Below are 230,686 nucleotides of genomic sequence, written 5' to 3'. Positions count from 1 at the left end.
AATCGACCAAGTGACTCTCCAGAACCAAAATAAACAGATGTACTTTCTGTCATTGAATAAAGTTGTTGCTTCATTTCTTTTTTAGACATTACTTTTTCATCTTTGACAAGTCCTGCGAAGTATCCTCCGCCAATACCCAATCCTAAAGCTAATAATAAACAACTAATAAATACAATAACGAAAAATAAATTGCTTATTACATTGTATGTAGTATGGAATATGAGTTTTGGAGACCATTTTGTTTCTTTAAAAGTATCTTTATATTTCTTACTTGAACGATTAAATTGTTCTTTAAGTTTGTTTTTAGACTGATTTGAACTCAAATTTTTACCTCCAATCTAATCATAAATATTATAACATATATGTTTAGTGTTGACTTTTAAAAAAGTTAGCATTATACTTTGTAATTAATTGCATATGGTAATGAACTAAAGGAGAAGTAGTGATTATTTTCTTTTTAAGAGAGTCAGTGGTGCTGCGAACTGATAAAGTGATAATGATGAATACACCTTTATAACAATAAGTTCAACGTTATTAATGTACGTAACATTAAAGAGTGATGATGTATGAATGTACGTCATAAGTATGGTGGTACCGTGTATTCAAGCACCCTTACATTTTTGTGAGGGTGCTTTTTTATATTCTATTTTAGAGGAGGAAAATATAATGACAAATGAACTTTTAGAAGATTTAAAATGGAGAGGTTTAATTTATCAACAAACTGATGAACAAGAAATTGAAGATTTATTAAATAGAGAGTCAGTTAAAATATATTGTGGTGCAGATCCTACAGCTGATAGTTTACACATTGGACATTTATTACCATATTTAACACTACGTCGTTTCCAAAATCATGGTCATACACCAATCGTCTTAGTCGGTGGTGGTACAGGTATGATTGGTGACCCATCAGGTCGTTCAGAAGAAAGAAAATTACAAACTGATGAACAAGTTGAAGCTAACGTAAAAGGGATCATGAATCAAATGCATAAAATATTTGATTTTGAAGGTGAAGACTCAGCGATTCTTGTTAACAATAAAGATTGGTTAAAAGAAATAGACTTAATTTCATTCTTAAGAGATTACGCTAAACACGTAGGTGTAAACTACATGCTAGCGAAAGATTCTGTTAAGACGAGATTAGAAACAGGTATTTCATACACTGAGTTTACGTACATGATCTTACAAGCCATTGATTTTGGATACTTAAACCGCAATTACGATTGTAAAATGCAAATCGGTGGTTCTGACCAATGGGGTAACATCACGACAGGATTAGATTTAATGAGAAGAATGTACGGTGACACTGAAGCTTACGGTTTCACAATTCCACTTGTTACGAAAGCAGATGGTAAAAAATTCGGTAAATCTGAATCAGGTACTGTATGGTTAGATAGAAGTAAAACCTCAGCTTACGAGTTATACCAATTCTGGATTAACTCACAAGATGCTGATGTTGTAAAATACTTGAAATACTTTACTTTCCTTGATAGAGAAGAAATTGAAAGACTTGAAAAAACAGTTGAAGAAGCACCTCATTTAAGAGAAGCTCAAAAAGTATTAGCTGAAGAAATGGTTGGCTTTATACATGGTGAAGAAGCAGTTGAAGAAGCTAAACGAATTACAGACGCATTATTTAAAGGAGATATTAAATCTTTAACAAAATCAGAAATCGTAGAAGGTTTTAAAGATGTTCCAACAGCTGAAGTAAGTTCTGAAACTGTACAACTTGTTGACTTTATTATTGAAGCTGGCGTTTCTCCTTCAAAACGACAAGCACGTGAAGATATTACGAATGGTGCAATATACTTAAACGGTGAACGTATTCAAGAAGTTAACCATGAGATTTCAAGCGAAGATAAAATAGATGACGAATTTACAATTGTAAGAAGAGGTAAGAAGAAATACACAATGGTTAAATACGTTTAATATTTATAAGTTATTAAGACTGAGGCAACCATGTTTGTCTCAGTCTTTTTTAGCATACATATGGTATTTATTGTATAATAAAGAAGACAATTTATTTATTAATAGAAAGGGAGACATTTAATGAAAAAATATTTAGGACCAATTATTGTTGTTGTAGCAGTAATTGTTATTATTGGCTTATTTATGATCGGTCCATACAATAGATTAGTTGGACTTGAAGAAGAAGCGGATAAGTCATTATCTAATATTGATAATCAACTTCAAAGACGTGTTGACTTAATTCCTAACTTAGTTGATACAGTTAAAGGTTACACGAAACACGAAGAAAAAGTATTCAAAGATGTATCAGATGCACGTAGCAAATTAGCAGGTGCGAATACGCCAGAAGAAAAAGCAGAAGCAAATGGTGAAGTTAATAGTGCGTTAAGTCGTTTACTTGCTATCAGTGAAAATTATCCAGATTTAAAAGCAGATAAGCAATTTACAGGATTAAGAGACGAATTAGCTGGTACTGAGAATAGAATCGCAGTAGCTAGAAAAGATTATAACGAATCTATTAATGAATATAATCAAGCTACTCGTAGATTCCCTTCTAGTATCGTAGCAGGATTGTTTAATTTTGATAAAAAAGAATACTTCCAAGCCAAAGGTGAAGCTAAAGACGCACCAAAAGTTGATTTTGGCGGAGACGAATCTTAATGAAATTAATGTTTAAACGATTTTGTGTCTTGCTTATTGTTAGCTTTTTTTCACTAAGTTATGTCGTTCATGCAGCTGATGATAAATTTCCTAAGTTAGAACAGCCTGTATTTGTACAAGATCATGCTAAATTAATGACTGATCAAGATAAAGACAAAATTAATCAAAAGGGTCAAAAATTACAAGATGGAACAGATGCAGATATCTTGTTAATGACGATGAAATCAATAGGTCAAACACCTCGCCAAGATTATGCATTAGAAGCGGGTCGACACTATAAAGTTGGAGACCAAAAGCATAATCGCGGTATCGTTATTCTTTTAAATATGGATAACGGTAATCAGAACAATAATAGAGGTATAGATATAGCAGTTGGAGATGGACTTGAAGGTGTGCTCAACGACTCTAAAGTTGGGGAATTGATTGATTCTAAATTCATGCCTTATCAAAAGAAAGCTTCTCAAACTAAAGATACTAAAAAAGCAAATGCCTATTACAGTCAAGGTTTAACAAATTTATATGATGCAGTGTGGGATGAAGTAGCTAAAAGTTACGGATACGATGGTAAGAAGTTTACTGAAGACGAGCCACAAAGTAGTGGGTTAGGAAAAATACCATTTATCATCTTTATCATATTTATTATTGTATTCTTCATCATTTACTTCAAAAATGGAGGCGGTAGACCTCCAAGAGGTGGAAATAGAAGAGGTACAAGACGCGGTATGACTGGACCATTTATCTTTGGGGGTTCATCAGGTAGTTCTGGTGGCGGGTTCTCCGGAGGTGGCTTCGGTGGAGGAGGCGGCTTCTCTGGCGGAGGCGCAGGAAGAGGATTTTAGTTTGTAATATGTATATGGAAAAAGCATGCAACTCGATATGTTGCATGCTTTTTTTATTATATGGAGTTTATGTATATGTAATAGTAGATATGATTACAAAAGTCGGCTGAAATGTTAATAAGAATGCCGTTAGTAACAAAAGTCGTGGGAAATGTAAACAACGCATGCCATAGTAACAAAAGTAGGTCGAATTGTAACTAAGGATGCCCATAGTAACAAAAGTAGGTCGAATTGTAACTATGGAAGCACATAAAAAATACACCTAAAGCATAATACTTTGGCAACTATCTAAAAACCGCATGGGACTCTATCATTGTCCCATGCGGTATATAATTTAGTTTTGTTCTTTTAATGTGATTTTTGTTGTATGTGTTTTACCATCTCTAATGTATTTGATTGTGATTTTGTCACCAGGTTTTTTCTCATTATAGATATAATTTTTAATATCAGAAACGTCTGATACATCTTTATCGTCTACTTTAGTGATGACATCATCTTTTTTAAGTCCGTTGTCTGCTTTTTTATCTACTTCAGAAATGTAAACACCTTTATCTGTTGTGAGATTTAATTCTTTTTTGTATTGGTTTGGTATATCATCTATTGAGATCATGCTTATACCGATATAAGGTCGTGTAACTTTACCGTCATCCATAATATCTTTAATGATATTGTTTACTTCATTACTTGGTATTGCAAAACCGATACCTTCTACATCAGATCTTGAAATTTTCATTGAGTTAATACCGATAAGGTTACCGTTTAAGTCGATTAATGCACCACCTGAGTTACCTGGGTTTATGGCAGCATCTGTTTGAATTACTGTTGCTTCTGTCACACCTTGAGAAGTTTGTACATTCATCGTACGTTCTTGTGACGAAATAATACCTTGTGTCACACTGTTTGCAAATTCGACACCTAATGGATTACCTAGAGCAAATACTGTTTCTCCAGCTTTAACTTTAGATGAATCTGCGAATTTAATTGGTTTAATATTATAATTGCCTTCTATTTTTAATACTGCTAAGTCTGTCATAACATCTGTACCAACAAGTTTTGCTTTCACTGATTTATCATTATGAAGGCGAACCTCTATTTCATTTGCACCTTCTATAACATGGTTGTTCGTTACAATGTATGTACTATTACCATTAGATTGATAAATCACGCCTGTACCTGTACCTGTTTCTTCTGAATCACCAGACCCGTTTGAATCCTCAGAGTTGTTACCACCGAAAAATGATTCGAGTCCGCTTGCTTTTTGTTTGTTAATAACACCTACAATTGAAGGTGAAACATCTTCAATCATTTTAGAAACTGATTTGTTGCTAGATTTATTATCTTTAATATTGCCACCTTTTTCATTAGCAGGTGCTTTAGTAATGTTTGCTTCATCATTATAATTGCTAAATACATCTACTATTTTAGTCCCGCCGATATATAATACGAGTATTAACACCGCACCTAAAATACCAGAAATAAATGGGATAAGACAACTTTGATACCAAGGGATTTTATTCTTTTGTTTGTAATAGTAACCATTTGAAGTTGTCTTATTAATATTTTGTTGATCCTCATTTTGATTTTGATCCATTGTATTGCCTCCTTAAACACTGTCCATAAAATAATTATTATAGAAATTCCTTTAAAAAGCTAATGATATGGTTGTTTTAAATTGTTACAATATTTTGTATGAAAACTTGTTCCACAAGTACGACAATGATAGAATATGTATATCATTAAGAAGAGAGTGGTCATTAAATGTATAAATTTGCGAGTACTGTTTTATATACTATTTTTCAAAAATTCGGGAAACAAATTGTAGCAATCAATAAAGAAAAAGTTCCTGATGAACCTTATATCGTTACATGTACACATACAGGATATGTAGAAGTTATCATGTTAGCTTTAAGTTTATATCCTACAGAAATTAATTATATGGCAAAAAAGGAATTATTTTCGAAAGACTGGTCAGATAAGTTCTTTCATTCATTGAATGCATTTCCAGTTGATAGAGAAAACCCAGGTCCAAGTACATTAAAAATACCGGTTAAATTATTAAAAGAAGGTAAAAGTGTTGGTATATTCCCATCTGGTCATAGAGCAGAAACAGGAGAGGCACCATTGAAAAGAGGGGCAGCTACGATTGCTGTATTAAGTAATAAACCAATTGTACCAGCTGCTTTTGAAGGCCCTAAACAAGTTAAATCAATTTTTGGTTTTAGACAAAAGTCCTTTATTAAATTTGGAGAGCCGATTGATCCAAAAGACTTACCAAGTGATTTAAAGAAAAGTGAAAAAATAGCTAAAATTATGACTTTATTAGAAGAAAGAACGAATACTTTACAAAAAGAAGTAACATATATTGCTCATAAATCTAGACAAAAATAATATTAAAAAATCTTACAAGCGACCATTTGCTTGTAAGATTTTTTGCATTTTAAAGTAAAACGTTTTCATTTATCTTATGTTGTAATACTACTGTATTCGGTAATAATCTATGCTAAAATTATAATCAGAATGTTCAAAAAATGGAGGCATAATATGAAACAAGTATTATTTGATGTAGACGGTGTTTTTTTAAGTGAAGAAAGATGTTTTGATGTTTCTGCTTTAACAGTTTATGAAATTTTATATAGTGAAGCTTTTTTAAACTTAAAAGGAACAGTAGACATAGAAACATTAGACGAACAAGATATTAAACAAATTAGAAAAGACATATTTATTGATGATCAAATTCTGAATGAACTTAAGTCTTTAGGTTTAAATTCTAACTGGGATATGCTTTTTATTGTGATTAGTACACATTTAATTGAATTGTTAAAGCAAGCAAAAGCTAAAAATCTAGACTTGAGTAACGTTAACTTTGACGACAATACTTTGAAAAATTATGCTCAACAAATAGTAGGCCAAGAGATCAATATAGAAACACCTCGTCGATTTTTATCTAAAGCGACTTCCGGTAAAGAAAATATTTATCATGATCTTATCGCTTTTGCGCAAGAAGAACTCAATGTAGAAGATGCTTCAATTTTTGAACTGAAAAGTAAGTTCTGGGATGTTGCGCAAGAAGTTTATCAAGAATGGTACTTAGGTACTGAGTTATATCAAGAAGTTGAACATAAGACACCACGTACAACTTTTAAAAATGGTTATATAAAAGAAGAAGTAGTGTTAGCAAATGTGGATGAAGTGACTCAATTGCTAGAAGATTTGAAAGAAGTAGGATATCAAATCGGTATTGCTACAGGTAGACCAAGAACAGAAACAATCGTTCCATTTGAAACAATCGGTTGGTTAAAGCAATTTGATGAATTCCATATAGGAACAGCATCAGAAGTTCTTAAAGCAGAAACAACATATCCTGAATTCAAACCACTCGGTAAACCAAATCCGTTTAGTTATTTAATAGCGAATGGTGGAAATGACCCAGAGAACTATTTAACTTATATTAAAGAACAAGAACAGGTGTTTAGTGAGCAAGATATATATATAGTAGGTGATTCATTAGCTGATTTATTAAGTGCACAAAAAACAGGTGCAACATTTATAGGCACACTTACTGGATTAAAAGGTCAGTCAGCAAGAGCAGAGCTAGAAGATTATCATGCTGATTATATTGTAGATAATATATTAGATATTAGAAACGTATTATTATAAATTTAACATCTCACAAATCTTTGATGATTTGTGGGTTTTTTTGATAAATAAATAATTTATAAGATTTTATTACAATATTTACTTACAAATATTGTATAATAGAAGTGTGAATAAAATTTTGAAAAACAAATGGGGGTTGGAATAATGTATATTGATATTTTACTTAAAAATCATGATGCTGATAGAAACCATTTTATGAGGCAAACTGGATTCTCACATAAGAAAATTTCTAAACTCAATAAGCAAGATCCTAATTCGTATAGTGAAGAATTAATTAAAGAGATTGCTCAATTCCTTAATTTAAGCTATGACAATACTAGAAATGAATTACGACAAATTAACGAAAAGGGGACACTTTATAAAGCACACACTGTCGACGAACTAAAGATTGTGATTGATACGAGTCCTAAAGAATTTTTAGTTGGTAAAGAAGTTTATAGTCTGATTAATGATATAAAGCAATCTGATATATCTCATGATCAGCAATATATGAAAGACGTATCCCAAACTGTTTTAACATCATTTATTTTATGGATTGTAGGTAAAGTGAGAAGTATTGGTAAATCATCTGAAGAAAAATTGATTAATGATATAAGGTTACATATCTTAACATACTATGATATTCATGAAATGAACAATAATCGAGCAAGACTTGTACTTAAAGCATTTGTAAGTTAAATATGTATAATAAAAACCACGTGTTAGATGAATGCTAACACGTGGTTGATTGTTTATAGTTGTTTATTTAGTTCGACTTTTTTAATACTTTGGAAGCCATCAATAGCAAATAAGTCATTTATTGTTTCATCTGATGCTTCGTCGTCAATTGATAATATCATTAATGCTTCTCCACCGATAGAATGTCTACCTAAGTGCATTGAAGCAATATTGATACCATGTTCTCCTAAGATTTGTCCCATTTTACCTACGATACCTGGTCTATCATTATGATGGATAAGTAACATATGCTTTTCTGGTTTGAAATCTACAGGATAGTCATTGATTCTTACGATACGAGGTCCATAACCATTTAATACAGTCGAACCGATTTTAATAGAATGGTCTTTGTTCACTAATTCTAATTCAATATAGTTGCTGAAACCATATTTTTTACTATTTTTTTCGATTTGATACGTTACGCCTTGTTCATTTAACAATACGAGTGCATTGATTAAATTAACATGATCACCTAAGTCTTGTTGTAAGACACCCATAACAAGTTGTCTTGTAATTAAACTTGTATCATCTAATGCAATTTCACCATGATATTTAATTTTTAATTCTCTTGGACCTTTTTCAAATAGTTGGATACCAACTTCACCAGTTGTTCTACTTAATTCTACAAAAGGTCTTAGTTCTGCTTCAACTTCACCAGACATTTGTGGTGCGTTTACAGCGTGTAAGACGTTATTATTTTCAAAAATATCAATGATTTCATTTGCAACAGATACTGCAACTTTTTCTTGAGCTTCGATAGTTGAAGCGCCAAGATGTGGTGTTACGATGATTTTTTCATGTTGCGTAAGTGGTGTGTTATTTGCCGGTTCTTCAGTAAATACATCTAGTGCAGCTTTTTCGATTTTACCTTCATCAAGTGCTTTAATTAAGGCATCTTCATCGATAATACCACCTCTGGCAACATTGATAATTTGTAAGTTAGGTTTCGCTTTATTGAAAAAGTCTTCATTTACAAGTCCCTTAGTCTTTGGTGTAAGAGGGGTATGTACTGTAATGAAATCTGCTTGTTCAGCAATTTCGTCTACGGTCGCTCTTGTAATTTCTAAACGTTTCGCGTCATCGCTAGATAAATAAGGATCAAATGCAAGAATATTCATGCCGAAACTTTGAGCACGTTTCGCAACACCTAATCCTATTCTACCTGCACCAATTACGCCGAGTGTCTTCTTGTATAATTCAGTACCACGATATTTTTTTCTATCCCAATTACCTTCTTGTAAGGAGCGATGTGCTTCTGGAATATTTCGAGCCATAGAAAGAATCATTGCCATAGAATGTTCTGTTGCAGAAATAGTGTTTCCATCAGGCGCATTAATAACAAGAATACCTTGTTTTGTTGCGTGATCGATATCAATATTATCAACACCAACACCAGCTCTAGCTACAACGCGAAGATTTTTCGCTGCGTCTAGGATTGGGGGTGTGATTTGAGTTTGGCTTCTTACGATTAAAGCATCATAGTCACCGATAATGTTAACGATTTCTGATTCACTCAAGCCAGTTTTGATGTCTATTTCGAATTTTTCATGATCTGTTAAACTTTTTAAACCTTCTTCTGATATTGGATCGACTACAATTACTTTAAACATATTGATTAACTACCTCCTGGAATTTTGAAACACCTTTACCAAGTACTGATTGTTCACGTATTTCTGAAAGTATAATTTCTAATGCACTAATAAATTGCAACATGTCATTTGGTGAGACTTTACCCATGTGACCAACCCTTAATATTGTGCCTTTAAGGTGTTGTTGACCACCAGCAATTGTAATGTTGAATCTATTAAGTAATTCATCTTTAATCGTCTTAACTTCATTTTTATTTGGTACAAAAGCTGTTACAGTAGGTGATGCAAATTCATCTTCAACTAATAGTTCAATATCTAATGCTTTTAAACTTTCTCGAACAGCTGATTTACATACTTCATGTCTTTTGATTGTATTTTCAAATTTTTCTTTTTGTATTAAATCACAATAAGTTTGTACACCTCTAATAAGTGATACAGCAGGTGTGAAAGGTGTTGAATCATCGTTTAAAGAAGTTATGTATTTATTTAAATCTAAATAAAATCTTGAAGTTTTCACTTCTTTAAACCTTTCAATAGCTCTATCATTATATGCTACAAATGCTGCCCCAGGTGGTAACATGATTGCTTTTTGACTACCTGAAACGAGAACATCGATGTTGTCTTGTTCCATATCTACTTCTACTGCTCCAATAATACTAACGCCATCCACTACAAAATAGATGTCAGGATTAAATTGTTTAACTAACTTACCTAAAGCATTAATAGGATGTTTAACAGAAGTAGACGTTTCACAGAATTGAGTAAATACAGCTTTAACATCAACATTAAGTGAGTTTAAATATGTTTCAAATTCTTTTAAATCGACACCTTTTCCCCATTCAACTTCAAAAATATGTGCCTTAAAAGGATAAGAGGACGCGATTTTTCTAAACCTATCCCCAAAAGCGCCTGAAACAATAATGACAATATCATCTTCAGGATTCGCTACATTAACCATAGCTGCTTCAAGAGCACTTGTTCCTGATGAAGTTAGAATAGCAACAGGGTGTTTAGCCCCAAAAATTGTTTGTAAATCTCTTGATGCTTGATGAATAATTTGACTAAATTCCTTTGTTCTATGTCCTGTCATAGGTTGATTCATACTTTCTAAAATCTCCCTTGGAACAGTTGTAGGACCTGGTGCGAGTAATAAAGAATCATGCTGATACATATATATACACTCCTTACTGAATTTATGTTCTATATTGTAGCAAAGAAAATAGTAAAATAATAGAGAATTTATAGAAAATTCTGATTAAAACGTTTTCATTATTAAAATCTTATTTCCCCAGTTGCTACAACTTGAACATTGCCAGCCAAAGCACGTGTTACCATACAAGATTCCTCTGCTTTTTGAACAAGTCTATTTAATCTTTTTTGTAAATTTTCATCCGGTTCTTCAGATAAATAAATAATTGGGAAATGTTCTATTTTTTTATAAGTGATTACACCATTTTCTACATCAACATGACCTTTAGAAGCCACTTCAATTCTCTCGATATCAATTTCAGAGCGTTCAATCATTGCTGCCAATGTAATCATATAGCAAGTTGAAGCTGCACCAAGTAGCATTTCATCGGGATTTGTGCCGATTTCCGGACCATCCATTACTTCTGGAATTGATACGCGTGTAGATAAGTTATCAGTAGTTATATGGCCAGAAGCATTTCTACCTTTTGTCCATGTTCCTTTTAAATTAAAAATATGTGTTGTCATAATCATGTTCCTTTCTATAAATAAAAATATTTGGGTATAATCTATAGTATGACTGATTTTAAAGGAGTAGACAATGAATGTGTATAATCAAAAATGTAAATTAAAAGTTGCACATAGAGGTGTTCCATCTTTAGCACCAGAAAATACAATGGTTTCTTTTAAACGTGCAATAGAATTCAATATAGACGTTCTTGAAATAGATATACATAGAACAATAGATGGTAAGCTTGTTGTTATTCATGATCCGACGACGAACCGTACTTCACAAGAAAAAGGGATCATCAGAAAATTAACGTACGAAGCATTAACAAAATATGATGTCGGTAAATGGAAAGGGGAAGCATATTCTGGAGAGCAAATTCCGTTATTTCAAGATGTACTTAAATTAATAAAAGACACATATATAAAGCTTCTAATAGAAATTAAACAACCTGAAAATTATCCGAACATCGAAGAGGGTATCATTACTATGATCAAACAACATGGTATTTCGAACAATCAAATTATGATTCAATCATTTAATAGAAATGCAATTCAAAAAATAAATATTTTATGGCCTGAAATAGAATTAGGTGTCTTAATTAAGAAGAAAGATCGTTTTATAAGTAGAAGGGCAATTAAGAAAATAGGGGAGTATGCAAACTATATTAATCCGAATTATAAAATTGTCACGAGAAGATTTGTAAAAGCTGCACATGCATCGCATCTTAAGATACTGCCATATACGATTAATGATAAACATACGGCTCAAAAAATGTTAGCCATGGGTGTTGATGGTTTAATATCGGATTATGCACATATACTAGATGAATGGATGAAGTCATAAATTAAAAATAAAAAACCACTTTCGAAATGAAAGTGGTTTTGTTTGAACAAAGATTAACGAGAGTAGTACTCAACGATTAATTGTTCATTGATTTCAGCAGATAATTCGCTACGTTCTGGAACGCGTACGAAAGTACCTTCTAATTTGTCAGCATCGAATGATAAGTAATCAGGAACGTGATGACTTAATTCAACTGATTCTAATACGATGTTTAATTTTTGTGATTTTTCACGAACACTGATAGTTTGACCAGGTTTTAAAGTGTAAGATGGGATATCAACACGAGCGCCATCTACAGTAATATGACCGTGGTTAACTAATTGACGTGCTTGACGACGAGTACGAGCTAAACCTAATTGGTAAACAACTGCGTCTAAACGTGAAGCTAATAGCGCCATGAAGTTATCACCGTGGATACCTTTCATGTTACCAGCTTTATCGAAAATAGTGCGGAATTGACGTTCGTTGATTCCGTACATGTAACGTAATTTTTGTTTCTCTTGTAATTGAAGACCATACTCAGATAATTTTTTACGTTGAGTTGGACCATGTTGTCCTGGTACGTAAGGACGTTTTTCTAATTCTTTACCTGTGCCGCTTAATGAAATACCTAAACGACGTGATTTTTTCCAGTTTGAACCTCTAAATCTTGCCATTTTGAAGTTCCTCCTTTTTCTTGTTTGATTGTTATGAAGAAACAAGAAAGAATGCTAAATGCTCATAGGGATATGTTATATTTGTGTGCCTTCACCTTGCAGCCGCGGTTACACAACACGCCTTCTTTGGGAATAACATAGAGCCTTACAATATTTAACTGCTACTTTCGTTAATTCACACAAAAGCTATTATACATTTTTGTTTAGTTCATGTCAATTTATATTTTTAAAGATGGATATGCTTTTCAAGTGTTTTGACAAGTAATTCTAACCCTTCAAGATCAGTTTGATTAAATCTTGATTTAACAGGTGCATCTATATCTAACACACCGATGATTTCTTTGTTATAGTATATAGGTATAACGATTTCTGATTGGCTATTAGCATCACATGCAATATGTCCAGGGAATTGATTAACATCTTCAATAAGTTGTGATTGCTTTTCGGCAACAGCTGTTCCACAAACGCCTTTACCAATTTCAATGTCTACACAAGCAGGTAATCCTTGAAATGGACCAAGTTTTAAGGCATTATTTTTAATAAGATAAAACCCAACCCAGTTGATGTTTGGTAAGAATTGGTTGATGAACGCAGATGCATTACTTAAATTAGCAATTAAATCTTGTTCTCCTGATAATAAACCATCTAATTGGCGGTTGAGTAATGAATAATCTAGTTGTTGTTCTGACATTTTTATTCCTCATTTCAATATTTATTTGAATTATATTACTATTTTATGATTTTGAATATGTTTTGCATAGAAAAAGGTTTGTTGGATATATATTTTACGTTATAATAAAGAGAACGATTTAGGAGGAGAATACATAATGGCAATTTATATAACACTTGCAGTTATAATCATTATATTAATTGGTATTGGTATAATGTTATGGTTGCGTACATCAAAGCGAAATTTGATTACTGAGACTGAGCAGCGTAAGCAAAAAATTAAGCAATTACCTTTTCAAGATGAATTAGCTAAGCTTAAAAAATTAAATATCCATGGTGAAGCTAAAGACAAGTATGACCAATTTAAGAGAGAATGGCAAACTGTTTTACAAGAAGATTTAAAAGTTGTAGATGCTAAAATTCACGATGCTGATGCAGAACTTGATAAATTTAAGTTCTCACAATCTGAAGAAAGTATTGCAGATGCTAACAAAATAATGGATGGTATAGAAAAGAAATATACGCGCTTAACTCAGAGTGTTACAGAATTAATGACAACAGTGGAAACAAGCGACAAACTATACGATGAATCTAAACAGATTTATAGAGAAACGAAGAGAGAAGTATTAGCGAATAGACACCAGTTTGGGGATGCTGCTGAACTAATCGAAAAAAACATCGAAGCTTTTCTACCTAGAATTGAACAATATGAAGAACTTGTTGAAGATGGACACTACATTAAAGCAAGTGGTCATATTGATCAACTTAATACGGATATGAAACGTATGCAAGAAGATATGAATGAAATTCCATTATTGATCAAAGATGTACAAAAAGAATTACCAGGTCAATTCCAAGACTTGAAATTTGGATGTAGAGATTTAAAAGTTGAAGGTTACAACCTAGAACATGTTAAAGTGGAAGGCACGCTACAAACTTTACGTGGTAAATTAAATTTAGTTGAACCATTGATTGGAAGATTAGAATTAACGAAAGCTGAAAGCATTATTAATGAAATTAATGATTCTTTAGATGATATGTATGATTTAATCGAACATGAAGTAAAATCTAAAAATACTGTCGAACAATCTAAAGAAATTATTACAGATGAATTATTCCATGCTAAAGATATGAACTACACACTTCAAACAGAAATTGAATATGTTAAAGAGAACTATTATATTTCTGAAGAAGATGTACATAAAGTAAGACAGTACGAGAATGAAATTCAAAACTTAATCAGCGTATACGATGAAATTTTAGGTGAAATGGCTAAAACAAACGTACGCTATAGTGAAGTTGAAGATAATCTTCTATATATAGAAGAACATGTTAAAGTTATTAATGATAATCAACAAAAAATACAAAATCATTTAGTTTCTCTTAGAGAAGACGAAGCTACAGCTCAACAAAATACATTACGTGTTCAATCTAAGAAAGAAGAAATATATAGAAATTTATTAGCATCAAATTTACCAAGTGTACCTGAAAGATTTATCATTATGAAAAATGAAATTGATCACGAAATTCGTGAAGTGAATAAAATCTTTAGTCAAAGACCTATTAATGTACAATATGTAAAAGATAAAGTGAGTAACATTGTACTTCAAATGAATAAATTTGAAGATGAAACAACAGATGTACTTATTAATGCTGTTCATGCTGAAACATTAATTCAATATGGTAATAGATATAGAAAAGAAAATAATGAACTGAATAAGAGTCTCAATGAAGCAGAAAGACTATTTGCTAACAATAGATACAAACGTGCTATTGAAATAGCAGAAGCAGCGCTTGAAAAAGTTGAGCCTGGTATCAGTGAAAAAATAGAAGAAGATGTAAATAAACGATAAGAACGTTATAAAGGCAAAGACATGGCAAATGTCTTTGCCTTTATTTTTTCTGAGTTAGTGGATGTTTTTTCTAAGTCAATTAGTATATCTATACGAAATGACTTGTGGTATTATTATATAATGAAAAAAAGAGGTGACAGTATGATATATCTTGATAATGCTGCAACGACAAAGCCTGATGAGGATGTTATTCAAACATATACACAAATGAATCAACAATATTTTTTCAATCCAAATAGTCCTCACTCTGCTGGTATAAAGATTGCTCATTTACTTGATAAAGCAAGAGAAAATGTTAAACAATATTTAAATTTAAATGATCCATTCAATATTATATTTACAAGTGGTGCTACTGAATCGAATAATATAGCACTTCAAGGGATGGCAAAAGCGAAAAAGAGATTTGGTAATACAATCCTAACAACTAAAATGGAACATCCGTCAGTTCTTGAAACGATGAGAGGCTTAGAGGACGAAGGTTTTAATTTGAAATATATTAAAACGACTAAGGATGGGAAATTAGATATATCATCTTTACAAGAATTGCTTAACGATGATGTTGTACTTGTAACATGTATGCATGTCAATAATGTAATGGGGCAAATTCAACCGATTGAAGAAATTAGTCGAATTTTAGAAGAATATCCAAAAGTGCATTTTCATGTAGATGGTGTACAAGGTTTTGGGAAAGTACCATTAGATATTAATTTAGCAGATAGTTATAGTTTAAGCGCACATAAATTCCATGGATTAAAAGGTTCAGGTATTTTGGCGATTAAACAAATTAAATCGATTAAACAAATTATATTTGGTGGCGGACAAGAGCAAGGTTTAAGAAGCGGTACAGTTAATGCACCTGTCAATATTGCATTAGCAAAAGCGATGAGAATAATAAACGATCGTATGGAAGATAATGCTCAAGCATTAAGTCAAAGAGGTAGAGAAATTAGAGCGTTTGTAGCACAATATAAAGGTGTCTTGATTAATTCAGCAATCGATGCAGCACCATATATATTAAATATTTCTTTTCCAGGTGTTAAAGGTGAAGTATTAGTCAATGCATTTTCTAAATATGAAATTTATTTGTCTACAACGAGTGCATGTTCGTCAAAGAAAAGTTCTCATAATGAAACGTTAAAAGCAATGGGATTAAGCAACCTTGTTATTGAAGGAAGTATAAGAATAAGTATTGCACCAGATTTAACGAATGAAGAAATAGAACGTTTTAAAGATGCCTTTGATAAAGTATATAAAGAGGTAAAGGAGTTAATAAAATATGTATTATGATCACATTTTAGTGAGATACGGAGAACTGACTTTAAAAACAGGTAATAGAAATATGTTTGTGAATAAATTAAAAGCAAACATCAAGAGCCGATTAATGCCACTTCAAGGTTACAAAGTACGTGCAAATCGTGACCGTATGTATATAGATGTACACGAAGGTTCTGACATTGAAGAAATGATGAGCAGAATTCAAACTGTGTTTGGCGTACACTCTGTAAGTCCAGTAGTTCGAATTGAAAAAGATTTAGATTTAATGAAAGAAGTTGCCTTAAAGTTTGCGCATGATTTTAATGATGGTGACACTTTCAAAATTGACGTCAAACGTGCAGATAAAACTTTTGAACTTGATACTTTTCAATTGCAACAAGAATTAGGTGGTCATGTACTTCAAAATACTGATCACATAACAGTAAATGTTAAACAACCAGATCATAAAATAAAAGTAGAAGTTCGTAAAGACGCTATTTATATGTACAATCGCGTACTTGAAGGCGCTGGTGGATTACCTGTAGGAACAGGTGGTAAAACGTTACTTATGCTTTCAGGTGGAATAGATTCACCAGTAGCAGGTATGGAAGTGATGAAACGAGGCGTGACAATTGAAGCTATTCATTTTCATAGTCCGCCATATACAAGTGAACAAGCTAAACAAAAAGTAATTGATTTAACAAAACAACTTGCACATTTAACAGGCGACATCAAATTGCACATTGTACCTTTTACAGAACTGCAAAAGCAAATTCATAAAGTCGTTGAAGAAAGCTTTACAATGACAAGTACAAGAAGAATGATGTTAAGAGTTACTGAGAAAGTAGCACATGAAATCGGTGCACACGCTATTGTAAATGGTGAGAATTTAGGGCAAGTAGCGAGCCAAACTTTAGGCAGTATGTATGCCATTAACAGCGTAACATCAATGCCGATATTACGTCCATTACTTACATTTGATAAAGAAGATATCGTTAAAAAGGCGAAAGCAATTAATACATTTGATTTATCAATTCAACCATTTGAGGATTGTTGTACGATATTTACACCAAAAAATCCAAAGACAAATCCTAAACTAGAAAAAGTGGAATATTTTGAATCAAAATTTGATTTTGGTCCACTAATTGATGAAGCGGTTAAAAATATAGAAACACTTACAATTTCTAAGCACGATGATTTGAATCAACAAAAAGAAGAATGGATGGATGAACTACTTTAATACGAACGTTGGGATGTCGTTATCATTAAAGTAGAGGAGATATCCATATGGAGTTTGATTTAAATATATTATTAATCATTATATTGTTTGGTTTAATTGCAGCGTTTATCGATTCAGTTGTAGGTGGAGGAGGATTGATTTCTTTACCTGCATTACTAGCAGTAGGAATGGATCCAGCCACAGCTCTAGGTACGAATAAATTAGCAAGTTCATTCGGTTCATTTACGAGTACGATGAAATTTATAAGAGCAAAGAAAGTAGATTTCGATATTGTAGGTAAGTTATTTCCATTATCCTTTGTAGGTTCGATATTCGGTGCGATTACTGCTACATATTTACCACCAGAATATTTAAAGCCATTAGCAATTATTATATTGGCACTTGTAACCATATACTCAATTGTAAAAAAAGATTGGGGAGACATTAATCGATACAAGAAATTGTCACTTAAAAAAGCAATCTTGTTTATTATTGGTGTAACGGTAATTGGATATTATGATGGATTTCTCGGAGGCGGAACAGGATCATTTTTCCTATTTGCTTTATTAATAATCGGCCTTGATTATTTACACGCAGCAGGGAATGCTAAATTTTTAAATTTTGCTTCTAACATAGGTGCATTGCTGTTATTTATGGTTTTAGGACATGTCAATTATATCTATGGATTAAGTATGGCAGTATCTATGGTAATCGGTTCGTATTTAGGTGTTACGTTTGCTATTAAAAAAGGCGTATCATACGTCAAAGTATTATTTATTGTTGTAACAATCACGTTAATACTCAAAAATCTATATGACTATATTAGTAGTCACTTTATGTAAAAAACACCTTAGCGCATAGGCGCTAAGGTGTTTTAATTTATGGGATTGTTACTTATTTTTATAAGAATTTTCTTTGAACTTTACTCCAGAATGAATTTTGAGGTAATTTCAGTGTTCGAATATATTTATCTTGTATTCTAAGTGATATAAAGTCTGTTTCTTGAATGCTTAATGCTTCATTATCTAGTCCCATAATTGGATAGTAGTTTCCTTCTTTATCGAGTATGATTTTAAGGGTTCTTGTATCACCTAATACTACTGAACTACTCACTGTTCTAAAATTGTTGTTATTCAGTGATGCGATTTCAGTTAGTTGCATGCTTCTAATTTTAGGGTCAATAATTGCGCCGTCTAATGATTTATTATATCCTGTTGATCCTGTTGGTGTTGATATTAACAAACCATCTCCGTTGAATGCCTCGAAGTATTCGTCATCAATGTATATTTCCATCTTCATCGGTTTGATAACACTTGATTTAATGTAAAAATCATTTAAACACATATAAGACATTTGATTATTCAAGTTTACTTCTAGGACAGGATATTTTCTGACACTTACTTCATGAGAATCAATAGATTCTACTAAATGTGGAATGTCATCAATACTAAAATCAACATATAAATAATTTTGGTCTAGTCGTGTTTTGATACCAATATATACTTTGTCTTTATTAAAGTTAGTTTTTCTACAAGCTTGTAAGAAACTCCCATCTCCTCCGACTGAAGCAATAATATCTGCATCATCGTAATTTGAAACAAATTCAAATCCGTGTGGTTCCATTTCATTCTGAATCTTTTCGCGTGTTGCCAATACGTCACGGTCTTTTGAACTAAATAAATAAATACGTTTATACGAAGTCATAATTTATTCCTCCCAAAAGTTACAGTTATTATTAAAGTCTGTTATTATTATAAATGTAAATATTTAAAATAGAAAGGATGATACTATGTCTAAACGAATTATAGCGATAATCATCGCAGCTGTTTTAGTTGTAGGTGGAATGGTTGTCAGCACAGTTGGCATATTTTTAGACGATTCGTGGAAAAAATCAGTAACAGATTCAGATGGTATTAGTGAGTCTGTCGTATCTGGTAGTGATAGTAGTAGTAAAATTGTTAAATTATCAGTAGATGGTACCATTCAAGATACGGGTGTCCAAGAGTCGTTATTTAGTGGAGGAGGGTATAATCATGAATCCTTCTTAAAACAACTTGATAAAATTAAAAAAGACGATCAAGTTAAAGGTGTACTTCTAGTTGTGAATTCACCAGGTGGTGGAACATATGAAAGTGATGAAATACATAAAAAATTAGAAGAAATTAAAGCTAAAGATAAAAAAGTTTATGTACAAATGAAAAATATGGCAGCATCAGGTGGATATTATATTTCAACACCAGCTGACAAAATTTATGCAGGTTCACAAACATTAACAGGTTCACTTGGCGTTATTATCTCAAGCATTAATTATTCAGAACTTGCAAATGATTTAGGTGTGAAAGATGAATCTGTTACTTCTGGTAAACATAAACAAATCTTGAATCCAATGAAAGAAATGTCAAAAGAAGAACGCGACATCATGCAATCCATCATTGATGATAGTTATAAACAATTTGTAAATGTCATTAAAGATGGTAGACATATGTCAGAATCAGAAGTTAAGAAATTAGCTGATGGTAGAATATATTCTGCACAACAAGCTAAATCAAATGGCTTAATTGATGAAATTGGTTATGAAGATGATGCAATTAAAGCATTAAGAAGTGACATTAAATCGAAAAATGCACAAGTTGTAACATATGATACATCAGGTGGATTCTTAAACTTCCCAATGGCTGCTAAAAGTAAACTTTCTTCTATGATAGGTTTAGATGATATGACTAAATATGAAGCCTTAATTAAAGCGAATAAATCACCACAACCTATGTATTTATACGGTGAATAAGGAGGGATTGTAATGACAGAAACAAGTTATGAACAAGTCGCTACTACACGTGAACAAAGTGAAATTGAGCGTACTGTCAATAAATATATGTCTGATATTAAATCCATCGTATTTGCTGGATTCTGGGTCCGATTTTTAGCTTATATCATCGATATCTTAGCTTTAGCAGGATTTAAAGGTATTGTGTTAAGTCCGATATTTGCACTTACAGATATCAATGATTCTTATCTATGGGTGCCATACTTCAGTGTTGAAAATATGGCAAGTGCCTTAATATTTTATTTATATTTCGTGTTGATGACGTATTATTTTAAAGCAACACTAGGCAAGATGATCTTAGGTTTAAGTGTCTATCGAGAAGATGCTCAACCGCTTAAATTGAAGGATGTTCTATTTAGAGAATGGATCGGGCGAATTATCTCTGGTGCACTATTAGGCATTCCATATATTGTAGTAGCATTTACTAAAAAGCATAAAGGTATTCATGACTATTTTGGTGAAACAGTCGTTCTCAAAAACAAATATGTTCAAATGAGAAAAGACTTCCAAAATGTGATTGGATAACTAAGTTATAATCAAAAGAATTTTAAAGTCTCTTTAATCATGATAAAATATATTTATCAAGAATAAGGAGGCTTTTTTTATGGCGCAAGTTACATTCAAGAATGAACCAATTACAATATTAGGTGAGGAAGTTAAAGTAGGTTCAGTAGCACCTGATTTTACTGTATTAGCAAATGACCTATCTGAAAAGACATTAAAAGACTATGAAGGTAAAAAGAAACTTATTAGTGCCGTACCTTCTTTAGATACAGGCGTGTGCAGTCAACAAACACGTAAATTTAATGAAGAAGCTGCAAATGAACAAGATGGCGTTGTTTTAACAATTTCTAACGACTTACCATTTGCTCAAAAAAGATGGTGTGCAGCTGAAGGATTAGATAATGTGATTACATTAAGTGACCACCGTGATTTATCTTTTGGTGAAAACTATGGTGTTATCATGAAAGAACTTCGTTTATTAGCACGTTCAGTATTTGTTTTGGACAAAGATAATAAAGTTGTTTATTCAGAAATAGTGAGTGAAGGTACAAACCATCCTGACTATGACAAAGCTTTAGAAGCATTTAAAAATTTAGACTAATTAACAACCATAAACTGCTGTCCATTTAGTGGACAGCTTTTTATACGAAAGAGGGCAATTATGACTGAAGAAAAGAATATGATGGAAGTATTATTTGAAAAACTTGATGTAAAAAGTAAAGACCTCCACGATGAGAATGGACAAAGTTATATAGAGAATCTTGGTTTGGCTATGGAAGACATTTATACAAACCAAAGAGATCTTTTAGAACAATCAACATTACAAGAACGAAGAAAAGCGTTCCAATTTGCTTATTTAAGTTTATTAAAAGAAGAAGTGATTCAACCCAATCATCAAATGACGCCAGATTCTATTGGGTTTATATTAAGCTATCTTGTAAATTTATTTAACAAAAACAAAACAGAATTAAACATTGTAGATATTGCAAGTGGTACAGGACATTTGAGTGCAACAATCAACGAACAAAATCAAGATAAGACATTGATGCACCACTTGATTGAAGTAGATCCTGTATTACAACGTGTAAGTATACATTTAGCTAACTTCTTAGAAATACCATTTGATGTGTATCCACAAGATGCCATTATGCCACTACCTTTAGAAGAAGCGGATGTTATTGTCGGCGATTTACCAGTAGGATATTATCCAGTTGATGAACGCAGTAAAGAGATGATATTAGGCTTTGATGAAGGGCATAGTTATAGTCATTATTTATTATTAGAACAAGCTGTTACAGCAACTAGACCGGGTGGGTATGTATTCTTAATCGTACCAACAAATATCTTTGAAGGCGAAGAAGTGAAACAGCTTCAAAAATATATTGCAACAGAAACAGAAATGCAAGCATTTTTAAACTTTCCTAATTCATTATTCAAGACAGAACAATCACGTAAATCACTATTGATTTTACAGAAAAAAGACCCTAGAAATACTAAGAGTGTAGAAGTATTGCTAGCAAATATACCAGATTTCAAGGCACAATCTCAATTGCAAACGTTTTTATCAGAAGTAGATGAATGGATGAAAGAAAATCATTCTTTATAAACTGTATTAATGCTTGATTCATAACTGTATTAGTGTTTAAATAGTATAGAATAGTATTATCAGGAGGAAGTCTAAATGACAAAAATTATAGCAATTAATGCTGGTAGCTCATCTTTAAAATTCCAATTATTTGAGATGCCTGAAGAAAAAGTTATCACAAAAGGATTAATCGAACGTATCGGGTTGAAAAATTCAATTTTCACAATTACGGTTAACGGGGAAAAAATTACAAGAACATTAGATATTGAAAATCATGAAGTTGCAGTAAACATCATGATTGAAGCTTTAAAAGAGCATAATATCATCGAAGACATTAATGATATTCAAGGTACTGGACATCGTGTTGTTCACGGCGGAGAATTATTCCCAGAATCAGCACTTGTTACTGAAGATGTATTAGCTAAAATCGAATCATTAACTGATTTAGCGCCTTTACACAACCCAGCAAACATCATGGGTATTAAAGCATTTAGAAAATTATTGCCAAGTATCCCACATGTTGCAGTATTCGATACATCATTCCACCAAACAATGCCAGAAGAATCATATTTATACAGCTTACCTTACAACTTCTATAAAGATTTCGGTATTCGTAAATATGGTTTCCATGGTACAAGTCATAAATATGTATCTGAAAGAGCAGCAGAATTATTAGATCGTCCATTAGATCAATTAAGAATTATCTCTTGTCATATCGGTAATGGTGCTTCTATTGCTGCAATTGACGGTGGTAAATCAGTTGATACTTCAATGGGCTTCACACCATTAGCAGGTGTTACAATGGGTACGCGTTCAGGTAACCTTGACCCAGCTTTAATTCCATATATCATGGAGAAAACTGGTAAAAATGCTGAAGAAGTATTAAATATCCTTAATAAAGAATCAGGTTTACTTGGTATCTCAGGTTCATCAAGTGACTTAAGAGATATTGAGCAAGACGCTAACGAAGGTAACGAACGTGCTAAATTAGCATTAGATGTATTCGCATCTAGAATCCATAAATATATGGGATCATATGCTACAAGAATGCATGGCTTAGATGCAATTGTATTTACAGCTGGTGTAGGGGAAAACTCTGACACAGTTCGTGCTAAAGTATTAGAAGGATTAGAATTTATGGGTGTATATTGGGATCAACGCTTAAACACAGGTTTACGTGGAGAAGAAGCATTCATCAACTACCCACATTCACCAGTAAAAGTTATTGTAATTCCAACTGACGAAGAAGTTGTGATCGCACGTGACGTTGTGAAATTTGGTAACTTAGGATAATCAAGTATATTTAAAAGCGAGACAGGCGTAACTTATGTGTGAATAAGATGCCAGTCTCGTTTTTTATGTTTAAAAAGTGATTCTTCGGTTATATGTAAGTAATGCATATTCTAAGGAGGATATATAAATGAGACCAGAGAGAGCATTATTGCGATTAGTTAGAATCGTTACACGCAGAGTCGGTAAAGAACAATCTAAAAAACAGAAACAAGAAAATAACCAAAACTTAAAAGATCAAAATAATAATCAAAACTAATATAAAAGCGTTCAGCCATTTCGACTGAACGCTTTTCTTATATCTATTTATTTACCTTCGTGGTGTTCTTCGAATAATTCTTTTGTTGCTACAACTGGTTCGAAATCTTCAGGCATTGTTTCTGTTCTTACTACTAGAACGTCACATGGTGAGTTTCTCACTATTGATTCTGATACAGAGCCAACGATAAATCGTTCTACTGCATTTAATCCTGAAGTACCACACATGATTAAATCTACGTCAAATTCTACTGCTAATTTTTTAGGAATAACTGTTTTTGGAGATCCGAATTCAAGTTTAGTCGCTACATTATGAACACCATTATTCTCAGCGAATTCTTTATATCCAGATAATAAACTTTCAGCAAAACTTGTTGCTTTATTTACTATTTGAGTATCATAGGCTTCAACACTTGCATATGATCTTGAATCTACAACATTAACAATTGTTAATTTAGCATCATTACGTTTAGCAACGGCTACAGCTTTATTATAAGCCCATTCTGATTCAGTTGATCCATCTACTGCAATTAAAATATTTTTGTAACTTAACATAGAAACCGCCTCCTAGTTCTTTTATTTAATTATATCATAATTTTCTGAAAAAATAACAATATAAACTTTTAAATAATAGGGAATTTACACGATTTTTATATAAAGTATGTTAAAATTGCGTTATAGTAAGAAAATTAAAAAATTTAGAAAATAAGGATAATATAAAAAATGAATAATAATGATTGCGCTTTCAAATTAGTGGCGTTATGATAAAAGCAAGGAGGAATGAAAAATGATTATTGGAGTACCAAGAGAGATTAAAAATAATGAAAATAGGGTGGCATTAACACCTAGTGGCGTGGCAAGTTTAGTTGCACAAAATCATGTTGTTAAAGTAGAAACTGAGGCAGGGTTAGGTTCACAATTTACTAACGAAGATTATCAACAAGCTGGAGCAGAAATTGTAAGTCAAGAAGAAGCATGGAATGTAGAAATGGTTATGAAAGTTAAAGAACCATTACAAGAAGAATACCAATTCTTCAAGAAAGACTTAATCCTATTTACATATTTACATCTAGCTGCTGAAGAATCTTTAACAAATGCATTATTAGAGAATGAAGTAACTGCAATTGCTTATGAAACTGTTCAGCTAAGCGATCGTTCATTACCATTACTAGCGCCAATGAGTGAAGTAGCAGGAAGAATGTCAACTCAAATTGGTGCGCAATTCCTACAAAAAACACATGGTGGCATTGGAATATTATTATCTGGAGTACCAGGTGTTAAAAGAGGGAAAGTAACAATAATCGGTGGAGGTCAAGCAGGAACAAATGCTGCTAAAATGGCAGTCGGTCTTGGAGCAGACGTTACGATTATTGACTTAAATCCTACACGTTTACAACAATTAGATGATTTATTTGGTGCAAGCGTGCAAACGATGATGTCATCACCTTTAAATATTGAAGAAGCAGTTGTTGAAAGTGATTTAGTAATTGGGTCAGTACTTATACCAGGCGCTAAAGCACCGAAACTTGTAACTGAAGAAATGGTTAAGAAAATGAAACCAGGTTCAGTATTAGTAGACATCGCGATTGACCAAGGAGGTTCATTCGAAACATCAGATAGAATTACAACACATGATAACCCAACATATGTTAAACATGATGTCGTTCACTATGCAGTTGCTAATATGCCAGGAGCAGTTCCAAGAACATCTACAATTGCATTAAATAATGCAACAACTCCATATGCAATTCAATTAGCAAACAAAGGGTACGTTAAAGCATGTCAAGATAACGAAGCACTTGCTAAAGGTTTAAACACAATACACGGTAAACTAACATATAAAGAAGTTGCAAAAGCTTTTGATAAAGAATATACACCTTATCAAGAAGTTTTGAGATAAAATTTAAAAAATTGTCTAACTCAGATTGCTGAGTTGGACATTTTTTTAATTTATGCAACTAGCTGAAAATGAGCAGAATACCTATAATTTGATTACATATTATTATTAACAGCAGGTGATTACATGAACAAAACCGAATATATTTCTTATCTTGAAGCTATCGAAGGCTGGACAAATTTGAATTTAGATCAAAGAAAAGAATTGTATATTAACCAAACTGGATTGGAAGGTGAAATGTATTTTAAAGCAATACTAGACACTATCGTTGATGTTAAGTATGTATATAATTTAGAAATCGGAACCTCAAATCATATACAAATTGATTTTTTAGTTGTTTCATCAACAAAAATCTATATTTTCGAAGTTAAACACTATACTGGCGATTGGTATTTTGAAGAAGATTATATTAAATGTACGAATAGTTTAAGATACCCGTCACCGCACATACAAACAAATAAAATTGAAAATAAAATACAATCAATCGTTAATACTCACAATTTACCAAGACAAGTTGAAACCATTATTATATTTACAAATAGTCATTTCAATCTTCACGGTAAAAGACCACAAAATCAAGCAATACTACTTCCTCAAGAACTTTCTAGAGTTCCTCAACTCATTGATACAAATAATCAAGAAGCTAATCAAGAAATCTTAAATATTTTCAAACAATATGAATCTATTCATTCAACCTTTTATCAAAAAGATATTAATATTCTAGAAGATAAAGTTGCATCTGGTTTGAGATGCCCAAATTGTAGAAAATTATTTACTATTGCCTTTAAGAAAAACAAGCATAACTATAGATGTTGTTACTGTAGAAAAGATTTAGGGTATGAGGAGTTAGTATATTTCAACATAAAAGAACTTTTTATCATAAAGAGAAAACCTTTTGATTTTAAAGAATCTAAAGCATGGTGTTATCCTATACCAATACATACAGTCAGAAGAGTATGTAATAAATACTTTAAAAATACAAATATGCGAAATAAGAAATTTTATCTAGAAAAAAGTTAAAATATCAAGTACGATATTTTTTAAAAAACATACTTGATTTATTTAGTTTTCGGTACATAGGGTGTATCAAATTCTAATAAGGCATTGTTAGTAACAAAAGTCGAGTGAAGTGTAACTAAGGACGCCGTTAGTAACAAAAGTCGGACGAAGTGTAACTAAGCGCCCGCCAAACTAAAAAACAAGTCAACTCCACCAAAAAACCTGAGACGAATTTCGTCTCAGGTTTTTCTTATTATACAATCTTTGTACCGTGTACTTCATCGAATGGTATGTCTTCTATTAATTGTGATAAGTTATCTTTATTAAGTCCGCCACCTGGCATGATTGTAATATTGCCTTTTGAGTGAATCAATAATTTACCTAAATGGTTAATGTTATCAAATATCACACTATCACTTGGTCCGCCATGTGTTAGTATGCGACTGAATTGGTGCTTAATTAACCAATCTAATGATTTTAATTGATGATATGGATTAATTGAATCAAATGCCATATGACAAACGGCAGGTATGATACCACATGTTTCTTTTAATGATTTCATCTTCCATTCGTCAAGATGACCGTGTTCATCTAAACAACCAAATACAAATGCATCAACTTTCAAATCTTTCAATTGTAATATATCTTGTCGCATGATTTCATATTCGAAATAATTATAGTTAAAATCTCCACCGCGAGGTCTAATCATGACAGCGACTTCAACGTTATGTTGATGACATAGTTCTACTGCAATCTTTACCATTCCATAACTTGGTGTTGTGCCGCCAACTGAAAGGTTATCGCAAAGTTCAATTCGATTTGCACCATTTTTAATCGCTTGTTCAATTTGCGAAATTGTTTCTACACAAGCTTCTTTAATCATTTTTGGTAGCCTGTTAGTATGCGATGTCCATCTTCAGTTACAACGATATCGTCTTCAATTCTAACGCCAGCGACACCAGGAACGTAAATTCCAGGTTCAACTGTTAATACCATGCCTGGTTTGAATTCATCCGTATTTGCACTAGAAATGTCTGGGAATTCATGGACGCTTAATCCAAGTCCGTGACCAAGTCTATGCGGGAAGTATTCACCATAACCAGCATTGCTAATAATATCTCTAGCTACTTTATCGCAGTCAGCAATTTTAGCACCTGGTTTAATCATTTCAATTGCTTGTTTGTTAGCATCAAGTACGACGTTGTATATTTCTTGTGCCTTATCAGAAGGTGTGCCGAATGGAACAGTTCTTGTAATATCTGAACAATAACCCTTATAAATGACACCTAGGTCAAATAGTACATATTCATTTTCTTTTAAAGTTCTTTCTCCTGGTGTACCATGAGGAGCTGCTGCATGATCGCCGAATAATACCATAGTATCAAAGCTCATCTTAGAAATACCATGTTGTTTCATAGTTGTTTCAATATGATTTAATACTTCAATTTCAGAAACGCCAACTTCTAACTTATCAACGCCAGCTTGAATAGCTAAATCTGCATATTTAGCCGCTTCTTGTAACAACTCAATCTCGTCATTAGTTTTTACATTTCTAATATCTTTTAATACTTGATCAATATCAACAATTGTTTCTACATTAAATGCTTTTTCAATTTCACGAAGTCTTTTAACTGATAAATGCTCTGATTCTATCGCAAAAGTTTTATAAGATTGTTGTTCAATCAAATCGAATGGTGATTCTGTATCTAAGTATCCAACGATGTTTCCAGTGAAACCTGCATTTTTAGCTTCTTCAACTTCCATTTTTGGACAAAATAGTGTTTCTTCACCATCTTTAGTGACTAATAAGCTAAATAGACGTTCATGTGGTTCAGATAAATAACCTGTTAAATAAAAGATGTTCAAAGGCGTTGTAATCCATGCTGCATCTGCATCTTTATCTTTTAAAAATTTTGCAATTTCATTATGTTCCATTATTCTTCCTCCCAAATCTCTTTCTTACATCATTATTTTAGACTTCTTGATTCATAAATTCAAATTTAGGGTATATAATATACGGAAAAGACAATGTGAGGAGGGAGATTCATGAAAGTATCATTTCATGGACAATCAGTAATCTATTTTGAAAGTAAAGGACATAAAGTGATTGTGGATCCGTTTATAACAGGGAATCCATTATCAGATTTGACGACAGATGAAGTAGAAGCAGATTATATTATATTAACTCATGGTCATGGCGATCATTTAGGTGATACTGTTAGCATTGCAAAAAGAACAGGTGCAACAGTTATAGCGTTACCTGAAGCGATTGATTATTTATCTAATAAACACGGATTAGAAAACTTACATCCAATGAATATTGGTGGAAATATTGAATTTAATTTTGGAAAAGTAAAATATGTGCAAGCCTTTCATAGTAATAGCTTTACAGAAGAAAATGGAGAAATCGTCTATTTAGGTATGCCTGCAGGAATTGTATTAGAAACTGAAGCGGGTACAATTTATCATACTGGTGACACAGGCTTATTCAGCGATATGAAATTAATCGCAGATAGACACCCAGTGGATTTATGCTTTATTCCGATAGGCGATAACTTTACAATGGGCATTGATGATGCTAGTTATGCAGTTAATGAATTTATCAAGCCGAAAAAGGTAGTACCTATTCATTACGATACATTTGACTTTATTAAACAAGACCCTAAAGATTTTGAAAAAGCTGTAACAGAATCAGAAGTGCACATTTTAAAACCTGGTGAAACAGTAGAATTATAAATGTATATGAAAGTAAGTTAAGAAAGCTGAGATGATTTTATCGTCTCAGCTTTTAAGTTTAAGAAGTAAATCTGTATAAAAGATTTAATTTAATGAGCGTTGTTTCAATCTTTTATTTAATTTTTAAGATATCATTTAATACATTAAAAATGTATAATAGAAAGTAATTCATAAAATTTGATAGAGGGTATAAACATGACGAAACATGAGCAAATTATTAAGTATATTGAATCGTTATCTGTTGGACATAAAATCTCTGTCAGACAGATAGCGAAAGATTTAAATGTCTCTGAAGGTACAGCTTACCGTGCAATTAAAGAAGCGGATAATCAAGGGCTTGTAGCATCTATTGATAGAGTAGGGACAGTTAGAATTGAAAGAAAATCTAGAGAACAAATTGAAAATTTAACATTTAATGAAATTGTTAAAATTGTGGATGGTCAAGTATTGGGCGGTAAACAAGGCTTATATAAAACTTTATCAAAATTTGCAATTGGCGCAATGGAATTAAATGATGTCGTTAAATATTTAACTAAAAATACATTGCTGATAGTTGGTAATAGATCAGATGTACAAATGGAAGCTTTAAAAAGAGGTTCTGCCGTGTTAATTACGGGTGGTTTTGAAGCGAATGAAGATATTATAAATTATGCTGATGAACACGAACTTCCGATTATTTTATCAAATTATGATACATTTTTAGTTGCCAATATTATTAACAGAGCTATATATGATCAAATGATTAAAAAAGAAATTTTAATGGTTGAAGATATTATGATCCCCATTGAATCAACTTCTTATTTAGATGATAAACAAAAAGTGCGAGATTGGAACGAATTATCTCAACAAACATCTCATACGCGTTTTCCAGTTGTTGATAGTGAAATGAAAGTTGTAGGAATTTTAACGAGTAAAGATATTGTTAACGAAGAACAAGATAAAAGTATTAGAACGTTGATGACTAAATCACCTATTATTGCACATTTAAATACGACCATCGCAACTTGTGCCCATCTTATGATTTGGGAAGGGATTGAATTGTTGCCTGTTGTATCTACCTCTAAAGTATTAATCGGTATCATTTCTCGTGAAGATGTATTGAAGACGATGCAATTAATGAGTAGACAACCACAAATAGGTGAAACGATTCATGACCAAATTGCAAAACAAATCACAATGGACAACGGTAATGTTGTGGTGAATATATCTCCACAATTAACCAATCAATTCGGTATGTTAACGAAATCTGTTTATATTGCAGTTATTGAAGAAGCGTTACGTTATGAAATAAGAAAAATGAAAAAATCAGAAATCATGATTGAACATATAGACATTTATTATTTGAAAACTGTTCAAATCGATGACGATGTAGAAGTGAAGATTACAACATTAGATATCGGTAGAATATTTGCTAAATTCGAAGTTACGATGGTGAGCGGTAGTGCGACTGTTGCGAAAGCATTACTAATGTGTCAAATTCTCGAAAAATAAAAAGCGTTATGTTATACAACGCTTTTTAAAATATTATTGATGTTTTTTTTGTTCGAATTCTTCCCAAGCTTTGTTCTCAATCGGTAAGTTACCTTTAAAGTATTTACTTGCTCTATAGCCATAAGACACGTTTAAAATACCAAAGAATAATAATACTAAAACAATAATATAAGTGACTAATGTTGGAAATAACAATACTTGGTCTGCTGCAAATGCGATCATAAATATACCAAAGTAAAATCTTGAACGTGCTTTATGATACGCTTTTCTAACGTCACGTTTCGTTCTAAATGAACGTGCTAAATTTAAAATAGCGAATATTAAAGCAATAATCATAACTGTTACTGCTAAAGCAACAAGTGTAGACATAATTTCAGATGACATGTTTGATTCCTCCTACCAAGTCGAATTATATCAATTAATAAAATATAAGTAAATATAAAGAAAGAAGGATAACAATGGAAGAAATATTAAATAAAATAAAGCAATATGAAACAATTATTATACATAGGCATGTTAGACCAGACCCAGATGCATACGGATCTCAATTAGGTTTGAAATATATACTACAAGATGCTTTTCCTGAAAAGCATATTTATGCAGTCGGGCAACCAGAACCGACGCTAACATTTATTGGAGATTTGGATAAAATTGCAGATGAAACATATAATGGTGCACTCGTGATTGTTTGTGATACAGCAAACGCGCCACGTATAGATGATAGTCGCTTTAATACAGGTGCCGAATTAATTAAGATTGATCATCATCCACCAGTAGATTCATATGGTGATATTAATTTTGTGAATACTGAGGCGTCATCTACAAGTGAAATAATCTTTGATTTAAATAAATCATGGAATTTAAATGGTTCTAACGTAAGTGAGAAAGCAAGTAGAGTCTTATATTTAGGCATTGTTGGTGACACGGGTAGATTCTTATTTGATAATACGTCAACACATACAATGGAAGTTGCAGCTGAGTTAATGACGAAAGAATTCGAACGTACTAAATTACTTAACCAACTGAGTGAAAGAGACCCAGCTTTACTTCACTTCCAAGGATATATACTTCAGAATTTCAAATATGATGGTGAAGGATTCTGTTCAATTAAGATTACGAAAGATATACTTGAACAATTCAACTTACAACCTAACGAAGCTTCATTATTCGTGAATACCGTTTCTGATATTAAAGGATTAAAAGCGTGGGTATTTGCTGTCGATGAAGGTAAAGAAATAAGATGTAGAATTCGTTCAAAAGGTATAAAAATTAATCATATCGCAGCTCAATATAACGGTGGAGGACACCCAAATGCCTCGGGTGCATCTGTATATAGCTGGGAAGAGTTTGATGCATTAGCAGCAGATATTAAATCTGAAATATAGGAGGTGAGCGCATGGTAAGTCATTTAAATATTCATTCATCATATGATTTGCTCAATTCAAGTGTCAGAATACCAGATGTTGTTCAAAAAGCTAAAAATGAAAATTATCAAGCGCTTGCTCTTACAGATTTAAATGTTCTGCACGGTGCTTTACAATTTTATGATGCATGTATAAAAGAAGATATAAAACCAATCTTCGGATTAACCATTTATTTAGATGACCAACTCAATCAAGTTGAATGTGTGGTCTTAGCTAAAAATATAACAGGCTATCATAATTTAATTAAGTTATCTTCTGCTATTTCCATAAAAGAAAGATTTTCAGCACCCATTGAATGGGTGAATGCTTATTCAGAAGGACTTATAATCATTGGTAAACAAATCAATGAAGCTAACTATTATTTATTCCAAGCTATAACAATTGAGGAAGATGATAAATATATTTCACATGATTCTATGATTGAAATGGATCATAAGAAAGTTTTTATGAAGTCTGCACTTTATTTGAATGAAGATGATGGTGATAGTTTAATTGCACTTCATGCAATTAAAAATAATGAAAAATTAACGATGAGTGATTTTCAACAAAACTTAAATCATCATTTTTTAACTAAAGAAGATATATCGCGAATTAATATAGATGAAACGTACATACAAAACACAGACGAAATAGCTCAAAAATGTCATGTTGAAATTGAGTATCATCAAGATTTATTACCAAAATATAAAACGCCTGATAATCAATCAAGTGATGAATATCTTTGGGAATTATTAATGAGGAATAAATCTAAGTATCCACAGTTTAATGAAGTATATGAAAAAAGACTTAAATACGAATACGATATTATTGTAAAAATGGGATATTCAGATTATTTCCTAATCGTTAGTGACTTAATTAATTATGCGAAAGAGCAAAATGTATTAGTTGGACCAGGACGTGGTTCATCTGGCGGGTCTCTTGTTAGTTTTATTTTAAATATTACAACTATTGATCCGATTGAATTTGATTTGTTATTTGAAAGATTTTTAAACCCAGAACGTGTGACGATGCCGGATATTGATATCGACTTTCAAGATACTAAGCGCGATAAAGTGATTCAATATGTTCAAGAAAAATATGGTGATAATCGTGTTGCTGGGATTGTAACTTATGGACATCTTCAAGCGAGAGCAGTAGCAAGAGATGTAGGTAGAATATTGCAGTTTGATGATGCTACACTCAATTACATTTCAAAATTAATTCCGCATAAATTAGGTATTACATTAGACGAAGCATTTGAAGATGATGCGTTTAAACAATTTGTTAACCAGAATCATTTGCATGAAAAATGGTTTCAACTAAGTAAACAATTAGAAGGTTTACCGAGGCATACATCGACCCATGCAGCAGGTATCATTATTAATGATCAGTCATTACACCAATTTGTACCAACAATGATGGGTGATACGGGTGTTTTAACGCAATGGACAATGACAGAAACTGAAAAGATCGGTCTATTAAAAATCGACTTTCTTGGTTTAAGAAATTTATCGATTATTCAACAAGTGGTCAATCAAGTGAAATATCAAGAAAATCAAATTGTAGATATCGAAAAAATACCTTTTGATGACTCTAAAGTCTTTCAACTATTGTCTAAAGGTGAAACAACAGGTATTTTTCAGCTCGAATCTCAAGGTGTTAGAAGTGTATTAAAGAGGTTAAAGCCTGACCATTTTCTCGATATTGTAGCAGTTACATCGCTATATAGACCTGGACCAATGGAAGAAATACCAACATATATTAAAAGACGTAGACAAAATGCAGAGATAGAATATTTACATCCAGACTTAAAAGAGATATTGAAATCAACTTATGGCGTTATTATTTATCAAGAACAGATTATGCAGATTGCGAGTAAGTTCGCAGGATTCTCATATGGTGAAGCGGATATTTTGAGACGTGCGATGAGTAAGAAAAATAGAGCAGTGTTAGAAAATGAAAGAAAACATTTTGTGAATGGAAGCTTAGAAAGAGGTTACGAGGAATCAACAGCTGTAAAAATATTTGATTTAATACTGAAGTTTGCAGACTATGGTTATCCAAAAGCACATGCTGTAGCATATAGTAAAATCGCGTATATCATGACTTATTTGAAAGTCCATTATCCGACATATTTTTATGCTGCGATTCTTTCTAATGTAGTTGGTAATGAAGTTAAGACAGAACAAATGGTAACGGAACTTAAAAGAATTGGTGTAAAAATATATCCGCCGTCCATTAATCATAGTGAATGGTTCTATAAAGCAACTAAAAAAGGTATATATACGTCACTTGGTGCAATTAAAGGTGTTGGTTATCAAAGCGTAAAAGTGATCGTTGATGAAAGAAAAGCAAATGGAACATATAAAGATATGTTTGATCTTGTACATCGATTACCTAGTAAAGCGAAAAGTAAGAAAATGATACAAGCACTTATATATGCTGGAGCTTTAGATGATTTTGGTCAGACTAGAGCGACATTGTTACAGTCTATTGACGATGTTTATGAAAGTAGCGAGTCTGTTGGAGATTCTAATAATTTATTGAAAGAATTAGGTTTAAACGTAAAGAAAGAATTTAAAGAAATTGAAGAAATGCCTAATCTTATGAAAAGTGAATATGAAAAAGAATACTTAGGGTTCTATGCAACTGAACATCCAATCATTTCATTATTCAATCAACATCAATATTTATCTATTTATCCATTAAGAATAGACCATAATAAAGTGCCGATGCTCGTAATGATTGCCTCACTAAGGAAAATTAGAACTAAAAAAGGTCAAAATATGGCTTTCGTCAATTTAATAGATGGGCTAAATGAAGTTGAAGGGGTTATATTCCCTGATGCATATAAACAAATTGAAACAACTGATATCATTAATGTCCCAGTAATTATCAATGGCAAATTCGAAAAAAGAAACGGTAAGACACAAATTATTATTAATCAAATAGATACATTAGAAGCATTTAAACAACATAAATTTAATACGACAAAAGAAGTCGTCGTAAGAAATGTAGAAGATTTAGCAGAGTGGATTACAAAAGACCACGATCGTTATATTAAAGTAACGTATTTTAATGATGAAGATTATAGTTCAAAAATGCTTGGCTATTTAAACTTAAATCATGGTAATTTTGAAGAATTTATTCATAAAATAGGTTATGAGAATGTACGCCTTTTATAGTCTTTATTAATTAAATAATTTATGATATAGTATTCTTCATGGTGGTCTGACCACTATGAAGAATTTTTTAATTTAATTATAGAAATTTAATGTATAATAAAGGGATAGATACATACAATGAAGGGATGATTATTTTGTCATTAAGAGATGATGCACTATATATGCATAAAGAAAAACAAGGTAAATTAGGCGTTTATGCCAAAGTTAAAGTTACTAATAAAGAGGAATTAAGTCTTGCTTATTCTCCAGGTGTCGCAGAACCGTGTAAAGATATACATGAAGACGTCAGAAAAGTATATGACTATACAATGAAATCAAATGCAGTAGCTGTTATTACAGATGGTACAGCTGTATTAGGTTTAGGTGATATAGGTCCTGAAGCAAGTATTCCTGTTATGGAAGGGAAAGCGGTTTTGTTCAAAAGTTTTGCTGGTGTAGATGGTGTGCCAATTGCACTGAATACGACAGACGTTGATGAAATTGTGAATACTGTTAAACTATTAGAACCTAACTATGGTGGTGTTAACTTAGAAGATATTTCAGCGCCTCGATGCTTTGAAATTGAAGAACGCCTAAAAAAAGAAACTAAAATACCTGTCTTTCATGATGATCAGCATGGTACGGCTATCGTAACTGTTGCTGGTTTGATTAATGCATTGAAAATTACTGACAGAAAATTATCCGATATAAAAGTTGTTTTAAATGGTGCAGGTGCAGCTGGTATTGCAATTATTAAATTATTATACAGTTATGGTGTAAGAAATATGATTATGTGTGATTCTAGAGGTGCGATTTATGAAGACCGTCCTTATGGTATGAATCCTACTAAAGACTTTGTTGCGAAATGGACAAACAAAGATAAAACAGAAGGTCAATTATCAGATGTTATTAAAGATGCGGATGTATTCGTAGGTGTATCTGTTGAAGGCGCATTAACAAAAGAATTAGTTGAAACAATGGCTGAAGACCCAATTATCTTTGCTATGGCTAATCCAGTTCCTGAAATTATGCCAGATGTAGCAAAAGAAGCGGGTGCTAAAGTTATTGGTACAGGGCGTTCTGATTTCCCTAACCAAATTAATAATGTATTAGCATTTCCTGGTATTTTTAGAGGTGCATTAGATATTCGTGCAACTCATATAAATGAAGAAATGAAACAAGCAGCAGTAGAAGCAATTGCTAATCTTGTTTCAGAGGATGAATTAAATGCTGATTATGTCATTCCTGGACCTTTCGATCCAAGAGTTGCACCATACGTAGCGAAAGCTGTAGCAAAAGCTGGTATGGAATCAGGTGTAGCACGTATTGAAGTTGATGTTGATGAAATAGAACGTAGAACATATGAATTAGCAGACTTGTCATAATTTTGGAAGGAGACTCACGTTGGATAAAGAAAAGCAAAAAGGATTAATCAAGATTGTCGAACAAATTCAGTCAATTATTGTTGAAAAAAATATTCAAGTGGGTGAAAAACTGCCTTCCGAAAGATTTTTAAGTGAAACGTTAAATGTTGGACGTTCAAGTATCAGAGAAGCCCTAAGAGCATTAGAACTTTTAGGAGTGATACATACTAGAAGAGGTGAAGGTACATTCTTAAGTGATATGTACCAACACCAACTTTTTGATTTAATCGGAAGGTTCTTAATTCATAACGAATCACAATTAGATGAAATTAATGAATTAAAATGGATGATTGAAAATTTCTGTGAAGAACACAATAACATTGAAACAAATTCAAAAGAAGAACTTGTTTCAAATAATAATAATCAAATTATGTATATGATTTGGAAGCTACTCTCTCAATATAGTGATAGATTTGAAAGAGACAATTGTAAATAAAATCAGGGGGATAGTGACATGTTTAAAGACTTGTTCAATCGTAGCCAGAAAAAGAAAAAATATGTAACTGTTCAAAACAGTAAAGATAATGACGTGCCTGAAGGTATCATGACAAAATGCCCTAAATGTAAAAAAATCATGTATACGAAAGAGCTCGTGCAAAACTTAAATGTCTGTTTTAACTGTGATCATCATATTGCATTAACTGCTCACGATAGAATTAGAGCTGTGAGTGATGAAGATGCATTTAAAGAGTTTGATGTCGGTATGACTGCTTCAAACCCATTAGAATTTCCTGGATATGAAGAAAAATTAGAAAAAGATAGAAAAAGCACTGGTTTAAATGATGCAGTCGTTACAGGTGTAACGTCAATTGACGGTATTCCTTATGGTATCTGTGTTATGGATTCAAGATTTAGAATGGGAAGTATGGGTGCAGTAGTTGGAGAGAAAATTTGTAGAATTGTAGATTATTGTGCAGATCATAATTTACCATTTGTATTGTTCACAGCGAGTGGTGGTGCAAGAATGCAAGAAGGAATCATCTCACTAATGCAAATGGCAAAGACAAGTGTATCAATTAAACGTCATAGTGATAAAGGCTTACTATTCATTTCATATATGACACACCCTACAACTGGCGGCGTTTCAGCGAGCTTTGCTTCTGTAGGTGATTTAAACTTTGCAGAACCGAAAGCTTTGATTGGATTTGCTGGTAGAAGAATCATTGAACAAACGATTAGTGAAAAACTACCTGACGATTTCCAAACGGCGGAATTTTTATTAGAACATGGCCAATTAGATAAAGTTGTACATCGAAAAGATATGTATAAAACTTTAAGTACTGTGCTCAAGATGCATCATAACGAGGTGAAAGACAATGCTTGAATTTGAAAAACCTTTAGTAGAAATTAAAGAAAAAATAGCATCTCTACAATCTTATCAAGAAAAACATGATGTAGACTTAACAGATGAAATAGAAATGTTGGAAGCCACTTTAACAAAAGAAACTGAACACATTTATAATAATTTAAAGCCTTGGGATAGAGTACAAGTTGCGAGATTACAAGAAAGACCTACAACTTTAGATTATATCCCTTACATATTTGATGATTTTATCGAACTTCACGGTGATCGAACTTTCCGTGATGACCCAGCTTTAATAGGTGGATTGGCTTACTTTAATGGGTTACCAGTGACAGTTATAGGGCACCAAAGAGGTAAAGACACTAAAGATAATATTTTTAGAAACTTTGGGATGGCACATCCAGAGGGATATCGTAAAGCATTGCGTTTAATGAAGCAGGCTGAGAAGTTTAATAGACCGATTATTACGTTCATTGATACGAAAGGTGCATATCCTGGTAAAGCTGCAGAAGAACGTGGACAGAGTGAATCTATTGCTAAAAACTTAGTCGAAATGGCATCTTTAACAGTACCTGTTATTTCTATTGTCATCGGTGAAGGCGGAAGCGGTGGTGCGCTTGGGTTAGGTGTAACCAATCGTCTACTTATGTTAGAAAATAGTACTTATTCTGTTATATCTCCGGAAGGTGCAGCAGCATTATTATGGAAAGATTCTGGGCTTGCTCAAATGGCAGCCGAAACAATGAAAATTACAGCACCTGACTTATTTGATTTAGATGTTGTAGATGAAGTTGTTAAAGAACCATTTGGTGGCGCTCATAAACATCTAGAATCACAAGCTTCACTTATAAAGACATCAATTGAAAAACATCTTTCAGACTTAAGAACATTAAATGCAGAAAGTTTAGTTGAAGATCGTTTTAAAAAGTATCGTAATATAGGAAGTTATATCGATTAAGATATAACAATTGAAAAGAAAATGATTTATACGGATATCATTTCTTTTTATAAATTTATGTATATGTGCATAATTGAATTAAAATTAAGCGATTCCAACTTTTGAAAAATTACAAAAGTTGGAATCTTTTTTTAAGAAGACGTTTACATATTTAAATAACAGTAGTTTTAATGGAATCAAGCCAATATTTGTGTTATTTTTAAATTAACAAACATATAACAAGAGAGGTCTGTATATTTATGAAAAAAATTGCGGTTTTAACGAGCGGTGGAGATTCACCAGGGATGAACGCAGCAATTCGTGCAGTTGTTCGTAAAGCTATTTATCATGATATTGAAGTTTATGGTGTTTACCAAGGTTACTTAGGCTTAATAAATGATAATATCAAAAAACTTGAATTAGGTTCAGTTGGGGACATGATTCAAAGAGGTGGTACATTCCTTTATTCTGCTAGATGTCCAGAATTTAAAGAAAAAGAAGTGCGTGCAAAAGCAATTGAAAACCTTGAAAAAAGAGGCATAGAAGGATTAGTTGTTATCGGTGGAGATGGAAGTTATAGAGGTGCACAAAGATTAAGCGAAGAAGCTAAAAATCTTAAAACAATCGGTGTTCCCGGTACTATCGATAACGATATTAATGGTACAGACTTTACAATTGGTTTTGATACAGCGCTTAACACAATCATTGATGCTGTCGATAAAATAAGAGATACAGCATCAAGTCATGAACGTACTTTTATTATTGAAGTAATGGGGAGAGATGCTGGAGATTTAGCACTTTGGTCAGGTTTAGCTGCTGGAGCAGAAACAATTTTAATACCAGAAGTTAAATCGGACATTGAAGAAATAGCTGAAAAAATTCAACATGGTATGGATAGAGGGAAAAAACATTCTATTATTATTTGTGCTGAAGGTGTCATGACTGGTAATCAATGTGGGGAAGAATTGAAGAAATTTATTAACATTGATACAAGAGTTTCATGTTTAGGCCACATTCAAAGAGGTGGTACACCTACTGGAATGGATAGAGTGCTTGCTTCTCGTTTAGGCGGCTATGCAGTTGAATTACTTATGCAAGGTGATAGTGCTAAAGCAGTTGGAATTCAACAAAATGAACTTACATGTACTCATTTTGATGAAATATTCCAAGCAGAACATAACATCGACAATAAAATGTATAATTTAGCACATCAATTATCTATATAAAAAAGAAAAACTACGGAGGTCATTTTAATATGAGAAAGACAAAAATTGTATGTACGATAGGTCCAGCATCAGAATCAGAAGAAATGTTAGAAAAATTAATGCTTGCAGGCATGAACGTTGCTAGATTAAACTTTTCACATGGAAGTCATGAAGAACATAAAGGTCGTATAGATACAATTAGAAAAGTAAGTTCTAAATTAAATAAAAATATTGGTATCTTATTAGATACTAAAGGTCCTGAAATTAGAACACATAACATGAAAGATGGTTTAATTGAGCTTACTAAAGGTAGTGAAGTAACAGTTAAAACAACTGAAGTAGAAGGTACTAAAGAAGCGTTCTCAGTTACTTACGAAAAATTAGCTGAAGATGTAGAAGTCGGATCAACAATTTTACTTGATGATGGTTTAATTGAACTTACAGTTAAATCAGTAGATATCGCTAAAGGTGAAGTTCACTGTGACGTCCAAAACACTGGCGAATTAAAAAATAAAAAAGGTGTTAACTTACCGGGTGTTAAAGTAAACCTTCCTGGTATTACTGATAAAGACGCTAGTGATATCCGCTTCGGTATCGAAGAAGGTGTAGACTTTATTGCAGCTAGTTTCGTAAGACGTCCATCAGATGTATTAGATATCCGTGCAATTTTAGAAGAAAAAGAAAATAACGTTATTAAAATTATTCCTAAAATTGAAAATGAAGAAGGTATTGAAAATATCGATGAAATTCTTCAAGTTTCAGATGGTTTAATGGTTGCACGTGGTGATATGGGTGTTGAAATTTTACCAGAAGCAGTTCCAATGGTACAAAAACAATTAATCCAAAAATGTAATAAATTAGGTAAACCAGTTATTACAGCAACACAAATGTTAGATTCAATGCAAAGAAACCCACGTTGTACAAGAGCAGAAGCAAGTGACGTAGCGAACGCAATTTACGATGGTACAGATGCAGTGATGTTATCTGGTGAAACTGCAGCAGGATTATATCCAGAAGAAGCAGTACGTACAATGCAAAATATCGCAGTAGCTGCCGAAGATGCTCAAGATTACAAAAAATTATTATCTGATCGTTCAAAAATGATCGATACGAATTTAGTTAATGCAATCGGTGTATCAGTTGCACATACAGCTTTAAACTTAAACGTAGAATCAATCGTTGCAGCAACTGAAAGTGGTGCTACAGCTCAAACAATCTCTAAATATAGACCACATTCACACATTATTGCAGTTACACCTAATGAAACAACTGCACGTCATATGACATTAGTATGGGGCGTATTACCAGTTGTGAAAAAAGGTAAACAAACAACTGATGAATTATTAAATAATGCTGTTTCAACAGCTGTTAACACAGGTTTAGTTGATAATGGTGATTTAATCATTATTACTGCAGGTGTACCAACAGGTGAAACAGGTACAACTAACTTAATGAAGATTCATTTAGTAGGTGATGAATTGGCTAAAGGTCAAGGAATCGGTCATCATTCAACAGTAGGTAAAGCTGTAGTGGCAAATACTGCTGACGACTTAAAAGGTAAAGATTTAAGTGAATCAATCGTTGTTACACAATCAACAGATGCTGATATGGTTCCATATTTAGAAAATGCTAAAGGAATTGTAACAGAAGAAGGCGGATTAACTTCACACGCAGCAGTTGTAGGTCTTAACTTAGGCGTTGCAACAATCGTTGGTGTTGAAGGCGCTCGCGAAAAAATAGCAGATGGTACATTAATCACATTAGATCCAAAACAACACAAAGTGTTCGAAGGATATGCTAACGTATTATAATAAATAAAAAAGAGACTGGGATATGATTTCCTAGTCTCTTTTTTTATTTATGAATGCGCATATACTGTTATAAGCAGTTTAGTCCAAAGGTGCAAATACTGGGGTCGTTATAATATATAAACAAGTAAACTAAAAAGGGGCAAAAAAAACATCTCATTTACTGATTTATTTAGTAAATGAGATGTTTTTATTTACTTTATTTAAATACTTTACGTTTTTGATTAAAGTACATGATTGTCAAAATGATAAACCAAATTGGTGTAATTAATATAGCGATTAATGTGACTTTATTTGTCATTAATAACACGAATACGAAAATAAAGAATATTAATGTAATCCATGCTACCGGGACACCACCAGGTAATTTGAAATTAGATGCTTTGTTTAATTCTGGTGATATTTTACGATATCTAATATAAGCAACAACAATTAATGACCATACTACTAAGAAAAGTACGGTTGATACAGATGTTACATATTTAAATACTTCACCAGCATCTTTAATCACGTAGTTTAAAAGTACTGAAATCATTAATAAGAAACAACTAAATAGTGTTGCTTTATAAGGGACACCAGTTTTGTTTGTTTGACCGAAACTTTTGTTTGCTTGTCCATTTTGTGATAAACCATAAAGCATTCTACTATTTGAGAAAATACCACTATTACAAGATGATGCTGCAGCTGTTAAAACAACAAAGTTGATAATTGCTGCTGCGATTGGAATACCAATCAGTCCAAATAATTTTACGAATGGACTTTCGGCAGGGTCGATTTTGTCCCAAGGTGTAATAGACATGATGATAATAAGTGAACCTACATAGAAAAGCATAATTCTAATTGGTACACTGTTAATCGCTCTTGGTATTGTCTTATGTGGATCTTTCGTTTCACCAGCAGTAACACCGATTAATTCAATACCTACAAATGAGAAAGCTGCCATTTGGAATGATAAGAAGAAACCATTCATACCATTGGGGAAAATACCATCATGGTCCCAAATATGTGTTAATGAAGCTGTACCGTATGGTGTTTCATATGCCATTACGATCATGATAATACCGACAACGATTAATGCTACGATCGTTGTAATTTTAATAATAGAGAACCAGAACTCTAATTCACCAAATAGTTTAGCAGTCATTAAATTCATTGTCATTAATATGAGTATTGTAAATAATGCTGTAATCCATGTTGGTATGTCAGGAAACCAAAAACTTATGTATTTTGCTACTGCAGTTACTTCAGCCATACCAGTGACAATCCAACAGAACCAGTAAGTCCATCCTGTTATATATCCTGCGAATGGTCCGATATATGTATGCGTGACATCTGCAAAAGAATGAAAATCTGTGTTTGAGAGTAATATTTCCCCTAGAGCTCTCATAAACAGAAATAAAATTAAACCAATAATAATATAGGTCAGCAGTATTGAAGGGCCTGCTGAACTAATTGTTTCGCCAGCACCTAAGAATAAGCCTGTACCTATAGCACCACCTATCGCAATAAGTTGTACATGCCTATTGCTTAATTCCCTTTGTAAATTGTTAGCCATATAAACTTTATCCCTCTTTCATATACAAACTTTTATGTTATTATTATGCGCTTACTGTAAGAAAATAGCAATTAAAAAATGAATGTTTAACAACTGTTTGATACCTGTTATCATGATTTATTATTTTTATCATATATAATAATAAAAATGAATGGATGAACGATGAAATGACCTATTCTGATTAAAATGATAGGGTATTACTAACTCGTAAATCCTTATGTGTTCACGTTTTTGAGATATATTTTATTTACTATAGTAATATTATAAAAAATATAAAATTACAACTGTTTATTTTTATTCATCTAAAATTACTAAAGAATTTAAAGTTTAAAAGTCCTTCGCATTCACAAATCGTAAGAAATTATATATAATGATAGATGAAAGCCATTACATATATGGGCAATTATTTAGTAAGGGGGATATTATTATGGCACAAGTAGCAAAAGGGTTAGAGGGCATCATTGCTTCTGAAACTCAAATTAGTTCAATCATAGATAATCAATTAACTTATGCAGGTTATGAAATAGATGATCTAACTGAAAATGCTTTATTTGAAGAAGTCATGTTTTTACTATGGAATTTAAGATTACCAAACAAAGAGGAATTAGCAGAACTAAATGAGAAACTACTAGGATATATGACTTTAAACCCTAGAATGTATACACATTTCGAAGATTATGCGACTGATAAAGTTCATCCAATGACTGGATTACGTACTTCATTATCATATTTAGCACATTTCGATCCAGACGCTGAAAAATTTGATGAAGAAATGAACTATGAACGTGCAATTAGAATTCAAGCGAAAGTTGCATCTTTAGTAGCAGCATTCTCTCGCGTAAGACAAGGTAAAGAAGTTGTAAAACCTAAAAAAGATTTAACATATGCAGCAAACTTCCTATATATGTTAAGAGGTGAAGTTCCAACTGATGTTGAGGTAGAAGGTTTTAACAAAGCGTTAATTTTACACGCTGACCATGAATTTAATGCTTCAACATTTACAGCACGTGTAACAGTTTCGACTTTATCTGATATGTATTCAGGTGTGACAGCAGCAGCTGGCGCATTGAAAGGTCCATTACATGGTGGTGCTAACGAACAAGTTATGAAAATGTTAACTGAAATTGGTACTGTCGACAAAACAGATGATTACATTAAAGATAAAATCGCAAATAAAGAAAAAATTATGGGCTTCGGACACAGAGTATATAAAAATGGTGATCCGAGAGCGAAGTACTTAAAAGAAATGAGTCGTCGTATTACAGACGAAACAGGTCAAAAAGAACTGTTTGAAATTTCTTTAAGAATTGCTGAAATTATGAAAGAAGAAAAAGGATTATTACCTAACGTTGACTTCTACAGTGCAACTGTATATCACAGCATGGGTATTGATCACGATTTATTCACACCAATTTTCGCAATTAGCCGTATGTCAGGTTGGACAGCTCATATTCTTGAACAATACAGAACAAATAGAATTATGAGACCAAGAGCTGAATATACTGGTGAACGTGATCGTAAATATGAACCAATTGAAAACCGTTAATTTAATTAATATAATATAACTAACAAATTTAGATGGAGGAATCATATAATGACAGCAGAAAAAATTACAACAAATCAAGGCGTTTTAAATGTTCCAAATAATCCAATCATCCCATTTATTATCGGTGATGGAATCGGACCAGATATCTGGAATGCAGCAAGTAGAGTATTAGATGCAGCTGTAGAAAAAGCATACAATGGCGAAAAACAAATCGAATGGAAAGAAGTATTAGCAGGTCAAAAAGCATTCGATGAAACTGGTGAATGGTTACCAAATGAAACTTTAGAAACGATTAAAGAATATTTAATAGCAATTAAAGGTCCATTAACTACACCAATTGGTGGCGGTATTCGTTCATTAAACGTTGCTTTACGTCAAGAGTTAGATTTATTCACTTGTCTACGTCCAGTACGTTGGTTTAAAGGTGTTCCTTCACCAGTTAAACGTCCTGAAGATACAGATATGGTTATTTTCCGTGAAAATACTGAAGATATTTATGCTGGTATTGAATTCCAAGAAGGTTCAGATGAAGCTAAAAAAGTTATAGACTTCTTACAAAATGAAATGGGTGCTAAAAATATCAGATTCCCTGAAACTTCAGGTATCGGTATTAAACCAGTTTCTAAAGAAGGTACTGAAAGATTAGTAAGAGCAGCAATTAACTATGCGTTCGATAATAATCGTAGAAATGTTACATTAGTTCATAAAGGTAACATCATGAAATTCACTGAAGGTGCATTCAAAAAATGGGGTTACGATTTAGCTGAACGTGAATTCGGAGATCGCGTTTTCACTTGGCAACAATATGATAAAATTGTTGAAGAAGAAGGTAAAGATGCTGCTAATAAAGCACAATCAGATGCAGAGGCTGAAGGTAAATTAATTATTAAAGACTCTATCGCTGATATCTTCTTACAACAAATTTTAACACGTCCTGCTGAATTTGATGTAGTAGCTACAATGAACTTAAACGGTGACTATATTTCAGATGCATTAGCAGCTCAAGTTGGTGGTATTGGTATTGCACCTGGTGCAAACATTAACTACGAAACAGGACATGCAATTTTCGAAGCGACACACGGTACAGCTCCTAAATATGCTGGTTTAGATAAAGTTAACCCTTCATCAGTATTATTAAGTGGTGTATTAATGTTAGAACACTTGGGTTGGCAAGAAGCTGCTGACAAAGTAACACAATCTGTTGAAGCTACAATTGCTTCTAAAGTAGTAACATATGACTTTGCTCGTTTAATGGATGGCGCAACTGAAGTTAAATCTTCAGAATTCGCTGATGAATTAATTAAAAATTTACCATAATAGGATGTTATTTGAGGAAGGTTATTTATTAACCTTCCTTTTATTATAAGGAGATGAACAATATGGCAAGAAAGAAAATTTCAATCATTGGAGCAGGATTTACTGGCGCTACAGCTGCATTTATAGCAGCTCAAAAAGAGTTAGGTGATATTGTACTTGTTGATATGCCTCAATCTGAAAACCCAACAAAAGGTAAAGCGTTAGATATTGCAGAAAGTGCACCGGTATTAGGTTTTGATTCAAAAGTAACAGGTACTGCTAATTATGAAGATACAAAAGATTCAGATGTTGTCATTATTACAGCGGGTATTGCAAGAAAGCCTGGAATGTCACGTGATGATTTAGTACAAACAAATCAAAATGTTATGAAATCCGTAACAAAAGAAATTGTTAAATATTCACCTAATTGCGTTATCTTAGTCTTAACAAATCCAGTTGATGCAATGACTTATACAGTGTATAAAGAATCAGGATTTCCGAAAGAGCGCGTGATTGGTCAATCTGGCGTATTAGATACTGCTAGATTTAGAACATTTGTTGCTGAAGCATTAGATCTTTCTGTTAAAGATGTAACAGGATTTGTATTAGGTGGTCATGGAGATACAATGGTTCCACTTATTAGATACTCAGCAGCTGGTGGCGTACCTTTAGAAAAGTTATTATCTGAAGAAAAAATTGCTGAAATTGTTGATAGAACAAGAAAAGGTGGAGCTGAGATCGTTAACTTACTTGGTAATGGTTCGGCATACTATGCACCAGGAGCAGCTTTAATTGAAATGACAGAAGCAATATTAAAAGATCAAAAGAGAGTATTACCTTCAATTGCTTATTTAGAAGGTGAATATGGTTATCAAGACATTTATTTAGGTGTACCAACTGTATTAGGATCTAATGGTATTGAAAAAATCATCGAGTTAGACTTAACTGATGAAGAAAAGCAATTACTTGATGAATCTGCTCAGTCTGTTGAAACAGTAAAGAATATTTTACAATAAAATAACAGTTGAAAGGCGCATTCTGCTTTGAATGCGTCTCTTTTATTTAGATAGTGTTAACTTTTTGTAAAGTTCTCTAAATAACCATTATTTTTTTAATAATTTAAGTTATAATTATATTAAATCGCTTAAGGAGGACCTTGAATGTCACAAAAAGTATTGGTAGTAGACGATGAGCAATCTATCGTTACATTGCTTAAATATAATATAGAACAAGCTGGTTACCAAGTAATTGTAGCTTATGATGGAGTTCAAGCGTTAGAGAAAGTAAATGAAGAGAAACCAGATTTAGTAGTATTAGATGTAATGTTACCTGAGAAAGATGGAATTGAAGTTTGTAAAACGATTCGATCAGATAAAAACCAAGTTCCAATTCTTATGCTTACAGCTAAAGACGATGAATTTGATAGAGTGTTAGGTCTAGAATTAGGTGCAGATGATTATATGACTAAACCATTTTCACCTCGTGAAGTTGTAGCACGTGTTAAAGCTATATTAAGACGTGTTGGGCAAGTTGAAAATAAAAACTTAGATGAAGATGAAGATATTATTTTAGGTGCAATTAGAATTAGACCTGACTTCTTTGAAGTGTATAGAAATGATGAATTATTAGAATTGACACCAAAAGAATTCGAACTTTTACTTTACCTTATTGAAAGACAGGGTCGTGTGATAACTAGAGAACATATGTTGAATTCTGTTTGGAATTATGAATTTGCTGGAGATTCTAGAATAGTAGACGTACACATTAGTCATTTGAGGGATAAACTTGAAGAAAACCCTAAGCAACCTCAATTCATTAAAACGGTGAGAGGTTTAGGCTATAAGTTAGAAAGACCAAAGAATAATGATTAAGTTCTATAATAAATTACTAATTATACTTACAACTGTTACTGTTGTAAGTTTTCTTATATTAGGGTTTTTCCTTCATAATTCTAGTTACGATTTAATTTCTAAACAACAGCAAAAATTATTAAAGACTGAATCCAAAAAAGTATACGATATTGCAAAAAATAATCCAGAAAATATTAAAGATATTTTGAGTGTGTTTGATCAAGATATTTTACTGCAAAAAGATGGACGTGTGTTATATCGATCAAGTGAAAAAGATACAAATATATTTAATCAAAATAAAAAGCAAGCTATATCTGATGCAAAGACCTTTGATGAATATTTTGCAGTAGATAAGTCAGAATCTGAAGTGATGTATGCAAGAACATATGGTGATTATACAGTTGTCATTGCTAAACATACAGATACGATAGAGATTATTCAAAAAGATATTTGGAAATATTTATTATTAGTCTTATGTTTTACATTACCTTTAATCTATTTTGTCGTTCGATATATTAACACTTCTTATATACATCCTATTAAAGAAGTGACATATGCTACTAAATTATTGGCTTCTGGAAAATATCGTGTTAGAGTGCCAGAAAGTAATGTGAAAGAAACGAAAGAACTTTTTGTTAATACGAATGAACTTGCTAGAACATTAGATAATTTAAATAATGAACAGAAATTGCAACGTAATCGATTGGAAACGACTTTAGAAAATATTCCAAGTGCAATATTAATGTTAGATAGAGAAGGTGTTATTGTAATAGCGAATAAGACGTATCATGACTTGTTTGACAGAAATAGTCATGCTGAAGGGCAGTTATTTAAAGAAGTAATGCCTAATGTTGAGATCATACAGATGATGAACGAAGCTTTAAAATTAGAAAAACCTATGTTTGAACAAATTGAAATGTATATCAATGATGTTCATAATAAGTTTTTTGAAGTATCTGCAATTCCAGTATTATCTCGAAAAAAACGAAATCTATTAGGTTTAGTTGTCGTTATGCATGATATAACGAAGTTGAAGAAATTAGAACATATGAGAAAAGATTTTGTGGCAAATGTATCTCATGAATTAAGAACACCAATCACATCGATAAAAGGATTTGCAGAAACATTATTAGATGGTGCAAAAAATAATCCTGAATCGTTAGATATGTTCCTAAAAATTATGTTAGAAGAATCTAATCGAATTCAATCACTTGTTCAAGATTTACTCGAGTTATCAAAAATCGAACAAAATAGCGAGATACCGAAAGAACAAATATCATTAACAGAAATTGGCGAACATTCGATTAACACAGTATCAAATGTTGCTTCTAAAAAAGACATTCACATTACAAATCATATCGATAAAGAAGTATATGGATACGGAGATAAAGATAAATTAACACAAGTATTGATTAATTTATTAACGAACGCCATTAGTTATTCACCGAAATCTAGTGAAGTTATTATAACGATTAAAGAAGTAGAAGATGGTCAAATTATTTCTGTGAAAGATAATGGTATAGGAATATCTAAAGATGAACAAAAACGAATTTTTGAAAGATTTTATCGTGTTGATAAAGCGCGTAGTAGAGATTCAGGAGGAACAGGACTTGGTTTATCCATTACTAAACATATTGTAGAAGCACATAATGGACAAATCAAAGTAGAATCAGAAGTTGGAAAAGGATCTAACTTTATTGTAAAACTCTTTAATAAGTAATCTTTATATAATCTTTACAATTTATTCATATTGAATTAATCATGACGAGATAGAATAAACATAGACCCCTTCATTTTGATGATTATGCGAAATACATTGTGTATTTCGCTTTTTTTTGTAAAAAATTAAATATCGGTTTGACTATTTATATCATTACACTATGATAACGTTTTATTTATGCGAAACAATCTTATTATATAGTGAGATATGATAAAATATAATCAATATAAAGATGGAGGTATCTTATCGTGGAAAAATTGGTACTGATTGATGGTAATAGTTTATCATTTAGGGCATTTTTTGCTTTGCCTTTATTAACAAATAAAGCTGGCGTTTATACGAATGCTATATATGGTTTTACAATGATTTTAGATAAAATAATCAAAGAAGAAGAGCCAACTCATTTTATGGTTGCTTTTGATGCTGGAAAAACAACTTTCAGAAATAATATGTACAGTGAATATAAAGGTGGTCGTGAGAAGACGCCGGATGAATTAAGAAGCCAATTACCATATATCCGACAACTTGTGGAAAGTTATCATATTAAACATTATGAATTAGAAAATTATGAAGCAGATGATATTATCGGTACATTATCTCGTGAAGCGGATGAGAAAAATATTAAGACAATTATTATTACGGGTGACCGAGATTTAACTCAGTTAGCAAGTGAAAATGTAACGATTTATTATACTAAAAAAGGTGTAACAGATATTGATCATTACACACCTGAATTTATCGCTGAAAAATATGACGGTTTAGTACCTAACCAAATCATTGATATGAAAGGGCTTATGGGTGATAAGTCAGATAATATACCAGGTGTGCCTGGAATTGGTGAAAAGACAGCAATTAAATTACTGAAACAGTTTGAAACTGTAGAAGGTGTATATGAAAACATTGATGAGTTAAAGAAATCAAAGATGAAAGAAAAATTAATAGATAACGAAGACAATGCCAAGTTAAGTAAAGAGCTTGCTACGATTAATCGTGAGTCTCCTATTGAAGTTACAATAGATGAGTTGAAACTTACAGATCAAAATAATGACGAGAAGATAAAGTTATTTAAGACATTAGAATTCAAACAATTGCTTGATCAAATGGATGCAAGTGCTGAAGCAACAGATGACCGTGAGATTGAATATTCAACTCAAATTGATGACTTTGATTTTGATAGTGTGACTGAAGCGGCTATTCATTTTGAAACGAACGAAGCTAACTATTTAAAAGCAGATATACTTGGATTTGCTATTCATGCAAATGACGAAACATATGTTGTTTCTCCTGATGTTTTAAAAGAGCATAAAAAATTACAACAATGGCTTGAAAATGATCAAGTAACATTTGCAACATATGACGCTAAAAAGACGATTATTTTATGTAAAAGGTTAGGTATCGAAATTAATGGTATTCAGTTCGATACAATGTTAGCAAGTTATATTTTAGATCCTTCTAGAACAATTGATGATGTATACTCAGTCGTATCAGAATTTGGCATCTATTATGTACCGAATGATGAAAGTATATATGGCAAAGGTAAAAAGTTGCACGTCCCTGAACAAGATATGCTTTTTGAAAGTATCGCTAAAAAGGTAACGGCAGTTTATGAAACAAAAGATAAAATGATTCAATTACTAGATGAAAAAGATCAATTAAGTCTACACGATGACTTGGAATTACCGTTAGCACGTGTATTAGCTGAAATGGAATATATCGGCATAACGGTTGATAAAGATACTTTAGTTGAAATGCAAGAAGATTTGAAAGTACGTATCGATAAATTGATTGAACAAATTCATCATCATGCTGGTTCGGAATTCAATATTAATTCACCAAAGCAGTTAGGTGTCGTATTATTTGAAGATTTAAAACTACCAATTATTAAAAAGACAAAGACAGGTTATTCAACTGCAGTTGATGTGTTAGAACAATTGCGTAATGAACATCCAATTATTGAAGATATATTAGTCTATAGACAGCTAGCTAAACTTCAGTCTACTTATATTGAAGGATTACAAAAAATGATTACGTCTGAAGGGAAGATTCATACGAGATTTAATCAAACATTAGCTCAAACGGGTCGTTTAAGTTCAGTTGATCCTAATTTACAAAATATACCTATAAGATTAGAAGAAGGTAGAAAAATTAGAAAAGCATTTAGACCAAGTAAAGAGAATCACGTAATATTTGCTGCTGACTATTCTCAAATTGAATTACGTGTATTAGCAGATATTACAGGCGACGAACATATGAAAGAGGCATTTACTGCTAATGCAGATATCCATACGACAACTGCAATGCGTGTGTTTAATGTGAGTAAAGATGAAGTAACGTCAAATATGAGAAGACAAGCAAAAGCAGTTAACTTTGGTATTGTATATGGTATTAGCGACTATGGTTTAAGTCAAAGTTTAGGTATTACAAGAAAAGCTGCCAAACAATTTATTGATGATTACTTAGATAGTTTCCCTAAAGTAAAAGAATATATGGATACAATCGTACAAGATGCTAAACAAAAAGGTTATGTAGAAACGCTACTTCACAGAAGAAGATATACACCAGACATAACAAATCGTAACTTTAATTTAAGAAGTTTTGCTGAGAGAACAGCTATGAATACACCAATTCAAGGTAGTGCAGCGGATATTATTAAATTAGCAATGGTACAATTTGCGAATAATATGAAAGATAAAGATTTTAAAGGTAAATTATTATTACAAGTACACGATGAATTAATATTTGAAGTTCCAGAAGATGAATTAGAAGCATTCCAACCGTTTGTAGAAGATATTATGGATAATGCACTCGAGTTATCTGTGCCATTAAGTGTAGAATCTAGTTCAGGACAAACTTGGTATGATGCTAAATAATAAAAGGAAAGAAGATTATATATGCCAGAGTTACCAGAAGTAGAAAGTGTTAAAAAAGTGATAGAACCTAAAATTGTCGGTGCCACAATACAAAAAGTAACTTTTTCAGAAAAAGTTGAATTGGGCAAATCGACAGGTAAAGAAACAATTATTAAAGGTAGTTCTTTAGCTTTATTCAAAGAACGTACTGAGCATTACAAGATTATAAGTGTATATCGTAGAAGTAAATATATTTTTATGGAAATAGATAACGGTGAAAATAGCAATGTTATTATGTGTCACTTTGGTATGACGGGGGCATTCTTTACAGTTCCAGAATTAAGTCATATTGAAGTTGATAACCATAGGAAGCATTGGCACGTCATATTTGAATTAGATAACGGATTACAGCTTATTTACACAGATATTAGAAGGTTCGGTGAATTAAGAGCATTAGAAGATTTAAGTGAATATCCTTCAGTCTTAAAGATTGCACCAGAACCGTTTGTTGAAGAAGCTTACCAACATTACTTAAATAAAGTAATGTCAAATAAATTTATAAATAAACCAATTAAAGTCGCGATATTGGACCATACAGTTATTTCAGGTTGCGGTAACATTTATGCTTGTGAAGCTTTGCTAAGAGCAGGTGTTCTTCCAATGAGACCAGTGAAAGACTTAACTTCAAAAGAGTGTAAAGTGGTCTTTGATGAAGTGGTTAACGTGTTACAAGAGGGTATCGATAACGGTGGTTCAAGTATATCTGATTACTACAATGCAGATGGTGAAAAAGGGACAATGCAAGAAAAGCATAGAATATATGGTAAAAAAGTGTGCGGCCAATGTGGTGGGCAAGTATTACAAAAAGTCATTGCCACAAGAAACACGCACTATTGTCCAAATTGTCAAAAGTAGGTGTAAAAATGGCGAAAGTAATAGGTTTAACTGGAGGTATTGCAACTGGAAAGTCTACAGTATCTCATATTTTAAAAGATAAAGGATTTTATATAGTAGATGCCGATGTAGCCAGTCGAAAAGCAGTCGAAAAAGGAAGCGTTGGTCTACAACAAGTTAAAGAAGTATTTGGAGAAGAAGCAATTATAGATGGTGAAATGAATAGACAATATGTTGGATCTATCGTATTCAAAGATCCAACAATGCGAGAAAAACTAAACAATATTATTCATCCGATAGTAAGAACAATAATGGATAAAGAAAAAGAAGAGGCATTAAGTAATGGTAAAAATGTCATAATGGATATTCCGTTATTGTTTGAGAACAAACTGCAAAATACAGTCGATGAAACTTGGTTAGTTTATACAAATCAAGAAACTCAAATATTACGTCTTAAAGAACGTAATCAGTTAAGTGATGAAGAAGCAGAAGCAAGAATTCAATCACAAATACCAATAGATGAAAAGAAAACATTAGCTGATTGTATTATTGATAACAATGGAACTTTAAACGACTTACGTCATAATATTAATGATTTACTTAAAAGTAAGGCATTAAATCTTTAAAATTAAATAAGCTTGATATGAAAGTGGATGGATAGCATTTGTTATTCATCTACTTTTTTAATTTATTTAAGAAAAAGATAATAGAAAACGTTTTCAACAAACTTTTAATGTGATATACTAATTGCAATAAATAGTATATCACATTAAAAGGAGTTCTCGACTATGAAGAAAAATATCGCAATTAATGGTTTAGGAAGAATTGGAAGAATGGTCTTAAGAGGTGCACTTAAATCAAATGATTTAAATATTGTGGCTATTAATGCTTCATATCCAGCAGAAACAATTGCTCATTTAATTAAGTATGATTCTACACATGGCAAATTAGATGGAGAAATTAAAGCAGTTGAAGATGGCATCATCATTGATGGTCATAAAATTTTACTTGTATCTGAAAGAGATCCTAAATTATTACCGTGGGGAACTTTAGGAATTGATATTGTTATAGAAGCAACTGGTAAATTTAATCATGGAGATAAAGCAATCGCACATATTGACGCTGGCGCTAAAAAAGTTATTTTAACAGGACCATCTAAAGGTGGACATGTTCAAACAATTGTTAAAGGTGTAAATGACGATGCGCTCGATTTAAATGATTTTGATATTGTTTCAAATGCATCTTGTACAACGAATTGTTTAAGCCCGGTAGCCAAAGTTTTAAATGATACATTTGGAATCGAAAATGGATTAATGACAACTGTACATGCATTTACAAATGACCAAAAGAACTTAGATAATCCTCATAAAGATTTGAGAAGAGCACGTTCTTGTACGGACAGTATCATTCCAACTTCAACAGGTGCAGCAAAAGCATTGTCACTTGTACTACCTGAATTAGAAGGAAAAATGCACGGAATGGCATTAAGAGTACCAACATCTAATGTTTCACTTGTAGATTTAGTTGTAGATTTAAAACAAAATGTAACAGTTGAAGAAGTGAATGAAGCATTACGTCAAGCTAGTAAAGGGCCATTAAAAGGAATAATGGATATTAATGATGAACCACTTGTTTCAATTGATTTCAAAACAAATCCACATTCAGCAATCGTTGACGAACAATCTACAATGGTCATTGCAGATAATAAAGTGAAAGTACTCGCTTGGTATGATAATGAATGGGGATACTCAATGAGAGTTGTAGAACTTGCAGAACAAGTTGCTCAAATACTTGCAGAAGTGAGAGAACAAAAAATTTCATAAGTGATATAAGTTACATTTAAAACGTAATGTGGTAAATTAAATACCGCATTACGTTTTTTATTTAATAATAATACTGTTAAGTATCTATAAGTGCATTTTGAAAAGTAGTGAGCGTTTAAAAAAATAACAAACTACTGTATAATCAACCTATGTAATAAGTATATGAGGGGTGAAACGAATGAGATGTCCAAACTGTAAATATGAAAATTCTAAAGTTGTAGACTCTAGACACGCGGATGATTTAGTGGCAATTAGAAGACGAAGAGAATGTGAATCATGTGGATTTCGTTTCACAACTTTTGAAAGAGTAGAGCTCACACCTTTAATCGTCGTAAAAAAAGACGGCGCAAGACAAACATTTAATAGAGATAAAATATTAAACGGTTTAGTACGTTCTTGTGAAAAAAGACCAGTTGCTTATCAAAAATTAGAAGAAATTACAAATCAAGTTGAAAAAGAATTAAGATCTGAAGGTAATACTGAAGTATCTTCAAATGATATTGGTGAAAAAGTTATGGAACATTTAATGGATGTCGATCAAGTTTCTTATGTAAGATTTGCATCAGTATATAGAGAATTTAAAGATGTCGATCAATTATTAAAGTCAATGCAAGGCATATTGAAAGACCGAAAGTAAGGTGAGTATTAATGGCGGAATATTTTAGTGGTATCAAGCCAAGTGATGGCTTCTATGTTAAATCGAATTATAATTATACACATGTACATCAAGATATATTAGTTAGTTTATATACGCCATTAATTGGAACTGATGCAATTGGTGTTTATTTATATTTATCGCAGTTTAATTATCATCATGAAACAGAAGCGTATAATCATTATACAATTATGAATGATTTAAGAATTAATCTGTCTAGCTTTAGAGATGCTTTAGACTTGTTAGAAGGTATTGGCTTACTCAAGACGTATTTTAAGACGAATCAAGAAGCTCAATCATTTATTTATCAATTAGAGCAACCTGCTACAGCAGAGCAATTCTTTAATGATCCTTTATTATCTGTATTTTTATATCAACAAATTGGTAAGGCGAGATATATTAGGTTAAAAAATAGATATAAAGATGACAGTGTGACAACTCAAGGCTTTCATGAAGTGACTAAGAGCTTTACTGATGTATTTAAAGTGCCAAAGTTGACGAATGCTGAACAACAAGATGATATCAATATTCGACCGGAATATAAAAGTAAAGGACTCGATCTGTCAGACGTTCAATTTGATTTTGAAATGTTAGAATTATTGTTGAGTAATCATTTGATTTCTAAAGAAATTTTAAATAAACAGACGAAAGAAGTAATCATACAAATTGCTACTTTATACGGTATTACACCGGTTGAAATGAAGTCTATTATCTTAAAATCCATTACAGAAAACCAAACGATTTCACTACAAGATTTAAGAAAACATGCACGTACAATTTATCAAATAGAGCATGAAGGTGAACTGCCAACATTAGATTTAAAAAATGAAAAACCTAAAGCAAATACGCATTCTGAAAACAGCGAAGTGAACTCCTTGTTGTCTTGGTTTGAATTGTTGGATACGACAAGCCCAATAGAAGTATTATCATCATTTACCCAGTCTGAACCGACAATTGCACAAAAGAGAACTGTTGAAGATATTATTACACGCGAAAAATTACCATACGGTGTGATTAACATCTTGTTAGAGTATGTAATGTTTAAAAATAATATGCAATTACCGAAAGCATATATTGAAGAAATTGCTTCGAATTGGAAGAAACTTAAATTATCCTCAGCTGAAGAAGCCTATCATTATGTTAAAAATCTTGATAAACAAAAAGCTGAGAAGAAAAAAGAACGTAAAAATAATGCAAATAACCCTTATAAATTAAAATCAATTGAAAAGACACCAGAATGGTTATTAAAACAAAAATCTTCTGAATCAACTAAAGAAGAGAAACAAAATGATCATGAATCTGATGCTGCGTTTGAAAAAAGAAAACAAGCGCTTCAAAAAGAATTGGAAGCTTTTTGGAAAGAAGGTGATCAATAATGGAACCACTTGGACAACATTTAAAACAAAATAAAGATTTTCAAAAACGATTAGAAAAAATTAAAAAAGATACATTATCTCATAAAGAGGTAAAAGCATTTTTAGAAGAACATCAATCTGAATTAACGAACGAAATGATTGATAGAGATTTAGATCAATTACAAGCATATAAAGATCAATCGAAATGTTGTGAGAAATGTGGTAGTTATGGCACTTGTATCAACTTTGTGAAAGGTCATGTACCTGAACTATACATTGAGAATGACCACATCAAAACGAGATACTTACCTTGTCCGAACAAAATCGAATACGATGAACAAAGGTTTGAATCAAGTTTAGTGACATCATTCCAAATGCCTGAAGAAACGTTGAAAGCGACAATTAAAGATATATACATCGAAAATGAGTCTCGTATGCAAATCATTAAGAAAGCTATGGATATTTGTAATAAAATTGTAGCAGGTGAAGAAGTTAAAGGGCTATATATACATGGTCCATTCGGAACGGGTAAATCGTATATATTAGGTGCAATTTCGAATCAGTTAAAAGTTAAAAAGCAACCTTCAACGATTATATATTTACCTGAATTTATTAGAGTGCTTAAAAATGGATTTAATGATGGATCGTTCAGTAGTCGATTTGAAGCGGCACGTGAAGCTAAAGTGTTGATGCTAGATGATATCGGTGCAGAAGAACTGACGCCATGGGTTCGTGATGAAATATTGGGTCCATTATTGCATTATAGAATGGTTCATAAATTACCGACATTCTTTAGTTCGAATTTTAACTTTGATGAATTAGAATTCCATTTGAGCAAAACACGACAAGGTGCAGAGATTACAAAAGCTAGTCGAATTATGGAACGCATCAAAACAATCTCTGAACCATATGAATTAGATGGTAAAAACTATCGCGCTTAATTTTAGCTTGATATTTTACAGTAGAGTTGTATAATTGAATTATCGTAAATGAATATACAAATTTAGAGGACATGACGTCTATAAAGCATTCACAGAGAGTCTCATTGAGCTGAAATTGAGATAATGCAATATAAATAGTTACTCCCTCAATACATGATGTGTTAATCCACATTCGGCTCAAGACCGTTATCTTATGTAGAGTTATCGTACTTATACGTTAAGTGCGTTAATGAGGGTGGTACCGCGAGAGATTTCGTCCCTTTGGATGAGGTCTCTTTTTTGTGTTCTTTAATAAAAAAGAGGAGGAAGTCGTTATGAGTGAGATAAATATTAAGTTTCCGGATGGTAATGTGAAAGGGTTTGAACAAGGCACAACTACTGAAGAAATCGCACAATCCATTAGTCCAGGTTTAAGAAAGAAAGCTGTAGCAGGTAAATTTAATGGACAATTAGTAGATTTAACAAGACCTTTAGAAAATGATGGAGAAATTGAAATTGTTACACCTGGAAGCGATGAAGCTTTGGAAGTGTTAAGACATTCAACTGCACATTTAATGGCCCAAGCTTTACAAAGATTATATGGTGATGTGAAGTTTGGCGTAGGTCCTGTAATCGAAGGTGGGTTCTACTACGATGTAGATACAGAACATAAAATTTCTAGTGACGACTTTGAAACAATCGAAAAAGAAATGAAACAAATTGTGAATGAAAACTTTAAAATTGAACGTAAAGTTGTAAGTCGTGATGAAGCGAAAGCATTCTTTAAAAGTGATGAATATAAATTAGAATTAATTGATGCTATTCCTGAAGATGAAAATGTAACACTTTATTCTCAAGGTGAATTTACAGATTTATGTCGCGGTGTACATGTGCCTTCAACTTCAAAAATTAAAGAATTCAAATTATTATCTACTGCAGGTGCTTATTGGAGAGGTGACTCAAACAATAAGATGTTGCAACGTATTTATGGAACAGCATTCTTTGATAAAAAAGACTTAAAAGCATACTTGAAAGTATTAGAAGAAAGAAAAGAACGTGATCACCGTAAAATCGGTAGAGAATTAGAATTATTTACAACTAATCAAGATGTAGGTGCTGGTTTACCTTTATGGTTACCAAATGGCGCAACTATTAGACGTGAATTAGAACGTTATATTGTAGATAAAGAAGTCGCTATGGGTTATGACCACGTTTATACACCAATTATGGCTAATGTAGAATTCTATAAGAAATCTGGACATTGGGATCACTATCACGAAGATATGTTCCCTACAATGGATTTAGGTAATGAAGAACTTGTGCTTAGACCTATGAACTGTCCACATCACATGATGATTTATAAAAATAGTCGTCATTCATATAGAGAGTTACCAATTCGTATAGCAGAATTAGGTATGATGCATAGATATGAAGCAAGTGGTGCAGTATCTGGATTACAACGTGTAAGAGGTATGACTTTAAATGACGCACATATCTTTGTTCGTCCAGACCAAATTAAAGAAGAATTTAAACGCGTTGTTAATATGATTCTTGATGTGTATAAAGATTTCGGATTCGAGGACTATACATTCAGATTAAGTTATCGTGATCCTGAAGATAAAGAAAAATACTTCGATGATGACGAAATGTGGAATAAAGCGCAAGCAGTTCTTAAAGAAGTAATCGATGAAATGGCATTACCATATGAAGAAGCAATCGGTGAAGCGGCATTCTACGGTCCTAAATTAGACGTTCAAGTTAAAACAGCAATGGGTAAAGAAGAAACTTTATCTACTGCACAATTAGACTTCTTATTACCACAAAAATTTGATTTAACTTACATTGGTAATGATGGTGAAGAACATCGTCCAGTTGTTATTCATAGGGGCGTTATTTCTACAATGGAAAGATTTACTGCATTCTTAATAGAAGAAACTAAAGGTGCATTCCCACTTTGGTTAGCACCAAAACAAGTGGAAATTATACCTGTAAATGTTGACTTACATTACGATTATGCAAGAGCATTAAATGATGAATTGAAATCTCAAGGTGTACGTGTTCATATTGACGACCGTAACGAGAAAATGGGATATAAAATTCGTGAAGCTCAAATGCAAAAAATACCGTACCAAATCGTTGTTGGTGATAAAGAAGTTGAAAACCAAGAAGTAAATGTACGTCAATACGGATCAAAAGATTCAAATACAGTTGAAAAAGACGAGTTTATCTGGAATATTGTGGATGAAATTCGACTAAAAAAGTAATAGCCTATTGAAATTTCTGGAATCATCGGGTATAGTTTTAATAGTGAAATTTAATTAAATATTCCTCAGTAATGAGTTAGAGGTTGCGATGCTCAAGAGTAATTATTCAGAAGCGTAATGGCGCGTATGTTGAAATAACGAAAGGGTGCATCGCCGAAACAAATCATATCCATAATATGATTTGTTGGGCCAGTGTTTAATAGATACTGGACTGTCACACTAAGTGATGTGCTACCAATTTGTATGGAATGTTCATATATCGGTCGCATATCTCAAGAGATATGCGACTTTTTTAGTGGCTCGATTGTGGAATGGAGAAAGGAAATAGCAATGAATCAAGAAAAATCAACGAACAATATTCAAAGGAAACTCAAAGATAGACATATCTCTATGATAGCCATCGGTGGTTGTATTGGTACAGGTTTATTTATGACTTCTGGCGGAGCAATTAGAGATGCTGGACCGGGTGGTGCATTACTAGCATATGCAATAGTTGGCTTGATGGTCTTCTTCCTTATGACATCATTAGGAGAAATGGCAACTTATTTACCAGTCTCTGGTTCTTTTAGTACTTACGCAACACGATTTGTCGATCCATCACTAGGATTTGCTTTAGGATGGAACTATTGGTTTAACTGGGTTATCACAGTTGCAGCTGATATCACAATTGCATCTCAAGTTGTGAGTTATTGGGAACCACTAGAAATCGTTCCATCATGGTTATGGAGTGTCATTTTTATGGCTATTATATTTGGCCTTAATGCACTTTCAGTTAGAGTATACGGGGAAAGTGAATACTGGTTTGCATTTATTAAAGTAGCGACAGTTATTATTTTCATTGGTGTAGGTTTATTAACGATATTCGGCTTATTAGGTGGCGAATACTTAGGTTTTGATAACTTTGTAGCAGGTGACGCACCGTTCTTAGGTGACTCGAATGTTAATACTTTCTTACTTGTATTAGGTGTATTCTTAGTTGCAGGATTTTCATTCCAAGGTACCGAGTTGATTGGTATTACAGCTGGAGAATCTGAAAATCCTGAAAGAGCAGTACCTAAAGCGATTAAACAAGTATTCTGGAGAATTTTATTATTTTATATTTTAGCAATCTTTGTAATTGGTATGATTATTCCTTATACAAATCCAAACTTAATGGGTGGAGACGAAATTGCGAAATCACCATTTACTCTTGTATTTGAGAATGCTGGTTTAGCATTTGCAGCTTCATTTATGAATGCTGTCATTTTAACTTCAGTATTATCAGCAGGTAACTCTGGTATGTATGCTTCAGTTAGAATGCTATTTTCAATGAGTAAAGATAAATTAGCTTCACCAGTATTTTCAAAAACAAATAAATCAGGTGTACCTTACACAGCATTATTTGCAACAGCAGTAGTTGTTGTTCTTATATTTGCAATTGAGCATTTAAGTGGTGGCGCATATGAATATATTATTGCAGCTTCAGGTATGACTGGCTTTATTGCATGGTTAGGAATCGCAATCAGTCATTATAGATTTAGAAGAGCATTTGATCTACAAGATTATGATAAGACAAAATTAAAATATAAAGCTAAATGGTTCCCATTTGGTCCATTGTTTGCTTTTGTATTATGTGCGATTGTAATCGTAGGGCAAGATGTTGATTTCATCCAAACTGGTGAATTCGAACCAAGAAGATTCTTTATTACTTATATGGGTATTCCTGTATTTTTAGCATTTTATATTTTTCATAAACTAAAATACAGAACCAAAATGATTCCACTTGATAAAGTTGACTTAAGTCAAGATGTGGATATGAAAGAATTTGAAAAGAATATTAAATAAACATTGACATAAGGGTTTATAATTGGTAAGATAAGTTTTGTTGAATACGAAACGGACCAAGTAGAAGCATACCCGCTTCTCACCTGTAGTGACGCGTAAAGCAGTTAGCAGGTACAATAAACCTTTAAAGTTTATGGATGAGAACGGGTGCATTATGCATTCGTTCTTTTTTTCTTGGACGACTTCGTAAAATTCTAGGAGGTGTCAACCATAGCTAAAGATCAGACTCAAGTAAACGACAAAATTCGTGCAAAAGAACTTCGCCTTATTGGCCAAGATGGTGAGCAAATTGGTGTTAAATCTAAATATGAAGCCCTTGAAATGGCTGAAAGAGTAGATTTAGACGTTGTAATCGTAGCGCCTAATGCTAAACCACCTGTTGCAAGAATTATGGATTACGGTAAATACAAATTCGAACAGCAGAAGAAAGAAAAAGAAATGCGTAAGAAACAAAAAGTAGTCAATGTTAAAGAAATTCGATTAAGTCCAACTATCGAAGAACATGACTTCGAAACTAAATTGAAACATGCTCAAAAATTCTTATCTAAAGAAGATAAAGTTAAAGTATCTATTAGATTTAGAGGTCGTGCAATCACGCATAAAGAAATTGGTCAACGTGTGTTAGAACGCTTTGCAGAATCTTGTAAAGACATAGCAACAGTTGAACAAAGACCTAAAATGGAAGGGCGTTCAATGTTCTTAATGTTAGCGCCGATTTCAAACGACAAATAAACCGAAATTATAGGAGGAAATCTCAATGCCTAAAATGAAAACTCATCGTGGAGCAGCAAAACGTGTTAAAAGAACTGGTTCAGGTCAATTAAAACGTTCTAGAGCGTTCACTTCACACTTATTCGCAAACAAATCTACAAAAGCAAAACGTAAATTGCGTAAAGCTTCATTAGTTTCTAAATCAGATACTAAACGAGTTAAACAAATGTTAACGTACGTAAAATAATAAACATAGCGGACTAATGGTCCATTTTAAGGAGGAATTATCATGCCACGTGTTAAAGGTGGAACAGTGACGAGAGCTCGTCGTAAAAAAGTTTTAAAATTATCTAAAGGTTACTTTGGTTCAAAACATACATTATATAAAGTTGCTAAGCAACAAGTTATGAAATCTGGTAACTACGCTTACCGTGACCGTCGTCAGAAAAAACGTGAATTCCGTAAATTATGGATTGCACGTATTAATGCAGCAGCTCGTCAAAACGACATCAGCTATAGCCGTTTAATGAATGGTCTTAAAGTAGCTGGTATTGAAATTAACCGTAAAATGCTTTCTGAAATCGCTATTTCAGACGAAAAAGCATTTGCTGAATTAGCTACTAAAGCTAAAGACGCTTTAGCTAAATAATTGCATTTCATTGTTGTATAAGCTGTCAATAAAGTTATTAACTTTATTGATGGCTTTTTTTATGAAATAATAAAGTAGAAGATTCGTCTTCTTTACGCTTCAAATTCGCTTTGGTAAAATAGTGTAGAAATAAGAATAAGGAGTTTATTATGTCTAAATTTGATGAAATGATTACAGTAGTACCACGTAAATTAATATTTAAAAACGAAGCTTATCAATTTGATGGGTTTAAATCTATTCAAGATGAAGAAACTAAATATATTTATGAAACAATTAGTCAATTTGAAACAAAACGTCGTGGCGATATGGAAGAAGATCCTTCATATAAACAACTTATTTCATATTGCATATTAGAAAATGAGGACGACGAAGTACTTGTATATGAAAGATTAACTGGTGGTGGCGAAAGCCGATTACATGGTTTAAGTTCAATTGGAGTAGGCGGTCATATGAATGATGTCCCTGAAGCTGTAACAGTTGAAGAGGTCATCAGAGAGAATGCTGCAAGAGAACTTGAAGAAGAAGTTGGTTTAAATAAACAAGATGTAGCAAACATGGAGTTAATTGGATTTATAAACGATGATCAAGATGAAGTTGGAAAAGTTCATATTGGTGTTGTTTTTAAATTAAAGGTTAATAAATCTAGCGTTGAAGCAGTCGAAACAGACACGTTGAAAATCAAGTGGGCTGATCAATCAGAATTGTTAAATCATAAGAATTACGAAACATGGAGTAGTCTTATTATAGATGGTATATACAGAAGAGGTGAGTAACCTTGAGTGAAATTATTCCATTTCCAAAATTAAAAAAACAACTGGTTAACAATATTTATCTTGCGATCCGAAATGAACAATTTGATGAAGCATATGAATTGTTTGAGACGTATGAGCAACATTTTGAGATGGATGATGACCTATCAATAAAGAAATGTGAAGTCTTAAAATCTTGCGGTTACTATCTTGAATTGAGAGAAGAAGCAAGTATATTACTGAATCAAGGTCATCCATTATATGATAAAATAGTTATATATTTTGTAGAAAGTTTATACTTTTTAGAACAATATCAAACGGTAGTTGAAATTATTAATCAAATTAAAGATGAAAATATCGAACATGCTACTAGAATGGCATTGCTACCTATTCAAGATATGGCTAAAGAAAAGTTAAACCAAAGGCAATTGAAAGCTTCAGAGGTATTGAGAACATTTCAAGAAACACAATTTGAAGAACAAATTAACCTGCTTATTGACTTAATAGATCATCACTTAGGGATATTTAATTTAACTTTAGCTCAAATAATTGAGAATGAATTATTGCATCCTAATGTACAAAGTTTAATATTAGAATATTTAAGATTAAGTGAATGGTCAGCCGAAGTTAAATTCGATAAAATAGATGAGACTATTACAGTTATACCGACAGAATTACCAGGTATAGAAAGAACAAATTTTACACAAAATATCATTCCTAAAGTAATTGATCAACTTGAAATTGATAGCCCTTCATCTATAGAGTTAGCTAAAAGTTTATTAAATCAACATGCTATTATTATGTATCCAATTACACTAAATGATATAAATGATGATGTTTTAGTTGCATGTTACTTGAAACTTTTATCAGAACGTTTTAATATAGACGCTAACTACGAAAGTGTGACTCAACAAGATTGGGACATGTTCATTAAAGTCATTCAAAAATTACAATGAATATAAACACTATAGTTGAAACATTAGAAAGCTATGTTATAATTAAAGAGTTGAAAATTTATAAAATTAGGATAATCACGGAGGTTTTTATTCATGACAGCAACATGGGAAAAGAAAGAAGGTAACCAAGGTTTATTAACTGTTACGGTTCCTAAAGAAGAAGTAGATAAAGGATTAGACAAAGCATTCAAAAAAGTTGTTAAACAAATTAATGTGCCTGGTTTCCGTAAAGGTAAAATGCCTAGACCATTATTTGAACAAAGATTTGGTGTTGAATCATTATACCAAGATGCTTTAGATTTCATTTTACCTGAAGCATACGGTAATGCAGTAGAAGAGGCAGAAATCAACCCAGTTGATCGTCCAGAAATCGACGTTACACAAATGGAAAAAGGTAAAGAACTTATCTTTGAAGCAACTGTAACAGTTGAACCAGAAGTTGAATTAGGAGATTATAAAGGTCTTTCAATCGAGAAACAAGATCGTGAAGTAACTGACGAAGAATTCAATCAAGCAATTGAAGATGCAGTAAGCCGTCAAGCTGAATTAACAGTTAAAGAAGGCGAAATCGCTGAAGGAGACGTTGTTAACATTAACTTTGATGGTTATGTTGATGGTGAAGCTTTCGAAGGTGGTCAAGCAGAAGGTTATGATCTTGAAATTGGTTCTGGATCATTCATCCCTGGATTTGAAGAACAATTAATCGGTCTTAAAACTAATGATAGCAAAGATGTTGTTGTCACATTCCCAGAAGAATACCACGCTGAAGAATTAGCTGGTAAAGAAGCTACATTCAAATGTGAAGTTAACGAAGTAAAATCTAAAGAAATTCCAGAATTAGATGACGAGTTAGCGCAAGAACTTGACGAATCAGTTAGCACAGTTGATGACTATAAAGAAAAATTACGTAAAGACTTAGAAGAAGCTAAAGTTAATCAAGCAGAAGCAACTGAAAAAGAAGAAGCTATTACAAAAGCTACTGACAATGCAAAAGTTGATATTCCTGAAGCTATGGTTAATACAGAATTAGATCGTATGATGCAAGAATTTGAACAACGTATTTCTCAACAAGGTTTAAACCTTGAGTTATACTATCAATTCTCAGGTCAATCAGAAGAAGAACTTAAAGCACAAATGAAAGAAGATGCTGAAAAACGCGTTAAAACTAATTTAACTTTAAGAGCTATTGCTGATGCAGAGAATATCGAAGTTTCTGATGCAGATGTTGAAGCTGAATTCGCTAAAATGAGCGAACAATTTGGATTATCTGTTGAAGATATTAAAGCAACTTTAGGTAATAACGATATTTTAGTTAATGACCTTAAAATCCAAAAAGTTATCGATTTATTAGTAGCTGAATCAGCTGGAGAATAATAATTATTCGGTATTAAAGTAATTATAGTAGCAGAATATTTCTGCTACTATTCTTTTTTAGTCCGTTTAATTTGAAAAAGTAAAAAACATTTAGTATAGTCTAAAAAGAATAGGGGTGTAAAAATGTTTAAATTTAACGATGGTGAAGAAAACTTAAAATGTTCTTTCTGTGGTAAAGAACAGGATCAAGTTAAAAAACTTGTTGCTGGTAGTGGCGTATATATTTGTAATGAATGTATAGAATTGTGTTCTGAAATTGTAGAGGAAGAATTAAAGTCACAAGAACCAGAACAGTTTACTGATGTTCCTACACCTAAAGAAATTATGGAACAATTAAATGATTATGTTATCGGTCAAGAAAATGCGAAAAAATCATTAGCTGTAGCTGTTTATAATCATTATAAACGTGTACAACAACCTTCTGAAAACGAAGATGGTGTTGAATTACAGAAAAGTAATATCGCATTAATCGGACCTACTGGTAGTGGTAAAACATTGCTTGCACAAACGTTAGCTAAATCATTAAATGTACCATTTGCAATTGCAGATGCAACAAGTTTAACTGAAGCAGGTTACGTTGGTGAAGACGTTGAAAATATATTATTAAGATTAATCCAAGCAGCAGATTTCGATGTTGAAAGTGCTGAAAAAGGTATCATTTACGTCGATGAAATTGATAAGATTGCACGTAAATCAGAGAATACGTCAATTACGCGTGACGTATCTGGTGAAGGTGTACAACAAGCGTTGCTTAAGATTTTAGAAGGTACGACAGCAAGTGTACCGCCACAAGGTGGAAGAAAGCATCCAAACCAAGAGTTTATTCAAATAGATACAACAAATATTCTATTTATCCTTGGTGGTGCCTTCGATGGTATTGATGAAGTTATTAAACGTAGACTTGGTGAAAAAGTTATCGGCTTTAGTAGCTCAGGTGATGAAATTAGTGACGAAGAATCATTACTATCACAAATTAGACCAGAGGATTTACAGTCTTATGGATTAATTCCTGAATTTATTGGTAGAATTCCAATTGTAGCTAACCTTGAAACATTAGATGTTGATGCATTGAAAAATATTTTAACGCAACCTAAGAATGCGTTAGTTAAACAATATACTAAGATGCTTGAATTAGATGATGTTGAACTACAATTTGATGAACAAGCACTTACGGCTATTAGTGAATTAGCAATAGAACGTAAAACAGGTGCACGTGGACTTCGTTCAATTATTGAAGAAGCTTTAATCGATATTATGTTTGATATTCCATCTAGCTCTGATGTAAGTAAAGTTGTTATTACTGAAGATACAATTAGAGATCATAAATTACCAAACTTATATGATAGTGAAGGTAATTTAATCAACGATGAAAAAACATCAGCATAATCACATATGATTACCAAGGCTGAGACATGTTATTAACTGTCTCAGCCTTATTTAATGTTTTAAAGTGATTTGATTTAGCTAACGTTACTGTGTTTAAAATATAAGCAAGATAAGATATAATAAAAGAAACAAACTTGTAGGAGAAAACGATGAAAATTAATCCGAATAATGTAGATATTATAATCAGTGCAGTAGATCCGAAACAATATCCTGAGACTGGTTTGCCAGAAATAGCACTTAGCGGACGCTCAAATGTTGGTAAATCAACATTTATTAATACGTTAATTTCAAGAAAAAAAGTTGCAAGAACTTCATCGAAACCAGGTAAGACTCAGACATTAAATTTCTTTAATATCGATGAGCAACTTATCTTTGTAGATGTACCAGGTTATGGATATGCAAAAGTTAGTAAAAAACAAAGAGAACAGTTTGGTAAAATGATTGAGCAGTATTTAACAACTAGAGAAGCATTAAGATGTGTGATTCAATTAGTTGATATTAGACATAAACCAACTCAAGATGATGTGTTGATGTATAACTATCTGAAGCATTTTGAAATACCAACTATCGTCATTGCGACTAAAGAGGATAAAATTCCTAAAGGTAAAGTACAAAAGCATTTAAAAATCATTAGACAAACCTTAGAATTAGATCCTGAAGATAAATTGATTAGCTACTCATCTTTAAACAAAGATAAGACAGACAATATTTGGGCATTATTGTCACAATTTATTTAAACAAATCACTCACATTTCTAGATTAGAAATGTTATAATTTAGACATTGGACATAAATTAATGGGGGCGTTAGAAGTGCATGTTGTTGTAGTAAGCGTAAACTATAAGACTGCAGATGTTGCAATGCGTGAAAAACTAGCTTTTAATGATCAAGAAATTGAGAATGCGCTTGTAACACTAAACAATCAAAAATCTATATTAGAATGTGTAATCTTATCGACTTGTAATAGAACTGAAGTATATGCTGTTGTAGATCAAATCCACACTGGTAAATATTATATTCAGTCATTTTTAGCAGATTGGTTTGATCAATCATTAGATACAATTAAACAATATACAAATGTTTTAACTGAGAATGATGCAGTGGAACATTTATTTAGAGTGACTTCAGGATTAGATTCTATGGTTCTAGGAGAGACTCAAATCTTAGGTCAAATGAAAGACGCATTTCAAATTGCGCAAACAGAGGTTACAACTGGAACTATGTTTAACCGTCTATTTAAACAAGCAATTACTTTAGCTAAGCGTGCGCATCATGAGACTGATATTGCGTCAAATGCTGTTTCAGTATCTTATGCAGCTGTCGAATTATCTAAAAAGGTTTTAGGTAAATTAGATAATAAGAAAGCATTAATCATTGGTGCTGGGGAAATGGCTGAGTTAGCTGTTGCAAATTTAAATGGTAGTGGTGTTAATGACATTACTGTTTTAAATCGTACAGTAGCAAAAGCAGAATCACTTGCGATGCAGTATAAAGGTGTAGCGAAAAGCATCAATGAATTACAATGTTCATTAATGGAAGCGGATATTGTGATTAGTTCAACAAGTGCGGAACATTATGTATTAACTAAAGATATGATGCGTGATGTAGAGCGTTTTAGAAGAAATAAACCGTTAGTATTAATTGATATTGCGGTACCTAGAGATATAGACCCAGAAGTAAATGATTTAGAATTAATGTTTAATTACGATGTAGATGATTTAAACGGACTGGTTGATGCTAATTTAGCAGAACGTGAACAAGCAGCACGTGAAATTGAATTATTAATTGCTAAAGAAATTGATAAACATGAAGAATGGGTAAATATGCTAGGTGTTGTGCCAATTATTACGGCATTAAGAGATAAAGCATCACATATACAACAAGATACTATGATGAGTGTAGAAAGAAAGTTACCTGATATGACTGACAGAGAGCGTAAAGTTATTTCTAAACATATGAAAAGTATCGTCAATCAACTATTAAAAGATCCGATTACACAAGCAAAAGAATTATCAACGGACAAAAAATCAAAAGAAAAATTAGAATTATTCCAAGAAATCTTCAATATCTCAAGTGAAGTTGAGCGAATAAATGAAACTAAGAAAGAATTAAAACAAGATCAATTGTCTCCTAAAACAGTTGAATCTTAATACAAAATAATGGTGATGCTATGCAAGATGTAATTTCTGTACGTTTGCATGAAATAGTATTAATTATTTACATGATTTGTTTAGGGTGCTATTTTTATGACTTTATTCAAAAGAATTCTAAAGTTAGAAAGTTTGGGTATTATACGCTAGGGATTGTTTGGATTTTTCAAACAATCTTTTTGTGCATGTATATTGTTACAACTAAACAATTCCCTGTACTAACGATTTTCGAAGGATTTTATTTTTATACATGGATGATTATCACTGTTTCATTAGTTTTAAATTATTTTAAATCCACAGATTTAACAGTCTTTATTATCAATTTGATTGGGTTTGTATTTCTAGTTATTCATACATTTAGACCTGAACAGTATGACACAGAAAATACTGCAGCAAATATAATGAATGAATTACTTTTAATACATATTTCTTTAGCTATTTTAAGCTATGTTCTTTTTGCATTGAGTACATCACATGCAATTTTGTATTTGTTACAAAGAAAAAATTTAAAAGAGAAAAAATTTAATCAAAAGTTCTTTAGAATGGGCAGTATTGACCAATTAGAACAAAATGTGTTCAGATTTACATTAGTAGGATTTTTAGTCTTATTAATTAGTTTAATACTTGGCATTCAATGGGGACTTATTATAATTGGTAGTGAAATTTGGATTGATAGTAAAGTAATCGGTTCATTAATAGTCTTACTACTTTATGGTATTTATTTATTTTTAAGAGTAAGAAAATCAATCAACACAAAAACGTTAGTTATAGCAAATATTATGATGTTTCTCGTGTGTATGATAAATTATTTGGTGGTCTCAAAATTTTCAGGATTTCATCAATGGTTTAACTAAACAATGGTGGAGGAAATTATGCGTAAAATTATTGTAGGTTCTAGAAAAAGTAAATTAGCTATGACGCAGAGTCAGCAATTTATAGATAAATTAAAAGAAAAATACCCAGAATTAGATATTGAAATTAAAGAAATTGTTACTAAAGGTGACAAGATTGTTGATGTTCAATTATCTAAAGTCGGTGGTAAAGGATTATTCGTTAAGGAAATACAACAAGCATTATTCAATCATGAAATTGACTTTGCTATTCATTCCTTAAAAGATGTTCCAAGTGAATTGCCTGATGAATTAACACTAGGATGTATTCCAGAACGTGAAAATCCATTTGATGCATATATCGCAAATAACCACGTTAAACTTGCGGATTTGAAACCAGGTAGTATTGTTGGTACAAGTTCATTAAGACGTGGAGCGCAATTATTAGCAAAATATCCTCATTTAGAAATTAAGTGGATTCGTGGAAATATTGATACACGCTTAAATAAATTAGAAACTGAAGACTTCGATGCGATTATACTTGCTGCAGCTGGATTAAAACGTATGGGCTGGAGTGATGATATCGTTACTGAATATTTACAAGAAGATACGATGGTACCTGCTATAGGGCAAGGTGCACTAGGTATCGAATGTAGAAGTGATGATCAAGAATTATTAGATATTCTTAAATCAGTTCATGATGAGAATGTAGAAACATGTGTAACGTGTGAAAGAACTTTCTTAAATGAAATGGATGGTAGTTGTAAAGTGCCAATAGCTGGTTACGCAACTCTTGAAAATGATGAAATTTCATTTACAGGTTTAATCATGTCTCCAGACGGTAAAGAGAGATATGAATCAACAATAAAAGGAACTGACCCTGTGGAAATAGGTAAACAAGTTTCTGAAGAACTAAAAGCACAAGGTGCATATGAAATTATTAAGAAATTGAATGAAGAAGCATAATAAGGAGTCGTTAACATGAAGCCAATCATTGTGGTTACAAGTACAAGAACTGTTCAACGTGAAGATGTCGATATTCGTCATTATCCGTTCATTGATATTGTTCCTATCAAATTTGAACAATCTTGTTTAAAACCACACTATGATTGGCTTATTTTTACGTCTGTAAATGCGATCAAAATATTTGAACCATATTTAAATCAAATAGAAGTTGATCGTATAGCAGTTATCGGTACAAAAACAAAAAAAGTAGCAGATCAGTACAATATCTCAGTCGATTTAATGCCAGATTCATTTACTCAAGAAGGTTTATTACATGAATTTAAAGATCAGTTCACAAATCAATCTATATTAATCCCGTGTAGTAAACAAGCTAGAGATAAACTGGCGAAAGAACTTATGAAATGGGATAATCAAGTACAAGTACTGCATCTATATGAACCTGTTACAAATATAGAAAATGTTAGAAAAGTACATGAACTGATACAACACCAAGAAGTAACGCATGTTACTTTTTCAAGTTCGTCGGCTGTTTCTAGTTATTTTGATAACTATCATCGAATTCCTAACTCAGTTGAAGTTTATGCAATTGGTGCTATAACAGAGCGAAAGTTAAATACATATCATCAACCTTCTAAAGTAGCAGAAGAATACACATTAGAAGGCATGATAAATACAATTTTGAAAGAGGTAAAATCATGAAATTTGATAGACATAGAAGACTTAGATCATCTCAAGTAATGAGAAATATGGTGAAAGAAACGTATGTTCATAAATCAGATTTAATATATCCGATTTTTGTAATTGAAGAAGATAATATTAAAAACGAAATATCTTCAATGCCAGGTATTTATCAATTAAGTTTAAACTTATTAGAACAAGAGCTAAATGAAGCTTATGATTTAGGCATTAGAGGTGTTATGTTCTTTGGTATACCTAATGAGAAAGATGCTTGTGGAACAGGTGCTTTTATTGATGATGGTATTATACAAAAAGCAACACGATTATCTAAAAGTAAATTCCCAGATATGTTAGTTGTGGCGGATACGTGTTTATGTGAATATACAGACCATGGACATTGCGGTGTAATAAACGAAGAAACAAAAGATGTAGATAACGACCAATCATTAGAATTACTTGTGAAAACAGCTGTATCACAAGCTAAAGCTGGTGCAGATATTATTGCGCCAAGTAATATGATGGACGGATTTGTTACTGAAATTAGAGAAGGCTTAGATCAAGCAGGATTTATAAATATTCCTATTATGAGTTATGGTATTAAATACGCATCTAGCTTCTATGGCCCATTTAGAGAAGCAGCAGAAGGGGCACCTTCATTTGGAGATCGTAAGACTTATCAAATGGATCCAAGTAATCGATTAGAAGCTTTCAGAGAATTAGAAAGTGATATTAAAGAAGGTTGCGACATGATGATTGTCAAACCAGCACTAAGCTATTTAGATATCATTAGAGATGTTCGTAATCGCTCAGACTTACCAATTGTTGCATACAATGTAAGTGGAGAATACAGTATGACAAAAGCAGCTGCATTAAATGGCTGGATAGATGAAGAAAAAATCGTGATGGAACAAATGACGTCAATGAAACGTGCTGGTGCTGACATGATTATTACTTATTTTGCTAAAGATATTTGTAAATATTTAGATGGAGGAGACTACTAATATGAGATATGAACGTTCAATAAATGCCTATGATGAAGCTGTAAATTTAATGCCAGGTGGCGTAAATAGTCCAGTACGTGCTTTTAAATCAGTAGATACACCACCAATTTTTATGGACCACGGACAAGGATCTAAAATTTATGATGTAGATGGCAATGAATACATTGATTACGTGTTAAGTTGGGGACCATTAATTCTAGGTCATACACATGAAAAAGTAAAAGCTGCATTACATGAAGCAGTTGATAAAGGAACTTCATTTGGTGCATCAACTGAACTTGAAAATAAAATGGCAAAACTTGTTATTGAACGTGTGCCATCTATTGAAATGGTGAGAATGGTTTCTTCAGGTACAGAAGCGACATTAGCCGCTTTACGTCTTGCAAGAGGTTACACTGGTAGAAATAAAATATTGAAATTTGAAGGCTGTTATCACGGTCATAGTGATTCATTATTAATTAAAGCAGGTTCTGGCGTTGCGACTTTAGGTTTACCAGATTCTCCTGGTGTACCAGAAGGCACAGCTAAAAACACTGTTACTGTTCCATATAACGATATTGAAGCAGTAAAAGTTGCATTTGAACACTTTGGTGAAGATATTGCTGGCGTTATAGTTGAGCCAGTAGCTGGTAACATGGGCGTCGTGCCACCTGTTGAAGGATTCTTAGAAGGGTTACGTGATATTACGAAAGATTATGGCTCATTACTTATTTTCGATGAAGTTATGACTGGATTTAGAGTTGGCTATAACTGTGCACAAGGTTACTTTGGTGTGACACCAGATTTAACATGTTTAGGTAAAGTTATAGGTGGTGGACTACCAGTTGGCGCATTCGGTGGTAAGAGAGAAATTATGGAAGAAATAGCACCAGTCGGTAATGTATATCAAGCTGGTACACTTTCAGGTAACCCATTAGCAATGACAAGTGGTTACGCAACACTAAGTGAATTAACTGAAGAAAGCTATCAATACTTCAACGAACTTGGAGATTTACTTGAAAAAGGTCTGAAAGAAGTATTTGCAAAACACGCTGTTCCGATTACGGTTAATCGTGCAGGTTCAATGATTGGGTATTTCTTAAATGAAGGACCAGTAACTAACTTCGATGAAGCAAATTCATCAGACTTAGCATTATTTAGTAAAATGTATAGAGAAATGGCTCAAGAGGGCGTATTCTTACCACCTTCACAATTTGAAGGAACATTCTTATCTACAGCACATACTAAAGAAGATATTGAAAAAACAATACAAGCTTTTGACATTGCTTTAGAAAGAATTACGAACGAATAAAACTTACCTCAAATTATAGAAACATAAATGATATAATTTTTTTGAGGTGTTAAATCATGAATAGAAATAAATGGAACATTGTACTCGTTAGTTTGTTAGCAATTATACTCGGTTTTGTGTTACAAAGTATTCACATGATATTACCATGGTTGTTTGGACCTATATTTGCGAGTTTAATTGTGATTAAAGTGTTGAAAAGAACGATTAAATGGCCAACATGGTTAGGTAATATCGGGTTACTGATATTAGGTGTACAGATGGGTTCTACATTTACGCCTAATGTCCTTCATGATATTAAAGATGAATGGATACAAATTATCTTAATGTCAGTTTGTATCTTAATACTTGCGTTAATTGTATCAATAGCGTTTAGAAAAATTGCAAATGTTACTTTCGAAACGGCCTTGTTAAGTGCAATTCCAGGTGCTTTAAGTCAGATGGTTATTATGGCTGAAGAAAATAAAAAAGCAGATTTGTTAATTGTTACACTTACACAAACATCTCGAATCATGTTTGTCGTAATATTAGTTCCAATTATTTCATCCATTTATGGTAATGATGGTACCGCGTCAGGACAAATTGAAAAGGCGCCATCTATATTTACATCGCTAGATTTCACAGGTATATTTGTGCTACTAATCGGTATCATCGCTTTATACTTTATATTCTATAAATTGAAAGTACCAGTGCCGCAATTACTTGCACCGATATTTGTATTATTAGTATGGAATTTATATACTGGGCAAATCTTCTCATTAGATTATCCGATCATTGTCGTTGCACAAGTATTATTCGGTATAAGAATAGGTGTTCAAATATCAGATTTAATCAATAATTTAACGAGAAAGACAATTTTTGCTATAGCATTTCAAAATGTATCGCTCATTATTGGCGCATTTGTACTTGTTTTTGTATTTGAGTTATTTATAGACGACAATATAAACGATTTATTCTTAAGTGCAGCACCTGGTGGTATGGCTCAAATTATCGTGGTAGCATTAGAAACAGGCGGTGATGTCGCCATGATATCAAGTTATCACATATTTAGGATATTCTTTATTCTACTGATTGTTGCGCCATTAATTAAAATTTTCTTAACAGCACGAACTAGAAAATATGGAAATTAAAATGAATCAATATTGACTTATATGGATTCTGCTTATATTATTAGAGTAATCGAATATTTATCAAGGAAGAGTAAATCATTGATTAATGATAGAGAGTGCATGGTTGGTGTAAATGCATATTAATGATGATTGAAGGTAGCCTTAAATTGAACATTAATTGAAACTAAGTAGGTTAATGCGTGTGCGAGCGATAATCGTTAGAGTGCAATATAAGTGATTATATTGAATTTAGGTGGTACCACGGTTTAACCCGTCCTATTTATTAGGACGGGTTTTTTATATTATAAAGGGAGTGATTTTAATGGAAATGGAACCTAAGTATAACCCTAAAAAGGTTGAAGAAGGCCGTTATCAATTTTGGTTAGATCATAATTATTTTAAGCCAAGTGAAAATAAAAAAAAGGAAACATACACAATTGTTATTCCACCACCAAACGTAACAGGGAAGTTGCATTTAGGACATGCATGGGATACAACTTTGCAAGATATTTTAACAAGAATGAAAAGAATGCAAGGTTATGACACATTGTATTTACCAGGTATGGACCACGCAGGTATTGCAACACAAGCTAAAGTTGAAGGTAAATTAAGAGAACAAGGTTTAACAAGACATGATTTAGGAAGAGATAAATTCCTTGAACATGCTTGGTCATGGAAAGAAGAATATGCTGACTTTATTAGAGCTCAATGGGCTAAATTAGGACTAGGTTTAGACTATAGTCGTGAACGTTTTACATTAGATGAAGGCTTATCTCAAGCAGTTAAAAAAGTGTTTGTTGATATGTATAACAAAGGTCTTATCTATCGTGGTGAAAGAATTATTAACTGGGATCCACAAACTAAAACAGCTATTTCTGATATTGAAGTTATTCACGAAGATATTACAGGTCATTTCTATCATATTAAATATCCTTTTAAAGATGGAGAAGGCGCAATTGAAATTGCAACGACACGTCCTGAAACGATGTTAGGTGATACAGCAATCGTTGTTAACCCAAATGATGATCGTTACAAACATTTAATTGGTAAATCAGTTATATTACCGATTATTGGTCGTGAATTACCGATTATTGGTGATGACTATGTTGATATTGAATTTGGTAGTGGTGCAATGAAAGTTACACCAGCTCATGACCCTAATGACTTCGAAATTGGTGAAAGACATCAACTAGAAAAAATTAATGTTATGAATGAAGACGGTACAATGAATGAGCTAGCAGGTAAATATAGTGGTTTAGATCGTTTTGAATGCCGTAAACAATTAATCGAAGACTTAAAAGAAACTGGCGAATTAATCAAAATCGAAGAACATGTTCATTCTGTTGGTCACTCAGAAAGAAGTGGCGCAGTAGTAGAACCTTATTTATCTACACAATGGTTTGTTAAAATGGAACCATTAGCTAAACAAGCATTAGACAATCAAGATACAGATGGTCGTATTAATTTTGTACCAGATCGTTTTGAAGGAACATTCAATAGATGGATGGAAAACATTCGTGACTGGACAATTTCAAGACAATTATGGTGGGGTCATCAAATCCCAGCATGGTACCATAATGAAACAGGCGAAACATACGTTGGTGAAGAACCACCAGCAGATATCGAGAACTGGACTCAAGATGAAGATGTCCTAGATACATGGTTTAGTTCTGCATTATGGCCATTCTCAACATTAGGTTGGCCAGATGAAAACAATGAAGATTTCAAACGTTACTATCCAACTAATACGTTAGTAACAGGTTATGATATTATTTTCTTCTGGGTATCAAGAATGATTTTCCAAGGTTTAGAATTTACAGGTAAAAAGCCATTTAATGACGTTTTATTACACGGATTAGTAAGAGCTGAAGATGGCCGTAAAATGAGTAAATCACTTGGTAACGGTGTTGATCCAATGGATGTAATTGATGAATATGGTGCAGATAGTTTAAGATACTTCTTAGCTACTGGTTCATCTCCAGGTCATGACTTACGTTATTCTACTGAAAAAGTTGAAGCGGTATGGAACTTTATCAATAAAATTTGGAATGCGTCACGTTTCAGCATTATGAATATCGGTGAAGATTTCAAATTTGAAGATATAGACTTATCTGGTGAAAAATCTGTTGCAGATGAATGGATTCTTACACGATTAAATGAAACAATTGCGAACGTTACGGATTTAAGTGATAAATATGAATTCGGTGAAGTTGGTCGTGTATTATATAACTTCATTTGGGATGAATTCTGTGATTGGTATATCGAAATGAGTAAAATACCAATGAATGGTGAGGACGAAGCTAAAAAACAAATGACACGTTCAGTATTAGCTTATACGTTAGATCAAACAATGCGTATGCTTCATCCATTAATGCCATTCGTAACCGAACATATTTGGCAAGCATTACCACATGAAGGTGAAACAATTATTCAAGCTTCATGGCCTGAAGTAAGACCAGAATTATCAAATGAAAATAGTAAAGTATCTATGCAACTATTAGTTGAAATCATTAAATCTGTAAGACAAGCACGTCGTGAAGTGAATACACCAATGTCTAAAGAAGTACCAATTCACATTGAAGCTAAAGATGAAAAAGTGAAAAAACAACTTTTAGACAATAAAGATTATTTAATGCGTTTCTGTAATCCAAGTGAGTTAGTGATTGATACAAAAGTTGATATTCCAGAAAAAGCGATGACTGAAGTTGTATTTGGTGCGACAGTTGTATTACCTTTAGAAGGTTTAATTGACATGGATAAAGAAATAGAAAGACTTGAACAAGAACTTCAAAAATGGCAAAAAGAATTAGATCGTGTTAATAAAAAATTAAGCAATGAAAAATTCGTTGCAAATGCACCTGAAAAGATTATTAACGAAGAAAAAGATAAAAAAGTTAATTATCAAGAAAAATATGATGGTGTATTAGCAAGAATTGAACAACTGAAAGGCTAGGAAATCTTATGAATTATTTAGATAGTTTACACTGGATACATGAACGCACGAAGTTCGGTATTAAACCAGGCGTTAAAAGAATGAAGTGGATGCTCGACAAATTAGGTAATCCTGAAGAAAAGATTCAAGCAGTTCACGTAGTCGGTACAAATGGTAAAGGTTCAACTGTCAGTTATTTAAGAGAAGCCCTAGTAGCTAATAACTATGAAATTGGTACTTTCACATCGCCATTTATAGTCACTTTCAATGAAAGAATCAGTATTAATGGAACACCAATCACAGATGATGAATTGGTTGAGTTAGTTCAGATAGTTAAACCAATATCTGAACGACTTGAATCTGAAACTGAATTAGGTCCAGCTACTGAATTTGAAATTATTACATTAATGATGTTTGTATATTTTGGTACAGTACATCCTGTAGACTTTGTCATCATTGAAGCGGGATTAGGTGCTTTAAATGATTCAACGAATGTATTTCAACCAATAATGACGGTGTTAACAAGTATCGGTTTAGATCATACTAATATTTTAGGCGATACGTATATGGATATTGCAAGAGAAAAAGCTGGTGTCATTAAACCAAGTGTTCCGCTTGTATATGCCATTAAGCCTAAAGATGCGTTACATTTCGTTAGAGAAGTAGTTGAGAAAAATTACAATAAAGGTCTAGAACTAGATCGAGATTTTCATGTACTGTCAGATGATACTGAATTTACGTATCGATATGGTAGTTATGAATTAGAAAACATTCAACTAAAAATGATAGGTCAACATCAGCATGAAAATGCTGCACTTGCGATTACAACACTTATTGAAATGTATCAAAGAGGTATGATTCAATTAAACTTTAATACAATGATTGAAGCGATAGAACATACAACATGGTCAGGTCGAATTGAAAAAGTTCAAGAAGAACCACTTATTTTAATAGACGGTGCACATAATAAAGAAAGTATTGATGCATTAGTAGATACATTAAAACAATACTATTCTGACAAAAAAATCGATGTATTATTTGCAGCGATAGATGGTAAGCCAATAGGGAAAATGATGAGTAGCATAGAAGAAATAGCCAATAGATTTTATGTGACAACATTTGATTTTCCAAAAGCATTACCAATTGATGCAGTATACGATTATTTAGAGCATCACCATATTGAAAAAGTTCAAGACTATCCTCAATTTATTGAACAGTACGACGGAGAATTACTCGTTGTAACAGGAAGTTTATACTTTATTAGTGAAGTAAGAAAATTATTTAAAGATTAATATAGAGTGGGAGCGGGACAGAAATCTAATTTGTATAAAAAGATTTCGTTGTCCTGGCAAGGATGACTAGAGTTGAAAAAGCTTGGTACAAGCGCATTTTCAATTCAGACATCTACTGCCAATATGATAAAAGAGACTGAGACATTACATTATGTCACAGTCTCTTTTCTTATATATCTTTAACGAGTGTCGTTTTGTTACTATGGGTATCCTTATAAATCAGTAAATGAGGTGTTATTTAATTTGAGTTAGGAATTATGTCCCAAACTCATTTTTTATGCCCATGCTTTTCGCGGATAAGTTCTCAGATTATTTTTAACGATTTTGTAACGTGCTGACGCCTGAGGCAATAGTATGTGTGAGAGACTACAGGCTCAAACCATACCCTAGGCAAGCATGCACGAACAAAATCATAGATTTTTATATAATATTCAATATTTTCTGATAATAGTGTATGATGGTACTTATAAATAGGGGGGGATTAATTTGAAAGATATAGTTGGAAAATTTATAAGGTTCAAGAATCCTCATACATATGCTATATTGCTTTTCATTATTGCTATGAGTTGTTTACTGACATATGTGATACCTTCTGGGGAATTTGACAGGAAGTCTGTTAATGATCGGGAAGAGGTTGTTTCAGGTACATATCATTTAGTAGATAGTGAACCTTCTGGATTTTTAGAAATATTTAGATCTATACCTGAAGGATTAATCAGTGGTGCAGATATTATCTTTTACATATTTTTAGTTGGTGGAGCATTTGGCATTATTCATAAGACAGGTGCCATTACCAATGGCGTCAATGCTGCAATGAACAAGCTTGGTAAAAACGGTAAGTTAATGATTCCACTAACGATGTTTATTTTTTCATTGCTTGGTTTCTCGATAGGTTTAGCTGAAGAGACAATTATCTTTGTTCCAATCGGTATAGCGATTGCTAGAGCAGTTGGATATGATGCAATGACAGGTGCTGCAATGATTATCATGGGCGCTGCTGCTGGCTTTCTGGGTGGAATGCTCAACCCATTTACAGTTGGAGTTGCTCAACAGATTGCAGAAATTCCGCTTTTTTCTGGATGGGAATTTAGAACGATTATTTATATTTGTGTATTAATTGTTGGTATTGCATACGTTATGTTTTACGCTCGAAAAGTTAAAAAGAATCCAAAGAAAAGTTTAGTATACGAGTTAGAACAACAAGAAAAGAATCAAATAGAACCACAAGAAGAGATTGGTAGATTTACAAAGCGACAAATGTTTTGTTTAATTTTATTAGTCAGTGCAATATGTTTTAACGTATTTGGCATTTTTACATTTGGTTGGTCATTTAATGAAATGAGTGCCAATTTCTTGCTAGTCGGATTATTGGCAGGTTTTATTGCTGGTTTAGGTTTTAATGGTACTTTCGATGCTTTAATCGAGGGTATGCAATCTATTTTATTTGGAGCATTAATTGTTGGCTTCGCTAAAGCAATCGTCGTTGTATTAGAAAATGGTAAAATTATCGACACAATAGTTTATTATTTAACAAATACAATTCAAGATTTACCAGCAAGTATTACGGTAGGGATGATGTTTATCATACAAATGGTCCTGAATTTCTTTATCCCTTCTGGTTCTGGTCAAGCGATGACGACTATGCCATTAATGGTGCCTATTTCTGATTTATTGAATATCAATAGACAAATGGCAGTACTTGCCTTCCAATATGGTGATGCAGTGAGTAATAGCATATTCCCAACATCAGCTTCGTTAATGGGAGGATTAGCTGTAGCAGGAATCTCATACACAACTTGGGTTAAATTTATTTGGAAGTTATTATTACTGTGGGTTGTTATCTGCTTAGTTGGTATTATTATTGCATTAGCCCTAGGTTATTAAATTTTACAAAACTTGAAAAACACATGCTATCTTTAGATGTTTTTCAAGTTTTTTTAATGGATTTATAAAGAGTTAAAAAGTATTAGAGCTATTTACTAACAATATGCGATTATAAATATTGTGGTCACATTTGGTATATTAATATATATCAATAAGGAGCTAAAAAGTATGTTCAAAATGTTTATATTCGGTGCAATCATTGCAAGTTATATGTATCAACTTACGGGTGTGAAAAATGTGGGTTTTCATTTATTAACGAAACGTTCAGTTTGTGAAACATGTCATACATCACTTAAACCAATAGATTTATTACCCATTGTAAGTTATGTAGCATTACACGGTAAATGTCGTTATTGTAAGAAGCGCATTCCAATAATTTTATTAGTTTCTGAAGTCCTTTTAGGCATACTATTTCTGATTCCCATTCTTTCAGTAGTTCAATTAAATCCTCTTTTGTATTACTTCTTAATTATATTTTTAATACCTTTATCTATTTATGATTTCCATCATTTTGTCATACCGAATCATATGCTCATCATTATGTTAGTATGTAGTGTTTATTTATTTGGAATAACGCGAGAACAATTTTTTTACGCACTGTTTATCATATTAATTTTGCACATTTTATATTTCATATCAAGGGGAGGGCTAGGTTATGGAGATATTAAATTGTTTTCGTTACTCAGTTTAATTTTGCCGGTATCACATTTTATATTATGTTTTATGTTTACTTTTATATTTGCGGGTGTATTGATCACACTTTATGTATGTACCACTAGAAACAAAATTCAAAAAGTACCACTCGTTCCTTTTATGACACTTGCGGTTATATTTGTACAATTATTCCAAACTCAACTTAATGATTATTTTTTAGGAGGCAACTATGGTTATTAAAATTAAAGATTTACAACATGAAGATAAACCGAGAGAAAGACTGAAATCATATGGTCCGGATAAATTAACAAATAGAGAATTATTGGCGATTATTATTAATTCAGGAAGCAAACAATATTCCAGTCTAGAATGTGCGAATAAAGTATTGAATTTAGTTGAAAATACAAGAGAACTAAGACATTTAACATTGTCTGAATTACTAAGTGTTAATGGTATTGGTGAATCTAAAGCAATTACAATTTTAGCAGTTATTGAATTAGCTAAAAGAATGCATAGCAATACCGTTCTCGACAAAGTAGAAATCAATGAACCACAAGATGTTGCAGATTATTTAATGGAAAAATTAAGATATTTAAAGCAAGAACACTTTGTTGCTTTATTATTAAATACAAAGAATCAAATTATACATGAACAATCGATTTTTATTGGTTCATTAAATATGGCGGTTGTTCATCCGAGAGATTTATTGAGAGAGGCAGTTAAGCATTCTGCTGCTTCAATTGTCATTGCACATAATCATCCAAGTGGTGATCCGACACCATCATTAGAAGATATTAAAACGACAAAGCGAATATTATATTGTTGTGATTTAATGGGTATCGATTTATTAGATCATATTATCATTGGTGATGGAGAATTTATTAGCATATTTGAAAATGACTATATCATGTGTGAAGACTTAGAAATTAATAATATAACTGAATGATTCAATGTTATAATGTAATTAAAAATGAGTCAGGAGTTTTTATTTTGCAAATCATAACGTTCTTATTTGTCGTATTACCGTTACTATTTATTATTTCTTTATTTCAACGTAAGAAAAAGCGACCAATTGTTAGAAAAGACTATGGCATCACGTTGGTGTTAGGCATCATTGGTGTATTCTTAGCTTCCATTATTCTTACTTTAACTAAAGACGGTTCTACACTTTCAATTAATTTAATACTTGGTTCAATTGTTGCAGGAATTGCTTGGGGTATTCTCGTTTCAATTACATTATTCATTTTAAACAAAATATTAAACAAATAAATAAAATTGTAAATTTTCGGATATTATATTGACATTAATTTTTGAAAAGGCTATCATTAACTTAAATTTATGAGAGAGGAGGTAGTGACTTATGAGAAACATCAGAAGAAGATTTTATAAACATACAACATCATACATCACTACCCCTACGTTAAATATGAAGCATTAGGGAGTAGTATATTCACTTCCTTTAGAATGTAATTTAAGCACACGCTTTCTTTAAGGATGCGTGTGCTTTTTTGTGTTTAATGATAGGGGTTAAGGGGGGACAACATGTTTCAAGCAATTAAAAAGTTAATGTGGTTTTTTAAAGATCATTGGAAGAGATATTCGATTGCAATTATTCTGTTATTAATTGCGAACGTTGTAGAAGTACTGCCACCTTGGATAGTAGGGCAGACTATAGATAAGATAAGTGACCGTTCTTTAACTGAACAAATATATCATCAATTAGTGATTATTTTTATAATTGTGTTAATTTTGTCTTATATTGTGAATTATATTTGGAGAACTTTAATTTTTTCAGGTTCTCAAATACTTGAATCAATTATGAGACGTAAACTCATGCAAAAATTTTTATCAATGAGTCCAACATTTTTTGAGAAAAATCGAACTGGAGATTTGATGGCAAAGTCTACAAACGATTTGAATCAAATTAGAAATACTGCAGGGATAGGGATTTTAACTTTAATTGATTCTACAACATTTATGGGAACGATAATATTAACGATGGGTATTACAGTATCATGGAAGCTTACACTATTTGCACTGATTCCATTACCTTTACTAGCCATATTAGAAATTGAATTAGGTAAAAGAATTCATAAACGCTATTTAGTTTCACAAAAATCGTTTGGTGATATGAATGACAGTGTTCTTGAGTCTATTGAAGGTGTACGTGTTACAAGAGCGTATGTACAAGAAGATAAACTCAACAAAGATTTCAAAAATATGACTGAAAGTGTCGTAGAAAAATTTATGAATGTTGAAAAAATGGATGCGTTTTTTCAACCAATAACGATTATTATCACTGCTATGAGTCAAGTTATCGGAATAGGTTATGGAGCTTTTCTTGTTAACAGTGGTGAAATGACACTTGGTGGTCTGATTTCATTCACCGTATATTTAAATATGCTCGTATGGCCAATGTTTTCAGTTGGCATTTTGATTAATATCATGCAAAGAGGTAATGCGTCTATAGATCGTGTTGAAGAAACGTTAAATGAAGCGGAAACAGTACTTGATGTAGAAAATAAAGGCATGCCTTCACATGATATAGGTATGAATTCTGTTGTGTTTAAATATCCATCGAGTGAATCCATTAACTTGAACAACATCAATATTATACTAGGTAAAGGTGAAACTTTGGGTATTGTCGGTGCAACTGGTTCTGGTAAGACGACGTTAATCAAACAAATTTTGAAAGAATATCCTACTGGTAATGGAGAAATCGTACTTGGAGATACTAATATTAATCAAATTTCAAAAAGTGATTTAAGAAGTTTAATTGGTTACGTATCTCAAGAAAACATTTTATTCTCTAGATCTATTAGAGATAACATTAGATTTGGTAAATCAGATGCTACTGATAATGATATCAAAGAAGCAATCAAATTAGCATACTTTGAAAAAGATATCGAACGTTTACCACAAGGTTTAGAAACATTAGTAGGAGAAAAAGGCATAGCAATTTCTGGAGGTCAAAAGCAAAGAATAGCAATTGCTAGAGCATTGATTATGGATCCTAAAATATTAATTTTAGACGATGCACTATCTGCTGTTGATGCAAAAACAGAAAAGAAAATTATACAAAATATACAAAAATATAGACAAGGTAAAACAACCATTATTGCGACACATCGATTATCTGGTGTTAAACATGCTAATCAAATTGTTGTAATGGACCATGGAGAAATAACAGAGTCAGGTACGCATGACCAATTACTCCATATGAATGGTTGGTACAAATCTCAATTTGAAAGACAACGGTTGAAGGAGGTGTATAGCAAGTGAGTATTGTAAATCAACTCTTTCCATTTGTTAGCAAATATAAGAAAAGATTCATCATTGGTATTGTTATTTTAATTGGAGCAGTGGGATTCGAATTATTAGGGCCATTGGTTGCGATGTATATTATTGATCATTATGTTAAAACATCTGCTTCACAAATTATACAACTACGACCAGTGCTACTATTATTGAGTTTGTTTTTTGTAGTGTCACTCATTCATGCGATATTAAGTTATTTTCAAACGCTCGTTCTTCAACGTGCTGGCTCAGATGTTATTAAAGAGTTAAGAATTAAACTTTTTGAACACGTACAAAAGTTACCGATAAAATACTTTGATAATTTACCAGCAGGAAAAGTTGTAGCAAGAATAACGAATGATACACAAATGATACTCGAACTATTCACTGTTATATTACCAAACTTTATTTCGGCTTTTATCACGATGATAGGTGTCATTATTGCGATATTTTTTATTAATATTAAAATTGGTTTTATCGCACTGATTACAATACCTTTCGTAATACTTTGGTTATTGTGGTACAAAAAAGTAACGGGTAAATACAACTATGTAATTCGAGAAAAAAACAGTGATATGAATGCACTTATTAATGAATCTATAAATGGTATGAATATCATTCAAGCATTTAAACAAGAAAAAGAAATTATGAATGATTTTGATGAAATGAATCAAGCGTATTTAAACAATTATAAAAAAATCATACAATTTGATTCGCTGACAGAACATAACTTGTTGAGTACGATTAGAAGTATTGTGTTTTTAATGTTGATTGTCGTATTTGGCACACAATTTCTAAATTCTTCTGTCGCAATTTCAGTTGGTACGTTATATATTCTTGTAAATTATATAACAAGATTGTTTGATCCATTGTTTGGTGTATTAAACGTATTGGGACAATTAGAACAAGCAAGAGTTTCTTGCGTGAGAGTATTTGAAATGATGAATGTGTCTGAAGAAAAGATGGCAGAACATAAAATTCAGTTGCCTAAAAAAATAGAAGGTCATGTTCATTTTAACGATGTATCGTTTGCTTATAATGAAGGTGAATACGTCTTGGAAAATATCAATTTAGAAGTCGATAAAGGACAAACAATTGCATTAGTTGGACATACAGGATCAGGGAAAAGTTCTATTATGAATTTACTTTTCAGATTCTATGATCCTACTGATGGAACGATTGAAATTGATGGTATACCGACCATTAAAACGGACAAAAGAGATATGCGTAAACATATGGGCATTGTATTACAAGACCCATACTTATATACAGGGACTATTTTATCCAACATTACATTAGACGATCCTAAAGTAACGAGAGAAAAAGCTGTTGAAAGTTTAAATGCAGTAGGTGGAGATAGAGTGTTAGAACACTTTAAAAAAGGTATTGATGAGCCAGTTATAGAAAGAGGTCGAACATTAAGTTCTGGTCAACGACAAATTATATCATTTGCGAGAGCACTGGCATTTGATCCAGAAATTTTAATTTTAGATGAAGCGACTTCAAGTATTGATTCTGAAACGGAAGAAATCATACAAAAAGCAATGACTGTGTTGTCTAAAGGACGAACATCATTTATTATTGCACACCGACTTTCAACGATTAAGAATGCTGATCAAATTATTGTTCTTGATAAAGGACGCATCATTGAAAAAGGCAATCATGATGAGCTAATTAAATTAGAAGGACAATATTACAAAATGTATCAAATGCAGTCTTTAACAGATTAATCGAGTTAAACAAACTAATGGCCTGGGATACAATTTCCCAGGCCATTGTTTTATATTTTTTAAACTCATCATTGCGGTCACATAAAGTAAAGTACGCCTTGATATATGAAGTAAATAACTAAAGCAATGATTGCTAATTTTATTACAACTCTTAATAGTCCAACGAAAAATCTAAAAAAGATAATTAAAAACAAGATAGCTAAAAATATATATATTAATTCCAAATTTATCACCTCTTGAATTCATTATATAGAATAGAGCAAGTAATTACATCAGACTACAGAATGATTAAAGGTTTAGGTCTAAAGCCCGATGATGATATTTAAACAATTTTCGTATAATATTAATGAATGAGAGGTGTCTATAATTTTGAGATGGTTATTTAGATTAATTAGAAATTTATTAGCGTTATTAGCAATTGTCATTATCATTGTTATTGTATATAGAAATGTACCAGCATTGAGTGATTTAAACCCGTTTGATCACAGTAATGGACAAACAACTGAAAAAATGTCTCCACAACATGCAAATGCAACTTATAAAATTGAAGATAATCCATTGTTGCAAAATGTACCGTTAGGTCAAACTAAACAAGCATTTAATTGGATTAATAAAAGTGAATTCATGGATGTTTCAGGACTAGAACGTATGGGATATGACGACAACTATGTTGCAGGGCAAAGAGGAACAGAGTATATCTTGTATAAATTTGGTGAACCCAAGATGTACGTATATCAAACAGAGCAAGATTTAATGAATGATTTAAGTGCAATGCACTCAAATATAGAATTATTACCTAAAACTGCATATTAAATTTTTATTTCGGCAGTCTCTTACTTTATTTAAAGTGCTGTGTAAGCTAAAATAGTAATATCATTGTTAATGAGTCATTTGAAGATTAAGAGGTGTTTGGATTGTCGAATTTTTTTAAAAATAATAAAATAATGATTTTTCTAATTTCTATGGTTTTATTAATTGTAATTGTTGGTTATTCAGTGAGAGCACAATCTGCATCGCTTAGTGAACAATATGCGAGTGATACATCATCGTTTGGTGGAAGAATCGTATCTTATCCAGTTACTTTTGTTTCTGACTTCTTCTCTGGAATTTTCACTTCAGACGAAGACGTTGATAAATTAAAAGAAGAAGTAAAAAGTACAGATCAAATCAAAGCTGATAAAGCGAGATTAGAAAAAGAAAACAAAGCCTTAAAAAAAGAATTGGATATGAAAGATATTTCGCAATTCAATCCAATATCAGCTACTATAATCGGTAGAAGTCCGGATCAATGGATGAATACAGTCATCATTGATAAAGGTAAAAAGAGCGGCATGAAAGAAAATATGGCTGTCATTACGAGTGAAGGTTTAGTAGGTAGAATTAAAAAAGCAAATCAATTTTCTTCACAAGTTGAGTTAATATCTACAAGTGTTAAAACGAGTAAGCTTTCAGTAGATATTCAACAAGACGATGAAAATATCTTTGGTATGATTAATCGATATGATGAAAATAAAGATTTACTTGTTATTAGTGATATCGATAATAAATACAGCATCAAAAAAGGCTCTAAAGTTGTAACAAATGGTTTAGGTGACCAACTTCCTAAAGGTATATTAGTAGGTAAAGTAGAAAAAGTAGAAAATGATGAATATGGATTATCTAAAGTCGCTTACATTAAGACATCTACAAATATTAAAGACTTAAACCATGTATATGTTGCTAAACGTGATCCAGAAACGATACCTTCATCTGATGAAAGTGGTGAGGAATAATGAGATTTTACGTTATTCCTTTAATTGGTGTCTTATTATTTTATTTAGATTCATTATTAACACGTTTATCACCGTTAAATTTATTTAATGAGACATTTATAATCGTGCCTCGATTAACATTTTTGTACTTACTAATAATTGCTGTATACAAAAATCCTAAAGTTGCTATTATTTTAGCAATCGTAACAGGTATTTTTACAGATATTTATTATGGCGGTATATACGGTGTCTATACATTTGGATATGCAACTTTTGTAATTATGATGGATAAACTATTTAAAGTATTTTATAGAGACATTTTAATGATGGTTATACTCTTAATATCATCAGTTGTATTACTTGAAATATGGGTAATGGTTTTTTATGGTTTTTTAGGTATTGTTTCTATTAATATTGGTCAAATTATTCTATTTAGATTAATACCAACTGTCATATTTAATTTGATATGCTTAATCATCATATTCCCATTTGTATTAAAATTATTAGAAAGAAATACGAATTAATGAAAGAATATTGACATCAATAGCTGTAGGTGGTAATCTATTGAAGTTGAGTAGTTTCTAGCTACATACAACCGCTCGATCATAGGTCTTAAAGTACGGATGTCACCTATGAATGGCGTGACTTAAAAAATTAGGAGGTGCAAGTATGTTTGCTATAATTGAAACTGGCGGAAAGCAAGTTAAAGTAGAAGAAGGTCAAACAATTTGGGTTGAGAAATTAGACGTAAATGAAGGTGATTCATTCACATTTGACCAAGTATTATTTGTAGGTGGAGATTCAGTTAAAGTTGGATCACCTGTTGTTGAAGGTGCTTCAGTTACTGCTAAAGTTGAAAAACAAGGACGCGGTAAAAAAATCACTGTATTCAAATACAAAGCTAAGAAAAATTACAAACGTAAACAAGGTCATCGTCAACCTTACACTAAATTAACAATCGAAAAAATCAACGCATAATTTATGATTAATGTAGATGTTAGTTTGAATCAAGAAGGGCAAGTTACAGATATTGAAATGTCTGGACATGCTGATTCAGGTGAATACGGTAAAGACTTAGTCTGTGCCGGTGCTTCAGCAGTTGTCTTTGGTACAACAAATGCTATCATTGGATTAACTGATGAGTCGCCTGATATAGATTACAGTGACGACGGTGGATATTTTCATATACGTAGTGTAAACTTAGAAAATGAACAAGCGCAAATATTATTACAAGGCCTTATCGTTTCTTTGAAAACAATCGAAGAAGAATATGGGCAATATATTAAACTAAATTACAAGTGAGGTGTAACTCATGTTAAAATTAAACTTACAATTTTTCGCATCGAAAAAAGGGGTAGGTTCTACAAAGAACGGTCGTGACTCTGAATCAAAACGTTTAGGTGCTAAACGTGCTGACGGTCAATTCGTTACTGGTGGTTCTATTCTTTATCGTCAACGTGGAACTAAAGTTTTCGCTGGTGAAAACGTAGGTCGCGGTGGAGACGATACATTATTCGCTAAAATCGACGGCGTTGTTAAATTCGAACGTTTTGGTCGTGACAAAAAGAAAGTATCTGTATACGCAGCTGCTGAATAATCTTTATATTTAGATGAGGCTGGGACATATATAATTGTCCCAGCCTCAATCATTATGTTGGCAGTTATTTAAATAAGAATGCATAGTGTGGTTTATATATAAAGAAGCTATTCAGAATTGCAGTTTCTTTTTTTATTCATAATACGAAAATGTTATAATGAGTGTTATGAATAACGATAATAAAGGTGATGGAATGAATAATTTAGATGTGTATTTAAAGTCTAGACATGATTTTGTGAATCAGTTCCAATTGTTATATACATATAAACAGTTAGGAAAACATGAAGAGGTTGATTTATTAATTGATGAATTGTACAAAAATCTCAAGCAAGAACAGTTGTTTTTAAATGCACCGTGTAGAAAATTTGTTCATAATGTATTTGAATACAAACTATCTTTGTCAGGCTCTAAATGGACATTTGAAATTGATAACTCAAATATCGATTATTATCAAAAGAACTTAGAAAGAACTGATGATACTTTAACTAATATATTTAATGATTTGAAAGCTGTTGTGATTAACGATATGGATGAAAAAAATATTCATATTAGTCTTACAGTAGAAGAAGAATTTGTCACAATGCTTGTTTGGTTAAATCCAACTAATAAGGACTTTAATCAAATTGAACAATCATTTTCTAAATATAACGTTGAAATTTTATCAGAAAGTCAAAATCATATAGAATTAGAATTTTTTATTAACATAAAAGAAATAGAGGTGTAAACATGTTTATAGATCAGGTCAAAATATCGTTAAAAGCTGGTGACGGCGGAAACGGTTTAGTAGCTTTTCGTCGTGAAAAGTATGTTCCATTTGGTGGACCAGCAGGTGGCGACGGTGGTAAAGGTGCTTCAGTCGTATTTGAGGTAGATGAAGGTTTACGTACTTTATTAGACTTTAGATTTCAAAGAAAATTTAAAGCTGATAAAGGTGAGAATGGCCAAAGTAGTAACATGCATGGTCGTGGAGCAGACGACTTAGTATTAAAAGTACCACCTGGTACAATTATTAAAAATGCTGAAAATGAAGAGATTCTAGCTGACCTTGTTGAACATGGTCAACGTGCTACAGTTGCTAAAGGTGGCCGTGGTGGTAGAGGTAACTCAAGATTTGCTTCAGCAAGTAATCCAGCACCAGATTTCTGTGAAAATGGTGAACCTGGTGAAGAACTTGAAGTCATGTTAGAACTTAAACTTATGGCAGATGTAGGTTTAGTAGGTTATCCAAGCGTTGGTAAATCAACATTATTATCTATCGTTTCCAAAGCAAAACCAAAAATCGGTGCTTATCACTTTACGACAATTAAACCTAATTTAGGCGTTGTCCAAACAAATGATGGTAGAGGATTTGTAATGGCAGATTTACCAGGTTTAATTGAAGGTGCTTCTGAAGGTGTAGGTTTAGGTCATCAATTTTTAAGACATATTGAACGTACAAGAGTAATTGTTCATATAATAGATATGAGTGGAATGGAAGGCAGAGACCCATATGAAGATTATGTTACAATTAATCAAGAATTAAAATCATATAATGAAAATCTTTCTAGAAGACCACAAATTGTCGTTGCGAATAAAATGGATTTACCAGATTCAGAAACACAATTAGAAATGTTCAAAGAACAACTTCAAGAAGATGTTAATATTATTCCTATTAGTACAGTTACACGTCATAACGTTGATAAACTACTATATCAAATTGCTGATTTATTAGATGAAACTGAAGGAATGGACTTCGATTCAGTCGAAGAAGAAACTGGTGTACATCGTGTTGTATATAAACACGAGAAATCACGAGATCATTTTGTTATTACGAGAGATGACGATGGTGCCTATGTTGTATCAGGTAATTCGATTGAAAGATTATTCAAAATGACAGACTTTAATCGTGATGCAGCAGTTAGAAGATTTGCAAGACAAATGCGTTCAATGGGTATTGATGATGCCTTAAGAGAACGCGGTGCTTCAAATGGTGATATTGTAAGAATTTTAGGTGGAGAATTTGAATTTGTCGAATAGGGCGTGTTCCAATTGAAAAAATCAAATGAATCAACAAAAAGGTTTTATTTAATCAGAGAAGATGTTTTGCCAGAGTCAGTGCAAAAGACAATCAAAGTTAAAAATGCACTATTAAAAAATAATAATTTAACGATTTATGATGCAGTTAAAGAATTTAATTTATCTAGAAGTGCTTTTTATAAATATAAAGATACAATATTTCCAATTGATAGATTAGAAGAACAGACCAAAAATTTAACATTAATTTTATACGTACAAGATGAAGTGGGAATGCTCGCAACTGTCTTGAATAAAATTGCTGAAGTTAAAGGTTCTGTTCTTACCATTCATCAAAGTCTACCAATAAAGGATAGAGCAACGATTACAATTTCTCTTAATGCTGCAAATATTGAGTTATCATTAGAAGAGTTAATGGATGCAATTAAAGAAAGTCCGTATGTTGATGAAGTAGAAGTTATTGGAATGAGTATGTAAAGGAAGTTGTCTAAATGTATGCATATATAAAAGGAATCGTTTCACAATTATATCCTTCTCATATTGTAGTTGAGGCAAATGGTATAGGTTATGAAATTCAAACACCAAACTCATATCGTTTTCAATCTCAATTAGATAAAGAAACGCAAGTATATACACAATTAATTGTGCGTGAAGATGCCCAATTATTGTATGGATTTGTGAATCTAGAAGAAAAGGATATGTTTTTAAGCTTAATTAAAGTAACAGGTATTGGACCGAAGTCAGCATTAGCAATTTTAGCGACAAGCACGCCTAATGAAGTAGCAATTGCTATAGAAAATGAAAATGAATCATATTTGACAAAGTTTCCTGGTATCGGTAAAAAAACAGCAAGACAAATTATTCTTGATTTAAAAGGGAAATTAGTTATCACTGAAGAGTCTGAGTTATTCCCAGAAAGTAAAGATGCCGATCAGGATGTATTAGAAGAAGCATTGTTAGCTTTAGAAGCATTAGGTTACTCTAGACGAGAAATTACAAAAGTTAAGAAGAACCTGGAAAAAGAATCATTTGATTCAGTAGATGCTTGTGTTAAAAGAGGTTTAGCATTACTTATTCAGTAAATGAGGTGATTTTTTGGATGAGCGATTAATGGATGAACATGGACACGAAGATGATATCCAAAGTGAACTTTCATTAAGACCAGATACTTTAAATCAATATATTGGTCAAAATAATATTAAATCAAACTTAGATATATTTATTAAAGCGGCTAAGTTAAGGGAAGAACCTTTAGATCATTGTTTACTTTATGGTCCACCTGGTTTAGGGAAGACGACTTTAGCTCATATTATATCTAATGAGATGAATGTTAATTTAAGAACTGCAAGTGGACCTTCTATTGAAAGGCCTGGCGATTTAGCAGCCATACTTTCTGCGTTACAACCTGGGGATGTACTTTTCATTGATGAGATACACCGATTAAGCAGAGTCGTTGAAGAAGTGTTATACCCTGCTATGGAAGATTTCTTCTTAGATATCGTCGTTGGTAAAGGTGAAGAAGCTAGAAGTATTAGAATTGATTTACCACCTTTTACGCTAGTAGGTGCAACAACACGTGTAGGGAGCCTTTCAGCACCTTTGAGAGATCGTTTTGGTGTGCATCTTAGATTAGAATATTACGATGATAATAGTTTGCAAGAAATCATAAAACGTACTGCTGAAGTATTTGAAGTAGATATTGACCAAAATAGTACAGTTGAATTATCGAAACGTAGTAGAGGAACACCTCGTATAGCCAATCGTTTATTACGTAGAGTGCGTGACTTTGCTCAAGTAGAAGGTGACGAAGCTATTTCTATGGATATTACAAAGCATGCTTTAGATTTACTACAAGTAGATGAAGAAGGACTCGACCATATAGATTATAAAATTATGCACTGTATCCTGAATAATTATAAAGGTGGTCCAGTTGGATTAGATGCGATAGCAGCCACGATAGGTGAAGAACGTGTAACACTTGAAGACGTTTATGAACCTTATCTCATCCAAAAAGGGTTTATAGAAAGAACGCCAAGAGGTCGTCGTGCTACTGCTTTAAGTTATGATCACTTCGACATTAAAATGGATTAGGAAAGAGGCAAAGTTTGTGAATATTGAAGATTTCGATTTTGATTTACCTGAATCATTAATTGCACAAACACCACTGTTAGATAGAGAGAGCAGTAGGTTATTAAAATGTAATAAAGCTACAGGTGAATTAGAAGATTTAACGTTTAAAGAAGTTGTCAATCAACTTTCACCAGGTGACTGTTTAGTATTAAATGATACGAAAGTCATGCCAGCAAGATTGTTTGGCTTAAAAGAAGAAACTGGTGCAAAAGTAGAAATGCTGATGCTAACGCAACAAGAAGATAATGAATGGGAAGTATTAATTAAACCAGCTAAACGTATAAGAGTTGGTCAATCTGTTTCATTTGGAGAAGGTAAAATCATTGCGACTTGTATCAAAGAACTTGATCAAGGTGGACGCATTATGAAACTTTCATACGAAGGTATCTTACAAGAAAGATTAGATGAGCTTGGTGAAATGCCGTTACCACCATATATTAAAGAGCGATTAGACGACCAAGATAGATATCAAACAGTTTATGCTAAAGCAGTTGGGTCTGCAGCTGCGCCTACAGCAGGTTTACACTTCACTGAACATTTATTACAAGAAATTGCTGATAAAGGTGTACACATTGCATTTATTACGTTACATGTTGGTTTGGGTACATTTAGACCAGTCAGTGTAGATAATATAGATGATCATGAAATGCATTCAGAATACTACCAAATGACTGCTGAAACGGCTGAATTATTAAACTGTGTAAAAGCAAGTGGTCATAAAATAATATCCGTAGGTACAACGTCTACAAGAACACTAGAGACAATTCGTTCTAAAAATGACCAATTTGTTGAAGAAAGTGGTTGGACTGACATATTTATTTATCCGGGATATGAGTTTAAAGCGATAGATGGTTTAATTACCAATTTCCATTTACCAAAATCAACTCTCATCATGCTAGTATCCGCACTATCGACTAGAGAACATATTTTAAATGCATATAAACATGCAGTTGAAGGAAAGTATAGATTTTTTAGTTTCGGAGATGCAATGATTTTAATATAGAAAAGGAGCAACATTATGCCTGCAGTAACATACGAGCACATTAAGACTTGTAAGCAATCAGGTGCAAGACTAGGGATTGTGCATACACCTCATGGTTCATTTGAAACGCCTATGTTCATGCCTGTTGGAACTAAAGCAACAGTTAAGACAATGAGCCCTGAAGAACTTAAACAGATGGAAGCAAAAATTATACTTAGTAATACCTATCATTTGTGGTTACAACCTGGAAGTGATATCATTTCTAAAGTGGGTGGATTACATAAGTTTATGAATTGGGATGGACCTATACTTACTGATTCTGGAGGTTTTCAAGTATTCAGTTTAAGTGATATGAGAAAAATCGAAGAAGAAGGTGTACATTTTAGACATCATTTAAATGGTTCTAAATTGTTCTTAAGTCCTGAAAAAGCGATGCATATTCAAAATGATCTTGGTTCAGATATTATGATGGCGTTTGATGAATGCCCTCCAATGCCATCTGAATATGAATATGTAAAAAATTCAATTGAGAGAACATCAAGATGGGCGGAAAGATGTCTAGAAGCTCATCGTCGCCCTGAAGATCAAGCTTTATTTGGTATTATCCAAGGTGGAGAATATAAGGATCTTAGAGAGCAAAGTGCTAAAGACCTCGTTTCACTTGATTTTCCTGGCTATGCTATTGGTGGTTTATCTGTTGGTGAACCTAAACCTGTCATGTACAGAATGGTTGAACATACAGCGCCATTAATGCCATTTAATAAACCAAGATATTTAATGGGAGTTGGTTCTCCAGACGCATTAATCGAATGTTCTATTAGAGGCATCGATATGTTTGATTGCGTATTACCTACACGTATAGCTAGAAACGGTACTTGTATGACATCTCAAGGTAGAGTCGTTATAAAAAATGCTAAATATCAGCAAGATTTATCTCCGCTTGATCCAGAGTGTGATTGTTATACATGTAGAAACTATACTAAAGCATATTTGCGTCATCTGATTAAAGCAGATGAAACATTTGGAATTCGTCTTACTACATATCATAATTTGTATTTCTTATTAAAACTTATGGAGAACATTCGCCAAGCAATAAGAGAAGATCGATTACTTGATTTCAAAGATGAATTTTTCGAGCAGTATGGACTAAATGTAGATAACCCCAAAAACTTTTAAAGGAGATTGAATATGGAAGTATTAGTACAATTATTACCTATTATCTTAATTTTTGCGCTTGTTTGGTTCTTAATGATTAGACCACAACAAAAGCGTGCAAAAGAACATCGTGAATTATTAAACCGTTTAGAAGTTGGTCAAAAAGTAACTTCAATCGGCGGTATCAAAGGTACTGTTAGAGCAGTAGATGATTCTATCGTTGTTGTTTCTGTTAACGATAAAGGACACGAAATTACATTTGAAAAACCAGCTATTAAACAAGTAGACCCTTCATAAAACAGTTTACTTTTTAAGGAAATTGGTTTAATATTATGTATCATATTTAATGTTAAAAGACATGGTTATCCATGTCTTTTTTTCATACATGAATGTTATGGCTATTCAACTATAGTTGATGTATGCTATAACATATATAGTGAATTAAAAATATGTAAGAGGTGTTATCGTGAAAAAGCGGAGTAGAATTATAGCCTTTTTACTTCTTGCAGTGTTGGTTTTTAGCTTAATAGGATCAACAACAAAAGATATAACAAAGAATGTAAATTTAGGTCTAGACTTACAAGGTGGTTTTGAAGTTTTATATCAAGTTAATCCTTTAGACAAAGGTGATAAGATTGATAATGATGCGGTTAAATCTACTGCAAAGACTTTAGAGTCACGTGTAAACGTATTAGGTGTTTCTGAGCCGAAAATTCAAGTTGAAGAAGGTAATCGAATTCGAGTTCAATTAGCTGGTATTAAAGACCAGAATGAAGCTCGTGAAGTACTTTCTACACAAGCGAATTTAACGATCAGAGATGCAAAGGATAGAGTTTTACTATCTGGTAAAGATTTAGTTCAAGGTGGCGCTAAGCAAGGCTTTAAAGGCAATACAAACGAAGTAGCCGTTACTCTTAAACTAAAAGATGCTAAAAAGTTCAAAGAAGTAACTGAAAAAGTTTCTAAAATGAATCCTAATTTAATGGTCATTTGGATGGACTATGAAAAAGGAGACAGTTACGCTAAAGAAGCTAAGAAAGAACAAGAAGGTAAAGAACCGAAATATATTTCTGCAGCAACTGTAAGCCAACCAATCAATTCAGAAAATGTTGAAATTTCTGGTGGATTCAATGGTGAAAAAGGTGTTAAAGAAGCAAAACAAATTGCAGATTTATTAAACTCAGGTTCACTACCTGTTAAATTAGATGAAGTTTATTCTACATCAGTAGGTGCACAATTCGGTAAAGATGCATTAGATGAAACAGTACTTGCTTCTTCAATAGGTGTAGGTATTATATTCTTATTCATGCTCATTTACTACCGATTACCTGGTGTTGTAGCTGTCATTACATTAAGTGCTTATGTTTACTTAACATTAGTAGCATTTAACTTTATTTCAGGGGTATTAACATTGCCCGGACTTGCTGCCTTAGTATTAGGTGTAGGTATGGCCGTTGATGCTAACATCATCATGTATGAACGGATAAAAGATGAATTGCGGATAGGAAGGACTTTACAACAATCCTTCAAAAAAGGTTCTGGCTCTTCATTTATTACGATTTTAGATGCTAACTTAACAACAATTTTAGCAGCGCTCGTATTATTCGTATTTGGTGAAAGTTCAGTAAAAGGTTTCGCAACAATGTTATTACTTGCGATTCTTATGAGTTTCGTAACTTCAGTATTTTTCACAAGAATATTATTAGCATTATTAGTAAACTCAAACTACTTCAAGAAAAAATATAATTGGTTTGGTGTTTCTAAGAAAGATAGACATGATATTAGTGAAAGATTAGACGTTCATGATTTAAGAACAGTCTATGACAAAATTAATTTCGTAAAACTTGCTAAACCATTATTAACATTTAGTATAATTACGATTATTATCGGTGCTATCATCATATCGATATTTAGATTAAACTTAGGTATTGATTTCACAAGTGGTACACGTGTTGACTTACAATCTGATCAAGCTATCAAGACTGAACAAGTGTCAAAACAGTTTAAAGATATGGGATTAGAACCATCACAAGTTACAACAAGTGGAACTGGAAACAAAATGGCAACCGTTCAATTTAAAGATGCATTAAACAAATCTGAAATACAAAAAGTTAAATCTGACTTTGGTAAATCATTGGGTCATGATCCAAACGTAAGTACGGTTTCACCAGTTGTTGGTCAAGAATTAGCTGGAAATGCATTTAAAGCAATGCTTTATGCAGCACTAGGAATTGTTTTATACGTATCATTTAGATTTGAATGGAGAATGGGTACAACTGCTGTACTTGCATTATTACATGACGTATTTATGATCGTATCGGTATTCAGTTTATTCAGACTCGAAGTGGATATTACATTCATAGCAGCAGTTCTAACAATTATAGGTTATTCAATCAATGACACAATCGTTACATTTGACCGCGTAAGGGAAAATTTACGTAAAGTGAAAGTGATAACGAAACCAGAAACTATTGATATGATTGTTAACTCATCTATTAGACAAACGATGACAAGATCAATCAATACCGTATTAACAGTTGTTATAGTAGTTGTCGCATTATTAATACTTGGTTCATCAAGTATTTTCAACTTCTCATTAGCACTATTAATCGGTTTAGTATCCGGTGTGTTCTCATCAGTTTTCGTCGCAGTACCTTTATGGGGTATCTTGAAAAAACGACAACTTAAAAAATCAGAAAATGGTAAATTAGTTGTATATACTGAGAAAAAATCAAACGATGAAAAAATATTAGTTTAATAAATCGTGTACCTGTCCTTAGTAAAAGGGCAGGTACTTTTTTGTTTAGAGTAAATGATAAAGGTTTAACTTAGGGGTCATGATTACAAAAGTACGGGGAAATGTAACTAAGGGTGCCCATAGTAACAAAAGTCGGTCGAAGTGTAACTAACCGCTGAATCTTTTTACAACCTGACTCTTTAATCATGTTTTATTTGTTTAGTAGAGAAAGTACGATATTTCATGTATAATGTTTTGAGTAGAAATGAGGAGATTTGATATGACTAAAGCTTGTTATCAATGGAAAAAATCAGAGCTCAATCAAAATATTGATCCACAAATCATAAAAAAATATAAAATTTCGCCACTTTTAGAAAAAACTTTAATTTCAAAAGGCTATACGTCTGAAGAACAAATTGAAAGTTTATTATCTAATGAAGTGTTATTCCACGATCCGATGTTATTAAGTGATATGGAAAAGGCAACTTCGAGAATACATAAAGCTATTGAAAATGATGAAAGAATATTAGTATATGGTGATTATGATGCAGATGGAGTTACATCTACAACGATTCTCGTCAAGACTTTAGAGTCAATGGGAGCTACTGTAGGTTGGTATATTCCTAATAGATTTACTGAAGGATATGGACCGAGTGAAGCGGCATTTAGAAATGCACATGATGAAGGTGTGTCTCTTATCATTACAGTGGATAATGGTATTCAAGGTCATCATGAAATTGATATTGCCAATGAACTTGGTATTGATGTGATTGTGACAGACCATCATGAATTTGGCGAAACAAAGCCGAATGCATATGCGATTGTTCACCCTATGCACCCTGATTTTAATTATCCATTTAAATATTTAGCTGGAGTGGGTGTTTCATATAAACTTTCTAAAGCACTTAAAGCAGATATACCAGATGTGTTCTTAGGTTTAGTTGCTATCGGTACGATTGCCGACTTAGTGAGTTTAACGGATGAAAATAGATATATGGTTAAACAAGGGTTGCGCATTTTGAATGAACAACCTTTACCAGGGATAAAAAGTTTATTGTCCGTAGCTGATTTTACGGATGAAGTAAGTGAACAAACAGTCGGCTTTATTATCGGACCTCGTCTGAACGCAGTTGGTAGATTAGATGATGCTCGATTAGCTGGAGAATTGCTTATGAGCGATGATGACGATGAAGCGATGTTCTTAGCTGAAGAAGTGGACCAATTTAATACAGAACGTAAAGCAATTGTTGAAAATATTACGAATGAAGCAATGGAGCTAGCTGAAATTGAAATGCAACAAAATGCCCAATTTCTAATACTTGCAAAAGAAGATTGGAATGAAGGTGTATTAGGTATTGTGGCTTCAAGAATAGTTGAGAAGTATCATTTACCAACAATTGTATTAAATGTGGATATAGAGCAAAATCACGCGAAAGGTTCTGCTAGAAGTATTGAACAAGTTTCAATGTTTGAATTTCTAACAAACCATAGCGATTTGATTCGTAAATTTGGTGGCCATCATATGGCGGCTGGTATGACATTAGATATTGACGCGATTGAACCATTGAAGAAAGCTTTGAATCAAGATATGCACAAAATAACAGAAGGTAAAAAATTATTACCGCAGTTAATCGTTGATGCAGAAATAGAAACTTCAGATATTACGGTTGATAACATATTTGATTTAGAAAGATTAAGACCTTTTGGTACAGATTTATTAGCGCCACTATTTTCAATTAGTAATGTTCCGGTCAAATCTGTTAAAGGTATTGGTCAAGGAAATAAACATCTTAAATTAACATTAACAGACAAAAATATTGCAGCTTTACATTGGAATGCTGGACATCTCATTCATGATATTTCAAATGATACGACAATTAATGTTGCAGGTAGTTTAAATGTTAATGAATGGAATGGACATCAATCTCCACAAATTATTCTTAAAGATTTAGCGTTGAGTAATGACCATGCTATTTTTGATTATAGAAGTAAAAATAAACAGGACTTGTTAAAAATTGATCAAGACAATGCACTGTTTGTGATTAACCTTTCATCCGAGAAAATAAATGAGCAATATATACATTATGGTGATACGTATCCAAATGAAGTCGAAACGTGTGTGCTGAGAGATTTACCACAAGATTTAGAAACATTCAAACAAACTTTATCTAATATTAAAGCCGAAAAATATTATTTAGTATTTAAAGGGCAAACCAATTCATACTTTGAAGGTATTCCAAGTGATGAAAAGTTCAAGCAAGCTTATAAAGCTTTATATATGAATCAATCAACCAATATTCAAAATGATGGTATGAAATTATGTGAAGCTTTAAAAATTAAACCTGATCAATTGAAATTCATTTTAAATTGCTTTTATGAGTTAAACTTTATTACAATGAATCATGGTATAATTGAAATAAATAAAGATGCGGGAAAAAATGACATACAAAACGCACCGTTATATCAAGCAAGAAAACAACAAATAGAAATAGAAAAGACATTGTTGTACAATGATAGCCAATCATTAATCAGTTGGATACATTCATTGTTAAGTGATGTTGAGGAGGAAGTATAATGGATTTAAAACAATATGTTTCAGAAGTACAAGATTGGCCAAAACAAGGTGTTAACTTTAAAGATATCACGACAATTATGGATAATGGTGAAGCATACAAATATGCCACTGACCAAATCGTACAATATGCTCAAGACAAACAAGTTGATGTCGTAGTAGGACCAGAAGCAAGAGGATTTATTATTGGTTGTCCTGTGTCATATGCAATGGGTATTGGCTTTGCACCAGTACGTAAAGAAGGGAAATTACCTCGTGAAGTGATTCGTTATGAATATGATCTTGAGTATGGGTCAAATGTGTTAACAATGCACAAAGATGCAATCAAACCTGGTCAACGTGTATTGATTACTGATGATTTATTAGCAACAGGTGGTACAATTGAAGCGGCAATTCACTTAGTAGAATCATTAGGTGGAATTGTAGTGGGTATTGCATTTTTAATTGAACTTAAATATTTAAACGGCATTGAAAAATTAAAAGGTTACGATGTTGTTTCGTTAATTTCATACGATGAATAAAATAGTCACATTGTGGCTATTTTATTTTTAATAATTATAATTAACGGTGGCATATTACTATTGAAAATTGCTATAATAGTAATATTCAAGAGAATTTTATTTGAAGAGGTGGTGTCCCTATGAATAAAGAATATCCATACAGTGCTGATGATGTTTTATATAAAGCTAAAAGTTACTTATCTGAAGATGCATATCGTTTAGTAGAAAAGAGTTATGATTTGGCTTTTAAAGCACATCAAGGACAAATTAGAAAAAATAATTTGCCATATATCATGCATCCTATTCAGGTAGCGGGTATTTTAACCGAAATGAAATTGGATGGTCCAACTATAGTTGCTGGATTCCTTCATGATGTAATTGAGGATACACCTTATACGTATGATGATTTGGTAGAAATGTTTAATGAAGAAGTAGCCATAATTGTAGATGGTGTTACAAAATTAAAAAAAGTTAAATATAAATCTAAAGAAACGCAACAAGCTGAAAATCATAGAAAATTATTTATAGCGATTGCTAAAGATGTCCGAGTTATATTAGTTAAATTAGCAGATAGATTACATAATGTTCGTACTTTAAAAGCGATGCCTAAAGAAAAGCAAAAACGTATTGCTAAAGAAACGTTAGAAATCTATGCACCACTTGCGCATAGATTAGGTATCAATACAATTAAGTGGGAACTTGAAGACATTTCATTAAGATATATTGATAGTGTTCAATATTTTAGAATTGTTAATCTGATGAAAAAGAAAAGAAGCGAACGAGAAACATATATTGCGAATGCGATTAAAGATATAGAGTCTGAAATGGAAGTTATGAATATTTCTGGCGACATAAGTGGTAGACCTAAACATATCTATAGTATTTATAGAAAAATGGTCAAACAGAAAAAACAATTCGAACAAATTTTTGACTTACTTGCAATAAGAGTGATTGTCCCTTCAATCAAAGATTGTTATGCTGTGCTAGGTCTTGTCCATACATTATGGAAACCAATGCCTGGTCGATTTAAAGATTACATAGCGATGCCTAAACAGAATATGTATCAATCGCTGCATACTACAGTCGTTGGTCCAAATGGAGATCCTTTAGAGATTCAAATCAGAACATTTGAAATGCATGAAATTGCAGAACATGGGGTTGCAGCTCACTGGGCATATAAAGAAGGTAAAAATTTAAGCAATAAATCAGAAGAATATTTACAAAAAATGAGTTGGCTACAGGAAATAGCTGAAACTGACAATACTTCACCTGATGCAGAAGAATTTATGGAATCATTAAAATATGACCTTCAAAGTGATAAAGTGTATGTTTTTACACCTGAAAGTGATGTTGTTGAATTACCATATGGAGCAGTTCCAATTGATTTTGCATACGCTGTTCACAGTGAAGTTGGTAATAAAATGATTGGTGCGAAAGTTAACGGCAAAATCGTTCCTATCGATTATAAGTTATCTACTGGTGATATTGTCGAGATTAGAACGAGTAAACATTCATATGGGCCAAGTCGAGATTGGTTAAAAATCGTCCGATCTTCAAGTGCGAAAAGTAAAATCCGCAGTTTCTTTAAGAAACAAGACCGCTCTGCCAATATTGAAAAAGGTAAATTTATGATTGAAGCGGAAATTAAAGAGCATGGATACAATGTAGATGAAGTATTAAATGCTGAAAACATTAAACTTGTTAACGAAAAATATAATTTTTCAAATGAAGATGACTTATATGCTGCAGTTGGTTTTGGTGGCATAACTGCCTTACAAGCTGTTAACAGACTTACTGAAAAGCTGAGACTTGAACGTAAGAAACAATCGCTTAATCAAGTGCAAGAAGTCAATAAATCCATTCCAATTAAACAAGATATTAGAACAGATACTGGTGTCTATGTCGAAGGTTTAGATAACATGCTTATTAAACTTTCAAAATGTTGTAATCCAATACCTGGTGATGAAATCATTGGCTATATTACAAAAGGTCATGGCGTTAAAGTTCATCGTAAAGATTGCCCGAACATCGTTAATGAAAATGAACGATTAATCGATGTTGAATGGGTTAAAAATACAAATGAACAAAAAAATTATCAAGTAGATTTAGAAATTACAGGTTACGACAGAAATGGATTATTAAACGAAGTACTTCAAGTTGTGAATGCAATTAAAGTACAATTAGTAAAAGTTTCAGGTAAAGCTGATATAGATAAAAATGCAGTTATTAACATTAGCGTAATGGTTAAAAATGTGAATGACGTATATAGAATTGTTGATCGAATTAAACAATTAGGCGATATTTATACAGTAAGTCGTGTATGGAATTAAGAGGTGAATTTTTTTGAAAGTTGTTCTACAAAAAGTAAGCCAAGCTAAAGTAACGTCTGAAAATACTCAAAATGAAATTAAACAAGGATTTTTATTATTAGTGGGTGTTGGACAAGAATCAACTTATGCAGACGCAGATGTTATCGCTAAGAAAATAGCAAAGACAAGAATTTTTGAAGATCAAGAAGGTAAAATGAATTTAGATATACATCAAGTCGGTGGTGAAATCTTGTCGATATCACAATTTACAATATATGCTTCAGTAAAAAAAGGGAATAGACCTGGGTTTACGAATGCTAAAAGCCCAGATGAAGCATTAAAGATATATGAATATTTTAATGAACAGTTAGATTCTTATAACATTAATGTGAAAACAGGAGAATTTGGCGCACATATGGATGTGTCATTAATCAATGATGGACCAATTACGATTATATTCGAAAGTAAGGATGGTAACATTCAATGAACCGAATTAATTTATGGTTTAAAAAGAGGAGAATAAAGCCTGTTCCTGTCATCAGTGTTGCCATTTTACTGATTGTTTTGTTAATCATTATTATTTATTTATTGATTCCTAAAGAGGACGAACCTAAAACACTATCTATGAAAGAAGATGGTGAGTTAAGAACTGGACCTGCCGCTTATTATCCAATTATCTTTGATGTAAAAAAAGGAGATAGTTTTGATATAACAGACAGAGAAGGAAAATGGTTTGAAGTCAAAAATGATCAAAATGAAAAAGGCTGGATTGCTGGTTGGCATACAAATCTTGATATTAAAGAAGATGTTAATCCAGTATTAAAACCATTAAAAGGAAAAGTGATTATATTAGATCCTGGTCATGGTGGAAGTGACCAAGGCGCATCGAGTTCAAAACATAAAGATGTAACCGAAAAAGTCATTACATTAAAAACTGCAAAAGAGCTTAAAGAAATGCTTGAAACTGAAGGCGCTAAAGTGAAAATGACGAGAACAAAAGATGAATATGTTAAATTAAAAGATAGACAAGGTGATGGAGATGTCTTTATAAGTATCCATAATGATGCGTTAGATTCATCAGCACCACATGGTTTAACAGTTTATTACCATCATGATTCTCAAAAAGAATTTGCAGATACGTTACAAACTTCAATTAATCAAAAATCCATACTATCTGATAGAGGCGTAAGAAACGAAAACTTCCAAGTGATTCGTCAAACTAAAATGCCTGCAGTATTGTTAGAGTTAGGTTATATTAGTAACCCTACAGATGAAGATTTAATTGTTGATAGAAAATATAGACACATTGTTGAAACAGGGATTGTTGACGGTTTGAAAGTTTACTTTTCAAATTAGATATTGACTACTACAGATTATGGGTTTAATATTAATATAAATTATGAAATAGATTATATACCGTTTATTCTTGAATAGTATACCGTTATAGTAGGAAACAGAGAGTATAACATTTGCTGAAAGTTATATGAATACTGCGTATACTTTTGAACACAAGAAGAGGGAATCTTACGAAAATAAGATCGGTTAACATCCGTTACAATGTTGTTAAGTGAGTATTTAATGAATCATTAAATACTAATTAGGGTGGCAACACGGATAATTCGTCCCTTGTATGTATATGCATACAAGGGACTTTTTATATTTTAAAGGAGGAAATATTATGATTAATATACCACGTGGTACACAAGATTTATTACCAAAAGATACTTATAAATGGCAATACATTGAGAACAAATTACATGAGTTAATGAGAATATATAATTATAAAGAAATTAGAACACCAATATTTGAAAGTACTGAACTTTTTAGTAGAGGTGTTGGTGATTCAACAGATGTTGTACAAAAAGAAATGTACACTTTTAAAGATAAAGGTGATAGAAGCATTACATTACGACCTGAAGGTACTGCAGGTGTTGTTAGAAGTTACATCGAAAACAAAATGCAAGGTGAACCAAATCAACCTGTAAAACTTTATTACAATGGTCCAATGTTCCGATATGAAAGAAAACAAAAAGGGCGTTATCGTCAATTTGTTCAATTTGGTGTAGAAGCGATTGGATCAGAAAATCCTTCTATTGATGTTGAAATTATTTCAATGCTCGTACACATTTACAAATCTTTCGGATTGAAAGACTTAAAATTAGTCATCAATAGTATTGGTGATGCAGAATCAAGAGCTGATTACACGAAAGCATTACAAGCGCATTTTGAACCAGTAATTGATACTTTCTGTAGCGATTGTCAAAGTAGATTACACACAAATCCAATGCGTATATTGGATTGTAAAGTAGACCGTGATAAAGAAGCTGTTAAAAATGCACCTAAAATTACGGAATACTTAAATGACTATTCTAAACAATATTTCGAAGAGGTTAAAAGTTTATTAGACGAACTTGGTATCGAGTATGAAATAGATACGAATTTAGTGCGTGGTTTAGATTATTACACTCACACAGCATTCGAAGTGATGAGTAATGCTGAAGGATTTGGTGCTATTACTACTTTATGTGGTGGCGGTAGATATAACGGCTTACTAGAATTACTTGATGGTCCAAAAGAAACAGGTATAGGTTTTGCATTAAGTATTGAACGTTTGCTACTAGCACTTGAAGCTGAAGGTATTGAAATCGAAGAAGAAGATTCAATCGACTTATTTATCGCGACAATGGGTGAAGAAGCGGATAGACTTTCAGTTCAATTAATCAATCAATTAAGAATGGCTGGTATTAGTTGTGATAAAGACTATTTACAACGTAAATTAAAAGGTCAAATGAAACAAGCGGATAGATTAAATGCGAGATACACGATTGTATTAGGTGAAAATGAATTAGAAAAACAAGAAGTAGAAGTTAAGAATATGGAAACTGGTGAAAAGACACTTGTTTCATTATCAGAATTAGAGAATTATTTAAAGGTGGAATCATAATGGAAAAAAGAACAACATATGCTGGTAAAATAACTGAAGAATATATTGGTCAAACGGTTACTTTAAATGGTTGGGTACAAAAAAGACGTGACTTAGGTGGTTTAATATTTGTTGATTTACGTGACCGCGAAGGCGTTGTACAAATCGTTTTTAACCCAGATTTCTCTCAAGAAGCTTTAAGTGTTGCTGAGAAAATCCGTTCTGAATATGTCATTCAAGTTAAAGGTTTAGTAACTAAAAGAGATGAAAAATCAATTAATGACAAAATCAAGACTGGTAAAGTCGAAGTACAAGTTTCTGAAATTACAATTTTAAATGAATCTGAAACACCGCCATTTTCAATAACAGATATGAATGATATTGACGAAAATGTACGATTAAAATATCGTTATATCGACTTAAGAAGAGAAAGTTTAGCTCAAACATTTAAAATGAGACATCAAATTACACGTGCAGTAAGAAATTACTTAGATGAAGGTGAGTTTTACGAAGTAGAAACACCTGTATTAACTAAATCTACACCAGAAGGTGCAAGAGACTATTTAGTACCATCTCGTGTACATGATGGAGAGTTCTATGCTTTACCTCAATCTCCACAAATATTTAAACAATTATTAATGATTGGTGGATTTGATAAATACTATCAAATCGTTAAATGTTTTAGAGACGAAGATTTAAGAGCGGATAGACAACCTGAATTTACGCAAATCGATATCGAGATGAGCTTTGTTGATCAAGAAGACGTTATCAAAATGAATGAAGGTCTTATGAAACGCATCATGAAAGATGTAAAAGGTATTGATATTACAACACCATTTCCACGTATGACATACTCTGAAGCAATGGAAAGATACGGAATTGATAAACCAGATACAAGATTTGGTATGGAACTGATTAACTTATCAGAACTTGCTTCAAAAATGGACTTTAAAGTATTTAAATCTACAGTTGAAAATGGTGGAGAAGTTAAAGCAATCGTTGTTGAAGATGGTGCGGCTGACTACTCTAGAAAAGATATCGACCAATTACAATCATTTGCAAGTATTTATGGTGCTAAAGGTTTAGCGTGGGTTAAAGTAACAGAAGAAGGCTTAAATGGTCCGATTAGTAAATTCTTTGATGAAGACATTACTGCTGAATTATTAAACCAAACTGAAGCTAAAGCTGGAGACTTAGTATTATTTATAGCAGATAAAAAAGATGTCGTAGCAGCAAGTTTAGCGCAGTTAAGAAATAAACTTGGTAAAGATCGTGGTTTAATTGATCCAAATAAATATAATTTCTTATGGGTAACAGATTGGCCATTATTTGAATACGATGAAGAATCAGAACGTTATGTTGCAGCGCATCATCCATTTACTGCACCTAAAAAAGAACATGAAGAAATGCTTGAAAATGATCCAACAAATGTTGAAGCCAATGCGTATGATATTGTTTTAAATGGTTTTGAATTAGGTGGAGGATCTATTAGAATTCATAAATCAGAACTTCAAGAAAAAATGTTTAAAGCCCTTGGATTTACAGAAGAACAAGCACAAGAACAATTTGGATTCTTAATTGAAGCGTTCAAATATGGTGCACCACCACATGGCGGAATTGCATTAGGTCTAGATAGATTAGTTATGTTATTGTCAGGTAGAACAAACTTAAGAGATACAATTGCATTCCCTAAAACAGCAAGTGCTTCTTGTCTATTAACGGATGCACCAAGTGAAGTATCTACGAGCCAGTTACATGAATTACATTTGCAACTTGATTTAGATGAAAAATAATTAAAAGTATAAATACTTGTTATTTAGAAGAATTATGATAGAATAAATTTATAAGGTAGTCATCTGAAGTGTTCGTAATAAGCTTTTTATATTTTGACCTAACACTTTTGATCAAGGGAGCCTAATTGGTTTTCTTAATAGCGCATACGCCTCGTAAGGAGGACATGCAAAATAAGAAACAGGGCACCCACCTGTATATAGCAGGCCAAAATGATCTAGCACTTAATATTACGGCACAATTGGATTCTATCGGTACGCAAGACTTTATGTCTTGCGTATTTTTGTGTAAAGGAGTAAATAATGATGAAGCATCAATTTTCAAGAAATGAATTAGCGATTGGTAAAGAAGGCTTAGATTTATTAAAAAGTAAAACAGTAGTTGTCCTAGGTGTAGGCGGTGTAGGTTCATTTGCTGCTGAAGCATTAGCGAGAACTAATATTGGTCATATCATATTAATAGATAAAGATGATGTAGATATCACAAATGTAAATAGACAATTACATGCTTTAACAACAACAATTGGTCAATCAAAAGTAGATTTAATGGAAGAGCGTATTAAATTAATTAATCCTGATTGTAAAGTCACTTCATTGCATATGTTCTATACTGAAGAAACTTACGAAGCTTTATTTAATGAATACGGCATTGATTATTTTGTAGATGCTAGTGATACAATCATGTATAAAGTTCATCTTATGAAAGAATGTTTAGAAAGAGGTATCGATGTTATCTCAAGTATGGGTGCTGCAAACAAAACAGACCCTACTAAATTTGAAATAGCTGATATTTCTAAAACACATACAGATCCTATGGCAAAAATAATACGTCTAAAATTAAGAAAAATGGGTATTCATAAAGGTATTAATGTTGTATTTAGTGATGAAAGTCCTATTATGATAAGAGAAGATGTAAAAGAAGTTGTAGGCGATAAAAACGCAAAAGTTAGAAAGGCGCAAATGCCACCATCATCTAATGCTTTTGTACCAAGCGTTGTTGGGTTAATTTGTGCAAGCTATGTTGTGAATGATATTTTGAAAGATATCCCAGTAAAAAGAATCAAAGATAAATAGCTAGCAGCTTTGATAATAAAAAATGAGACTGGATACGTCCAGCCTCATTTTTTTAAGTTGCGATATATTTCTGCTAATTTTTGTTCAGATTTAGATGTAAGCTTAGGTTGATAATATTGTTTGCCTTTTAAAGTATCAGGTAAATATTGTTGTTCTACATATCCGTTTTCATAATTATGTGGGTATTTATAACCAATTGCATTTCCTAATTCTTTTGCACCTTGATAGTGTCCATCTTTCAAATGTTTCGGAACTAAACCAGCTTTACCTTTTCTAATGTCTGAAAGAGCTTCATCAATAGATACAATTGCTGAATTAGATTTAGGTGATAAACAAAGTTCGATGACTGCTTGGCTTAAAGGTATACGGGCTTCTGGAAAGCCAAGTCGTTCACTCGCTTCAATAGCAGATAATGTTCTAGCTGCAGCACCCGGAGAAGCTAAACCGATGTCTTCATAGCTAATCACAAGAAGGCGTCTTGCAATAGTTGGCAAATCTCCCGCTTCAATTAATCTAGCTAAATAATGTAGCGCTGCGTCGACATCACTACCTCTAATAGATTTTTGGAATGCACTCATAACATCATAATGTTGATCACCATCTTTATCGTGTTGGAAAGCGTTCTTTTGAATACAAACTTGCGCATCTTCAATTGTGACGTGACGTTTATCATCTTGAATATCAGCACTGAGTACAGCAAGTTCTAGCGCATTTAATGCACTTCTCACATCACCGTAACTTGCTTTTGCAAAATATTCTAACGCGTCTTTGTCTACAATAGGGGCATATGAGGCTAATCCATTTTCTTTATCTTCAATCGCTCTGTTTAAAGCAATTAAAATATCTTCTTCGTTTAGAGGATATAGTTCAAAAATTTGCGTTCTGCTTCGTATAGCTGGATTGATAGCATGGTATGGGTTTGACGTCGTTGCACCAATAAGTACAATTTTGCCTGATTCTAAATGAGGTAATAAGAAATCTTGTTTTGCCTTATCTAATCGATGAATTTCGTCTAGTAAAAGTATAACTTGTCCAGACATTTTGGCTTCTTCAACAACAAGTTGCATATCCTTTTTAGTGTTAGTGACAGCATTAAGTTGTCTAAATTTATATTGAGTACTCCCGGCGATAGCTTGGGCGATACTCGTTTTTCCAATTCCCGGAGGTCCATAAAAAATCATAGAAGTTAACTTTTTAGTGTTAACCATTCTTCTAATAATGGCTTTTGGACCGACTAAATGTTCTTGGCTTATAACATCATCTATCGTTTGAGGACGCATTCTATAAGCTAATGGTTCGTTTTTCATTTGGAATCAACCTTTCTAATTACTCAAAGTGTACAAAAAATGATAAAATGAATTAATAATATTTTTTTAGAAAATAAGAGGTGTAGTACATGAAAATTTCTACTAAAGGACGATATGGCTTAACACTTATGATATCGTTGACTAAGCGTTATGGTCAAGGATGTACATCTTTAAAGTCAATCGCTGAAGAAAATAATTTAAGTGATTTATATTTAGAACAATTAGTAGGACCACTACGTAATGCTGGTCTTATTAAAAGTGTAAGAGGTGCCAAAGGGGGCTATCAATTACAAAAAGCACCATCAGAAATTACGGCTGGTGATGTGATTAGATTGTTAGAAGGGCCAATTACACCTGTTGAAGGTATAGAAGACGAGCCACCTGCACAACAACAATTGTGGATTCGTATTAGAGATGCTGTAAAAGAAGTTCTAGATAATACAACACTAGAATACTTAGCAAATTATACAAATGAAGATGAACTAGAAGGATATATGTTCTATATCTAGTTCACAAATTAAATTGGATAGCAACCTTCAAGACGAGTATTGGAGATTGCTATCTTATTTTTTATTGCTTAACTGTATTGAATTCATGCCTAACTGCACAAAATATTCCGTTATTTTAACAGTTAAGCATGAATATGTGCTAAGTAGTGTAATATTCCCCTTCGATGTAACTTTCATATTAAGATAGTTGTACACTACAACAAAGGGGAGAGTATATGAAAAATTTAAAACGATACATATTAAGTGTAGTAGCAGTTTTATTATTAAGTTTCATAGCATTACCGTTTGAAGTTAACGCAAAGACAGATGGTCCGTCATCTAGAGTTATATTACCTAAAAATGATCGTACACAAATTACGAATACAACGTCTGCACATTATCAATCTATTGCATTCGCTGATATCGGAGGTACATCAATTGCATCAGGTGTTGTTGTCGGTAAAAATACCGTTCTTACAAATAAACACGTTGTAGATGCTACTAATGGTGATGCTTCTGTATTAAAATTCTCACCAGGAGCAAATGGCGATGGGAATTTCCCAGCTGGTACATTTACAGCAACTGATTATAAAGTAGCGCCAGGCGGTGAAGATTTAGCAGTTGTTACAGTCGGTAAAAATAGTAATGGTCAATCTATTGGTGACGCTGTTCAAGCAGCAACAATCGCTGATACATCTTCAGTTAAAAAAGGAGATGACATTACGGTAACAGGTTATCCAGGAGATAAACCTATCGCGACATTATGGGAAAGTAAAGGTAATGTATTATCTGCTTCAGGTAGTGACGTATCTTACGACTTAAGTACTTATGGTGGTAATTCAGGTTCACCAATCTTTAATTCAAATAGCCAAGTTATTGGTTTACATTATGGTGGCGTACCAGATAGCCATAACAGTGGCGTGCTTTTTAACAGAAGTGTTCAACAATTTATACAAAGTAATTTAAAATAAAAAAACGATCATAAAGTGATAAGTTATCACTTTATGATCGTTTTTTTATGCTTCCCCGTATACATCATCTACAATTTTCTTGAATGATTCATATGATTGATATTGTTTATCTAAATCATAAATATAGCTTACCGCCATAATTTCATCGACATTGTATTTCTTTTGGAAATCTATCAATTGTTGTTTTACAGTTTCTTCACTACCTATGAAAGAAGTGTTTGTTTTAGATTGTGCCATATATTTTTCCTGTGGAGACCAAATGTTTTCAAGTTGATCAGTAGGTGGTTGTAATGGCATGCGCGCATTTCTTACAATGCTTAAAAACATTAAGTGCATTGTTGAAGATAAATATGTCGCTTCTTCGTCAGTTTTCCCGACAATAACATTTAAACAAACGGCCATATAAGGTTCATTTAAATATTCTGATGGCTCAAATAAGTCTCTATATGTTTCGATTGCTTGAGACATTTGATCTGGTGCAAAGTGTGCTGCAAAGACGTATGGTAAACCTAATCGAGCAGCTAAATGTGCAGAGTCCGTTGAAGAACCTAACACATAAATCGGAATGTTTGTATCTACACCTGGATATGGTCTTACATATGATTGTTGTTCTTCAGGACCAAAATATTGTAGTAATTGTTTAATATCATCACCAAAAGTATATACACCTTTATGTGAATCTCTTCTTAGTGCAGAAGCGGTCATCATATCCGTACCTGGTGCTCGCCCTAAGCCAAGATTTAATCTATTTGGAAACATTGTAGCCATTGTTCCAAATTGCTCAGCAACAATAAGAGGTGCATGGTTAGGCAACATGATGCCGCCAGAACCTACTTGAATAGACTCTGTATGTTCAAGTGTATGTTGAATGAGTAAAGCAGTTGCAGAACTCACTAAATTTGGTGCATTATGATGTTCAGCAATCCAATAACGTTCATAGCCTAATTTTTCTACATTTTGAGCGAGTGATACCATATTCTTAATGGCATCTTGCTCCGTTTCACCTTTTCTAAGTGGAACTAGATTTAATGCAGAAACTGGGAATTTTGATTTCATTTTGTGACGCTCCTTACATAATTATATATTGGAAGTATATCAACTGTATTTATGTTGTACTATTTAATTGCTCAACAACATTTGACTATTGTGTTACTAAAAGTTATAATAAATGCAAATTTACAGAGAGGTGGCATCAATATTAGGCATGGATATCCAATAATTTTTTGCGCTAATAGAAAATAACGTAAAAAAAACCATTGTGTTGCACAATGATGATTGGATAAGTATGTCTATAATATGATGTTGCCGTTACAAACTGAGAATAGTGTAATGGTGCGTCTTCATGTGTAATACATGGGTAGAGGAGGCTACATTATGCTATTTTTATTTGAAGAAAAAGCATTAGAAGTTGAACGTAAAGTATTAATACCCGAGTTGACTTTTTCAATAGAGGACCATGAACATTTAGCAATCGTTGGTGTTAATGGTGTTGGAAAATCAACATTATTAAAAGTCATTCATCAAGATCAATCAGTTGATTCAGCGATGATGGAACAAGATTTAACACCTTATTATGATTGGACTGTTATGGATTATATAATTGAATCATATCCTGAAATCGCAAAGATTAGATTGCAACTTAATCATACAGATATGATTAATAAATATATTGAATTAGATGGGTACATTATAGAAGGTGAAATCGTAACAGAAGCAAAAAAGCTCGGAATAAAAGAGGAACAACTAGAACAGAAAATTTCTACTTTAAGTGGTGGAGAACAGACAAAAGTATCATTTTTAAAAGTGAAAATGTCTAAGGCATCATTACTATTAATCGATGAACCAACAAACCACATGGATTTAGAAATGAAGGAATGGTTGACGAAAGCTTTTAAACAAGAACAACGTGCTATATTATTTGTATCCCATGACCGAACATTTTTAAATGAAACGCCAGATGCTATATTAGAATTGAGTCTTGATGGGGCTAAGAAGTATATCGGTAAATACGATAAATACAAACAACAAAAAGATATAGAGCATGAAACATTAAAGCTACAGTATGAAAAACAACAAAAAGAACAAGCGGCCATTGAAGAAACGATTAAAAAATATAAAGAATGGTATCAAAAAGCAGAACAAAGTGCTTCTGTGAGAAGCCCATATCAACAAAAACAATTAAGTAAGTTAGCGAAACGGTTTAAATCAAAAGAACAACAATTAAATCGTAAACTTGATCAAGAGAATATGGCTAACCCACATAAAAAAGAGAAAACTTTCTCAATACAACATCATAATTTTAAATCACATTATTTATTTCAATTTAATCATGTTTCGTTTGCTTATGATAACCGAAAAATATTCGATGATGTATCATTCTATATTAAGCGAAATCAAAATGTTATTGTTGAAGGCAGAAATGGTACAGGTAAATCAACTTTAATCAAATTGATACTCGGTGAACTCGAGCCAACTAAAGGTGATATAACTGTTCATCCAGAATTAGAAATTGGATATTTCTCTCAAGATTTTGAGAATTTAAATATGCATCATACTGTCTTAGACGAAATATTAGAAATTCCTGAAATGAAAGAAGCAGATGCAAGAACCATATTAGCAAGCTTTTATTTTGATAAAGATAGGATAAATGATGTTGTTGAAACACTATCGATGGGTGAAAAATGTAGGTTACAATTTGTAAAATTATATTTTTCAAATCCTCATATTATGATATTAGATGAGCCAACAAACTATTTCGATATTGGCATGCAAGAAAAAATCATTCAATTAATACAATCATTTCAAGGTTCGGTCCTTATTGTATCTCATGATGATTATTTTAAATCACAAATTAAAGATCAAATATGGACGATAAAAAAACATCAAATGACGCATGAAAATGTTCAAGTCAAAGATCCAATTAATACAGAATCTATGAAACATCAATTAAAAGAATTAGAACAATATACAGATGAAAGAAATCGTGAAACAGAGTTCTAGTCTTTTCATAAAAATGGTGCTAGAATAGGTACATTGAAAACTAAGAAAGGACGTTCAACATGAAAGTATATGCAGATTATGCAGCAACTACTCCAGTTAAGCCCGTTGTAACTGAAAAAATAACAGAAATATTATCTGAACACTTTGGTAACCCGTCATCTATTCATTCAATAGGGAGAGACGGTAGAAAGTATTTAGATCAATCAAGACGAGAGATTGCTACATTATTAGGTGCGAGTCCTCAAGAAGTTATTTTTACTAGTGGGGCAACAGAGTCTAATAATACAGCAATAAAAGGTATAGCACGAAAACGAAAACATATAGGTCAACATATTATAACGAGTAGAATAGAGCATCATTCTGTATTGCATGTCTTTGAAGAACTTGAACGTGAAGGTTTCGATGTTTCGTATATAGATGTAAATTCAGAAGGTATTGTCGATATTGATACTCTGAGACAAGCAATTCGACCTGATACGACATTAGTGTCAATTATGTTAGTGAATAATGAAGTCGGCACAGTTCAACCTATGTATGATATTGCAGAAGTCATAGAAAATACGGATATCGTATTTCATGTTGATGCTGTTCAAGCTATCGGTCATATGCCAATTGAATTCGATGAAATGCCAGTTGATTTGTTAAGTATAACTGCGCATAAATTTGGCGGGCCAAAAGGAATAGGTGCATTGTTGGTTAAACAAGGTGTTCAGTTCGAAACGTTTATACAAGGTGGCGAACAAGAAGTAAAGCGAAGAGCGGGTACAGAGAATGTTCCATATATATGTGGTATGGCAACAGCACTGAAAGACGCTTATGAACACATGAATGAAAGTAATATCCATTTAATGAACTTGAAAGAAAAGCTCATAGTAGGCTTGCAACAACGTGCAATTCCGTTTGAATTGAATGGTAGTATGACAGATACGACTGGTCATATCACAAATTTATATTTCCCATTTATTGAAGTTGAAACGATGTTAACGTTACTTGATATGGCAAATATATATGTTTCAAGTGGATCAGCATGTACAGCCGGTTCAACATTACCATCACACGTACTAGAGGCGATGTTTGGTGAAGATAATAGAGTGAATCAATCTGTAAGATTTAGTTTCAGCTCATTAACGACTGAAGAAGAAATTAATTATATCGTAAGTACGATAATGAAAATATACCAACAATTTAAGGAGGAAGAAAATGAATAATCAATCTACCCGCGTTGTCGTTGGGATGAGCGGGGGCGTAGATAGCTCGGTAACTGCACATATATTAAAAGAACAAGGTTATGATGTAGTTGGAATTTTTATGAAAAATTGGGATGACACAGATGAAAATGGTGTATGTACAGCTACTGAAGACTATAATGATGTCATTGAAGTATGTAACCAATTAGATATACCTTATTATGCAGTTAACTTTGAACAAGAATATTGGGATAAAGTATTTACGTATTTCTTAGACGAATATAAAAAAGGTAGAACACCTAACCCAGATGTAATGTGTAATAAAGAAATTAAATTTAAAGCATTTTTAAATCATGCACTTAAACTTGGTGCGGACTATGTTGCTACAGGTCATTATGCACGTGTCAATCGTGATGGTGATAAAGTGGAAATGCTACGTGGTGTAGATAACAACAAAGACCAAACTTATTTCTTGAATCAACTTACAAAAGATCAATTGTCTAAAGTGATGTTCCCAATTGGTGAGTTAGAAAAAAGTGAAGTAAGAAGAATTGCTGAAGAACAAAACTTAGCAACTGCTAAAAAGAAAGACTCTACTGGTATTTGTTTTATTGGTGAGAAAAACTTTAAAACATTCTTATCTCAATACTTACCTGCTCAAAATGGTAAAATGCAAACATTAGACGGTGTTGACATGGGTGAACATAGTGGCTTAATGTATTATACAATTGGGCAAAGACATGGTCTTGGTATAGGTGGAGACGGAGATCCTTGGTTTGTAGTTGGTAAAAACTTAAAAGAAAACATTCTATATGTTGAACAAGGTTTCCACCACGAAGCATTATATAGTGACTATTTAATCGCTTCTGATATTTCATTTGTAAATGATCTTGATTTTTCACAACCGGTGAAATGTTCAGCGAAATTTAGATATAGACAAAAAGATACACAAGTAACTGTAGAAAAAATTTCTGACAATCAAATTAAAGTGATATTTGACGAACCAGTGCGTGCAATTACACCTGGTCAAGCTGTCGTATTATATGACGGTGAAGTTTGTTTAGGTGGCGCAACAATCGATGAAGTTTATAAAACAGAAAAGCAATTAGATTATATGGTATAAAATATATAGACTGAGATAAATTTATGTCTCAGTCTATTTTTATTTTTGTTATAATAGCAAGTAATGATATTTAAAGGAGTCACAACATGCATAGTGAAGAACAAATTGTTAAATTAATTCAAAATAAAAAATTCGACGAAGCATTGTCCCATTTATTTGAAAATATAGAAGAAGATCCGAAAGAAGTAACCAATTATATCAATGCAGGGACAATATTAGCAGAAGCAAATGATATTGAAAGAGCTGAGAAATTCTTTCAAAAGGCCATTACTATAAACGAAAGTCATGGTGGTGCTTATTATAGTCTTGCAAATTTATACTACAACCAACAGCGTTTTGAAGAAGCAATTAAGTTATATCAACATGCGATAAAAAGAGAGCTTAATGATGCTGATACTAATTTTATGTTAGGAATGAGTTTCAACGAATTAGGTGCGTATACTGAAGCTTTGCCGTATTTAATGAGAGCTCATGAGCTAAATGAAGATGATGTAGAAATTGGATTCCAATACGGATTAACATTATGCCAATTAGAAATGTTTGATGAGGCCATTGTGCAACTTGAAAAAGTATTAGAAAAAGATTCAAAACATGTAGACGCATTATACAATTTAGGTTTGGCTAAATATATGAAAAATGAAAATGCTGAAGAAGCGCTTGTTTATTTTAGAAAAGCGGTCCACATTCAACCAGATCATTTATTAAGTGGTCATGCTATCAACATGTTTGAACAATTATTAGAAGAGGAGGACTAACATTGGAAAACTTATCTTTATTTGATCTTTCACATGTTAAAGGTGAAGTTATTAGAATTCTTTTTCAAAACAGTGATAACTATTATACCGTTATTAAAGTCGATGTGATGGATTCAAATGAAGATTTTGATCAAGAAGTCACAATTGTTGGTTACTTACCTCAAATAGTTGAAGGAGAAACGTACCTTTTCAAAGGTAAAGTGACAAACCATCCGAAATACGGTAAACAACTACAAGCCGAAACATTTGAAAAAGAATTACCACAAACAAAACAAGGTGTTATCCATTACTTATCGAGTGATTTATTTAAAGGTATTGGTAAGAAAACAGCAGAAACAATCGTGGACAAACTAGGTGAAGATGCACTTCAGAAAATTATAGATGACCCAGATGTCCTTAAAGAAATACCTAAACTCAACAAGCAAAAAAGAGATACGATTGCAGAATCAATACGTGAGAATCAAGCCATTGAACGTATTATGATTAAACTTAATGAACTTGGTTTCGGTCCAAAACTTGCGATGGCTATTTATCAATTTTATAAAGAAGAAACACTTAATATTATTAAACAATCTCCATATCGTTTGGTGATGGATATAAATGGTATAGGGTTTCAAAGAGCTGACCAAATAGCCGAACAAGTTGGAATTTCAAAAGATCATCATGATCGACTTGTAGCGGGTGTCAGTTACTTTTTAGACCAGCAATCATTACAAAATGGCCACACATTTTTACCTGTTGATATATTGGTTAACGGTGCATATGAATTGTTAAATCATAATCAACCTGAAGTTGTAAATAAAGATCAGATTAATGGTGTCATTATAGAAATGAGTGAGGAAAATAAACTTATTATCGAAAATGATAATTGTTTTTTACCTTCACTTTATTATTCAGAAGCGAAAAGTGTGCAAATCATTCATAGACTTTATCAACATCAAGATGAACTTAAAGAAATTGAGAAAAGTGATCTTCAATTACACATTGGTCAAATTGAAGATATGAATGATGTTTCATATGCAGATGGACAAAAATTAGCGTTAGAAACAGCCATTAATCATAAAATGATGCTTTTAACAGGTGGACCTGGAACAGGTAAGACAACAGTTATTCGAGGCATTTGTGAGTTGTATTCTGAAATACATGGTGTGAGTTTAAATTATGATGATTATCAAGAAGGAACAGACTTTCCAATTGTATTAGCAGCACCGACTGGTCGAGCAGCAAAACGTTTAAGTGAATCAACAGGACTAGAAGCGATGACGATTCATAGATTAATTGGTTGGAGTAAAGATACGCAACCGGATGATGTGTTAGATAATGATATTCATGCCCATTTAATCATTCTAGATGAAATGTCTATGGTAGATACATGGTTAATGTATCAATTTTTAAGAGCAGTCCCTGACTATGCCCAAATCATATTTGTAGGTGATGAAGATCAATTACCATCAGTTGGTCCAGGTCAGATTTTTAAAGATTTAATTGATTCTAAAGTGATACCGAGAGTGAACTTAACAGAAGTTTATAGACAACAAGAAGGATCATCCATCATAGACTTGGCGCATAAAATAAAAAATGGATTGCCTGTTTCTATCAATGAAAAACATCACGACCGCTCATTTATTCCGTGCAGTAGTAATCAAATTGCGACAGTCGTAGAAAAGGTTGTACAAGGTGCGGTTAATAAAGGTTATAATATGCAAGATATTCAAGTGCTAGCCCCAATATATCGTGGACCAGCTGGTATTAATAAATTGAATGAATTATTGCAAGATATATTAAATCCGAAAGATAAAGATACAAGATTCCTTCAATATGGAGATGTTGAATATCGTGAAAATGATAAAGTACTTCAACTTATAAATCGTCCAGATGATAATGTATTTAATGGTGATATTGGTGTAGTAACAGGTGTTTATAAAGCAGAAGAAAATGCACTTGGTAAAGATGTTGTCATTGTGGATTATGAAGGGAATGACATAACATACACTAAACAAGATTTATCAGAAATTACACATGCTTATTGCTGTTCAATTCATAAATCACAAGGCTCGGAATTCCCAATAGTCATCATGCCTATCGTCAGACAATACTTTAGAATGTTACAAAAAAACATTCTATATACTGGACTAACACGTGCGAAACAGTCACTTGTCGTGTGCGGTGAAGAGCAAGCCTTTAACCAAGGTATCCAAACACTAGGTCATGAGAGAATGACATCGTTTGATACGAAATTAAAAATGTATTTCGATACTGATGTTGAAACGGATACTGAGTCTGAAACAGAAACTATACAAACGAAACATATTATTTTAACTGAAGATAATATGTTTGAAATCGATCCGATGATTAATATGAATGATAAATCGCCATATGATTTTATGAAATAATTGACATCTAAAAATCGAGTGATTATAATCAAATAGAATACAAAAAAGAAACCGAGTAAATAATTAATTGTTTTAGAGACATGTTGGTTGGTGAGAAACATGACAATGATTATTGAACGCTACTTCTTTTATAAAATTTTAATAAACTTAAAGTGATGACTTATAGTCATAACTAGGGTGGTACCGCGATACGTTCGTCCCTTTTTTAGGGGATGGGCGTTTTTTTATTTTAATTGAGGAGTGAAGACAATGAAAAAATTAAAAGCTAGTGAAATCAGACAAATGTATATTGACTTTTTTGTTGAAAAAGGACATATGGTTGAACCATCTGCACCTTTAGTGCCGATTGATGACGATACTTTATTATGGATAAACTCAGGTGTTGCGACATTAAAAAAATATTTTGATGGTCGAGAAATCCCTAAAAATCCTAAAATTGTAAATGCTCAAAAAGCAATTAGAACAAATGATATTGAAAATGTTGGTTTTACTGCAAGACACCATACATTCTTTGAAATGTTAGGAAACTTTTCAATTGGTGATTACTTTAAACGTGAAGCAATTGAATATGCTTGGGAATTTTTAACGAGTGATAAATGGATGGCAATGGATCCAGAAAAATTATATGTAACGATTCATCCTGAAGATACGGAAGCATATGATTTATGGCATGACTTGATTGGACTTGAAGAAAGTAGAATTATTAGAATCGAAGGTAACTTCTGGGATATCGGTGAAGGACCATCTGGACCTAACACTGAAATATTCTACGACAGAGGCGACACATATGGGAAAGAAGATCCAGCTGAAGAAATGTATCCAGGTGGAGAAAATGAACGTTATTTAGAAGTGTGGAATTTAGTATTTAGTGAATTTAACCATAACGCTGACCATACTTATACACCACTTCCAAATCAAAATATTGATACAGGCATGGGTCTTGAGCGTATGACATCTATTTCTCAAGATGTGCCAACGAACTATGATACAGACTTATTTATTCCAATTATCGAACAAGTCGAAGCGGTTAGTGGATTAAAATACTTAGAGAATAAAGAACAAGATATCGCATTTAAAGTTATTTCAGACCATATTAGAACAATCAGTTTTGCGATTGGTGACGGTGCGTTACCTGCAAATGAAGGTAGAGGATACGTACTAAGAAGGTTACTTAGAAGAGCTGTTCGTTTTAGTCAAACACTTAATATTAACGAACCATTCTTATATAAATTAGTTGATATCGTAGCAGATATTATGGAACCTTATTACCCAAATGTAAAAGCACAAAGTGATTTCATTAAAAAAGTTGTAAAATCTGAAGAAGAACGTTTCCATGAAACACTTGAAGAAGGTTTAGCAATTTTAAACACAATGATGGTATCAGCTAAGCAGCAAGGTAATGTATTATCTGGATCAGATGCATTTAAATTATATGATACGTATGGTTTCCCAATCGAGCTAACTGAAGAAATCACTGCACAAGAAGGCATTACAATTGACAATAAAGGTTTTGAACATGAAATGCATCAACAACGTGAAAGAGCGAGAGCTGCACGTCAAAAGACGCAATCAATGCAAGTTCAAAATGAAGTGCTTGGCAGCATCAATACACCAAGTAAATTCGTTGGCTATGACGTAACAGAAGCACAAACAGAAATTACAGATATTATATTTAATGGTGAATTAGTTGATGAAGTTGAAAGTGGAGAAAACATCCAATTTATTTTAAGAGAAACACCATTTTATGCAGTATCAGGTGGTCAAGTAGCGGATAAAGGTATAATTCGTCATGATCAATTTGAAATTGAAGTGACAGAAGTTATAAAAGCACCTAATGGTCAAAATTTACATGCTGGACATGTGACATTTGGACAAGTTCATGTTGGTGAAACTGTAGAAGCTATTGTTAATAAAGATGATCGTAAATCAATTATCAAAAACCACTCAGCAACTCACTTATTACATGCAGCTTTAAAAGAAGTTTTAGGTACGCATGTTAATCAAGCCGGTTCATTAGTTGAAAGTGATAGATTACGATTTGACTTCTCACACTTTGGCCAAGTTACACAAGAAGAATTAGAAACAATCGAAAAAATTGTTAACGAAAAAATTTGGCAAAACATTCCTGTAGTAATCGAAGAAATGCCAATAGAACAAGCTAAAGAAAAAGGCGCTATGGCATTATTCGGAGAAAAATATGGTGATGTTGTAAGAGTTGTTGAAATGTCATCATACTCAATTGAGTTATGTGGTGGTATACACGTACGTAACACAAGTGAAATTGGTATCTTCAAAATTGTTTCAGAATCAGGTACAGGTGCAGGTGTTCGAAGAATCGAAGCTGTAACAGGTAGAAAAGCATATGAAACATTAAAAGAAACTGAAACAATCCTTAAAGATGTTATGCAACATGTCAAAATTAAGGACCAAGCAAGAACAATTGAAAAAATCGAACAAATTCAACAACATAATAAAGACTTAGAAAAAGAAGTTCAACAAAAGAACAAAACAATTACTGAATTAAAATCAGGTAATATTGAAGATAGTGTTGAAGAAATTAATGGCATTAAAGTACTTTCACAATTAGTTGAAGCTGAAAATCCAAAAGTATTAAGATCCATCATGGATGATTATAAATCTAAAATGCAAGATACAGTTCTATTATTAGCTAGTGTCAATGGAGATAAAGTTTCACTAGTTTCTTCAGTACCAAAAGATTTAACGGATAAAGTTAAAGCTGGAGACATTATTAGAGAAGCTGCTCAAATTACAAACGGTAAAGGTGGCGGTCGCCCTGATATGGCTCAAGGCGGCGGAACAGATCCATCTAAAGTAACAGAAGCATTACAGTTTGTTAAAGACTACATTAAAACGCTATAATTTTACGTGTAATTAGAATATGATATAATTAATATTAAGTTAATGGAGTTAGGGAGTGTAAATAAAGATGAATAATTTTGATAAAACTATGAAATTTAACTATGATGATTTTCCAAAAGAAAATGTCAAAACAGTACTACAAAATGTTTATCGAACTTTAGAAGAAAGAGGCTATAATCCAGTAAATCAAATAGTCGGTTATTTACTTTCTGGCGATCCAGCTTATATACCTAGACACAACGAAGCAAGAAATCAAATAAGACGTTTAGATAGAGATGATATTATGGAAGAGCTTGTATCACACTATTTAAAGCAAGAAAATGAATTCAATGCTTAAAAACAGGATAATAGGTTTAGACGTTGGTAGTAAAACAATAGGTGTAGCTGTAAGTGATGCGATGGGTTGGACAGCTCAAGGTATAGATACACTCCGCATTAACGAAGAAAACGAAGATTTTGGAATTGATCAACTTTTAATAATCATTGATGAATATGATGTTGATACTGTCATTATAGGATTGCCAAAAAATATGAACAATTCTATTGGTCCTCGCGGAGAGGCATCCATTCAATTCAAAGATTTACTTCAACAAGAAAGACCAGAATTAAAAATGGTAATGTGGGATGAAAGACTAAGTACAGTTGGTGCTGAACGCACATTATTAGAAGCAGATGTTTCTCGAAAGAAAAGAAAAAAAGTAATAGACAAAATGGCAGCTGTATTTATATTACAGGGTTACCTAGATTCTATTAAATAATTGATGAGGAGAATGAATAATGACTGAACATAATCACGAAGGACATTTAGAAATTAACAATGAGGAAGAATTATTAACATTAATAGACGAAAATAATAATGAAGTCTTATACCGTAAAGTATTAGAATTCTATCACCCAGAATTCAAAAAAGAATACATCATCTTAGCTGAAGAAGGTACAGCAGATGATGAAGAAATCGAATTAATACCAATGATCAATGAAGCTAATGACGACGGTGAAGGTGGTAAATTATTACCAGTTGAAACTGACGAAGAGTGGGATATGATTGAAGAAATCGTTAATACTGAAATGGACGATGTTTAAAATTTAATATGTAATAGTACACTTTACCCCTAATGTGATATAATCATTAGGGGTATTTATTTTACATAAGGAGTTACATATGGAAAAAAATAGTATATATAAAGATGCGAGATTATTATCTAAGTATATTAGTTTAACAATCATAAGCATCCTCTTTTTATTACTTATATTAATTACTTTAATAGGCTTAATTGTAGTAGGTATTAATGTGAAACCTGTTAACGCCGATAGCAATGAGCAAGTTATTGTCAATGTTAATCCAAACACAAATACTGAAATGTTAAGCCAAGAGTTATCCGATAAAAAAATAATTAGAAATGCTACTATTTTCAAATATTATTTGAAACTCAATAATATTTCTAGTTTTCAAGCTGGGGAATATAAGTTTTCTCCTTCAATGTCACCTAGAGATATTGCGAAAAGTTTAGAAACTGGCAAAGTATATTTAAAAACAGCAGTACAATATGATATAAAAGAAGGTTCGAATATAGAATTAATTGCAGGTATTTTAGAAGAGAATACTTCTATTAGTCGCGAAAGCTTTTTGAAGAAAATGAGAGATCAAGATTTTGTGAAAAAATATCAAAAAAAATATCCCGATATGTTAACGGACGAAGTATTAAATAAAAACTTAAGATACCCATTAGAAGGGTATTTAGCACCAAGTACGTATCAGTTTTCAAAAAAAGATGTGACGATTGATGACGTTACAAATGAAATGTTGAATGAAACATACCATACAACTTATAAAATATATAAAGAAAACGGTGGCTTTAAATATACGACTAACTATGAAGAAAAGAAGATTACTTTCCATGAGTATTTAACATTATCATCTATTGTAGAATCAGAAATGAAAAACGTGACAGATAAATCGAGATATATTTCATTGCTTTTAAACAGAATTGAAAACAATCCACAAATTGCTTTGAATTCTGATGCGACAGTAAGATATGCGAATAAAAAAGAGACAACTGAAGCATTATCAGATAAAGATTATAAAAATGATTCAAAATATAACACATATGCACATAAAGGATTACCTATAGGTCCAATATGTAATATATCTGATGAAACAGCTAGAACAACAGTTAACCCTCCAGAAACAGATTATTTTTACTATACAACAACCAAAAAGGGTAAAATATTATTTGCAGAGAACTTAAAAGAACAGGAAAAGAATCGAGATAAATAATATAACAAGAGTCTGGGACATAATGTAATGTTTCAGTCTCTTTTAGCATTTTGGCAGTAGCTGACTGAATCCGAAATGCGCTTGTAACAAGCTTTTTTCAACTCTAGTCATCCTTGCCGGGGCGGGACTACGAAATCTTTTTATACAAATTAGATTTCTGTCTCGCTCCCTTGTTTATATATATACTTACTTTTTATTCGAAAATATGGTAAAATATCTAATGTTTATGAAATCATATTGTAGATATGACTGATACATACTAACTAGTCAGGAGACTAGTTGGGTTTTTTATTATATTCGAGTGTAAGGAAGTAATGACATGGAAAAAGATATAGAATATATCGAACAATTGTTGTTTCAAAATTCATCAAATATCGATGAATTAAGGCATTATGCTGAACAATATAATGTTCCAATAATGGATAAAATCTCCACAGAGTTTGTAAAACAATTAATTAGAATTAAAGATGTGAAAAGTATTCTAGAGATTGGAACGGCAATTGGATATAGCGCGATGCATTTTGCTTCATGTGATCCGAGTATTAATGTGTGGACGATTGAAAGAAAAGAAGAAATGTATGAACAAGCTATTTCAAATATTAAAGACTTTGGTTATGAAAGCCAAATAAATGTTATCTTTTCCGATGCATTAGAAGCTTTTGAATTATTACCAACCGACCAGTCATTTGATATGATTTTTATTGATGCTGCTAAAGCACAATCACAAAAGTTTTTTGAACTTTATGAACCACTGCTTAAAGATGACGGCATCATTATTACAGACAATATTTTATACCATGGTTTTGTAAGTGATATAGAAATTGTCAGAAACAGAAACGTCAAACAAATGGTTAAAAAAGTTCAAAAATATAATGATTGGTTAATGAATCATGACAAATATAAAACGACATTGATAAATATTGGTGATGGAATGGCCATTTCTAAAAAGGAGAAATTGTAATGACAGAATTACTCGTGACACCTAAGTCCGTTGAACATATTGAACAATTAATCAAATTAGGTGCTGATGCATTTGTCATTGGTGAAGAAAAATTTGGATTAAGACTTGCTGGTGAATTTAAAGAGCCAGAACTTCGTGAAGCTATTAAGCTAATCCATGATCATGGTAAAAAAGCATACGTAGCGGTAAATGGTATTTTCCATAATGAACATATTGATGATTTGGAGTCTTATATAGATCTGTTACATGAGTTAAAAGCAGATAGAATAATTTTTGGCGATCCAGCAGTCGTTATGGCAATGAAAAATCGTGAGAATCCTATACCTTTAAATTGGAATGCTGAAACAATCGTGACAAATCATTTTCAATGTAATTATTGGGGTGATAGAGGTTCAGCTAGAGCGGTGTTGGCTCGTGAGTTAAGTATTGAAGAAGTACTAGAAATTAAAGGAAAAAGTAATGTCGAAATAGAAGTTCAAGTACACGGCATGACTTGTATGTTCCAGTCTAAAAGAAAGTTACTTGGTAATTACTTTATGTATCAAGATAAAGTCATGAAAATTGAAAACCGTAAAGAAAATAAAGACATGCTTTTATATGATGAAGAAAGAAGTAATAAATATCCAATTTATGAAGATTATAATGGTACCCACATTATGAGTCCGAATGATATTTGCTTAATCGAAGACTTAGAGGACTTACTAGAAGCACAAATTGATGCGTTTAAGATAGATGGCGTCCTTCAAACAGAAGAATATATTAATATCGCGACTGAGCAATATAGACAAGCGATCGACTTATATAACGAAGATCCAGAGTTATATGAAGATGAAAAATTTATGTTAGTAGAACCAATTGAAGAGGTTCAAAAAGATCATCGTCCAATGGATCAAGGATTTATGTTCAAACAAACAGTTTATTAAGTTATATTAAAGGAATGATATATATGAAAGTTCTAGAACCTATTGGCGCAAGTCGTCAAACAAAGATAAAAAAACCAGAACTTCTAGCGCCTGCAGGGAATTTAGAAAAACTCAAAATTGCTGTTCATTATGGCGCGGATGCAGTGTTCCTTGGTGGACAAGAATATGGTTTAAGGTCAAATGCTGATAACTTTACGATGGAAGAAATAAAAGAAGGCGTCCAGTTTGCAGCAAAATATGGCGCAAAAATTTATGTCACAACAAATATTTTTGCACATGATGAAAATATACCTGGTTTAGAAGCATATTTAAAAAATCTAAATGAAACGGGTGCGCACGGTATTATAGTTGCCGACCCACTTATTATAGAAACATGTAAACGTGTTGCACCTAATTTAGAAATTCATTTAAGTACACAGCAATCTTTATCAAATTACCGTGCAGTTCAATATTGGAAAGAAGAGGGACTTGAGAGAGTCGTTCTAGCTCGTGAAACGAGTGCTGAAGAAATGCGCGAAATGAAAGAAAAAGTTGATATCGAAATTGAAACGTTTATACACGGTGCAATGTGTATTGCATATTCTGGTAGATGTACATTAAGTAATCACATGACAGCAAGAGACTCAAATAGAGGTGGTTGTTGCCAAAGTTGTAGATGGGATTATGATTTAATTTCAGTAGAAGAAGATGGAGAATTAGAGCCATATTTCGATGGTAATGAGATCACGCCTTTTGCAATGAGTCCAAAAGACTTGAAATTAATTGAATCTATACCTAAAATGATGGACATCGGTATAGATTCTCTAAAAATTGAAGGTCGTATGAAATCTATTCATTATATTGCTACCGTTGTATCTGTTTATCGCAAAGTAATTGATCGCTATGCTGAGGATCCAGAAAACTTTAAAATTGATCCTAGGTGGTTGATTGAATTAGATAAATGTGCGAATAGAGATACTGCGCCTGCGTTCTTCGAAGGAGTACCACATTACGAAGAACAAATGTTTGGACATGAATCAAATAAAAAAACACCTTTTGATTTTTGTGGTTTAGTGTTAGACTATGACGAAGTATCACAAATAGCTACCATCCAACAAAGAAATTATTTCAAACCAGGGCAAGAAATTGAATTTTTTGGACCTGAAATTGAAAACTTCACTCAAGTCATTGATAAGATATATGATGAAAATGGTGAAGAGCTTGACGCAGCCAGACATCCACTTCAAGTCATTCAAATAAAAGTGGATCGTCAGATTTATCCAAATAACATGATGAGAAAGGGAATCGTTTGATGGGAAAGACTACAATTATAGGTATTGCAGGGGGTTCTGGTTCAGGTAAGACTTCTGTAACATCCGAAATTATGAAAAATTTAGATGGATATAGTGTTGCATTAATAGAACAAGATTACTATTATAAAGATCAATCACATATGTCTTTTGAAGATAGATTGAAGACGAACTATGATCATCCATTTGCTTTCGATAATGAAAGATTGAAACAAGATTTAACAAGAATTAAAGATGGACATGCAATTGAAGTTCCTACGTATGATTATTCAAATCACACGAGAAGCGATAAAACGATTAGATTCGAACCTAAAGATGTTATTATACTTGAAGGCATATTCGCGCTTGAAAATGAAGATTTACGTAATTTAATGGATGTTAAGATTTATGTTGATACTGATGCTGATTTAAGAATTTTACGTCGTTTAACGAGAGACATTAAAGAAAGAGGACGTACGATGGAATCAGTAATTGATCAATACTTATCAGTTGTAAGACCGATGCATATCCAGTTTATTGAACCAACCAAGAAATATGCGGATATCATCATCCCTGAAGGTGGTAGTAATAAGGTAGCTATTGATATTATGACTACGAAAATTCAATCGTTAGTTAAAAATATTTAAATAATTTTAAAGTAAAGGAAGATGGAAGAATGGAAACACAAAAAGAATTTCCTATGACACAGGAAGGTTTTAACAAATTAGAAAAAGAACTTGAAGAATTAAAAACAGTTAAGCGACCAGAAGTCGTTGAAAAAATAAAAGTAGCACGTAGTTTCGGTGACTTATCTGAGAACTCTGAATATGATGCAGCTAAAGATGAGCAAGGTTTCATTGAACAAGAAATTCAAAAAATTGAAAACATGATTCGTCATGCTCAAATTATTGAAGATAATGGTTCAAAAAATGACGTGCAAATCGGTAGAACTGTAACATTTACTGAAATTCCAGGTAACGAAGAAGAAAGCTACAAAATTGTAGGTTCAGCAGAAGCAGATCCATTTGAAGGTAAAATTTCTAATGAGTCTCCAATTGCTAAAGCTTTAATTGGTAAAAAACTGAACGAAGAAGTGAATGTTCCATTACCAAATGGTAACGAAATGAAAGTTAAAATCGTAAAAATCGATTAATCGTATAATAATTTAATAGAAAAGCTGTAGAAACGTATGAAACAAACGTTTTTACAGCTTTTTTTTTATATATAAATCATGGTATTATGATAAAGTATAATTGATTTAATTATCTGATTATTAAAAGCGTTAACAAAGGGGTGGTAAAATTGGATATTAAGCAAGTGAGTGAGACGCATTTTATGATTTATGAACAAAATGAAATCAGTCCAGAAATAAGGAATAAAATTTCGACAATCGCATTACATATTGAATCATTGCAGCATCCTGCTGTTATGAGTGTGACATCATCATATCGATCAATCATGGTCGCATTTGATGCGAAACATTATACATACGAAACAGTCCTTCATGAACTAGACTTACATCATTTAAATCTTGATCAAGAAAATGCATCACATTCGAAGAAATTGATAACATTACCAGTTGTATATGGTGGTGAATTTGGACCAGACTTAAATATTGTTGCTGAGCATGCACAATTAACTGAAGAAGATGTGATTCAAATACATACGGAAGAAAATTATTTAATTTATGCAATAGGATTTTTACCCGGCTTTCCATTTTTAGGAGGTTTAAATAAGATAATACATACACCAAGAAAAGAAACGCCAAGAAGTAAAATCGTCCAAGGATCTGTTGGAATTGCAAATAATCAAACAGGACTTTATCCGAAATCATCACCAGGCGGATGGCAAATTATTGGTCGCACGCCAATAGATGTTTTCAACTTAAATCGAGAGCCTATGATTTTATATGAAGCTGGAGACTATATTGCTTTTAAAGCTATTCATCAAGAAGAATTTACAAGAATCGAAGACGAAATTGCAAATGGCACATTTGATTATCGTCAGTTAGTAGGTGATTTGAAATGAAATGTATAAAACCCGGTTTGTTTACGACTGTTCAAGATATTGGTCGATCAAAGTTTGAAAAAGATGGATTTTCTGAAGCGGGTGTTATGAATCAATATTTATACAGAATCGCGAATGCTTTAGTGGATAATGACAATGCACCTGTATTAGAAGTGACTTTAAATGGTCCTACATTGAAATTTGAAGAACCGAACATCGTTGCATTTGTTGCGTATGATGCTGATATACAGCTTGATGATCAAACAATACCAGTAAATACAGCAATTTATGTAGAAAAAGGGCAAGTGCTCAATATAAAGACTATTTCATCTGGGGCGAGAGGCTATTTAGCTTTTCATAAATCTTTAAATATTGAACCGATATTAGACAGTGTATCGACACATACTAGAAGTGGCATAGGTGGTATGAATGGAAGAACATTAAACAGAAATGATGTTTTGAAATTCAAAGATAAAACAATTAACCATGACATTATAGGTAATACGTTTAATATCAAACAATTAGAAGATGCAAACATTATTCCAATTATGGAAGGTTTACAATTTGATGAATTTACATCAGAATCGCATGCCCAACTTGTTAATCAATCATATACAATATCAGAAATGTCAGATCGTATGGGTTATCGATTAAATGGGGATGAACCAATTGTACATAAGCATAACGCAGATATTATTTCTGAACCGATTGCACCAGGTAGTGTACAAGTTCCTATTAATGGACAGCCTATTATATTGCTTAATGATCGTCAGACGATAGGTGGTTATACAAAGATTGCTACAGTTAGTTTTATAGGAAGAGAAAAGCTATCTCAATTAAAAGCAAATGATAGCATTACTTTTAAATGGATTTCATTTAAAGATGCCACACTTGAATATCAAACATATATTAAACAATTAGAAGCAGATATAGATGACATTAAACTGAAAAAATATAAAGATTTAAGCAATATTCGTCCTAAATCTAAAAAAATAGCAAAACTTATAAAGGGGAATCAATCATGAATATTGAAAAGATAGAAGAACTTATTAAACTCATGAAACAAAATCAAGTAAATTATATGAAATATAAAGATGAAACTGTCGAAGTTGAGTTAGACTTAAAATCAACTTCAAATATCGTCACTACAACGCCAGTTAATAATGTTGAAGAAAGCACGCCAACTTCAAAACAAGAAGAACAGCTCAATACAATTGAAGCGGAAATTCTTGGAACATTTTATTTACAAGATGAAGAAACTTTGCAAAATCCACTTGTTAAAGTGGGAGATGAAGTGAAAGAAGGTCAAGTTGTCGGTTATATCGAATCAATGAAAGTGCTCAATGAAGTTATAAGTGAGTATGACGGTATCGTTAATGATATACAAATTAATCATGGGGATCCTGTTGAATACGGACAAACGATTATCACATTGAAATAAGGGGGATTTTTATGATTAAGCGTTTACTGATTGCAAACAGAGGCGAAATTGCGGTTAGAATTATTAGAACATGTAGAATGATGAATATTACAACAATCGCAATTTATTCCAAAGCAGATAAAGATAGTTTACACGTACAATTAGCTGATGAAGCCATTTGTATTGGGCCAAGTCAATCAAGTGACAGTTATTTAGATATTGAACGCATTTTAGAAGCTTGTAAGATGAGTAAGGCAGATGCTATACATCCTGGGTATGGATTTTTATCAGAATCTACGACATTTAGAAAAAGAGTAGATGAAGAAAATATTATCTTTGTTGGACCTAGTTATAACACGATGGATTTAATGGGAGATAAAATAAAAGCAAGAGAAACAATGTACAACGCTAACGTACCGATTATTCCTGGCTCTATTGGAGAAGTAAAGTCAGTAAATGAAGCAGAAGAAGTTGCTCAAAAAGTTGGGTATCCTTTTGTATTAAAAGCTGCTAGTGGTGGTGGTGGTAAAGGTATTCGAATCGTACAAGAACCTGACCAACTTGAACAATTCTTTAAAGAAGCTCAATCTGAAGGTGAAAAATACTTTGGAGATAAACGTGTGTATATTGAAACATTTATTGATGAAGCTAGACATGTGGAAGTTCAAATACTCGCGAGTAAACATGGTGAAGCGATTCATTTAGGTGAACGTGATTGTTCAATTCAAAGAAAGAACCAGAAGTTAATTGAAGAAGCACCTTGTGCAGCACTAGATCAAGAAACGCGAAATTCACTACATGCTGATGCTGTTAAAGCCGCTAAAGCTTGTAATTATGAAAGTGCTGGAACGATTGAATTTTTATTAACAGATGACGGATATTATTTCTTAGAAATGAATACACGTATTCAAGTTGAACACACAGTTACAGAATTATTAACAGGTGTCGATTTAATAAAGCAACAAATATTAGTAGCTAATGGTGAGAAGTTAACAATTAAACAAGAGGATATCCATTTTGATGGGCATGTGATTGAATGTCGTATTAATGCTGAAAATCCAGAAAAACAATTCCGCCCAGCAGCAGGTGTTGTTCAAGCATTACATTTACCTAATGGATTTAATACGAGAGTAGACAGTATGTTATATGATGGTTATCAAATTCCACCTTACTATGATTCATTAGTCGCTAAAATACTTGTTAAAGGTGAAGATAGACTTGAAGCAATTGAAAAAATGAAAGGTACGTTAGAAGAAACGGTCATTGATGGTTTTCCGACAACGTTAGACTTTTTATATCGCGTGTTGAGCTATGAACCATATATTAAAAATGATATAACAATTAAGTTTCTACATGAACATAAAATCGTTTAAGGAGATGGTATTATGGTAAAAGTTGATTTGAATTGTGATTTAGGAGAAAGCTTTGGTAACTATAAACTTGGTAATGATGAAAGTATATTACCTTTAATCACTTCTGCAAATGTAGCATGTGGTTTTCATGCAGGAGATCAACACGTTATGAATGAAACAGTTAAATTGGCTGTTCTACATGATGTACATATTGGTGCTCATCCAGGATTTCAAGATTTAATTGGATTTGGTCGTAGAAACATAGATGTTACACCAGAGGAAGTTTATGATCTAGTCATTTATCAATTAGGTGCATTAGCTGGATTTTGTAAAATACATCAAACAAAAATTCACCATGTTAAACCACACGGCGCATTGTATCAAATGGGTGCTAAAGATCCAGAAATTGCCGATGCAATTGTTAAAGCAGTGAAAGATTTTGATAATCAATTATTATTTGTTGGTTTATCTAATAGTGAATTGATCGAATCATGTAAACGTCATAATTTAACATATAAGAGTGAAGTATTTGCTGATCGTGCATACGAAGATAATGGCCAACTAGTTTCTAGAAAAAAAGAAGGCGCGCTTATAAAAGATACAAACAAAGCTGTCGCACAAGTAATTAAAATGGTTAAAGAATCTAAAGTTATCACGATAAATGGAAATGAAATTCCGATTGAAGCAGATACAATCTGTGTACATGGAGACGGACAACATGCTTTAGATTTTGTTCAAGAAATTATTCGACAGTTTAAAGCTGAAGGCATAGAAATTAGTGCAATGAAATAGGAGGAAAGTGTATGAAGCAAAATAAAGGGTATGAGGAGTTAAATCAACCGTTTGAAATAACAAATAAGCATAGAAGAATTCTATGGGGTGCAGTATTCTTAATGGCTACTTCATCTATTGGACCAGCATTCTTAACTCAAACGGCAGTTTTTACTGAGCAATTTCTTGCAAGCTTTGCATTTGCAATTCTTGCATCTATACTGATTGATATTGGTGCACAAATTAATATTTGGCGTGTTATCACAGTTGTAGGTAAAGGTGGACAAGATATCGCGAATGATGTGTTTAAGGGGTTAGGTACATTTATCGCAATATTAATCGCTATTGGTGGACTAGCATTTAACATCGGTAACGTTGCAGGTGCTGGGCTAGGACTTAATGCGATATTCGGTTTAGATGTAAGAATTGGTGCAGGTATTACAGGCGTATTAGCGATTTTAATATTTGTTGTTAAAAACGCACAAAAAGTCGTAGATATTATTACACAAATATTAGGTGTACTTATGATTGCTATTGTTGCTTATGTAATGGTATTAACAAAACCACCAGTTGTCGAAGCGGCACAAAAAATGATTGTACCTGATGATATTAGTAAACTCATTGTTCCTATCATCACATTAGTAGGTGGAACTGTTGGTGGTTATATTACATTTGCAGGTGCTCATAGATTGTTAGAAGCAGGTATAACTGGAAAAGGCTATATACCATTTGTAAATAGAGCTGCTATTTCAGGTATATTAACAACGGGTATTATGAGAACATTTTTATTCTTAGCAGTACTTGGTGTTGTTGTTACAGGGTTCACTTTAAACCCAGACAATCCACCAGCTTCTGTATTTGAACATGTATTAGGACCTGTCGGTAAACAAGTATTCGGTGTTGTATTATTTGCAGCAGCATTATCATCCGTAATTGGCTGTGCATATACAAGTACAACATTTATTCAATCTTTACATCCATCTATTAAAAATCATAGAAACTTAGTTATTATTATCTTTATAGTCGTTTCATCTATTGTATTCTTAACAATTGGTAAGCCAGTTAAATTATTGATTATTGCTGGTGCATTGAACGGTTTGATTTTACCAGTAACTTTAGGAACAATTTTAATTGCTTCTAAGAAGAAAAGTATCGTTGGTGACTATAAACATCCAACATGGATGATTGTACTCGGTATAGTTGCTGTTCTTACAACATTAATAGCAGGGGTATTATCATTACAAGGCTTACAAAGTTTGTGGAATAGTTAAAAACTTATTTCAAAGTATACTAATTATGTTAATATAAATATTGAATGAATATGATGGAGTGATAAAGCATGATTGGTATTATTGGAGCAATGGAAGAAGAAGTAGAAATATTAAAGTCATCTATTGAAAATAGAGAAACAATCCAAATTGCACATGTTATTTTTTATAAAGGTAATATAGAAGATAAACAAGTTGTATTAGCACAAAGTGGTATTGGTAAAGTAAATGCTGCAATTACAGCAACATTACTTATCAATGAATTTAAACCAGATTTAATCATTAATACAGGTTCAGCAGGTTCTGTTGATAGCGAATTAAATATTGGTGATATCATTATTAGTAATAAAGTTTATTATCATGATGTTAATGCAACGGCATTTGGCTATAAATTGGGACAAGTACCAAGTATGCCAGAATTTTATGAAACTGATAAGGAATTAATTGACTTAGCTAAATCATCAATAGAACAGCTTGATTTAAATGGTATTGTTGGTGAAGTTGCTACAGGTGATAGTTTCATTGGCTCAATTGATCAGCGCAAAGTGATTAAATCTAACTTTCCTACTGCGAGTGTCGTAGAGATGGAAGCTGGTGCAATTGCTCAAACTTGTTACCAATATAATGTGCCTATTATTGTTACGAGAGCTGTTTCAGATTTAGCAGATAAGGAATCTGATGTTACTTTTGAAGAATTTTTAAAAGTAGCTTGCGTCAATTCTAGTAAAATTGTAAAATTATTATTAAATAGAGTGGCATAAGGAGGCAGTTTCATGTTAATATTAATGGCTATCGCTGTCATTGCTACAGCACTTGTTGGTTATGTGATTTATGCGAATACAGAAGTTGAAAAATCTTCTGACCGTGAAATTACAGAATAATATTTAGTGTTGCGAATCGTAAGTGATTTGCAACACTTTTATTTTGTATTCAACTAAAAGGAATGTAAATATAATTTATGTTAAAATAAAAGATAATATTGAGGTGTAATAATGGGATTATTTACAAAATATTTTTTACCAAATGAATATGTTCAAACAGTTTTTAATATCGAACCTGAACATTTAAAATCTAAAAATATAAAAGCAATTATCACGGACTTAGATAATACATTAGTTGGTTGGGATGTTAAAGATCCAACTGATGAAGTGAGAAATTGGTTTGAAAATATGAAAGATAATGGTATAACAGTTACGATTGTTTCTAATAATAATCAAGAACGTGTTGCGTCATTTTCATCAACATTAAATATTGATTATATTTTTAAAGCACGTAAACCACGTGGTAAAGCTTTTAGACAAGCAGCAAATTTAATGAACGTCAATAAGTCTGAAGTAGTTGTTATTGGGGATCAAATGTTAACAGATGTGTTTGGTGGAAATAGAAACGGATTATATACGATTATGGTTGTACCTGTGAAAAAGACAGATGGTTTTGTTACGAAATTCAATCGATTAATAGAAAGAAGATTTTTAAATTACTTTAAGAGAAAAGGTTTAATTAACTGGGAGGAATAAATTTGACAGAGTTTGCTAAATGTATTGGTTGCGGTGCAACACTTCAATCTGAAAATCCGAATGAAGCTGGATACGTTCCACAATCAAGTTTGAATAAAGAAGATGTCATTTGTAAGAGATGTTTTAGACTTAAAAATTATAACGAAGTCCAAGATGTTGATTTAACAAGTGAAGATTTTCTAAATATGTTGAAATCTCTTCACAATGAAGATGGTTTAATCGTCAATGTTGTGGATGTATTTGATCTAGAAGGATCAATGATACATCGCTTAAAAGATATAGTAGGTAAGAAAAAAGTCGTACTTGTTGCGAATAAAATGGATATCTTACCTAAAGCCATTAATAAAAGAAGAGTCGAAATTTGGTTAAGAAATCGTGCGAAAGATTTTGGACTTAATCCTGACGAAGTTGTACTGATTTCTGCATATAAAAATCAAGGAATTGATGAATTACTATCAACTATCGAGAAAGTTAGAGAAGGTAAAGATGTTTATGTAGTAGGTACAACAAACGTTGGTAAATCTACATTAATCAATAGATTGATTGAAAAGAGTGTCGGTGAAAAAGAAGTTATTACAACGAGTCATTTCCCTGGTACAACATTAGATATGATTGATATTCCATTAGATGATGATTCATATATGTTTGATACACCTGGTATTATTCAAAGTCATCAAATGACGCACTACGTTACAGATAAAGAATTGAAAGTTGTAATGCCTAAAAAAGAAATTAAGCCTAAAGTTTATCAATTAAACGAAGAACAAAGCTTATTCTTAGGTGGCTTAGTTAGAGTAGATTATGTAAGTGGCGGTAGACGTTCTTTAACATGTTTTGTATCAAACGACTTAAACATTCATAGAACAAAGTTATCAAACGCTGAAGATTTATGGAAACGTCAAATTGGTGAACTTCTTAAACCACCATATGATCCAACGAACTTTAACTTCGATAACTTAAAAACAACTGAGATTACAACTGAATCTGAAAGAAAAGATGTTATGATTTCAGGATTAGGATTTGTAACTGTAGATGCAGGGGCAGAAATACATGTTACTGCACCAAAAGAAGTCGAAGTTACATTAAGAACATCTATTTTATAAGAGGTGAATTAAATGAAGTTTGGAGTTATCGGACATCCTATTAGCCATTCACTTTCACCGATTATGCACGCAGCAAATTTTGAAGCATTAGGCAGGGAAGATGAATATGGTGCTTTAGATATTCCACCAGAACAATTTAAACATATTAAAGAAATCATAAATGAAAAAGCATTAGACGGCTTTAATATTACAATACCGCATAAAGAATCCATCTTGCCTTATTTAGATGAAGTATCTTCAAATGCTAAGCATATTGGTGCTGTTAACACCGTTCTAATACAAGATAATAAATGGATTGGTTATAATACGGATGGTATTGGTTTTGTTAAAGGTTTAATTGAACATTACGGTAGCATACAAGATCGAAAAATTTTAGTTTTAGGTGCTGGTGGTGCGAGTAAAGGTATTGTTTCGGAAATGCAGAAGTTTACGAATCATAAAATAACAGTGGCAAATAGAACGATGTCTAGATTTGATAAATGGCAAATTGATATAAATGCAATAAGTCTAACAGATGTTCAATCTGTTCTTCACACATTTGATATTATTATTAATACGACACCGGTAGGCATGAATACACAGCATAGTGAATTCATTATTCCTGTGGAGAAGATATGTAAAAATAGTTTAGTTTGTGATATCATCTATATTCCTGAAAAGACACCGCTACTGCAAGCATGTGAACAAGCAGGTATTGCAATTTATAACGGATTGGATATGTTCGTTTATCAAGGAGCAGAAAGCTTTAAAATATGGACTGGGCAAGAAGCTCAAATAGAATCAATGAGAAATAAAGTACAAGAGGAACTTAAAAGGAGATCATTATGTTAACAGGTAAACAAAAGAGATATTTAAGAAAAGAAGCGCATCATTTAGATCCAATTTTCCAAATTGGTAAAGGCGGATTAAATGACAATATGATAGACCAAGTGCAAGACGTACTTGAAAAAAGAGAATTGATCAAAATTCATATCTTACAAAATAATATGGACGATCATAAAGAAGTAGCTGAATCAATAGCTGAACAAGCAGGTGCTGAACTCGTACAACTTATCGGTAATATTATTGTCTTATATAAAGAATCTAAAGAAAATAAAAGATTAGAACTACCATAATATTATGAAAAAGCTCATGATTTATGGAGGTCAATTTAACCCAATTCATATTGGACATATGTTAGTTGCGAGTGAAGCATATCAATTTGTTCAACCTGATAAATTTATTTTCTTACCAAGTTATCAATCACCACTTAAAGAACATAACGAATCTTATTTAATAGAATCAGAACGTGTAAAAATGTTAGAATTAGCTATTGAAGATTTGCAATTCGGTGAAGTTGATGAGAGAGAACTTAATAGAAAAGGTACGAGCTACACATTTGATACGATTAAAGAATTTAAACAAGAATTTCCTAATTATCAAATATATTTTGTAATCGGTTCAGATCAATACGAGAATTTGCATAAATGGAGAAACATTGCAGAATTAAAAGAATTGTTAACATTTGTCGTTGTTAATAGAGAAGTTGATAAACAAGATGTAAAAGAAGGCATGTTAGCATTGCACATTCCAAGAATTGATGTAAGCTCAACAGACATTCGCAATAGATGTAAAAATCGTCAATCTATAAAGATGCTCGTTACGCCACGAATTGAAAGATATATCAAAAGGGGACGATTGTATGAAAATTAAAAAAGCAGTCAAATTGGTTGAAGAAACGTTACCATCAAAAAGATATAATCACTCTATGAGAGTAGCCGAAACTGGTAAGAAAATGGCAGAAATCTTTGATGGTGATATTAAAAAAGTTGAATTAGCAGGAATCCTGCATGATTTATGTAAATATGAAGAACTTTCAGCGTTATATCAAAGTGTAACGCAATATGAACTAGGGCAAGATTTATTAAGTTATGGCTCAGAAATATTACACGGACCAGTTGCTGCTGCAAGACTTAAAGATCAATATGATATAAATGATGAAGAAATTTATTACGCTATATATAGTCATACGACTGGTAGAGCACAAATGAATAAGACTGAAAAAATAATTTTTATAGCTGATTATATTGAACCTAAAAGAACAACTCCAGGTGTAGATGAAATTAGAGATATTGTCTTTAAAGAACGCAACTTGGATAAAGCAGTTTACGAAATATCAAAACGTACAGTGTTACACTTAATTAATAAGGATAAAACAGTACATTTAAAAACTATAGAATGCTTAAATTATTATAATATGCATTCAGAACAATAAAGGAATGGTTAAATGAATTCAAATGATTTAATGAAACAAACGTTACTAGCATGTGATGATAAACGTGCTGAAGATATTATTGCAATTGATATGAAAGGTATTAGCGATATAGCTGATTATTTTGTTGTATGTCATGGTAATAGTGACAAACAAGTTCAAGCTATAGCAAGAAATGTTAAAGATGAAGCTGAAATAAATGAAGTATTAGTGAAAAGACTAGAAGGCTTTAATGAAGCTAGATGGGTATTAATTGATTTAGGTGACGTTGTTGTACACGTATTCCATAGAGAAGAACGTGATTACTACGACTTAGAAAGATTATATAAAGACGCACCAATTATTACACTAAATGAGGTAGCACAATAATGGCATACAATCGTATGAGTCATTATTATGACCTTCTAACTGAAGATCAACCATATGATAAATGGAAACAGATTGTTGGTCATTATGTTACAGGTAATGATAACGATATTTTGGATATTGGTTGTGGTACAGGACGCTTAACAGAGCAATTACTAGAATATGGTCGCGTAAGTGGTCTTGATTTAAGTGAAGAGATGTTAGAAGTAGCTGAAAGTCGTAATCCTAATATTAATTGGTATTGCCAAGATATGAGAGATTTGGACTTACCTCAAAGTTACAATGTAATTACCATCTTTTGTGACAGCTTGAACTATATAACAGACCCTGAAGAAGTTCTTCAAGTATTTAACTATGTTAATCAATTTTTAAATGATGGTGGATTACTTATATTTGATGTGCACTCACTATATAAGATGAATCACCAATTTAATAACCGTAACTATATTGATGAAACAGAACAATTAACTTTAGCGTGGCAAGCAATTGCTGGTGAAGAACCTAACAGTGTATATCATCAAATGTCATTTTTCATCGAAAGAGAAGATGGACTTTATGAACGATTCGATGAAGAACATTATCAAATCACATATGAAATCGATCTTTATAAACAACTTTTAGATTTTGCTGGATTTAAAGTTGAAAGTGTATTTACTGATTTCAATATTGATCAATTTAATGAAAATGGCGATAGACATTTTATAGTTGCACGAAAGTAATTTAGAACACTTCCTACGTTTAATTATGTAGGAGGTGTTTTTTTGAAATATATTCATAAAAGTAAGGATTGGTTAATAGAAAATTACCAACTTGCTATCATCATGATTGTTGTATTATTTTTCATTTGTAATAGCCTTTTCACTGGTAATGATGATAATGAAGCTATCATTCATCAACAAGATACATCAAATGAAGTTAAACTAAGGTCTTCAGAAGAGAAGGATTTTGATAAAATAGATGAATCTAAATCTACTAAAGATGTTAATAGAAACGTAGTAGTAGATGTGAAAGGAGCTGTTAATTTTCCAAATACATATACAATGTCTTCAAAGGAACGCGTGCATGATGTATTAAAGAAAGCTCAAACAAAGCATAATGCAGATTTGTCTAAAATCAATTTATCAGAAAGACTTAAAGATCAAATGTATATATATGTTCCAATAAACGGCGAACATGTGCCTAGTGTTAATACAAACCAATCTACAAATGATAAAGTAGAAGTCAATATTAATACAGGAGATAAATCGGAAATTGAAAAGTTACCCGGTATCGGTCCGAGTAAAGCAGATGCCATTCTTCAATATAGAGAAACAAATGGAGAATTTAAAACTGTGGATGATTTAAAAAAGGTAAAAGGATTCGGAGATAAAACAGTTGAAAGTTTAAAAGATTTTATCATTTTAAATTGAATTGCATTTATACTTGTTAAATTTTACAATAAGAATAAATGAAAGGTAGGTCGATGTGTAATGGATAGAATTGAATGGAAAGAATACTTTATGGCTCAAAGTCATCTATTATCATTAAGGTCAACATGTGAAAGATTATCTGTCGGTGCAACAATCGTTAAAGATAATAGAGTGATTGCTGGTGGATATAATGGGTCTGTTTCAGGAGAAGAACATTGTATAGATAATGGCTGCCTTGTAGTGGACGGTCATTGTATAAGAACTATTCATGCTGAAATGAATGCGATTATACAATGTGCTAAGTTAGGTGTTTCCTCTGAAGGTGCAACTATTTATGTTACACATTTCCCTTGTCTAAACTGTACGAAATCAATTATACAAGCTGGTATTAAACAAATTTATTATGCTGACGATTATCATAATCATACATATGCAATACAACTGTTAGAACAGTCTGGTGTACACTACGAAAAAATTAATTTCCATCCAGAAGACATTATTAAATATTTGAAGTAAGGACTAATATTTAAGATGTGGTTTTATTTTGCACTTTATTTATTGTCCGGTTTAATTTTCTTTTTACATCCTTATGTAAGTATATTCATGCTCATTATCTTAGTTATAAGTTGCTATATTAAATGGCAATCATTAAAAATTTTGGTGATGAGCTTTATATTTTTTATTATAGGTTACTTAATTTATCCGAATGATCCATTGCAATATTACGAATCATTTAACGTTTCAAAAAATCATGAAAATTATACTGAAGTTATTCAGTTTGGAGATAAGTTAACGCTTGATGGAGATGGCTTTCAAGCTGAAGGACAAATCCATAATCAAACGTTTAAAGCATTTTATACGATTAAAAATGAAAAAGAAAAGCTTAAACTTTTGAAGCAAATGCCTTATTTAAAAAATTGTCGTATTACTTACTCTGTTAATTCAACTTTGCCTAATACTAACGCATTAAAATTTCAATACTTTGAGTTTTTGCAAAATCATGATATTAAAGGTGTTATTAAGATAGAAAACTTATTTTTAAATACTTGTTCGAATCGACCATTAAATATGATTGAACGTATTCAACTATATCGAACGAATTTAATTCATGAGATGAAACAACTTGATATAGATGGTGTTGACGATATTATTGCGCTCACGTTAGGTGATACAAGTTATTTAAATGAAGAAAGAATAGATCAACTTAAAAAAATAGGTATATATCATTTATATGCTGTAAGTGGATCGCATGTCGCTTTGTTAAATATATTTTTATTTAAATTATTACTTAGGATGAACATCAAATATCATCATGCCGAGAATATGATATTTATTTTATTACCTATATATGCTGTTTTAACTGGTTTAAGTCCGAGTGTTCTTAGAGCAGTAGGAGTAGTAATGGTTTATATGATTTTGAATAAAGTCATAAAAATAGACGCTTTACAAATACTGTCTATCACTTTTATTGTTTATACAATTTATAATCCCCATATTATTTTCGATATTGGTTTCCAATTATCCTATATCGTCTCCACGTTTATCATTTTATGTGTACCACTTATAAAGTCTTTCAATACAATCCACAAAATCATTACGATTAATGTCGTATCTCAATTATCTTCATTTGTCATATTACTGATTCACTTTAATGCTTTTCAATGGCTAGGGTTTATCACAAACTTTCTTTTTATTCCACTTTTTGAATTAATTATTTTTCCACTTGTGATGTTATTCATGTTGATATTTGCCACTTTTGGTAAAGTTCCTAATTTATTTATGATGTTAATAGAAATTTGTATGAATCAAACTTTTAAATTAATAGATGTTATGAGTCACATCCCTATAAATGAGTTAGTCGTAAGAAATCTATCCGAATGGATATATTTAATCGTCCTCATTGTTGTAGTGCTAGTCTTAATGTTATTTCTTAAAAAGAAATATATAAAATCATTACTCCTTTTCACATTGTTAGTCATTGCAATCACATACCATTTTAATCATAATGAGGTTATTTTTAAATTTCTTGATATTGGTCAAGGAGATGCAATGATTGCTTATCACCATGATGTAAATCAAATTGTGATGATCGATACTGGTGGTAAAGATAAATTGAAAAAGAAACCATGGCAAACTAGAAGTAAGATATCAAATTATACAGATTCAATAATCGTGCCCGAACTTAAAGAAAAGGGATTTCAAAAGATTGATTATTTAATCATCACACATCCACATGCAGATCATATGGGTGAATTAGCTACTTTGAGTAAACAAGTATCAATCAAACATTTAATTATTAATAAGAAGACTTGGGACAATCGTGAATTAAAACATTTGTTAGAAGAGGTTAAAGAAACAAACACAGAAATTGTAGATAGCACAAATTTGAGTGAATTAAAGATTGGAGAATCGACATATAAGTTTTTCAACCAAAATAGTCTGAATTATGAAGATAAGAATGATACATCAATCGTTACTGAAATCACAATGTTTGGCAGAACGATATTAACAACAGGTGATGCAACAGAAAAAGTAGAGAATAGTATTTTGAGTCAACTTAAAGGGCATTATGATATTTTAAAAGTAGCACACCATGGTAGTTTGACAAGTACAAGTGATAGCTTTTTATTAAAAGCAAAGCCACATTTTTGTGTCATAAGTTCTGGTCGACATAATAGGCATGGGCTACCAAAAGAAGCCATTGTAAATAAACTTAAACAAAGCGATTGTAAAGTGTTCAATACACAAGATTACGGAATGGTACAATTTGAAATCAATAAAGACAATATGATTATGACAAATGGACTACAAGAACATAATAAAAAAGCTTACAATCGACAGTAGTCGTTTGTAAGCTTTATATAAATGGATTTGATATATTAGTTTGGTAGTAGACTGAATACTTGTGCAATAATATAAATTGCTGCTAAGAATACGAAACCAATTATAAATCCAAATCCAGAGTCTTTAACATCATTGTTACGCCCTTGAGTATTTTCACCTTCAAATCTGTTCATATGACTCCCTCCTATACTTACTTTCATTATATGATATTAAACTTAAAAATGCTATACTTAATTAGAACTTTATAAGAGAGGGAGACTTATTTTGGAAGACAATATTGTATTGAATTATGGTGCAGTAAATGCACTTATCGAGAAAAAATCTGACGAAATTATAAATCAATATTTAGCTGGAGAAAGAGACGATTTTAATTATGTTAAATTTGATTTATATGAAACACCTATTTCAAGTGCGATAGAAGAATCATTAACTTTACCATTCCTCTCAGACAAAAAAGTCGTACATATTAAGAATGCTTACATTTTTACAGGAGAAAAAGTTAGTACTCAAATCAATCAAAATACCGATCAATTAATTCAATTTATTGAACAGTATGATGGTGAAACGTTAGTCGTATTTGATGTGTTTAATGAGAAATTGGATGAAAGAAAGAAACTCGTTAAAACAGTTAAGAAGAATGCAAGACTTAATAAAATTGACCAAATGACCGAACAAGAAATTAAACAGTGGATTAAATCTTATTTGCATGATCAATATAAAGATATTAAAGAGGATGCTTTAATAGAATTTTTAGAACTAACAGGTATTCAATTTAACATTATTAAAGCAGAATTAGATAAATTAGTGTTATTTATTGGCGATGAAGCGGTTATTAATAAACAAGACGTTAAAGAAATTGTGAGTCGTTCTCTAGAACAGAATGTATTTTTGTTAACGGAATATATTCAAAAAGGTCAAAAAGAAAAGTCTATTAATTTACTGAAAGACTTAATCAATATGAAAGAAGAGCCGATTAAGCTTTTAGCGTTAATCACAAGTAATTATCGCTTGTATTATCAATGTAAAATTCTTGCTGGTAAACATTATAGCGAACAACAAATTGCTAAAACGATTGGTGTACACCCATATAGGGTTAAACTGGCACTTCGTATTACGAGAAAGCTATCACTTGATCGATTATTAGCAACTATCGATATTTGTGCCGATACAGATTACCAATTGAAATCTTCATATATGGATAAAGTGCTCATACTAGAACTTTTCATTTTAAAAATATAAAGCTTGAGTTTGAAATTTCATTCCACAAAAAAAGGGCGTGACACAGAATGTTCTGTGTCACGCTCTTACATAATTAGTTAGCTTTTGACATTAAGCTTGATTTAATTCTATCAGCTTTATTTGAATGAATTAGATTGTTTTTAGAAGCTTTATCAACTTTCTTAACAGCTAATGAAACTAATTCAGCTTTGTTTTCAGCATTGTTTTCGATTGCAGTTTTAGCAGCTTTAACAGCTGAACGCATATCATTTTTTTGTGAAATGTTTGCAGCGTCTTTCTTTTCTGTAACAGAAACACGTTTAATAGCAGATTTAATGTTTGGCATGAGAGTCACCTCCTAAAAATGTTGTCCGTGATCAAAGAATTTTTGATTGCAACAAAAAATATTTTATCAAATGTAGGGCATAAGTGCAATGATTATTTACACATTCCTTATAAAGCATAACACTTTATTGATAGTTTGATAATACGTTTGCATTTATTTCATAAAGACGGTATCATATCAAAGATGCGACTTACATTTAATACATGTAAAATTAACGAGAAAGTTGGAGTTCAAATGGACAGAACTAAACGCCTAGAGCGCCAAAATAAAATTAGAAACTTTTCTATCATTGCTCATATTGACCATGGTAAATCTACGTTAGCTGATAGAATTTTGGAAAATACTAAAAGTGTAGAATCACGTGATATGAAAGAACAATTATTAGATTCTATGGATCTTGAAAGAGAACGTGGTATAACAATAAAGCTTAATGCTGTTCGATTAAATTATACTGCTAAAGATGGGGAAACATATATCTTACACTTAATTGATACACCGGGGCATGTCGATTTTACATATGAAGTTTCAAGATCACTTGCAGCATGTGAAGGTGCGATTTTAGTTGTAGATGCTGCACAAGGTATCGAAGCACAAACGTTAGCGAACGTTTATTTAGCATTAGATAATGACTTAGAATTAATACCTGTCGTAAATAAAATTGATTTACCCGCAGCTGAACCTGAGCGTGTTAAACAAGAAATTGAAGACGTTATTGGTTTAGATGCAAGTGATGCAGTACTCGCAAGTGCTAAATCTAATATTGGAATTGAAGACATATTAGAGAAAATTGTAGAAATGGTACCACCTCCAGAAGGTGATCCAGACAACCCACTACAAGCGCTTATTTTTGATTCTTCTTTTGATGCTTATAGAGGTGTAATTTCTTCTATACGTGTTGTTGAAGGTTCAGTTAAAGCTGGAGACAAAATTCAAATGATGTCTACAGGTAAGACATTTGAAGTTACTGAAGTTGGTATTAATACACCGAAACAACTTCCAGTTGATACGTTATCTGTCGGAGATGTAGGATACATTGTAGCTTCAATTAAAAATGTTGGAGATTCCAATGTCGGTGATACAATCACTTTAGCTGACAGACCTGCTGAGAAACCTTTAAAAGGGTATAAAAAGATGAATCCAATGGTATTCTGTGGATTATATCCAATTGATAATAGTAAATATAACGATTTGAGAGAAGCGCTTGAAAAGCTTCAACTTAATGATGCATCTTTAGAATTTGAAGCTGAAACTTCTCAAGCATTAGGCTTTGGTTTCAGAACAGGCTTCTTAGGTTTACTACACATGGAAATTATTCAAGAAAGAATTGAAAGAGAATTTAATATTGAACTTATTGCGACTGCACCATCAGTTATTTATGAATGTGAATTAACAGATGGCGAAAAATTACAAATTGATAACCCGTCACAATTTCCAGACCCACAAAAAATCAACAGAATTTATGAACCATATGTTAAAGCAACAATGATGGTTCCGAATGATTATGTTGGTGCTGTAATGGAACTCTGTCAGAAAAAACGTGGTAACTTTAAGACGATGGATTATTTAGATGATATTCGTGTAAATATTATTTATGAAATTCCATTATCTGAAGTCGTATTTGATTTCTTTGATCAGTTGAAATCGAATACGAAAGGTTATGCATCATTTGATTATGAATTAATCGGGTATCAAGAAAGTAAACTTGTAAAAATGGATATTTTATTAAATGGAGATAAAGTGGATGCATTAAGCTTTATCGTCCATAAAGAGTTTGCATACGATAGAGGTAAAGCAATAGTAGATAAATTAAAAACATTAATCCCTAGACAACAATTTGAAGTACCAGTTCAAGCAGCAATTGGTAATAAAATAGTAGCTCGAACAAACATTAAATCTATGGGTAAAAATGTTTTAGCAAAATGTTACGGTGGAGATATTAGCCGTAAACGTAAGTTACTTGAAAAACAAAAAGCAGGTAAAGCTAAGATGAAATCAGTAGGTAATGTGGAAATTCCACAAGATGCATTCTTAGCCGTGCTTAAAATGGATGAAGAATAATTTTGAAACAGCTGCATAATATGTAGCTGTTTCTATTTTTAAAGGAGCGTTTATATGGCAAAAAGTGTATATATTCATATACCTTTCTGTGTGAGAATTTGTACTTATTGTGATTTTAATAAGTTCTATATTGCTAATCAGCCGGTAGATGAGTACTTAGATTGTTTGATAAAAGAGATGTCAACGAGAAAAGATAAAGAAGTTGAGACAGTATTTGTAGGTGGAGGTACACCAACAGCATTATCTGAAGCACAACTTGAAAGATTACTTCAAGCGATTAACGATTTATTTGTGATTACAAAAGAATATACTTTTGAAGCTAATCCAGATGAATTAACAGAAACAAAAATAAAATTACTCAAACAATATGGTGTGAATAGATTATCATTAGGTGTTCAAACATTTGATGATGAATTGTTAAAAGTATTAGGAAGAACTCATCATAGTGACGATATTGAAAAAGCAGTTACTTTATCTAGAAAACATAAAATCCCTTCTGTAAGTTTAGATCTTATGTTTCACTTACCTGGTCAAACAATAGAACAATTTGATGATTCACTCAATAAAGCACTATCACTTGATGTAGATCATATTTCAAGTTATGCACTTATACTTGAACCAAAGACGCAATTCTACAATTTATATAGAAAAGGGCGTTTAAAATTACCTAATGAAGATTTAGGTGAAGAAATGTATCAACATTTGAAAAAGAAATTAGCAGGCTCTATCCTTAATCAATATGAAATCTCTAACTTCTCGAAAGAAGGACATGAATCTCTTCATAATAAAGTATATTGGAAAAATGAAGAATATTATGGTTTCGGTGCAGGTGCACATGGCTATATTAATGGTGTGCGCTATGGAAATATTAATCCGGTTAATCAATATATTAAGAAGTTAATGAATGGTAAAATGCCAGTATTGCAAAGTACAGAAGTTTCATTGAAAGAACAAATGGAAGAAGAAATGTTTCTTGGATTAAGAATGACAAAAGGTGTGTCAAAAACTAAATTCCAGAATAAATTTGACCAATCAATAGAAGATGTATTTGGTCAACATGTGAAAGAACTCATCGAACAAGAGTTACTACTGGATGAGAAAGACTATTTACGCTTAAGTAATCGCGGACAAATAATCGGAAATGAAGTGTTTGAGAAGTTTTTATTAAGCTAAAAATATGTATTTAAAAAAGATATAAAAATTGAATGCTTTAACGTTGACTTTCTTTGACCAATTTGATAAATTATAATTAGCACTTAGGAAGATAGAGTGCTAATCGAGGTGATGACATGATTACTGAGAGGCAATTACAAATTTTGAATGTAATTGTTGAGGATTATGTTGAGTTAGGACAACCAATTGGTTCTAAGTCGATTATTGAAAGGCATCAATTGCCGATTAGTCCAGCGACAGTTAGAAATGAAATGAAACAATTAGAAGATTTGAACCTTCTTGAGAAGACGCATACGTCATCAGGTCGTATTCCTTCTGAACAAGGAATTAAGTATTATGTTAATCAATTACTTGAGTATAAATCTCAAAGCAAGAAAAGCTTAAATTGGTTTGAACATTTTCAAGATAAAAATCAATATGATGTAAACGCAATGCTTAAATGGTTAGCATTAGAAATTTCAAATCGATCACATTATACAACTGTAGTACTCGGACCTAATAAATTTTCAAGATTTATATTTGAAATTCATTTTGTGAGAGTCAGCCCAACTCATCTCATGGGCGTCATTGTATTTACTGATGGTTATGTAGAGAAAGTTCATATTCAAATTCATGAATCTTTAAATCAATTACAGATTGAGAAATTTATGAACTACTTAAACCAGTATTTTAAGCAAAATACTTTAACTACAATGATAAAAACGTTAGAATCATTATCGTTGTCATTCATTGATCATGAATTTATTAATAATTTTAAACAAGCGTTATTAACGCAAATTAATGATCATAATGAAGAAATGTTTCTAGGTGGTAAGATGCACCTAATTGATGCGTTAGATGTAACGAATGTATCCATGATTCAATCGATTTTAAAGTATCTTGAATCTGAACGTATCGCTCAATTTTTAAATGAAACATCAAATGATTCGATAAGTGTCAAAATTGGACAGGAAATTAATAAAGATTTACACGGTATTTCAATTATTAGTACCAATTATGAAATTTCTGGTGATATAACTGGTCATTTAGCCGTTATTGGTCCAACTGCAATGCATTATAACAAAGTGATTCAACTTTTGAATCATTTTTAAATAAGGAAAGAAAATGGAGGGCATGAAATGACGGAAGAAAAGCAAAATGAACAATTCGATGAAACAAACGATCAAACTCAATCTGTCGCTACTGAAGAAGTAGAAGCAAATGAAACTGAAGAGAATGTTGAAGAGGTTGAGCAAGATAAAGTAGTCGAAATTCCGGAAGCTGAACTCGAACAACTTAAACAAAAAGCAAATGAAGAAGAAGAAAAATACTTACGTTTATATGCTGAGTTTGAAAACTATAAACGTAGAATGAAACAAGAAGCAAGTATTATTAAAGATTATCAAGCACAACATGTACTTACAGATGTATTACCTGCGCTAGATAATATGGATCGTGCACTTAAACAAGAAGGTGAGTCTGAAGACTTCTTAACTTTCAAAAAAGGTGTAGACATGGTTTATAACGATTTACTTAAATCATTAAAAGATAATGGTTTAGAAGAAATCGAATCATACAATCAACCATTCGATCCAAATGTACATCAAGCAGTTATGCAAGATAATAATCCTGACTTTGAATCAGGTGTTGTAACTGAAGAGTTACAAAGAGGATATAAATTGAAAGATCGTGTTTTAAGACCAGCAATGGTTAAAGTAAACGAATAATGAACTCGATGATTAATTAATAATAAATTGGAGGAATAATTCTTATGAGTAAAGTAATAGGTATAGACTTAGGTACAACAAATTCAGTAGTTTCAGTATTAGAAGGTGGAGAACCTAAAGTAATCCAAAATCCAGAAGGTAACAGAACAACACCATCAGTTGTTGCATTTAAAGATGGAGAAACACAAGTTGGTGAAGTTGCTAAACGTCAAGCAGTAACTAACCCAAATACAATTCAATCAGTTAAACGTCATATGGGTACTGATTATAAAGAAAAAGTTGAAGATAAAGAATATACACCACAAGAAATCTCAGCTATGATTTTACAAAACTTAAAATCAACTGCTGAAAGTTATTTAGGTGAAAAAGTAACAAAAGCTGTTATTACAGTTCCAGCTTATTTCAATGACTCAGAACGTCAAGCAACTAAAGATGCTGGTAGAATCGCTGGTTTAGAAGTAGAACGTATTATTAACGAACCAACTGCAGCAGCATTAGCTTACGGTTTAGATAAAACTGAAACTGATCAAAAAGTATTAGTATTTGACCTTGGTGGTGGTACTTTCGATGTATCTATCCTTGAATTAGGTGACGGTGTATTCGAAGTATTAGCAACTGCAGGTGACAATAAACTTGGTGGTGACGATTTCGATGACGTTATCATTAAATATTTAGTTGAAGAATTCAAAAAAGAAAATGGCATAGATTTATCACAAGATAAAATGGCATTACAACGTCTTAAAGATGCTGCTGAAAAAGCTAAAAAAGACTTATCAGGCGTATCTTCAACTCAAATTTCATTACCATTCATCTCTGGTGGCGCAAATGGTCCATTACACTTAGAAACAACACTTTCAAGAGCTAAATTTGAATCATTAACAAGCGATTTAGTAGAGAGAACAATGGGTCCAACTCGCCAAGCTATGAAAGATGCAGGATTATCTAATTCTGATATCGATGAAGTTATCTTAGTTGGTGGGTCAACTCGTATCCCAGCTGTTCAAGAAGCAATCAAAAAAGAAATCGGTAAAGAACCTAACAAAGGTGTTAACCCTGATGAAGTAGTAGCTATGGGTGCTGCAATTCAAGGTGGCGTAATCACTGGTGATGTTAAAGACGTAGTATTACTTGACGTTACACCATTATCATTAGGTATCGAAACTATGGGTGGCGTATCTACAGTATTAATCGAAAGAAATACAACAATCCCTACATCTAAATCTCAAGTATTCTCTACTGCAGCTGATAACCAACCAGCAGTTGATATTCACGTATTACAAGGTGAACGTCAATTAGCAGCAGATAACAAAACGCTTGGTCGATTCCAGTTAACGGATATTCCACCAGCTCCACGTGGTGTGCCACAAATCGAAGTATCGTTTGATATCGATAAAAATGGTATCGTTAATGTAACAGCTAAAGATCTTGGTACAAACAAAGAACAAAAAATTACGATTGAATCAAGCTCATCATTATCAGATGAAGAAATCGATCGTATGGTTCAAGATGCAGAGAAAAATGCTGAAGCAGACAAAAAACGTCGTGAAGAAATCGATTTAAGAAATGAAGCAGACCAAATGGTATTTACTGTTGAAAAAACTTTGACTGATCTTGGCGATAACGTTGATGAAAGCGAAAAAGCTAAAGCTGAAGAAGCTAAAGAAGAATTGAAAAAAGCACTTGAAGGTACTGATATAGAAGATATCAGAACTAAAAAAGATGCACTTCAAGAAATCGTACAACAATTATCTGTTAAAATGTATGAACAAGCTGCACAAGCACAACAAGGTGCTGAAGGCCAATCTACTTCAAACGATGATGACGTAGTTGATGCTGAATATACAGAAGTCAACGAAGACGATAAAAAATAATACTAATCATTAAAAAGTCAAAGTCAATGTGATTGGCTTTGACTTTTTTAATTCATATACGTATTATAAATCAGTGTGTAAAGGAGAGATTACATTGGCAAAAAGAGACTATTATGAAGTGCTTGGCGTATCCAAAGATGCTTCTAAAGATGAAATAAAAAAAGCTTATCGTAAATTATCAAAAAAGTACCATCCTGATATCAATCAAGAAGAAGGTGCTGACGCAAAGTTTAAAGAAATTTCAGAAGCATATGAAGTGCTAAGCGATGAAAACAAACGTGCGCAATACGACAGATTCGGTCATAGTGGTCCGCAACAAGGTTTCGGTGGATCACAAGGATTTGGAGGACAAGACTTCTCTGGATTCGGTGGCTTTGAAGATATATTCGGATCATTCTTTGGTGGCGGTGGCGCTAGAAGAGATCCTAACGCTCCAAGACAAGGTGATGACTTACAATATAGCATGACATTAACATTTGAAGAAGCTGTATTTGGTACTGAAAAAGATATTACAGTTCGTAAAGATGTGGAATGTGAAACTTGTCATGGTAATGGTGCTAAACCTGGCACTAATAAAAAAACTTGTACGTACTGTAACGGACAAGGTCATGTAACAGTTGAACAAAATACAATTCTAGGTAGAATGCAAACACAAAAAGTTTGTCCTGAATGTGAAGGTTCTGGACAAGTATTTGAAGAAAAATGTTCAGATTGTCATGGTAAAGGAACTCAAAACAAAAAAGTTACAATCAAAGTGAAAGTACCTGAAGGTGTAGATAACGACCAACAAATTCGCTTAGCTGGTAAAGGTGGTCCAGGTATAAATGGTGGACCTGCAGGCGATTTATATGTTGTGTTCAGAGTGAAACCACACAGTAAATTTAGACGTGATGGAGACAATATCTTCTATGATTTAAATCTATCATTCCCTCAAGCTGCACTTGGTGATGAAATTACTGTTCCTACATTAACTGGTAATGTATCATTAACAGTTCCAGCAGGTACGCAAACTGGTAAACAATTTAGATTGAGAGAAAAAGGTGTTCAAAACGTTCATGGTTACGGTAAAGGTGATTACTTTGTAACTGTAAAAGTTGTAACACCAGATAAAATGACTGAAAGACAAGAGGAACTATTACGTGAGTTTGCAGAAATAGGTGGAGAAACAATTACAGAACAACCATCAAGCTTTAAAGACAGAGCCAAAAAGTTTTTTAAAGGAGAATAGCCTGTGAATTGGATTGAGTATTCTATCATGATAAATAGCGAAGCAGAACCAGAAGTTACAGCATTGTTAAATGAATTAGGTGCAAATGGTGTCGTAATTGAAGATTCAGCAGAATTAAAGAAAGAACATACAGACGTATACGGTGAGATTTATGAATTAAATCCCGCAGATTATCCTGATCAGGATATTAGGGTCAAATGTTATTTTAATGAATTAGTATTTACGGATCAATTAGAACAAGACATTCAAGAAACTATTGCAAATGTAAATGGCATCCAGTCAGAAATTTTATCGTTTGAGAAGACGATTATTAAAGAATCAGATTGGGAAAATGAATGGAAAAATTATTTCCATCCGTTTAAAGCTTCTGAAAGATTTGCGATTGTTCCGAGTTGGGAACAAGAAGGATATCAAAATAATGAAGGTGATCTTTGCATCAAACTAGATCCAGGTATGGCTTTTGGTACAGGTGACCACCCAACAACAAGTATGTGTTTAAGACATATAGAAGAGGTTGTAAAACCTCAGCATAAGATAATTGATGTTGGTACAGGTTCGGGTATTCTTAGCATAGCTTGTCATTTACTAGGAGTAAACGACATTAAAGCGGTGGATTTAGATGATTTAGCAATTAAAGTTGCTAAAGAAAACTTTGAAATCAATGATTGTGAGAAAGATATCATCGCAGATACTGGCAATTTGCTTACTGAAGAAACAGAACAATATGACGTGATTATTGCAAATATATTAGCGCATATTATTGATTTAATGATAGAAGATAGTTATGAAAGATTGAATAATAATGGCTACTTTATTACTTCAGGCATTATTGAAGAAAAATCCGATGAAATAATTGAAAAACTACAAAATACTGGTTATACTATCGAAAAAGTACTACGTGAAGATGGTTGGGTTTCAATACGAGCTAGAAAGTAGGAGAAATGATGCAAAGATATTTCTTACGAGAAAACGCTGAGTTAAATCAGCGTTTTTTTATACATAATACGGATGATATACATCATATTAAAAATGTGATGCGCAAAAGTGTCGATCAAGAAATTATATTAACTTTTGAAGATCAAAAGTCGTTAATTTCAAAAATCATTGCTTTTCATGACGATAGCATTGAGTTAGAAACGGTAGAAGACATTACAAGGCAAACGGAACTACCTGTTGATATAACGATTGCAAGTGGGCTTATTAAAGGCGATAAATATGAATGGTTGCTTCAAAAAGCAACTGAAATGGGTGCGCATCATTTTATTGCTGTCCAATCCGAAAGATCTATTGTTAAATTAGACGAGAAAAAAATATCTAAAAAATTAGATAGATGGCAAAAAATTGTTAAAGAAGCTAGTGAACAAAGTATGAGACTTACAATACCAAGTATAAAGTATAAGTCGAATTTTAAATCAATTTATGATAATATGAATGAATATGATTATGTAATAATAGCTTATGAAGAAGAAGCTAAAAGTGGGGGAACAAGCAAATTTCATCAAATTGGTTCTAACCTTAAACATGGACAAAAGGTTTTAATGATATTTGGACCAGAAGGTGGATTAACTGAAAATGAAGTTAATCTGTATGATGATGCTATTAAGGTGAGTTTAGGACCTAGAATATTAAGAGCTGAAACCGCTCCATTGTATGCTTTAGCTGCTTTAAGCTATCAATTAGAATTAATGAGGTGAATAAAATTGGCTACAGTAGCGTTCCATACGTTAGGTTGTAAAGTAAACCATTATGAAACTGAAGCAATTTGGCAATTATTTAAGGAAAATGATTACGAAAGAGTAGATTTTGAAACGAACGCTGACGTCTTTATCATTAATACTTGTACAGTAACAAATACAGGTGACAAGAAGAGTAGACAAGTGATTAGAAGAGCAATACGTAAAAATCCAGATGCAGTTGTTTGTGTAACGGGTTGTTACGCTCAAACATCTCCTGCAGAAATTATGGCAATTCCGGGCGTTGATATTGTTGTAGGTACTCAAGATAGACATAAACTTATTTCTTATATTGAGGACTATAAACAAAGTAGACAACCTATTAATGGTGTAGGTAATATTATGAAAAATAGAAAGTATGAAGAATTAGAAGTACCATACTTTACTGACAGAACACGTGCATCATTAAAAATTCAAGAAGGCTGTAATAATTTCTGTACTTTCTGTATCATTCCTTGGGCAAGAGGGTTAATGAGATCAAGAGATCCTGAACAAGTTGTAAGCCAAGCAACGACACTTGTAAATTCAGGATATAAAGAAATTGTTTTAACAGGTATTCATACAGGTGGATATGGTGAAGATTTAAAAGATTATAACTTGGCGCAATTATTAAGAGATTTAGAACAAGTTGAAAATCTTGAAAGAATTCGTATTTCATCTATAGAAGCAAGCCAGCTTACAGATGAAGTTATTGATGTTATTGATAAATCAACTAAAGTTGTAAGACATCTTCATATACCATTACAATCAGGTTCTGATACTGTATTGAAACGCATGAGAAGAAAATATACGATGGCACACTTCTCAGAAAGATTACAAAAATTGCATAAAGCTTTACCAGGTTTAGCAGTTACAAGTGACGTAATTGTTGGATTCCCTGGTGAAACTGAAGAGGAATTCCAAGAAACATATGACTTCATTGTTAAACATCAATTTTCTGAATTACACGTGTTCCCTTATTCTATGAGAACAGGAACACCAGCAGCTAGAATGACAGATCAAATTGATGAAGAAGTAAAAAATGAACGCGTACATCGTTTAATTGAATTATCAAATCAATTAGCTAAAGATTATGCTTCTAAATTTGATCAAACTGTATTAGAAGTGATTCCTGAAGAAAAAGGTTCTACAGATGGTGAACTTGTTGGATATGCAGATAATTACATGAAGATTGAATTTGAAGGCGATGAATCATTAATTGGAGAGTTAGTGAAAGTGAAAGTTGTTACACCAGGTTATCCTATTAATAAAGGTAAACTTGTAAAAGTTGTAGATCATGCAACAAATAAAGACGAAAGATTAGTTGCATATTAATATTCATAACAAATGATTATTGACTTAAAAAATGACTTATTTTATAATGTTTAAGTACATAGTAATATATACTATGTAAATGACATATAAAGCTTTGTTGATATTTGGAGGGAGGGAAATACAGATGTCTAAAACAGTAGTTCGTAAAAACGAATCAATCGAAGATGCATTACGTCGCTTCAAACGTACAGTTTCAAAAAGCGGTACGATTCAAGAAGTGCGTAAACGTGAGTTCTATGAAAAACCAAGCGTTAAGCGTAAGAAGAAATCAGAAGCAGCACGTAAACGTAAATTTAAATAATTAATTTTTTATTGAACTCCCTCAATGAATATTAATTAATTATAATGAACAATATTTAACGTTGAACGTCATAAAGAACACATAAACGATATCGTTTATGTGTTCTTTTATTTATTTGAAAAACATTTAAGTTTATAAATTTAGAATATTATGTATATACGTTTTAGTTCACGCCTATTTTATTGTATAATAAATATGAGGGGTGAGATTATTGACATCAAGGTATGAATACATATTTGCTTATTTTCAGAACAACTTGAATTTAGGTATTGTTTCAAGTCAAAGCATGTCGTCTATTGGTGAGTTTATTACGACCCCATTAGTCACATTGATACTGACTTGTATTATTTTTCTAGGTGCACTATATCAATTATATTCAGAACGTATTAATTTTGCGGGAATTTTAAGCTTTATTTGTACACTTATCTTTTTCATTGGCTACGTTATAATTGATGAAATTAGTTTGATTTCTGTTTTACTTTTTGGGATTGGTGCATTATTAGTAATAATTGAATTATTTGTTATAGGAGCAGTACTAGGTATCCTTGGTTTTATTGCCATTATTGGTAGTTTTGTATTAGTTGGAGAAAATATCTTAACTATGGGTATGATTATTGCTGTAGCATTAATTCTAACAACGATAGAGTGGGTGATATTAGTGAAAGGATTTAATCGTAAAATACCATTCTTTGATAAAGTCATTCTTAGAGACTCTACAAATAAAGAATCTGGCTATACATCTCATGATGATAGAAGTCATTTGATTGGCAAACTATGTACAACATACACAGCGTTGAGACCCTCAGGAATTATACTTGTTGATGACGAAAGAATAGATGCTGTTTCAGATGGTAGTTTTATTCAGAAGGATAAGCAAGTCAAAATTGTACAGGTTGAAGGTACAAGAGTTGTCGTAAGAGAAATTTAATTTAGACAAGGAGAGAAATGCATATGTTATCAGGTTTAATTGCTTTTGTAATTATTGCTGTCATATTAATCGTACTACTTATGATTTTATTCTCATTTGTACCAGTAGGATTATGGATTTCAGCTATTGCAGCAGGCGTAAAAGTAGGTATTGGTACTTTAGTTGGTATGCGTTTAAGACGTGTATCACCTAGACGTGTTATTAACCCATTAATTAAAGCTCATAAAGCTGGTTTAGCATTAACAACGAACCAGTTAGAATCTCATTATCTTGCAGGAGGTAATGTTGATAGAGTAGTTGATGCAATTATTGCGGCTCAAAGAGCAGAAATCAACTTAGTATTTGAAAGAGGGGCAGCGATTGATTTAGCTGGTCGTGACGTTTTAGAAGCAGTTCAAATGTCCGTTAACCCTAAAGTAATTGAAACACCATTTATCTCAGGTGTTGCGATGAATGGTATCGAAGTAAAAGCGAAAGCTAGAATTACAGTTAGAGCAAACATTGATCGATTAGTCGGTGGTGCTGGTGAAGACACAATCATCGCACGTGTTGGTGAAGGTATTGTATCAACTATTGGTTCAAGTCAACATCACACTAAAGTACTTGAGAATCCAGATAGTATTTCACAAACAGTATTAAGTAAAGGTTTAGATTCAGGTACAGCATTTGAAATCCTATCAATCGACATTGCTGATGTAGATATCGGTAAAAACATTGGTGCAGACTTACAAACTGAACAAGCACTTGCTGATAAAAATATTGCACAAGCTAAAGCCGAAGAACGTCGTGCTATGGCCGTTGCTACTGAGCAAGAAATGAAAGCAAGAGTACAAGAAATGCGTTCTAAAGTTGTTGAATCAGAAGCAGAAGTACCACTTGCAATGGCAGAAGCACTTAAATCAGGCAATTTAGGTGTTAAAGACTACTATAATTTAAAAAATATAGAAGCTGACACTGGCATGAGAGAAGCAATCAATAAGAGTACGAAGCCACAAGATTCTAATTCACCGAACCAATAAGAGAGGTGATTTAAAATGGAAATAGGCATTATCATCTTTGTTATTTGGGTGATTTTTAGTGTCGTGAGCGGTATAATCGAAGGCGCTTCTAAAAATAAAAAGAAAAATAAGCAACCTCAAACAAGACAAAGATCGAATCCAGTAAATAGACAAGCTGAAGAAAAGAAGAAATCTGCTGAGCAAGAATTACAAGACTTAGTTAATAAGTATGAATCTTATAAACAGAAAGCAGAAACAAGTTCAACTGAACGAATGTCTGGCCATTATAAAAACTTAGCTGATCAACTTGCAAATCATCTTAAACAATATAATATAGATGTTGAAAAACCTGTTGTTCAAACTCATAAAGTAGAACAACAACCGGAGCAAATTTCAAGTGAGCATGAGAATGCTTATATCAATCAGAGAAAAGAACAAATTCATAAAAATAGACCTAAAAAACAACAAGAAGCAATCAAACAGTTATTGGCATACAGCCAAGAAGAGAAAAAGTCTTTAATGAATGTACAGCGTGAAAGTATAGATGATGTTGAAAAGGAAGCAGAGCAAATTATCAACAACACAGAACTTTCAGAAAGAACGAGAAGAGCTATGGTTAAACAACTCTATTTAAACAGTAAACATAAGTTTAACGATGAAGCAATCAATGTTGATGAAAACCAAGTCGTAAATGGTATCATTTGGTCAGAAATTTTAAAAAGACCGAATGAATTAAAATAACGAATATAAACAGGCTGGGACATAATGTAATGTCTCAGCTTGTTTTAGTATCTTGGCAGTAGATGACTGAATTGAAAATTCGCTTGTACCAAACTTTTTTCAACACTAGTCATCCTTGCTGGGGCGGAACTACGAAATCTTTTTATACAAATTAGATTTCTGTTCCGCTCCCTTTTTATATTCACAAAAATACTATTTAGACTTACAATAAAGGTAGGATTCAAGAGGGTGTGATAAAAATGGTATTTAAGAAAAAGCAGAGTATATTATCTATTATCATTTCGATTTTATTATTATTCATTGCTTTGATACCGCTTTTTATTAGTAATAAGTATTTAATAGTCATTACTTTTATTCTCGTTTTTCTTATAATTTTAAACATTCTTTTTGAGAGATACACAATAAAAGAGCATTTTTTATCCATAAGAAGAGGATTATTCAAAAATCGTTACAATATCTATGATATCGATCAAATTAATATGACTAAATCTATAGAAGGCAACAGTATGTTAGAAATTGTTTCAAAAGGTGAATTGGTCGAAAAAGTGAGTCCAATTGAAGAACGTGAGTTTATAATTACATTAATACGCATTAATCCTAAAATTAAATTAAATAATAGTAATAGATTACATGAATATGAAAAAGTTAGAAATCTCATTATTGCGCGTGAAAAACTAAATAATATACAAAATAAAGTGCATAAGATTGCACGTTACAATAAGGTTTGGTACATTTAAAGTGTCAACAATTCAACTTATAAAGGAGATATTTAATGCCTACATTAATTCAAATCGAGAATATGGATCAAGCTCAAGCTCTATTGGGTAATGGAGATGAGCATATAAAGTATATTGAAAATGAACTCGAGGTGGATATTTTAACACGTGGACAAGAAATTGCTGTCCGTGGTAAACGTATAGAAAATGTTGAAAAAGCTGAAAAAGTATTATTGAACTTACTAAAAGTAATCGAGAGTGGTGCGAGTATAACTATTAATGATGTACAAGCAGCGGTTAAAATGGCTGATAAAGGAACAATCGATCAACTGATTAATTTATATGATGAAGAAATCACTAAAGATAGTAATGGTAAAATAATAAGAGCTAAAACAATGGGTCAAAGAGTATATATCAATAATATAAAGAACAATGACTTAGTATTCGGCATAGGTCCAGCAGGTACAGGGAAGACTTTCTTAGCAGTTGTAATGGCTGCAAGAGCATTGCGTCTAGGACAAGTAAAACGTATCGTATTAACGCGTCCTGCAGTAGAAGCGGGTGAATCATTAGGTTTCTTACCAGGTGATTTAAAAGAAAAAGTAGACCCTTATTTAAGACCTTTATATGATGGGCTTCATACAGTGTTAGGAACTGAGCAAACATCACGCTTAATTGAAAGAGGTACGATTGAAATCGCACCACTTGCTTATATGAGAGGTCGAACATTAGATGATGCGTTTGTAATCCTTGATGAAGCACAAAATACGACACACCCACAGATGAAGATGTTCTTAACAAGATTAGGTTTCGGTTCAAAAATGGTAGTAACAGGTGACCGTACACAAATCGATTTACCTAAAGGTGTTAAAAGTGGATTAATTGAAGCTGATCAACGATTAAGTGGTGTAAAAGGGGTAGCAATGACTTACTTAGAACAAACAGACGTTGTGAGACACCCATTAGTAGGTAAAATAATAAACGCATACGAAGAGGAGAAATAATATGCTAATAATGGATTTTATTGATGAGCAACAAGTAATTGATGAAGATACAAAAAATCAAATTGAATCATTGCTCACTTTTGCTGCTAAAAAGGAAAATATTACTGAAGAAGCAGAACTTTCAATTTCATTTGTCGATGAAGAAGAGATTCAAGCTATTAATCGTGATTATCGCGATAAAGATAAAGTAACAGATGTTATTTCATTTTCATTAGAAGAAGATGAGCCTGAAATAGAAGGCTTAGATATGCCTAGAGTATTAGGTGATATTATCATCTGTCTTGAAGTTGCTAAAGAGCAAGCTGAGTCTTATAATCATAGTTTGAGTAGAGAATTAGGATTTTTAGCATTACATGGATTTTTACATTTACTAGGTTATGATCATATGACTGAAGAAGATGAAAAAGAAATGTTTTCTCGACAAGATGAAATATTAAATGAATTTGGATTAACACGTGAATAAATTTGTAAATCGCTTTAAATTTCCTTTAGCAGGTTTAGTGACCATTCTCAAAAAAGATAAAAACTTTTTATTACATCTTATATTCGCTGTACTTGTATTGATTGTTAGTTTAATATTAAATCTCAATACATTTGAATGGTTGTGGATTTTATTTGCAATATTTAGTGTACTCATTGTAGAGGTTCTCAATACTTCTATAGAGTATGTAGTAGATATGTTTACGGATGAATATAACTTACTTGCTAAACATGCTAAAGATACTGCCGCTTTAGCCGTTTTATTAACATCAATAATAGCTGCAATAATCGGGATAGTGATATTATTACCAAAAATAATATAAACATATAGGGGGAAATGGTATGGAATTCAAACAAGAGTGGTATGAAGGTGCAAGAGAAGCACAAAAGAGAGCATATACTCCATATTCTAAATTTAACGTAGGTGCATATTTAGTTACGAAAGATGGTAAAGCTTATTATGGTGCTAACATTGAAAATGCAGCTTACCCATCAACAATTTGTGCTGAGAGGTCTGCACTCGTTGCAGCAATGTCAGATGGGTATAGACCGGGAGACTTCAAATGTATTACAGTTACAGTAGATGCTGATAAACCATCATCTCCATGTGGAACATGCAGACAGGTGTTAAAAGAGTTATGTGATGATGACATGCCAGTATTTTTAACACATCAAACAAATGAAAGAATTGAAACTACAGTTAATGAATTATTACCTTTAGGTTTCTCAGGAAAGGATCTAGAATAAATGAATGAATTTAAATCAGGGTTTATATCTATTATAGGTAGACCTAATGTAGGTAAATCTACTTTTATGAATAAAGTTATTGGTCATAAAGTAGCGATAATGTCTGATAAAGCACAAACGACTCGAAATAAAGTACAGGGTGTATTAACAACTGATGATGCTCAAATGATATTTATTGATACACCAGGTATTCATAAACCTAAACATGCTTTAGGTGACTACATGATGAAAATCGCTAAAAATACTTTGAAAGAAGTAGATTTAATCATGTTTATGGTTAATGTTGATGAAAGTATCGGTAAAGGCGATGAATACATTATCGACTTGTTGAAACAAACGAAAACACCAGTATTTTTAGTATTAAATAAAATAGATTTAATTCACCCTGATCAACTATTAGTTGAAATTGAAAAGTATCAAAAAACAATGGATTTTGCAGAAATTATTCCAATTTCAGCATTAGAAGGATTAAATATTGAAACACTACTAGAACAATTTAAAAAGTATCTCGAAGAAGGTCCAATGTATTATCCTAAAGATCAAATTTCTGATCATCCAGAACAATTTGTTGTAGCTGAGTTGATAAGAGAAAAAGCATTACACCTTACGAATCAAGAAATACCACATGCTATCGGTGTGAACGTCGATAAAATGACAAAAGCAGAAGGTGAGAAAGTCCATGTAGAAGCAACAATTTATGTTGAAAGAGACTCTCAAAAAGGTATTGTCATTGGTAAAGGCGGTAAAATGCTTAAAGAAATAGGTAAACGTGCAAGAAGAGATATTGAAATGCTACTTGGCTCAAAAGTATACTTGGATTTATGGGTTAAAGTACAAAAAGATTGGCGTAATAAACCTAATTTCATTAAACAAATTGGTTATAGAGAAGACGAGTATTAAGTAGAATGGAGGCGATGATATAATGCTTTATAAACAAGAAGGATTTGTCATTCGCTCTGTAGATTATGGTGAAAACAATAAAATCATCACTATATTAAATGAACACGGTCATAAAGTTCCACTAATGGCGCGTGGTGCTAAAAAAACAAGTCATCCACTACAAGGTGCTACTCAGCCCTTTGTACATGGCTTGTTTATTTTTTCGAAGTTTAAAGGAATGGGCACATTATCATCAGCTGATATTATTAACAGTCATAGAACGATGCAATCCGATATTTTTAAAAGTGCATATGGTGCATATTGTATAGAAGTCGTAGATAAGGCGTTAGAAGCGGAAGAACATGATGTATTCTTTTATGAATTATTGTTAGGTGTATTCCAAGCAGTAGAAAGAGGCGTTGACGCAGATACGATGAGCATGATAGTCGCGTTGAAATGTATGCCTAAATATGGATATGAACCAACTTTCAATGCGTGCGTCATAACAGGAGATATGGATCAACAGCAATTAAATGCATATAGTTTCAAATATAATGGACCACTTAGCAATCAAGCATTAATACATGATGAACATGCATATCGAATATCTAATAGAGCATTATATTTTATGAATCTCATGTATCAATTGCCGATTAAACATTTAAATAGCTTTAAAATAAGCGAACAAGTCAAAAAAGAAATACAAACTTTAATTGATAACATGTATGACGAATACGTTGGTGTTGTATTTAGAACCAAAAAATTACTCAATCAACTTGAAAACTTAAAAATGTAAAGACTTCAATAGTTTGTATTAAAAAGGTAAGCTACTTTACAAAAGTAGGCGAAAGTGTAAATAAGGGTGTCCATAGTAACAAAAGTCGTAGGAATTGTAACTAAGGGTGCCTATAATTACAAAACTCATAAGAAGTGTTAATAAGAACAGGCATTAATGTCATTTCTTTATATTTTCCCAACAACTTAACCATAAAAAAACAGAGCAAAACTTAATTAATAAGTTTTTGCTCTGTTTTTTGTTTAGTATTAGAATCTAATTTTTTCAGCTAAGAAGTTTTCAACTTCATCAATTGGCATACGTACTTGTTCCATTGTGTCTCTGTCACGTACTGTAACTTGGTTGTCTTCTAATGAATCGAAGTCAAATGTGATACAGTATGGTGTACCAATTTCATCTTGTCTACGGTAACGTTTACCGATTGATTGTGACTCATCAAAATCGATTGCAAATCTTTCACTTAATTTTTCATATACTTTAATAGCATCTGGTGAAAGTTTTTTGCTTAATGGTAAGATTGCTGCTTTATATGGTGCTAAAGCAGGGTGGAAATGCAACACTGTACGTTGATCTTTCTCGCCTTCATTTTCTTCTTCGTATGCGTCACATAAGAATGCTAATGTTACACGGTCAGCACCTAATGATGGTTCGATACAGTAAGGAATGAATTTTTCATTTGTTTCTTGATCGTGATATTTGAAGTCTTCACCACTGAATTCACTATGTTGTTTTAAATCATAATCTGTTCTTGAAGCGATACCCCAAAGTTCTCCCCAACCAAATGGGAATTTGTATTCGATATCAGTTGTTGCATTTGAGTAGTGACTTAATTCGTCTTCGTCATGGTCACGTAATTTTGTATTTTCTTCTTTAATACCTAAATCTTTTAACCATTTTGCAGCAAAGTCTTTCCAGTAATTTTGCCATTCAATTTCAGTACCAGGTTTACAGAAGAATTCAAGTTCCATTTGTTCGAATTCTCTCGTTCTGAAGATAAAGTTACCAGGTGTAATTTCGTTTCTGAATGATTTACCAACTTGCGCAATACCGAATGGTAATTTTTTACGCATTGAACGCTGAACGTTTTTATAGTTTACGAATATACCTTGCGCAGTTTCAGGACGTAAGAAAATTTCGTTTGTAGAAGATTCGGTAACACCTTGGAATGTTTTGAACATTAAGTTGAATTGACGAATGTCTGTCCAGTTTGCTGTACCACTTTCAGGACAAGTGATGCCTTTATCATCAATTAATTGTTTCATTTCATCAAAGCTCATACCGTCAGCAATAAAGTTCTCATCACCTTCAACATTATGCATGTAATCTTCAATTAATTTATCTGCTCTGTAACGAATTTTAGAATCTTTGTTGTCTATCATTGGATCGTTAAAGTTTGATAAGTGACCTGAAGCTTCCCAAGTTCTTGGGTTCATTAAAATAGCTGCATCTAATCCAACGTTGTATGGAGATTGTTGAACAAACTTTTGCCACCATGCTTTTTTAATGTTATTTTTTAATTCAACACCAAGTGGACCATAGTCCCAAGTGTTTGCTAAACCACCATAAATTTCACTACCAGGGAATACAAACCCTCTATGTTTTGCTAATGTTACTACCTTATCCATATCTTTTGCCATAAAAATTCACTCCTCAATTAAATTAAAAAAGCCCCAAGACATCATCAAATAATGCCTTGGGACGAGTATATTACCCGCGGTTCCACCCAAATTAGTGTAGCCACTCACTTTTTATAAAATTTTGTAAGCCAAAACTTTAATGTTAAGCTTTCACCATCCTTAACTCGCTTTTATTTCAAAGTTAATTAAAATATAGCACGGTATGAGAGAGTTATCAAGTGAAAACAGATATTCAAATTGAGCAATATTTGCGTTACATGTTATAATTAATCTATCTGAATTGTGTTCGAAGGGGTGAGAGCAATCGAATTAAATCAAAGACAAGAACAAATTGTACAAATTGTTAAGAACAATGGACCCATTACAGGAGAAAAAATAGCTGAACGGCTAAATTTAACAAGAGCAACTTTAAGACCAGATTTAGCAATTTTAACAATGGCAGGTTATCTAGATGCAAGACCTAGAGTTGGATATTTTTATACAGGGAAATCAAGTACACAATTGTTAAGTGATTCAATTAAAAAAATGACCGTAAAAGAATCGATGGCGATACCAGTCGTAATAGAAGAAAGTATTTCTGTATATGAAGCAATATGTAAGATGTTTTTAGAAGATGTCGGCACATTATTTGTCATCAATAAAGAAGGCAATTTAATCGGCGTTTGTTCGAGAAAAGATTTACTAAGAGCAGCAATAGGTGGTCAAAGTTTAAAAGATACACCGGTTAGTATTAATATGAGCAGAATGCCAAACATAACAGTATGTTTAGAAGATGATTTATTGATTTATGCAGCTAAATTATTAATTGATAAACAAATTGATGCGATACCAGTTGTCAAAAAACTTAAAGGCGACAAAATGAAAGTAAAAGGCAGAATTACAAAAACAACAATCACAAGAGCATTTGTTTCACTTATTGAAGATGAGTAGGAGGAATTAGTTAAATGGAAGAGATAAGAATAATTATAGCATCCGATTCAGTAGGAGAAACGGCAGAGCTTGTTACTAAAGCATGTACGTCTCAATATAAGACAGAAGGAAATGCTTTAGATATTGTAAGATTACCGTATATAGAGAATGAAAGTAATATTAATGAAGTAGTATCATTAGCATTAGAACAAAAATCTATAGTCGTTTATACATTGGTGAAACCTGAAATGCGATTATACTTAAAAGAAAAATTAGAAGAAAATAATATAGAAAATGTAGACATTATGGGTCCATTGATGAGCATTTTAAGCAATGAACTTAATGAAGCCCCACTTAATGAGCCAGGCAATATTCATAAATTAGATGAAGATTATTTCAAGAAAATTGAAGCAATCGAATTTGCGGTTAAATATGATGATGGTAGAGATCCACGCGGATTACCAAAAGCTGATATCATTCTTATAGGTGTATCTAGAACTTCAAAAACGCCATTGTCACAATACTTGGCACATAAACGTTATAAAGTAATGAATGTACCATTAGTGCCTGAAGTTGCACCGCCGGAAGGATTATTTGAAATTGATCCAAAGAAATGTATCGCTTTAAAAATTAATCAAAAAAACCTTAATGCGATTAGAAGAGCAAGATTAATTCAATTAGGTTTAAGTGATGATGCTAATTATGCTAAAGATGATAGAATCGAAGAAGAATTAAGATACTTCGAGGAAATTGTTGAAAAAATTGGTTGTCCTGTACTAGATGTTTCTGACAAGGCAATAGAAGAAACAGCAAATGACATTATTAAAATCATTACACAACAAAACCGTTAAAGGGTGACAGGATGCGTATAGAACAAGAACTCATTAATGAAATACGTGAGAAGAATGACATATTAGATGTTGTAAGTGAATATGTGAAACTTGAAAAAAGAGGACGTAATTATATTGGATTATGTCCTTTCCATGATGAAAAGACACCTTCTTTTTCAGTATCAGAAGATAAACAAATTTGTCATTGCTTTGGCTGTAAAAAAGGTGGCAATGTTTTTCAATTTATTCAAGAAATTAAAGGGATATCATTTGTTGATGCAGTGAGAGAACTTGGTGATAAAGTAGATATTCATATAGAACAGCAAGAAACAGCACCAACTGAAGGTATTGTGGATGATCACATAAAAATGATCGAAATGCATGAGTTAATGGCAAATAACTACCATTATATATTGAAGCATACTGAAGAAGGTGAGGCAGCTTTAAACTATTTGAAATCAAGAGGCTTCACGGAAGAATTGATTAATGATAGGAAAATTGGATATGCACCAAATCATTCGAAATTCACGCATGACTTTTTAGAGAAAAATGGTTATGATGCTGTACTTGCATATGAAGCAGGCTTGTTAAGCCGAAATGATGAAACTTTTGATTACTTCGATCGATTCAGAGATAGAATCATCTTTCCTTTGTTGAATTTCCAAGGTAAGACAGTTGGTTTTTCTGGTAGAACATATACGGACCAATCGCCTAAATATTTAAACAGTCCAGAAACGCCAATATTCCAAAAAAGAAAAATGTTATACAACGTTGATCGAGCAAGGAAATTTATAAGACAAAATGATGAAGTCATTCTGTTAGAGGGATTTATGGATGTTATCAAATCATTTGAAGCGGATATTAAACAAGTTGTGGCAACGATGGGTACAGCATTATCTAGAGAACACGTTACAATGGTCAAAAAACTGGCATCTAATGTAACTTTACTGTATGATGGAGATTTCGCAGGTAAAGAAGCTGCCATAAATGTTGGTAAAGACTTATTAAATGAAGGATTAAATGTCTTTGTTGTCAATTTACCAAAAACGATGGACCCTGATGATTATATTACAGAATACGGAAGTGATGCTTTCAAATCATTCGTTGAAGGGCAAAAACAATCATATGTTACATTTAAAGCGCAACAATTATATTATGCCAACGAAAATAATGATTTAAAACATGAACAACATATTGAAGAGTTGATTCATGACATCAATCTGATTCAATCGGAATTTTTAAGAAAAAAAGTATTGCAACAAGTAGCAGATTTGTATAAAGTAGATGTTAACAGTCTAAAAAATCGACTTTCGCCTAATATTGTTCAAAATTATACCGATTATAATAATTTCGTTCCTGAAATGAAGGAAAAAAAACTTGATAAAATCGGTCGAGCAGAGCAAGCGTTGTTAAAACATTTTATGAATCATAAACAGCTATTTTTAGAATATCATTCTAGGATTAATCAAGAAGACTTCACTTCATTGAATAATAGAGTGATTTTTTCACGTTTAAATGGGTATTATAAGAATAACGATGTTTTTAACATAAGTGATTTTTCAAGTTACATTGAAGAACATCAAATCATTGAAACGGTTATGTACCTAGATTCATTGCTAATCAATGATGAACCAGAGACAGAAGAAATCGAAGACTACATTAGGATTATTTGTCCTAACGAACACAAAGAAAATTCCATAGAATATTTGAATCAACAATTGAATAAAGCAATGCAAGCAGGCGATATCGCACTGCAAAGGCAATATTTAGAACAAATTGTACAATATAATCGGAATAGAATGTAAGAGTTAATAACCCGGGAGGCCTATTCATGTCTGATAAAGAATTAAACAAAATTAATAGCGCTAATAATGAAGAAGTGCTTACAATTGAACAAGTTAAGCACCAATTAATTGAACAAGGTAAAAAAGCAGGACATTTGAGTCACGAAGAAATTGCAGATAAATTGCAAAACTTCGAAATGGATCCAGATCAAATGGATGATTTCTTTGATTTAATTAATGAGAATGAAATCAATCTTATTAATGAAAAAGATTCAAGTGATACAAATGACAAACTAAATTTAAATGACTTAAGTGCTCCTCCAGGTGTTAAAATAAACGACCCAGTAAGAATGTACTTAAAAGAAATAGGACGCGTCAATTTATTAACTGCCCAAGAAGAAATCGAATTAGCTAAACGTATCGAGCAAGGTGATGAAATTGCGAAATCACGTCTTGCAGAAGCGAACTTAAGACTTGTTGTAAGTATCGCTAAACGTTATGTAGGTAGAGGTATGTTATTCCTTGACCTTATTCAAGAAGGTAATATGGGTCTAATTAAAGCCGTAGAAAAATTCGACTTTAATAAAGGTTTCAAATTCTCAACATATGCAACTTGGTGGATTCGTCAAGCAATCACTAGAGCGATTGCTGACCAAGCACGTACAATCCGTATCCCAGTTCATATGGTTGAAACAATCAATAAGTTGATTCGTGTTCAACGTCAATTACTTCAAGATTTAGGCAGAGATCCATCTCCTGAAGAAATTGGTGAAGAAATGGACTTACCACCTGAAAAAGTACGTGAAATTCTTAAAATTGCTCAAGAACCCGTATCATTAGAAACGCCTATTGGTGAAGAAGATGACAGTCACTTAGGCGACTTTATTGAAGATCAAGATGCACAAAGCCCATCAGATCACGCTGCATATGAATTACTTAAAGAACAATTAGAAGATGTATTAGACACATTAACAGATAGAGAAGAAAATGTATTAAGACTAAGATTTGGTCTTGATGATGGTAGAACAAGAACACTTGAAGAAGTCGGAAAAGTATTTGGTGTTACTAGAGAACGTATTCGTCAAATAGAAGCGAAGGCATTACGCAAGTTAAGACATCCATCTAGAAGTAAGCGTTTGAAAGATTTTATGGATTAAACATGAAAAGTTTATATTAATCCCAAAAAGCCTTTGACAATGCCTTGTTTTAATATAAAATATAATTGTATGAAGGTTTAACAAAAGGGAGGTTGTATGAATGAATCGTAATCCTGTTATCCCGTTTATTCTGATTTTACTACTCGGTGTAGGGTTAATATTCTTCATGTCAGCACATGGTGCTAACAAAGAGGAAGAAAAAGAAGGCGGTGGTGGTGCTAAAACTGAAAAGTTTGATGCAGCTACATTCGCTAAGGACAATTGTACAAGTTGTCATGGACAAAATCTTGAAGGTGGAATGGGACCTAAATTAGCTGGAAGCAAAAAAGGTGCCGATGAAATGAAAAAAATCATTCGTAATGGTAAAGGATCAATGCCTGCACATGACGAAGCTACTATTTCAAATAAAGATTTAGACACACTTGTCAAGTACTTAAAAGATGGCGCTAAATAACACAAAAAAATCTTTTGCTATTGCAAAAGATTTTTTTAATGAAAGGGAAAAATAATGATCCAAATCAATAAACGTTTAATGAAGGTAAGTGAATATTTAAATCATCATAAATTAGCAGACATCGGTTCCGATCATGCATATTTACCTATATACGCAATTCAAAATGGATTAATTAAAGAAGCGATTGCTGGAGAAGTTGTAAAAGGACCTTTTCTAGCAGCTCAAAAAAACACTAAATTATATGGTATGAATGAACTTATAGAAGTTAAACTGGGTGACGGTTTAGAAGTAGTAGACGATACAATTGATGCTATTACGATTTGTGGCATGGGTGGTCCATTAATTGCACAAATTATTGAAGAAGGAAAGCATAAGTTAACAGGGCATCCTGATTTAATTTTACAAGCAAATATTCATGCGTTACCTATTAGAAAAGTATTACAAAGCATTGGTTATCAAATCGTTGATGAACAATTAATAAAAGATAAAAAACATATATATGAAATCATAGTTGCTAAAAAAGGTGAGATGGACCTAAATGAATTAGAATTAAAATTTGGTCCTAAATTATTAGCCAATAAAAATGATTTATTCCATGAAAAATGGCAAAGAGAATTAGAATCACTTAATAAAATTAGTAAACAATTAGAACATCATGAGGATAAAAATAGGTATAAAGAAATTAATCAACAAATACTTCAAATAAAAGAGGTGCTTTAATGATTATTCAAGAGCTATTGCAAGAAATAGATAAACAAGTTCCATTTTCTACGAGTGAATCTTGGGATAATGTTGGTTTATTAATTGGTACAGAAAAAAGTGAAGTGAACGGTGTATTAACAACATTAGATTGTACGTTAGAAGTTCTAGATGAAGCCATTCAAAACAATATCAATACAATAATTGCACATCATCCACTTATTTTTAAAGGTGTTAAAAATATTACGGATAAAAGCTACGGTCCTATTATTCGTAAATTGATACAAAATGATATCAATTTGATAGCACTTCATACAAATCTTGATGTACATCCTAAAGGTGTTAGTTACATGATTGGGCAACAAATAGGATTAGACAATATGAAAGTATTAGAAGAAAAACAAGAGTCATATTATAAAGTACAAATATTCCTACTTGATCAAGATGTTGAAACTATGAAAGCTGCATTTAATGAACATCATTTAGCACAAACTGAAGAATACAGCGAAGTATTTTTCCAGTCTCAAGGTAAAGGTCAATTTAAACCTAGTGCATCAGCAAATCCACATCTTGGACAAGCTGATAAAACTGAAACGGTTTATGAAACGAAACTAGAATTAATGGTTGATGAGAAAGATTTAGCACTTGCTAAAGAACTGATTATTCAAACACATCCTTATGAAGAACCCGTTTATGATTTCATCAAAATGTCGAGATCGTCTTCTGTAGGTTTAGGAATAATCGGGGAATTAAATGAAACGCAATCAGTAAATGAATTTGTGCAAAACTATAAAGAAAAGCTCGCTATTCCAGCAGTTAGATTTATAGGAGACCAATCAGCGCAAATTAAACGCATCGCAATTGTTGGTGGTGCTGGTATTGAATATGCAAATTTAGCTAAGGCACAACAAGCTGATTTATTTATTACTGGAGACGTTAAACATCATGAAGCATTAGATGCACTAATGGATGGTATAAATATTTTAGATGTTAATCATTATAGTGAGTATGTTATGAAAGAAGGATTAAAGTCATTATTAGAAGAATGGACAAATGGAAAGATTAAAGTGTTAACATCTTCTATTAATACAGATCCTTATCAATATATGTAAAAAACTGCCGAGTGAATTCGGCAGTTTTTTTAGTCCATTATTTTTACAGGTTTGGGCTTTTTAATTTTAGGTAATATTTTTTCAACAGGTACATTACTTGTTAAGTTTGCGTCACGTATTTCTGTCGGGTCATAATTTTTAATATAATCTATGACTTCTTTAACGATAGGCGTTGGTGTTGAAGCACCTGCTGTAACAGCTACACTTTCAATATCTTGTAGCCATTCTAATTTTAATTCACTCAAATCAGCGATTCGATATGCGTTAGTATGTGCGATTTCTTTAGATACTTGGGCTAATCTATTTGAATTATTACTTTTAGGATCACCAACGACAATGAGTAAATCTGCTTGATCTGCTTGTGTGGCAACAGCTTCTTGTCTAACTTGTGTTGCTAAACAAATTTCTTCATGTACTTCAATATGAGGATATTTTACTTTTAATTCATCAATAAGATGTTTCACATCCCATTGTGACATAGTTGTTTGATTCGTTACGATGAGTTTTTGGTTCAATAATTCTTCCGGCAAGGCATCGATATCTTCTAAAGTCTGAACGAGATGTACGATATCAGGTGCCACACCAACTGCGCCTTCAGGTTCGGGATGTCCTTTTTTACCAATATAAATAACGTGATAACCATTTGATTTAACTTCACGTATTAACTGATGCGTATTATCAACATCTGGACATGTCGCATCTATACAAACCAATCCTTTTTCTTTAGCACGTCTTTTGACTTCAGGGGATACACCATGCGCAGTAAATATAACGGTACCTTCATCAATTTGTTCTAAGATCTTTAATCTGTTCGGACCATCTAACGTAATAATACCATCAGATTCAAAGGCATCAGTCACATGTTTATTATGAACAATCATGCCAAGTATATAAATGGGTCTTGGAAGTGAGTTATCTAAAGACGCATTTCTAGCAATAACCATAGCGTCTACAACACCGTAACAATAGCCTCTAGGGGTAATCTTTATAATTTCCATAAATTGCCCTCCTTATTAATGTCTATTATAACAACACACAAGTCTTAAAGAAACTAAATAAAAATTCAAAATAAATCTTTTAGCCTATCATAAAGTGCGCATTTACTATATAATGTATGAAGTGAAAAAGAAACGAGGAGGGTCGCTTATGTCTAAGCATCCGTTTGAACATTTTCAACTTGAAAATGAATTAGTAGAGGCCGTTAAAGATTTACATTTTAACCAGCCAACAGAAATACAGCGAAGAGTTATACCCAAAATTAAAAAAGGATCTAATATAATAGGACAATCTCAAACTGGTACAGGGAAATCACACGCATTTCTACTACCGTTATTTGATAAAATTGACGTAGATATAAAAGAACCACAAGTGATTATTTTGGCACCAACAAGAGAATTAGCAAAGCAATTATATGATGCAGCTTCACATTTAACGCAATTCAAAAAAGGTGTGAAAGTTAACTTATACATTGGTGGAACAGATAAATCAAGAGATATTGATAAATCTAAAAATACACCACATGTTGTTGTAGGTACGCCGAATAGAATTGATGATATGGCTGTAGAGCGTGCTTTAGATTTACATCTAGCGAAGTCAGTTGTTATTGATGAAGCAGATTTAATGATTGATTTAGGATTTATGCCTAAAGTAGATAGTATTGCGAGTAGATTAGATGAAAACGCACAAATTTCAGTATTTAGTGCAACAATTCCTAAAGCGTTACATCCATTCTTAAATAAATATTTAAGCAATCCTGAATTTGTTGAAATTGAAACAGCATCATCTAATAAAGACAATATCGACTTTTACTTAATACCAACTAAAGGTGTTGAGAAAAAAGAAAAAGTCTTAAAAGTTATGAATGTGATTAATCCTTATTTAGCAATTATATTTGCTAATAGCCGTGATAGAGCAGATGAATTAGTTGCGTATTTATCAGAAGAAGGCTATAAAGTTGGGGTTATCCATGGTGGGTTAACACCTAGAGAAAGAACACAACAAATGAAGCGTATTAAACAATTAGACTTTGAGTTTGTTGTCGCAAGTGATTTAGCATCACGTGGTATTGATATTGAAGGCGTAAGTCACGTTATCAACTATGATTTACCTAAAGAAATAGATTTCTTTACACATAGAGTTGGTCGTACAGGTCGTGGTGATTATAAAGGTATCGCAATAACTTTATATACACCTGATGAAGATGATTTAATTACACAAATTGAGAAACATAATTACAAGTTTAAACATGTCGATATTAAAAACGATGAATTTGTAGAAATTAAAGATCGTCAAAAACGTACAAAACGTGTTAAAAAAGAAGATAATATTGAAAAGTCATTAAAACAAAAAATTAAAAGAAACAATAAAAATAAAGTAAAACCTGGCTATAAGAAGAAATTCAAACGAGAATTAGATGAGTTGAAATTTAAAGAAAAGAAAGCTCATTCTAAGAGAACTAAAAGACAAAGTAGAAAAGGATAGGTGTCAAATATGTTAATTGGATCACACGTTTCAATGAGTGGTAAGAAGATGCTATTACAAGCAGCAGAAGAAGCGGCAAGTTATAATGCTTCTACATTTATGATTTATACAGGTGCTCCACAAAACACAAGACGTAAAAAGATTGAAGATTTAAATATTGAAAATGGTAAAACAGCAATGAAAGAATATGGTTTATCTAACATTGTTGTGCATGCACCATATATCATCAATATTGCAAATACAACTAAACCAGAAGTATTTAACTTAGGTGTTGAATTCTTACAATCAGAAATTGAACGTACTGAAGCATTAGGTGCTAAAGATATCGTACTTCATCCAGGTGCGCATGTTGGTGCCGGTGAAGAAAAAGGTATTCAAAAAATTATTGAAGGTTTAAATGAAGTATTAACAAATAATAATGATGTGCGTATCGCATTGGAAACAATGGCAGGTAAAGGTTCTGAATGTGGTAAAACATTCGAAGAACTTGCTCAAATCATTGATGGTGTAAACCATAATGAAAGATTATCTGTATGTTTCGATACTTGTCATACAAATGATGCTGGTTACAACGTTAAAGAAGACTTTGATGGCGTATTAAATGAGTTTGATAAAATCGTTGGTATCGATCGTATTAAAGTACTTCACGTAAACGACAGTAAAAATCCACAAGGTGCCAGAAAAGATAGACATGAAAATATTGGCTTTGGATCAATTGGTTATGATGCATTGCACTATATTGTTCATCATGATGCATTTAAAGAAGTACCTAAAATTTTAGAAACACCATATGTTGGTGATGACAAAAAGAATAAAAAACCACCATATAAATATGAAATCGAAATGATTAAAAATGGTACATTCGATCCAGATTTAAAAGATAAAATCTTTAATCAATAATGTTATTTAAGGATGCTAATTCAATTAGCATTCTTTTTTTGTTCGTAAACATTACTATTTACATTTTTTCATATTCATTGTATAGTATTCTATTGACGAGGTGATGAAGATGGAAAAAGAAACACCGATTTTCGAGTTAAAAGATATCAGTTATAGCTATCCAAATAAATTGGCACTCAGCCATATTAATATACAAATTTATAAAGGAGATTTCTTGGCAATAGTTGGTCCAAATGGCTCTGGGAAATCGACTTTACTGAAATTGATATTAGGCTTATTACCTTTACAAAAAGGTGATATCTTAATAAGTGGTAAAAAAATTAATCAATATAAATCTTGGGAAAAAATTAGTTATGTATCACAAAAATCCAACGCTTTTAGTTCTGGTTTTCCAGCGACAGTGAAAGAAGTTGTCATGAGTGGCTTAACTAAAAATAAAAGTCTTTTTAAATGGTTTAATAAAGAAGATGCTGCACAAGTAGATGCAATATTAGAAAGATTAAATATAAGTGATCTTAAGAATGAGAATATTGCACAGTTGTCAGGTGGTCAACAGCAAAGGTCGTTTATTGCTAGAGCTTTAATTTCTAAGCCGAGTATTTTAATATTAGATGAACCTACTGTAGGTATTGATGCAAGACATGTTTCTGAATTTTACCAATTACTGACGCAATTAAAACAAGAAGGGATTACAATCATTCTTGTAACGCATGATATTGGTGTTGTAGCCGATACGGCAAGTAAAGTAGCTTGCTTAAATCAACATATACATTTCCATGGTACAAGTGAGTCGTTTAAATCATTAGATGAAGTCTCAATATCTAAAATCTATGGACATCCCGTGCAATTTGTTGATCATCAACATGATCGTGACTGTTGTGCAAATGAAGAAGTGGAAGAATTAGTACAAAGTTAAAGATGAATATATAGATTTTAAATAAGGAGATTGGATATGTCAGTTGAAACGAGAGATAGATTTATACTCCTAAACGAAGGAGTGTTATATAGTGATTGATGCGTTTTTAAATTTTGATTTTATAAGATACTCATTTATAAGTGGTATCTTAGTAGGATTGATTGCACCTTTAATAGGGGCATTTATTGTAGTTAGAAGGTTATCACTTATTGCTGATGCTTTAAGTCATGTGACGCTAGGTGGTATATCAATGGGGCTGTTCTTAATGAGTGTTAGTCCATTGTTTGCTACTATAAATCCGATATGGTTTGGTATCATTTTTTCAATAGCAGGTGCATTATTAATAGAACAATTAAGAACTGAATATAAACATTACCAAGAAATCGCTATTCCAATTATTATGAGTGGTGGAATTGGTATTAGTGTTATATTTATTTCTTTAGCAAACGGATTTAATCAAGATTTATTTGGATATTTATTCGGTTCAATTAGTGCCGTAAATTTAAGTGATTTATTTACAATTATCATCATTACAATAATTGTTTTAATCTTTGTTATGTTATTGTACAAATCATTATTTGTATTATCATTCGATGAAGAATACTCAAAAGTGATTGGCATGCCAAAATGGATCCAATTACTATTTATTGTCATTGTTGCACTTGTTATTTCAGCTTCAATGAGAGTCGTTGGCATTTTATTAGTTAGTAGTTTAATGACATTGCCAGTCGCTACAAGCATGAGATTAGCTAAAGGGTTCAAACAGTTAATCGCATTAAGTATTTTATTCGGTGAAATCTCAGTAGTACTAGGATTGATATTGTCCTTCTATTTGAATATTTCACCAGGAGGTATTATAGTTGGAATATTGATTATAGAATTACTTGCTAGCATAGCGTACAGTAAAGTATTGATAAAAAAAGGAGGCTATCATCTTGAAAGTAGAGGAAGCCATTCAAATATTGAAAAATGATGGACATAAATACACAAATAAACGCCGTGATATCATATCATTGTTTGTAGATGAAGATAAATACATCACAGCTAAATATATTCAAGAAGCATTGAAAGACGATTATACAGGATTATCTTTCGATACAATTTATCGTAATTTATACTTATTTAAAGACTTAAATATTATCGAAAGCACTGAAATAGATGGCGAAATGAAATTTAGAATTGCATGTCAAAGTCATCATCATCATCATTTTATTTGTGAATCATGTGGCACAACAAAAGTAATAGACTTTTGCCCAATGGATTCAATTAAACAACAATTACCAAATGTAGAAATAGCATCACATAAATTAGAAGTATACGGTAAATGTGAACAATGTAAAACAGTATAAGATGAGAAAAATGGTAGCTCCTCGAGTTACCATTTTTTTATTTGTAGGGAAACAGCTAGTATTGAATGTACGCTAACGATCAAGATCCTGAAACAAGATCGTTAGCTGGCAACTTAATTTTACAATATACAAAAAACCTGGTCCATCTCACATATGGACCAGGTTCTAACTAAATTCTATTAAGTAACGTTGATACTTCATGCCAATTTTTAATTCTATATATACCATTCTGTAAATCTTTTTGGTTATATGGTGTGTCAAACAGGAAAACAGGGATATTTAAATAATGATTGATATCTTCTGCGTTATCTAATTTATCTTCAAAGAAAATATCGATATTCTGTTCTTTTGTTACTTCTAATTTATTATGACTTCCTGTTAATGTAATTTGATCAAATGGTATATGATGTGATTGAAACCATTCTTTCGTAATATCTTCTAAATAATGATGTCTTGCACTTATATAATAGAGTTCGTAGTCATCTTTTAATTGATTCAAAATGTCTTTTGCACCTTCTGCAACAGGTGAGTATTGGTATATATGTGATTCATTGCTTTTAAACCAACTCAACATTTCTTCTTCTTTACAGTTTAAGACATTTGCTAAATTGTATTCTGTAATATCTTCATATTTAAGTTGTTGATTAAAATCTCTTTGTAAATAGGGTACAAATGTTTTTGGACATGTAACTGTGCCGTCTATATCTATACCTAATCTTGGCTTTTGATTCATAAAAATTCACCTTTTTATTTTATGCTTTTTGAGCTTCTTTATTTTGTTCCATTTCAATTGCTAATTTATCAATTTCTTTTTTTAATTCTTCGACCATTGTTTTTTCAGGTACTTTGCGAACGGTTTTACCTTTCATAAACAGTAATCCTTCACCACGAGCACCAGCAATGCCGATATCTGCTTCTCTTGCTTCACCAGGACCGTTAACTGCACAACCAAGTACAGCTACTTTTAATGGGATTTGAAGGTTTGAAATATATTCTTCTACTTCATTTGCTATCGATATTAAATCGATTTCAATTCGTCCACATGTAGGACAAGCAATTAATGTAGCAGCATTACTGGCTAATCCAAATGCTTTAAGCAAAGATTTCGCTACTTTAACTTCTTCAACTGGATCAGCTGATAAAGAAATTCGACAAGTATTGCCAATACCTAAACTAAGTATAGCACCTAATCCTGCAGACGATTTAACTGTTCCATTAAATAGGGTGCCACTTTCAGTTATACCTAAATGCAGTGGGTAGTCAAAAGCTTGAGCTGCTTTCGTGTATGCCTCTATAGCTAAATTTACGTCACTTGCTTTCATTGATACGATAATGTCATGAAAATCTAAATCTTCGAGTATTTTTATATGGTGCAATGCACTTTCGACCATACCATCAGCAGTAGGATAGCCATATTTTTTAATAATATGTTTTTCTAATGAACCAGCATTAACTCCAATTCGAATAGGAATACCTTTTTCTTTACACGCTTTGACAACTGCTTCAACTTTTTCACGTCTACCTATGTTCCCTGGATTGATTCGAATCTTATCTGCGCCATTTTCAATAGCAATTAAAGCTAATTTGTAATTGAAATGAATATCTACAACTAATGGAATATTAATTTGTGCTTTGATATCTTTAATTGCATATGCGTCTTCTTCATTTGGGCAAGCTACTCTAACAATTTGACAACCAGCTTCTTCTAATCGTTTAATTTCAGCTACAGTTGCATCAACATCATATGTTTTTGTAGTCGTCATACTTTGAATGATAACTTCATCTGAACCACCAATCGTTAAATCCCCAACTTTAACAGGTCTCGTTTTCGTGCGATGAATAATTTCTGACATGATAAGACTCCTTTGTTTAAATTTGCTAATCTTTACGCTTTAGCAGATCTTTTTCCTTTAGGTAAATACATAGCAATCATAACAATGCTTAAAATGATTATACACCATGAAGCAATTATTAATAAAGGAATCAGTGTAATCATTCCAAATAATAGTACTAAAGTCGGAAGCGTTATCACAAACGTCATCATTTTGAACCAAGTCATAAAGCGAGACTTTCTTCGTAAAATAATTCCCAATAAATGTCCAGCAAATGCCAGAATTCCAATTTTTATAGATAAGCTTAAGAATTGAATGAATAATAGAAAGACAACAATCAAACTTAAATAAAAATATTTAGAATCATTAATCGTTTCAATGAACTTTATTAAATCATCTTGATCGGTAACAAGAGAGGATACGGAACCATAGCTAATTTCTGTGTAGTCACTATAATTTGATATTTCAATATGATTTGGTTTAAACACGATTAAATGATGATCTTTCATCGCGAAATCATTAGATTTAGTAAATTCTATCGTTTGATGATTATTTAATTTGATAGATTTATCTTGGGATAAAATCATTTTGTTATAATCTATTTTAAAATCAGGAATCTCTGTCACTTCATCATTGACTAACGTTGATAAATTCTGAGTGATTTGTATGTATTGAATAGAATTTGGTATGATTAATATCAAACTTAATAATAATATATGAAGGAATATGTACCTTAACTTCGTAATTCTAAACATTGGATACTTACTAGGATGCTTAAATAACCTTTTAAGCTCATTTATATACTGCATAAATTCACCTCTTCTTCACTTAATAATAATGTTAAAAAACACCTGTTGCAAGGCGATACATAAGAATTAAAAATTTTTTGATTATTTATTAAACAAATTATTTGTTATAAAACTTTAATCTTGATAAGATAGGTATGTAAAACAAATGAGGAGGATGATTTTTTATGGCTTTTGAATTACCAAAATTACCATATGCGTATGATGCATTAGAACCACACATCGATAAAGAAACTATGGAGATTCATCATACGAAACACCATAACACTTATGTAACAAAATTAAATGATGCAGTGAAAGGTACAGATTTAGAAAGCAAATCTATTGAAGATATTGTTAAAAACTTAAACTCTGTTCCTGATGATATCCGTACTGCAGTTCAAAACAATGGTGGCGGACATTATAATCATTCATTATTCTGGGAACTATTAACTCCAAACGCTTCTGAGCCTTCAGGAGAAGTTGTAGATGCAATTAGTTCTACATTTGGTTCATTAGACAAATTCAAAGAAGAATTTGCAGCTGCAGCAGCTGGCCGTTTTGGTTCAGGATGGGCATGGTTAGTTGTAGATAATGGCCAATTAGCGATTGTTTCAACTCCAAACCAAGATAACCCAATTTCAGAAGGTAAACTTCCAATTTTAGGTTTAGATGTTTGGGAACATGCTTACTACTTAAACTACCAAAACAGACGCCCAGATTATATTAATGCATTCTGGAACGTTGTAAATTGGGATAAAGTAAACGAATTATACCAAGCTGCAAAATAATTCGTCTTTAAATTTGGATGACTGATTTATAAGACAATCATCCTAATGGGGTGGAGGAATGAAATCTTTTTATTTAAACGAGATTTCAGCTCCGCTCTTTTTTTATAAAAATTTACCTATATCAATAGCAATGTAAGTCATAATAATATATGATGAGATTATTATAATAGAGTTAAAAAGGTAGGTTTAGTTGTTGAAACGAGTAAAAAAGAAATCAAAAGAAGAAGCATTTCGCCTATTAATGAATAAACGCGTAAGCCTAATATTGGCCGTTGTCGTGATTTTATTCTCTGTGCTCATTATGAGGTTAGGTTATTTACAAATTGTAAAAGGCGGAGAATACAAGCGAACGATAGATAGTACAGAATCGATTACAGTTAATGAATCGGTGCCAAGAGGCCGTATTTATGATAGAAATGGTAAAGTTTTAGTAGACAACGAGTCTAAAAAGGCAATTACATACACGAGAGATAGAAGAACAAGCCAAGATGATATTTTAAAAATCGCTGAAAAACTATCTCACTTAATAAAGATGGATATTTCAAACATTACAGAACGTGATAAGCAGGATTTTTGGATATTGAGAAATCAAGATGAAGTTCATAAGTTAATGAAAGATGAACAAGCTTTATTCTCTGATGGCAATATTAGTCAAGATGATTATGATAAAGCGTTATACGACAAAGTAACATCTAAATATACAGATAAATTATCAAAAAAGGATTTGCAAATCCTTGCGATATTTAGAGAAATGAATTCTGGATCTCAACTGAGCCCTGTTGTTATAAAAAATGAAGGTGTTAAAAATGATGAGTATGCAGCAGTATCTCAACACTTATCAGAACTACCTGGCGTTAATACAACAATGGACTGGGAAAGACGTTATCCTTATGGTGACACGTTAAGAACTTTATTCGGAAATGTTTCAAGTAAAGAAGAAGGATTACCTAAAGAGTTAGTGAATGACTATCTTGCTAAAGGGTATTCTAGAAATGATAGAGTCGGTAAATCTTACTTAGAATATCAATATGAAGATATTTTAAAAGGCTCTAAGAAGAAAATGAAATATGTCACTGATAAATCTGGGAAAATAACAAGTTCTGAAGTTATTTCACAAGGTTCACGTGGTAACGATTTAGTGTTAACTATCGATATAGACTTACAGAAAAAAGTTGAAGAATATATTGATAAGCACATTGAATCATTAAGAAGCAAAGGCGCTACAGATATGGACAGAGTTATGGTTGTTGTCCAAGATCCTAGAAATGGTGATGTATTAGCAATGGCCGGACGTGATATTGACAAAAATGGTAAGATTACTGATAACCATATTGGTAACTTCACTAGTCAATATACAGTTGGTTCATCTGTTAAAGGTGCAACATTACTTACTGGTTATCAAAACGGCGTATTAAATGTTGGCGATACAATGGTCGATGAACCATTAAAATTTAGTGGTGGTTTAACAAAACGATCATACTTTAACCAAAATGGCAGAAAAACAATTACTGATGATGAAGCATTAATGCATTCATCAAACGTCTTTATGTACAAGACAGCATTGTTATTAGCTGGATCTCCATATAGTAGTGGCATGTCACTACCATCTGATGTTGAACAAGCAGGTATTAAATTACGTAAAGGTTTAAATCAAGTTGGTTTAGGTGTTAAAACAGGTATTGATTTACCAAATGAATCAGCTGGACAAATTGAACCCATTAAAGATAACCCAGGTAACTACATTGATTTAGCAATTGGACAATTTGATACTTATACACCTATACAACTATCACAATATGTCGCTACTATTGCGAACGATGGGTATAGATTGAAACCACATTTAGCGAAAGAAATTAGAAACTCTACAAATGAAGATTCGCTTGGACCTATTAAAAAGACATTTAAAGGTGAAGTGATGAATAAGGTTAATAATAGTGATAAAGAAATAAAACAAGTACAAAAAGGTTTCGATATGGCGTTTAATAAACCAGAAGGAACAGGGTATACAAGTTTTAATAAAACGGTCGTACGATCAGCTGGTAAAACAGGTACAGCAGAAGTATTTAAAGATGGTAAACCAAAAGTAAATTCAACATATATTGGATATGCACCTGCTAAGAATCCTGAATTATCATTCTCAATCACTTATACAAATCAACCCGTACCAGAACCATGGTTACCAGGTGGGGATTTAGGTAGAGATATTATTAACTATTATTTTAAAGATAGAAAATAACTCAATATAAAGATTGAATCAATATAACATCTCATTTTACTGATTAATTCAGTAGAAATGAGGTGTTATTTTTTATGTGTGAATTTATTTTTGAATAATTTGAGATTTAGTGAAGTACATAGATTACGATTTTGTTTGTGCATGTTTGCCTAGGGTATGGCTTGAGCCTGTAGTCCCTCGCTCATACGATTCCCTCAGGCGTCAGCACTTCACAAAATCGTTTTATAGATATGAGTAGTTACAAATCTACCGAGTTTTGTAACTACTGTCCACTTATTAAAAACCATTCTTTTTATTTTTCACATTTTAAAACGTTTTCATAGGAAGTTAACACAAAATTTACATTCAATTTATTTGTGCTTAATAAAGAAATTGTAAAGTGAAGATGTAATAAAGATTAAGGCGATATTAATTAGGAGGATTTAACATGAAAAAGTGGCAATTAATCGGATCAACAACAGCTTTAAGTTCTGTACTTTTATTAGGAGCTTGTGGTGGGGCAGCTGAAAAATCTAGTTCCGGGGATACTAAATCTTCAGATGATAAAAAATTAAGTGGTGAAGTTAAAGGTGATGGTTCATCAACAGTTGCACCAGTTATGGAAAAAATAAACGAAGACTTCTCAGCAGAGCAACCTGATGTTTCAGTTTCAATTGGTGTATCAGGAACTGGTGGCGGTTTTGAAAAGTTCATAGCGGGAGAAACAGACTTTTCAAATGCTTCTAGAGATATTAAAGATGAAGAAAAAGAAAAATTAAAAAAGGCTAAAATAGAATACACTGAGTTTAAGGTTGCTCAAGATGGTTTAACAGTAGCTGTTAACAAAGATAATGACTTTGTTGATGAGTTAAGTATGGATGAATTAGCAAAAATTTATAGCGGCAAAGCAAAAACATGGAAAGATGTTAATTCAAAATTCCCTGATAAAAAGATCAAAGCATTTTCACCAGACCAATCACATGGTACTTACGACTTCTTTAGTGAAGAAGTATTAGATGAAAAAGATTTACAATCTGAGAAAAATGCTGACACGAATGTCATCGTTAAATCTGTCCAAGATAATAAAGATTCAATCGGATTCTTTGGATATAACTTCTATCAAGAAAATAAAGATTCACTTAAAGCTGTGAAGATTAAAGATGATGGAAAAGCAATAGAACCTACAGATAAAACAGTAAATGATGGTAGCTATCCTTTAAGTAGACCGTTATTCGTATATGCGAAAAATAAATCTCTAGAAGATAATGATGCGTTTTATGGATTTATGGAATACGTAATTGATAACTCAGCTGATGCTGCTAAAGACGCTGGTTATGTTCCATTGAAAGATGATGAGTATAAAGAAGATAAAGAAACGTTAGAAAAATTTAAAAAATAATCATTAATAAATTAAAGTAGAGGGCGGTCAGTAATCGCCCTTTTTCAAAATGAAGGAGTTATTTTTATGAAACAACAAACTTCAGTACAAGAATTGATTAAGCAAAATAACAATAATAAAGGTAAAGTCTTTGCGGATAAAGCTGTTCCCATTATTTTATTGTTAATCGCTTCGGTTTCTGTACTTACAACAATCGGGATATTATTCACACTTGTAACTGAAACAGCAACGTTTTTCACAAGAGTGAATCCATTTGAATTTTTATTTACGAAAGACTGGGCACCTTTTTCATCTGATCCTAAATACGGTATTTTCGCACTTATATTAGGTACGTTGAAAGTTACAGCGGTAGCGACAATCTTTGCTGTTCCAGTTGGATTAGGTGCAGCACTATACTTGAGTGAGTATGCTTCTGATAGATCAAGAAGAATTATTAAACCTATTCTTGAAATATTAGCTGGTATACCAACAATTGTTTACGGATTTTTCGCTTTAACATTTGTAACACCAATTTTAAGAGGTATATTCCCGGATTTAGGAAGCTTTAACTCTATTAGTCCAGGTTTAGTCGTGGGGGTCATGATTATACCGATGATTACGAGTATGAGTGAAGACGCTATGAGTTCGGTACCAGATTCAATTAAAGAAGGTGCACTGGGATTAGGTGCAACTAAGTTTGAACTTGCAACTAAAATTGTATTTCCAGCTGCTTTATCCGGTATCATCGCATCAGTTGTATTAGCGATATCAAGAGCAATAGGTGAAACAATGATTGTATCTTTAGCGGCAGGTAGTACACCCGATTCGAGCTTTAGTTTAATAGGATCTATTCAAACAATGACTGGATTCATTGTCCAAGTTGCTACTGGAGATGCGACTTACGGATCTGATATTTATTACAGTATTTATGCTGTAGGTTTCACATTGTTTATATTCACATTTATTATGAATATCATTTCACAATGGATTACTAAACGATTTAGAGAGGAGTATTAATATGTCAGAGGTTAATTTAGTTGATCAAACCGTCGTTCGTAAAAAGCTACCGACAAGATTAATGAAAAATAAAGTCATTAAATCAATATTTTTCGTTTGTACATTAATTGGCTTAATCGTATTAGCTATTTTGCTATTTGACATATTTAGAAAAGGTATTCCTTATCTAAGTACAGATTTCTTCACAAACTTCTCATCAACATCACCTGAACGTGCAGGTATTAAAGGTGCTTTAATTGGGACACTATGGCTCATGATGACAATAGCACCTATATCTATCATTCTTGGTGTTGGTACAGCGATATACATGGTTGAATATGCAAAAGAAAACTGGTTTACGAAATTTATAAGAGTCAATATTTCAAATTTAGCAGGTGTGCCATCAGTAGTATTTGGTTTATTAGGATTAACAATATTTGTACGTGGTGCAGGTATCGAAAATTTATCACTAGGTAAGACAGTTATTGCTGCAGCATTAACGATGTCGTTAATGATATTACCAATTATCATTGTAGCAAGTCAGGAAGCAATTAAAGCTGTCCCATCTTCTATTAGAGAAGCTTCATTAGGATTAGGTGGTACTAAATGGCAAACGATTAAAAATATTGTATTACCGGCTTCAATACCTGGTATTTTAACGGGGACGATTCTTGCACTATCAAGAGCACTTGGAGAAACTGCACCACTTGTTGTAATCGGTATTCCTGCAATATTGATGAAAACACCAAACAGTATATTTGAATCTTTCCAAGCTTTACCTATGCAAATATACAACTGGGCTAAATTACCACAGGCAGAATTTCAATTTGTTTCGTCAGCAGCAATTATCGTATTACTCGTAATTTTAATTCTTATGAACTCAATCGCAATCTATATTAGAAATAAATATCAAAGAAAATTATAATAATCAAAATGAAGAGGGGTCATGACTATGACAGACGTAAAAATTAGAGATCTATCTCAAAATATACCTTCAAATGAAATGACAGCAAATCAACAAATAGCAGTAGAAGATAAAAATATCGTTTATAAAACGAATAATTTAGATTTATGGTATGGAGATTTTCATGCGCTTAAAAATATAAATTTAGATATTACAGAAAATGAAGTGACTGCAATTATTGGACCATCTGGTTGTGGTAAATCAACTTATATAAAAACATTAAATAGAATGATTGAATTAATTCCAAGTGTTAAAACATCTGGAGAAATCATTTATAGAGATAAAAACATTTTCGACAAAAAATATAGTGTTGAAGAATTAAGAACCAATGTTGGTATGGTTTTCCAAAAACCAAATCCATTTCCAAAATCAATCTATGACAACATTACTTATGGACCAAGAATTCATGGTATTACGGATAAAAAGGTACTAGATGAAATCGTTGAACGTTCATTAAAAGGTGCAGCTATTTGGGATGAATGTAAAGATAGACTAGATAAGAATGCATATGGATTATCTGGTGGGCAACAGCAAAGAATTTGTATAGCGAGATGTTTAGCAATTGAACCAGATGTTATTTTAATGGATGAGCCAACTTCAGCGCTAGATCCTATTTCAACACTAAAAGTAGAAGAACTTGTGCAAGAATTAAAAACTAAATACTCAATCATTATCGTGACACATAACATGCAACAAGCAGCTAGAATTTCTGATAAAACAGCGTTCTTCCTAAACGGTTATGTAAATGAGTTCGATCAAACAGATAAAATATTCTCTAACCCAACAGATAAGAAAACTGAAGACTATATTTCAGGGAGATTTGGATAATATGGTTATTAGAGAAAAATATGAAGATGAATTAAATTCACTCATTAATGATTTGTTTGTGTTGGGTAAAGAAGTATACTTTATGATAGAACAATCTATATCTGTATTGAGCGATGAAGATAGAAACAATGCTCGTAATTTAATCAAATACGATAAAAAAATAAACCAAATGGAATATGACATTAATGAAAAAGTGGTTATGCTAATAACAAAGCAACAACCTATAGCGACAGATCTTCGTGTTATGATCTCAGGTTTAAAAATCGCTTCTGAATTAGAACGAATGGCTGACAATTCTACTAATATTGCTCAAATCAGAAAAAGAGTTAAAATAACAGATTATTTTATACTAACGAGATTAAAAACAATGGGTAAATTAGCAATGTTAATGCTAAAAGATTTAGAAGCAGCAGTTAATGACAAAGATATCTTGTTGATAAAAGAAATTATTGATCGTGACAATGATATTGATGATTTATATCGCGAGATTAGTAATACGACATATTTAATCGATAACGATCCATTTATTTCTGCTCAAGCTCATCTTGCTGCAAGATACTTAGAAAGAATCGGCGACCATATCACGAATATATGTGAAAGTTGCTATTATTATATAACTGGTGAACACTATGAACCTATTGAAAAATAGTACTGGAATTATATAAGCATAGATGGTATTATAATAAGGTCGTATATTAATTGAAATAAGAATAGGAGGGTTCATCATGCGCGTAAATGTAACTTTAGCATGTACTGATTGTGGTGAAAGAAACTACATCTCTAAAAAGAATAAACGTAACAACCCAGAGCGTATTGAAATGAAAAAATATTGTGCTCGTGACGGTAAACACACTCTTCATAGAGAAACAAAATAATAAAACGAATAAAAACACATTCCATTATACGGGAATGTGTTTTTTAATACCTTTAAAGGTTGTACGACTACCTATCACAATAATTCTTGTGTTATCATATTATGTGTAACTGATAAAAATTTAATCAATATTTGGAAGTGTTAAATTCATGTCAAACAAGAAAATTTTAAGAAAAGAAATATTGAATTTAATGAGAAATCAAGATATTTCTCAAAAAGAACAATATGATTTAAATTTAAAGGAACAATTATTTGAACATAATAATTTTAAGCAAGCCAATTCAATTGCTATCGTTATGAGTATGGACCATGAAGTCAATACGATACCTATTATTGAACATCTATTGAATATAGGTAAGAAAGTGTTCGTACCGAAAACGAATTACGAAACGAAACAAATGGAATTTCAGCGACTACATGATTTGAATTCTATTGCAATTGATCAAAAAGGAATTAAATATGTTGATGAAGAAACTGAAATTAGTGATGATATTGATTTAATTATTGTACCTGGTGTTGTATTTAATCAAGCTGGTTATCGTATAGGCTATGGTGGAGGGTATTATGATAAATATTTATCTCATTATAATGGACATACAATAAGTTTGTTATATCCTTTTCAGATAAGAAACTTTGATGCTGAATCACATGATATACCAGTTGATGAGATGTTGACACCAAATGATATATGGAGAAGAGTAAATGGATAAAACAAAACAAATGTGGAAGTCGATATATTATTTAGTTTATACAGAAGGCTATAAAATAATATCGATTGATGAAGAAGAAGCAGAAATATGGTTGACACATGAATCTAAAAAAATTGTCAAAAGGTTTATACATAAGACGCCTACACATCAAGAAGTTGATTTTGACTTAGAAAAAATTACTGACCATTTAGGTGACTTAATTGATAGTATAGGGTTTAGCTTTGAACAATTAGATATTTTTTATATTACCGAAAAAGAGATGGATTTCGCTGAATTTAATCATACTAAACGCCCTAAAATTAGGTATCATGCTTTATATGAGCTTGATGATTTCGAGAAAGTATCTCATCACTTCGTAACGAAGCATCAAATTAAACGTAATAGAACAAATCCTGTTACGACATATAAAAATAAATTATTGAATGCGAGCTTTATTGATAGCTTTATGCTTAAGTTTTCACCGGTAACATACTTTTTAGTAGCTGCTAATGTAATTGTATGGCTGTCTTTAATTTTAATTTTTAATCATTTTGGCCAAATTAATTTAGTCGATTACGGTGGGCTTGTTCATTTCAATATAGTACACGGTGAGTGGTACCGTTTATTAACGTCCATGTTTATACACGCGAATTTTACACACTTAATGATGAATGTATTTTCACTTATTATATTCGGTAAACTTATTGAAGGTGCATTAGGATCCATTAAAATGTTCACCATTTATTTCATATCAGGTTTATTTGCAGGTATTGTGTCGCTTAGTATTGACACACAATCCATTTCAATTGGTGCAAGTGGTGCCATTTTCGGATTAATTGGTGCTTTTATTGTGTATTTATTTACACGTAAAAATATTAATAAACAATTTGTATTACAAACATTTATCGGTATTGTGATTATTTCGTTATTAGCTTTGTTTATTAATAATGTAAACCACTTCGCTCATTTAGGTGGATTCGTTGGTGGGGCAATCTTAATGTTTATCATGTATAAATGGATGGAACATGATAAATTCAAACTTTATTATATTGCTGCCTTTATAGTCATCATCATCACTTTGATTGTTATCATATTTAACAGACAACAACATTATATATATGATGAATTAACGAAAGATGCTATGAATAACGGTGATTTTGATAGAGCAGAAACAATGGTAAAGCAAATTAAAGAGAAGAACTTCGAGTCGGATGAGACATATATTTTAAGTGGCTTAATCGTGGCGAATAATACATCTTTGAATGAAGCGATACTAGAATGGGAAAGAGGCTTAAAAGTTTTTCCTAATTCAGCTAAATTAAATTACCAATTAGCTTTAGGTTATAGAGCAAAAGATGACTATGATAAAGCGAATAAGTTTATTAATAAGGCAATAAAGCTTGATAAAAAGAATAAACATTATGCAGCATTAAAAGATGAAATTGATGCGTTTAGGAGTTAATTTTATGAATAATTTATATGACGTACAACAATTACTTAAAAAGTTTGGTTATATCATTTATTTTAAAGATGAAGAAGATCAACTAGAAATGATGGAACAAGAAATAAAAGCTATGTATCAATCTATGCTTATTGATAAAGAAACATTTTTACAAGCACGGCTTATTATAAATCAGAGAAGGATTGAGAAAAAATGACACATATTTTATCAGCTGATATTGGTGGTACGACATGTAAATTAGGTATTTTTGACCGTTCACTAAATATCGAAGAAAAATGGGAAATTTCAACGAACAAAACGGGTGAAGGCATATTAGAGAATATATATGATTCATTCGTTGTACATCTGAATAGAAAAGATATCGACATTAAAAACATTATCGGTATGGGAATCGGTGTACCTGGACCAATTGATTTTGAAAATGGTATTGTCAATGGTGCTGTGAATTTAAATTGGACTGGTAACATTGAAGTTAGAAAACATATGCAACAATATTTTGATGGACCAATTTACGTAGATAATGATGCGAATGTCGCAACTTTAGGTGAAAAATTTAAAGGTGCTGGTCAAAATGAAAGTGATGTTGTTTGTATGACGCTAGGAACAGGTGTAGGTGGTGGCATTGTTTCAAACGGTGAATTAATTCATGGTCATAATGGTTCAGGTGCTGAAATAGGTCATTTCTTAGTGGATCAAAAGAAAAGATTTCAATGTAACTGTGGTATGAAGGGTTGTCTCGAAACGGTTGCTTCAGCTACAGGTGTCATTAATTTAGTACATCATTATTATCCAAATATCAATATGAAATCAAGTATTCATGACTTAATTACAGGTAAAAATGTAACAGCTAAAGACGTATTTGATGCTGCAAAATCAGGAGATGAATTCAGTTTGTTTATCATTGATAAAGTAGCAGGTTACATTGCTTATGCTGCAAGTGTTGTTAGCGTCATGACAAATCCTAAATATATTATAATTGGTGGTGGCGTTAGTAAAGCCGGCGATATTCTCATCCAATTTATTAAAAAGCATTATGAAAAAATGACATTTAAACCTGCACAAGATGGTACAAACATCGTAGTTGCACAATTAGGAAACGACGCAGGTATCATCGGTGCAGCTGGTCTAATTAAGACATATGTAATAGAAAAGGAGAATGAATAATGGCAATAGTTGACGTAGTCGTAATACCAGTAGGAACAGAAGGACCTAGTGTGAGTGAATATATTGCAGATATTCAATTAATTTTAGAAAAACATAAAGAGGTAGGTACAATTGATTATCAATTAACACCAATGAATACACTTATTGAAGGTGATCTAAAAGATTTACTTGAAATTATACAAGAAATTCATGAAAGTCCATTCAATAAAGGATTAGACAGAGTTTGTACAAATATTCGAATTGATGATAGAAGAGATAAGTCTAGAAAAATGAACGATAAATTAGATTCTGTTAATAAACATTTGAACAAATAAAAAAAGACGAGTGTAAACTCGTCTTTTCTTTAATGATGTAAAATTGGATAACCGTATGTAAAGATTGTAGCTAATGAGAAGAACCCAAAAGATACTACAGTTATTGCACCAAAAAGAATGCCCAAAATATTTTTGTTTTTGAATGCTGAAATTAAACCAAATATAGCTAGAATAAAAACAGCTAGCATTAATAATGAGAAAATATTAACACCGATATGGATTTTTACTCCAAATAACTCAAATAGTTCCCCTGTGTCGATAAATGGCATTCCAATACCCCCAATACAAATTTCTTTTATTATCATATTAATTGTATAATTAATATGTGGTTTTGTCGAGATACTTTTTAAAAGAGGAGGAAATAAAATGCAAGTACATAGTTTTTCATTAGGAATTGTAGAAACGAATTGTTATATTCTCGAAGGTGAAAACGAATTACTCGTTATAGATCCAGGAGATAATGGCGAGTTTTTAAATAAACAAATTAAACAATATCATAAAAAGGTGACTGCTGTATTATTAACGCACGCTCATTTTGATCATATAGGTGCTGTAGATGATGTCGTAAATGAATTTGATGTGAAAGTATATGTGCATCCTGAAGAAAAATCATGGTTAACGGATACAGAGAAAAATGGTTCTAAAAAATTTGCAATGTATCAATTACCACAAGTGGTTCAACATACTGTTCCACAAATAATGGAACCTGGGGAATATGAGATTGGAGAATTTAAATTTGAAGCGATCCATACGCCTGGTCATTCACCTGGTAGTTTATCATTTGTATTTGGCGACTTTGCAATAGTAGGTGATACTTTATTTAAAGGTGGAATTGGCAGAACGGATTTATATAAAGGTGATACAAAAACATTATTGAATTCAATAGAAGATAAGTTGTTAGAACTAGATTCAAATACAACTATTTTCCCAGGTCACGGACCGGAGACAACAATAGCAGATGAAGAAATGACAAATCCGTATTTAAATGGATTTAATTAAAAAAGAAGCATTACACGTTTGTGTAATGCTTTTTTTAATGATGTGCTCCAAAACTTGGCTCTAATAAGAATGTAGAATAATATGTAAATCCAACAAAACATAATACTAAATAAATTGCGAATATATACATATACATTCTTTCTGTTAATTTTAAGTATCCCAACAATACGAAAAATCCAGTTTGTGCTAAGAAGAAATATGCCATCATGTCCATACCACCGACATAAAACATCGTAGCAAAAATAGCAGTCCAGAAGCCTAGAGTTTTATAAACTTTATCCATCTTCTTAAGAACCCCCTCTGTGTTTACTTTCTTATTCATATTTAATTATAAAGTTACTCTATACAAAAGTAAATAGCATTTTAACGCAAATTCATAAGCATTAAACAAGTAATTTAGGGGATTGGAAGCGTTTATATATATTAGGAGGAGATTATGGAGAAATTATTTAAGTCAATTATTAACGATGCTGTCAATTCAAATGCGAGTGATATTCACTTTGTACCTTTAAATGATGATAAAGTCTTTGTTCAAATGAGGATAAATGGCGATAATATACCTTATGATTTAGATCTAGACTTTAAATTGTATAGTAGGCTACTCATTTATATGAAATTTATCGCTCATCTTGATGTAAGTGAACGTAATAAAGCACAAAGCGGTCAATATTTATATGAACATGACATTCATTACTACTTAAGAATTTCTACGATACCTATCAGTTTAGGAATAGAATCTTGTTCCATTAGAATTACCCCTCAACGTTTTAATCATTCACAAGTGAAATCAGAGCATCAATCATATAACGTTCTACAAAATAGAATGTATCAATCAGAAGGGTTATTTCTATTTACGGGGCCAACAGGATCAGGTAAGACGACACTAATGTATGAATTGATGTACGCATTAAAAAGAGAGAAGAATAAACATATTATTACGATTGAAGATCCTGTAGAACAAACATTAAATGGTATCGTTCAAGTTTCAGTTAATGAAAAAGCTAACATAACTTATCAACAATCCTTTAAAGCTATTTTAAGATGTGATCCTGACGTTATTATGATTGGGGAGATAAGAGATGATGTTACTGCTAAGCAAGTTATTCAGGCAAGTTTAAGTGGTCATTTAGTGCTTTCAACTATGCATGCTAGTGGTACAATCGGGGCAATCCATCGACTAATAGAACTAGGTGTAACAGTCGAACAAATTAAACAAGGTATTTCATGTATTACGAACCAACGTCTTGTGAAGAAAAATGAAGAAACAAGAATTTTAAATATGTCTTATATTTTTAAAGATGACATTATTAAATATATGGAGAATGATTATGAAACGTAAGAAAAATGTATTAAAGAAAGACCAAGTATTATACTTAACACGACTGTTAGATATGTTAAGACAAGGTTTCACTTTACTAGAAGCTATTCAATTGCTGTCTGATCAATTCATACAACTTAAAAAACATAATTTAAATACGACTGCTTGTGAAATTGTTAAAGAGACTGGGCAATTACATGAAATACTTAAACTGTTTAATTATCCGCAAGTCATTATTACTCAAATATACTTTGGTGAACTATACGGTAATTTGAATGAAACGTTAGAACACTCTATTCTATATTTAAAAAAGATTGAACAAGTTAAACAAAGATTTATAAAAACAATTCAATATCCTGCTTTATTATTCAGCATCTTTTTTATGTTACTTGCTGTTGTGAATCAAACCATTATTCCTCAATTCACAGAAATTTATGCTTCAATGAATTTAGAAATATCCACTTCGTTACGTATTATCACGACAATATTTTCATATTTACCAACAACTATTTTTACTTTAGTCCTCATTTTATTCCTCGTTTATCTCATCAGTTATATGAATTTTATGGACAAAGAAATGGCTCGTAAAATAGCTATATACAAGAAAATTCCAATCATCAATCGTTACATTACGATGTATAACTCATATCGTATATCTAGAGATTTTTCCTTTTTTATACAAAATGGTATTACCCTTACTAAAATAATTGAAATATATATGTTGCAAACTAAAGATGATTTTTTGAAATATATTGGCCATTCCATCAATCAATCATTAGTTTCTGGTATGACATTTCCAAACTCAATTAAAAAGTTAGGGTGCTTTGAATCTAATTTCATACACTATATTAATCACGGAGAAAATAAATCTAAATTAGATTTAGAACTTTATTATTACAGTCTTTTTATGCTAGATACTCTGGAGAAGACTTTTTTAAAACATCTCAAATGGATACAACCAGTAGTATTTGGTGTTCTAGCCTTGTTAATCGTAACGCTATATTTAATTATCATTCTACCGATGCTGCAAATGGTAGAAGGAATAAAGTGAAAGGAATGTATTAAATGAAAAGATTTAAATTTTTAAGTAAAAAAGAAGGATTTACATTGGTTGAGATGCTAATTGTCCTTTTAATCATAAGTATATTATTGGTGATCATCATACCAAACATAAGTAAGCAATCAGAGACTGTAAAAAGTACTGGATGCCAAGCTCAAGTGAAAATGGTTGCTGGTCAAGTAGAAGCTTATACATTGAAGCACGATGCTAAACCAAATTCTATAAATGATTTAGTAAGTGATGGTTATATTAATCAAAAGCAACTGACATGTAAATCAGGTGAGACAATTACACTTGAAAATGGTGAAGTTGTTGCACATTAAAGATAATAAAGGTTTTACATTGGTGGAAATGATTATTGTGCTATCCATTATCAGTATTATTTTTATGGTGACAATGTATTTATCTGTGAATCCATTGGCAAGTAGTGGATTAAATAATGGCATAGATGATTTTGAAACGAAGCTAGAGTTTTTAGAAACGAAATCTCTATCTCAAAAGCAACCTATATTAGTTTGGTTTAAACCCAATTCAGATAAAATATTTTATCAAATTGAGAAGAATCAGATTCAAACCATCTCACTCTATAAAGGTCGTATTTCTAAAAATAATAAGTTTACGACATTAGTTTTTGATGGAGAGGGGAATATTAATCAATTTGGCACTTTAAAAGTGGAATTTAATGAAAGAAAGTATCATGTTATTTTTCGCATCGAGAAAGGGAGATATAGAATTGTTGAAACGACATGATGGGTATGTGTTTATAGATTTTATGTTGTCTATTTTTATCATAATGCTATTGAGTGGGACATTACTACCTTTAGTTACTACATTAAATGAAAATATTTCTCGTGAACACGATAGAATAAAGCTTTATCAAATGCTCTATCAAACTGTGCAATCAAAATCTATCGAACCAAAATATGATGTAAAGAGATATAAATATTTAAAGTTTAATACAAAAGTTTGTATGAAAGATGAATTGAAAAATGAAAAAATATGTATTGAAAAATAATAAAGGCTTTACCATGATAGAAATGCTACTGTCATTATCATTTTTATTAATTATATTAGCTTTAATTCCATTGCTCATTAAAAGTCTTTATTTGTTTAAGGATAATGCAATGGATCATACGCATTTTGAATTGATGATGTTCAGAAAAGAACTCTCCGATGAAATAAAAGAAAGTACTATAAAATTAGACAAGGTTCATAACAGGATTAAATTCATAAATGAAACACGTTCTACAGAATTCACATTATTAAATGAAAAAATAATAAAAAGTATAAATGGTCGCGGTAACATCACTTTAGTTAATAATGTGAATGCTTTTCAAGTAGATAAGATATCTAACGAAACATTTAAAGTATTTATTATTATAAGAAAAGGCGATAAAGAATTACATGAAGAAATTTATATCTAATGATGCTGGTTTTATTTTACCGTTATTACTTGGAATATTATTTATTTATAGTTCCTTTTTGTCATTTTACTTAGTACAATATAGCTTTAAGCTTAATACTTATCACAATTTAGAACAATACTATATACGTGAAATAAAAATAATGATAAATAAATAATTTTAAGCTTTTTATTTTCTGAAAAATGAGATAGAATAAAGTTTAAGTTGATATGAAACAACTGAGGAGTAGATTTAATGTCAATCGTATTAATTGGATTTATGGGTGTTGGCAAAACAACTATCGGAAATTTGTTGAGCGAACATTATGACAAAAGTTTAGTAGATATAGATACTTATATCGTTGAAACAACTCAATTACCAATCCCACAAATTTTTGAAAAATATGGTGAAAAACATTTTAGAGATTTAGAGTATGAAGCTTTAAAAAAATGGATTGATCAAGATGTGATTATTTCAACTGGTGGCGGTATTGTAGAATCAGAACTAAGTAAAGAATTATTAAAACAAAATGACAATACTTTTTGGTTAAAATGTGATGTTGAAATTCTATTTAATAGAATTAATCATGATAATAACAGACCGAATGCTAATGGAAAGTCATTAAATGAATTAAAAGCCTTGTATTCAAAACGAAAATTAAGTTATAATGAAATCGCATTCAAGCACATTGATGCTAACAGACCTAGAGAAGTAGTTGCAAGTGAGATTATTGAATCACTATAAGCTAAAATAATTGCGAATGATCAAAGTTAGAGAGAATGAATGATATATTCATCGCCGAAGGAGCAAGCCAGATTTGAGTGAATCTCTCAGGCAAAAGGATAACTTTGTGACGCATTCCTGAAGAGCACTTCAACAGGGTAGCGAAAGCTACCCTGTTTTTTTATTATACATATTCAGAAGGGGAGAGTTATGATGACGACAGATTTAAAACAAACACCTTTGTATCAAACTTATATAGATCAAGGTGCGAAAGTAATTGATTTTTCTGGATGGGCTTTACCAGTCCAATTTTCAAGTATTAAAGAGGAACACAATGCAGTGAGAAATCATGTAGGTATTTTTGATGTGAGTCACATGGGTGAAATTATCGTTACAGGTGAAGAAGCGGATCAGTTTATTCAATACACTTTAACGAATGATTCAACATTATTAACGGATAGTAAAGCTCAATATACAACGCTATGTAACCATGATGGCGGCGTGATTGATGATTTAGTTGTTTATAAATTAGACGACAAAGTTTATTTCTTAGTTGTTAATGCAGGTAATACAGATAAAGATTTCGAATGGTTAAAATCAATTAAAAATTTTAATGTAAATGTTGAAAATAAATCTTCTGAATATGGCCAATTAGCAATACAAGGTCCAGAAGCACGCGAATTAATTCAAAAATTAGTAAGTGTTGATGTATCAGAAATGAAGATGTTTGAATTCAAACAAAATGTAACATTATTCGGGAAAGAAGTTATATTATCTCAATCTGGTTATACAGGTGAAGATGGATTCGAATTTTATTGTGATGCTGCAGACACTAAAGCTATTTGGGATGGTTTTATAAACGAAAATGTTATTCCATGTGGTCTTGGCGCACGTGATACTTTAAGACTTGAAGCTGCTTTACCATTACATGGCCAAGATTTATCTGAGCAAATCACACCATATGAAGCTGGCATTGGATTTGCTGTTAAACCACTAATTGAAGATGACTTTATCGGTAAAAATGTTTTGAAAGCACAAAAAGAAATTGGTGCGCCAAGAAAATCAATTGGTATAGAAATGATAGATAAAGGTATACCGAGAACAGATTATGCAATTCTAGATACTGAAGGCAATGAAATTGGTTATGTAACTTCTGGAACACAGTCTCCGTCAACTGGTAAATCTATTGCTATGGGATTAATTGAGAAGAGTGCATTTGAATTAGATAAAGAAATTTTAATACAAGTTAGAAAAAGACAAGTAAAAGCTAAAGTTGTTAAGAAATCATCATTTAAATCATAGGAGTGAATAAAATGGGTCACCGCTATATACCTTTAACTGAAAAAGATAAATCTGAAATGTTAGACGTCATTGGTATTCAATCTGTAGACGAATTATTTACGGATATACCTGAATCTGTAAGGTTTAATAAACCGTTAAATATTAAAGAAAAGAAAGCTGAGACGCCTTTATTACGTGAACTATCTCAAATTGCGAATAAAAATATAACAAGTGAAACTCATGCCTCATTTTTAGGTGCAGGTGTTTATGATCACTATATTCCAACTGTTGTAGATCATGTTATATCTCGTTCAGAATTTTATACTGCTTATACACCTTATCAACCAGAAATTTCACAAGGTGAATTACAAGCTATTTTTGAATTTCAAACTTTAATTTGCGAATTAACTGGTATGGATGTAGCCAATTCATCTATGTATGATGGTGGAACTGCTTTTGCTGAGGCTGCTGTTCTTGCAGCAGGTCATACTAAGAAATCAAAAGTAATTGTTTCTAAATCTGTACATTATCAATCTATTGAAGTACTTAAAACTTATACTAAAGCACAAGATATAGAGGTAGTTGAAGTCGATTTAGACGGTACTGTTACGGACTTAGAAAAGTTGAAAGCAGTTATCGATGACGATACTGCGGCAGTATGTGTTCAATATCCTAACTTCTTTGGTTCTTTAGAAGACTTAGAGGCAATTAAACAGTTAATTGAAGATAAAAAAGCTTTATTTATCGTATCAAGCAATCCTTTATCACTTGGTTTAATTACACCTCCTGGAGAATTCGGTGCTGATATTGTTGTTGGTGATGCACAAGTATTCGGTATTCCAGCACAATATGGTGGACCTCATTGTGGTTATTTTGCATCTACTAAGAAACTTATGAGAAAACTACCAGGACGTTTAGTTGGTCAAACACAAGATGAAGATGGCAATAGAGGCTTTGTTCTTACGTTACAAGCGCGTGAACAACATATTAGAAGAGATAAAGCGACATCAAATATTTGTTCTAATCAAGCTCTAAATGCATTAGCAGCATCAGTTTGTATGAGTGCTTTAGGTAAAAATGGTGTATTTGAAATGGCTAAACTTAACATGGAAAAGACAACTTACATGAAACAAAAAATGCAAGAAGCTGGATTTGACGTGTTAGATGGTATTTCATTCAACGAATTTGTTGTTAAATTTAACAAACCGATAAGTGAAATCAACGCTGAATTACTTGAAGAAGGTATTATTGGTGGATTTGACTTAGGTTTCATAGACGAAGCATTCAACAATCATATGTTAATTGCAGTAACAGAATTAAGAACAAAAGAAGAAATCGATACATTTATCAAAAAAGTAGGTGAATACAGTGCGTAAACCATCAAGTGAATTAATATTTGAAAGATCTAGAAAAGATAGATTTGCATATTCTTTACCTGAAAAAGATGTTGAAACACAAGATGTACAAGATCTTTTAGGAGATAAATTTACAAGAAAACAAAAAGCAGAATTACCAGAAGTTAGTGAATTAAATTTAATGCGTCACTACACTGAATTATCTAATAAAAACCATGGTGTAGATACAGGATTCTATCCTTTAGGTTCATGTACAATGAAATACAATCCTAAAATTAATGAAAAAGTCGCTAGAATGTCTGGCTTTGCAAACGCACACCCATTACAAGATGTTTCTACTGTACAAGGATCACTCGAAATTATTTATGATTTACAAGAGCATTTAAAAGAAATTACAGGTATGGATGAAGTAACACTTCAACCTGCAGCAGGTGCTCACGGTGAATGGACTGCTTTATTAATGATTAAAGCTTTCCATGAAGCAAATGGCGATTTCAATAGAACGAAAGTTATCGTACCAGACTCAGCTCACGGTACAAATCCAGCTTCTGCAAAAGTAGCAGGTTTCGATACAGTAACTGTAAAATCTAATGAAAAAGGATTAGTTGATATCGAAGACTTAAAACGTGTAGTTGGGGACGACACAGCTGCTATCATGTTAACAAACCCTAACACATTAGGATTATTCGAAGAAGATATTTTAGAAATTAGAGAAATCGTACATCAAGCAGGTGGAAAATTGTATTACGATGGTGCTAACTTAAATGCGATTATGAGTAAAGTTAGACCTGGTGATATGGGATTTGACGCTGTTCACTTAAACTTACACAAAACATTCACAGGACCTCATGGAGGCGGTGGACCTGGTTCAGGACCAGTAGGTGTTAAAGCAGATTTAGTACCATTTTTACCTAAACCAACAGTAGTTAAAGAAAATGATACATTTAAATTCGAACATGATATGCCACAATCTATCGGAAGAGTTAAACCATTCTTCGGTAACTTCGGTATCTATTTAAGAGCTTATACTTATATTAGAACGATGGGTCCAGATGGATTAAAAGCAGTTTCAGAAACAGCTGTATTAAATGCTAATTACATGTTGAGAAGATTACAAGATCATTTTGATACACCATATACACAACACTGTAAACACGAATTCGTAATCAGTGGTTCAAGACAGAAAAAACTTGGTGTAAGAACATTAGATATTGCTAAACGTCTCTTAGACTTCAACTTCCATCCACCAACAATATACTTCCCAATCAACGTGGAAGAATGTATGATGATTGAGCCAACAGAAACAGAATCTAAAGAAACATTAGATGCATTCTGTGATACACTTATTCAAATTGCTAAAGAGGCAGAAGAATCACCAGAAGTTGTATTAGAAGCACCACATACAACTGTCATTGGTCGATTAGATGAAACACAAGCAGCAAGAAAACCAGTACTTAAATTTGAATTACTAAAAGAAGAAAAAGCATAATAAAAAGCGTCTTGGTCGCATTTAACGATCAAGACGCTTTAATATTATTTAGATTTAACTTTACCAGTCCATTTTTTATAGCCGCCTTTAAGCATGAATAGTTCAGTGTAACCTTTTTTCTTCATCATTCTAGCAGCTCTATAACTTGCTACGCCATTTGCGTCGCAAAAATATATAGGTTGGTCTTTACGTAAACCTTGATATCTTGTACGAAATACACTCATCGGTATATTTCTTGCCCCGATAATATGACCATAGTCAAAATCAGCCTTTTCACGCAAGTCTATAACTTGTGCCTTTCTTAATCCCTTATGGAATTCATTTTGATCTAATTCTTTTACTGCGCGCTTATTTAATGAATAGTTAATTGCCATATAAATGATAATCAAGACTAGGACTATGAGCGCGATATACCAATAATTCATGGTCTGATTCCTCCCAATTCAAGTCGATACCCTTATTATAAGATTTCTTGTGAGATTTATCAAAATATTTTTGCTAAAATAGAAAAGTACATAAGAATTAATTGAATAGGAGTTTTAATTGTGAAAGAAACTTGGCACTTTTTAAACACGAAATCGAATAATCCATATTATAATATGGCAGTTGATGAAGCGCTTATGAATTTTGTGAGTAGAGGAGAAATCGATCCTGTAATTAGATTTTACACTTGGGATCCAGCTACGTTATCAATTGGATATTTTCAAAAACTAACTAAAGAAATTGATATTGAAAAAGTAAAAGAAAAAGGTTTTGGACTTGTAAGACGTGCTACAGGGGGTAGAGGTGTCTTACACGATAAAGAATTAACTTATAGTGTCATCGTTCCAGAATCGTATCCAAATATGCCTAAAACGGTAACTGAAGCTTATAGAGTAATCTCAGAGGGATTGTTAGAAGGTTTTAAATCATTAGGATTCGACGCATACTTTTCAATTCCAAAGACAAAAGAAGAAAGAGATAAACTTAAGACACCACGTAGTTCAGTTTGTTTTGATGCGCCAAGTTGGTATGAACTTGTTGTAGAAGATAGAAAAATAGCAGGAAGCGCTCAAACACGTCAAAAAGGCGTTATCTTACAACATGGCTCAATTTTACAAGATATAGATGTCGATGAATTGTTTGATATGTTTATATATAGAAACGATCGACTAAAAGATAAAATGAAAGCAGCATTTACAAATAAAGCAGTTGCTATAAATGATTTATCAGATAAATTCATCACTCTAGAAGAAATGGAAACAGCATTTTATGAAGGATTTAAGAAAGGTTTAGATATAGAATATAAACCACTTGAATTTACTGAAGAACAGATTGCTGAAATTAAACAATTAGAAGAAAAATATAAATCAGAAGATTGGACTTACAGAAAGTAAAAAAAAGAGACTATTGAAGTCTCTTTTTTTATCTATTTCTACGCTTTTGTTTGCGCATTGCTTTTTTATATTTACGTTGATCTGGCGTTAAAAAGAAGAAATAGTAAATTAGATAGATGATTAATCCGAATATGATTAATGAGACAATCATACGAATGAAGCCCATAATAAAGAAATCAAGATTCATAATTAATCCAAAAACTGCTATAGCAATAATTAAATAGAATAAAACATTTTTCATAAAATCTCACCTTAAATTATTAGTCTACTTAATATAGCACATTTTATGTATAATCTCACTCAATTTGACCTATCTCTTTATCTAAACCATTAAGCTCTTGAATTGCTTTTTGGATACCTTTTTTATCCTTCTTATTGTAAGCATCATTTAAATCTTTAAACACTTTTTCAATACTTGTTGATAGTTTTAACATACTTTTATGAAGCGTTTTATAATCTTTAGGAATAGATTTACCTTTCATTTCATCTTTATATCTATCTGTAATGTTTTCTTGATTGTGATAAATGTTTTCTAATTCATTTTTAGTATGTTCATCATCGAATTTAGATGTTACATTTTTCTTGATTTTGTTATAACTTGTAATGTTAGATTTTGTTTCATTTACAAATTTTGTAGATGACTTTAAATATTGAGTTGTAAACAGACTCGACGATTCTTTTTCATTTTGTTTAATTTTGCTTTTGACACTATTTTCTTTTTGTTTATATGTTTTGTTTTTATCTTCTAAGTCTAATACTTCTTTTTTTAATTTTCGATTATCACTTTTTAATGAAGACTTCTTTTCTTCAAGTTGTTGAATTTTATCATTTCCACACGCAGATAAGACAACTGTACTTGCCATGATTGTTATAATTGTTTTTCTCATGTTTATTTACTCCCAATGTTTTACTGTGAAAAAATTTCGATATGTATGATATTATTTTAATGTATATAGATTTATTGTACAAATAGAAAGGGGATAAATATGAAAATTAATAAATTAAGAGAAGTCATGAATGAAAAAGGTCTAGAAGCAGTTGTAATTCTATCACCGTATAACAGAAGATATCTTTCTGGATTTACTGGGACAAGTGGTAGTCTATTAATTACACAAGACAAATCCCTTTTAATTACAGACTTTAGATACATTCAACAAGCGAACGATCAAGCTCAAGATTTTGAAGTTATTAATCAAGAAGGACCAATGTTAAGTAAGATTAATGACTTGATTAAAGAAGGTCAGTATAAAAATGTTGGCGTCGAATCACATTTAATTACTTATAATGAATATCAAGCACTAAATACAGATGCAGTTGAACTTTCTTCTATTGAAAGTGTTATCGAAACAATCAGAATGGTTAAAGATGAATTTGAAATTAAACTAATTCAGAAAGCAGCTGACATTGTAGATGAAACATATGAACACATTTTAAAATGGGTTAAACCAGGCATGACTGAAAATGAAGTGAACAATGAAATGGAAATGTTTATGAGAAGCAAAGGTGCAACATGCTCATCATTCGATACGATTGTTGCTTCAGGGCACCGTGGTGCATTACCTCATGGTGTAGCAAGTAATAAAGTTATCGAAGAAGGAGATATGATTACATTAGACTTCGGTGCATTATATGAAGGATACGTTAGTGATGTTACGAGAACATTTGCAATTGGTCAACCAAAAGAAGAAATGAAGAAAATATATAATATTGTTTTAGAGGCACAATTAACAGCGTTAGAACAAATTAAACCAGGTATGACTGGTAAAGAAGCAGATACGATTGCAAGAGATATTATTAAAAGTTATGGCTATGGTGAACAATTTGGCCATTCTTTAGGACATGGCATTGGATTAGAAGTACACGAAGGCCCAGCACTATCTCAAAAATCAGATATCGTTCTTGAAGAAAATATGTGTATCACTTTAGAACCAGGTATATATGTAGATGGTTTAGGTGGCGTTAGAATAGAAGATGACGTATTAGTTACAAAAAATGGCTTACAGCGCTTTACTAAATCTTCAAAAGACCTTATTATTTTATAAGAAGGTATAAATAGGAGGAAAATGAATGATTTCAGTTAATGATTTTAAAACAGGTTTAACAATTAAAGTTGATAATGGCATTTGGAAAGTTATGGACTTCCAACATGTGAAACCAGGTAAAGGTGCGGCATTCGTTCGTTCTAAATTAAGAAACTTAAGAACTGGTGCAATCCAAGAGAAAACTTTTAGAGCCGGTGAAAAAGTTGAAAAAGCTCAAATCGATAATCGTCGTATGCAATATCTATATGCTAATGGTGATAGCCATGTGTTCATGGATAACGAAACTTACGATCAACTAGAGTTACCTGGTGATAAACTAGAATATGAACTTAAATTTATTAAAGAAAACATGGAAGTTCAAATCCAATCTTATGAAGGTGAAACAATTGGTATTGAATTACCAAATACAGTTACGCTTCAAGTAACAGAAACTGAACCTGGTATTAAAGGTGATACAGCAACTGGTGCAACTAAACAAGCTACAGTTGAAACAGGTTATAGTTTAAACGTACCGTTATTTGTTAATGAAGGTGATTTACTTGTCATTAATACTACTGACGGAAGCTACGTATCAAGAGGTTAATATTAAACATTAAAATGAGGCTGGGACAGTAACTTGTGTCCTGGCCTCAATCATTTTAGTTACATTAGGAATGTTTCTTATTTACATTTATAATTAAATATTAAAATCTCTTGAATTGGTATGACCACTAAAGTAAAATGTATGAAGTGTAACGTATTAGAATTTAAAAGGAGTTTTTCAAATGAACTTAAAACAAATTAAAGAACTAGTTGATGTGTTAGATAATTCTTCTTTAACTGAAATTGATATTAATGATAAAGATTTTAAACTAACTTTAAAAAAAGATATTAAACAAGAAATCATTTATAGCCAAGGGGCAACAAATGTCGTAGCAGAACAACCACAACAAGCAACTCAATCAGCACCACAACAAAATGTTGAGCAAGAAGCACCTAGTGGTTTAACGATTAATGCACCAATGGTTGGTACATTCTATAAATCACCATCTCCTGATGAAGGTCCATATGTTCAAGTAGGTACTCATGTAGAAGCTGATACAACAGTATGTATTTTAGAAGCAATGAAACTATTTAATGAAATTCAAGCAGAAGTTTCTGGAGAAATTACTGAAATATTAGTTGAAGACGGACAAATGGTAGAGTATGGCCAACCGTTATTCAAGGTGAAGTAATATGAAAAAAGTATTAATTGCAAATAGAGGGGAAATTGCAGTAAGAATCATTAGAGCTTGTAGAGAGTTAGACATACAAACGGTCGCAATTTATTCAGAAGCTGATAAAGATGCATTACATACTCAAATAGCAGATGAAGCTTATTGTGTTGGACCGACACAATCTAAAGATTCATACCTTCACGTTCCTAATATTATTTCAATTGCAAAATCAACAGGTTGTGACGGTATCCATCCTGGTTATGGTTTCTTAGCCGAGAATAGTGATTTTGCAGAAATGTGTGAAGCATGCCAAATTAAATTTATAGGACCTAGTTATCAATCTATCCAGAAGATGGGTATTAAAGACGTTGCGAAAGAAGAAATGATCAAAGCTAACGTACCTGTTGTTCCTGGTAGTGATGGTTTAGTAGATACAGTAAGAATTGCAAAGAAATGTGCGAAGAAAATCGGCTATCCTGTTATTATTAAAGCTACTGCCGGTGGTGGCGGTAAAGGTATCCGAATTGCACGTAATGAAGAAGAACTTGTAACAGGATTTAGAATGACACAGCAAGAAGCTGAAACAGCATTTGGTAACAAAGGTTTATATTTAGAAAAGTTCATCGAAAACTTTAGACATATTGAAATTCAAGTAATGGGTGATTCAGAAGGTAATGTTATACATCTTGGTGAACGTGATTGTACAATCCAAAGACGTATGCAAAAGTTAGTAGAAGAATCTCCTTCACCAGTCCTTTCTGAAGAAATGCGTAAAGAAATGGGTGAAGCGGCTATTAGAGCAGCTAAAGCCGTTAATTATGAAAATGCTGGAACAATTGAATTTATTTATGATTTAGATGCTGAAACGTTCTATTTCATGGAAATGAATACGCGTATTCAAGTAGAACATCCTGTTACTGAGATGGTTACTGGAATGGATTTAGTTAAACTTCAACTTAAAGTGGCAAGTGGTGAATCATTACCAGTTACACAAGAAGAAGTTGACTTGAGTGGACATGCGATTGAATTTAGAATCAACGCAGAAAGTCCATTTAAGAATTTCATGCCATCACCAGGGAAAATTAATCAATATTTAACACCAGGTGGATTTGGCGTGCGTATTGATTCAGCATGTTATACAGGATATACGATTCCGCCTTATTATGATTCAATGGTTGCGAAGCTTATTGTTCATGGTAAAGATAGAACAGATGCAATTCAAATCGGTAAAAGAGCTTTATCAGAATTTTTAGTTGCTGGCATAGATACAACGATCCCATTCCATTTAAGATTGTTAGAAAATGATGTATTTGAATCAGGTGATTTTAATACCAATTTCCTAGAGATTCATGATATTATAAATAATGAAGACAAATAGGGAGGGATTCAAATGGCTAAAACAATTGAAAATAAAAAGCCTTCTTTAGGTAAAATAGAGATTGCGCCAGAAGTTATTGAGGTCATTGCGAGCATTGCGACTACTGACATTAAAGGTGTATCTCATATGCAATCCGTTTTTAATAAGAATTCCTTAGAAAAATTCGGGAAAAAGAATTTTGGTAAAGGTATTAAAGTCGATATTAAAGAAGACGGCATCTACATTAATGTCTACTGTACATTTGACTACGGTACAAAAATTTCTGAAACAGCACGTAAAGTTCAATCAGAAATTAAACAAGCATTAAATACGATGACGGCATTAACACCAAAAGAAGTTAATGTACATATCGTTAATATACATTTCCAATAATAAAATGATTAATTAAGAGGATGCGTGCATCCTCTTATTCTTTGAAGGAGAAGAATATGAAAAGAACAGAACTAAGAGAGATTGTCTTTAAATCACTATATCAATTAGAAAATAACAAAACTGATTTAACAGCAGAAGAAGCGATTCAATATTTAGTAGAAGACTTTAAAGGTGAACAATATTTATATGTCAAAAACTTTGTTAAAGAAGTTGTAGAGAAAAAAGACGAACTAGATGAAATTGTAAGTCCACATTTAAAAAACTGGACATTAGACCGTTTACTTAAAACTGATAGAATTATTTTAAGAATGGCTACTTATGAATTGAAATATACAGATACACCAGAGAAAGTTATATTTAATGAAGCAGTAGAAATTGCGAAAGTATACAGTGATGATGATCACTATAAATTTATTAATGGTGTATTAAGCAGTTTATCAAAAAGTTAAAGAGTGATATAAATGGATAAGTATTTATCAGTTACAGCAATAACTAAATATATCAAATATAAATTTGATCAAGATCCACATCTACTTAATGTCTTTATTAAAGGTGAAATATCAAACTTTAAAAGACATTCAAGTGGTCATCTTTATTTTGCATTAAAAGACGATAAAGGTGTGCTCAGTGCTATGATGTTTAAATCGAGCGCAAATCAATTGTCGTTTAATCCTAAAGAAGGTGATCAAGTACTTGTTGAAGGTAGAATAGGGGTTTATGAATCAAGAGGTGCTTACCAAATTTATGTTCAATCTATGCAATTAGATGGTGTGGGGCTTCTATTTGAAAAATTTGAGGCACTGAAAAAAGAATTAGCAGAAAAAGGTTACTTTGACCAAGAGCATAAATTAAGCATACCTAAATATCCTAAGAAAATTGCTGTGTTGACAGCATCGACTGGCGCTGCGATAAGAGATATATGTTCTACTTTAGATAAGCGTTATCCACTTGCAGAACAAGTGTTAATGAGCACTTTAGTTCAAGGTAAAGGAGCTAAGGATAATATCATTAACAATATTAAAGAAGCTGATTCCATGGGCGTTGATGTTATTATCGTTGGTCGTGGTGGTGGATCTATTGAAGATTTATGGAGCTTCAATGAAAGAGAAGTTGTAGAAGCCATTTATCATTGTAAGACGCCTGTTATTTCAGCAGTTGGTCATGAAACAGATACGACATTAAGTGATTTTGTTAGTGATGTAAGAGCTGCAACACCGACTCAAGCCGCAGTCATTGCGACACCAGATATTAATGCGCTGTATCAACTTATTTCAAATGCTAGACAGTATTTAACAAAACATATCACACAAACTATTCAACAAGATAAACATAAATTAAAACAACTTTCATCATATTATAAATTGAAGACGCCTTCGTTGCTATATGATCAAGAAACTCAGAAGTTAGATGAATTACAAAAACAATTATCTAGAAATTTAGAACAAACTGTTACGCGTAATAATCATAAGCTAGATATCTTACAGAATAAATTGCGAATCACACCAATTTATAATAAGACTTTTCAATTTAGACAAGACTTTAATCGTTTAAACATGCTTCAAACACAGCTCGTTAATCGTATTATAAGTCAAAAAAAACAAGTGCTGACAAACAAGTTAGCGCAACTAGATGCGTTAAGTCCAACTCAAATTATGTTAAGAGGTTATTCAATCATCGAAAAAGATGATAAAATCATTACAAGCAAAAATGATTTAAAAATTGACGATGATATTACAATCAATTTAAAAGATGGTAAAATAAATGCTAATGTTAAGGAAATTAGGTGACAAATGTGGCTAAAGAACAAACTTTTGAAGAAATGATGGAAGAATTAGAAAAAGTCGTCGGTAAATTAGACGAAGAAAATATTTCTCTTGAGGAATCAATTGAACTTTATCAAAGAGGCATTGAATTAAGTAGTAAATGTGAAACGAAACTCAAAGCAGCTGAAGATAAAGTAAACAAACTTGTTCAAAAGGAAGGTGATTCAGATGAGTCAAATCATGAATAGTTATGTAGACAAGTTCACTGAATCACTTAAACAAACGAAACTAGATTCAGTTGTAAATACACAATTAGAAGAAAGTATGCGATATTCTTTATTAGCAGGTGGAAAGCGTATTCGTCCTGTACTATTATTAATGACGTTATCGATGTTAAAGACTGATATTAATAAAGGAATGGAAACTGCAAAAGCACTTGAAATGATACATACATATTCCCTTATACATGATGATTTACCAGCTATGGATAACGATGATTATAGACGCGGGATGAAAACGAATCATAAAATCTATGGTGATGCGACTGCAATCTTAGCTGGTGATGCATTATTAACAAAGGCTTTTGAACTGATTACTAAAGATACATATATAGAAGCTGACGAAAAAGTCAAATTGATTAGATTGCTTTCTGAGTCAGCCGGTCATCAAGGTATGGTAGGTGGACAAGTATTAGATATGGAAAGTGAAAATAAAGAAATTTCACTTGATACACTACGTAAAATCCATAGATACAAAACTGGAGCACTGATACGTTTTTCTGTCGTTGCAGCTTGTACAATCGCTAAAGTTAATAGTAAGACATTTTTACTACTAGATTCATTTAGCCAAGAATTAGGATTAATATTCCAAATCAAAGATGATTTGCTAGATATTGAAGGGGATTTCGATAAAATAGGTAAGTCAGTTGGCAGTGATGTCGCGAATCAGAAGAGCACTTATGTGTCTCTATTAGGTAAGACCAATACTAAGGTTGCTTTAGAACAACATGTGAATCAAGCGTTATATTTACTTGAACAATTAGAAAATCAATATAACACTGAAGAACTTAAGTCTCTCACAAAATTATTTGCAAATAGAGAAAGTTAATCTATTTTTATAATGTAGATGACTGGTCACAAGAATCGGGCTAAAGGTGGTTAAAAAATGGATGTTTCAAAAATAAAAAACCCATCCTTCCTCAAAAATTTATCTCATCAAGAACTTGAACAACTGAGTAGTGACATTAGAAAATTTTTAATTGAAACTTGTTCGGTAACTGGCGGACATATAGGGGCAAATTTAGGTGTCGTTGAATTAACATTGAGCCTACATAAACATTTTAATAGCCCTGTAGATAAGATATTATGGGATGTTGGACATCAAACATACATTCATAAAATATTAACCGGTAGAGGCCATGAATTTAGTTCTTTACGACAATATAAAGGATTATGTGGTTTTCCTAAAATGAAAGAATCAGAACATGATGTATGGGAAGCTGGACATAGTTCAACTTCTTTATCTGCTGCTGTGGGGATGGCAAAAGCAAGAGATATATTAGGAAAAGATCATCATGTTGTACCTGTAATTGGTGATGGCGCTTTAACAGGTGGTATGGCACTAGAAGCATTAAACCACATAGGACATGACAAAACGAATTTAACGATTATTTTAAACGATAACGAAATGAGTATCGCACCAAATGTTGGTGCAATGCATAATATGTTTGCGAGAATTCGATCTAACCAAAATTATAATCGCTTTAAATTTGATGCTGAAACTTTAATTAATAGATTACCTGGTAGAGATTTGTTAAAAGACTCTGCTGATAAAATTAAAGACAGTTTAAAATATTTAGTCGTAGATGGCATCTTCTTTGAAGAACTTGGCATTAAATATATTGGACCTGTAGATGGCCATAATTTTAAAGCATTAGATGAAGCTATAACAGTTTCAAAACAAATGGACAAACCTGTTCTCATACACGTTGTGACTAAAAAAGGTAAAGGTTATAAACCTGCTGAGAAAGATATAATTGGGACTTGGCATGGTTTAGGACCATATAAGCTTGAGACTGGTGAAGTGATAAAAGGAAGTGCTGAAGGGCCGGCATGGAGTGCATTAATGAGTGATGAAGTATTAGCATATGCGCAACATGACAAACGAATTGTTGCAATCACGCCAGCTATGCCTGTTGGATCAAAATTAACTAAATTTCAACAAACGTTACCTGAACAATTTTTTGATGTAGGTATTGCTGAACAGCATGCAGTTACGATGGCAGCAGGACTTGCAACACAAGGCATGAAACCATATGTCGCAATCTATTCAACATTTATGCAACGTGCATATGATCAATTGTTACACGATGTAGACCGTCAAAACTTAAACGTATTGTTTGGTGTTGATCGAGCAGGACTTGTTGGGGCAGATGGAGAAACTCATCAAGGTGTATTTGATGTTGGCTTTTTAAGTCAATTTCCTAACTTTACAATCATGATGCCTAAAGATGGTAATGAAGCGAAAAATATGATCAAAACTGCTTTTGAAACTAAACATGGTCCAATGGCAATCAGGTATCCGAGAGGTAATGCTCCGTTACTGGATGATACTAAAGATAGTGAATTAATAAAATTAGGATCTTGGAATGTTGAAAGAAGCGGTGATGATTTAACAATTATTAGTTATGGACCAACAGTCTCACTTGTAACAGATGTAGCAGACGAATTATTAAAAGAAGACATCCATATCAATATTGTTAATGCTCGGTTTATAAAACCTATGGATTATGAAATGCTGCATAACCTCGGTAAAGCGTCGAAACCGATTATTACAGTTGAAGAAGCCATGTTGACTGGTGGTTTAGGAAGTCAAATAGCTACTTTTATGAAAGACAATGATTATCATAATAATGTAAGAAGAATAGGCATAAATGACACATACATTGAGCATGGTGAAGTAGGTTTATTATTAGAAGATATAGGTATCTCTAAATCAAATATCATGTCTACTGTCAAATCGTTAATTAAGTAATTGATAAATATATGAATAATTATGTTGAAAAAGACGCTTTAGTATATCTAAAGCGTCATTTAAATTGTTTATAGCGCTTACATTACTATTTTTATCAATTTTATGCTATTATAAGTGTATAAATATTCATTAACAGAGGTGTATGTAATGGCGAACAAAACAATGCGTCAGATTAAGATAAGAGAAATAATTTCTAACGAACAAATTGAAACACAAGAAGAATTAGTCAAAAGACTAAATGAATATGATTTGAATATCACACAAGCTACAATATCTCGTGATATTAAAGAGCTTCAATTAATTAAAGTTCCAGCACCTTCTGGTCAATATATCTATAGTTTACCTAGAGATCGTAAATATCACCCGATTGATAAATTAGGTAGATATTTAATGGATTCATTTGTAAAAATTGATGGAGCAGATAATTTATTAGTTCTTAAAACATTACCAGGTAATGCGCAATCAATTGGTGCAATTATTGACCAAATAGATTGGACAGAAGTCATTGGTACGATATGCGGTGATGACACATGTTTAATTATTTGTAAAGATACTGAGGCAGCTGAAGTTATTACAGATAGAATTTTTAATATGCTTTAAAGGAGATTTAATATACAATGTTACAAGCTCTTACAATTAAACAATTTGCTATAATTGAATCTTTAGAAATTAATTTTTCAGGTGGACTGACTGTTTTAAGCGGTGAAACTGGTGCTGGTAAATCTATTATTATAGATGCTATTGGTCAGTTAGTAGGTGCAAGAGCCTCACAAAGTTTTGTTAGACATGGCGAACAGAAGGCGACAATTGAAGGCGTATTTGATATTGATAATGTACCTAATGTCAATAAAATCTTAAGTGAGTTAGATATCGATTTTGACGAAGATTTCTTGTTTGTAAAAAGAGAAATATTTTCTTCAGGAAAAAGCATTTGTAAATTGAACAACCAGAATGTAACACTATCTGATTTAAAAATTGTCATGCAAGAATTACTTGATATACATGGTCAACATGAAACGCAAATATTACTTAAACCTAAATATCATTTATCATTGTTAGATAATTATGCTGATGGCATATATCAATCTGATATTGATCAATATGAAGAAATTTTTCAATCTTATCGTTTGAAAAAACAAGAACTTGAAAAGTTAGAATCTCAAGACCAAGCATTATTACAAAGATTAGATTTAATAAAATTCCAACGTGATGAATTACATGACGCGAATTTAAAAGAAGATGAAATTGAGTTTTTAAATCAAGAAATTAAAAAACTTCAAAATCATGAAAAAATAAATGAAAGTCTTAATAAAGCCCATATGTTATTGAGTAGTGAAGAAAACATTACAGATAAAATTTATGAACTTAATCAAGAAATTCAACATATAAATGATATTATTCCGGATAAATATACTGCTTTTAGTGAAGAATTAGATCAAATGTATTACACTTTAGAAGATTACAAACATGAACTATATAATGAACTAACGTCTAATGACTTTGATGAATCTTTACTAAATGAGTACGAGTCTAGATTAAATGTACTCACTGACCTCAACCGTAAATATGGTAAAAGCATACCTGAATTAATCAAATATAGAGATAAAATTGATGATGAAATATATAAAATTGAGAACTACGAACAAAGTACTTCTCAATTACGTGAAGAAATTAACGATCTTTATACAAACGTTCTAAAATACGGAGAAGCACTATCTACTAAAAGAAGACAAGTTGCATTGGATCTTAGAGATAGATTAGTTGAAGAAGTACAGAATTTGCATATGCAAGATGCGAATATAGAAATTACATTCACTAAAACGAAGCCTACTCAATATGGCTTAGAAGAAGTAGAGTTCTTAATTAGTCCAAATAAAGGCGAACCATTAAAAAGTTTAAATAAAATAGCTTCTGGTGGTGAACTATCGAGAATAATGCTTGCGTTGAAAAGTATATTTGTTTCTTCAAAAGGACAAACAGCAATTTTATTTGATGAAGTAGATACAGGTGTATCTGGAAGAGTCGCTCAGAAAATGGCTGAAAAAATGCATCAGATTGCGCAAACACTTCAAGTGATATGTATTTCACATTTACCTCAAGTCGCTGCAATTAGTGATAATCATTTGTATATTGCTAAAGAAACGGTAAATGATAGAACAACGACTTCTATAAAACAATTAGATGGTAAAGATAAAATAGATGAAATAGCAAGAATGATATCAGGTGTTGAAGTTACTGAATTAACTCGACAACACGCTAAAGAAATGATTATACAAAACAAAAATTAAAAATAGAATGATTCGTTAGGGTGTTAAGCATGGTAATTAAGGTTGCAATAATAGAAGACTCGAAAGCGTATGTTAGTGAAATGGCACAATATTTAAAAGAACACGATATTGAAATTGTTAATATTGGATACAACGGTAAAGAAGCACTCGACATTTTAAATGGAGAAGTTTTCGATGTTCTTCTATTAGACTTAATCTTGCCACACATTGATGGCATGACTTTGCTTAAAAAATATATAAAACAAAATAAGCAATTTAAAGTGATTTGTATGAGTGCTTTTGTTAGTGATGATGTCTTAAAAGAATCTGTTTCATTAGGAGTAGATTACTTCTTAATTAAACCTGTTGAGTTTGATGTCTTATTAGACACAATACAACGTGTAATAACAACAACAGATTCTAATATTGAAGAAATGGACGCTTTAGATTTATTACTTGAAAAGATTGGATTTTCATCAAATTTAAACGGATATGAATATATTAAGTATGGTGTACATCTTATGCTTCAATATAACCGTAAGATGCCATTAACTAAAGAACTTTATCCTTTAATTTCTCAAAATTATAATATACAAGCGAATAATGTTGAAAGGTCTATACGGCATGCTATTAAATTAGCTTGGGATAAAGAATTAAAGTCCTATTGGTATAATAGTGAAAAATTGTATGTACGACCTACAAACGGTGAATTTTTATTACATCTATATGAAAAGTTTAAAAAAAGAGACTAGGCTTTCCTAGTCTCTTTTTTTGGGGTTTTGTTTCTTCATAAAATGTTCTTGTGCACGTTTATTTTTCTTTTCACGATGTAGTATATACCCCCCAATGAACACTACACCAAATACAAAGAATATAAAGCCTAATAAAAACTGCAACCAAATAAAATGTAATTGTGAAACGAGTTGTCCAAAAACAGCATCTCTCATCCATTTAATACCTAGTCCCGCAATAATACCTGGTATAACCAAAATAAGTAATGCAATATACTTTTGCATAAGTTAAAACTCCTATTAATTAATAACTTATATTATATATGAGATAATGAGTAAAAGTAAACATTGAAAAAATGGAATAAACGGTACAATTTGATTATGATAGTAATAGGAGGGGATTAAATGCTTTTTAAAGATATGATAAAAAACGGTCAAAATATATCGGCGACAATTGCTGTATGTAAATCAAATGATGAAGGTGTCATTAAAGCAATTGTTAAAGCGATTAAACATACAAAAGCTACATTTATGTTGTTTGATGAACGACCACAAGATGAGCTGATTAGATCATTTAATTTAACGCATGAAGAATTAAATAGAGTAGAAATTATTCAAACACTTAACAAAGAACATACTGTATCTCAATGTGTACAAGCTGTAGCAGATGGAAAAGCAGACTTAATAATGAAAGGATTAATTTCAACATCAGAATTGTTGAAAGAAGTATTAAAAGATAAATATAATTTGAAGACTAACTATAGAATGAGCCATATCGCAATATTTAATATACCGGAGTATCACAAGATGTTAACCGTATCAGATGTTGCGATGAACATTGCACCAACTATCGAACAAAAAATTGAAATTACATCGAATTTAGTATATTCACTCAAAAAAATTGGTATCAACTCGCCTAAAATAGGCGTACTTTCTGCAATTGAAAATGTGAATCCGAAAATGCAGTCATCGGTTGATGCGCATGAAGTCGTGTCTTATTTTAATCAAGAAAAACTAGACCTTGAAATAGAAGGTCCAATTGCATTTGATGCTGCAATTAATAAAAAGGCATCCATTATTAAAAAAATAAATTCAAAAATATCAGGTAACGTTGATGGTTTAATCGTCCCTCAAATTGAAAGTGGCAATATTTTATATAAATCACTCGTTTATTTATCGAACGCTGATGTAGCATCTGTTATAATTGGAGCAAAAATACCCATAATTTTAACTTCTAGATCAGATTCATCACAAGATAAATTTCATTCTATTTGTAGTGCGTTAATGCTTATTTAGTATATTATAATAATAAATTAATAACTATACTCTTTATTTCAAAGTATTGAAAGAGCTTACAATGCTTTTATATCAATAAAGATTGAATTTTCTAAAAATTTTTACTTTTTGTAAGCGCTATCATTTTTCGTCAATTTATTTGATAAATAAAACATTTCATGTAAAATTAGAAATGAAGTTATTATATAAAAAGTGAAAAGGGGATAATTATGTTATTCGAAACGATAGAAAAATATGACTATGAGCAAATAGTATTTTGTCACGATAAAAGTTCAGGATTAAAAGCAATCATTGCGATTCATGATACAACATTAGGACCAGCACTTGGTGGTTGTAGAATGTGGCCATATGAAAGTGAAGAAGAAGCTATTAATGACGCATTACGCTTATCAAGAGGTATGACATATAAAAATGCTGCAGCTGGTTTAAACTTAGGAGGCGGTAAAACAGTTATTATCGGCGATCCTAAAAAAGATAAATCAGAAGCTTTATTTAGAGCTTTAGGTAGATATGTAGAAAGTTTAAATGGTCGTTATATTACTGCTGAAGATGTTGGAACGACTGAAGACGATATGGATATTATCTTTGAAGAGACTGATTACGTAGTTGGTTTATCTGAAAGTCACCAATCTAGTGGTAACCCAAGTCCTAAAACTTCATTAGGTGTATTTGTTTCTATGAAACGTGCAGCTAAAGAAGCATTTGGAACAGATGATTTAAACGGGAAAACAGTTGCCGTTCAAGGTGTTGGACACGTTGCTTACGAACTATGTCGTTATTTACATGAAGCAGGTGCTCAATTAGTTGTAACGGATATTAACCAAGAAGCAGTTGATAGAGTTGTAAATGACTTCAACGCTCAAAGTGTAGGTATTAATGATATTTATGATGTAGATGCTGATATCTTTGCACCTTGTGCTTTAGGTGGCGTATTAAATGATGATACTATCGCACGCTTAAAAGTTAAAGTTGTATGTGGTAGTGCAAACAATCAATTACAAGACATAGATTTACACGGTTCTCAATTAGAAGATAAAGGTATTGTATATGCGCCTGACTTCGTTGCTAACTCTGGTGGTGTTATCAATGTTGCTGATGAATTAGATGGATACAATGAAGTACGTGCTATTTCAAATATTGAGAAAATCTATGACCAAATGGATAAAGTATTTGAAATTAGTAAAAGAGATCAAATTACTTCTGCACGTGCAGCTGAAATTTTAGCTGAAGAACGTATTGAACAACTTAAAAATGTAAGAAGTAATTTCTTAAAAACTGAAAGATCTATCATTTCTAGAGGTAAAAAATAATGAAAAAAATTCTTGTACTTAATTTAGGAAGCACATCATCTAAAGTTGCTGTATTTGATAACTATGATATGTTATTTGAAGATGTTATTAGGTATGATATCGAACAAACTAATCTTCCATTAATTGAACAAGTCCCATTTCGACTTGAAAGTATCAAGAACTCATTAAACCAACATCATATCTCCCTACAATCAATAGATGCTATTGCTTGTAGGGGTGGTGTTTTAAAGCCTATACAGGGTGGAACATATCTTGTTAATAACATCATGAATCAAGATTTGAAATCTTTTAAGTATGGATTTCATGCCTCAAATTTAAGTGGTATTATCGGCTATACATTTGCTAAAGAATTAAATATACAAGCATATATTGTTGATCCTGTCGTTGTAGATGAATTAATACCTGAAGCTAGAATTACTGGCATAAAAGGTATTGAAAGACGCAGCATCTTCCATGCATTAAACCAGAAATCTGTCGCTAAACAATATGCAACTGATATTGGCAAAGCATATGAAGATATTAATGTCATCGTTGCACATCTCGGTGGTGGTATAAGTGTAGGTGCTCATAGAAAAGGAAGAGTCATCGAAGTTAATGACGGCTTATTAGGTGAGGGGCCATTTAGTCCTGAAAGAGCTGGTTCAATACCAAATGATGCGTTAATTAAATGGGTTATTGATCACGATTTAAATGCTAAAGAAGCTAATAATGAATTAAGTAAAAAATCTGGGTTATTATCATATTTTGGTACAAATGATTGTTTAAAAGTAGAACAAATGATGGAAAATGGCGATAAAACTGCTAAACTAGTCTTAGATGCCATGTGTTATCAAATTGCTAAATCTATAGGTTCTTGCGCGGTCGTTTTAGAAGGTCAAATCGATCAAATTATCATAACTGGTGGGTTAAGTTATTCAAAATATATCACAAATAAAGTAAAACAATATGTATCTTGGCTACAAAATGTTACTATATATGAAGGAGAAAAAGAAATGCACGCCTTAAATATTGGCGTAATGGACCTCTTACACGGTAAAATTAGTACCAAGTCATATGAATAAGGAGTAATACTATGTCTAAAGAATATGATTTAGTCATTCTAGGTGGCGGTACGGCGGGCTACGTATCAGCAATTCGTGCTTCACAACTAGGAAAAAAAGTCGCAATTGTAGAGAAATTTAAGTTAGGTGGAACTTGTTTACATAAAGGTTGTATACCTACAAAATCATATTTAAAAACTGCAGAAATTTTAAGATACATACAACATTCAAACGAATATGGTATTAAAACTGCTTCAGCTGATTTTGAAATGTCGGATGTTGTTGCTAAGAAAGATGAAACAGTTTCCACGATGTACAATGGTGTACAAAGTTTGATGAAAAAATACAAAATTGACATTTATGAAGGTAATGGCAGAATTCTAGGGCCTTCATTGTTCTCGCCTCAAGCTGGAACTGTATCTGTTGAATTTGAAAATGGCGAATCGGAACTACTCGTTAATCAAAATGTATTAATTTCAACAGGATCAAGACCAATTGAATTACCATTCTTAAAGTTTAACCATCAAACCGTCATTTCAAGTGATGATATGATGCAATTAGAAACATTGCCTAAAAGCATGTTAATTATCGGTGGCGGTGTTATAGGACTTGAATTTGCATCTTTATTAAATGATTTAGGTGTAAAAGTAACAATTGTTGAAGCAGGGCAATCTATTATCCCTAACGAACAACGTGAAATCAGTAAGACGATTAAACGTAGCTTTGAAGAAAATGGTATAAACATTCATGAGAAATGTCCTTTATCTGAACAAGATGTCAGCATACATGATCAACACGTAGATGTAACACTTCAAAATGAGCAACAAACTTTTGAAAAAGTATTAGTCGCTGTTGGTAGAACACCGAATACTGAAGATTTAGGTTTGAATAACACAAAAATAAAGACCGATAATAAAGGCTATATTCAAACAAATGATGTTTATCAAACTGATGATAAACATATTTATGCGGTTGGAGATGTCATCGGTAATTATCAGTTAGCACACGTTGCAACTAAAGAAGGCACAATTGCAGTAGAGCATATGTTTGATCAAAATCCTATTATGTTAGATTATTTAACAGTTCCGAGATGTATATATACAAATCCTGAAATTGCTTCAATAGGGATGACTGAACAAGATGCTAAAGCACAAAATATTAATTTCAAAAAATTTAAAGTGCCATTTAAAGCAATTGGAAAATCCGTCATCGAAAATAATGGACTTGGTGAATGTATTTTAATCAAAGATATAGACAATGAAAAAGTGCTTGGCATTCATATGATTGGTGCAAAAGTGACTGAATTAATTAATGAAGCAGCTCTATTTACATTTATGAATGGCTCTACTGAAGAACTAGCAACTACTGTACATGCACATCCTTCAATTGGAGAAGTGCTCATGGAACTAGGGTTAAAATCTGAGAATCGTGCTATTCACGTCTAAAGAGGAGAGATTAGATGTTAGATTATAAGACTGTCGGATTAACGCATGAAGACTTAAAAGAAATTTATAAATGGATGTTATTAGGTAGAAAAATTGACGAAAGAATGTGGCTACTCAATCGAGCAGGTAAACTACCGTTTGTCATTAGTTGTCAAGGTCAAGAAGCAACGCAGATTGGCACATATTATGCACTAAAAGACGAAGACGTATTAGCACCTTACTATAGAGATTTAGCTTTAGTTACAGCACGTGGTATTTCTGCAGAAGAATCTATGTTAGCTGCATTTGCTAAACAAGGTGATACTTCAAGTGGAGGTAAGCAAATGCCATCTCATTTTAGTAAAAAGGAGTTATCTATTTTAACGCAAGGCTCTTGTGTAACAACTCAAGTATTACATGCAGTTGGTGCAAGTTTATCGCTTAAAATGGATGGCAAAGAAGCGATTGCACTAGCTACTTTAGGTGAAGGAAGTACAAGCCAAGGTGACTTCCATGAAGCAATGAACTTCGCTGGTGTTCATAAATTGCCATTTATTTGTATTATTGAAAACAATAAATATGCCATTTCCGTACCAACTCACTTACAGTACGCTACAGATGATTTATCATCTAGAGCTGCAGGTTACGGTGCATTTGGTGAACAAGTTGATGGTAATGATCCTATAGCTGTTTATGAAGCAGTTAAACGTGCAAGAGAACGTGCAATTAATGGTGAAGGACCTACATTAATTGAAGCATTATGTAGTAGATTAACACCTCATTCTTCAGACGATAACGATACTTATCGTCCAGCAGATGAGATGAAAGAAGAAAAAGATAATGATTGTATGATTAAATTCAAAGAATATTTAGTTGAACATCAAGTGACAAACGACGAGTGGTTCAGCCAAGTTGAAGAAGAAATTAAACAAGAAATCAATACTGCTACTAAAAATGCAGAAAAAGCACCTTATCCATTACCGGAAGAAGCTTTAACACATGTATATGATCAAGGAGGCGAAAAGAATGCCTAAGTTATCCTATCTTGACGCGATTAATCAAGCAATGGACCAAGCGATGGAAAAAGACAATAATGTATTTGTTATCGGCGAAGATGTTGGTCTAAAAGGCGGCGTATTTGGCGCAACTAAAAATTTATACAACAAATATGGTGAAGGACGCGTGATCGATTCACCGTTAGCAGAATCAAATATCGTTGGTGCTTCAATTGGTGCTGCTATGATGGGTAAAAGACCGGTATCTGAAATTCAATTTGCAGAGTATATCGTTCCGGCAACAAACCAAATCATCAATGAAGCAGCTAAAATAAGATACCGTTCTAATAATGACTGGGATTGTCCTTTAACAATTAGAAGTCCATTTGGTGGCGGAATTCATGGCGCATTATATCATTCTCAAAGTATTGAGAGTATATTCTGTTCAACACCAGGCTTAAGAGTGGTTATTCCATCAACGCCATATGATGCTAAAGGTTTACTTCTTGCGGCAATTGAAGATAATGATCCTGTATTATATTTCGAGCATAAAAAAGCATATAGATTATTAAAAGAAGAAGTGCCTGAAGAATATTATACTGTACCAATTGATAAAGCAGATGTTAAACGAGAAGGTTCAGATATTACAGTATTCACTTATGGATTATGTGTAAATTACGCACTTCAAGCAGCTGAAATATTATCAACTGAAGGTATAGATGCAGAAATAGTAGATTTACGTTCATTATATCCACTAGATAAAGAAACAATTATTAATTGTGCGAAAAAGACTGGCAAAGTATTGGTTGTAACTGAAGATAATCTAGAAGGTAGTGTCATGAGTGAAGTATCTGCCATAATAGCTGAAAATTGCTTATTTGATTTAGATGCACCAATTGCAAGACTTGCAGGTCCAGACGTACCAGCTATGCCATTTTCACCACCAATGGAAGATTTCTTTATGATGAATCCTGTAAAAATAGAAGAAAAAATGAGAACATTAGCTGAATTTTAGGAGGTTAAATTATGGACGTAAAGATGCCGAAACTTGGAGAAAGTGTTCATGAAGGTACAATCGAACAATGGCTCGTTCAACCAGGCGACACAATTGAAGAGTACGATGCACTGTGCGAAGTGATTACAGATAAAGTAACAGCTGAAGTGCCTTCAACATTTAATGGAACAATTAAAGAAATTGTTGTAGAAGCTGGCGAAACAGTTGATGTTGGTACAATCATTTGTAGAATGGACGTAGTAGGTGAAACATCAGAGGATAACAATAATAGTACTGATGAACAAACTGAATCAGAAGTATCTAAAGAAGATCAACCTGTAAAAGCTGAAAAACCTGTATCTAATGAACCACAAGAAGGTCCAATGAATAACGGTCAATATTCACCTGTTGTCTTTAAATTAGCAAGTGAAAATAATATTGATTTAAATAAAGTTAAAGGTACTGGCAATTTAGGAAGAGTCACTAAAAAAGATATTTTAAATGCTATCGAAAATGGTGACTCAACTGAAAACACACCATCTAAACAAGTAGATGCAACATCTGAAGCAATCACTGAAAACACAGTTCAACCAGAACCAGAAACGACTTCATTACCTGGAGATTCAATTCCTGTTAATGGCGTTAGAAGAGCAATTGCTAATAAAATGTTACAAAGTGTTCATGAAATTCCACATGCTTGGATGATGGTCGAAGTTGATGCTACATATCTTGTTAAAACAAGACAACATCATAAATCATCTTTTAAACAAAACGAAGGATATAACTTAACATTCTTCGCATTTTTCGTAAAAGCTGTTGCAGAAGGATTGAAAAAATATCCGATGTTAAATAGCACTTGGGCTGGCGATGAAATTAAAATTCATAAAGATATTAATATTTCAATCGCAGTAGCAAGTGAAGATAAATTATATGTACCTGTTATTAAAAATGCTGATGATAAATCAATCAAAGGTATCGCTCGTGAAATTAATGATCTAGCAACTAGAGGAAGACAGCATAAATTAACTTCTCAAGATATGCAAGGTGGTACATTTACAGTTAATAACACGGGTTCATTTGGCTCTGTATCATCAATGGGTATTATCAATCATCCACAAGCAGCTATTTTACAAGTAGAATCCATTGTGAAACGACCTGTAGTTGTCAATGATATGATTGGTATTCGTGATATGGTTAATTTATCATTATCAATTGATCATAGAATATTAGATGGTTTAATGGCCGGTGAATTCTTAAAATATGTAAAAGAAAGATTACAAAGTATGACAATCGAGAATACATCTATATATTAATAAAAGCTTCTCATTGTTTTACCCTTAAATCTCCTGTAAAATAGACTTATCTATTATTACAGGAGGCTTTTTTTATGGAAATGGATTTCAATTTATATATGAACGACGTAGTCAATTCTGCGAGAAATGAAATAGAAGCAGCTGGATACAAACAATTAACAACTAAAGATGAAGTTGAAGAAACTTTCAACAAACCAGGTACAACGTTTGTTATGGTTAATTCAGTTTGTGGATGTGCAGGCGGTATCGCAAGACCAGCAGCACAACATGCGTTACACTATGATAAATTACCAAATCAATTAGTAACTGTATTTGCTGGTCAAGACAAAGAAGCAACAGAAACAGCACGTGAATATTTCGAAGGTTATCCACCATCAAGTCCATCATTTGCTTTTCTAAAAGATGGCAAAATTGTCAAAATGATTGAAAGACATGAAATCGAAGGTCACGATCCAATGAGTGTTATTACAAACATTCAAGCACTATTCGAAGAGTATTGCGAAGAAGTGTAAAGGAACGGTTCATTTCTTATGCAAATAAAACCGTACAGAATAGGATATAGAACATTAAAAACTGCCCTAGGGATGACATTAGCTGTCATCCTTTCTAGGTTAATCGGCTTAGACAACTATGCATCCAGTGCTATTCTTGTTGTATTATGTATTAAGGATACAAGAGTAAAATCATTTGAAGCTGCAATATATAGATTTGTAGCATGTTTTATTGCAATTTTGATAGGTTCATTATTTTTCACTTATATTGGAAGCACACCCATTATACTTGGTATTATGGTACTTTTATTTATACCTGTAACAGTCATGATTGGTGTACAAGAAGGTATCGTAACAAGCTGTGTTATTATACTACATTTGTATATGGCTAAAACAATCGATATGAATGTCGTCATAAATGAAATCTTATTACTTATTATTGGTATAGGCATCGCCTTAATAATGAATATGTTTATGCCAAGTTTAGATTACAAACTCAATAACTATAAGCGCAAAATAGAAGACGACTTTATATTAATAACCTTTATTTATAGTCAATGCTTACAAGATCCAAATAAGAAAATTAATGTACCGTCATTTGATATAGTTTCAGAAAATATTAGAAAAGCTAAATCATTAGCATTTAGAGAAGTTAAAAATCATTTTGTGAGAAATGAAAATTCTTATTATCATTACTTTGATATGAGAGAAGAACAATTGACTTTATTAAAAAGAATGAAAAATTTAATTGAATCAATGCAACACAGTCAACACGCACATCATTTATGTAGTCAATTGTTATTAGAAGTATCACAAAACGTACAAGGCAATGATTACTCACTTATGAGATTGCATAATCTATATGACATTAAAATCAAATTACAGTCCATCGAGCTACCAAAAACACAACAAGAATTAGAAAGTATAGCAGCACTATTTCAACTATTAAACGAAGTAGAAGAGTACTTACTAATCAAATCACAATTCGGTAGCCTTAAGAAGTAAAAACGCAATGCTATTCAGCATTGCGTTTTTTGTATATATAGAGGGGTAAACGTTAGTTAATGTTTGAATTCTAAACTATGAACTAATGAAACTTATGGCTTAATGAAGGACTTAAGCCATGGAATCCTCAATCTCTTGGCTTAATGAAAGACTTAAGCCATGAAATGACCAATCTCTTGGCTTAATGGTAGACTTAAGCAATGAAATGACCAATCTCTTGGCTTAATGGTAGACTTAAGCCATGAAATGACCAATCTCTTGGC

232 protein-coding genes, 1 other RNA gene, 2 riboswitches and 3 other annotated features (1 of these 238 cut by a window edge) are annotated in these 230,686 nt (G+C 32.1%); of the genes, 205 read left to right on the top strand and 28 right to left on the bottom strand.

The window, feature by feature from the left end; genetic code table 11:
• Nucleotides 1–323, bottom strand: the 5' end (the start) of a protein-coding gene (locus ACJTHF_RS04315; RefSeq protein ID WP_407812562.1) for a transglycosylase domain-containing protein. 2,137 nt of this gene lie to the left of the window's left edge; only the first 323 of its 2,460 coding nucleotides appear in the window; it begins with the start codon at nt 321–323; its stop codon lies beyond the left edge, outside the window.
• A 343-nt stretch (nt 324–666) separates the two neighbouring features.
• Here ACJTHF_RS04315 and tyrS point away from each other — a divergent pair, with 343 nt between their 5' ends.
• From tyrS to ACJTHF_RS04300, 3 genes are all read left to right on the top strand, one after another.
• Nucleotides 667–1,929: a tyrosine--tRNA ligase gene (gene tyrS / locus ACJTHF_RS04310; RefSeq protein WP_232157100.1), complete on the top strand. Its 1,263-nt coding sequence runs from the start codon at nt 667–669 to the stop codon at nt 1,927–1,929.
• A 120-nt stretch (nt 1,930–2,049) separates the two neighbouring features.
• A complete protein-coding gene (locus tag ACJTHF_RS04305; protein ID WP_049318639.1) occupies nt 2,050–2,628 on the top strand; it encodes a LemA family protein in 579 nt (192 codons plus the stop codon).
• Nucleotides 2,628–3,467 (top strand): TPM domain-containing protein, encoded by an 840-nt coding sequence (locus tag ACJTHF_RS04300; protein ID WP_058592030.1) that lies wholly within the window; start codon nt 2,628–2,630, stop codon nt 3,465–3,467. Before ACJTHF_RS04305 ends, ACJTHF_RS04300 begins: the two co-directional genes overlap by 1 nt.
• Before the next feature lie 334 nt (nt 3,468–3,801).
• Here the strand turns inward: ACJTHF_RS04300 and ACJTHF_RS04295 are convergent, their stop codons facing one another.
• Complete coding sequence (locus ACJTHF_RS04295) at nt 3,802–5,058, bottom strand: S1C family serine protease (RefSeq protein WP_107603550.1); 1,257 nt, start codon at nt 5,056–5,058, stop codon at nt 3,802–3,804.
• Between the two features lie 167 nt (nt 5,059–5,225).
• Here ACJTHF_RS04295 and ACJTHF_RS04290 point away from each other — a divergent pair, with 167 nt between their 5' ends.
• The 3 genes from ACJTHF_RS04290 (at nt 5,226) to ACJTHF_RS04280 (ending at nt 7,802) form a co-directional block, all read left to right on the top strand.
• Nucleotides 5,226–5,855, top strand: a complete 630-nt coding sequence (locus ACJTHF_RS04290) for a lysophospholipid acyltransferase family protein (RefSeq protein ID WP_058592031.1) — start codon at nt 5,226–5,228, stop codon at nt 5,853–5,855.
• Between the two features lie 153 nt (nt 5,856–6,008).
• Nucleotides 6,009–7,124, top strand: coding sequence for an HAD family hydrolase (locus ACJTHF_RS04285; protein WP_058592032.1), 1,116 nt, complete (start codon nt 6,009–6,011; stop codon nt 7,122–7,124).
• Between the two features lie 144 nt (nt 7,125–7,268).
• Entirely contained in the window at nt 7,269–7,802 is a 534-nt protein-coding gene (locus tag ACJTHF_RS04280) for a helix-turn-helix domain-containing protein (RefSeq protein WP_084755517.1), read from the top strand.
• Nucleotides 7,803–7,855: 53 nt separating this feature from the next.
• Here ACJTHF_RS04280 and serA read toward each other — a convergent pair whose 3' ends face one another.
• The 3 genes from serA to ACJTHF_RS04265 form a co-directional block, all read right to left on the bottom strand.
• Nucleotides 7,856–9,451, bottom strand: coding sequence for a phosphoglycerate dehydrogenase (gene serA / locus ACJTHF_RS04275; protein ID WP_048539579.1), 1,596 nt, complete (start codon nt 9,449–9,451; stop codon nt 7,856–7,858).
• Nucleotides 9,444–10,601: a pyridoxal-phosphate-dependent aminotransferase family protein gene (locus ACJTHF_RS04270; RefSeq protein ID WP_058592034.1), complete on the bottom strand. Its 1,158-nt coding sequence runs from the start codon at nt 10,599–10,601 to the stop codon at nt 9,444–9,446. Before ACJTHF_RS04270 ends, serA begins: the two co-directional genes overlap by 8 nt.
• A 101-nt stretch (nt 10,602–10,702) precedes the next feature.
• Complete coding sequence (locus ACJTHF_RS04265; RefSeq protein WP_048539581.1) at nt 10,703–11,146, bottom strand: SACOL1771 family peroxiredoxin; 444 nt, start codon at nt 11,144–11,146, stop codon at nt 10,703–10,705.
• Nucleotides 11,147–11,219: 73 nt separating this feature from the next.
• On the opposite strand from ACJTHF_RS04265, the gene ACJTHF_RS04260 reads away from it, so the two are divergent.
• Complete coding sequence (locus ACJTHF_RS04260; RefSeq protein ID WP_058592035.1) at nt 11,220–11,972, top strand: glycerophosphodiester phosphodiesterase; 753 nt, start codon at nt 11,220–11,222, stop codon at nt 11,970–11,972.
• Nucleotides 11,973–12,025: 53 nt separating this feature from the next.
• Here ACJTHF_RS04260 and rpsD read toward each other — a convergent pair whose 3' ends face one another.
• On the bottom strand, nt 12,026–12,628 hold the full coding sequence (gene rpsD / locus ACJTHF_RS04255; RefSeq protein WP_025905513.1) for a 30S ribosomal protein S4: 603 nt from the start codon (nt 12,626–12,628) through the stop codon (nt 12,026–12,028).
• Between the two features lie 226 nt (nt 12,629–12,854).
• A complete protein-coding gene (locus ACJTHF_RS04250) occupies nt 12,855–13,319 on the bottom strand; it encodes a GAF domain-containing protein (RefSeq protein WP_078355905.1) in 465 nt (154 codons plus the stop codon).
• Nucleotides 13,320–13,455: 136 nt separating this feature from the next.
• Here ACJTHF_RS04250 and ezrA point away from each other — a divergent pair, with 136 nt between their 5' ends.
• The 4 genes from ezrA (at nt 13,456) to ACJTHF_RS04230 (ending at nt 18,465) form a co-directional block, all read left to right on the top strand.
• Nucleotides 13,456–15,150 carry a septation ring formation regulator EzrA gene (gene ezrA, locus ACJTHF_RS04245; RefSeq protein ID WP_058592036.1) on the top strand — a complete coding sequence of 565 codons (1,695 nt, stop codon included), beginning with the start codon at nt 13,456–13,458 and terminating at the stop codon, nt 15,148–15,150.
• A gap of 141 nt (nt 15,151–15,291) precedes the next feature.
• A complete protein-coding gene (locus tag ACJTHF_RS04240) occupies nt 15,292–16,437 on the top strand; it encodes a cysteine desulfurase family protein (protein WP_078355903.1) in 1,146 nt (381 codons plus the stop codon).
• Nucleotides 16,427–17,644: a tRNA uracil 4-sulfurtransferase ThiI gene (gene thiI, locus ACJTHF_RS04235; protein ID WP_058592038.1), complete on the top strand. Its 1,218-nt coding sequence runs from the start codon at nt 16,427–16,429 to the stop codon at nt 17,642–17,644. Before ACJTHF_RS04240 ends, thiI begins: the two co-directional genes overlap by 11 nt.
• A 47-nt stretch (nt 17,645–17,691) precedes the next feature.
• Nucleotides 17,692–18,465, top strand: a complete 774-nt coding sequence (locus ACJTHF_RS04230; protein ID WP_058592039.1) for a sulfite exporter TauE/SafE family protein — start codon at nt 17,692–17,694, stop codon at nt 18,463–18,465.
• A gap of 58 nt (nt 18,466–18,523) precedes the next feature.
• On the opposite strand, the gene ACJTHF_RS04225 is transcribed toward ACJTHF_RS04230, so the two are convergent.
• Nucleotides 18,524–19,327, bottom strand: a complete 804-nt coding sequence (locus ACJTHF_RS04225) for an NAD kinase (RefSeq protein ID WP_058592040.1) — start codon at nt 19,325–19,327, stop codon at nt 18,524–18,526.
• 85 nt (nt 19,328–19,412) lie between these two features.
• On the opposite strand from ACJTHF_RS04225, the gene sppA reads away from it, so the two are divergent.
• The 6 genes from sppA (at nt 19,413) to ACJTHF_RS04195 (ending at nt 24,085) form a co-directional block, all read left to right on the top strand.
• Entirely contained in the window at nt 19,413–20,408 is a 996-nt protein-coding gene (sppA, locus tag ACJTHF_RS04220) for a signal peptide peptidase SppA (protein WP_078355902.1), read from the top strand.
• Between the two features lie 12 nt (nt 20,409–20,420).
• Nucleotides 20,421–20,972 (top strand): RDD family protein, encoded by a 552-nt coding sequence (locus tag ACJTHF_RS04215; RefSeq protein ID WP_058592042.1) that lies wholly within the window; start codon nt 20,421–20,423, stop codon nt 20,970–20,972.
• 79 nt (nt 20,973–21,051) lie between these two features.
• Nucleotides 21,052–21,552 carry a thiol peroxidase gene (gene tpx, locus ACJTHF_RS04210; protein ID WP_058592043.1) on the top strand — a complete coding sequence of 167 codons (501 nt, stop codon included), beginning with the start codon at nt 21,052–21,054 and terminating at the stop codon, nt 21,550–21,552.
• A 60-nt stretch (nt 21,553–21,612) separates the two neighbouring features.
• Nucleotides 21,613–22,557, top strand: a complete 945-nt coding sequence (locus tag ACJTHF_RS04205) for a class I SAM-dependent methyltransferase (protein WP_058592044.1) — start codon at nt 21,613–21,615, stop codon at nt 22,555–22,557.
• Between the two features lie 75 nt (nt 22,558–22,632).
• Nucleotides 22,633–23,829 carry an acetate kinase gene (locus tag ACJTHF_RS04200; RefSeq protein ID WP_058592045.1) on the top strand — a complete coding sequence of 399 codons (1,197 nt, stop codon included), beginning with the start codon at nt 22,633–22,635 and terminating at the stop codon, nt 23,827–23,829.
• Between the two features lie 127 nt (nt 23,830–23,956).
• A complete protein-coding gene (locus tag ACJTHF_RS04195) occupies nt 23,957–24,085 on the top strand; it encodes a hypothetical protein (RefSeq protein WP_255201004.1) in 129 nt (42 codons plus the stop codon).
• A gap of 47 nt (nt 24,086–24,132) precedes the next feature.
• Here the strand turns inward: ACJTHF_RS04195 and ACJTHF_RS04190 are convergent, their stop codons facing one another.
• Entirely contained in the window at nt 24,133–24,639 is a 507-nt protein-coding gene (locus tag ACJTHF_RS04190; protein WP_025904325.1) for a universal stress protein, read from the bottom strand.
• Nucleotides 24,640–24,871: 232 nt separating this feature from the next.
• Here ACJTHF_RS04190 and ald point away from each other — a divergent pair, with 232 nt between their 5' ends.
• Together ald and ACJTHF_RS04180 are read left to right on the top strand one after the other, a co-directional pair.
• Complete coding sequence (gene ald, locus ACJTHF_RS04185; protein WP_048539595.1) at nt 24,872–25,984, top strand: alanine dehydrogenase; 1,113 nt, start codon at nt 24,872–24,874, stop codon at nt 25,982–25,984.
• 123 nt (nt 25,985–26,107) lie between these two features.
• Nucleotides 26,108–27,001, top strand: a complete 894-nt coding sequence (locus ACJTHF_RS04180; RefSeq protein ID WP_232157101.1) for a nuclease-related domain-containing protein — start codon at nt 26,108–26,110, stop codon at nt 26,999–27,001.
• A 232-nt stretch (nt 27,002–27,233) separates the two neighbouring features.
• Here ACJTHF_RS04180 and ACJTHF_RS04175 read toward each other — a convergent pair whose 3' ends face one another.
• Together ACJTHF_RS04175 and ACJTHF_RS04170 are read right to left on the bottom strand one after the other, a co-directional pair.
• Entirely contained in the window at nt 27,234–27,863 is a 630-nt protein-coding gene (locus ACJTHF_RS04175; RefSeq protein ID WP_058592047.1) for a copper homeostasis protein CutC, read from the bottom strand.
• Nucleotides 27,860–28,918 carry a M24 family metallopeptidase gene (locus tag ACJTHF_RS04170; RefSeq protein ID WP_078355984.1) on the bottom strand — a complete coding sequence of 353 codons (1,059 nt, stop codon included), beginning with the start codon at nt 28,916–28,918 and terminating at the stop codon, nt 27,860–27,862. Before ACJTHF_RS04170 ends, ACJTHF_RS04175 begins: the two co-directional genes overlap by 4 nt.
• Nucleotides 28,919–29,026: 108 nt before the next feature.
• Between ACJTHF_RS04170 and ACJTHF_RS04165 the strand changes: the two genes are divergently transcribed.
• A complete protein-coding gene (locus tag ACJTHF_RS04165; protein WP_078355901.1) occupies nt 29,027–29,716 on the top strand; it encodes a metal-dependent hydrolase in 690 nt (229 codons plus the stop codon).
• A 195-nt stretch (nt 29,717–29,911) separates the two neighbouring features.
• Complete coding sequence (locus ACJTHF_RS04160; RefSeq protein ID WP_037588511.1) at nt 29,912–31,207, top strand: DRTGG domain-containing protein; 1,296 nt, start codon at nt 29,912–29,914, stop codon at nt 31,205–31,207.
• A 33-nt stretch (nt 31,208–31,240) separates the two neighbouring features.
• On the opposite strand, the gene ACJTHF_RS04155 is transcribed toward ACJTHF_RS04160, so the two are convergent.
• Nucleotides 31,241–31,591 (bottom strand): YtpI family protein, encoded by a 351-nt coding sequence (locus ACJTHF_RS04155; protein ID WP_025904319.1) that lies wholly within the window; start codon nt 31,589–31,591, stop codon nt 31,241–31,243.
• Nucleotides 31,592–31,665: 74 nt separating this feature from the next.
• Here ACJTHF_RS04155 and ACJTHF_RS04150 point away from each other — a divergent pair, with 74 nt between their 5' ends.
• The 8 genes from ACJTHF_RS04150 (at nt 31,666) to pyk (ending at nt 42,454) form a co-directional block, all read left to right on the top strand.
• A complete protein-coding gene (locus tag ACJTHF_RS04150) occupies nt 31,666–32,592 on the top strand; it encodes a DHH family phosphoesterase (RefSeq protein ID WP_058592050.1) in 927 nt (308 codons plus the stop codon).
• Nucleotides 32,593–32,603: 11 nt separating this feature from the next.
• On the top strand, nt 32,604–35,795 hold the full coding sequence (locus ACJTHF_RS04145; RefSeq protein WP_232157103.1) for a DNA polymerase III subunit alpha: 3,192 nt from the start codon (nt 32,604–32,606) through the stop codon (nt 35,793–35,795).
• Nucleotides 35,796–35,929: 134 nt separating this feature from the next.
• Nucleotides 35,930–37,159, top strand: a complete 1,230-nt coding sequence (locus tag ACJTHF_RS04140) for an NADP-dependent malic enzyme (protein WP_048539603.1) — start codon at nt 35,930–35,932, stop codon at nt 37,157–37,159.
• Nucleotides 37,160–37,178: 19 nt separating this feature from the next.
• Nucleotides 37,179–37,634, top strand: coding sequence for a FadR/GntR family transcriptional regulator (locus ACJTHF_RS04135; RefSeq protein WP_025904315.1), 456 nt, complete (start codon nt 37,179–37,181; stop codon nt 37,632–37,634).
• A gap of 18 nt (nt 37,635–37,652) precedes the next feature.
• Nucleotides 37,653–38,522, top strand: coding sequence for an acetyl-CoA carboxylase, carboxyltransferase subunit beta (accD, locus tag ACJTHF_RS04130; RefSeq protein ID WP_025904314.1), 870 nt, complete (start codon nt 37,653–37,655; stop codon nt 38,520–38,522).
• Entirely contained in the window at nt 38,515–39,459 is a 945-nt protein-coding gene (locus ACJTHF_RS04125) for an acetyl-CoA carboxylase carboxyltransferase subunit alpha (RefSeq protein ID WP_058592052.1), read from the top strand. The genes accD and ACJTHF_RS04125 overlap by 8 nt, the downstream gene beginning before the upstream one ends.
• Nucleotides 39,460–39,698: 239 nt before the next feature.
• Nucleotides 39,699–40,664 (top strand): 6-phosphofructokinase, encoded by a 966-nt coding sequence (gene pfkA, locus ACJTHF_RS04120; RefSeq protein ID WP_048539605.1) that lies wholly within the window; start codon nt 39,699–39,701, stop codon nt 40,662–40,664.
• 29 nt (nt 40,665–40,693) lie between these two features.
• A complete protein-coding gene (pyk, locus tag ACJTHF_RS04115; protein WP_048539606.1) occupies nt 40,694–42,454 on the top strand; it encodes a pyruvate kinase in 1,761 nt (586 codons plus the stop codon).
• A 196-nt stretch (nt 42,455–42,650) separates the two neighbouring features.
• Here pyk and ACJTHF_RS04110 read toward each other — a convergent pair whose 3' ends face one another.
• Nucleotides 42,651–44,006: an amino acid permease gene (locus tag ACJTHF_RS04110; RefSeq protein ID WP_048539607.1), complete on the bottom strand. Its 1,356-nt coding sequence runs from the start codon at nt 44,004–44,006 to the stop codon at nt 42,651–42,653.
• Nucleotides 44,007–44,433: 427 nt separating this feature from the next.
• Between ACJTHF_RS04110 and ACJTHF_RS04105 the strand changes: the two genes are divergently transcribed.
• From ACJTHF_RS04105 to ACJTHF_RS03805, 61 genes are all read left to right on the top strand, one after another.
• Nucleotides 44,434–45,552 (top strand): citrate synthase, encoded by a 1,119-nt coding sequence (locus ACJTHF_RS04105; RefSeq protein WP_048539608.1) that lies wholly within the window; start codon nt 44,434–44,436, stop codon nt 45,550–45,552.
• A 48-nt stretch (nt 45,553–45,600) separates the two neighbouring features.
• The gene (icd, locus tag ACJTHF_RS04100) at nt 45,601–46,869 is read left to right on the top strand and encodes an NADP-dependent isocitrate dehydrogenase (RefSeq protein ID WP_048539609.1); all 1,269 of its coding nucleotides are present in this window, start codon (nt 45,601–45,603) and stop codon (nt 46,867–46,869) included.
• A gap of 62 nt (nt 46,870–46,931) precedes the next feature.
• Entirely contained in the window at nt 46,932–47,864 is a 933-nt protein-coding gene (gene mdh / locus ACJTHF_RS04095; protein ID WP_048539610.1) for a malate dehydrogenase, read from the top strand.
• A gap of 144 nt (nt 47,865–48,008) precedes the next feature.
• A complete protein-coding gene (locus ACJTHF_RS04090) occupies nt 48,009–48,719 on the top strand; it encodes a response regulator transcription factor (protein ID WP_078355898.1) in 711 nt (236 codons plus the stop codon).
• Nucleotides 48,712–50,418, top strand: coding sequence for a two-component system histidine kinase PnpS (gene pnpS, locus ACJTHF_RS04085; protein ID WP_232157104.1), 1,707 nt, complete (start codon nt 48,712–48,714; stop codon nt 50,416–50,418). The genes ACJTHF_RS04090 and pnpS overlap by 8 nt, the downstream gene beginning before the upstream one ends.
• A gap of 248 nt (nt 50,419–50,666) precedes the next feature.
• Nucleotides 50,667–53,288, top strand: a complete 2,622-nt coding sequence (polA, locus tag ACJTHF_RS04080; RefSeq protein WP_407812543.1) for a DNA polymerase I — start codon at nt 50,667–50,669, stop codon at nt 53,286–53,288.
• Nucleotides 53,289–53,309: 21 nt separating this feature from the next.
• Entirely contained in the window at nt 53,310–54,182 is an 873-nt protein-coding gene (gene mutM / locus ACJTHF_RS04075) for a DNA-formamidopyrimidine glycosylase (protein ID WP_078355895.1), read from the top strand.
• An 8-nt stretch (nt 54,183–54,190) separates the two neighbouring features.
• Nucleotides 54,191–54,787 carry a dephospho-CoA kinase gene (gene coaE, locus ACJTHF_RS04070; RefSeq protein ID WP_058592059.1) on the top strand — a complete coding sequence of 199 codons (597 nt, stop codon included), beginning with the start codon at nt 54,191–54,193 and terminating at the stop codon, nt 54,785–54,787.
• A 162-nt stretch (nt 54,788–54,949) separates the two neighbouring features.
• A complete protein-coding gene (locus ACJTHF_RS04065) occupies nt 54,950–55,984 on the top strand; it encodes a glyceraldehyde-3-phosphate dehydrogenase (RefSeq protein ID WP_058592060.1) in 1,035 nt (344 codons plus the stop codon).
• A 178-nt stretch (nt 55,985–56,162) separates the two neighbouring features.
• The gene (nrdR, locus tag ACJTHF_RS04060; RefSeq protein ID WP_025904300.1) at nt 56,163–56,621 is read left to right on the top strand and encodes a transcriptional regulator NrdR; all 459 of its coding nucleotides are present in this window, start codon (nt 56,163–56,165) and stop codon (nt 56,619–56,621) included.
• Nucleotides 56,622–56,632: 11 nt separating this feature from the next.
• Nucleotides 56,633–58,015, top strand: a complete 1,383-nt coding sequence (locus tag ACJTHF_RS04055) for a replication initiation and membrane attachment family protein (RefSeq protein WP_107609267.1) — start codon at nt 56,633–56,635, stop codon at nt 58,013–58,015.
• On the top strand, nt 58,015–58,935 hold the full coding sequence (gene dnaI / locus ACJTHF_RS04050) for a primosomal protein DnaI (protein ID WP_048539618.1): 921 nt from the start codon (nt 58,015–58,017) through the stop codon (nt 58,933–58,935). Before ACJTHF_RS04055 ends, dnaI begins: the two co-directional genes overlap by 1 nt.
• 314 nt (nt 58,936–59,249) lie before the next feature.
• Nucleotides 59,250–61,178, top strand: coding sequence for a threonine--tRNA ligase (thrS, locus tag ACJTHF_RS04045; protein ID WP_232157106.1), 1,929 nt, complete (start codon nt 59,250–59,252; stop codon nt 61,176–61,178).
• Nucleotides 61,179–61,247: 69 nt separating this feature from the next.
• Nucleotides 61,248–61,420, top strand: a riboswitch (Lysine riboswitch).
• 88 nt (nt 61,421–61,508) lie between these two features.
• Nucleotides 61,509–63,002, top strand: a complete 1,494-nt coding sequence (locus ACJTHF_RS04040; RefSeq protein WP_058592097.1) for an amino acid permease — start codon at nt 61,509–61,511, stop codon at nt 63,000–63,002.
• A 52-nt stretch (nt 63,003–63,054) separates the two neighbouring features.
• Nucleotides 63,055–63,180, top strand: a sequence feature (ribosomal protein L20 leader region).
• Nucleotides 63,181–63,203: 23 nt separating this feature from the next.
• Entirely contained in the window at nt 63,204–63,734 is a 531-nt protein-coding gene (gene infC / locus ACJTHF_RS04035) for a translation initiation factor IF-3 (RefSeq protein ID WP_025904295.1), read from the top strand.
• Nucleotides 63,735–63,759: 25 nt separating this feature from the next.
• Nucleotides 63,760–63,960 carry a 50S ribosomal protein L35 gene (gene rpmI, locus ACJTHF_RS04030; RefSeq protein ID WP_016910907.1) on the top strand — a complete coding sequence of 67 codons (201 nt, stop codon included), beginning with the start codon at nt 63,760–63,762 and terminating at the stop codon, nt 63,958–63,960.
• Between the two features lie 42 nt (nt 63,961–64,002).
• Nucleotides 64,003–64,362 carry a 50S ribosomal protein L20 gene (gene rplT / locus ACJTHF_RS04025; protein WP_025904294.1) on the top strand — a complete coding sequence of 120 codons (360 nt, stop codon included), beginning with the start codon at nt 64,003–64,005 and terminating at the stop codon, nt 64,360–64,362.
• Between the two features lie 149 nt (nt 64,363–64,511).
• Complete coding sequence (locus tag ACJTHF_RS04020) at nt 64,512–65,135, top strand: NUDIX domain-containing protein (RefSeq protein WP_048539620.1); 624 nt, start codon at nt 64,512–64,514, stop codon at nt 65,133–65,135.
• Nucleotides 65,136–65,137: 2 nt separating this feature from the next.
• A complete protein-coding gene (locus tag ACJTHF_RS04015) occupies nt 65,138–66,067 on the top strand; it encodes a hypothetical protein (RefSeq protein WP_107609432.1) in 930 nt (309 codons plus the stop codon).
• A gap of 93 nt (nt 66,068–66,160) precedes the next feature.
• The gene (gene tig, locus ACJTHF_RS04010; protein ID WP_232157118.1) at nt 66,161–67,441 is read left to right on the top strand and encodes a trigger factor; all 1,281 of its coding nucleotides are present in this window, start codon (nt 66,161–66,163) and stop codon (nt 67,439–67,441) included.
• A gap of 123 nt (nt 67,442–67,564) precedes the next feature.
• Nucleotides 67,565–68,827, top strand: a complete 1,263-nt coding sequence (gene clpX, locus ACJTHF_RS04005) for an ATP-dependent Clp protease ATP-binding subunit ClpX (RefSeq protein ID WP_084755545.1) — start codon at nt 67,565–67,567, stop codon at nt 68,825–68,827.
• Nucleotides 68,828–68,976: 149 nt separating this feature from the next.
• Nucleotides 68,977–69,564 carry a ribosome biogenesis GTP-binding protein YihA/YsxC gene (yihA, locus tag ACJTHF_RS04000; RefSeq protein WP_025904289.1) on the top strand — a complete coding sequence of 196 codons (588 nt, stop codon included), beginning with the start codon at nt 68,977–68,979 and terminating at the stop codon, nt 69,562–69,564.
• Between the two features lie 74 nt (nt 69,565–69,638).
• Nucleotides 69,639–70,976 (top strand): glutamyl-tRNA reductase, encoded by a 1,338-nt coding sequence (hemA, locus tag ACJTHF_RS03995; RefSeq protein WP_048539624.1) that lies wholly within the window; start codon nt 69,639–69,641, stop codon nt 70,974–70,976.
• Nucleotides 70,977–70,996: 20 nt separating this feature from the next.
• Nucleotides 70,997–71,830, top strand: coding sequence for an inner membrane protein YpjD (locus ACJTHF_RS03990; RefSeq protein ID WP_048539625.1), 834 nt, complete (start codon nt 70,997–70,999; stop codon nt 71,828–71,830).
• A gap of 18 nt (nt 71,831–71,848) precedes the next feature.
• A complete protein-coding gene (gene hemC, locus ACJTHF_RS03985; RefSeq protein ID WP_078355889.1) occupies nt 71,849–72,772 on the top strand; it encodes a hydroxymethylbilane synthase in 924 nt (307 codons plus the stop codon).
• Between the two features lie 15 nt (nt 72,773–72,787).
• On the top strand, nt 72,788–73,471 hold the full coding sequence (locus tag ACJTHF_RS03980) for a uroporphyrinogen-III synthase (protein WP_078355888.1): 684 nt from the start codon (nt 72,788–72,790) through the stop codon (nt 73,469–73,471).
• Nucleotides 73,468–74,451 (top strand): porphobilinogen synthase, encoded by a 984-nt coding sequence (hemB, locus tag ACJTHF_RS03975; RefSeq protein WP_048539628.1) that lies wholly within the window; start codon nt 73,468–73,470, stop codon nt 74,449–74,451. The genes ACJTHF_RS03980 and hemB overlap by 4 nt, the downstream gene beginning before the upstream one ends.
• A 1-nt stretch (nt 74,452) precedes the next feature.
• Nucleotides 74,453–75,742: a glutamate-1-semialdehyde 2,1-aminomutase gene (hemL, locus tag ACJTHF_RS03970; RefSeq protein WP_058592068.1), complete on the top strand. Its 1,290-nt coding sequence runs from the start codon at nt 74,453–74,455 to the stop codon at nt 75,740–75,742.
• Nucleotides 75,743–75,798: 56 nt separating this feature from the next.
• On the top strand, nt 75,799–76,869 hold the full coding sequence (locus ACJTHF_RS03965) for an AbrB family transcriptional regulator (RefSeq protein WP_078355886.1): 1,071 nt from the start codon (nt 75,799–75,801) through the stop codon (nt 76,867–76,869).
• Between the two features lie 48 nt (nt 76,870–76,917).
• Nucleotides 76,918–77,130 (top strand) — a binding site (T-box leader).
• A 40-nt stretch (nt 77,131–77,170) separates the two neighbouring features.
• Nucleotides 77,171–79,801: a valine--tRNA ligase gene (locus tag ACJTHF_RS03960; RefSeq protein WP_407812532.1), complete on the top strand. Its 2,631-nt coding sequence runs from the start codon at nt 77,171–77,173 to the stop codon at nt 79,799–79,801.
• 8 nt (nt 79,802–79,809) lie between these two features.
• Nucleotides 79,810–81,072, top strand: coding sequence for a bifunctional folylpolyglutamate synthase/dihydrofolate synthase (locus ACJTHF_RS03955; protein ID WP_048539632.1), 1,263 nt, complete (start codon nt 79,810–79,812; stop codon nt 81,070–81,072).
• A gap of 486 nt (nt 81,073–81,558) precedes the next feature.
• Nucleotides 81,559–82,956, top strand: a complete 1,398-nt coding sequence (locus tag ACJTHF_RS03950; protein ID WP_078355884.1) for a YfcC family protein — start codon at nt 81,559–81,561, stop codon at nt 82,954–82,956.
• A gap of 168 nt (nt 82,957–83,124) precedes the next feature.
• A complete protein-coding gene (locus ACJTHF_RS03945) occupies nt 83,125–83,850 on the top strand; it encodes a prepilin peptidase (RefSeq protein WP_078355883.1) in 726 nt (241 codons plus the stop codon).
• Entirely contained in the window at nt 83,840–84,556 is a 717-nt protein-coding gene (radC, locus tag ACJTHF_RS03940; protein WP_058592073.1) for a RadC family protein, read from the top strand. The genes ACJTHF_RS03945 and radC overlap by 11 nt, the downstream gene beginning before the upstream one ends.
• Before the next feature lie 44 nt (nt 84,557–84,600).
• Nucleotides 84,601–84,879, top strand: coding sequence for a hypothetical protein (locus tag ACJTHF_RS03935; RefSeq protein ID WP_058592074.1), 279 nt, complete (start codon nt 84,601–84,603; stop codon nt 84,877–84,879).
• Nucleotides 84,880–85,152: 273 nt separating this feature from the next.
• A complete protein-coding gene (locus tag ACJTHF_RS03930) occupies nt 85,153–86,892 on the top strand; it encodes an ABC transporter ATP-binding protein (protein WP_078355882.1) in 1,740 nt (579 codons plus the stop codon).
• Complete coding sequence (locus ACJTHF_RS03925; RefSeq protein WP_232157122.1) at nt 86,889–88,637, top strand: ABC transporter ATP-binding protein; 1,749 nt, start codon at nt 86,889–86,891, stop codon at nt 88,635–88,637. Before ACJTHF_RS03930 ends, ACJTHF_RS03925 begins: the two co-directional genes overlap by 4 nt.
• Nucleotides 88,638–89,006: 369 nt before the next feature.
• Nucleotides 89,007–89,450 carry a DUF4930 family protein gene (locus ACJTHF_RS03920; RefSeq protein WP_078355880.1) on the top strand — a complete coding sequence of 148 codons (444 nt, stop codon included), beginning with the start codon at nt 89,007–89,009 and terminating at the stop codon, nt 89,448–89,450.
• 101 nt (nt 89,451–89,551) lie between these two features.
• Nucleotides 89,552–90,409: a rod shape-determining protein MreC gene (gene mreC, locus ACJTHF_RS03915; protein WP_048539639.1), complete on the top strand. Its 858-nt coding sequence runs from the start codon at nt 89,552–89,554 to the stop codon at nt 90,407–90,409.
• Complete coding sequence (gene mreD / locus ACJTHF_RS03910) at nt 90,409–90,912, top strand: rod shape-determining protein MreD (RefSeq protein ID WP_048539640.1); 504 nt, start codon at nt 90,409–90,411, stop codon at nt 90,910–90,912. Before mreC ends, mreD begins: the two co-directional genes overlap by 1 nt.
• Nucleotides 90,913–90,971: 59 nt before the next feature.
• Nucleotides 90,972–91,045 (top strand) — a sequence feature (ribosomal protein L21 leader region).
• 12 nt (nt 91,046–91,057) lie between these two features.
• Complete coding sequence (rplU, locus tag ACJTHF_RS03905; protein ID WP_016911517.1) at nt 91,058–91,366, top strand: 50S ribosomal protein L21; 309 nt, start codon at nt 91,058–91,060, stop codon at nt 91,364–91,366.
• Between the two features lie 3 nt (nt 91,367–91,369).
• Nucleotides 91,370–91,690, top strand: coding sequence for a ribosomal-processing cysteine protease Prp (locus tag ACJTHF_RS03900; RefSeq protein WP_037588433.1), 321 nt, complete (start codon nt 91,370–91,372; stop codon nt 91,688–91,690).
• 10 nt (nt 91,691–91,700) lie between these two features.
• Entirely contained in the window at nt 91,701–91,985 is a 285-nt protein-coding gene (rpmA, locus tag ACJTHF_RS03895; RefSeq protein WP_025904267.1) for a 50S ribosomal protein L27, read from the top strand.
• A 166-nt stretch (nt 91,986–92,151) separates the two neighbouring features.
• The gene (locus tag ACJTHF_RS03890; RefSeq protein WP_232182668.1) at nt 92,152–92,709 is read left to right on the top strand and encodes a Spo0B domain-containing protein; all 558 of its coding nucleotides are present in this window, start codon (nt 92,152–92,154) and stop codon (nt 92,707–92,709) included.
• Nucleotides 92,710–92,711: 2 nt separating this feature from the next.
• Nucleotides 92,712–94,001 (top strand): GTPase ObgE, encoded by a 1,290-nt coding sequence (gene obgE, locus ACJTHF_RS03885; protein ID WP_025904265.1) that lies wholly within the window; start codon nt 92,712–92,714, stop codon nt 93,999–94,001.
• A gap of 12 nt (nt 94,002–94,013) precedes the next feature.
• Nucleotides 94,014–94,475, top strand: a complete 462-nt coding sequence (locus tag ACJTHF_RS03880; protein ID WP_058592080.1) for an ACT domain-containing protein — start codon at nt 94,014–94,016, stop codon at nt 94,473–94,475.
• 14 nt (nt 94,476–94,489) lie between these two features.
• Nucleotides 94,490–95,080: a Holliday junction branch migration protein RuvA gene (gene ruvA / locus ACJTHF_RS03875; RefSeq protein ID WP_078355879.1), complete on the top strand. Its 591-nt coding sequence runs from the start codon at nt 94,490–94,492 to the stop codon at nt 95,078–95,080.
• 28 nt (nt 95,081–95,108) lie between these two features.
• On the top strand, nt 95,109–96,089 hold the full coding sequence (gene ruvB, locus ACJTHF_RS03870) for a Holliday junction branch migration DNA helicase RuvB (RefSeq protein ID WP_370622763.1): 981 nt from the start codon (nt 95,109–95,111) through the stop codon (nt 96,087–96,089).
• A 16-nt stretch (nt 96,090–96,105) separates the two neighbouring features.
• A complete protein-coding gene (queA, locus tag ACJTHF_RS03865; RefSeq protein ID WP_088592312.1) occupies nt 96,106–97,131 on the top strand; it encodes a tRNA preQ1(34) S-adenosylmethionine ribosyltransferase-isomerase QueA in 1,026 nt (341 codons plus the stop codon).
• 15 nt (nt 97,132–97,146) lie between these two features.
• A complete protein-coding gene (gene tgt, locus ACJTHF_RS03860; protein WP_048539646.1) occupies nt 97,147–98,286 on the top strand; it encodes a tRNA guanosine(34) transglycosylase Tgt in 1,140 nt (379 codons plus the stop codon).
• Nucleotides 98,287–98,298: 12 nt separating this feature from the next.
• Nucleotides 98,299–98,562, top strand: a complete 264-nt coding sequence (gene yajC / locus ACJTHF_RS03855; protein WP_232157125.1) for a preprotein translocase subunit YajC — start codon at nt 98,299–98,301, stop codon at nt 98,560–98,562.
• Between the two features lie 169 nt (nt 98,563–98,731).
• Nucleotides 98,732–101,023 carry a protein translocase subunit SecDF gene (gene secDF / locus ACJTHF_RS03850; protein ID WP_232157126.1) on the top strand — a complete coding sequence of 764 codons (2,292 nt, stop codon included), beginning with the start codon at nt 98,732–98,734 and terminating at the stop codon, nt 101,021–101,023.
• Nucleotides 101,024–101,282: 259 nt separating this feature from the next.
• Nucleotides 101,283–103,577 carry a single-stranded-DNA-specific exonuclease RecJ gene (gene recJ / locus ACJTHF_RS03845; RefSeq protein ID WP_078355876.1) on the top strand — a complete coding sequence of 765 codons (2,295 nt, stop codon included), beginning with the start codon at nt 101,283–101,285 and terminating at the stop codon, nt 103,575–103,577.
• Nucleotides 103,577–104,095, top strand: coding sequence for an adenine phosphoribosyltransferase (locus ACJTHF_RS03840; RefSeq protein ID WP_025904256.1), 519 nt, complete (start codon nt 103,577–103,579; stop codon nt 104,093–104,095). Before recJ ends, ACJTHF_RS03840 begins: the two co-directional genes overlap by 1 nt.
• Nucleotides 104,096–104,214: 119 nt before the next feature.
• A complete protein-coding gene (locus ACJTHF_RS03835; protein WP_025904255.1) occupies nt 104,215–106,404 on the top strand; it encodes a RelA/SpoT family protein in 2,190 nt (729 codons plus the stop codon).
• 13 nt (nt 106,405–106,417) lie between these two features.
• Nucleotides 106,418–106,870 (top strand): D-aminoacyl-tRNA deacylase, encoded by a 453-nt coding sequence (dtd, locus tag ACJTHF_RS03830; protein WP_058592085.1) that lies wholly within the window; start codon nt 106,418–106,420, stop codon nt 106,868–106,870.
• A complete protein-coding gene (locus ACJTHF_RS03825) occupies nt 106,867–107,739 on the top strand; it encodes an N-acetylmuramoyl-L-alanine amidase (protein ID WP_048539650.1) in 873 nt (290 codons plus the stop codon). The genes dtd and ACJTHF_RS03825 overlap by 4 nt, the downstream gene beginning before the upstream one ends.
• 322 nt (nt 107,740–108,061) lie before the next feature.
• The gene (gene hisS / locus ACJTHF_RS03820; protein ID WP_058592086.1) at nt 108,062–109,327 is read left to right on the top strand and encodes a histidine--tRNA ligase; all 1,266 of its coding nucleotides are present in this window, start codon (nt 108,062–108,064) and stop codon (nt 109,325–109,327) included.
• Nucleotides 109,327–111,099, top strand: coding sequence for an aspartate--tRNA ligase (aspS, locus tag ACJTHF_RS03815; RefSeq protein ID WP_106417757.1), 1,773 nt, complete (start codon nt 109,327–109,329; stop codon nt 111,097–111,099). Before hisS ends, aspS begins: the two co-directional genes overlap by 1 nt.
• 57 nt (nt 111,100–111,156) lie before the next feature.
• Nucleotides 111,157–111,349: non-coding RNA, 6S RNA (ssrS, locus tag ACJTHF_RS03810), on the top strand.
• 53 nt (nt 111,350–111,402) lie between these two features.
• Complete coding sequence (locus tag ACJTHF_RS03805; RefSeq protein ID WP_078355873.1) at nt 111,403–112,170, top strand: ThiF family adenylyltransferase; 768 nt, start codon at nt 111,403–111,405, stop codon at nt 112,168–112,170.
• Nucleotides 112,171–112,214: 44 nt separating this feature from the next.
• Here ACJTHF_RS03805 and ACJTHF_RS03800 read toward each other — a convergent pair whose 3' ends face one another.
• Nucleotides 112,215–113,477 carry a replication-associated recombination protein A gene (locus ACJTHF_RS03800; RefSeq protein WP_048539654.1) on the bottom strand — a complete coding sequence of 421 codons (1,263 nt, stop codon included), beginning with the start codon at nt 113,475–113,477 and terminating at the stop codon, nt 112,215–112,217.
• An 89-nt stretch (nt 113,478–113,566) separates the two neighbouring features.
• Between ACJTHF_RS03800 and cymR the strand changes: the two genes are divergently transcribed.
• Both cymR and ACJTHF_RS03790 read left to right on the top strand, forming a co-directional pair.
• Nucleotides 113,567–113,986, top strand: a complete 420-nt coding sequence (gene cymR, locus ACJTHF_RS03795; RefSeq protein ID WP_025904248.1) for a cysteine metabolism transcriptional regulator CymR — start codon at nt 113,567–113,569, stop codon at nt 113,984–113,986.
• 215 nt (nt 113,987–114,201) lie between these two features.
• The gene (locus ACJTHF_RS03790) at nt 114,202–114,936 is read left to right on the top strand and encodes a trypsin-like serine peptidase (protein ID WP_058592089.1); all 735 of its coding nucleotides are present in this window, start codon (nt 114,202–114,204) and stop codon (nt 114,934–114,936) included.
• A gap of 45 nt (nt 114,937–114,981) precedes the next feature.
• Here the strand turns inward: ACJTHF_RS03790 and ACJTHF_RS03785 are convergent, their stop codons facing one another.
• Nucleotides 114,982–115,992, bottom strand: a complete 1,011-nt coding sequence (locus tag ACJTHF_RS03785) for an LLM class flavin-dependent oxidoreductase (protein ID WP_078355872.1) — start codon at nt 115,990–115,992, stop codon at nt 114,982–114,984.
• Between the two features lie 318 nt (nt 115,993–116,310).
• Here ACJTHF_RS03785 and sal(A) point away from each other — a divergent pair, with 318 nt between their 5' ends.
• The 33 genes from sal(A) (at nt 116,311) to ACJTHF_RS03620 (ending at nt 148,012) form a co-directional block, all read left to right on the top strand.
• Nucleotides 116,311–117,936 carry an ABC-F type ribosomal protection protein Sal(A) gene (sal(A), locus tag ACJTHF_RS03780; RefSeq protein WP_078355871.1) on the top strand — a complete coding sequence of 542 codons (1,626 nt, stop codon included), beginning with the start codon at nt 116,311–116,313 and terminating at the stop codon, nt 117,934–117,936.
• Between the two features lie 59 nt (nt 117,937–117,995).
• On the top strand, nt 117,996–119,144 hold the full coding sequence (locus ACJTHF_RS03775) for a cysteine desulfurase family protein (protein ID WP_078355870.1): 1,149 nt from the start codon (nt 117,996–117,998) through the stop codon (nt 119,142–119,144).
• A complete protein-coding gene (gene mnmA / locus ACJTHF_RS03770) occupies nt 119,137–120,246 on the top strand; it encodes a tRNA 2-thiouridine(34) synthase MnmA (protein WP_048539659.1) in 1,110 nt (369 codons plus the stop codon). The genes ACJTHF_RS03775 and mnmA overlap by 8 nt, the downstream gene beginning before the upstream one ends.
• Nucleotides 120,247–120,332: 86 nt before the next feature.
• The gene (locus ACJTHF_RS03765) at nt 120,333–121,001 is read left to right on the top strand and encodes a tetratricopeptide repeat protein (protein ID WP_078355869.1); all 669 of its coding nucleotides are present in this window, start codon (nt 120,333–120,335) and stop codon (nt 120,999–121,001) included.
• Between the two features lie 2 nt (nt 121,002–121,003).
• Nucleotides 121,004–123,394 (top strand): ATP-dependent RecD-like DNA helicase, encoded by a 2,391-nt coding sequence (locus ACJTHF_RS03760; protein ID WP_058592259.1) that lies wholly within the window; start codon nt 121,004–121,006, stop codon nt 123,392–123,394.
• Nucleotides 123,395–123,643: 249 nt separating this feature from the next.
• Complete coding sequence (gene alaS, locus ACJTHF_RS03755; RefSeq protein ID WP_078355868.1) at nt 123,644–126,274, top strand: alanine--tRNA ligase; 2,631 nt, start codon at nt 123,644–123,646, stop codon at nt 126,272–126,274.
• A 67-nt stretch (nt 126,275–126,341) separates the two neighbouring features.
• Nucleotides 126,342–126,611, top strand: a complete 270-nt coding sequence (locus ACJTHF_RS03750; protein ID WP_037588397.1) for an IreB family regulatory phosphoprotein — start codon at nt 126,342–126,344, stop codon at nt 126,609–126,611.
• Complete coding sequence (gene ruvX / locus ACJTHF_RS03745) at nt 126,604–127,032, top strand: Holliday junction resolvase RuvX (RefSeq protein ID WP_232157143.1); 429 nt, start codon at nt 126,604–126,606, stop codon at nt 127,030–127,032. The genes ACJTHF_RS03750 and ruvX overlap by 8 nt, the downstream gene beginning before the upstream one ends.
• Before the next feature lie 19 nt (nt 127,033–127,051).
• On the top strand, nt 127,052–127,357 hold the full coding sequence (locus ACJTHF_RS03740; RefSeq protein ID WP_025904237.1) for a DUF1292 domain-containing protein: 306 nt from the start codon (nt 127,052–127,054) through the stop codon (nt 127,355–127,357).
• A 79-nt stretch (nt 127,358–127,436) separates the two neighbouring features.
• Nucleotides 127,437–128,552 carry an endolytic transglycosylase MltG gene (gene mltG / locus ACJTHF_RS03735; RefSeq protein ID WP_078355867.1) on the top strand — a complete coding sequence of 372 codons (1,116 nt, stop codon included), beginning with the start codon at nt 127,437–127,439 and terminating at the stop codon, nt 128,550–128,552.
• A 319-nt stretch (nt 128,553–128,871) separates the two neighbouring features.
• Entirely contained in the window at nt 128,872–129,513 is a 642-nt protein-coding gene (locus tag ACJTHF_RS03730; protein ID WP_048539664.1) for an O-methyltransferase, read from the top strand.
• Nucleotides 129,513–130,436, top strand: a complete 924-nt coding sequence (locus ACJTHF_RS03725; RefSeq protein WP_078355866.1) for a peptidase U32 family protein — start codon at nt 129,513–129,515, stop codon at nt 130,434–130,436. The genes ACJTHF_RS03730 and ACJTHF_RS03725 overlap by 1 nt, the downstream gene beginning before the upstream one ends.
• A gap of 23 nt (nt 130,437–130,459) precedes the next feature.
• Complete coding sequence (locus ACJTHF_RS03720) at nt 130,460–131,728, top strand: peptidase U32 family protein (RefSeq protein WP_058592263.1); 1,269 nt, start codon at nt 130,460–130,462, stop codon at nt 131,726–131,728.
• A complete protein-coding gene (udk, locus tag ACJTHF_RS03715; protein WP_025904232.1) occupies nt 131,728–132,351 on the top strand; it encodes a uridine kinase in 624 nt (207 codons plus the stop codon). Before ACJTHF_RS03720 ends, udk begins: the two co-directional genes overlap by 1 nt.
• Nucleotides 132,352–132,380: 29 nt before the next feature.
• Complete coding sequence (gene greA / locus ACJTHF_RS03710; RefSeq protein WP_025904231.1) at nt 132,381–132,857, top strand: transcription elongation factor GreA; 477 nt, start codon at nt 132,381–132,383, stop codon at nt 132,855–132,857.
• A 149-nt stretch (nt 132,858–133,006) separates the two neighbouring features.
• Entirely contained in the window at nt 133,007–133,732 is a 726-nt protein-coding gene (gene pxpB / locus ACJTHF_RS03705) for a 5-oxoprolinase subunit PxpB (protein WP_078355865.1), read from the top strand.
• A complete protein-coding gene (locus ACJTHF_RS03700) occupies nt 133,729–134,736 on the top strand; it encodes a biotin-dependent carboxyltransferase family protein (protein ID WP_078355864.1) in 1,008 nt (335 codons plus the stop codon). The genes pxpB and ACJTHF_RS03700 overlap by 4 nt, the downstream gene beginning before the upstream one ends.
• Nucleotides 134,733–135,152 carry an acetyl-CoA carboxylase biotin carboxyl carrier protein gene (locus tag ACJTHF_RS03695; protein ID WP_058592267.1) on the top strand — a complete coding sequence of 140 codons (420 nt, stop codon included), beginning with the start codon at nt 134,733–134,735 and terminating at the stop codon, nt 135,150–135,152. Before ACJTHF_RS03700 ends, ACJTHF_RS03695 begins: the two co-directional genes overlap by 4 nt.
• 14 nt (nt 135,153–135,166) lie before the next feature.
• A complete protein-coding gene (gene accC, locus ACJTHF_RS03690; RefSeq protein ID WP_232157144.1) occupies nt 135,167–136,504 on the top strand; it encodes an acetyl-CoA carboxylase biotin carboxylase subunit in 1,338 nt (445 codons plus the stop codon).
• 12 nt (nt 136,505–136,516) lie between these two features.
• Nucleotides 136,517–137,275, top strand: a complete 759-nt coding sequence (gene pxpA, locus ACJTHF_RS03685; RefSeq protein ID WP_078355862.1) for a 5-oxoprolinase subunit PxpA — start codon at nt 136,517–136,519, stop codon at nt 137,273–137,275.
• An 11-nt stretch (nt 137,276–137,286) separates the two neighbouring features.
• Entirely contained in the window at nt 137,287–138,525 is a 1,239-nt protein-coding gene (locus ACJTHF_RS03680; protein ID WP_058592270.1) for an NRAMP family divalent metal transporter, read from the top strand.
• 68 nt (nt 138,526–138,593) lie between these two features.
• Complete coding sequence (locus ACJTHF_RS03675) at nt 138,594–139,283, top strand: 5'-methylthioadenosine/adenosylhomocysteine nucleosidase (protein WP_037588376.1); 690 nt, start codon at nt 138,594–138,596, stop codon at nt 139,281–139,283.
• A gap of 231 nt (nt 139,284–139,514) precedes the next feature.
• A complete protein-coding gene (locus ACJTHF_RS03670; RefSeq protein WP_058592272.1) occupies nt 139,515–140,039 on the top strand; it encodes a YqeG family HAD IIIA-type phosphatase in 525 nt (174 codons plus the stop codon).
• A 2-nt stretch (nt 140,040–140,041) separates the two neighbouring features.
• Nucleotides 140,042–141,142 carry a ribosome biogenesis GTPase YqeH gene (gene yqeH, locus ACJTHF_RS03665; protein WP_078355861.1) on the top strand — a complete coding sequence of 367 codons (1,101 nt, stop codon included), beginning with the start codon at nt 140,042–140,044 and terminating at the stop codon, nt 141,140–141,142.
• Nucleotides 141,143–141,154: 12 nt separating this feature from the next.
• Complete coding sequence (gene aroE, locus ACJTHF_RS03660) at nt 141,155–141,973, top strand: shikimate dehydrogenase (RefSeq protein WP_078355860.1); 819 nt, start codon at nt 141,155–141,157, stop codon at nt 141,971–141,973.
• Nucleotides 141,967–142,257, top strand: a complete 291-nt coding sequence (gene yhbY, locus ACJTHF_RS03655) for a ribosome assembly RNA-binding protein YhbY (RefSeq protein WP_048539676.1) — start codon at nt 141,967–141,969, stop codon at nt 142,255–142,257. The genes aroE and yhbY overlap by 7 nt, the downstream gene beginning before the upstream one ends.
• Before the next feature lie 4 nt (nt 142,258–142,261).
• Complete coding sequence (gene nadD / locus ACJTHF_RS03650) at nt 142,262–142,834, top strand: nicotinate (nicotinamide) nucleotide adenylyltransferase (RefSeq protein WP_058592275.1); 573 nt, start codon at nt 142,262–142,264, stop codon at nt 142,832–142,834.
• Nucleotides 142,824–143,396: a bis(5'-nucleosyl)-tetraphosphatase (symmetrical) YqeK gene (gene yqeK / locus ACJTHF_RS03645; protein ID WP_048539677.1), complete on the top strand. Its 573-nt coding sequence runs from the start codon at nt 142,824–142,826 to the stop codon at nt 143,394–143,396. Before nadD ends, yqeK begins: the two co-directional genes overlap by 11 nt.
• Before the next feature lie 12 nt (nt 143,397–143,408).
• Nucleotides 143,409–143,762, top strand: a complete 354-nt coding sequence (rsfS, locus tag ACJTHF_RS03640; protein ID WP_048539678.1) for a ribosome silencing factor — start codon at nt 143,409–143,411, stop codon at nt 143,760–143,762.
• The gene (locus ACJTHF_RS03635) at nt 143,762–144,478 is read left to right on the top strand and encodes a class I SAM-dependent DNA methyltransferase (RefSeq protein WP_078355859.1); all 717 of its coding nucleotides are present in this window, start codon (nt 143,762–143,764) and stop codon (nt 144,476–144,478) included. Before rsfS ends, ACJTHF_RS03635 begins: the two co-directional genes overlap by 1 nt.
• Before the next feature lie 42 nt (nt 144,479–144,520).
• Nucleotides 144,521–145,168 (top strand): helix-hairpin-helix domain-containing protein, encoded by a 648-nt coding sequence (locus ACJTHF_RS03630; protein ID WP_232157128.1) that lies wholly within the window; start codon nt 144,521–144,523, stop codon nt 145,166–145,168.
• A gap of 60 nt (nt 145,169–145,228) precedes the next feature.
• Nucleotides 145,229–145,684, top strand: coding sequence for a ComE operon protein 2 (locus ACJTHF_RS03625; protein WP_037588364.1), 456 nt, complete (start codon nt 145,229–145,231; stop codon nt 145,682–145,684).
• Between the two features lie 147 nt (nt 145,685–145,831).
• Complete coding sequence (locus ACJTHF_RS03620; protein ID WP_252571966.1) at nt 145,832–148,012, top strand: DNA internalization-related competence protein ComEC/Rec2; 2,181 nt, start codon at nt 145,832–145,834, stop codon at nt 148,010–148,012.
• Between the two features lie 35 nt (nt 148,013–148,047).
• Here the strand turns inward: ACJTHF_RS03620 and ACJTHF_RS03615 are convergent, their stop codons facing one another.
• On the bottom strand, nt 148,048–148,185 hold the full coding sequence (locus ACJTHF_RS03615; protein ID WP_075577996.1) for a YqzM family protein: 138 nt from the start codon (nt 148,183–148,185) through the stop codon (nt 148,048–148,050).
• A gap of 91 nt (nt 148,186–148,276) precedes the next feature.
• Here ACJTHF_RS03615 and holA point away from each other — a divergent pair, with 91 nt between their 5' ends.
• Entirely contained in the window at nt 148,277–149,251 is a 975-nt protein-coding gene (gene holA, locus ACJTHF_RS03610) for a DNA polymerase III subunit delta (protein ID WP_078355857.1), read from the top strand.
• Between the two features lie 73 nt (nt 149,252–149,324).
• Here the strand turns inward: holA and rpsT are convergent, their stop codons facing one another.
• Entirely contained in the window at nt 149,325–149,576 is a 252-nt protein-coding gene (gene rpsT / locus ACJTHF_RS03605) for a 30S ribosomal protein S20 (protein WP_058592279.1), read from the bottom strand.
• Nucleotides 149,577–149,810: 234 nt separating this feature from the next.
• On the opposite strand from rpsT, the gene lepA reads away from it, so the two are divergent.
• From lepA to recO, 20 genes are all read left to right on the top strand, one after another.
• Entirely contained in the window at nt 149,811–151,634 is a 1,824-nt protein-coding gene (gene lepA, locus ACJTHF_RS03600; RefSeq protein WP_058592280.1) for a translation elongation factor 4, read from the top strand.
• A gap of 54 nt (nt 151,635–151,688) precedes the next feature.
• Nucleotides 151,689–152,807: a radical SAM family heme chaperone HemW gene (hemW, locus tag ACJTHF_RS03595; protein ID WP_232157131.1), complete on the top strand. Its 1,119-nt coding sequence runs from the start codon at nt 151,689–151,691 to the stop codon at nt 152,805–152,807.
• A 116-nt stretch (nt 152,808–152,923) separates the two neighbouring features.
• Complete coding sequence (hrcA, locus tag ACJTHF_RS03590) at nt 152,924–153,898, top strand: heat-inducible transcriptional repressor HrcA (protein ID WP_058592282.1); 975 nt, start codon at nt 152,924–152,926, stop codon at nt 153,896–153,898.
• 27 nt (nt 153,899–153,925) lie between these two features.
• Nucleotides 153,926–154,513: a nucleotide exchange factor GrpE gene (grpE, locus tag ACJTHF_RS03585; RefSeq protein WP_078355856.1), complete on the top strand. Its 588-nt coding sequence runs from the start codon at nt 153,926–153,928 to the stop codon at nt 154,511–154,513.
• 44 nt (nt 154,514–154,557) lie between these two features.
• Complete coding sequence (gene dnaK, locus ACJTHF_RS03580; protein ID WP_103360660.1) at nt 154,558–156,384, top strand: molecular chaperone DnaK; 1,827 nt, start codon at nt 154,558–154,560, stop codon at nt 156,382–156,384.
• 94 nt (nt 156,385–156,478) lie between these two features.
• Nucleotides 156,479–157,612, top strand: coding sequence for a molecular chaperone DnaJ (dnaJ, locus tag ACJTHF_RS03575; protein WP_048539687.1), 1,134 nt, complete (start codon nt 156,479–156,481; stop codon nt 157,610–157,612).
• Between the two features lie 3 nt (nt 157,613–157,615).
• Nucleotides 157,616–158,548, top strand: a complete 933-nt coding sequence (gene prmA / locus ACJTHF_RS03570; RefSeq protein WP_078355855.1) for a 50S ribosomal protein L11 methyltransferase — start codon at nt 157,616–157,618, stop codon at nt 158,546–158,548.
• Nucleotides 158,549–158,556: 8 nt separating this feature from the next.
• On the top strand, nt 158,557–159,306 hold the full coding sequence (locus tag ACJTHF_RS03565) for a 16S rRNA (uracil(1498)-N(3))-methyltransferase (RefSeq protein ID WP_078355854.1): 750 nt from the start codon (nt 158,557–158,559) through the stop codon (nt 159,304–159,306).
• A 6-nt stretch (nt 159,307–159,312) separates the two neighbouring features.
• Entirely contained in the window at nt 159,313–160,659 is a 1,347-nt protein-coding gene (gene mtaB / locus ACJTHF_RS03560) for a tRNA (N(6)-L-threonylcarbamoyladenosine(37)-C(2))-methylthiotransferase MtaB (RefSeq protein WP_058592285.1), read from the top strand.
• Between the two features lie 124 nt (nt 160,660–160,783).
• Entirely contained in the window at nt 160,784–160,960 is a 177-nt protein-coding gene (rpsU, locus tag ACJTHF_RS03555) for a 30S ribosomal protein S21 (protein WP_016998564.1), read from the top strand.
• A 211-nt stretch (nt 160,961–161,171) separates the two neighbouring features.
• A complete protein-coding gene (locus ACJTHF_RS03550; RefSeq protein ID WP_171992074.1) occupies nt 161,172–161,888 on the top strand; it encodes an NfeD family protein in 717 nt (238 codons plus the stop codon).
• Between the two features lie 23 nt (nt 161,889–161,911).
• A complete protein-coding gene (gene floA, locus ACJTHF_RS03545; protein WP_025904203.1) occupies nt 161,912–162,907 on the top strand; it encodes a flotillin-like protein FloA in 996 nt (331 codons plus the stop codon).
• A 15-nt stretch (nt 162,908–162,922) separates the two neighbouring features.
• Nucleotides 162,923–163,627, top strand: coding sequence for a hypothetical protein (locus ACJTHF_RS03540; RefSeq protein ID WP_058592286.1), 705 nt, complete (start codon nt 162,923–162,925; stop codon nt 163,625–163,627).
• Between the two features lie 239 nt (nt 163,628–163,866).
• Entirely contained in the window at nt 163,867–164,364 is a 498-nt protein-coding gene (locus tag ACJTHF_RS03535; protein ID WP_058592287.1) for a PH domain-containing protein, read from the top strand.
• Nucleotides 164,365–164,399: 35 nt separating this feature from the next.
• Complete coding sequence (locus ACJTHF_RS03530) at nt 164,400–165,347, top strand: PhoH family protein (protein WP_058592288.1); 948 nt, start codon at nt 164,400–164,402, stop codon at nt 165,345–165,347.
• Nucleotide 165,348: 1 nt separating this feature from the next.
• Nucleotides 165,349–165,810 (top strand): rRNA maturation RNase YbeY, encoded by a 462-nt coding sequence (ybeY, locus tag ACJTHF_RS03525; RefSeq protein ID WP_078355851.1) that lies wholly within the window; start codon nt 165,349–165,351, stop codon nt 165,808–165,810.
• Complete coding sequence (locus ACJTHF_RS03520) at nt 165,803–166,150, top strand: diacylglycerol kinase family protein (RefSeq protein WP_058592289.1); 348 nt, start codon at nt 165,803–165,805, stop codon at nt 166,148–166,150. The genes ybeY and ACJTHF_RS03520 overlap by 8 nt, the downstream gene beginning before the upstream one ends.
• Nucleotides 166,151–166,169: 19 nt before the next feature.
• The gene (cdd, locus tag ACJTHF_RS03515; protein WP_025904197.1) at nt 166,170–166,574 is read left to right on the top strand and encodes a cytidine deaminase; all 405 of its coding nucleotides are present in this window, start codon (nt 166,170–166,172) and stop codon (nt 166,572–166,574) included.
• Nucleotides 166,575–167,474, top strand: coding sequence for a GTPase Era (gene era / locus ACJTHF_RS03510; RefSeq protein WP_078355850.1), 900 nt, complete (start codon nt 166,575–166,577; stop codon nt 167,472–167,474).
• A gap of 22 nt (nt 167,475–167,496) precedes the next feature.
• A complete protein-coding gene (gene recO, locus ACJTHF_RS03505; RefSeq protein WP_058592290.1) occupies nt 167,497–168,249 on the top strand; it encodes a DNA repair protein RecO in 753 nt (250 codons plus the stop codon).
• A gap of 248 nt (nt 168,250–168,497) precedes the next feature.
• Here recO and ACJTHF_RS03500 read toward each other — a convergent pair whose 3' ends face one another.
• The gene (locus ACJTHF_RS03500; protein ID WP_025904194.1) at nt 168,498–169,886 is read right to left on the bottom strand and encodes a glycine--tRNA ligase; all 1,389 of its coding nucleotides are present in this window, start codon (nt 169,884–169,886) and stop codon (nt 168,498–168,500) included.
• A 294-nt stretch (nt 169,887–170,180) separates the two neighbouring features.
• On the opposite strand from ACJTHF_RS03500, the gene ACJTHF_RS03495 reads away from it, so the two are divergent.
• From ACJTHF_RS03495 to ACJTHF_RS03465, 7 genes are all read left to right on the top strand, one after another.
• Nucleotides 170,181–170,816, top strand: coding sequence for a helix-turn-helix transcriptional regulator (locus ACJTHF_RS03495; protein WP_037588327.1), 636 nt, complete (start codon nt 170,181–170,183; stop codon nt 170,814–170,816).
• 14 nt (nt 170,817–170,830) lie between these two features.
• Nucleotides 170,831–171,646, top strand: coding sequence for a pyruvate, water dikinase regulatory protein (locus ACJTHF_RS03490; protein WP_037588325.1), 816 nt, complete (start codon nt 170,831–170,833; stop codon nt 171,644–171,646).
• An 11-nt stretch (nt 171,647–171,657) separates the two neighbouring features.
• A complete protein-coding gene (gene dnaG / locus ACJTHF_RS03485) occupies nt 171,658–173,430 on the top strand; it encodes a DNA primase (protein ID WP_058592291.1) in 1,773 nt (590 codons plus the stop codon).
• A gap of 26 nt (nt 173,431–173,456) precedes the next feature.
• Nucleotides 173,457–174,566 (top strand): RNA polymerase sigma factor RpoD, encoded by a 1,110-nt coding sequence (gene rpoD, locus ACJTHF_RS03480; protein WP_048539697.1) that lies wholly within the window; start codon nt 173,457–173,459, stop codon nt 174,564–174,566.
• Nucleotides 174,567–174,666: 100 nt separating this feature from the next.
• A complete protein-coding gene (locus ACJTHF_RS03475) occupies nt 174,667–175,020 on the top strand; it encodes a c-type cytochrome (protein WP_048539698.1) in 354 nt (117 codons plus the stop codon).
• A gap of 54 nt (nt 175,021–175,074) precedes the next feature.
• Nucleotides 175,075–175,740 (top strand): tRNA (adenine(22)-N(1))-methyltransferase, encoded by a 666-nt coding sequence (locus ACJTHF_RS03470; protein ID WP_048539699.1) that lies wholly within the window; start codon nt 175,075–175,077, stop codon nt 175,738–175,740.
• Nucleotides 175,740–176,831, top strand: coding sequence for a Nif3-like dinuclear metal center hexameric protein (locus ACJTHF_RS03465; protein ID WP_078355848.1), 1,092 nt, complete (start codon nt 175,740–175,742; stop codon nt 176,829–176,831). The genes ACJTHF_RS03470 and ACJTHF_RS03465 overlap by 1 nt, the downstream gene beginning before the upstream one ends.
• A 29-nt stretch (nt 176,832–176,860) precedes the next feature.
• Here ACJTHF_RS03465 and ACJTHF_RS03460 read toward each other — a convergent pair whose 3' ends face one another.
• Entirely contained in the window at nt 176,861–177,829 is a 969-nt protein-coding gene (locus ACJTHF_RS03460) for a 4-hydroxy-3-methylbut-2-enyl diphosphate reductase (protein ID WP_058592293.1), read from the bottom strand.
• A gap of 148 nt (nt 177,830–177,977) precedes the next feature.
• On the opposite strand from ACJTHF_RS03460, the gene ACJTHF_RS03455 reads away from it, so the two are divergent.
• From ACJTHF_RS03455 to ACJTHF_RS03435, 5 genes are all read left to right on the top strand, one after another.
• A complete protein-coding gene (locus ACJTHF_RS03455) occupies nt 177,978–179,312 on the top strand; it encodes a DEAD/DEAH box helicase (protein WP_058592294.1) in 1,335 nt (444 codons plus the stop codon).
• A gap of 9 nt (nt 179,313–179,321) precedes the next feature.
• Nucleotides 179,322–180,212 (top strand): deoxyribonuclease IV, encoded by an 891-nt coding sequence (locus ACJTHF_RS03450; protein ID WP_058592295.1) that lies wholly within the window; start codon nt 179,322–179,324, stop codon nt 180,210–180,212.
• A 109-nt stretch (nt 180,213–180,321) separates the two neighbouring features.
• Nucleotides 180,322–181,128 carry a metal ABC transporter ATP-binding protein gene (locus ACJTHF_RS03445; RefSeq protein ID WP_078355847.1) on the top strand — a complete coding sequence of 269 codons (807 nt, stop codon included), beginning with the start codon at nt 180,322–180,324 and terminating at the stop codon, nt 181,126–181,128.
• Nucleotides 181,129–181,219: 91 nt separating this feature from the next.
• Nucleotides 181,220–182,101 (top strand): metal ABC transporter permease, encoded by an 882-nt coding sequence (locus ACJTHF_RS03440; RefSeq protein WP_078355846.1) that lies wholly within the window; start codon nt 181,220–181,222, stop codon nt 182,099–182,101.
• Complete coding sequence (locus tag ACJTHF_RS03435; RefSeq protein WP_048539706.1) at nt 182,064–182,477, top strand: Fur family transcriptional regulator; 414 nt, start codon at nt 182,064–182,066, stop codon at nt 182,475–182,477. The genes ACJTHF_RS03440 and ACJTHF_RS03435 overlap by 38 nt, the downstream gene beginning before the upstream one ends.
• Before the next feature lie 169 nt (nt 182,478–182,646).
• Here the strand turns inward: ACJTHF_RS03435 and ACJTHF_RS03430 are convergent, their stop codons facing one another.
• From ACJTHF_RS03430 to ACJTHF_RS03420, 3 genes are read right to left on the bottom strand one after another with little or no spacing between them, the layout of a single operon-like run.
• A complete protein-coding gene (locus ACJTHF_RS03430) occupies nt 182,647–183,210 on the bottom strand; it encodes a 5' nucleotidase, NT5C type (protein ID WP_078355845.1) in 564 nt (187 codons plus the stop codon).
• Nucleotides 183,211–183,229: 19 nt separating this feature from the next.
• The gene (gene ispG / locus ACJTHF_RS03425; RefSeq protein WP_048539708.1) at nt 183,230–184,330 is read right to left on the bottom strand and encodes a flavodoxin-dependent (E)-4-hydroxy-3-methylbut-2-enyl-diphosphate synthase; all 1,101 of its coding nucleotides are present in this window, start codon (nt 184,328–184,330) and stop codon (nt 183,230–183,232) included.
• A gap of 32 nt (nt 184,331–184,362) precedes the next feature.
• Nucleotides 184,363–185,118 carry a DUF1189 family protein gene (locus tag ACJTHF_RS03420; protein WP_078355844.1) on the bottom strand — a complete coding sequence of 252 codons (756 nt, stop codon included), beginning with the start codon at nt 185,116–185,118 and terminating at the stop codon, nt 184,363–184,365.
• A 164-nt stretch (nt 185,119–185,282) separates the two neighbouring features.
• Between ACJTHF_RS03420 and ACJTHF_RS03415 the strand changes: the two genes are divergently transcribed.
• From ACJTHF_RS03415 to ACJTHF_RS03355, 13 genes are all read left to right on the top strand, one after another.
• Nucleotides 185,283–185,885: a superoxide dismutase gene (locus tag ACJTHF_RS03415; RefSeq protein WP_048539710.1), complete on the top strand. Its 603-nt coding sequence runs from the start codon at nt 185,283–185,285 to the stop codon at nt 185,883–185,885.
• A gap of 190 nt (nt 185,886–186,075) precedes the next feature.
• Nucleotides 186,076–188,121: a peptidoglycan D,D-transpeptidase FtsI family protein gene (locus ACJTHF_RS03410; protein WP_078355843.1), complete on the top strand. Its 2,046-nt coding sequence runs from the start codon at nt 186,076–186,078 to the stop codon at nt 188,119–188,121.
• Nucleotides 188,122–188,548: 427 nt separating this feature from the next.
• The gene (locus tag ACJTHF_RS03405) at nt 188,549–189,499 is read left to right on the top strand and encodes a PstS family phosphate ABC transporter substrate-binding protein (RefSeq protein ID WP_037588292.1); all 951 of its coding nucleotides are present in this window, start codon (nt 188,549–188,551) and stop codon (nt 189,497–189,499) included.
• A 66-nt stretch (nt 189,500–189,565) separates the two neighbouring features.
• Nucleotides 189,566–190,495 (top strand): phosphate ABC transporter permease subunit PstC, encoded by a 930-nt coding sequence (gene pstC / locus ACJTHF_RS03400; RefSeq protein WP_048539713.1) that lies wholly within the window; start codon nt 189,566–189,568, stop codon nt 190,493–190,495.
• Between the two features lies 1 nt (nt 190,496).
• On the top strand, nt 190,497–191,399 hold the full coding sequence (gene pstA / locus ACJTHF_RS03395; RefSeq protein WP_025904173.1) for a phosphate ABC transporter permease PstA: 903 nt from the start codon (nt 190,497–190,499) through the stop codon (nt 191,397–191,399).
• 78 nt (nt 191,400–191,477) lie between these two features.
• Entirely contained in the window at nt 191,478–192,266 is a 789-nt protein-coding gene (gene pstB / locus ACJTHF_RS03390) for a phosphate ABC transporter ATP-binding protein PstB (RefSeq protein WP_229412558.1), read from the top strand.
• A 1-nt stretch (nt 192,267) separates the two neighbouring features.
• Nucleotides 192,268–192,915: a phosphate signaling complex protein PhoU gene (gene phoU, locus ACJTHF_RS03385; RefSeq protein WP_048539716.1), complete on the top strand. Its 648-nt coding sequence runs from the start codon at nt 192,268–192,270 to the stop codon at nt 192,913–192,915.
• Between the two features lie 76 nt (nt 192,916–192,991).
• Entirely contained in the window at nt 192,992–193,141 is a 150-nt protein-coding gene (gene rpmG / locus ACJTHF_RS03380) for a 50S ribosomal protein L33 (RefSeq protein WP_016911879.1), read from the top strand.
• Nucleotides 193,142–193,289: 148 nt separating this feature from the next.
• The gene (locus tag ACJTHF_RS03375; protein WP_078355842.1) at nt 193,290–193,850 is read left to right on the top strand and encodes a 5-formyltetrahydrofolate cyclo-ligase; all 561 of its coding nucleotides are present in this window, start codon (nt 193,290–193,292) and stop codon (nt 193,848–193,850) included.
• The gene (locus ACJTHF_RS03370) at nt 193,843–195,291 is read left to right on the top strand and encodes a rhomboid family protein (protein WP_107617222.1); all 1,449 of its coding nucleotides are present in this window, start codon (nt 193,843–193,845) and stop codon (nt 195,289–195,291) included. The genes ACJTHF_RS03375 and ACJTHF_RS03370 overlap by 8 nt, the downstream gene beginning before the upstream one ends.
• Before the next feature lie 4 nt (nt 195,292–195,295).
• Nucleotides 195,296–195,487, top strand: a complete 192-nt coding sequence (locus ACJTHF_RS03365) for a YqgQ family protein (protein WP_078099923.1) — start codon at nt 195,296–195,298, stop codon at nt 195,485–195,487.
• Nucleotides 195,484–196,455, top strand: coding sequence for an ROK family glucokinase (locus ACJTHF_RS03360; RefSeq protein WP_048539719.1), 972 nt, complete (start codon nt 195,484–195,486; stop codon nt 196,453–196,455). The genes ACJTHF_RS03365 and ACJTHF_RS03360 overlap by 4 nt, the downstream gene beginning before the upstream one ends.
• On the top strand, nt 196,455–196,769 hold the full coding sequence (locus ACJTHF_RS03355; protein ID WP_058592304.1) for an MTH1187 family thiamine-binding protein: 315 nt from the start codon (nt 196,455–196,457) through the stop codon (nt 196,767–196,769). The genes ACJTHF_RS03360 and ACJTHF_RS03355 overlap by 1 nt, the downstream gene beginning before the upstream one ends.
• Before the next feature lie 29 nt (nt 196,770–196,798).
• On the opposite strand, the gene ACJTHF_RS03350 is transcribed toward ACJTHF_RS03355, so the two are convergent.
• Entirely contained in the window at nt 196,799–197,038 is a 240-nt protein-coding gene (locus tag ACJTHF_RS03350; protein ID WP_016911885.1) for a DUF2759 domain-containing protein, read from the bottom strand.
• A gap of 97 nt (nt 197,039–197,135) precedes the next feature.
• Here ACJTHF_RS03350 and ACJTHF_RS03345 point away from each other — a divergent pair, with 97 nt between their 5' ends.
• The gene (locus ACJTHF_RS03345; RefSeq protein ID WP_119469454.1) at nt 197,136–197,768 is read left to right on the top strand and encodes an MBL fold metallo-hydrolase; all 633 of its coding nucleotides are present in this window, start codon (nt 197,136–197,138) and stop codon (nt 197,766–197,768) included.
• A 34-nt stretch (nt 197,769–197,802) separates the two neighbouring features.
• Here ACJTHF_RS03345 and ACJTHF_RS03340 read toward each other — a convergent pair whose 3' ends face one another.
• Nucleotides 197,803–198,051 carry a DUF2626 family protein gene (locus tag ACJTHF_RS03340; protein ID WP_025904960.1) on the bottom strand — a complete coding sequence of 83 codons (249 nt, stop codon included), beginning with the start codon at nt 198,049–198,051 and terminating at the stop codon, nt 197,803–197,805.
• A 153-nt stretch (nt 198,052–198,204) separates the two neighbouring features.
• Between ACJTHF_RS03340 and comGA the strand changes: the two genes are divergently transcribed.
• The 10 genes from comGA (at nt 198,205) to gcvPB (ending at nt 206,397) form a co-directional block, all read left to right on the top strand.
• Nucleotides 198,205–199,107, top strand: coding sequence for a competence type IV pilus ATPase ComGA (comGA, locus tag ACJTHF_RS03335; protein ID WP_119469453.1), 903 nt, complete (start codon nt 198,205–198,207; stop codon nt 199,105–199,107).
• A complete protein-coding gene (gene comGB / locus ACJTHF_RS03330; RefSeq protein ID WP_088592324.1) occupies nt 199,097–200,137 on the top strand; it encodes a competence type IV pilus assembly protein ComGB in 1,041 nt (346 codons plus the stop codon). The genes comGA and comGB overlap by 11 nt, the downstream gene beginning before the upstream one ends.
• Nucleotides 200,138–200,151: 14 nt before the next feature.
• Nucleotides 200,152–200,469, top strand: coding sequence for a competence type IV pilus major pilin ComGC (comGC, locus tag ACJTHF_RS03325; protein WP_037588275.1), 318 nt, complete (start codon nt 200,152–200,154; stop codon nt 200,467–200,469).
• Nucleotides 200,447–200,896 carry a competence type IV pilus minor pilin ComGD gene (gene comGD / locus ACJTHF_RS03320; protein WP_119469461.1) on the top strand — a complete coding sequence of 150 codons (450 nt, stop codon included), beginning with the start codon at nt 200,447–200,449 and terminating at the stop codon, nt 200,894–200,896. Before comGC ends, comGD begins: the two co-directional genes overlap by 23 nt.
• On the top strand, nt 200,880–201,161 hold the full coding sequence (gene comGE, locus ACJTHF_RS03315; RefSeq protein WP_048539723.1) for a competence type IV pilus minor pilin ComGE: 282 nt from the start codon (nt 200,880–200,882) through the stop codon (nt 201,159–201,161). The genes comGD and comGE overlap by 17 nt, the downstream gene beginning before the upstream one ends.
• On the top strand, nt 201,136–201,570 hold the full coding sequence (locus tag ACJTHF_RS03310) for a competence type IV pilus minor pilin ComGF (protein ID WP_048539724.1): 435 nt from the start codon (nt 201,136–201,138) through the stop codon (nt 201,568–201,570). Before comGE ends, ACJTHF_RS03310 begins: the two co-directional genes overlap by 26 nt.
• Nucleotides 201,571–201,804: 234 nt before the next feature.
• Nucleotides 201,805–202,293, top strand: coding sequence for a shikimate kinase (locus tag ACJTHF_RS03305; RefSeq protein ID WP_119469770.1), 489 nt, complete (start codon nt 201,805–201,807; stop codon nt 202,291–202,293).
• A gap of 16 nt (nt 202,294–202,309) precedes the next feature.
• Nucleotides 202,310–202,405: riboswitch (glycine riboswitch) on the top strand.
• 80 nt (nt 202,406–202,485) lie between these two features.
• On the top strand, nt 202,486–203,574 hold the full coding sequence (gene gcvT / locus ACJTHF_RS03300) for a glycine cleavage system aminomethyltransferase GcvT (RefSeq protein WP_119469769.1): 1,089 nt from the start codon (nt 202,486–202,488) through the stop codon (nt 203,572–203,574).
• An 11-nt stretch (nt 203,575–203,585) separates the two neighbouring features.
• On the top strand, nt 203,586–204,929 hold the full coding sequence (gene gcvPA, locus ACJTHF_RS03295; protein ID WP_048539727.1) for an aminomethyl-transferring glycine dehydrogenase subunit GcvPA: 1,344 nt from the start codon (nt 203,586–203,588) through the stop codon (nt 204,927–204,929).
• Nucleotides 204,922–206,397: an aminomethyl-transferring glycine dehydrogenase subunit GcvPB gene (gcvPB, locus tag ACJTHF_RS03290; protein WP_119469767.1), complete on the top strand. Its 1,476-nt coding sequence runs from the start codon at nt 204,922–204,924 to the stop codon at nt 206,395–206,397. Before gcvPA ends, gcvPB begins: the two co-directional genes overlap by 8 nt.
• 44 nt (nt 206,398–206,441) lie before the next feature.
• On the opposite strand, the gene ACJTHF_RS03285 is transcribed toward gcvPB, so the two are convergent.
• The gene (locus ACJTHF_RS03285; RefSeq protein WP_025904950.1) at nt 206,442–206,822 is read right to left on the bottom strand and encodes a rhodanese-like domain-containing protein; all 381 of its coding nucleotides are present in this window, start codon (nt 206,820–206,822) and stop codon (nt 206,442–206,444) included.
• 120 nt (nt 206,823–206,942) lie between these two features.
• On the opposite strand from ACJTHF_RS03285, the gene ACJTHF_RS03280 reads away from it, so the two are divergent.
• Complete coding sequence (locus tag ACJTHF_RS03280; protein WP_107617327.1) at nt 206,943–207,773, top strand: biotin/lipoate A/B protein ligase family protein; 831 nt, start codon at nt 206,943–206,945, stop codon at nt 207,771–207,773.
• A gap of 28 nt (nt 207,774–207,801) precedes the next feature.
• Here ACJTHF_RS03280 and ACJTHF_RS03275 read toward each other — a convergent pair whose 3' ends face one another.
• The gene (locus ACJTHF_RS03275) at nt 207,802–208,014 is read right to left on the bottom strand and encodes an SA1362 family protein (protein WP_048539730.1); all 213 of its coding nucleotides are present in this window, start codon (nt 208,012–208,014) and stop codon (nt 207,802–207,804) included.
• Between the two features lie 55 nt (nt 208,015–208,069).
• A complete protein-coding gene (locus ACJTHF_RS03270; protein ID WP_048539731.1) occupies nt 208,070–208,660 on the bottom strand; it encodes a hypothetical protein in 591 nt (196 codons plus the stop codon).
• 99 nt (nt 208,661–208,759) lie between these two features.
• Between ACJTHF_RS03270 and ACJTHF_RS03265 the strand changes: the two genes are divergently transcribed.
• The 13 genes from ACJTHF_RS03265 to ACJTHF_RS03205 all read left to right on the top strand — a co-directional run bounded on the left by ACJTHF_RS03265 (nt 208,760) and on the right by ACJTHF_RS03205 (nt 220,576).
• A complete protein-coding gene (locus ACJTHF_RS03265; protein WP_058592311.1) occupies nt 208,760–209,815 on the top strand; it encodes a M24 family metallopeptidase in 1,056 nt (351 codons plus the stop codon).
• Nucleotides 209,816–209,840: 25 nt separating this feature from the next.
• Nucleotides 209,841–210,398, top strand: coding sequence for an elongation factor P (efp, locus tag ACJTHF_RS03260; RefSeq protein ID WP_025904945.1), 558 nt, complete (start codon nt 209,841–209,843; stop codon nt 210,396–210,398).
• Between the two features lie 181 nt (nt 210,399–210,579).
• Nucleotides 210,580–211,029: an acetyl-CoA carboxylase biotin carboxyl carrier protein gene (accB, locus tag ACJTHF_RS03255; protein WP_058592312.1), complete on the top strand. Its 450-nt coding sequence runs from the start codon at nt 210,580–210,582 to the stop codon at nt 211,027–211,029.
• A gap of 1 nt (nt 211,030) precedes the next feature.
• Nucleotides 211,031–212,389, top strand: a complete 1,359-nt coding sequence (accC, locus tag ACJTHF_RS03250) for an acetyl-CoA carboxylase biotin carboxylase subunit (RefSeq protein WP_048539733.1) — start codon at nt 211,031–211,033, stop codon at nt 212,387–212,389.
• 12 nt (nt 212,390–212,401) lie between these two features.
• On the top strand, nt 212,402–212,761 hold the full coding sequence (locus tag ACJTHF_RS03245; RefSeq protein WP_025904942.1) for an Asp23/Gls24 family envelope stress response protein: 360 nt from the start codon (nt 212,402–212,404) through the stop codon (nt 212,759–212,761).
• 56 nt (nt 212,762–212,817) lie between these two features.
• Complete coding sequence (nusB, locus tag ACJTHF_RS03240) at nt 212,818–213,210, top strand: transcription antitermination factor NusB (protein WP_078355829.1); 393 nt, start codon at nt 212,818–212,820, stop codon at nt 213,208–213,210.
• A 12-nt stretch (nt 213,211–213,222) separates the two neighbouring features.
• Nucleotides 213,223–214,548 carry an exodeoxyribonuclease VII large subunit gene (gene xseA / locus ACJTHF_RS03235; RefSeq protein WP_078355828.1) on the top strand — a complete coding sequence of 442 codons (1,326 nt, stop codon included), beginning with the start codon at nt 213,223–213,225 and terminating at the stop codon, nt 214,546–214,548.
• Nucleotides 214,549–214,580: 32 nt separating this feature from the next.
• Nucleotides 214,581–214,772 (top strand): exodeoxyribonuclease VII small subunit, encoded by a 192-nt coding sequence (xseB, locus tag ACJTHF_RS03230; protein WP_153653573.1) that lies wholly within the window; start codon nt 214,581–214,583, stop codon nt 214,770–214,772.
• A complete protein-coding gene (locus ACJTHF_RS03225) occupies nt 214,753–215,631 on the top strand; it encodes a polyprenyl synthetase family protein (protein ID WP_232157134.1) in 879 nt (292 codons plus the stop codon). Before xseB ends, ACJTHF_RS03225 begins: the two co-directional genes overlap by 20 nt.
• Before the next feature lie 57 nt (nt 215,632–215,688).
• The gene (dxs, locus tag ACJTHF_RS03220) at nt 215,689–217,557 is read left to right on the top strand and encodes a 1-deoxy-D-xylulose-5-phosphate synthase (RefSeq protein ID WP_078355827.1); all 1,869 of its coding nucleotides are present in this window, start codon (nt 215,689–215,691) and stop codon (nt 217,555–217,557) included.
• A 147-nt stretch (nt 217,558–217,704) separates the two neighbouring features.
• Nucleotides 217,705–218,157: a transcriptional regulator AhrC/ArgR gene (ahrC, locus tag ACJTHF_RS03215; RefSeq protein ID WP_025904936.1), complete on the top strand. Its 453-nt coding sequence runs from the start codon at nt 217,705–217,707 to the stop codon at nt 218,155–218,157.
• A gap of 17 nt (nt 218,158–218,174) precedes the next feature.
• Nucleotides 218,175–219,845 (top strand): DNA repair protein RecN, encoded by a 1,671-nt coding sequence (recN, locus tag ACJTHF_RS03210; protein ID WP_058592315.1) that lies wholly within the window; start codon nt 218,175–218,177, stop codon nt 219,843–219,845.
• 29 nt (nt 219,846–219,874) lie between these two features.
• A complete protein-coding gene (locus ACJTHF_RS03205) occupies nt 219,875–220,576 on the top strand; it encodes a response regulator (RefSeq protein WP_058592316.1) in 702 nt (233 codons plus the stop codon).
• A 6-nt stretch (nt 220,577–220,582) separates the two neighbouring features.
• On the opposite strand, the gene ACJTHF_RS03200 is transcribed toward ACJTHF_RS03205, so the two are convergent.
• Complete coding sequence (locus ACJTHF_RS03200) at nt 220,583–220,840, bottom strand: DUF2627 family protein (RefSeq protein WP_078355826.1); 258 nt, start codon at nt 220,838–220,840, stop codon at nt 220,583–220,585.
• Nucleotides 220,841–220,960: 120 nt separating this feature from the next.
• Between ACJTHF_RS03200 and ACJTHF_RS03195 the strand changes: the two genes are divergently transcribed.
• The 9 genes from ACJTHF_RS03195 to ACJTHF_RS03155 all read left to right on the top strand — a co-directional run bounded on the left by ACJTHF_RS03195 (nt 220,961) and on the right by ACJTHF_RS03155 (nt 230,423).
• Nucleotides 220,961–221,851, top strand: coding sequence for a phosphate acyltransferase (locus ACJTHF_RS03195; protein WP_078355825.1), 891 nt, complete (start codon nt 220,961–220,963; stop codon nt 221,849–221,851).
• 209 nt (nt 221,852–222,060) lie between these two features.
• Nucleotides 222,061–223,161, top strand: a complete 1,101-nt coding sequence (locus ACJTHF_RS03190) for a Glu/Leu/Phe/Val dehydrogenase dimerization domain-containing protein (protein WP_048539741.1) — start codon at nt 222,061–222,063, stop codon at nt 223,159–223,161.
• Nucleotides 223,161–224,222 (top strand): butyrate kinase, encoded by a 1,062-nt coding sequence (buk, locus tag ACJTHF_RS03185; RefSeq protein ID WP_078355824.1) that lies wholly within the window; start codon nt 223,161–223,163, stop codon nt 224,220–224,222. Before ACJTHF_RS03190 ends, buk begins: the two co-directional genes overlap by 1 nt.
• 11 nt (nt 224,223–224,233) lie before the next feature.
• Nucleotides 224,234–225,646 carry a dihydrolipoyl dehydrogenase gene (lpdA, locus tag ACJTHF_RS03180; RefSeq protein ID WP_106417475.1) on the top strand — a complete coding sequence of 471 codons (1,413 nt, stop codon included), beginning with the start codon at nt 224,234–224,236 and terminating at the stop codon, nt 225,644–225,646.
• Between the two features lie 14 nt (nt 225,647–225,660).
• Nucleotides 225,661–226,659, top strand: a complete 999-nt coding sequence (locus ACJTHF_RS03175; protein ID WP_048539744.1) for a thiamine pyrophosphate-dependent dehydrogenase E1 component subunit alpha — start codon at nt 225,661–225,663, stop codon at nt 226,657–226,659.
• On the top strand, nt 226,652–227,635 hold the full coding sequence (locus ACJTHF_RS03170; protein ID WP_048539745.1) for an alpha-ketoacid dehydrogenase subunit beta: 984 nt from the start codon (nt 226,652–226,654) through the stop codon (nt 227,633–227,635). Before ACJTHF_RS03175 ends, ACJTHF_RS03170 begins: the two co-directional genes overlap by 8 nt.
• Before the next feature lie 11 nt (nt 227,636–227,646).
• Entirely contained in the window at nt 227,647–228,927 is a 1,281-nt protein-coding gene (locus ACJTHF_RS03165; protein WP_078355822.1) for a dihydrolipoamide acetyltransferase family protein, read from the top strand.
• A gap of 74 nt (nt 228,928–229,001) precedes the next feature.
• The gene (locus ACJTHF_RS03160; protein ID WP_058592322.1) at nt 229,002–229,439 is read left to right on the top strand and encodes a BrxA/BrxB family bacilliredoxin; all 438 of its coding nucleotides are present in this window, start codon (nt 229,002–229,004) and stop codon (nt 229,437–229,439) included.
• An 18-nt stretch (nt 229,440–229,457) separates the two neighbouring features.
• Nucleotides 229,458–230,423: an aromatic acid exporter family protein gene (locus ACJTHF_RS03155; RefSeq protein ID WP_058592323.1), complete on the top strand. Its 966-nt coding sequence runs from the start codon at nt 229,458–229,460 to the stop codon at nt 230,421–230,423.
• Nucleotides 230,424–230,686 lie beyond the last annotated feature (263 nt).

It is taken from the genome of Mammaliicoccus sp. RAM2, assembly GCF_045897195.1.
Taxonomy (GTDB): Bacteria; Bacillota; Bacilli; order Staphylococcales; family Staphylococcaceae; genus Mammaliicoccus; species Mammaliicoccus sciuri.
This window is presented reverse-complemented; position numbering and strand designations above follow the sequence as displayed.

What these genes read in the sequence shown, in the direction of transcription:
- tyrS (WP_232157100.1), top strand. Translation starts at nt 667, where the DNA reads ATGACAAATGAACTTTTAGAAGATTTAAAATGGAGAGGTTTAATTTAT.
- ACJTHF_RS04305 (WP_049318639.1), top strand. Translation starts at nt 2,050, where the DNA reads ATGAAAAAATATTTAGGACCAATTATTGTTGTTGTAGCAGTAATTGTT.
- ACJTHF_RS04300 (WP_058592030.1), top strand. Translation starts at nt 2,628, where the DNA reads ATGAAATTAATGTTTAAACGATTTTGTGTCTTGCTTATTGTTAGCTTT.
- ACJTHF_RS04295 (WP_107603550.1), bottom strand. Translation starts at nt 5,058, where the DNA reads ATGGATCAAAATCAAAATGAGGATCAACAAAATATTAATAAGACAACT.
- ACJTHF_RS04290 (WP_058592031.1), top strand. Translation starts at nt 5,226, where the DNA reads ATGTATAAATTTGCGAGTACTGTTTTATATACTATTTTTCAAAAATTC.
- ACJTHF_RS04285 (WP_058592032.1), top strand. Translation starts at nt 6,009, where the DNA reads ATGAAACAAGTATTATTTGATGTAGACGGTGTTTTTTTAAGTGAAGAA.
- ACJTHF_RS04280 (WP_084755517.1), top strand. Translation starts at nt 7,269, where the DNA reads ATGTATATTGATATTTTACTTAAAAATCATGATGCTGATAGAAACCAT.
- serA (WP_048539579.1), bottom strand. Translation starts at nt 9,451, where the DNA reads ATGTTTAAAGTAATTGTAGTCGATCCAATATCAGAAGAAGGTTTAAAA.
- ACJTHF_RS04270 (WP_058592034.1), bottom strand. Translation starts at nt 10,601, where the DNA reads ATGTATCAGCATGATTCTTTATTACTCGCACCAGGTCCTACAACTGTT.
- ACJTHF_RS04265 (WP_048539581.1), bottom strand. Translation starts at nt 11,146, where the DNA reads ATGACAACACATATTTTTAATTTAAAAGGAACATGGACAAAAGGTAGA.
- ACJTHF_RS04260 (WP_058592035.1), top strand. Translation starts at nt 11,220, where the DNA reads ATGAATGTGTATAATCAAAAATGTAAATTAAAAGTTGCACATAGAGGT.
- rpsD (WP_025905513.1), bottom strand. Translation starts at nt 12,628, where the DNA reads ATGGCAAGATTTAGAGGTTCAAACTGGAAAAAATCACGTCGTTTAGGT.
- ACJTHF_RS04250 (WP_078355905.1), bottom strand. Translation starts at nt 13,319, where the DNA reads ATGTCAGAACAACAACTAGATTATTCATTACTCAACCGCCAATTAGAT.
- ezrA (WP_058592036.1), top strand. Translation starts at nt 13,456, where the DNA reads ATGGCAATTTATATAACACTTGCAGTTATAATCATTATATTAATTGGT.
- ACJTHF_RS04240 (WP_078355903.1), top strand. Translation starts at nt 15,292, where the DNA reads ATGATATATCTTGATAATGCTGCAACGACAAAGCCTGATGAGGATGTT.
- thiI (WP_058592038.1), top strand. Translation starts at nt 16,427, where the DNA reads ATGTATTATGATCACATTTTAGTGAGATACGGAGAACTGACTTTAAAA.
- ACJTHF_RS04230 (WP_058592039.1), top strand. Translation starts at nt 17,692, where the DNA reads ATGGAGTTTGATTTAAATATATTATTAATCATTATATTGTTTGGTTTA.
- ACJTHF_RS04225 (WP_058592040.1), bottom strand. Translation starts at nt 19,327, where the DNA reads ATGACTTCGTATAAACGTATTTATTTATTTAGTTCAAAAGACCGTGAC.
- sppA (WP_078355902.1), top strand. Translation starts at nt 19,413, where the DNA reads ATGTCTAAACGAATTATAGCGATAATCATCGCAGCTGTTTTAGTTGTA.
- ACJTHF_RS04215 (WP_058592042.1), top strand. Translation starts at nt 20,421, where the DNA reads ATGACAGAAACAAGTTATGAACAAGTCGCTACTACACGTGAACAAAGT.
- tpx (WP_058592043.1), top strand. Translation starts at nt 21,052, where the DNA reads ATGGCGCAAGTTACATTCAAGAATGAACCAATTACAATATTAGGTGAG.
- ACJTHF_RS04205 (WP_058592044.1), top strand. Translation starts at nt 21,613, where the DNA reads ATGACTGAAGAAAAGAATATGATGGAAGTATTATTTGAAAAACTTGAT.
- ACJTHF_RS04200 (WP_058592045.1), top strand. Translation starts at nt 22,633, where the DNA reads ATGACAAAAATTATAGCAATTAATGCTGGTAGCTCATCTTTAAAATTC.
- ACJTHF_RS04195 (WP_255201004.1), top strand. Translation starts at nt 23,957, where the DNA reads ATGAGACCAGAGAGAGCATTATTGCGATTAGTTAGAATCGTTACACGC.
- ACJTHF_RS04190 (WP_025904325.1), bottom strand. Translation starts at nt 24,639, where the DNA reads ATGTTAAGTTACAAAAATATTTTAATTGCAGTAGATGGATCAACTGAA.
- ald (WP_048539595.1), top strand. Translation starts at nt 24,872, where the DNA reads ATGATTATTGGAGTACCAAGAGAGATTAAAAATAATGAAAATAGGGTG.
- ACJTHF_RS04180 (WP_232157101.1), top strand. Translation starts at nt 26,108, where the DNA reads ATGAACAAAACCGAATATATTTCTTATCTTGAAGCTATCGAAGGCTGG.
- ACJTHF_RS04175 (WP_058592047.1), bottom strand. Translation starts at nt 27,863, where the DNA reads ATGATTAAAGAAGCTTGTGTAGAAACAATTTCGCAAATTGAACAAGCG.
- ACJTHF_RS04165 (WP_078355901.1), top strand. Translation starts at nt 29,027, where the DNA reads ATGAAAGTATCATTTCATGGACAATCAGTAATCTATTTTGAAAGTAAA.
- ACJTHF_RS04160 (WP_037588511.1), top strand. Translation starts at nt 29,912, where the DNA reads ATGACGAAACATGAGCAAATTATTAAGTATATTGAATCGTTATCTGTT.
- ACJTHF_RS04155 (WP_025904319.1), bottom strand. Translation starts at nt 31,591, where the DNA reads ATGTCATCTGAAATTATGTCTACACTTGTTGCTTTAGCAGTAACAGTT.
- ACJTHF_RS04150 (WP_058592050.1), top strand. Translation starts at nt 31,666, where the DNA reads ATGGAAGAAATATTAAATAAAATAAAGCAATATGAAACAATTATTATA.
- ACJTHF_RS04145 (WP_232157103.1), top strand. Translation starts at nt 32,604, where the DNA reads ATGGTAAGTCATTTAAATATTCATTCATCATATGATTTGCTCAATTCA.
- accD (WP_025904314.1), top strand. Translation starts at nt 37,653, where the DNA reads ATGTTTAAAGACTTGTTCAATCGTAGCCAGAAAAAGAAAAAATATGTA.
- ACJTHF_RS04125 (WP_058592052.1), top strand. Translation starts at nt 38,515, where the DNA reads ATGCTTGAATTTGAAAAACCTTTAGTAGAAATTAAAGAAAAAATAGCA.
- pfkA (WP_048539605.1), top strand. Translation starts at nt 39,699, where the DNA reads ATGAAAAAAATTGCGGTTTTAACGAGCGGTGGAGATTCACCAGGGATG.
- pyk (WP_048539606.1), top strand. Translation starts at nt 40,694, where the DNA reads ATGAGAAAGACAAAAATTGTATGTACGATAGGTCCAGCATCAGAATCA.
- ACJTHF_RS04110 (WP_048539607.1), bottom strand. Translation starts at nt 44,006, where the DNA reads ATGGCTAACAATTTACAAAGGGAATTAAGCAATAGGCATGTACAACTT.
- ACJTHF_RS04105 (WP_048539608.1), top strand. Translation starts at nt 44,434, where the DNA reads ATGGCACAAGTAGCAAAAGGGTTAGAGGGCATCATTGCTTCTGAAACT.
- icd (WP_048539609.1), top strand. Translation starts at nt 45,601, where the DNA reads ATGACAGCAGAAAAAATTACAACAAATCAAGGCGTTTTAAATGTTCCA.
- mdh (WP_048539610.1), top strand. Translation starts at nt 46,932, where the DNA reads ATGGCAAGAAAGAAAATTTCAATCATTGGAGCAGGATTTACTGGCGCT.
- ACJTHF_RS04090 (WP_078355898.1), top strand. Translation starts at nt 48,009, where the DNA reads ATGTCACAAAAAGTATTGGTAGTAGACGATGAGCAATCTATCGTTACA.
- pnpS (WP_232157104.1), top strand. Translation starts at nt 48,712, where the DNA reads ATGATTAAGTTCTATAATAAATTACTAATTATACTTACAACTGTTACT.
- mutM (WP_078355895.1), top strand. Translation starts at nt 53,310, where the DNA reads ATGCCAGAGTTACCAGAAGTAGAAAGTGTTAAAAAAGTGATAGAACCT.
- coaE (WP_058592059.1), top strand. Translation starts at nt 54,191, where the DNA reads ATGGCGAAAGTAATAGGTTTAACTGGAGGTATTGCAACTGGAAAGTCT.
- ACJTHF_RS04065 (WP_058592060.1), top strand. Translation starts at nt 54,950, where the DNA reads ATGAAGAAAAATATCGCAATTAATGGTTTAGGAAGAATTGGAAGAATG.
- nrdR (WP_025904300.1), top strand. Translation starts at nt 56,163, where the DNA reads ATGAGATGTCCAAACTGTAAATATGAAAATTCTAAAGTTGTAGACTCT.
- ACJTHF_RS04055 (WP_107609267.1), top strand. Translation starts at nt 56,633, where the DNA reads ATGGCGGAATATTTTAGTGGTATCAAGCCAAGTGATGGCTTCTATGTT.
- dnaI (WP_048539618.1), top strand. Translation starts at nt 58,015, where the DNA reads ATGGAACCACTTGGACAACATTTAAAACAAAATAAAGATTTTCAAAAA.
- thrS (WP_232157106.1), top strand. Translation starts at nt 59,250, where the DNA reads ATGAGTGAGATAAATATTAAGTTTCCGGATGGTAATGTGAAAGGGTTT.
- ACJTHF_RS04040 (WP_058592097.1), top strand. Translation starts at nt 61,509, where the DNA reads ATGAATCAAGAAAAATCAACGAACAATATTCAAAGGAAACTCAAAGAT.
- rpmI (WP_016910907.1), top strand. Translation starts at nt 63,760, where the DNA reads ATGCCTAAAATGAAAACTCATCGTGGAGCAGCAAAACGTGTTAAAAGA.
- rplT (WP_025904294.1), top strand. Translation starts at nt 64,003, where the DNA reads ATGCCACGTGTTAAAGGTGGAACAGTGACGAGAGCTCGTCGTAAAAAA.
- ACJTHF_RS04020 (WP_048539620.1), top strand. Translation starts at nt 64,512, where the DNA reads ATGTCTAAATTTGATGAAATGATTACAGTAGTACCACGTAAATTAATA.
- tig (WP_232157118.1), top strand. Translation starts at nt 66,161, where the DNA reads ATGACAGCAACATGGGAAAAGAAAGAAGGTAACCAAGGTTTATTAACT.
- clpX (WP_084755545.1), top strand. Translation starts at nt 67,565, where the DNA reads ATGTTTAAATTTAACGATGGTGAAGAAAACTTAAAATGTTCTTTCTGT.
- yihA (WP_025904289.1), top strand. Translation starts at nt 68,977, where the DNA reads ATGAAAATTAATCCGAATAATGTAGATATTATAATCAGTGCAGTAGAT.
- ACJTHF_RS03990 (WP_048539625.1), top strand. Translation starts at nt 70,997, where the DNA reads ATGCAAGATGTAATTTCTGTACGTTTGCATGAAATAGTATTAATTATT.
- hemC (WP_078355889.1), top strand. Translation starts at nt 71,849, where the DNA reads ATGCGTAAAATTATTGTAGGTTCTAGAAAAAGTAAATTAGCTATGACG.
- ACJTHF_RS03980 (WP_078355888.1), top strand. Translation starts at nt 72,788, where the DNA reads ATGAAGCCAATCATTGTGGTTACAAGTACAAGAACTGTTCAACGTGAA.
- hemB (WP_048539628.1), top strand. Translation starts at nt 73,468, where the DNA reads ATGAAATTTGATAGACATAGAAGACTTAGATCATCTCAAGTAATGAGA.
- hemL (WP_058592068.1), top strand. Translation starts at nt 74,453, where the DNA reads ATGAGATATGAACGTTCAATAAATGCCTATGATGAAGCTGTAAATTTA.
- ACJTHF_RS03965 (WP_078355886.1), top strand. Translation starts at nt 75,799, where the DNA reads ATGAATAGAAATAAATGGAACATTGTACTCGTTAGTTTGTTAGCAATT.
- ACJTHF_RS03960 (WP_407812532.1), top strand. Translation starts at nt 77,171, where the DNA reads ATGGAAATGGAACCTAAGTATAACCCTAAAAAGGTTGAAGAAGGCCGT.
- ACJTHF_RS03955 (WP_048539632.1), top strand. Translation starts at nt 79,810, where the DNA reads ATGAATTATTTAGATAGTTTACACTGGATACATGAACGCACGAAGTTC.
- ACJTHF_RS03945 (WP_078355883.1), top strand. Translation starts at nt 83,125, where the DNA reads ATGTTCAAAATGTTTATATTCGGTGCAATCATTGCAAGTTATATGTAT.
- radC (WP_058592073.1), top strand. Translation starts at nt 83,840, where the DNA reads ATGGTTATTAAAATTAAAGATTTACAACATGAAGATAAACCGAGAGAA.
- ACJTHF_RS03930 (WP_078355882.1), top strand. Translation starts at nt 85,153, where the DNA reads ATGTTTCAAGCAATTAAAAAGTTAATGTGGTTTTTTAAAGATCATTGG.
- mreD (WP_048539640.1), top strand. Translation starts at nt 90,409, where the DNA reads ATGAGATTTTACGTTATTCCTTTAATTGGTGTCTTATTATTTTATTTA.
- rplU (WP_016911517.1), top strand. Translation starts at nt 91,058, where the DNA reads ATGTTTGCTATAATTGAAACTGGCGGAAAGCAAGTTAAAGTAGAAGAA.
- ACJTHF_RS03900 (WP_037588433.1), top strand. Translation starts at nt 91,370, where the DNA reads ATGATTAATGTAGATGTTAGTTTGAATCAAGAAGGGCAAGTTACAGAT.
- rpmA (WP_025904267.1), top strand. Translation starts at nt 91,701, where the DNA reads ATGTTAAAATTAAACTTACAATTTTTCGCATCGAAAAAAGGGGTAGGT.
- ACJTHF_RS03890 (WP_232182668.1), top strand. Translation starts at nt 92,152, where the DNA reads ATGAATAACGATAATAAAGGTGATGGAATGAATAATTTAGATGTGTAT.
- obgE (WP_025904265.1), top strand. Translation starts at nt 92,712, where the DNA reads ATGTTTATAGATCAGGTCAAAATATCGTTAAAAGCTGGTGACGGCGGA.
- ruvA (WP_078355879.1), top strand. Translation starts at nt 94,490, where the DNA reads ATGTATGCATATATAAAAGGAATCGTTTCACAATTATATCCTTCTCAT.
- ruvB (WP_370622763.1), top strand. Translation starts at nt 95,109, where the DNA reads ATGGATGAACATGGACACGAAGATGATATCCAAAGTGAACTTTCATTA.
- tgt (WP_048539646.1), top strand. Translation starts at nt 97,147, where the DNA reads ATGCCTGCAGTAACATACGAGCACATTAAGACTTGTAAGCAATCAGGT.
- yajC (WP_232157125.1), top strand. Translation starts at nt 98,299, where the DNA reads ATGGAAGTATTAGTACAATTATTACCTATTATCTTAATTTTTGCGCTT.
- recJ (WP_078355876.1), top strand. Translation starts at nt 101,283, where the DNA reads ATGACTAAAGCTTGTTATCAATGGAAAAAATCAGAGCTCAATCAAAAT.
- ACJTHF_RS03840 (WP_025904256.1), top strand. Translation starts at nt 103,577, where the DNA reads ATGGATTTAAAACAATATGTTTCAGAAGTACAAGATTGGCCAAAACAA.
- ACJTHF_RS03835 (WP_025904255.1), top strand. Translation starts at nt 104,215, where the DNA reads ATGAATAAAGAATATCCATACAGTGCTGATGATGTTTTATATAAAGCT.
- ACJTHF_RS03825 (WP_048539650.1), top strand. Translation starts at nt 106,867, where the DNA reads ATGAACCGAATTAATTTATGGTTTAAAAAGAGGAGAATAAAGCCTGTT.
- hisS (WP_058592086.1), top strand. Translation starts at nt 108,062, where the DNA reads ATGATTAATATACCACGTGGTACACAAGATTTATTACCAAAAGATACT.
- aspS (WP_106417757.1), top strand. Translation starts at nt 109,327, where the DNA reads ATGGAAAAAAGAACAACATATGCTGGTAAAATAACTGAAGAATATATT.
- ACJTHF_RS03805 (WP_078355873.1), top strand. Translation starts at nt 111,403, where the DNA reads ATGAAGCATCAATTTTCAAGAAATGAATTAGCGATTGGTAAAGAAGGC.
- ACJTHF_RS03800 (WP_048539654.1), bottom strand. Translation starts at nt 113,477, where the DNA reads ATGAAAAACGAACCATTAGCTTATAGAATGCGTCCTCAAACGATAGAT.
- cymR (WP_025904248.1), top strand. Translation starts at nt 113,567, where the DNA reads ATGAAAATTTCTACTAAAGGACGATATGGCTTAACACTTATGATATCG.
- ACJTHF_RS03790 (WP_058592089.1), top strand. Translation starts at nt 114,202, where the DNA reads ATGAAAAATTTAAAACGATACATATTAAGTGTAGTAGCAGTTTTATTA.
- ACJTHF_RS03785 (WP_078355872.1), bottom strand. Translation starts at nt 115,992, where the DNA reads ATGAAATCAAAATTCCCAGTTTCTGCATTAAATCTAGTTCCACTTAGA.
- ACJTHF_RS03775 (WP_078355870.1), top strand. Translation starts at nt 117,996, where the DNA reads ATGAAAGTATATGCAGATTATGCAGCAACTACTCCAGTTAAGCCCGTT.
- mnmA (WP_048539659.1), top strand. Translation starts at nt 119,137, where the DNA reads ATGAATAATCAATCTACCCGCGTTGTCGTTGGGATGAGCGGGGGCGTA.
- ACJTHF_RS03765 (WP_078355869.1), top strand. Translation starts at nt 120,333, where the DNA reads ATGCATAGTGAAGAACAAATTGTTAAATTAATTCAAAATAAAAAATTC.
- alaS (WP_078355868.1), top strand. Translation starts at nt 123,644, where the DNA reads ATGAAAAAATTAAAAGCTAGTGAAATCAGACAAATGTATATTGACTTT.
- ACJTHF_RS03750 (WP_037588397.1), top strand. Translation starts at nt 126,342, where the DNA reads ATGAATAATTTTGATAAAACTATGAAATTTAACTATGATGATTTTCCA.
- ruvX (WP_232157143.1), top strand. Translation starts at nt 126,604, where the DNA reads ATGCTTAAAAACAGGATAATAGGTTTAGACGTTGGTAGTAAAACAATA.
- ACJTHF_RS03740 (WP_025904237.1), top strand. Translation starts at nt 127,052, where the DNA reads ATGACTGAACATAATCACGAAGGACATTTAGAAATTAACAATGAGGAA.
- mltG (WP_078355867.1), top strand. Translation starts at nt 127,437, where the DNA reads ATGGAAAAAAATAGTATATATAAAGATGCGAGATTATTATCTAAGTAT.
- ACJTHF_RS03730 (WP_048539664.1), top strand. Translation starts at nt 128,872, where the DNA reads ATGGAAAAAGATATAGAATATATCGAACAATTGTTGTTTCAAAATTCA.
- ACJTHF_RS03725 (WP_078355866.1), top strand. Translation starts at nt 129,513, where the DNA reads ATGACAGAATTACTCGTGACACCTAAGTCCGTTGAACATATTGAACAA.
- ACJTHF_RS03720 (WP_058592263.1), top strand. Translation starts at nt 130,460, where the DNA reads ATGAAAGTTCTAGAACCTATTGGCGCAAGTCGTCAAACAAAGATAAAA.
- udk (WP_025904232.1), top strand. Translation starts at nt 131,728, where the DNA reads ATGGGAAAGACTACAATTATAGGTATTGCAGGGGGTTCTGGTTCAGGT.
- greA (WP_025904231.1), top strand. Translation starts at nt 132,381, where the DNA reads ATGGAAACACAAAAAGAATTTCCTATGACACAGGAAGGTTTTAACAAA.
- ACJTHF_RS03700 (WP_078355864.1), top strand. Translation starts at nt 133,729, where the DNA reads ATGAAATGTATAAAACCCGGTTTGTTTACGACTGTTCAAGATATTGGT.
- ACJTHF_RS03695 (WP_058592267.1), top strand. Translation starts at nt 134,733, where the DNA reads ATGAATATTGAAAAGATAGAAGAACTTATTAAACTCATGAAACAAAAT.
- pxpA (WP_078355862.1), top strand. Translation starts at nt 136,517, where the DNA reads ATGGTAAAAGTTGATTTGAATTGTGATTTAGGAGAAAGCTTTGGTAAC.
- ACJTHF_RS03680 (WP_058592270.1), top strand. Translation starts at nt 137,287, where the DNA reads ATGAAGCAAAATAAAGGGTATGAGGAGTTAAATCAACCGTTTGAAATA.
- ACJTHF_RS03675 (WP_037588376.1), top strand. Translation starts at nt 138,594, where the DNA reads ATGATTGGTATTATTGGAGCAATGGAAGAAGAAGTAGAAATATTAAAG.
- ACJTHF_RS03670 (WP_058592272.1), top strand. Translation starts at nt 139,515, where the DNA reads ATGGGATTATTTACAAAATATTTTTTACCAAATGAATATGTTCAAACA.
- aroE (WP_078355860.1), top strand. Translation starts at nt 141,155, where the DNA reads ATGAAGTTTGGAGTTATCGGACATCCTATTAGCCATTCACTTTCACCG.
- yhbY (WP_048539676.1), top strand. Translation starts at nt 141,967, where the DNA reads ATGTTAACAGGTAAACAAAAGAGATATTTAAGAAAAGAAGCGCATCAT.
- nadD (WP_058592275.1), top strand. Translation starts at nt 142,262, where the DNA reads ATGAAAAAGCTCATGATTTATGGAGGTCAATTTAACCCAATTCATATT.
- yqeK (WP_048539677.1), top strand. Translation starts at nt 142,824, where the DNA reads ATGAAAATTAAAAAAGCAGTCAAATTGGTTGAAGAAACGTTACCATCA.
- rsfS (WP_048539678.1), top strand. Translation starts at nt 143,409, where the DNA reads ATGAATTCAAATGATTTAATGAAACAAACGTTACTAGCATGTGATGAT.
- ACJTHF_RS03635 (WP_078355859.1), top strand. Translation starts at nt 143,762, where the DNA reads ATGGCATACAATCGTATGAGTCATTATTATGACCTTCTAACTGAAGAT.
- ACJTHF_RS03625 (WP_037588364.1), top strand. Translation starts at nt 145,229, where the DNA reads ATGGATAGAATTGAATGGAAAGAATACTTTATGGCTCAAAGTCATCTA.
- ACJTHF_RS03620 (WP_252571966.1), top strand. Translation starts at nt 145,832, where the DNA reads ATGAGCTTTATATTTTTTATTATAGGTTACTTAATTTATCCGAATGAT.
- ACJTHF_RS03615 (WP_075577996.1), bottom strand. Translation starts at nt 148,185, where the DNA reads ATGAACAGATTTGAAGGTGAAAATACTCAAGGGCGTAACAATGATGTT.
- rpsT (WP_058592279.1), bottom strand. Translation starts at nt 149,576, where the DNA reads ATGCCAAACATTAAATCTGCTATTAAACGTGTTTCTGTTACAGAAAAG.
- lepA (WP_058592280.1), top strand. Translation starts at nt 149,811, where the DNA reads ATGGACAGAACTAAACGCCTAGAGCGCCAAAATAAAATTAGAAACTTT.
- hemW (WP_232157131.1), top strand. Translation starts at nt 151,689, where the DNA reads ATGGCAAAAAGTGTATATATTCATATACCTTTCTGTGTGAGAATTTGT.
- hrcA (WP_058592282.1), top strand. Translation starts at nt 152,924, where the DNA reads ATGATTACTGAGAGGCAATTACAAATTTTGAATGTAATTGTTGAGGAT.
- grpE (WP_078355856.1), top strand. Translation starts at nt 153,926, where the DNA reads ATGACGGAAGAAAAGCAAAATGAACAATTCGATGAAACAAACGATCAA.
- dnaK (WP_103360660.1), top strand. Translation starts at nt 154,558, where the DNA reads ATGAGTAAAGTAATAGGTATAGACTTAGGTACAACAAATTCAGTAGTT.
- ACJTHF_RS03565 (WP_078355854.1), top strand. Translation starts at nt 158,557, where the DNA reads ATGCAAAGATATTTCTTACGAGAAAACGCTGAGTTAAATCAGCGTTTT.
- rpsU (WP_016998564.1), top strand. Translation starts at nt 160,784, where the DNA reads ATGTCTAAAACAGTAGTTCGTAAAAACGAATCAATCGAAGATGCATTA.
- floA (WP_025904203.1), top strand. Translation starts at nt 161,912, where the DNA reads ATGTTATCAGGTTTAATTGCTTTTGTAATTATTGCTGTCATATTAATC.
- ACJTHF_RS03540 (WP_058592286.1), top strand. Translation starts at nt 162,923, where the DNA reads ATGGAAATAGGCATTATCATCTTTGTTATTTGGGTGATTTTTAGTGTC.
- ACJTHF_RS03535 (WP_058592287.1), top strand. Translation starts at nt 163,867, where the DNA reads ATGGTATTTAAGAAAAAGCAGAGTATATTATCTATTATCATTTCGATT.
- ACJTHF_RS03530 (WP_058592288.1), top strand. Translation starts at nt 164,400, where the DNA reads ATGCCTACATTAATTCAAATCGAGAATATGGATCAAGCTCAAGCTCTA.
- ybeY (WP_078355851.1), top strand. Translation starts at nt 165,349, where the DNA reads ATGCTAATAATGGATTTTATTGATGAGCAACAAGTAATTGATGAAGAT.
- cdd (WP_025904197.1), top strand. Translation starts at nt 166,170, where the DNA reads ATGGAATTCAAACAAGAGTGGTATGAAGGTGCAAGAGAAGCACAAAAG.
- era (WP_078355850.1), top strand. Translation starts at nt 166,575, where the DNA reads ATGAATGAATTTAAATCAGGGTTTATATCTATTATAGGTAGACCTAAT.
- recO (WP_058592290.1), top strand. Translation starts at nt 167,497, where the DNA reads ATGCTTTATAAACAAGAAGGATTTGTCATTCGCTCTGTAGATTATGGT.
- ACJTHF_RS03500 (WP_025904194.1), bottom strand. Translation starts at nt 169,886, where the DNA reads ATGGCAAAAGATATGGATAAGGTAGTAACATTAGCAAAACATAGAGGG.
- ACJTHF_RS03490 (WP_037588325.1), top strand. Translation starts at nt 170,831, where the DNA reads ATGGAAGAGATAAGAATAATTATAGCATCCGATTCAGTAGGAGAAACG.
- dnaG (WP_058592291.1), top strand. Translation starts at nt 171,658, where the DNA reads ATGCGTATAGAACAAGAACTCATTAATGAAATACGTGAGAAGAATGAC.
- rpoD (WP_048539697.1), top strand. Translation starts at nt 173,457, where the DNA reads ATGTCTGATAAAGAATTAAACAAAATTAATAGCGCTAATAATGAAGAA.
- ACJTHF_RS03475 (WP_048539698.1), top strand. Translation starts at nt 174,667, where the DNA reads ATGAATCGTAATCCTGTTATCCCGTTTATTCTGATTTTACTACTCGGT.
- ACJTHF_RS03470 (WP_048539699.1), top strand. Translation starts at nt 175,075, where the DNA reads ATGATCCAAATCAATAAACGTTTAATGAAGGTAAGTGAATATTTAAAT.
- ACJTHF_RS03465 (WP_078355848.1), top strand. Translation starts at nt 175,740, where the DNA reads ATGATTATTCAAGAGCTATTGCAAGAAATAGATAAACAAGTTCCATTT.
- ACJTHF_RS03460 (WP_058592293.1), bottom strand. Translation starts at nt 177,829, where the DNA reads ATGGAAATTATAAAGATTACCCCTAGAGGCTATTGTTACGGTGTTGTA.
- ACJTHF_RS03455 (WP_058592294.1), top strand. Translation starts at nt 177,978, where the DNA reads ATGTCTAAGCATCCGTTTGAACATTTTCAACTTGAAAATGAATTAGTA.
- ACJTHF_RS03450 (WP_058592295.1), top strand. Translation starts at nt 179,322, where the DNA reads ATGTTAATTGGATCACACGTTTCAATGAGTGGTAAGAAGATGCTATTA.
- ACJTHF_RS03445 (WP_078355847.1), top strand. Translation starts at nt 180,322, where the DNA reads ATGGAAAAAGAAACACCGATTTTCGAGTTAAAAGATATCAGTTATAGC.
- ACJTHF_RS03430 (WP_078355845.1), bottom strand. Translation starts at nt 183,210, where the DNA reads ATGAATCAAAAGCCAAGATTAGGTATAGATATAGACGGCACAGTTACA.
- ispG (WP_048539708.1), bottom strand. Translation starts at nt 184,330, where the DNA reads ATGTCAGAAATTATTCATCGCACGAAAACGAGACCTGTTAAAGTTGGG.
- ACJTHF_RS03420 (WP_078355844.1), bottom strand. Translation starts at nt 185,118, where the DNA reads ATGCAGTATATAAATGAGCTTAAAAGGTTATTTAAGCATCCTAGTAAG.
- ACJTHF_RS03415 (WP_048539710.1), top strand. Translation starts at nt 185,283, where the DNA reads ATGGCTTTTGAATTACCAAAATTACCATATGCGTATGATGCATTAGAA.
- ACJTHF_RS03405 (WP_037588292.1), top strand. Translation starts at nt 188,549, where the DNA reads ATGAAAAAGTGGCAATTAATCGGATCAACAACAGCTTTAAGTTCTGTA.
- pstC (WP_048539713.1), top strand. Translation starts at nt 189,566, where the DNA reads ATGAAACAACAAACTTCAGTACAAGAATTGATTAAGCAAAATAACAAT.
- pstA (WP_025904173.1), top strand. Translation starts at nt 190,497, where the DNA reads ATGTCAGAGGTTAATTTAGTTGATCAAACCGTCGTTCGTAAAAAGCTA.
- pstB (WP_229412558.1), top strand. Translation starts at nt 191,478, where the DNA reads ATGACAGCAAATCAACAAATAGCAGTAGAAGATAAAAATATCGTTTAT.
- phoU (WP_048539716.1), top strand. Translation starts at nt 192,268, where the DNA reads ATGGTTATTAGAGAAAAATATGAAGATGAATTAAATTCACTCATTAAT.
- rpmG (WP_016911879.1), top strand. Translation starts at nt 192,992, where the DNA reads ATGCGCGTAAATGTAACTTTAGCATGTACTGATTGTGGTGAAAGAAAC.
- ACJTHF_RS03375 (WP_078355842.1), top strand. Translation starts at nt 193,290, where the DNA reads ATGTCAAACAAGAAAATTTTAAGAAAAGAAATATTGAATTTAATGAGA.
- ACJTHF_RS03370 (WP_107617222.1), top strand. Translation starts at nt 193,843, where the DNA reads ATGGATAAAACAAAACAAATGTGGAAGTCGATATATTATTTAGTTTAT.
- ACJTHF_RS03365 (WP_078099923.1), top strand. Translation starts at nt 195,296, where the DNA reads ATGAATAATTTATATGACGTACAACAATTACTTAAAAAGTTTGGTTAT.
- ACJTHF_RS03360 (WP_048539719.1), top strand. Translation starts at nt 195,484, where the DNA reads ATGACACATATTTTATCAGCTGATATTGGTGGTACGACATGTAAATTA.
- ACJTHF_RS03355 (WP_058592304.1), top strand. Translation starts at nt 196,455, where the DNA reads ATGGCAATAGTTGACGTAGTCGTAATACCAGTAGGAACAGAAGGACCT.
- ACJTHF_RS03350 (WP_016911885.1), bottom strand. Translation starts at nt 197,038, where the DNA reads ATGCCATTTATCGACACAGGGGAACTATTTGAGTTATTTGGAGTAAAA.
- ACJTHF_RS03345 (WP_119469454.1), top strand. Translation starts at nt 197,136, where the DNA reads ATGCAAGTACATAGTTTTTCATTAGGAATTGTAGAAACGAATTGTTAT.
- ACJTHF_RS03340 (WP_025904960.1), bottom strand. Translation starts at nt 198,051, where the DNA reads ATGGATAAAGTTTATAAAACTCTAGGCTTCTGGACTGCTATTTTTGCT.
- comGA (WP_119469453.1), top strand. Translation starts at nt 198,205, where the DNA reads ATGGAGAAATTATTTAAGTCAATTATTAACGATGCTGTCAATTCAAAT.
- comGB (WP_088592324.1), top strand. Translation starts at nt 199,097, where the DNA reads ATGAAACGTAAGAAAAATGTATTAAAGAAAGACCAAGTATTATACTTA.
- comGC (WP_037588275.1), top strand. Translation starts at nt 200,152, where the DNA reads ATGAAAAGATTTAAATTTTTAAGTAAAAAAGAAGGATTTACATTGGTT.
- comGD (WP_119469461.1), top strand. Translation starts at nt 200,447, where the DNA reads ATGGTGAAGTTGTTGCACATTAAAGATAATAAAGGTTTTACATTGGTG.
- ACJTHF_RS03310 (WP_048539724.1), top strand. Translation starts at nt 201,136, where the DNA reads ATGAAAAAATATGTATTGAAAAATAATAAAGGCTTTACCATGATAGAA.
- ACJTHF_RS03305 (WP_119469770.1), top strand. Translation starts at nt 201,805, where the DNA reads ATGTCAATCGTATTAATTGGATTTATGGGTGTTGGCAAAACAACTATC.
- gcvT (WP_119469769.1), top strand. Translation starts at nt 202,486, where the DNA reads ATGACGACAGATTTAAAACAAACACCTTTGTATCAAACTTATATAGAT.
- gcvPA (WP_048539727.1), top strand. Translation starts at nt 203,586, where the DNA reads ATGGGTCACCGCTATATACCTTTAACTGAAAAAGATAAATCTGAAATG.
- ACJTHF_RS03285 (WP_025904950.1), bottom strand. Translation starts at nt 206,822, where the DNA reads ATGAATTATTGGTATATCGCGCTCATAGTCCTAGTCTTGATTATCATT.
- ACJTHF_RS03275 (WP_048539730.1), bottom strand. Translation starts at nt 208,014, where the DNA reads ATGAAAAATGTTTTATTCTATTTAATTATTGCTATAGCAGTTTTTGGA.
- ACJTHF_RS03270 (WP_048539731.1), bottom strand. Translation starts at nt 208,660, where the DNA reads ATGAGAAAAACAATTATAACAATCATGGCAAGTACAGTTGTCTTATCT.
- ACJTHF_RS03265 (WP_058592311.1), top strand. Translation starts at nt 208,760, where the DNA reads ATGAAAATTAATAAATTAAGAGAAGTCATGAATGAAAAAGGTCTAGAA.
- efp (WP_025904945.1), top strand. Translation starts at nt 209,841, where the DNA reads ATGATTTCAGTTAATGATTTTAAAACAGGTTTAACAATTAAAGTTGAT.
- accB (WP_058592312.1), top strand. Translation starts at nt 210,580, where the DNA reads ATGAACTTAAAACAAATTAAAGAACTAGTTGATGTGTTAGATAATTCT.
- accC (WP_048539733.1), top strand. Translation starts at nt 211,031, where the DNA reads ATGAAAAAAGTATTAATTGCAAATAGAGGGGAAATTGCAGTAAGAATC.
- ACJTHF_RS03245 (WP_025904942.1), top strand. Translation starts at nt 212,402, where the DNA reads ATGGCTAAAACAATTGAAAATAAAAAGCCTTCTTTAGGTAAAATAGAG.
- nusB (WP_078355829.1), top strand. Translation starts at nt 212,818, where the DNA reads ATGAAAAGAACAGAACTAAGAGAGATTGTCTTTAAATCACTATATCAA.
- xseA (WP_078355828.1), top strand. Translation starts at nt 213,223, where the DNA reads ATGGATAAGTATTTATCAGTTACAGCAATAACTAAATATATCAAATAT.
- xseB (WP_153653573.1), top strand. Translation starts at nt 214,581, where the DNA reads ATGATGGAAGAATTAGAAAAAGTCGTCGGTAAATTAGACGAAGAAAAT.
- ACJTHF_RS03225 (WP_232157134.1), top strand. Translation starts at nt 214,753, where the DNA reads ATGAGTCAAATCATGAATAGTTATGTAGACAAGTTCACTGAATCACTT.
- dxs (WP_078355827.1), top strand. Translation starts at nt 215,689, where the DNA reads ATGGATGTTTCAAAAATAAAAAACCCATCCTTCCTCAAAAATTTATCT.
- ahrC (WP_025904936.1), top strand. Translation starts at nt 217,705, where the DNA reads ATGGCGAACAAAACAATGCGTCAGATTAAGATAAGAGAAATAATTTCT.
- recN (WP_058592315.1), top strand. Translation starts at nt 218,175, where the DNA reads ATGTTACAAGCTCTTACAATTAAACAATTTGCTATAATTGAATCTTTA.
- ACJTHF_RS03205 (WP_058592316.1), top strand. Translation starts at nt 219,875, where the DNA reads ATGGTAATTAAGGTTGCAATAATAGAAGACTCGAAAGCGTATGTTAGT.
- ACJTHF_RS03200 (WP_078355826.1), bottom strand. Translation starts at nt 220,840, where the DNA reads ATGCAAAAGTATATTGCATTACTTATTTTGGTTATACCAGGTATTATT.
- ACJTHF_RS03195 (WP_078355825.1), top strand. Translation starts at nt 220,961, where the DNA reads ATGCTTTTTAAAGATATGATAAAAAACGGTCAAAATATATCGGCGACA.
- ACJTHF_RS03190 (WP_048539741.1), top strand. Translation starts at nt 222,061, where the DNA reads ATGTTATTCGAAACGATAGAAAAATATGACTATGAGCAAATAGTATTT.
- buk (WP_078355824.1), top strand. Translation starts at nt 223,161, where the DNA reads ATGAAAAAAATTCTTGTACTTAATTTAGGAAGCACATCATCTAAAGTT.
- lpdA (WP_106417475.1), top strand. Translation starts at nt 224,234, where the DNA reads ATGTCTAAAGAATATGATTTAGTCATTCTAGGTGGCGGTACGGCGGGC.
- ACJTHF_RS03175 (WP_048539744.1), top strand. Translation starts at nt 225,661, where the DNA reads ATGTTAGATTATAAGACTGTCGGATTAACGCATGAAGACTTAAAAGAA.
- ACJTHF_RS03170 (WP_048539745.1), top strand. Translation starts at nt 226,652, where the DNA reads ATGCCTAAGTTATCCTATCTTGACGCGATTAATCAAGCAATGGACCAA.
- ACJTHF_RS03165 (WP_078355822.1), top strand. Translation starts at nt 227,647, where the DNA reads ATGGACGTAAAGATGCCGAAACTTGGAGAAAGTGTTCATGAAGGTACA.
- ACJTHF_RS03160 (WP_058592322.1), top strand. Translation starts at nt 229,002, where the DNA reads ATGGAAATGGATTTCAATTTATATATGAACGACGTAGTCAATTCTGCG.
- ACJTHF_RS03155 (WP_058592323.1), top strand. Translation starts at nt 229,458, where the DNA reads ATGCAAATAAAACCGTACAGAATAGGATATAGAACATTAAAAACTGCC.